General features: G+C 66.0%; 209 protein-coding genes, 1 tRNA gene and 3 pseudogenes (1 of these 213 cut by a window edge). 78 read left to right on the top strand and 135 right to left on the bottom strand.

What is annotated here, in order from left to right; all coding sequences use genetic code 11:
* On the bottom strand, positions 1-1056 hold the 5' portion of the coding sequence (locus ABIB49_RS01070) for an SDR family oxidoreductase (protein WP_354156583.1). 60 nt of this gene lie to the left of the window's left edge; only the first 1056 of its 1116 coding nucleotides appear in the window; its start codon is at positions 1054-1056; its stop codon lies off the left edge, out of view.
* A 175-nt stretch (positions 1057-1231) separates the two neighbouring features.
* Here ABIB49_RS01070 and ABIB49_RS01065 point away from each other — a divergent pair, with 175 nt between their 5' ends.
* Entirely contained in the window at positions 1232-3157 is a 1926-nt protein-coding gene (locus ABIB49_RS01065; RefSeq protein WP_354156582.1) for a heavy metal translocating P-type ATPase, read from the top strand.
* Here ABIB49_RS01065 and ppsA read toward each other — a convergent pair.
* Positions 3105-5495: a phosphoenolpyruvate synthase gene (gene ppsA, locus ABIB49_RS01060; protein WP_354156581.1), complete on the bottom strand. Its 2391-nt coding sequence runs from the start codon at positions 5493-5495 to the stop codon at positions 3105-3107. The two genes, ABIB49_RS01065 and ppsA, sit on opposite strands and share 53 nt — an antisense overlap.
* 107 nt (positions 5496-5602) lie before the next feature.
* A complete protein-coding gene (locus ABIB49_RS01055) occupies positions 5603-8215 on the bottom strand; it encodes a cation-translocating P-type ATPase (protein ID WP_354156647.1) in 2613 nt (870 codons plus the stop codon).
* Positions 8216-8753: 538 nt separating this feature from the next.
* On the opposite strand from ABIB49_RS01055, the pseudogene ABIB49_RS01050 reads away from it, so the two are divergent.
* Together ABIB49_RS01050 and ABIB49_RS01045 are read left to right on the top strand one after the other, a co-directional pair.
* Positions 8754-9068, top strand: a pseudogene (locus tag ABIB49_RS01050) (recombinase family protein); the annotation flags it as partial.
* Positions 9069-9560: 492 nt separating this feature from the next.
* Complete coding sequence (locus ABIB49_RS01045) at positions 9561-9734, top strand: hypothetical protein (protein ID WP_354156580.1); 174 nt, start codon at positions 9561-9563, stop codon at positions 9732-9734.
* A gap of 723 nt (positions 9735-10457) precedes the next feature.
* On the opposite strand, the gene ABIB49_RS01040 is transcribed toward ABIB49_RS01045, so the two are convergent.
* Positions 10458-10853 carry a hypothetical protein gene (locus ABIB49_RS01040; protein ID WP_354156579.1) on the bottom strand — a complete coding sequence of 132 codons (396 nt, stop codon included), beginning with the start codon at positions 10851-10853 and terminating at the stop codon, positions 10458-10460.
* A gap of 335 nt (positions 10854-11188) precedes the next feature.
* On the opposite strand from ABIB49_RS01040, the gene ABIB49_RS01035 reads away from it, so the two are divergent.
* On the top strand, positions 11189-11512 hold the full coding sequence (locus ABIB49_RS01035; RefSeq protein ID WP_354156578.1) for an IS110 family transposase: 324 nt from the start codon (positions 11189-11191) through the stop codon (positions 11510-11512).
* 256 nt (positions 11513-11768) lie between these two features.
* Here ABIB49_RS01035 and ABIB49_RS01030 read toward each other — a convergent pair whose 3' ends face one another.
* The 3 genes from ABIB49_RS01030 to ABIB49_RS01015 form a co-directional block, all read right to left on the bottom strand.
* On the bottom strand, positions 11769-12170 hold the full coding sequence (locus ABIB49_RS01030) for a (R)-mandelonitrile lyase (RefSeq protein WP_354156645.1): 402 nt from the start codon (positions 12168-12170) through the stop codon (positions 11769-11771).
* Between the two features lie 157 nt (positions 12171-12327).
* On the bottom strand, positions 12328-13530 hold the full coding sequence (locus tag ABIB49_RS01020; protein WP_354156577.1) for an MFS transporter: 1203 nt from the start codon (positions 13528-13530) through the stop codon (positions 12328-12330).
* 32 nt (positions 13531-13562) lie between these two features.
* Positions 13563-13850 (bottom strand): hypothetical protein, encoded by a 288-nt coding sequence (locus ABIB49_RS01015; RefSeq protein WP_354156576.1) that lies wholly within the window; start codon positions 13848-13850, stop codon positions 13563-13565.
* A gap of 35 nt (positions 13851-13885) precedes the next feature.
* Here ABIB49_RS01015 and ABIB49_RS01010 point away from each other — a divergent pair, with 35 nt between their 5' ends.
* Together ABIB49_RS01010 and ABIB49_RS01005 are read left to right on the top strand one after the other, a co-directional pair.
* Entirely contained in the window at positions 13886-14152 is a 267-nt protein-coding gene (locus ABIB49_RS01010) for a hypothetical protein (protein WP_354156575.1), read from the top strand.
* Between the two features lie 173 nt (positions 14153-14325).
* Positions 14326-15219 carry a helix-turn-helix transcriptional regulator gene (locus tag ABIB49_RS01005; protein ID WP_354156574.1) on the top strand — a complete coding sequence of 298 codons (894 nt, stop codon included), beginning with the start codon at positions 14326-14328 and terminating at the stop codon, positions 15217-15219.
* Between the two features lie 152 nt (positions 15220-15371).
* Here ABIB49_RS01005 and ABIB49_RS01000 read toward each other — a convergent pair whose 3' ends face one another.
* The 6 genes from ABIB49_RS01000 to ABIB49_RS00975 form a co-directional block, all read right to left on the bottom strand.
* Entirely contained in the window at positions 15372-15749 is a 378-nt protein-coding gene (locus ABIB49_RS01000; protein ID WP_354156573.1) for a hypothetical protein, read from the bottom strand.
* Positions 15750-15900: 151 nt separating this feature from the next.
* Positions 15901-16695 carry a glycosyltransferase family 2 protein gene (locus ABIB49_RS00995; protein WP_354156572.1) on the bottom strand — a complete coding sequence of 265 codons (795 nt, stop codon included), beginning with the start codon at positions 16693-16695 and terminating at the stop codon, positions 15901-15903.
* Positions 16696-16700: 5 nt separating this feature from the next.
* Positions 16701-18104 carry a PIG-L family deacetylase gene (locus tag ABIB49_RS00990; RefSeq protein WP_354156571.1) on the bottom strand — a complete coding sequence of 468 codons (1404 nt, stop codon included), beginning with the start codon at positions 18102-18104 and terminating at the stop codon, positions 16701-16703.
* The gene (locus ABIB49_RS00985; RefSeq protein ID WP_226774677.1) at positions 18098-19213 is read right to left on the bottom strand and encodes an acyl-CoA dehydrogenase family protein; all 1116 of its coding nucleotides are present in this window, start codon (positions 19211-19213) and stop codon (positions 18098-18100) included. Before ABIB49_RS00985 ends, ABIB49_RS00990 begins: the two co-directional genes overlap by 7 nt.
* Positions 19214-19374: 161 nt before the next feature.
* The gene (locus ABIB49_RS00980; RefSeq protein ID WP_226774678.1) at positions 19375-20052 is read right to left on the bottom strand and encodes an O-methyltransferase; all 678 of its coding nucleotides are present in this window, start codon (positions 20050-20052) and stop codon (positions 19375-19377) included.
* Between the two features lie 54 nt (positions 20053-20106).
* Positions 20107-20475, bottom strand: coding sequence for a thiamine-binding protein (locus ABIB49_RS00975; RefSeq protein WP_226774679.1), 369 nt, complete (start codon positions 20473-20475; stop codon positions 20107-20109).
* Positions 20476-20668: 193 nt separating this feature from the next.
* Between ABIB49_RS00975 and ABIB49_RS00970 the strand changes: the two genes are divergently transcribed.
* Positions 20669-21301 carry a TetR/AcrR family transcriptional regulator gene (locus ABIB49_RS00970; RefSeq protein WP_226774680.1) on the top strand — a complete coding sequence of 211 codons (633 nt, stop codon included), beginning with the start codon at positions 20669-20671 and terminating at the stop codon, positions 21299-21301.
* Between the two features lie 30 nt (positions 21302-21331).
* On the opposite strand, the gene ABIB49_RS00965 is transcribed toward ABIB49_RS00970, so the two are convergent.
* The 4 genes from ABIB49_RS00965 to ABIB49_RS00950 form a co-directional block, all read right to left on the bottom strand.
* A complete protein-coding gene (locus ABIB49_RS00965) occupies positions 21332-23581 on the bottom strand; it encodes a putative bifunctional diguanylate cyclase/phosphodiesterase (protein ID WP_354156570.1) in 2250 nt (749 codons plus the stop codon).
* A gap of 125 nt (positions 23582-23706) precedes the next feature.
* Entirely contained in the window at positions 23707-24018 is a 312-nt protein-coding gene (locus tag ABIB49_RS00960; RefSeq protein ID WP_226774682.1) for an AzlD domain-containing protein, read from the bottom strand.
* Positions 24015-24761: an AzlC family ABC transporter permease gene (locus ABIB49_RS00955; RefSeq protein WP_226774683.1), complete on the bottom strand. Its 747-nt coding sequence runs from the start codon at positions 24759-24761 to the stop codon at positions 24015-24017. Before ABIB49_RS00955 ends, ABIB49_RS00960 begins: the two co-directional genes overlap by 4 nt.
* On the bottom strand, positions 24758-25231 hold the full coding sequence (locus ABIB49_RS00950; protein WP_354156569.1) for a DoxX family protein: 474 nt from the start codon (positions 25229-25231) through the stop codon (positions 24758-24760). The genes ABIB49_RS00955 and ABIB49_RS00950 overlap by 4 nt, the downstream gene beginning before the upstream one ends.
* 109 nt (positions 25232-25340) lie before the next feature.
* On the opposite strand from ABIB49_RS00950, the gene ABIB49_RS00945 reads away from it, so the two are divergent.
* Together ABIB49_RS00945 and ABIB49_RS00940 are read left to right on the top strand one after the other, a co-directional pair.
* Complete coding sequence (locus ABIB49_RS00945) at positions 25341-26321, top strand: ABC transporter ATP-binding protein (protein ID WP_226774685.1); 981 nt, start codon at positions 25341-25343, stop codon at positions 26319-26321.
* Positions 26314-27906 carry an ABC transporter permease gene (locus tag ABIB49_RS00940; RefSeq protein WP_282359510.1) on the top strand — a complete coding sequence of 531 codons (1593 nt, stop codon included), beginning with the start codon at positions 26314-26316 and terminating at the stop codon, positions 27904-27906. Before ABIB49_RS00945 ends, ABIB49_RS00940 begins: the two co-directional genes overlap by 8 nt.
* Positions 27907-27949: 43 nt before the next feature.
* Here the strand turns inward: ABIB49_RS00940 and ABIB49_RS00935 are convergent, their stop codons facing one another.
* A complete protein-coding gene (locus ABIB49_RS00935) occupies positions 27950-28858 on the bottom strand; it encodes a glycerophosphodiester phosphodiesterase (RefSeq protein WP_226774686.1) in 909 nt (302 codons plus the stop codon).
* A 50-nt stretch (positions 28859-28908) separates the two neighbouring features.
* Between ABIB49_RS00935 and ABIB49_RS00930 the strand changes: the two genes are divergently transcribed.
* On the top strand, positions 28909-30246 hold the full coding sequence (locus ABIB49_RS00930) for a DUF445 domain-containing protein (protein WP_226774687.1): 1338 nt from the start codon (positions 28909-28911) through the stop codon (positions 30244-30246).
* Here the strand turns inward: ABIB49_RS00930 and ABIB49_RS00925 are convergent.
* The 3 genes from ABIB49_RS00925 to ABIB49_RS00915 all read right to left on the bottom strand — a co-directional run bounded on the left by ABIB49_RS00925 (position 30243) and on the right by ABIB49_RS00915 (position 33359).
* The gene (locus tag ABIB49_RS00925; protein WP_226774688.1) at positions 30243-30992 is read right to left on the bottom strand and encodes a LamB/YcsF family protein; all 750 of its coding nucleotides are present in this window, start codon (positions 30990-30992) and stop codon (positions 30243-30245) included. The genes ABIB49_RS00930 and ABIB49_RS00925 overlap by 4 nt on opposite strands.
* Positions 30983-31828, bottom strand: a complete 846-nt coding sequence (locus tag ABIB49_RS00920; RefSeq protein WP_226774700.1) for a hypothetical protein — start codon at positions 31826-31828, stop codon at positions 30983-30985. Before ABIB49_RS00920 ends, ABIB49_RS00925 begins: the two co-directional genes overlap by 10 nt.
* Before the next feature lie 157 nt (positions 31829-31985).
* Positions 31986-33359, bottom strand: a complete 1374-nt coding sequence (locus tag ABIB49_RS00915) for an NAD-dependent succinate-semialdehyde dehydrogenase (protein ID WP_226774689.1) — start codon at positions 33357-33359, stop codon at positions 31986-31988.
* 223 nt (positions 33360-33582) lie between these two features.
* Between ABIB49_RS00915 and ABIB49_RS00910 the strand changes: the two genes are divergently transcribed.
* Complete coding sequence (locus ABIB49_RS00910) at positions 33583-34929, top strand: MFS transporter (protein ID WP_226774690.1); 1347 nt, start codon at positions 33583-33585, stop codon at positions 34927-34929.
* Here ABIB49_RS00910 and ABIB49_RS00905 read toward each other — a convergent pair.
* From ABIB49_RS00905 to ABIB49_RS00890, 4 genes are all read right to left on the bottom strand, one after another.
* On the bottom strand, positions 34926-37256 hold the full coding sequence (locus tag ABIB49_RS00905; protein ID WP_282359507.1) for a glycoside hydrolase family 65 protein: 2331 nt from the start codon (positions 37254-37256) through the stop codon (positions 34926-34928). The two genes, ABIB49_RS00910 and ABIB49_RS00905, sit on opposite strands and share 4 nt — an antisense overlap.
* Before the next feature lie 99 nt (positions 37257-37355).
* Positions 37356-38093, bottom strand: a complete 738-nt coding sequence (locus ABIB49_RS00900) for an HAD family hydrolase (RefSeq protein ID WP_354156568.1) — start codon at positions 38091-38093, stop codon at positions 37356-37358.
* Positions 38094-38618: 525 nt separating this feature from the next.
* Positions 38619-39245 (bottom strand): alpha/beta hydrolase, encoded by a 627-nt coding sequence (locus ABIB49_RS00895; RefSeq protein ID WP_282359505.1) that lies wholly within the window; start codon positions 39243-39245, stop codon positions 38619-38621.
* 9 nt (positions 39246-39254) lie between these two features.
* Complete coding sequence (locus ABIB49_RS00890; protein ID WP_282359589.1) at positions 39255-40475, bottom strand: beta-ketoacyl-[acyl-carrier-protein] synthase family protein; 1221 nt, start codon at positions 40473-40475, stop codon at positions 39255-39257.
* Between the two features lie 240 nt (positions 40476-40715).
* Between ABIB49_RS00890 and ABIB49_RS00885 the strand changes: the two genes are divergently transcribed.
* The 5 genes from ABIB49_RS00885 (at position 40716) to ABIB49_RS00865 (ending at position 45580) form a co-directional block, all read left to right on the top strand.
* Positions 40716-40979 carry a DUF6458 family protein gene (locus ABIB49_RS00885; protein WP_226774695.1) on the top strand — a complete coding sequence of 88 codons (264 nt, stop codon included), beginning with the start codon at positions 40716-40718 and terminating at the stop codon, positions 40977-40979.
* A gap of 439 nt (positions 40980-41418) precedes the next feature.
* Positions 41419-42222 (top strand): DeoR/GlpR family DNA-binding transcription regulator, encoded by an 804-nt coding sequence (locus ABIB49_RS00880; protein ID WP_226773896.1) that lies wholly within the window; start codon positions 41419-41421, stop codon positions 42220-42222.
* The gene (locus tag ABIB49_RS00875) at positions 42219-43205 is read left to right on the top strand and encodes a 1-phosphofructokinase family hexose kinase (RefSeq protein ID WP_226773895.1); all 987 of its coding nucleotides are present in this window, start codon (positions 42219-42221) and stop codon (positions 43203-43205) included. The genes ABIB49_RS00880 and ABIB49_RS00875 overlap by 4 nt, the downstream gene beginning before the upstream one ends.
* 2 nt (positions 43206-43207) lie before the next feature.
* A complete protein-coding gene (locus tag ABIB49_RS00870; RefSeq protein ID WP_226773894.1) occupies positions 43208-45241 on the top strand; it encodes a PTS fructose transporter subunit IIABC in 2034 nt (677 codons plus the stop codon).
* Between the two features lie 60 nt (positions 45242-45301).
* Positions 45302-45580 carry an HPr family phosphocarrier protein gene (locus ABIB49_RS00865; protein WP_226773893.1) on the top strand — a complete coding sequence of 93 codons (279 nt, stop codon included), beginning with the start codon at positions 45302-45304 and terminating at the stop codon, positions 45578-45580.
* Positions 45581-45947: 367 nt separating this feature from the next.
* On the opposite strand, the gene ku is transcribed toward ABIB49_RS00865, so the two are convergent.
* Positions 45948-46958 (bottom strand): non-homologous end joining protein Ku, encoded by a 1011-nt coding sequence (gene ku / locus ABIB49_RS00860; protein WP_354156567.1) that lies wholly within the window; start codon positions 46956-46958, stop codon positions 45948-45950.
* 40 nt (positions 46959-46998) lie between these two features.
* On the opposite strand from ku, the gene ABIB49_RS00855 reads away from it, so the two are divergent.
* Positions 46999-49479: an ATP-dependent DNA ligase gene (locus tag ABIB49_RS00855; protein ID WP_354156566.1), complete on the top strand. Its 2481-nt coding sequence runs from the start codon at positions 46999-47001 to the stop codon at positions 49477-49479.
* 29 nt (positions 49480-49508) lie between these two features.
* On the opposite strand, the gene ABIB49_RS00850 is transcribed toward ABIB49_RS00855, so the two are convergent.
* On the bottom strand, positions 49509-49766 hold the full coding sequence (locus ABIB49_RS00850; protein WP_282359501.1) for a hypothetical protein: 258 nt from the start codon (positions 49764-49766) through the stop codon (positions 49509-49511).
* 71 nt (positions 49767-49837) lie between these two features.
* The gene (locus tag ABIB49_RS00845; RefSeq protein ID WP_226773889.1) at positions 49838-50071 is read right to left on the bottom strand and encodes a hypothetical protein; all 234 of its coding nucleotides are present in this window, start codon (positions 50069-50071) and stop codon (positions 49838-49840) included.
* 424 nt (positions 50072-50495) lie between these two features.
* Between ABIB49_RS00845 and ABIB49_RS00840 the strand changes: the two genes are divergently transcribed.
* Both ABIB49_RS00840 and ABIB49_RS00835 read left to right on the top strand, forming a co-directional pair.
* Complete coding sequence (locus ABIB49_RS00840; protein ID WP_282359500.1) at positions 50496-52109, top strand: MFS transporter; 1614 nt, start codon at positions 50496-50498, stop codon at positions 52107-52109.
* Between the two features lie 192 nt (positions 52110-52301).
* Positions 52302-53363 carry an FUSC family protein gene (locus ABIB49_RS00835; RefSeq protein ID WP_354156565.1) on the top strand — a complete coding sequence of 354 codons (1062 nt, stop codon included), beginning with the start codon at positions 52302-52304 and terminating at the stop codon, positions 53361-53363.
* Positions 53364-53367: 4 nt separating this feature from the next.
* Here the strand turns inward: ABIB49_RS00835 and ABIB49_RS00830 are convergent, their stop codons facing one another.
* The 8 genes from ABIB49_RS00830 to ABIB49_RS00795 form a co-directional block, all read right to left on the bottom strand.
* Entirely contained in the window at positions 53368-54150 is a 783-nt protein-coding gene (locus ABIB49_RS00830; RefSeq protein ID WP_282359498.1) for an SDR family NAD(P)-dependent oxidoreductase, read from the bottom strand.
* Complete coding sequence (locus ABIB49_RS00825) at positions 54147-54920, bottom strand: hypothetical protein (protein WP_354156564.1); 774 nt, start codon at positions 54918-54920, stop codon at positions 54147-54149. The genes ABIB49_RS00830 and ABIB49_RS00825 overlap by 4 nt, the downstream gene beginning before the upstream one ends.
* 116 nt (positions 54921-55036) lie before the next feature.
* Positions 55037-55381 (bottom strand): GNAT family N-acetyltransferase, encoded by a 345-nt coding sequence (locus tag ABIB49_RS00820; protein WP_253031458.1) that lies wholly within the window; start codon positions 55379-55381, stop codon positions 55037-55039.
* A 94-nt stretch (positions 55382-55475) separates the two neighbouring features.
* A complete protein-coding gene (locus ABIB49_RS00815; RefSeq protein WP_282468056.1) occupies positions 55476-57932 on the bottom strand; it encodes an SAM-dependent methyltransferase in 2457 nt (818 codons plus the stop codon).
* 7 nt (positions 57933-57939) lie between these two features.
* Entirely contained in the window at positions 57940-58356 is a 417-nt protein-coding gene (locus tag ABIB49_RS00810; protein WP_226773881.1) for a hypothetical protein, read from the bottom strand.
* 503 nt (positions 58357-58859) lie between these two features.
* Positions 58860-59252, bottom strand: a complete 393-nt coding sequence (locus tag ABIB49_RS00805; protein ID WP_226773880.1) for a DUF1304 domain-containing protein — start codon at positions 59250-59252, stop codon at positions 58860-58862.
* A 147-nt stretch (positions 59253-59399) separates the two neighbouring features.
* Positions 59400-60293 carry an NAD(P)-dependent oxidoreductase gene (locus tag ABIB49_RS00800; protein ID WP_226773879.1) on the bottom strand — a complete coding sequence of 298 codons (894 nt, stop codon included), beginning with the start codon at positions 60291-60293 and terminating at the stop codon, positions 59400-59402.
* Positions 60294-60327: 34 nt separating this feature from the next.
* Positions 60328-61866 carry a four-carbon acid sugar kinase family protein gene (locus ABIB49_RS00795; protein ID WP_226773878.1) on the bottom strand — a complete coding sequence of 513 codons (1539 nt, stop codon included), beginning with the start codon at positions 61864-61866 and terminating at the stop codon, positions 60328-60330.
* A gap of 145 nt (positions 61867-62011) precedes the next feature.
* Here ABIB49_RS00795 and ABIB49_RS00790 point away from each other — a divergent pair, with 145 nt between their 5' ends.
* Positions 62012-62722: a FadR/GntR family transcriptional regulator gene (locus ABIB49_RS00790; RefSeq protein WP_226773877.1), complete on the top strand. Its 711-nt coding sequence runs from the start codon at positions 62012-62014 to the stop codon at positions 62720-62722.
* A gap of 37 nt (positions 62723-62759) precedes the next feature.
* Here the strand turns inward: ABIB49_RS00790 and ABIB49_RS00785 are convergent, their stop codons facing one another.
* Positions 62760-63017, bottom strand: coding sequence for a metal-sensitive transcriptional regulator (locus ABIB49_RS00785; RefSeq protein ID WP_226773876.1), 258 nt, complete (start codon positions 63015-63017; stop codon positions 62760-62762).
* A gap of 285 nt (positions 63018-63302) precedes the next feature.
* Here ABIB49_RS00785 and ABIB49_RS00780 point away from each other — a divergent pair, with 285 nt between their 5' ends.
* The 4 genes from ABIB49_RS00780 to ABIB49_RS00765 all read left to right on the top strand — a co-directional run bounded on the left by ABIB49_RS00780 (position 63303) and on the right by ABIB49_RS00765 (position 65371).
* The gene (locus tag ABIB49_RS00780) at positions 63303-64076 is read left to right on the top strand and encodes an SGNH/GDSL hydrolase family protein (protein ID WP_226773903.1); all 774 of its coding nucleotides are present in this window, start codon (positions 63303-63305) and stop codon (positions 64074-64076) included.
* 96 nt (positions 64077-64172) lie between these two features.
* Complete coding sequence (locus ABIB49_RS00775) at positions 64173-64382, top strand: dodecin (protein ID WP_226773875.1); 210 nt, start codon at positions 64173-64175, stop codon at positions 64380-64382.
* A gap of 225 nt (positions 64383-64607) precedes the next feature.
* The gene (locus ABIB49_RS00770; RefSeq protein ID WP_226773874.1) at positions 64608-64871 is read left to right on the top strand and encodes a GlsB/YeaQ/YmgE family stress response membrane protein; all 264 of its coding nucleotides are present in this window, start codon (positions 64608-64610) and stop codon (positions 64869-64871) included.
* 119 nt (positions 64872-64990) lie between these two features.
* A complete protein-coding gene (locus tag ABIB49_RS00765; protein ID WP_226773873.1) occupies positions 64991-65371 on the top strand; it encodes a hypothetical protein in 381 nt (126 codons plus the stop codon).
* On the opposite strand, the gene ABIB49_RS00760 is transcribed toward ABIB49_RS00765, so the two are convergent.
* From ABIB49_RS00760 to ABIB49_RS00750, 3 genes are all read right to left on the bottom strand, one after another.
* Positions 65372-66220 (bottom strand): putative protein N(5)-glutamine methyltransferase, encoded by an 849-nt coding sequence (locus tag ABIB49_RS00760; protein ID WP_226773872.1) that lies wholly within the window; start codon positions 66218-66220, stop codon positions 65372-65374.
* 249 nt (positions 66221-66469) lie between these two features.
* Positions 66470-67492, bottom strand: a complete 1023-nt coding sequence (locus ABIB49_RS00755) for a PHP domain-containing protein (RefSeq protein ID WP_226773902.1) — start codon at positions 67490-67492, stop codon at positions 66470-66472.
* Positions 67493-67696: 204 nt separating this feature from the next.
* A tRNA-Lys gene (locus ABIB49_RS00750) sits at positions 67697-67769 on the bottom strand.
* Positions 67770-67982: 213 nt separating this feature from the next.
* On the opposite strand from ABIB49_RS00750, the gene ABIB49_RS00745 reads away from it, so the two are divergent.
* From ABIB49_RS00745 to ABIB49_RS00735, 3 genes are all read left to right on the top strand, one after another.
* Positions 67983-68639, top strand: coding sequence for a hypothetical protein (locus ABIB49_RS00745; RefSeq protein WP_226773871.1), 657 nt, complete (start codon positions 67983-67985; stop codon positions 68637-68639).
* 367 nt (positions 68640-69006) lie between these two features.
* A complete protein-coding gene (locus ABIB49_RS00740; RefSeq protein ID WP_226773870.1) occupies positions 69007-69624 on the top strand; it encodes a DUF47 domain-containing protein in 618 nt (205 codons plus the stop codon).
* Between the two features lie 10 nt (positions 69625-69634).
* Positions 69635-70642: an inorganic phosphate transporter gene (locus tag ABIB49_RS00735; RefSeq protein ID WP_256446609.1), complete on the top strand. Its 1008-nt coding sequence runs from the start codon at positions 69635-69637 to the stop codon at positions 70640-70642.
* A 29-nt stretch (positions 70643-70671) separates the two neighbouring features.
* On the opposite strand, the gene pstB is transcribed toward ABIB49_RS00735, so the two are convergent.
* The 4 genes from pstB to pstS form a co-directional block, all read right to left on the bottom strand.
* On the bottom strand, positions 70672-71451 hold the full coding sequence (gene pstB / locus ABIB49_RS00730; RefSeq protein WP_226773868.1) for a phosphate ABC transporter ATP-binding protein PstB: 780 nt from the start codon (positions 71449-71451) through the stop codon (positions 70672-70674).
* Between the two features lie 55 nt (positions 71452-71506).
* Entirely contained in the window at positions 71507-72616 is a 1110-nt protein-coding gene (gene pstA, locus ABIB49_RS00725) for a phosphate ABC transporter permease PstA (RefSeq protein ID WP_226773867.1), read from the bottom strand.
* Positions 72617-73549 (bottom strand): phosphate ABC transporter permease subunit PstC, encoded by a 933-nt coding sequence (gene pstC / locus ABIB49_RS00720; protein ID WP_226773866.1) that lies wholly within the window; start codon positions 73547-73549, stop codon positions 72617-72619.
* Between the two features lie 142 nt (positions 73550-73691).
* Positions 73692-74813 carry a phosphate ABC transporter substrate-binding protein PstS gene (pstS, locus tag ABIB49_RS00715; RefSeq protein WP_226773865.1) on the bottom strand — a complete coding sequence of 374 codons (1122 nt, stop codon included), beginning with the start codon at positions 74811-74813 and terminating at the stop codon, positions 73692-73694.
* A gap of 253 nt (positions 74814-75066) precedes the next feature.
* On the opposite strand from pstS, the gene ABIB49_RS00710 reads away from it, so the two are divergent.
* The 5 genes from ABIB49_RS00710 to ABIB49_RS00690 all read left to right on the top strand — a co-directional run bounded on the left by ABIB49_RS00710 (position 75067) and on the right by ABIB49_RS00690 (position 80349).
* Positions 75067-76194, top strand: a complete 1128-nt coding sequence (locus tag ABIB49_RS00710; protein WP_226773864.1) for an FUSC family protein — start codon at positions 75067-75069, stop codon at positions 76192-76194.
* A 75-nt stretch (positions 76195-76269) separates the two neighbouring features.
* Complete coding sequence (gene radA, locus ABIB49_RS00705; RefSeq protein WP_226773863.1) at positions 76270-77643, top strand: DNA repair protein RadA; 1374 nt, start codon at positions 76270-76272, stop codon at positions 77641-77643.
* A gap of 252 nt (positions 77644-77895) precedes the next feature.
* Complete coding sequence (locus ABIB49_RS00700) at positions 77896-78222, top strand: SHOCT domain-containing protein (RefSeq protein ID WP_226773862.1); 327 nt, start codon at positions 77896-77898, stop codon at positions 78220-78222.
* Positions 78222-79697 (top strand): multicopper oxidase family protein, encoded by a 1476-nt coding sequence (locus tag ABIB49_RS00695; RefSeq protein ID WP_354156563.1) that lies wholly within the window; start codon positions 78222-78224, stop codon positions 79695-79697. The genes ABIB49_RS00700 and ABIB49_RS00695 overlap by 1 nt, the downstream gene beginning before the upstream one ends.
* Positions 79698-79713: 16 nt before the next feature.
* Positions 79714-80349, top strand: a complete 636-nt coding sequence (locus ABIB49_RS00690; RefSeq protein WP_282359493.1) for a class I SAM-dependent methyltransferase — start codon at positions 79714-79716, stop codon at positions 80347-80349.
* A gap of 189 nt (positions 80350-80538) precedes the next feature.
* Here ABIB49_RS00690 and ABIB49_RS00685 read toward each other — a convergent pair whose 3' ends face one another.
* Positions 80539-81741, bottom strand: coding sequence for a fatty acid desaturase family protein (locus tag ABIB49_RS00685; protein ID WP_226773859.1), 1203 nt, complete (start codon positions 81739-81741; stop codon positions 80539-80541).
* A 13-nt stretch (positions 81742-81754) separates the two neighbouring features.
* Complete coding sequence (locus ABIB49_RS00680; RefSeq protein WP_226773858.1) at positions 81755-82828, bottom strand: ferredoxin reductase; 1074 nt, start codon at positions 82826-82828, stop codon at positions 81755-81757.
* A gap of 100 nt (positions 82829-82928) precedes the next feature.
* Here ABIB49_RS00680 and ABIB49_RS00675 point away from each other — a divergent pair, with 100 nt between their 5' ends.
* Positions 82929-84128: a PucR family transcriptional regulator gene (locus ABIB49_RS00675; protein ID WP_226773857.1), complete on the top strand. Its 1200-nt coding sequence runs from the start codon at positions 82929-82931 to the stop codon at positions 84126-84128.
* 6 nt (positions 84129-84134) lie between these two features.
* On the opposite strand, the gene ABIB49_RS00670 is transcribed toward ABIB49_RS00675, so the two are convergent.
* A complete protein-coding gene (locus ABIB49_RS00670; protein WP_354156562.1) occupies positions 84135-85493 on the bottom strand; it encodes a protein kinase domain-containing protein in 1359 nt (452 codons plus the stop codon).
* Positions 85494-85698: 205 nt separating this feature from the next.
* A complete protein-coding gene (locus ABIB49_RS00665; RefSeq protein ID WP_354156561.1) occupies positions 85699-87312 on the bottom strand; it encodes a peptide chain release factor 3 in 1614 nt (537 codons plus the stop codon).
* 438 nt (positions 87313-87750) lie between these two features.
* Here ABIB49_RS00665 and disA point away from each other — a divergent pair, with 438 nt between their 5' ends.
* Complete coding sequence (gene disA / locus ABIB49_RS00660) at positions 87751-88827, top strand: DNA integrity scanning diadenylate cyclase DisA (RefSeq protein ID WP_226773854.1); 1077 nt, start codon at positions 87751-87753, stop codon at positions 88825-88827.
* Between the two features lie 13 nt (positions 88828-88840).
* Here the strand turns inward: disA and ABIB49_RS00655 are convergent, their stop codons facing one another.
* Complete coding sequence (locus ABIB49_RS00655; RefSeq protein ID WP_282359491.1) at positions 88841-89572, bottom strand: hypothetical protein; 732 nt, start codon at positions 89570-89572, stop codon at positions 88841-88843.
* 265 nt (positions 89573-89837) lie between these two features.
* On the opposite strand from ABIB49_RS00655, the gene ABIB49_RS00650 reads away from it, so the two are divergent.
* Positions 89838-90656 carry an iron-sulfur binding domain-containing protein gene (locus tag ABIB49_RS00650; protein WP_502913740.1) on the top strand — a complete coding sequence of 273 codons (819 nt, stop codon included), beginning with the start codon at positions 89838-89840 and terminating at the stop codon, positions 90654-90656.
* Positions 90657-90679: 23 nt separating this feature from the next.
* Here ABIB49_RS00650 and dhaM read toward each other — a convergent pair whose 3' ends face one another.
* From dhaM to lysS, 10 genes are all read right to left on the bottom strand, one after another.
* The gene (gene dhaM / locus ABIB49_RS00645) at positions 90680-91354 is read right to left on the bottom strand and encodes a dihydroxyacetone kinase phosphoryl donor subunit DhaM (protein ID WP_354156560.1); all 675 of its coding nucleotides are present in this window, start codon (positions 91352-91354) and stop codon (positions 90680-90682) included.
* The gene (gene dhaL, locus ABIB49_RS00640) at positions 91351-91977 is read right to left on the bottom strand and encodes a dihydroxyacetone kinase subunit DhaL (RefSeq protein ID WP_354156559.1); all 627 of its coding nucleotides are present in this window, start codon (positions 91975-91977) and stop codon (positions 91351-91353) included. The genes dhaM and dhaL overlap by 4 nt, the downstream gene beginning before the upstream one ends.
* A gap of 2 nt (positions 91978-91979) precedes the next feature.
* Positions 91980-92981 (bottom strand): dihydroxyacetone kinase subunit DhaK, encoded by a 1002-nt coding sequence (gene dhaK / locus ABIB49_RS00635; protein WP_226773850.1) that lies wholly within the window; start codon positions 92979-92981, stop codon positions 91980-91982.
* A gap of 143 nt (positions 92982-93124) precedes the next feature.
* A complete protein-coding gene (locus ABIB49_RS00630) occupies positions 93125-93343 on the bottom strand; it encodes a hypothetical protein (RefSeq protein WP_283480057.1) in 219 nt (72 codons plus the stop codon).
* Between the two features lie 167 nt (positions 93344-93510).
* A complete protein-coding gene (locus ABIB49_RS00625; protein ID WP_226773848.1) occupies positions 93511-94020 on the bottom strand; it encodes an amino-acid N-acetyltransferase in 510 nt (169 codons plus the stop codon).
* 73 nt (positions 94021-94093) lie between these two features.
* A complete protein-coding gene (locus ABIB49_RS00620; protein WP_354156558.1) occupies positions 94094-96229 on the bottom strand; it encodes a S9 family peptidase in 2136 nt (711 codons plus the stop codon).
* A 256-nt stretch (positions 96230-96485) separates the two neighbouring features.
* Positions 96486-98978: an ATP-dependent Clp protease ATP-binding subunit gene (locus ABIB49_RS00615; RefSeq protein WP_226773846.1), complete on the bottom strand. Its 2493-nt coding sequence runs from the start codon at positions 98976-98978 to the stop codon at positions 96486-96488.
* Between the two features lie 349 nt (positions 98979-99327).
* Positions 99328-99654, bottom strand: coding sequence for a histone-like nucleoid-structuring protein Lsr2 (locus ABIB49_RS00610; protein WP_226773845.1), 327 nt, complete (start codon positions 99652-99654; stop codon positions 99328-99330).
* 136 nt (positions 99655-99790) lie between these two features.
* Complete coding sequence (locus ABIB49_RS00605) at positions 99791-99979, bottom strand: hypothetical protein (RefSeq protein ID WP_226773844.1); 189 nt, start codon at positions 99977-99979, stop codon at positions 99791-99793.
* Positions 99980-99981: 2 nt separating this feature from the next.
* Positions 99982-101514 (bottom strand): lysine--tRNA ligase, encoded by a 1533-nt coding sequence (gene lysS / locus ABIB49_RS00600; RefSeq protein WP_354156557.1) that lies wholly within the window; start codon positions 101512-101514, stop codon positions 99982-99984.
* Positions 101515-101699: 185 nt separating this feature from the next.
* Here lysS and ABIB49_RS00595 point away from each other — a divergent pair, with 185 nt between their 5' ends.
* A complete protein-coding gene (locus ABIB49_RS00595) occupies positions 101700-102374 on the top strand; it encodes a thymidine kinase (RefSeq protein WP_226773842.1) in 675 nt (224 codons plus the stop codon).
* A 25-nt stretch (positions 102375-102399) separates the two neighbouring features.
* Positions 102400-103233 carry an alpha/beta fold hydrolase gene (locus ABIB49_RS00590; protein ID WP_226773841.1) on the top strand — a complete coding sequence of 278 codons (834 nt, stop codon included), beginning with the start codon at positions 102400-102402 and terminating at the stop codon, positions 103231-103233.
* Positions 103234-103267: 34 nt separating this feature from the next.
* Here ABIB49_RS00590 and ABIB49_RS00585 read toward each other — a convergent pair whose 3' ends face one another.
* The 15 genes from ABIB49_RS00585 to dacB all read right to left on the bottom strand — a co-directional run bounded on the left by ABIB49_RS00585 (position 103268) and on the right by dacB (position 118459).
* A complete protein-coding gene (locus ABIB49_RS00585) occupies positions 103268-104740 on the bottom strand; it encodes a DHA2 family efflux MFS transporter permease subunit (RefSeq protein ID WP_226773840.1) in 1473 nt (490 codons plus the stop codon).
* Positions 104741-104891: 151 nt separating this feature from the next.
* Positions 104892-105791, bottom strand: a complete 900-nt coding sequence (gene panC / locus ABIB49_RS00580; protein WP_226773839.1) for a pantoate--beta-alanine ligase — start codon at positions 105789-105791, stop codon at positions 104892-104894.
* A gap of 1 nt (position 105792) precedes the next feature.
* Positions 105793-106713, bottom strand: a complete 921-nt coding sequence (locus ABIB49_RS00575) for a Rossmann-like and DUF2520 domain-containing protein (RefSeq protein WP_226773838.1) — start codon at positions 106711-106713, stop codon at positions 105793-105795.
* Positions 106706-108268, bottom strand: a complete 1563-nt coding sequence (locus ABIB49_RS00570; RefSeq protein WP_396021231.1) for a PH domain-containing protein — start codon at positions 108266-108268, stop codon at positions 106706-106708. Before ABIB49_RS00570 ends, ABIB49_RS00575 begins: the two co-directional genes overlap by 8 nt.
* Before the next feature lie 10 nt (positions 108269-108278).
* A complete protein-coding gene (locus ABIB49_RS00565; RefSeq protein WP_226773837.1) occupies positions 108279-108791 on the bottom strand; it encodes a PH domain-containing protein in 513 nt (170 codons plus the stop codon).
* Entirely contained in the window at positions 108772-109293 is a 522-nt protein-coding gene (locus ABIB49_RS00560; protein WP_226773899.1) for a DUF3180 domain-containing protein, read from the bottom strand. Before ABIB49_RS00560 ends, ABIB49_RS00565 begins: the two co-directional genes overlap by 20 nt.
* Positions 109293-109820 carry a 2-amino-4-hydroxy-6-hydroxymethyldihydropteridine diphosphokinase gene (gene folK, locus ABIB49_RS00555; protein WP_226773836.1) on the bottom strand — a complete coding sequence of 176 codons (528 nt, stop codon included), beginning with the start codon at positions 109818-109820 and terminating at the stop codon, positions 109293-109295. The genes ABIB49_RS00560 and folK overlap by 1 nt, the downstream gene beginning before the upstream one ends.
* Positions 109817-110185, bottom strand: coding sequence for a dihydroneopterin aldolase (folB, locus tag ABIB49_RS00550; protein WP_226773835.1), 369 nt, complete (start codon positions 110183-110185; stop codon positions 109817-109819). The genes folK and folB overlap by 4 nt, the downstream gene beginning before the upstream one ends.
* Before the next feature lie 14 nt (positions 110186-110199).
* Positions 110200-111141, bottom strand: a complete 942-nt coding sequence (folP, locus tag ABIB49_RS00545; protein WP_354156556.1) for a dihydropteroate synthase — start codon at positions 111139-111141, stop codon at positions 110200-110202.
* An 11-nt stretch (positions 111142-111152) separates the two neighbouring features.
* Positions 111153-111749 (bottom strand): GTP cyclohydrolase I FolE, encoded by a 597-nt coding sequence (gene folE, locus ABIB49_RS00540; RefSeq protein ID WP_226773898.1) that lies wholly within the window; start codon positions 111747-111749, stop codon positions 111153-111155.
* Between the two features lie 54 nt (positions 111750-111803).
* Complete coding sequence (gene ftsH, locus ABIB49_RS00535; RefSeq protein ID WP_226773833.1) at positions 111804-113870, bottom strand: ATP-dependent zinc metalloprotease FtsH; 2067 nt, start codon at positions 113868-113870, stop codon at positions 111804-111806.
* Between the two features lie 200 nt (positions 113871-114070).
* A complete protein-coding gene (gene hpt, locus ABIB49_RS00530; protein WP_226773832.1) occupies positions 114071-114622 on the bottom strand; it encodes a hypoxanthine phosphoribosyltransferase in 552 nt (183 codons plus the stop codon).
* A gap of 29 nt (positions 114623-114651) precedes the next feature.
* The gene (gene tilS / locus ABIB49_RS00525; protein ID WP_226773897.1) at positions 114652-115689 is read right to left on the bottom strand and encodes a tRNA lysidine(34) synthetase TilS; all 1038 of its coding nucleotides are present in this window, start codon (positions 115687-115689) and stop codon (positions 114652-114654) included.
* A 79-nt stretch (positions 115690-115768) separates the two neighbouring features.
* Positions 115769-116896, bottom strand: a complete 1128-nt coding sequence (locus ABIB49_RS00520) for a zinc-dependent metalloprotease (protein WP_502913739.1) — start codon at positions 116894-116896, stop codon at positions 115769-115771.
* A 60-nt stretch (positions 116897-116956) separates the two neighbouring features.
* Positions 116957-118459, bottom strand: coding sequence for a D-alanyl-D-alanine carboxypeptidase/D-alanyl-D-alanine endopeptidase (gene dacB / locus ABIB49_RS00515; protein ID WP_226773830.1), 1503 nt, complete (start codon positions 118457-118459; stop codon positions 116957-116959).
* A 162-nt stretch (positions 118460-118621) separates the two neighbouring features.
* On the opposite strand from dacB, the gene ABIB49_RS00510 reads away from it, so the two are divergent.
* The 3 genes from ABIB49_RS00510 (at position 118622) to ABIB49_RS00500 (ending at position 121389) form a co-directional block, all read left to right on the top strand.
* Positions 118622-119110 carry an inorganic diphosphatase gene (locus ABIB49_RS00510; protein WP_226773829.1) on the top strand — a complete coding sequence of 163 codons (489 nt, stop codon included), beginning with the start codon at positions 118622-118624 and terminating at the stop codon, positions 119108-119110.
* A gap of 158 nt (positions 119111-119268) precedes the next feature.
* Positions 119269-120594, top strand: a complete 1326-nt coding sequence (locus ABIB49_RS00505; RefSeq protein WP_226773828.1) for a carboxylesterase family protein — start codon at positions 119269-119271, stop codon at positions 120592-120594.
* Between the two features lie 195 nt (positions 120595-120789).
* Positions 120790-121389 (top strand): MarR family transcriptional regulator, encoded by a 600-nt coding sequence (locus ABIB49_RS00500; protein ID WP_226773827.1) that lies wholly within the window; start codon positions 120790-120792, stop codon positions 121387-121389.
* A gap of 17 nt (positions 121390-121406) precedes the next feature.
* Here ABIB49_RS00500 and ABIB49_RS00495 read toward each other — a convergent pair whose 3' ends face one another.
* Positions 121407-122273 carry an HAD family hydrolase gene (locus ABIB49_RS00495; protein WP_226773826.1) on the bottom strand — a complete coding sequence of 289 codons (867 nt, stop codon included), beginning with the start codon at positions 122271-122273 and terminating at the stop codon, positions 121407-121409.
* Between the two features lie 130 nt (positions 122274-122403).
* Positions 122404-123684, bottom strand: coding sequence for a serine--tRNA ligase (gene serS, locus ABIB49_RS00490; protein WP_226773825.1), 1281 nt, complete (start codon positions 123682-123684; stop codon positions 122404-122406).
* Positions 123685-123762: 78 nt separating this feature from the next.
* Between serS and ABIB49_RS00485 the strand changes: the two genes are divergently transcribed.
* On the top strand, positions 123763-124827 hold the full coding sequence (locus ABIB49_RS00485; protein ID WP_226773824.1) for a diacylglycerol/lipid kinase family protein: 1065 nt from the start codon (positions 123763-123765) through the stop codon (positions 124825-124827).
* On the opposite strand, the gene ABIB49_RS00480 is transcribed toward ABIB49_RS00485, so the two are convergent.
* The 3 genes from ABIB49_RS00480 to ABIB49_RS00470 all read right to left on the bottom strand — a co-directional run bounded on the left by ABIB49_RS00480 (position 124824) and on the right by ABIB49_RS00470 (position 126463).
* Entirely contained in the window at positions 124824-125045 is a 222-nt protein-coding gene (locus ABIB49_RS00480; RefSeq protein ID WP_226773823.1) for a hypothetical protein, read from the bottom strand. The genes ABIB49_RS00485 and ABIB49_RS00480 overlap by 4 nt on opposite strands.
* A 92-nt stretch (positions 125046-125137) precedes the next feature.
* Entirely contained in the window at positions 125138-126118 is a 981-nt protein-coding gene (gene pheA / locus ABIB49_RS00475) for a prephenate dehydratase (protein ID WP_226773822.1), read from the bottom strand.
* An 18-nt stretch (positions 126119-126136) separates the two neighbouring features.
* Entirely contained in the window at positions 126137-126463 is a 327-nt protein-coding gene (locus ABIB49_RS00470) for a rhodanese-like domain-containing protein (RefSeq protein WP_226773821.1), read from the bottom strand.
* A 273-nt stretch (positions 126464-126736) separates the two neighbouring features.
* Between ABIB49_RS00470 and ABIB49_RS00465 the strand changes: the two genes are divergently transcribed.
* From ABIB49_RS00465 to ABIB49_RS00450, 4 genes are all read left to right on the top strand, one after another.
* The gene (locus tag ABIB49_RS00465; RefSeq protein WP_282468054.1) at positions 126737-128179 is read left to right on the top strand and encodes an amidase; all 1443 of its coding nucleotides are present in this window, start codon (positions 126737-126739) and stop codon (positions 128177-128179) included.
* Between the two features lie 110 nt (positions 128180-128289).
* Positions 128290-129402 carry an alcohol dehydrogenase catalytic domain-containing protein gene (locus tag ABIB49_RS00460; RefSeq protein ID WP_282468053.1) on the top strand — a complete coding sequence of 371 codons (1113 nt, stop codon included), beginning with the start codon at positions 128290-128292 and terminating at the stop codon, positions 129400-129402.
* A 151-nt stretch (positions 129403-129553) separates the two neighbouring features.
* On the top strand, positions 129554-131023 hold the full coding sequence (locus tag ABIB49_RS00455) for a peptide MFS transporter (RefSeq protein WP_226773098.1): 1470 nt from the start codon (positions 129554-129556) through the stop codon (positions 131021-131023).
* A gap of 4 nt (positions 131024-131027) precedes the next feature.
* Positions 131028-131888 (top strand): aminoglycoside phosphotransferase family protein, encoded by an 861-nt coding sequence (locus tag ABIB49_RS00450; protein ID WP_354156554.1) that lies wholly within the window; start codon positions 131028-131030, stop codon positions 131886-131888.
* 19 nt (positions 131889-131907) lie between these two features.
* On the opposite strand, the gene ABIB49_RS00445 is transcribed toward ABIB49_RS00450, so the two are convergent.
* Positions 131908-132507: a DUF4190 domain-containing protein gene (locus tag ABIB49_RS00445; RefSeq protein WP_354156553.1), complete on the bottom strand. Its 600-nt coding sequence runs from the start codon at positions 132505-132507 to the stop codon at positions 131908-131910.
* 133 nt (positions 132508-132640) lie between these two features.
* On the opposite strand from ABIB49_RS00445, the gene pgm reads away from it, so the two are divergent.
* Entirely contained in the window at positions 132641-134314 is a 1674-nt protein-coding gene (pgm, locus tag ABIB49_RS00440; RefSeq protein ID WP_226773101.1) for a phosphoglucomutase (alpha-D-glucose-1,6-bisphosphate-dependent), read from the top strand.
* 193 nt (positions 134315-134507) lie between these two features.
* Here the strand turns inward: pgm and ABIB49_RS00435 are convergent, their stop codons facing one another.
* Entirely contained in the window at positions 134508-135113 is a 606-nt protein-coding gene (locus ABIB49_RS00435; RefSeq protein WP_226773102.1) for a malonic semialdehyde reductase, read from the bottom strand.
* Between the two features lie 216 nt (positions 135114-135329).
* On the opposite strand from ABIB49_RS00435, the gene ABIB49_RS00430 reads away from it, so the two are divergent.
* A complete protein-coding gene (locus tag ABIB49_RS00430) occupies positions 135330-136667 on the top strand; it encodes a uracil-xanthine permease family protein (RefSeq protein ID WP_226773103.1) in 1338 nt (445 codons plus the stop codon).
* A gap of 111 nt (positions 136668-136778) precedes the next feature.
* Here the strand turns inward: ABIB49_RS00430 and ABIB49_RS00425 are convergent, their stop codons facing one another.
* Complete coding sequence (locus ABIB49_RS00425) at positions 136779-137300, bottom strand: hypothetical protein (protein ID WP_354156552.1); 522 nt, start codon at positions 137298-137300, stop codon at positions 136779-136781.
* Between the two features lie 248 nt (positions 137301-137548).
* On the opposite strand from ABIB49_RS00425, the gene ABIB49_RS00420 reads away from it, so the two are divergent.
* Positions 137549-138067 (top strand): DUF6328 family protein, encoded by a 519-nt coding sequence (locus ABIB49_RS00420; RefSeq protein ID WP_256446425.1) that lies wholly within the window; start codon positions 137549-137551, stop codon positions 138065-138067.
* 64 nt (positions 138068-138131) lie between these two features.
* Here ABIB49_RS00420 and ABIB49_RS00415 read toward each other — a convergent pair whose 3' ends face one another.
* The 6 genes from ABIB49_RS00415 to ABIB49_RS00390 all read right to left on the bottom strand — a co-directional run bounded on the left by ABIB49_RS00415 (position 138132) and on the right by ABIB49_RS00390 (position 143545).
* Positions 138132-139256: a glycerate kinase gene (locus tag ABIB49_RS00415; protein WP_226773106.1), complete on the bottom strand. Its 1125-nt coding sequence runs from the start codon at positions 139254-139256 to the stop codon at positions 138132-138134.
* Positions 139257-139307: 51 nt separating this feature from the next.
* A complete protein-coding gene (locus ABIB49_RS00410; RefSeq protein WP_226773115.1) occupies positions 139308-140048 on the bottom strand; it encodes a glycerophosphodiester phosphodiesterase family protein in 741 nt (246 codons plus the stop codon).
* Positions 140049-140176: 128 nt separating this feature from the next.
* A complete protein-coding gene (locus ABIB49_RS00405; RefSeq protein WP_226773107.1) occupies positions 140177-140425 on the bottom strand; it encodes a hypothetical protein in 249 nt (82 codons plus the stop codon).
* 101 nt (positions 140426-140526) lie between these two features.
* Entirely contained in the window at positions 140527-141345 is an 819-nt protein-coding gene (locus tag ABIB49_RS00400; RefSeq protein WP_226773108.1) for an HAD family hydrolase, read from the bottom strand.
* Positions 141346-141396: 51 nt separating this feature from the next.
* Positions 141397-142401 carry a PDR/VanB family oxidoreductase gene (locus ABIB49_RS00395; protein WP_226773109.1) on the bottom strand — a complete coding sequence of 335 codons (1005 nt, stop codon included), beginning with the start codon at positions 142399-142401 and terminating at the stop codon, positions 141397-141399.
* 46 nt (positions 142402-142447) lie between these two features.
* On the bottom strand, positions 142448-143545 hold the full coding sequence (locus ABIB49_RS00390) for an aromatic ring-hydroxylating oxygenase subunit alpha (RefSeq protein WP_396021199.1): 1098 nt from the start codon (positions 143543-143545) through the stop codon (positions 142448-142450).
* Positions 143546-143710: 165 nt separating this feature from the next.
* Here ABIB49_RS00390 and ABIB49_RS00385 point away from each other — a divergent pair, with 165 nt between their 5' ends.
* On the top strand, positions 143711-145165 hold the full coding sequence (locus ABIB49_RS00385; RefSeq protein WP_348774697.1) for an aldehyde dehydrogenase family protein: 1455 nt from the start codon (positions 143711-143713) through the stop codon (positions 145163-145165).
* A gap of 69 nt (positions 145166-145234) precedes the next feature.
* Here ABIB49_RS00385 and ABIB49_RS00380 read toward each other — a convergent pair whose 3' ends face one another.
* Entirely contained in the window at positions 145235-145816 is a 582-nt protein-coding gene (locus tag ABIB49_RS00380; RefSeq protein ID WP_226773112.1) for a PadR family transcriptional regulator, read from the bottom strand.
* Between the two features lie 276 nt (positions 145817-146092).
* Between ABIB49_RS00380 and ABIB49_RS00375 the strand changes: the two genes are divergently transcribed.
* Entirely contained in the window at positions 146093-147442 is a 1350-nt protein-coding gene (locus ABIB49_RS00375; RefSeq protein ID WP_354156551.1) for an MFS transporter, read from the top strand.
* A gap of 29 nt (positions 147443-147471) precedes the next feature.
* On the opposite strand, the gene ABIB49_RS00370 is transcribed toward ABIB49_RS00375, so the two are convergent.
* From ABIB49_RS00370 to ABIB49_RS00345, 6 genes are all read right to left on the bottom strand, one after another.
* Entirely contained in the window at positions 147472-148005 is a 534-nt protein-coding gene (locus ABIB49_RS00370) for a YbhB/YbcL family Raf kinase inhibitor-like protein (protein WP_282359475.1), read from the bottom strand.
* On the bottom strand, positions 147992-149005 hold the full coding sequence (locus tag ABIB49_RS00365) for a carbohydrate kinase family protein (RefSeq protein ID WP_354156550.1): 1014 nt from the start codon (positions 149003-149005) through the stop codon (positions 147992-147994). Before ABIB49_RS00365 ends, ABIB49_RS00370 begins: the two co-directional genes overlap by 14 nt.
* Positions 149006-149055: 50 nt before the next feature.
* On the bottom strand, positions 149056-150405 hold the full coding sequence (gene nhaA, locus ABIB49_RS00360; RefSeq protein WP_226773513.1) for a Na+/H+ antiporter NhaA: 1350 nt from the start codon (positions 150403-150405) through the stop codon (positions 149056-149058).
* Positions 150406-150482: 77 nt separating this feature from the next.
* A complete protein-coding gene (locus ABIB49_RS00355) occupies positions 150483-151178 on the bottom strand; it encodes a potassium channel family protein (RefSeq protein ID WP_226773512.1) in 696 nt (231 codons plus the stop codon).
* The gene (locus ABIB49_RS00350) at positions 151171-152562 is read right to left on the bottom strand and encodes a TrkH family potassium uptake protein (RefSeq protein ID WP_226773511.1); all 1392 of its coding nucleotides are present in this window, start codon (positions 152560-152562) and stop codon (positions 151171-151173) included. The genes ABIB49_RS00355 and ABIB49_RS00350 overlap by 8 nt, the downstream gene beginning before the upstream one ends.
* A 42-nt stretch (positions 152563-152604) precedes the next feature.
* Positions 152605-153399, bottom strand: a complete 795-nt coding sequence (locus ABIB49_RS00345; RefSeq protein WP_354156643.1) for an alpha/beta hydrolase — start codon at positions 153397-153399, stop codon at positions 152605-152607.
* A gap of 254 nt (positions 153400-153653) precedes the next feature.
* On the opposite strand from ABIB49_RS00345, the gene ABIB49_RS00340 reads away from it, so the two are divergent.
* Positions 153654-154760, top strand: a complete 1107-nt coding sequence (locus ABIB49_RS00340) for a GTP pyrophosphokinase (RefSeq protein ID WP_226773510.1) — start codon at positions 153654-153656, stop codon at positions 154758-154760.
* 6 nt (positions 154761-154766) lie between these two features.
* On the opposite strand, the gene ABIB49_RS00335 is transcribed toward ABIB49_RS00340, so the two are convergent.
* On the bottom strand, positions 154767-155507 hold the full coding sequence (locus ABIB49_RS00335; protein WP_226773509.1) for a Type 1 glutamine amidotransferase-like domain-containing protein: 741 nt from the start codon (positions 155505-155507) through the stop codon (positions 154767-154769).
* A 202-nt stretch (positions 155508-155709) separates the two neighbouring features.
* Here ABIB49_RS00335 and ABIB49_RS00330 point away from each other — a divergent pair, with 202 nt between their 5' ends.
* The gene (locus ABIB49_RS00330) at positions 155710-156003 is read left to right on the top strand and encodes a DUF4287 domain-containing protein (protein WP_226773508.1); all 294 of its coding nucleotides are present in this window, start codon (positions 155710-155712) and stop codon (positions 156001-156003) included.
* 17 nt (positions 156004-156020) lie between these two features.
* Here the strand turns inward: ABIB49_RS00330 and ABIB49_RS00325 are convergent, their stop codons facing one another.
* Positions 156021-157544, bottom strand: coding sequence for a SulP family inorganic anion transporter (locus ABIB49_RS00325; RefSeq protein ID WP_226773507.1), 1524 nt, complete (start codon positions 157542-157544; stop codon positions 156021-156023).
* Between the two features lie 174 nt (positions 157545-157718).
* Between ABIB49_RS00325 and ABIB49_RS00320 the strand changes: the two genes are divergently transcribed.
* On the top strand, positions 157719-158090 hold the full coding sequence (locus tag ABIB49_RS00320) for a MerR family transcriptional regulator (RefSeq protein ID WP_226773506.1): 372 nt from the start codon (positions 157719-157721) through the stop codon (positions 158088-158090).
* 102 nt (positions 158091-158192) lie between these two features.
* Positions 158193-159200 carry a bile acid:sodium symporter family protein gene (locus ABIB49_RS00315; protein WP_226773505.1) on the top strand — a complete coding sequence of 336 codons (1008 nt, stop codon included), beginning with the start codon at positions 158193-158195 and terminating at the stop codon, positions 159198-159200.
* A gap of 38 nt (positions 159201-159238) precedes the next feature.
* Here the strand turns inward: ABIB49_RS00315 and ABIB49_RS00310 are convergent, their stop codons facing one another.
* Complete coding sequence (locus ABIB49_RS00310; RefSeq protein ID WP_226773504.1) at positions 159239-159769, bottom strand: LacI family DNA-binding transcriptional regulator; 531 nt, start codon at positions 159767-159769, stop codon at positions 159239-159241.
* A gap of 265 nt (positions 159770-160034) precedes the next feature.
* Between ABIB49_RS00310 and ABIB49_RS00305 the strand changes: the two genes are divergently transcribed.
* Positions 160035-161351: an MFS transporter gene (locus ABIB49_RS00305; protein WP_226773503.1), complete on the top strand. Its 1317-nt coding sequence runs from the start codon at positions 160035-160037 to the stop codon at positions 161349-161351.
* Complete coding sequence (locus ABIB49_RS00300) at positions 161348-161893, top strand: hypothetical protein (RefSeq protein WP_226773502.1); 546 nt, start codon at positions 161348-161350, stop codon at positions 161891-161893. Before ABIB49_RS00305 ends, ABIB49_RS00300 begins: the two co-directional genes overlap by 4 nt.
* 97 nt (positions 161894-161990) lie before the next feature.
* Here ABIB49_RS00300 and ABIB49_RS00295 read toward each other — a convergent pair whose 3' ends face one another.
* From ABIB49_RS00295 to ABIB49_RS00240, 12 genes are all read right to left on the bottom strand, one after another.
* On the bottom strand, positions 161991-163166 hold the full coding sequence (locus ABIB49_RS00295; RefSeq protein WP_354156549.1) for a zinc-dependent alcohol dehydrogenase: 1176 nt from the start codon (positions 163164-163166) through the stop codon (positions 161991-161993).
* Between the two features lie 115 nt (positions 163167-163281).
* Complete coding sequence (locus ABIB49_RS00290; RefSeq protein WP_354156548.1) at positions 163282-164802, bottom strand: aldehyde dehydrogenase family protein; 1521 nt, start codon at positions 164800-164802, stop codon at positions 163282-163284.
* Complete coding sequence (locus ABIB49_RS00285; RefSeq protein WP_354156547.1) at positions 164799-165572, bottom strand: HD domain-containing protein; 774 nt, start codon at positions 165570-165572, stop codon at positions 164799-164801. Before ABIB49_RS00285 ends, ABIB49_RS00290 begins: the two co-directional genes overlap by 4 nt.
* Before the next feature lie 30 nt (positions 165573-165602).
* Positions 165603-166943, bottom strand: a complete 1341-nt coding sequence (locus ABIB49_RS00280; protein ID WP_354156546.1) for an NAD(P)/FAD-dependent oxidoreductase — start codon at positions 166941-166943, stop codon at positions 165603-165605.
* Positions 166944-166945: 2 nt separating this feature from the next.
* Complete coding sequence (locus ABIB49_RS00275; protein ID WP_226773497.1) at positions 166946-167266, bottom strand: 2Fe-2S iron-sulfur cluster-binding protein; 321 nt, start codon at positions 167264-167266, stop codon at positions 166946-166948.
* 47 nt (positions 167267-167313) lie between these two features.
* Positions 167314-168087 (bottom strand): SDR family NAD(P)-dependent oxidoreductase, encoded by a 774-nt coding sequence (locus ABIB49_RS00270; protein ID WP_354156545.1) that lies wholly within the window; start codon positions 168085-168087, stop codon positions 167314-167316.
* Positions 168080-169948: a PEP-utilizing enzyme gene (locus ABIB49_RS00265; RefSeq protein ID WP_282359451.1), complete on the bottom strand. Its 1869-nt coding sequence runs from the start codon at positions 169946-169948 to the stop codon at positions 168080-168082. Before ABIB49_RS00265 ends, ABIB49_RS00270 begins: the two co-directional genes overlap by 8 nt.
* A gap of 68 nt (positions 169949-170016) precedes the next feature.
* The gene (locus ABIB49_RS00260; protein WP_354156544.1) at positions 170017-171078 is read right to left on the bottom strand and encodes a PEP/pyruvate-binding domain-containing protein; all 1062 of its coding nucleotides are present in this window, start codon (positions 171076-171078) and stop codon (positions 170017-170019) included.
* A gap of 5 nt (positions 171079-171083) precedes the next feature.
* A complete protein-coding gene (locus tag ABIB49_RS00255) occupies positions 171084-172361 on the bottom strand; it encodes a cytochrome P450 (RefSeq protein WP_283480094.1) in 1278 nt (425 codons plus the stop codon).
* A 151-nt stretch (positions 172362-172512) separates the two neighbouring features.
* Entirely contained in the window at positions 172513-173307 is a 795-nt protein-coding gene (locus ABIB49_RS00250; RefSeq protein WP_226773516.1) for an IclR family transcriptional regulator, read from the bottom strand.
* A 111-nt stretch (positions 173308-173418) separates the two neighbouring features.
* Positions 173419-174393 carry an aldo/keto reductase gene (locus ABIB49_RS00245; RefSeq protein WP_354156543.1) on the bottom strand — a complete coding sequence of 325 codons (975 nt, stop codon included), beginning with the start codon at positions 174391-174393 and terminating at the stop codon, positions 173419-173421.
* A 296-nt stretch (positions 174394-174689) separates the two neighbouring features.
* Entirely contained in the window at positions 174690-175475 is a 786-nt protein-coding gene (locus ABIB49_RS00240) for a GNAT family N-acetyltransferase (protein WP_354156542.1), read from the bottom strand.
* A 46-nt stretch (positions 175476-175521) separates the two neighbouring features.
* Here ABIB49_RS00240 and ABIB49_RS00235 point away from each other — a divergent pair, with 46 nt between their 5' ends.
* The 5 genes from ABIB49_RS00235 (at position 175522) to ABIB49_RS00215 (ending at position 179127) form a co-directional block, all read left to right on the top strand.
* Positions 175522-176007, top strand: coding sequence for a tetratricopeptide repeat protein (locus ABIB49_RS00235; RefSeq protein ID WP_226773490.1), 486 nt, complete (start codon positions 175522-175524; stop codon positions 176005-176007).
* A gap of 111 nt (positions 176008-176118) precedes the next feature.
* Positions 176119-177168, top strand: coding sequence for a hypothetical protein (locus tag ABIB49_RS00230; protein ID WP_226773489.1), 1050 nt, complete (start codon positions 176119-176121; stop codon positions 177166-177168).
* Positions 177169-177210: 42 nt separating this feature from the next.
* Positions 177211-177702 (top strand): hypothetical protein, encoded by a 492-nt coding sequence (locus ABIB49_RS00225; protein ID WP_226773488.1) that lies wholly within the window; start codon positions 177211-177213, stop codon positions 177700-177702.
* A 30-nt stretch (positions 177703-177732) separates the two neighbouring features.
* Entirely contained in the window at positions 177733-178347 is a 615-nt protein-coding gene (locus tag ABIB49_RS00220; protein WP_226773487.1) for a hypothetical protein, read from the top strand.
* Between the two features lie 99 nt (positions 178348-178446).
* Entirely contained in the window at positions 178447-179127 is a 681-nt protein-coding gene (locus tag ABIB49_RS00215; protein ID WP_226773486.1) for a haloacid dehalogenase type II, read from the top strand.
* Between the two features lie 82 nt (positions 179128-179209).
* Here ABIB49_RS00215 and ABIB49_RS00210 read toward each other — a convergent pair whose 3' ends face one another.
* The 13 genes from ABIB49_RS00210 to ABIB49_RS00150 form a co-directional block, all read right to left on the bottom strand.
* Positions 179210-180148: an ABC transporter substrate-binding protein gene (locus ABIB49_RS00210; RefSeq protein WP_396021217.1), complete on the bottom strand. Its 939-nt coding sequence runs from the start codon at positions 180146-180148 to the stop codon at positions 179210-179212.
* Between the two features lie 116 nt (positions 180149-180264).
* Entirely contained in the window at positions 180265-180540 is a 276-nt protein-coding gene (locus tag ABIB49_RS00205) for a hypothetical protein (RefSeq protein ID WP_226773484.1), read from the bottom strand.
* Between the two features lie 91 nt (positions 180541-180631).
* Positions 180632-182479, bottom strand: a complete 1848-nt coding sequence (locus ABIB49_RS00200) for a glycoside hydrolase family 15 protein (protein WP_226773483.1) — start codon at positions 182477-182479, stop codon at positions 180632-180634.
* A gap of 172 nt (positions 182480-182651) precedes the next feature.
* The gene (locus ABIB49_RS00195) at positions 182652-183677 is read right to left on the bottom strand and encodes a DUF2891 family protein (protein ID WP_226773482.1); all 1026 of its coding nucleotides are present in this window, start codon (positions 183675-183677) and stop codon (positions 182652-182654) included.
* A 23-nt stretch (positions 183678-183700) separates the two neighbouring features.
* The gene (locus ABIB49_RS00190; RefSeq protein WP_226773481.1) at positions 183701-184672 is read right to left on the bottom strand and encodes a DUF979 domain-containing protein; all 972 of its coding nucleotides are present in this window, start codon (positions 184670-184672) and stop codon (positions 183701-183703) included.
* On the bottom strand, positions 184669-185391 hold the full coding sequence (locus tag ABIB49_RS00185) for a DUF969 domain-containing protein (RefSeq protein ID WP_226773480.1): 723 nt from the start codon (positions 185389-185391) through the stop codon (positions 184669-184671). The genes ABIB49_RS00190 and ABIB49_RS00185 overlap by 4 nt, the downstream gene beginning before the upstream one ends.
* Before the next feature lie 170 nt (positions 185392-185561).
* Positions 185562-186239: a GntR family transcriptional regulator gene (locus ABIB49_RS00180; RefSeq protein ID WP_354156541.1), complete on the bottom strand. Its 678-nt coding sequence runs from the start codon at positions 186237-186239 to the stop codon at positions 185562-185564.
* A 98-nt stretch (positions 186240-186337) separates the two neighbouring features.
* The gene (locus ABIB49_RS00175; protein ID WP_226773478.1) at positions 186338-187420 is read right to left on the bottom strand and encodes a sugar kinase; all 1083 of its coding nucleotides are present in this window, start codon (positions 187418-187420) and stop codon (positions 186338-186340) included.
* On the bottom strand, positions 187420-188082 hold the full coding sequence (gene eda, locus ABIB49_RS00170) for a bifunctional 4-hydroxy-2-oxoglutarate aldolase/2-dehydro-3-deoxy-phosphogluconate aldolase (protein WP_226773477.1): 663 nt from the start codon (positions 188080-188082) through the stop codon (positions 187420-187422). Before eda ends, ABIB49_RS00175 begins: the two co-directional genes overlap by 1 nt.
* A complete protein-coding gene (locus ABIB49_RS00165; RefSeq protein WP_226773476.1) occupies positions 188079-188849 on the bottom strand; it encodes an SDR family oxidoreductase in 771 nt (256 codons plus the stop codon). The genes eda and ABIB49_RS00165 overlap by 4 nt, the downstream gene beginning before the upstream one ends.
* Positions 188846-189871 (bottom strand): zinc-dependent alcohol dehydrogenase, encoded by a 1026-nt coding sequence (locus ABIB49_RS00160; RefSeq protein ID WP_226773475.1) that lies wholly within the window; start codon positions 189869-189871, stop codon positions 188846-188848. The genes ABIB49_RS00165 and ABIB49_RS00160 overlap by 4 nt, the downstream gene beginning before the upstream one ends.
* Before the next feature lie 98 nt (positions 189872-189969).
* Positions 189970-191325 (bottom strand): MFS transporter, encoded by a 1356-nt coding sequence (locus tag ABIB49_RS00155; protein WP_226773474.1) that lies wholly within the window; start codon positions 191323-191325, stop codon positions 189970-189972.
* Positions 191322-192410, bottom strand: coding sequence for a mandelate racemase/muconate lactonizing enzyme family protein (locus tag ABIB49_RS00150; protein ID WP_226773473.1), 1089 nt, complete (start codon positions 192408-192410; stop codon positions 191322-191324). Before ABIB49_RS00150 ends, ABIB49_RS00155 begins: the two co-directional genes overlap by 4 nt.
* A gap of 197 nt (positions 192411-192607) precedes the next feature.
* Here ABIB49_RS00150 and ABIB49_RS00145 point away from each other — a divergent pair, with 197 nt between their 5' ends.
* The 6 genes from ABIB49_RS00145 (at position 192608) to ABIB49_RS00120 (ending at position 199777) form a co-directional block, all read left to right on the top strand.
* Entirely contained in the window at positions 192608-193642 is a 1035-nt protein-coding gene (locus ABIB49_RS00145) for a LacI family DNA-binding transcriptional regulator (protein WP_226773472.1), read from the top strand.
* A 317-nt stretch (positions 193643-193959) separates the two neighbouring features.
* Positions 193960-194754: an enoyl-CoA hydratase/isomerase family protein gene (locus tag ABIB49_RS00140; RefSeq protein ID WP_226773471.1), complete on the top strand. Its 795-nt coding sequence runs from the start codon at positions 193960-193962 to the stop codon at positions 194752-194754.
* 153 nt (positions 194755-194907) lie between these two features.
* On the top strand, positions 194908-196083 hold the full coding sequence (locus tag ABIB49_RS00135) for a CaiB/BaiF CoA transferase family protein (protein WP_354156540.1): 1176 nt from the start codon (positions 194908-194910) through the stop codon (positions 196081-196083).
* A 50-nt stretch (positions 196084-196133) separates the two neighbouring features.
* Positions 196134-197210 (top strand): extracellular solute-binding protein, encoded by a 1077-nt coding sequence (locus ABIB49_RS00130; protein ID WP_226773469.1) that lies wholly within the window; start codon positions 196134-196136, stop codon positions 197208-197210.
* A 333-nt stretch (positions 197211-197543) separates the two neighbouring features.
* Positions 197544-198476: an ABC transporter ATP-binding protein gene (locus ABIB49_RS00125; protein ID WP_226773468.1), complete on the top strand. Its 933-nt coding sequence runs from the start codon at positions 197544-197546 to the stop codon at positions 198474-198476.
* A 5-nt stretch (positions 198477-198481) separates the two neighbouring features.
* Positions 198482-199777 (top strand): ABC transporter permease, encoded by a 1296-nt coding sequence (locus ABIB49_RS00120; protein ID WP_226773467.1) that lies wholly within the window; start codon positions 198482-198484, stop codon positions 199775-199777.
* Positions 199778-199858: 81 nt separating this feature from the next.
* On the opposite strand, the gene ABIB49_RS00115 is transcribed toward ABIB49_RS00120, so the two are convergent.
* Complete coding sequence (locus ABIB49_RS00115) at positions 199859-200443, bottom strand: sigma-70 family RNA polymerase sigma factor (RefSeq protein ID WP_226773466.1); 585 nt, start codon at positions 200441-200443, stop codon at positions 199859-199861.
* A 213-nt stretch (positions 200444-200656) separates the two neighbouring features.
* Here ABIB49_RS00115 and ABIB49_RS00110 point away from each other — a divergent pair, with 213 nt between their 5' ends.
* Together ABIB49_RS00110 and ABIB49_RS00105 are read left to right on the top strand one after the other, a co-directional pair.
* A complete protein-coding gene (locus ABIB49_RS00110) occupies positions 200657-201313 on the top strand; it encodes a TetR/AcrR family transcriptional regulator (protein WP_226773465.1) in 657 nt (218 codons plus the stop codon).
* Between the two features lie 78 nt (positions 201314-201391).
* A pseudogene (locus tag ABIB49_RS00105) lies at positions 201392-202788 on the top strand (IS1380 family transposase); the annotation flags it as partial.
* A 469-nt stretch (positions 202789-203257) separates the two neighbouring features.
* On the opposite strand, the gene ABIB49_RS00100 reads toward ABIB49_RS00105, so the two are convergent.
* From ABIB49_RS00100 to ABIB49_RS00055, 10 genes are all read right to left on the bottom strand, one after another.
* On the bottom strand, positions 203258-203668 hold the full coding sequence (locus ABIB49_RS00100; RefSeq protein ID WP_309485667.1) for a cupin domain-containing protein: 411 nt from the start codon (positions 203666-203668) through the stop codon (positions 203258-203260).
* Entirely contained in the window at positions 203665-204186 is a 522-nt protein-coding gene (locus tag ABIB49_RS00095) for a type I phosphomannose isomerase catalytic subunit (protein WP_309485666.1), read from the bottom strand. Before ABIB49_RS00095 ends, ABIB49_RS00100 begins: the two co-directional genes overlap by 4 nt.
* 353 nt (positions 204187-204539) lie before the next feature.
* Positions 204540-205715 carry an ROK family protein gene (locus ABIB49_RS00090; protein ID WP_226773464.1) on the bottom strand — a complete coding sequence of 392 codons (1176 nt, stop codon included), beginning with the start codon at positions 205713-205715 and terminating at the stop codon, positions 204540-204542.
* Positions 205716-205794: 79 nt separating this feature from the next.
* Entirely contained in the window at positions 205795-206694 is a 900-nt protein-coding gene (locus ABIB49_RS00085) for an N-acetylglucosamine kinase (RefSeq protein ID WP_226773463.1), read from the bottom strand.
* Positions 206691-207827 carry a glycerate kinase gene (locus ABIB49_RS00080; protein ID WP_226773462.1) on the bottom strand — a complete coding sequence of 379 codons (1137 nt, stop codon included), beginning with the start codon at positions 207825-207827 and terminating at the stop codon, positions 206691-206693. The genes ABIB49_RS00085 and ABIB49_RS00080 overlap by 4 nt, the downstream gene beginning before the upstream one ends.
* A complete protein-coding gene (gene ggh, locus ABIB49_RS00075) occupies positions 207824-209164 on the bottom strand; it encodes a glucosylglycerate hydrolase (protein WP_226773461.1) in 1341 nt (446 codons plus the stop codon). Before ggh ends, ABIB49_RS00080 begins: the two co-directional genes overlap by 4 nt.
* Complete coding sequence (locus ABIB49_RS00070; RefSeq protein WP_226773460.1) at positions 209161-210243, bottom strand: ABC transporter ATP-binding protein; 1083 nt, start codon at positions 210241-210243, stop codon at positions 209161-209163. Before ABIB49_RS00070 ends, ggh begins: the two co-directional genes overlap by 4 nt.
* A gap of 51 nt (positions 210244-210294) precedes the next feature.
* Positions 210295-211137, bottom strand: coding sequence for a carbohydrate ABC transporter permease (locus tag ABIB49_RS00065; RefSeq protein WP_226773459.1), 843 nt, complete (start codon positions 211135-211137; stop codon positions 210295-210297).
* Positions 211134-212030 carry a carbohydrate ABC transporter permease gene (locus ABIB49_RS00060; protein ID WP_226773458.1) on the bottom strand — a complete coding sequence of 299 codons (897 nt, stop codon included), beginning with the start codon at positions 212028-212030 and terminating at the stop codon, positions 211134-211136. Before ABIB49_RS00060 ends, ABIB49_RS00065 begins: the two co-directional genes overlap by 4 nt.
* Complete coding sequence (locus ABIB49_RS00055) at positions 212030-213379, bottom strand: ABC transporter substrate-binding protein (RefSeq protein WP_226773457.1); 1350 nt, start codon at positions 213377-213379, stop codon at positions 212030-212032. Before ABIB49_RS00055 ends, ABIB49_RS00060 begins: the two co-directional genes overlap by 1 nt.
* Positions 213380-213520: 141 nt before the next feature.
* Here ABIB49_RS00055 and ABIB49_RS00050 point away from each other — a divergent pair.
* From ABIB49_RS00050 to galK, 9 genes and pseudogenes are all read left to right on the top strand, one after another.
* Positions 213521-213967 (top strand): annotated as a pseudogene (locus ABIB49_RS00050) (Tn3 family transposase); the annotation flags it as partial.
* Positions 213968-214474: 507 nt separating this feature from the next.
* A complete protein-coding gene (locus tag ABIB49_RS00045) occupies positions 214475-215797 on the top strand; it encodes an ABC transporter substrate-binding protein (RefSeq protein ID WP_226773456.1) in 1323 nt (440 codons plus the stop codon).
* Positions 215798-215829: 32 nt separating this feature from the next.
* Positions 215830-216783, top strand: a complete 954-nt coding sequence (locus tag ABIB49_RS00040; protein ID WP_396021216.1) for a carbohydrate ABC transporter permease — start codon at positions 215830-215832, stop codon at positions 216781-216783.
* Complete coding sequence (locus tag ABIB49_RS00035; RefSeq protein ID WP_226773455.1) at positions 216780-217730, top strand: carbohydrate ABC transporter permease; 951 nt, start codon at positions 216780-216782, stop codon at positions 217728-217730. The genes ABIB49_RS00040 and ABIB49_RS00035 overlap by 4 nt, the downstream gene beginning before the upstream one ends.
* A 2-nt stretch (positions 217731-217732) precedes the next feature.
* The gene (locus tag ABIB49_RS00030) at positions 217733-219835 is read left to right on the top strand and encodes a beta-galactosidase (RefSeq protein ID WP_354156539.1); all 2103 of its coding nucleotides are present in this window, start codon (positions 217733-217735) and stop codon (positions 219833-219835) included.
* Between the two features lie 9 nt (positions 219836-219844).
* Positions 219845-220663, top strand: a complete 819-nt coding sequence (locus ABIB49_RS00025; protein WP_253031583.1) for a DeoR/GlpR family DNA-binding transcription regulator — start codon at positions 219845-219847, stop codon at positions 220661-220663.
* 44 nt (positions 220664-220707) lie between these two features.
* Positions 220708-222957, top strand: coding sequence for an alpha-galactosidase (locus tag ABIB49_RS00020; protein WP_354156538.1), 2250 nt, complete (start codon positions 220708-220710; stop codon positions 222955-222957).
* A 1-nt stretch (position 222958) separates the two neighbouring features.
* Entirely contained in the window at positions 222959-224098 is a 1140-nt protein-coding gene (gene galT / locus ABIB49_RS00015) for a galactose-1-phosphate uridylyltransferase (RefSeq protein ID WP_354156537.1), read from the top strand.
* Entirely contained in the window at positions 224095-225282 is a 1188-nt protein-coding gene (galK, locus tag ABIB49_RS00010; protein WP_283480111.1) for a galactokinase, read from the top strand. The genes galT and galK overlap by 4 nt, the downstream gene beginning before the upstream one ends.
* A gap of 39 nt (positions 225283-225321) precedes the next feature.
* Here the strand turns inward: galK and ABIB49_RS00005 are convergent, their stop codons facing one another.
* Positions 225322-226134: an SDR family NAD(P)-dependent oxidoreductase gene (locus ABIB49_RS00005; protein WP_226774704.1), complete on the bottom strand. Its 813-nt coding sequence runs from the start codon at positions 226132-226134 to the stop codon at positions 225322-225324.
* Between the last annotated feature and the right edge of the window lie 274 nt (positions 226135-226408).

Raw genomic sequence — 226408 nt, 5'->3', positions numbered from 1 at the left:
CCGGTCGAACAAGCGGATGAAGGAGTCTTCCGTGCGGCGGTAGCCGGTGAAGCCCGCAAGCCGGCTCTTGCTCATATCCGTAACAACTTCGAGGTTGCGGCCCAGGTCACCGTCTGTGTGCCACCAGGACGCGACCCGGGCGAGCTCGGGTTCGGCCAGCCCGTGGCGGGCGGCGATGCCTGCCCAGACGCCCTCCTGGCCGGACATCTGCTGTTCCAGCGGGCGTGGCCGGACCTCGTACCCAACGGATTCGACGCCGAAATAGGCGGCCAGCGCAGGCCACATGCGGCGCCAGCGGAAGAGGTCTCCGTTGACGATGTTGTACGCCTGGTCGGCTACCCCATCGGCGGTGGCCGCCCAGACCATGTGTTCTGCCAGGAGCCCACTGTCGGTCATGTCCGTCAGGGAGTTCCACTGCGTCTCGGAGCCGGGAAAGATGAACGGCAGGCCGAGTTCCCGGCAGATGGACGCCTGGACCGCGAGCGTTAGACCCATGTTCATGGCGTTGCCGACCGCATGTCCGATAACCGTATGCGCCCGGTGCGCGGACCAGCCAAAGCCCTGCCGGCCCGCGCCAGCCCATAACTCGTCTTCCTGGGCGTAGTAGAAGTTAGGCGTCGGCAACCTGGGCTCGCTTTCGCGGAACGGCGTGTCCGGCATCTCCCCCGCCGCGTACGCTTCAAACGGACCCAGATAGTGCTTCAACCCGGTCATCAGGGCCACGTGTTGCACTGGCTGGCCGCTGAGGCTCGCCAGCAGGTTCCGCAGCATGGCAGCGTTGGTGTCGATGTTTTCCTGTTCCGTGTCCATCCGCGACCACGCCGTGTAGAACACGTGGCTGGGCCGTTCACCCGCCAGGGCTTCACGCAGGCTCTCCACGGAGGTCAGGTCCGCACTCACGTGCCGGACATCGCCGCGCCGGATCGGGTGCCGCGAGAGGGCCACAACGTCCCAGCCCTCATCGGCCAGCCGGTCAACCAGAGCCGATCCGGCAATGCCGCTGGCCCCGACCACCAGGGCGGTCCTCGTATCAATGGTGCCTGAACTGCTTGCCACGCCGTTCCTCCTCGTGCTGTCCGCTGCGCCTCGCCGCCCCAACAGGGGGCACGGCGGGCCCAACCAACGTCATTCTCCGCCCGCTCCAGCCTCTCACAGACCGAACGGGGCGGGCAGTAGGATAAAGGCAGTGGAGCGCGCCTCACCAACCAGCGAATGCTAAGGCAGGATATCCGTGAAAATCCTTCTCCGATATCCGCTCGTTGCAGGCACAGTCGCGGCCCTGCTCGCCGTGCTTATCCTGCTCCTGTCCGGGCAGGAGCCGATTGCGCAGATCACAGCCAGCAGCTACGCCCTGGCGGTAGCGGCCTATCTGGGCGTCGGCATGGTCCGCCGGCTGATGGGTGGCCAGTGGGGCATCGACATCCTGGCGGTCACCGCCATTGTCAGCACCGTCCTGGTGGGCGAATTCATCGCCGCCATGATCATTGTCCTGATGATGGCCGGCGGCACTGCCCTCGAGGACTTCGCCGCCGGCCGGGCCAAAAAGGAACTGACCTCCCTGCTGGAACGCGTCCCGCAGACTGCCCACCGGGAAGGAGACGGCAGCTCCGCCGCCGAAACCAGCACAGGCGGCCAGCTCGAGGATGTTGCCGCCACCGACGTCCGGATCGGAGACATCCTGCTGGTCAGACCCGGTGAAGTGGTGCCGCTGGACGGCATCCTGCTTTCTGAATCCGGCAGCTTCGACGAGTCCTCCCTCACCGGGGAAAGCCTTCCGGTGGAACGGGTTGCCGGGGACGGGCTGATGAGCGGCTCCCTCAACGGCGAAGCCGCGGTCCGGATGCGGGTCACGGCCCTGATGGCGGATTCGCAGTACAGCCGCATCGTCGCACTGGTCAAGGAAGCCGCGGACAGCAAGGCACCCATGGTGCGGCTCGCGGACCGGTATGCCGTCCCGTTCACCGCCCTCGCGTACCTTCTCGGCGCGATCGGCTGGATCATCAGCGGCAGCCCGGCCCGGTTCGCGGAGGTGCTGGTGGTCGCCACCCCGTGCCCGCTGCTGATCGCCGCCCCCGTGGCCTTCCTGGGCGGCATGAGCCGTGCCGCGCGCGGCGGCATCATCGTCAAATACGCCGGCGTGCTGGAGCAGTTGAGCCGGATCAAGACGGTCGCCTTCGACAAGACCGGGACCCTGACCTACGGCCGTCCCTCCCTGGTGGGCGTCCGGACCTCCGGGTCCTTCACCAAGGACGACGTCCTGGCCCTGGCGGCCTCCGCCGAACAATATTCCTCCCACGTGCTCGCCGCCTCCGTGATGGAGGCTGCACGGAACCGCGGGCTCGTCTTCGAAACCGCAACGGAGGCCAACGAATTCGCCACGCACGGCGTCCGGGCACGCTTCGACGGCCGCGACGTGGTGGTTGGCAAGCCGAAGTTCGTTGCTGAATCGGCCGGCGGCGTCGAGGAATTCGAGCTGGCCAGCGGCGAACTCGCCATCTATGTCGGCGTCGCCGGGGAATTCGCCGGGGCCCTGGTGATGAGCGACCCCATCCGCGGGGAAACCCGCCGCACCTTGGCCGAGCTGACCGAACTCGGCGTTATCCAGACGGTGATGCTGACCGGCGATGCGCTCGCGACCGCCGAACACATCGCGGACGCGGCCGGGCTCACCGATGTCCGTGCCGAGTGCCTGCCGGCGGACAAGGTCGAAGCCGTCCGGGACCTGCCGCTGCGACCGGTCATGATGGTGGGGGACGGCGTCAACGATGCCCCCGTGCTGGCCGCCGCCGACGTCGGCATCGCGATGGGTGCCCGCGGCTCGACGGCGGCCGGCGAGTCGGCCGACGTCGTGATCATCCTGGACGACCTGTCCAAGGTAGCCGCGGCCGTGCGGATCGGCCAGCGCACCATCAAGGTGGCGCTGCAAAGCATCTGGATCGGCATAGCGCTGAGCGTGGCGCTGATGCTCGCCGCGGCTGCAGGCTTCGTCCCGGCCATCGCAGGTGCCTTGTCCCAGGAACTCGTGGACCTGGCGACAATCCTCAATGCCCTGCGCGCACTCAGTCCGGGCACCTCAGCGAAGGCCAAGAAGCAGGCTCCCGCCGCTACCGGGAAGCAGGCAGTTTCTCGGCTTCCGCGATCCGCGGAACGGTCCTGAGGTAGCTGTCCGGATTCAGCGAGATCGAATCGATGCCTTCACGGACCAGGAACGCCGCGAATTCCGGGTGGTTGCTGGGTCCCTGGCCGCAGATGCCGATCTTGATGCCGGCTGCGTGCGCCTTTTGGATTGCCTGGCTGATCATGGCCATCACGGCCTCATCCCGCTCGTCGAAGAGTGCGGCCAGCTGCGCCGAATCCCGGTCCACGCCCAGGACAAGCTGGGTGAGGTCGTTGGAGCCGATGGAGAAGCCGTCGAAGCGGGTGGCGAACTTGTCGGCGAGGACGACGTTGGACGGGATCTCACACATCATGTAGACCTGCAGGCCGTTCTGGCCCCGGACCAGGCCGTGCTCCGCCATCACGGCCAGCACCTTGTCCGCTTCCCGGGGGGTGCGGCAGAACGGGACCATCACAATAATGTTGCTAAACCCGAGCTTCTCGCGGACCCGTTTGAGGGCGGCACACTCCAGGGCAAATCCCTCGCGGTACCGCTCGTCGTAGTAGCGGGACGCGCCGCGGAAGCCGAGCATGGGGTTTTCCTCAGGTTCCTCGAAGGCGGAACCGCCGATCAGGTGAGCGTACTCGTTGGTCTTGAAGTCGCTGAGCCGGACGATCACGGGCCGGGGGAAGTGGGGTGCTGCGATCTTGGCGATGCCAAGAGCCAGGGCGTCCACGAAATAGTCCTTCGGGTCGGCAAAGCCGCTGGTCAGGGCACGGATCTGCTCGGCCTCGTGGGGGTCGGTGACCCGCTCGGGGTGAACCAGCGCCATCGGGTGGACCCGGATCAGGGCGCTGATGATGAATTCCATCCGGGCTAGCCCGACGCCGTCGGCCGGCAGCCGCCACCACTGGAAGGCTGCCGCGGGGCTGGCGATGTTGACCATTACTTTGGTGTGTGTCTCGGGCAGTTCACCGAGGTCCACGTCCTCGGTCTCAAACGCGAGGCTGCCCTGGTACACCCGGCCTTCGTCGCCCTCGGCGCAGGAAATCGTCACGGACTGGTCTTCCGCGAGCACAGCGGTGGCATTTCCTGTACCCACGACTGCGGGTACCCCGAGTTCCCGGCTCACGATCGCCGCGTGGCTGGTGGAGCCGCCGCGGTCGGTCACGATGCCTGCTGCCCGCTTCATAATCGGAACCCAGTCCGGGTCGGTCATCTCGGTGACCAGGATGGCGCCGTCGCGGAAGTTGTCGATGTCAGCGGCGCTGCGGATCACGCAGGCCGTGCCGTGGGCGATGGAATCGCCGATCGCGGCGCCGCGCACCAGTACACTGCCCGCCTCCAGCAGGTGGTGGAGGGTGAACCGGGAGCCGGTTTTTTGCGACTGGACCGTTTCCGGCCGGGCCTGGACCATAAACAGTTCGCCGGTCACACCATCACGGGCCCACTCCATGTCCATCGGCCGGGCATAGTGCTCTTCCACGCTCACGGCCCAGCGTGCCAGCGCGAGGATCTCGGCGTCGTCCAGGACAAAAGCGCGGCGTTCCGCGTCGGAGGTGTCCACCATTTTGGTGCGGGCGTGGCCGCCCCGGCTGTAGACCATTTTCCGGTCCTTGGAGCCCAGCGTCTTTTCGATAATCGGAGCGAACTCCGGCTGGGCCAGCAGCGGCTTGAAGACGACGTATTTGTCCGGATTGATGGTGCCCTGGACCACGGTTTCGCCAAGCCCCCAGGCGGCGCTGACCACTGCCACACCCGGGAAGCCGGAATCAGTGTCGATGGAGAACATCACGCCGGAGGCGCCGACGTCGGAGCGCACCATCCGCTGCACACCGATCGAGAGCGCAACGTCGAGGTGGTCGAAGCCCTTGACCTCGCGGTAGCTGATGGCACGGTCGGTGAACAGTGAGGCGTAGCAGCGCCGGCAGGCGTCCAGGAGTTCGCGTTCCCCGGCGATGTTCAGGAAGGTCTCCTGCTGCCCGGCGAAGCTCGCATCTGGCAGGTCCTCGGCGGTGGCGCTGCTGCGGACCGCAACGGAGAGCCGGTCCACCCCGGCCCGCTCCCCGAGTTCCCGGTAGTGGGAGCGGATGGACGCGGCGGTGTCGTCGGGGAACTCACTGTCCAGGAAGAGCTCACGGATGGCTTCCCCGGTGGCGCGCAGGGACGTTTCGCCGGCGCGGTAGGACTGGATCTGTGAGCGCATCGCCGGTTCGATGCCGTTGGCTTCGATGAACCGGCGGTAGGCGTCCGCGGTGGTCGCAAAGCCGCCCGGCACGCGCACACCCTTGGTTTTGAGGGACTGGATGAGTTCGCCGAGGGAGGCGTTTTTGCCCCCCACCTGCGGGACGTCGCCCATACCGATCTCTTCAAACCACAGCACCGGGGATTCAGCCATGTCGCAACTCCTGCTTTCGGCAATTGGGAAGGAAAACGCTGGACACGATGGTGACCGCTGGCGTCCGGCGCCCCTGGAGCCATCCTGTGGCGGCGGACCATCCGATGTCAGAGGCTTTGGACCTTGAATGCCGCGGCGGCCCGAGCGACCCTGCGGTGACGGACCGTTTTGTAGAGCCAGTCCGCAAGCAGCACGGCCGGGATGGCGGCAAGGGCCACGGCCAGGCCGCCGGGCGAGGGCGGGGCGTGGCCCAGCAGCGTTGCCAGCGGCCCGAGGAACAGGAAGACCGCCAGCAGTCCCAGCTCCGCCAGCACCGCCCAGATCAGCAGCCGGTTGCTGAACCAGCCCAGCCGCCACGGCGGCACGCTGGCGCTGCGGCAGGCGAAGGCGTTGGCGAGCTGGGCCAGGACCACCGTGGTGAACGCGGCGCCGGAGGCGGCCATCAGCACATCCGCCGCGGGCAGTGCCGCCCCGGGGGTCCAGCCCGCACCGAACAGGACAGCGGTGTACGCCGTCATTTCGAAAAGCGCCTCGACCGGCCCCAGCACTCCGAACACGCGGATCATCAGCCCCCGGTCCATCAGGTGCCGCCGCTCCGGGGGCCGTTTCAGTGTTCCCTTGCTCGGGGCCTCGCTGCCCAGCGCCAGCGCGGGCAGCAGGTCGGTGCCGATGTCGAGGGCCAGGACCTGCAGCACGCTCAGCGCCAGCGGAAACCGCCCGCCGGAGAGCGCCCAAATGACAAAGGGAGTAAGTTCGGCGACGTTGTCCGTCAGGTGGTAGGTCAGGAAGCGCCGGATGTTCGCGTAGGTGGCGCGTCCCTGCTCCACTGCGGCGATAATGGTGGCGAAGTCGTCATCGAGCAGCACCAGGTCCGCCGCCTCCCGGGCCACGTCCGTGCCGCTGCGCCCCATCGCCACACCGATATCCGCCTGCCGGAGCGCCGGGCCGTCGTTGACGCCGTCGCCGGTCATTGCCACGACATGGCCGCGGCGTTGCAGCAGGCGGGCGACCCGGAGTTTCTGTTCCGGGGTAACCCGGCTGACCACCACCCCGTCGCGGTCCAGCAGCGCGGTCAGGACGGCGTCGTCCTCGGGCAGGCGGTGTCCCTCCAGCACAAGCTCCGGGGTTCCGATCAGCCCGGTCTCCCGGGCGATGGCGGCGGCCGTGAAGGCATGGTCTCCGGTAACCATGGCCACTTTGATTCCGGCCCCGCGTGCCGCCTCGAGCGCCACCCGGACCTCGGCGCGGGGTGGGTCGTGCAGGCCGATCAGCCCCAGCAGCGTCAGTCCGCGTTCAACGTCCTCAAGCTTGAAATCGGCGCCGGGCAAGCCAGGCAGGCTCCGCTCGGCGACGGCCAGTACCCGGAGCCCGTGCGAGGCCATCTGGTCGACCATTTGCACGGCGCGGTCGGCGCCGTCGGCACCGTCCCCGCCCGCCCCGCCACACAGCGGAATCACGGACTCCGGGGCGCCCTTGACGTAAAGGGTGGTCCCGGCGATTGCGGATTCCCGCAGCCGCCGGGGATCGAAGGCGAAGCGGTGCGACACCGCGGGCTCAGCGGGGCGCTGTCCGGTTCCTGCCAGCCGGGCCGCCAGCGCATCGATGGCGGCCTCCATCGGATCGCCCTCGACGATCCACTGTCCCTCGTGGAGCACCGCACGGCCCACGGACGCGGCCAGCGCCGCGGTGCTGAGGTGCCCTGCCTCCCCGGTTCCCGTTCCGGTGACCTCGGCCTCCGGGCCGTACCCTGCGCCGATGATGCTGACCAATCCGGCAGGGGTCCAGACCTCGACGGCGTTCATCCGGTTCTGGGTCAGGGTCCCGGTCTTGTCCGTGCAGATAAAGGTGGTGGAGCCGAGGGTCTCCACCGCTTCGAGGTTCCGGACGAGTGCGTTGCGCCGCGCCATCCGCTGCGCCCCCACCGCCAAGGACAGCGTGACCGTCGGCAGCAGGCCCTCGGGCACAAGTGCCACGGCGACCCCGATGGCAAACAGGAAGGCGTCCCGCCAGGAGATTCCCACCAAAAGGGAGAGGACAAAAAACAGTACGCCGATGCCCAGTGCCATCGCGGCCGTGATGCGGACGATCCGTTGCAGTTCCCGGGCCAGGGGGCTGGGCGGCGCCTCGACCTTTCCGGTCAGGGCCGCGATTTCGGCGAGCCGGGTCTTCCCGCCGGTGCTCGCGACCACACCTTCAGCCTGGCCGTTAACCAAAAAGGTCCCGCCAAACACGGTGTCGCCGGGGATCTTGGCGAGCGCCTCGCTTTCACCTGTGAGCATCGATTCGTCCACGGAACAGCCTGCCGCCAGCGCCAGCCGGAGATCCGCCGGGACCCGGTCGCCGGCAACCAGTACGACGGCGTCGTCGGGCACCAGCTCGGTGGTGTGGACCTTGATGATGCGGTTATCCCGCCGGACCGAGACCATCGCCGGGAGCAGTTCGCGCAGCTTCGCTGCGGCATGCTGAGCGCGCTCCTGCTGGATGTAGGCGAACACTCCGTTCACCAGGATCACAACGACGATCGCGATGGCCAACTGCGGCATCCCGGCCAGGTAGGCCAGCACGGAGGCGCACCACAGCAGCACAGCGAAGAAATGCGTGAGTTCGGCCAGCAGCCTGCGCCAGCCGGGTACCGTGCCGGCCTCCGGGAGCTTGTTCGCCCCGAAGTGTTCCAGCCTCCGGGCGGCCTCCGCCGAACTCAGTCCCGCGACGCCCGGCACGGCTCCGGCGCTCTGGCCGCCGACGCCGCTCCGTCCGGAAGTGGCCCCCGGCGTCACGGCTCCCCGGAGCCGCTTAGGCGCAACATTGCGGACCAACCCGGATCAGGTAGCTCATGGTTTGAGGGTGCGCCTCCACGCCCGGCCCACGTTAGGGCCAAAGGTCACGGCGGGTGTGGACGAGGGACTGCCGCGCGCGATTCCCGCAGTCACCGAAAACGGCCGCACCGGCTCATGGCAGCGGCAGTTCGGTCAGGTGGTTGCGAGCCACAAAATGTCAACTTCCGAAGTCGTCTGCACGGAATGTCCACACTCGTCTGCACGACCCACTAAATTCCCGTGGGGAACGTCCTACGGGAACACTTCTCGACCAAGCGGTTTCACTGCTTGGCGGGCATCCGTCCGCCAGGTAATGCGTGGTGTCGACCCCGCCGTCGCAAATATCTCCGGCATGCACGCTTAGGCTTGTTGTCCAGCCATCCCGTCCACGCCTGCGACGCTGGACAGTAGCGGTGGCCCTGATCTGGCTCAACACGCACGCCCGGAGGAGTTGCTCCTCTTTAACGTCCTGGCCATGGTCGCCGAATTCGAAGCCGATCTGATCCGCGCACAAACCCGTGAGGGAATGGCCGTCGCCAAGGCGAAGAGCCGCCTGCGGGGGAAGCAGCCCATGCTCTCAGAAAAACAGGAAGCGCACCTGGTCTGCGTACACCGGGCGGGGACCCACACGACCGTGGAACTGGCCGAACTCTTCGCGGTAGCGCGTTCCACCGTCTACGGCGCCATCAAACGCGCAGGCGACCCCACGGGACCGCTTAGCGTGAAATTTCGTCGGGGCCCCGAGCGAAGGCCTTAACGCAATAGCCGCAACCGTTCCGTGCAGACATCTTCGGTGCAAAACGCCGGGTTGCGCAGGCCGGTTCGAGCAACTAAATGTTCAGAGTCGTCTGCACAACCCCGTACTTTCACGGGTGCTTTGTGCAGACGACTCCGAATAGTGACACTTTTGAACGCGCCTGATTGTTTGTAGCGGAAACGGTCGTTTTGACCGGGCGACTGTTTTGGCGCATGGGCGCAGTGAGACCGACGCCGCACCTGCTTCCGATGCATCTAGGGTGGAACTATGGGGGAAACAACACGCGAGCGAATTTCCAGTTGGATACCGGGCAGCCGCAGGAGGAGTGTCCTCGCGGGGGCGGCCGTGGCAGCGATCCTCGTCCTCGGTTGGGGCGCCTACGCTGGCACCCTCCTATCGATCGCCGGAGCGCAGGGCTGGTCCGGAATTGCTTGCGATGGCGAATACCGGTCGGCCTCCTGCGCCTCTACGTCGGTGTGGCGGCAGTTTGAAATGACTATCACCCTCGCCCAGCTTGTAGCCCTGCCCATCCTGGTCTTCAACGGGGTCAGATTGGCTTCGGGGGCCTGGTTCGACCGCGGCTGGATGCTATGGCTCGCTGCGGTCCTGCTGATCTGTATCGCAGTGGCTCCTCTGAACAACCCACAGCTCAGCTACCTCCCGTAGCCTTGCCGTTCCCACCCGGTTCTGCCGGCCTGCCGGGAACAGCCTCGAAAATCGGCCGTTTTGACCGTGGCGCATAGGGCACGCGGGGTTCTGTTGATCGAAGCAACGCCATATGAGTTCCGAGCGCCTGGCCTGTGACTTTCGGCGATAGATGGCGGCTTTTTCACGGCGCTATTTGGCGCTTGGTTGAGCCCGCCATCCCTTACCGGGACACCCGGGCTTTACGGATCCGCTTAAGGTATTGGAGGGGCCAACTAGACTCGCTTGAACAACGAGGTTTGGGGAACCGATATGAGTACGCCAATAGTGCCGGCCAAAAAATCGACTAATCGACTAATCGACTGAACCGGCTGTCCGTCGCAGCCATCATCTTCGCCGTAATCGCCGCCTCCGGCGTCTGGATCTTTGGCACCGCAGTTGTTGCTGTCTTTGCGGTGGGGTCCGGACACATGGCCCTCAGCCAGATTGGGTTAGGGAGAACGCGGCCGTGGTCTGGCCATTGTTGCCCTGGCCATCGGTTACGGCATCGCCACGTTCGCGTTGATCAATACGTTGATGTTCATTCCCGGCCCGCTTTAGCAGCTCGTTGGCTAGCGTCCATCCCGACGAAAGTCCGGCCTAATGAGTGCACGGTAAAGGATCCCCTATCGAGCGCAGGAGCACCCGGTAGGCCACGGTCGAACGCGCACCAAATGACGCGGTGAAGCAAATGGTGAGTCGATGTCAGTTTGTGGCCGGCGAAACCGGTTGCCGACGGTCAAGACGGAAGAACGCGATTTCTTTGCCCATCGCGTACCCGGCCGCCGATGTCGGGACGGGCACGAAGGCGAGCCCCTGCCAGGGATGGGGCAACAGGAGAAGTACAGCCAATCCGGTGAAGATCAGAGCGTAGATCGGCCAGTGCGGGCCGCGAATGCCGGTCAAGAATCCGACGGCGCCGCCGATCAAGAGCGCAGCCCCGGCGACCAACAGTGCAGGCGAAAGCGCATCAAGTGGCACGGAGGTGAAGAGAAGGACGAGCAGCCCGGCGAAAAGCACGGCGGGAATCGTTATGCGAAGCCAGAAATCTCGGGCGGTCCGCCGTCGATCCAACACATGTTCGTCCACAATGTTCCCCAATCCGTCCTCTACCTAGCTTACCGAGCGCACAGCGAGACGTCGGGTGCCGCAGTCCAGTGTGCGGTGGCAGCGTGGGCACATCGCGCCCGTAAGCCAGTGAGGATATAGGTGGCATCACCTACGGGGTCTGACTCACCGTAAGCCTGACGCGATGTTGTTGTCCTTCGACCGATTGGTCGACCTGGTGGGTGATGCCGCTGCATACGAACGGCTCGGTGGCGTGACCTCATAGGAGCATGCGTTCAAAGCGCCCATCACTGGCTTGTCCGTCCCACTCGAACACCGTGTGCCAACTCAACAGCTGACGTTGAACGCGATCGAGAAGAGGTACGGCCATGACCCGCAAGAGCCCTGCTACCGACATCATCATCGGCGGAATCGACACCCACGGACACACCCACCACGCAGCCGTCCTGGATCATATCGGTCGTCAGCTCGGGGACCGGGAATTCCCCACCACACCTGCCGGCTACCAGGCACTGGGTGCCTGGTTGACTCGACATGGCCGGCTAGAGTGCGTCGGGGTAGAAGGCACTGGCACCTATGGTGCTGGACTCACCCGGTACCTGAAAGAAATTGGCGTGACAGTGGTGGAGGTCAATCGACCTGATCGCTCAGCACGTCGGGCGAAAGGAAAATCCGACCCGCTGGACGCGTAAGCGGCCGCCCGCGCCGCGTTATCAGGGACCGCCGGAGGCCAACCCAAGACGCGCAACGGGAGGATCGAAGCGATCCGTGCGACAAGACCGACGGGCCCATGGGCACCCGATACGAAGACGGCGAGGGCGGCAGATGATGCCGCTGCCGCTGTCTTGGAAAACAATTGTTTTCAGAGACATCGAAATGCCCATTCGAAGTTGGTCCGGATAACGGGCGCAGCTGGGAGCGGCAGCGGCCCGAACCGTTGCGGTCTACCTAGTTGCCGTTGTATTCGTCGTCGGTGATGTGCTCGCCCCAGGTTGTCGTGGTGGTGGGGTCTTCGCCGTTCTGGAGCATGGCGATGTGTTCCATGAAGCAGCCGGGGGCGGCGGCGTGCCAGTGCTCTTCGCCGGGCGGGGTGTAAAGCGTCTGGCCGGGGTGGACTTCAATGATCGTGCCGTCGCGGCCGCCGAAGCGTGCGACGCCCTGGGTGATCCGAAGGTACTGGCCGTGCTTGTGGGAGTGCCACGCGGTGCGGGCTCCGGGGGCGAAGCGGACGGTGGCGATGACCATCGTTTGGTCCGGCTCGTGGGGCAGCGCAATTGGGTCGAGCCAAACGTCGCCGGCGAACTGGGCTGCCGGGTTTTTCGAGGTGGGCACAGAGGGTTCGATGTTCATGGTTTTCCTTACTTCGGTGTGGTGGTCGACGCTGCGGTCGGGGCAGTAATCGGCCACGACGACTGGCTTCAAGGCACTTCCCGGCGAATAACGGTTGCGAGTGTTCATGGATGATCCTTTCCGGAGATGCGGGGAGAACCAGGCCGGCCGATGTTTGTTAGAGGCGGGCGGGGAAAGCGGTGCGGCGCCCGTAGATGGTGAGCATAAGCGCGGCCAGGCCGGCGACGATCATCACGACCGTAAGTACCAGGCCGCTGAAGTTCGTCAGCAGGGCGGCGCCGAGGATGCCGGCGGTGAAGATGGCGAGGTTGAACGCTACCGGCAGGAACGAGTTGGCGACGTCGGAGTCCGCGCCTCCGGTGGTGGTGAGGGCGGCTTGGAGTTGGGCGGCCGCCCCGCCGAACGTGATCCCCCACAGCACGGTCGCGGCGATGATCGCCGGGGCCGATGTGTGGCCGACCAGCAGCACCACCGCAGCCGCGATGAACAGGGCGACGCTTCCGTGCAGCAGCGGGCGGGGGTGGCGGTCCAGGAGGGCACCGGTGATGATGATGCCCGCGATCGAGGCGACCCCGAAAATGAAGAGTTCGACGTCGACCGTGAGGCTGCTGCTGGTGGCCCGCAGGTACAGGGCGATGTAGGTGTAGATGGTGTTGTGTGCCAGCATCCAGGTGAAGATGACGGCCAAGATCACGGCGATGCCGGGGATGCGGAACACCCGGGCCAAGGGAAGCCGGGAGGTGCCGGGCTGCCCTTCGGCATCAGGCGCAATCGCCGCGATGAACATACCGGCTACTACGGCGACCGCGGTGAGTCCGGCGAAGGCCCACCGCCAGTCGAATATCGTTCCGAGCCAGGACCCCAGGGGTGTGCCGAGAGCGAATCCGACCGGCGCCCCGACGGAGACGATCGCCAGCGACAGGCCCGCACGGGAGGGCGGGCTGATCTTCCGGCCGTAGGCGGCCAGCATTCCCCAGATGATTCCCGAGAACGCGCCGGCGACGAAACGCGATACCAGTGACAGGGTCACGTCGTTCGAGAGGGCGGTGATGGTGTTGGCCAGGATGAGGCCGAGGATCGCCGCCATTAGCAGCGGCTTGCGGCGCATGCCCCGGGTAAGGGTGATGGCGGGGATCGTGATGATGACCGTGCCGAGGGCGTAGGCGCTGACGAACAGCCCGACGGTGCCTTCGCTGGTCCCCATCCCGGTGGCGATAACGGGCAGCAGACCGGCCGGCATGGTCTCCATCGCGACGAGGACGAAGCCGATGACGGCCAGAGCGGCCAGAGTGGCGAGCGGCAACCGTTTTGCCTGCTCAGCAGATACCGGTGCCGGCATCGGAAAGGTGGTGGTGTTCATTAGTCTCCTTGCCCGCAACTGGGTTGCGCGGGTCACTTGCTGGTCGGGAACGGTTCGGCGTACGTGCCGCGGTGGGTGTGGTGCTCGCGCAGCCGCTGCGCGGGGGCGCCGGGATCGTTCTGCGGGTGTCCGGGTTCGATCGCGCCGTGGGTGATTAGCTGTCCGACGTGAATGTCTTCGGCGCCGAGGATCTCGTTGAGAACAGTCGCTGGCGCGGCTTCGCCGGCGAAAGCCACGGACGTCCCGGCAACCGACGGGTTCGGCCGGGCGGCGATACCGCAGTTGACGAACGGGACCTTTCGCCGTCCCAAAGTGCGCATACCATCCGGAACTTGGTGGACCGTGGCGACGGACTGTGGTCCGGGACTTCGATCGGGTCGAGGTCGTGTGCGGCCTGCTCCAGCGCGGCGGTTCGGGCTTCCGGGTCCCGGACACTGGCGGCGTAGCCCCGGCCGGTGAAGCCCTCCGCGTTGAGTTCCTCAGCGAGCAGAGCGAGCTTGCTCTGGTTGCGGGAGATCAGGGCGATACCGAAGCTTTCGGCTCCGAAGCGGCGCGTGATGGCTGCCCTGAGCCCTGTGCCGGCGTCGACGATTCCTATAACCGTCATAACGTCCTTCCTTGAATATGAGGCGGCGTCTTCCAGCGGGAGAGGTCGGCGTCGAGAACCTCGCCCGGGCGGTGCCGCCGTTAAGTCCTTACCCAGTCAATACGCCAACCATCCTGGGGAGGAGTCTCTATCAAGGGGTGTACCAGCAGGGCACCCCAACGAAGTTCGCAGGGACGTATTCTCGTGGCATGGACAACAAAGCCGAGGTACGCGAGTTCCTGATGTCGCGCCGCGCGAAGGTCACCCCCGAACAGGCTGGCCTTCCCGCCGGGCCGAACAGACGCGTTGCCGGGCTTCGCCGCACGGAAGTTGCGACACTCGCAGATGTCAGCGTCGAGTACTACGCCAAGCTCGAACGTGGTGCTATTGGAGGAGCCTCCTCAACCGTGCTTGACGCCATAGCCCGCGCCCTTTTCCTCGACGACACGGAGCGGACCCACCTCTTCGACCTTGCCCGTGCGGCCGACGGCATTCCACTCTCCGGGCGTCCCCGCCGTCGATCCACGAAGAACACCCTAAGTCGGCCCAGCCTCCACTGGGTGCTCAGCACGATCACCGCCGGCGTTGCTTTTGTCCGCGACCAACACCAGGACCTCCTGGCCACGAACGAGCTTGGCCGGGCCTTCTATTCGCCACTCATCGGCGACGGCGGTCGCACTCCGAACCTGGCCCGCTTCCAGTTCCTCGACCCCGCATCCCGCGATTTTTATCCGGACTGGGAGCTCTTCGCTCAGATGTGTGTGGCGATCATGCGTACCGAAGCCGGCCGTGATCCCAATGACAAAGGGCTCCAAGACCTCGTTGGTGAGCTGTCCACGCGCAGCGATGCATTCCGGCACCTCTGGGGCGCACATGACGTCCGGACCCACGGGACCGGCACAAAACGGTTCAACCACCCCGCCGTCGGCGAACTCACTCTCGCCTACGAAGAACTCATTATTACTGCCGACCCGGGCTGCGTCCTTATGATCTATACCGCCGAGCCCGGCTCGCCCAGCGCTGAGCGGCTGCGACTACTCGCCAGCTGGGCAGCTACAGGATCCATAGCGGCTGCGCCGCGTTCAGGCATCTCAAATATGTGAGGCCTCAGCCTGTCGGCAATCCCAATCACAGCGCACTGGTCGCGATTCCTCCGCGTCCCGACTGCCTTTGGCTTCAGGAAACGCGGCATCGGGCGTGCGCTTGTGACCGAGGTGGCACGATCTGCCGCCTGCACGTAAACCCGATTCTTCTATCAGGATTGGCGGGACTTCGCTTCGTGCCTGCGAAATATCGCGGCGACCACCGCCACGGCCGCGGCACCCATCAGAACGGATGGAACGACGCCAATGGAGCGCCAGAGCAACGCAAATGGCAGGAAGCCGGCAGCGTAGACGGCTAGGTTGCGGAGCACTCTGGTCTTAGTCGTCATCGGCTGATGCCGTAGAACGCTGGAGGTTCGAGGGCGGCGCCCGATGAAGTACTTCGCGATCACGGCGACGCCGATCGGCACGAAGATGATGCCAGTGACCAGGCGCAGGGTCTCAACCGGCGTCCAGGCAAGAAATATTGCGGCCCAGACCAGGAAAAAGACCCCGGCTACAAGCCCCGCTGGTGAGGGTCGTTGTCTCATCAATTTCCTTCGGTGCGGTCCTGAACGTTATTTGCCCGACGGCCATGCGCCCGCTCGTGGCATGTGACGACCCTACCCACCTTGGTCCCGAAATCAAGTTACAAGGTTGCGGGCGAAGGTCCCAATAACCCCGAAGCGCCCTAGGTCCCCGTCAGTCGTCCGCAGGTAGCTGATGCCTGCCCAGCGTCCGCAGATATGCGGCAAAACCGTGCGGCGCCCTCGCCTGGATCCGGCCTGAGGTTAGCACTCGCATACTGTCGGTGGCAGTCACGGTGAAAGCGCGGCTCCGAAGGCTTTGCACCAGGGTCCGGTCCTCGTGCGAGACGAGTTTCGGGAATCCTCCGGCGGCCAGGTAGGCAGAGGCCCTGACACCGAAGTTGGCGCCGTAGATGTGCGGGTGGTCCTCCTCGAAGGGGTGGCGTTGCAGCCAGCGCCGCAGCAGCTCCGGGTCCATCCCTGCGGGGTCCGGTTCCACCGAACCCAATACGGCGTCGGCTCCGGCCTCGGCGAACTCCAGCTGGCGGACCAGCCAATGTTCCGGAACCCGCGAGTCGGCATCAGTGTTGGCCAGCCACGTCCGGCCCGCCCACGGCGGCGGGGTCCACCGCTTGCCGGGCGGCCGCCGCCGGGGTGAGCCGATGCCGGCGGCCCGGGCCCCGGCCGCCCGGCTGGCTCCGGCGCTGTGGAAGTCCACTTCGAGGGCACTAAAACGCCCGTCCGCGGCAGTGTAGCGTGCCGTGATGACGGCAGACCCGTCGGTGCAGCCGTCCAGCACAACTGTCACGCCAACTTCCACGTCGGGCCGGATCCGGTGCAGCGCGTCAGCGGCGCACTGCACCGCCAACAGGGCATCGTCGAGGTGCTGGTCCTCGTTGTGGGCAGGAATCACCACAGCGATCCGGTCGATGCCGCATCCGCGGGGCAGCGGCAGCGCATGGGCAACCATTCCGCCTAACCCTCCGGGCCCGGAACGACGGCGGTTTCCAGCGGAGCGGTCAGGACCTCCAGGATGAAGTCACGTTCGCGATACAGTCCGGCGTCGCTCCAGCCGAGTTGGCGGCGTGCTGCGGCGTGCACTGCGTCGCCGTCGAGCTCCCAGCCGGAGATCGGATGACGCCAGTGGCACAGGACCAGGGAGCCGCCGGGCAGGAGCGCGGCCTCGACCCGTGCGAACAGCCCGGCCAGCTCACCGGCTGCGAGGTAGTAGCCCACCTCGGAGACCACAATCAGGTCGAACCGGCCGTCCGGCCACTCCTGCGGGACAGTAAGCCGGCGGGTCCGGGCCGCGGGCAGGTGGTCGAGGCGCCGGGCGGCGTGGGCCAACGCGGCGCTGCTCGCGTCGACAGCCAGGAACGTGGTGCAGCGTTGTGCGAGTTCCGCGCTGAGCGTTCCGATCGAGCAGCCGACTTCCAGCCCTGCGGCATATACCTCGCCGGGCAGGGCGGCGAGGGTAAGCGAGCGTTTTCGCTGTTCGTACCAGCTGGTGGTGTACTCCCAAGGGTCGTCGGTTTCGGTGTGGACAGCATCAAAAACGCCTTCGGCGTCGGCGGCGGCGTAGGCGCCGGTGGCTCCAGTGGGCCGCTGCCAGGCGAACGTCTCAAAGGGCCGTTCGAAGTGGCCCAGGAAGGCCGGCGAAAGCAGCGCTTCGTCCCCTGGCTGACCGGAGAGTGCCTGGACCTGCGACGAGTGGGCAGCCATCGCCGCTGCCTTGGCCCGTTGTTCCGCGGGATCCAGCGGCAGGCGCAGCCACGACTGCCATGCGGGGTCCGTGGCGTCCGCCCAGAGCCAGTACCAGATGGGGTATTCCAGCAGCCCGTGGCCGCCGGCATTGGCGGCCTCGGCCGCGGCGGCGCCCAGTTCTTCGTGGTCTGTGTGGCCGTCGTGCCGGTACGGGGCCACGAGCGTAATGCCGGCCGGAGGCAGCCCCGAGTCGGCAGTTGCCTCGGCGATCGCACGCTTGAGTGCCGCGCGCAGCTCTTCCCGGTGGTCGGCGAGCCTGCCGTCCGGCAGCCCGAGGAACCGCCACTCCGGTTCCGGCAGCAGGCGCTCGAGAGCGCCGCCGAATTCTTTGAGCCGCACGCCGGCGAGCTGTTCCGGCGTCGTGCTGGGAGAGTCCGGGTGGGAGGACTCCCCGGCCGTGCACAACAGGACAGTGACGCGTGCGCCGAGCCGTTCGAGCCGAGCCATCAGACCGCCGGCACCAAGGGATTCGTCGTCCGGATGCGCGGCCAGGACAATAACCACCCGGCCGGCACCCTCCCCCGGCTCAAGCAGCAGCTCCGGCCGGGCAACCAGCCCGCTGGCCGCCCAGGCGGCCTCGCTGGTCCCGGCGTCCTGATGGGTGAAGCTCACCATGGGTGGTCCCCTTTGAGCGTGCGGGCACCGAGTTGCGCGTCGTCGCGCATGGTGTGGTGCTGGCGGATGTACAGCGAGAGGTCAGCCATACGCTTCCCATAGACGGGATCGAACGCGAGCGGGGCGGGCCCGAGATTCTGGCTGACAAGGGCCTGGATGTGTTCGACGGCGGTGGCCACCTGTCCGCGGACGCGCAGGGCCTCGCTCCAGGCGCCGCTGCCCGAGAGTTCCCCGGCATCAATTGCCTCCGCCGTCCGGGCCAGGTAACCGGTCAGGGCCGTCAGGGTACGGTCAATCTCGCCGAGGTGGGCGAGCGCGAGCTGGTCCGGTTTGCGGCCGCCGTCGGACGCCGCAACCAAAGCCTCCTTGAACCCGCGGGCCACCGCGACGGCGCCGCCCAGCCAGCAGGCCGCAACGCCCATGCCGCCCCAAGCGAAGCCGGGCCGGCGGTAATACCAGCCGGCGGCGCCCAGTGGCACGGCCGGAACGGCGTCGAAGCGCACTGTGCCGCTGGGGATTTCCCGGAGCCCCAGGCTGCTCCACCGCGGGTCTTCGAAGCTGACGCCCTGGGCATGGAGGTCCACTGCGAAAGCCGCCCTGCCGCCGTCGTCCAGGTGGGCGGTCACGACGGCGTGGTCCAGCTGGGCAGCCAGCGAGCACCATGGTTTGGCGCCGTGCAGCAGGAAACTGCCGTCAGTGGCTTTGGCCTCGAGCCGCAGGCCTGCCGCTTCGGCGGCAAACACACCCCAGGCGCCGGCGTCCGGGCCGTTCCGGTCCGGCAGCGCCGCGTGGCGGGCCGCTTGGCTGCCTGCGGCCAGGGCGGCGGACTGGGCGAGGATTGCCGCCGCGTCCAGATGCGGTTCAATGGCCCGTCCAGCCGCAACGTCGACGGCCGTGACGGAAGCCAACATTTCCCAGAGGAACGCCGTCCCTCCCTCGCCGGGGTTCGGTGCGGTTTCGGCTGCGGATTTGGCCAGCTCCAGCAGGGCCGGGACGTCGCCGACGGCGGACCGGGCTTCCGCCAGCAGGGGGCCGAGGCCGGCCAGGCGCTCCGGCCCGGAGCTTATCCGCACGGCCAGGGGCTGCTGGGAGGGTGGCTTCCGGTTCATTCGGGCCTGTTCTCCTTCGAATGGTGTCTGGTGCTTTGTCGTCCGCGCCTGCCGGCCGGACAACTGTTCGGCATAGGGCGACTCGCTCAGTAAATCTAAGCACACTTAGCACTTTTCGGATTCCGGCGTCAGTTCCGGCGCCGGCGGGAGGCCCCCCGCTGCTACAACACCCGCGCGAGGGCGAAGCCGTCCCAGCCTTTGGTGCCCACCGTCTGGATCACGGTGCCGTCCAGCCTCGGATCCTGGCCCAGCATGTCCAGGGCGCTGATGATCCCCCGGGCAGTGACGGGGTCCAGGGCGGGGTCCAGCACGGCACCCTCCCACACCATGTTGTCCATCACGATGGCCGTGCCGGGCCTGCCGAGGCGGATGGCCCAGTCGAGGTAGTGCGGGTTGTTTTCCTTGTCCGCGTCGATGAAAACGAAATCAAAGGGCTCAACGTCCTCGTCGGCGAGACCTCGCAGCGTCGCAAGCGCGAGCCCGGTCCGGATCTCCACCAGGTGGCCCAGGCCGGCGGCGTCCACATTGGCGCGGGCCACGCGGGCATGTTCGGGCAGGTATTCACAGCTGAGCAGCCGCCCGCCGTCGGGCAGTCCCTGTGCCATCCAGATGGTACTGAACCCCGCCAGCGTCCCGATTTCCAGCACGCGCCGGGCGCCGGAGAGCTGAACGAGGAGTTTGAGCAGTTTCCCGGCGTTGGGGGCCACCTCGATGGGCGGCATCCCCGCCTCAAGCGCCGTGGTGAGGGCGCGTTTGAGGGAGTTGTCCGCCCGGACCACAACGGCGGACAGGAAGTCTTCGACGGCGGACCAGCGGGCGGTGGGCTGATGCTCGAACATTGCCCCAGTCTTTCAGCTGCCCCGCCCCGGCGGTAGGCCCGACGGGGCCTGTTCCTAGCCGGCTGCCGGGCTTGAGGCGCCCCCGATGGCTTCTTCCAACCGGTCGAGCTTTCCGGTCAGTTCGCCCGTAAAGCCCGGGCGAATGTCCGCTTTGATGACCAGCGAGACCCTGCTGCCGTAGCGGCCGACAGCCTCGGTAGCGCGCTTGACGACGTCGAAGACTTCATCCCACTCGCCCTCGATTGTGGTGAACATCGAGTCCGTGTGGTTCGGCAGGCCCGACTCCCGCACGATCCGGACCGCTTCGGCGACGGCGTCGTGCACCGATGCCTCGTCCGAAGCGATGGCCCGGGAACCGGCTTCCGGGCCATCGGCCGTTCGCGCGGGACGGCCGGAGGGTGCGACGGAGAATGCAAGCAACATGGGCCCAGTCTTTCACGTACGCCGCCGCCCCGCGGCATGGCTGGCGGGCGGGGGCGTCAGGGGCCCGGACCGGAACCCGGACCGGGCCCCGGAACCCGCCCCCCGGCCGCTACCGCTGCCGCGCATACCGTCACATTCCCGCCTACCCGGGAGTAACCTCCCCGCCCCGGGTGCGCGTTGCTACCCTAAGCAAATGAACCGGGCAGCAGACCGCAAACCGCTCCGCGCTGATGCCGCGCGGAACGTGGACAAGATCATCACGGCCGCCCGCCTGTGCTTCCGTGAGCACGGCCCGGAAGTCCCGCTGCAGACCATCGCCGTGACCGCAGGAGTCGGCCCGGCGACGCTCTTCCGGAACTTCGCCGACAAGGAAGAACTGGTCCTCGCCGCACTGCACCGCCAGCTCGGTTTGCTGGTGGACCCGGTCATCGAGGAGGCCCTGGCCGGTCCCGACGCCGCCGACGGCCTCTTCCGTGTTATTGACGCGCTGATGGGCGTCGCTAGCGAAGAAGCCAACCTGCTTGGTGCCGTCGCTGGCCGGCGCGGGCTGCTGACCGGCATTACGGGGGACTTGATTGAGTCCGTCGCCGTGCTCCTGGGCCGCGGACAGGGCCAGGGTACGCTGCGCAGCGACATTTCGATGACCGACCTGATCCGGCTGCTGGCCATGCTGATTGGCGTGGTGGACACCATGGAGGCGGGTTCGGATGCCTGGCGCCGTGCGGCCGCCCTCGTCGAGGACGCGATCCGTTCGGAACGCCCCCACCGGCCGCTGCCGCCGCAGGCGCCCCTGCCGGGAACAGCCTTCGACTCCGTCCTTGGCTAGGGCCCGGCCTTGGCCTTGGCCCGGAATGCCTCAGGGCTGCGGGGCGGGTTCCAGCTGGCGCCGGCTAACGAGCCAGCCGTCCAGTTCCGCGGCGCTGACCGGGAGCGAGACATAGTGTCCTTGGGCGTTGTTGCAGCCGAGCTCCTTGAGTTCGTCCTGTGTCTGCCTGGTTTCCACGCCCTCGGCGACGATCCGCAGTCCCAGGCTGTGTGCCAGGGCGATGGTGGACGCCACAAGGGCCGAGGCCCGGGGGTCCGTGCCCATCGGCTGCACGAACGACTGGTCGAGCTTCAGCTCGTCGATGGGCAGCTCGCGCAGATAAGCCAGGGAACTGTAGCCCGTGCCAAAGTCATCGACGGCAATCTGAATACCGTTGCCCCTGAGTTCGGTCAGAATTCCCCGCGCGCGGTCACGGTCGGCCATCAGGAAGTCCTCGGTTATTTCCAGGATCAAGGCACTGGCCGGGAGCTGCCGCTCATGCAGCATGGCACTGATCCGGCGGGGAAGCCCGACGTCGACCAGCGAACTCGCGGAGATGTTGACTGCAACCGTGAGCTTCGCCTGTCGAGAAGACCACTGAGCGGCTTGATCCAGCGCCTTCTGCAGCACGACCAGCGTGAGGTCATGCATCAGGCCGCATTCTTCCGCGAGGTCCAGGAAGTCAGCGGGCATCAGCAGCCCCCGGGCGGGATGGTCCCAGCGCACCAGGGCCTCGACCCCGTGGATCTCGTTCGTGGCGAGATCGATTTGGGGCTGGTAATGCAATACCAGCTGATCGAGGACCAATGCGGTGCGTAGTTCCTGGATGGTGCGCAGCCGCAACTCGCCCTGCCGGTCATCGTCCTGATGGTAAAACTGGTGCCCGCTTCGGGCCGTCTTGGCCCGGTACATGGCAAGGTCTGCCTTGCGAAGGAGTGAGTTGGCGTCGGCCCCATGGCCCGGGAAGAGCGCAACGCCGATGCTGACGCTGGTCCGCAGTTCAATCCCGGCTACCGGGAACCCCCCGGCCAGCGCATCGCGGATCTTGCGGGCCACAGCGTCGGCTTCGTCGGCGCTGCTGCCATTCAGAAGCACCGCGAACTCATCACCGCCCAGCCGGGCCAGCAGGTCACCGGTGCGAAGCGACCGCGACAACCGTTCCCCGACCTGGACCAGCAGGCGGTCGCCGGCCTCGTGGCCCAGACTGTCATTGATTTCCTTGAAGCGGTCCAGGTCAAGCAACAGCAGCGCACCGCTGCGCTTGCCGGCGCCGGCACCGGCGGCGGCGGCGGCGGCCAATCGTTGCACACAATCATCGTGGAACGCCCGCCGGTTAAGCAGCCCGGTCAAATCATCCGTCCGGGCCAATCTGCGCAAGAGTCGGTGGCGGAATGCCATCGGCACGGCCGCGAGGACCAGGGTGGCGCTGGCTAACACCAGCGCGTAGACCGGCACGTGCTGCTCGCTCCCCAGCAGCAGAACCGCCAACGCCGCCGCTGTCGCCGCTCCGGGCAGCAGAAGCGCCTGATGGGCCGTTCGCCGGCGCCGGCGCGGTTGCCCGGCACGGGAGGCCCGGTCAACCCACACGGCTATCAGTGCGATCCCGACGGCCCAGGCCATGTCCAGAGCTGACCCCACCGAATATGCTCCCGATGCTTCCCCCAGCGCAAACACAACATCCGCTGCAGCGAAGATGAGCAAACCAACCACGAGCGGAGCCCAGTGTCCGTCCGTTTCACCCCGGGCCGCGAAAATGGCCGCAACCACGGCAATAAGCATCAGGTCAAAGAGCGGATACGCGACGGCAATCACGGTCCGGGCAGAGAGGCCAGCTTCGCCTGAGGACCCCACCACGGGTTCAAGGACTACCGCCAACACCGTGGCTGCCCCGCAGGCGGCAACAGCGCTGTCGAGGAAAACGGGCCACGCAGCTCCATGCAGCCTCTTTCCCACAACAACGATCAAAGCCAGCAGCATCAGGGCATAAAAGAGCATGTATCCAAGGTCTGCCAGCGAAGGCGAAGGCAAAACACCGGATTCGTCCTGCGCCAAGGTGTAATAGGTATCCCCTGCCACAGTCGCCGTCACCGCAACCGTAGCCAGTGCGTACTCGATCCGCACTCCGGCGGACCGGTGCAGTGCCAGCCAGCACACTGCAGCCGTTGTCCACCCCGTAGCCGCCGCCAGCCAGCCATCAACTACGGCGTCGAAGCCCTCGCCATGCAGAAGCCGGCCCGCGAGATAACCGGCCAAGGCCAGTGTCATCACAACGACGGGCAGTCCGGTCCTCCGGAAAACCATGCCTGCAGCCGGCCAGTCAGCTCGTTTCAAAATTCTCCCAAAGGTCCGGGTCACCTTACCAACCCCAGCCCCATCGACCATTCGTTCGCAGGCGGCATTTTGGTAACAGCTGCCAGCCGGTACGGCTAGTTCCAGCCCAGCAGCCTCAGTATTGCTGCTGCGCCGGCTCCGGCCAGGACGACCACGAGAAAGGGTGCCCGGAGCACCAGGGCGAGGCCCGCCGCAGCCAATGCCCCCAGCCGTGCATCCAGCGCCAGCGTCTGGCCCGAGGCCACGGTATTAACAATGGCCAGGGAGGCCAGCAGCCCGATCGTTATGGTGCCGGCGATCCGGGACATCCGGGGGTCACGGAGCACGCTGGCCGGGACCAGATATCCCAGCAGTTTCCACGCGTAGGCCAGCAGACAGGAAAGCAGCAGCCACATCCACAGGCTCATGCGGTATCCCCTGCCGGGCGCACCCGTGCGTCCGGGTGGTCCGCATAAGGGTCCACGTCCGGTTCCAGTCCTTCGTCGCTGCGGCCATTACTGAACCAGCCGATTGCCGCCGCAACCACGGCGGCCACCAGGATCGGCACCCCGGCGGGCACCAATGGTACCGCCAGCACAGTGGCCAGGGCACAGACGACGGCGATCGCCACAGGTTCGCGGCCCTTGAGCCGGGGCCACAACAGGCCCAGGAACGCCGCCACGGCAGCGCCGTCGAGGCCCCACTGTTTGGGATCGCCGAGCGCCCCGCCTGCCAGGGCGCCCACGGCGGTGAACAGGTTCCAGAGAACGAAGATGCCAACGCCCGCGGTCCAGAAGCCACGCTTGCGCTCCAGCGGATCAGTTTGACCGGTGCTGGTGGCGGTCGACTCGTCGATGGTGACGTGGGCGGCCGCAAACCGCAGCCAGCCCCGCGGCGCCAGCAGTGCGTTGATCTGCATGCCGTAAATCCCGTTACGCATGCCCAACAGGGTGGCCGCCCCCATCGCGGCGACCCCGGAGCCGCCCCCGGCTACCACACCGATAAACGCGAATTGTGAGCCGCCGCTGAACAGCAGCAGGCTCAGGGCCATAGTCTGCCAAAAGTCAAGGCCTGATGTAACGGACAGCGCTCCGAAAGAGACGCCGTAGAGTCCGGTGGCGATGCTGATGGAGAGCCCCACCCGCACGGCCGGGGACTGCAGAAGCCTCACCGCCGGGCCTGTTGCTGCCGGGCCCGTTGCGCCGGTGCGGTTTTCCGCAAGCTCCAGGCCCAGGCAATCAGCGGCGCCTGCAGCGGCAACCGCAGGGTGTGCGTGCGGCGCCGGGCGGGGGTCCCGCCCGGGCCGTAGGCCTTTCGCAGGGCGTCGAGGTGTCCGGCGAGGAAAAGGGTGAACATGGCCGTCACACATCCGGCCGCGGCGCGACGTGTCACCGGGACCAGGAGCCCCACGGCGGCGGCCACTTCAAGCAGGCCGCTGAATGCGACCCATTCCTCCCGGGACAGGACCGCGAGGGGGCTGTTTGGCTTCCCGCCGCTGTCATCCCGGCACAGCGCATCGGGAACCACTGGCGCGAAGAAATCCGGATCATCAAAGTGCTTCGACGCGCTGGCCAGCAGCAGGACGCTCATCGCGACCGCGGAAAGTTTCTGGGTGTCCCGGCCGGACCAGCGAGATGGCATGGATTAACTCAATCACAGCCGCGGTCCCCCCCGCTAACCGTGACTGGCTGCCTCAAAACAGGACTTTCTGCAGGGTGTCACGAGCGTCAATCGGGGTACGTTGTTGCGTATGGGCGCTGCGGTGGAAATGAAGGGCGTTGTGAAGCGGTTCGGGACCGTGCAGGCGCTGGACGGCTTGGACTTCGACGTGGCTGCCGGTGAAGTGCACGGTTTCCTCGGGCCCAACGGATCAGGCAAATCCACCACCTTGCGGCTGCTGCTGGGTCTGCTGCGCTCCAATGCCGGTTCCATCCGGGTGCTGGGACTCGACCCCTGGCGTGAGGTATCGACCTTGCACCGCCGGTTGGCCTACGTCCCCGGGGACGTAGCACTGTGGCCGAACCTGACAGGCGGGGAGATCATCGACCTGCTGGGCCGGCTTCAGGGCGGGCAGGACCGCGCACGCCGGGATCAGCTCCTGGACCTGTTCGAACTGGACCCCAGCAAGAGGGCCCGGGCGTACTCCAAGGGAAACCGCCAGAAAGTGGCCCTTGTTGCTGCCCTGGCCACCGATGCTGAACTTTTCCTGCTGGACGAGCCGACGAGCGGGCTGGACCCGCTGATGGCGGACGTATTCCGCAGCTGCGTCCGCGAACTGCGCACGCAGGGGAGAACAGTGGTGCTGAGCAGCCATATCCTCAGTGAGGCCGAGGCACTTTCGGACCGGGTCAGCATTATCCGGTCCGGGCGGCTGGTGGAGACCGGCCCGCTGGAGCAACTGCGGCATCTCACCCGAACTTCGGTCACCGCCGACGTCGCCACGGTGCCGCCCGGACTCGAACTCCTGCCCGGTGTCCACGACGTCGTCGTAACGGACCACCGGGTCAACGCCCAAGTCGAGCCGGCCGGCCTGAACCACCTGATGCAGGCACTGACGACGGCGGGACTGAGGTCCCTCACAAGCCAGCCGCCAACGCTCGAGGACCTGTTCCTGCGCCACTATGGTGCCGGCACTGCCGGGGATTCGGCGGCGGCGTCCGGCGCCCCGCCCGGACAGCCCGGCTCCGGTGCCCCTGCCAGGCCGGGCCGACGGCGGGCCGGCGATGCCTGAGACCCTGGCCGGAACCGGCGTCCTGATCCGGCTCGGGCTGCGGCGGGACCGCTGGATGCTGCCTGCGTGGATCGTCGGTTTCGCCTTGACCGCCTACTCGACCGCGCGTGCCGGAGTCGAGCTCTACCCCGATGCCACGAGCCGCATCGAGGCCTCCACCGCCCTGAACGCGACCGCCTCCATGGTGGCCATGTTCGGGCGGATCTACGACCCCGGCTCGATCGGTGCGCTGTCGCTCATCAAATACACCGCGTTTATGGCCGCCATCCTGGCCGTCCTGATGATCGTCCTCACCGTCCGTCACACCCGCGGGGACGAGGAGAGCGGACGCCTGGAACTGCTCGGCGGCGGGCGGCTGGGGCGAGACGCACCGCTGGCGGCGGCCCTCACGATCAGCCTGGGGGCCAACGTGCTGCTCGGGTTGCTCTCGGCAGCCGCGCTGGCCGCCGGCGGACTGCCGGCGGCCGGTTCCTTCGCCTTCGGCCTGGGCTGGGCCGCCACCGGGATGGTATTCAGCGCCGTGGCCGGCGTGGCGGCACAGCTCACCGCCAGCGCCCGGGCCGCGACCGGGATCAGTGTCAGTATCGTCGCAGTGACCTATGCTTTGCGCGCTGTCGGAGACCTCGCCGAGCCGGGGCCCTCGGCGCTCTCCTGGCTCTCGCCCATCGGGTGGAACCAGCAGATCCGGGCGTTCGCCGGAGACCGCTGGTGGGTGCTGGCGCTGCCTGTTGCACTCTCTCTCGTGCTGGTTCCGGCGGCATTCGCGCTTCGGGCACGGCGGGATCTGGGAGCCGGGATCGCTGCCGGGCGTCCCGGACCTGCCGTAGGCTCGCTCTCCGGCGTCTGGGGCCTGGCCGTAAGGCTGCAGTACCGCGTACTTTTAGGCTGGGCCGTGGCGTTCGTGATTTTCGGCGTTGTCATCGGTTCCCTGGTCTCCAATGTGGCAGAGCTGCTGAGTTCACCAAACGCCCAGGACCTTATCAAGCTGCTGGGCGGCCCCCGCGCTTTGACGGAGGCCTTCCTGGCCGCGGAAATCAGCATCATGGGTCTACTGGCGGCCGCCTACGGGGTATCGGCGGCGAACCATCTGCGCAGCGAGGAAGCCGCGGGCCATACCGAAGTCCTGCTGGGCACGGCCACTACCCGGTTCCGGTGGGCGGGCAGCCACTTCACCTTTGCGTTGGCCGGCGTCGTTTTGCTGCTCTTTCTGGCGGGCCTGTCGATTGGTGCCGGAGCCGCCTTCGCCGTCAACGATGCCTCCCTGCTGGGCCGCAGCACCGTTGCCGCTTTGGCCCAGGTGCCGGCCGCATGGGTTGTTACCAGCCTCGCTCTGGCGGTGTTCGGCTGGGCGCCCCGGCTGACCGGGGCGGCCTGGGGCCTCCTGCTGGCGTTCGTCGCCTTGGGAGAGTTCGGGGTGCTGTGGAACGCCCCGAATTGGCTGATGGACCTCTCCCCGTTCAGGCATTCCCCGCTGCTCCCGGTGGGATCCGGGGATGGTGCGGCGCTGGGTGTCCTGACCGTGGCAGCGGCCGTGCTTGCTGCGTTCGGGTTCGCCGGCTGGCGGCGCCGGGACCTTGCAGCGTAGCCTCCCCTGTTCCCTTGGGCTGAGGCGCAAAGACCAGCGGGAGCTACCCGTGCAAGCCGAGGCTCCGCGACCCGGCCGAGAGCTGCGCCAGGACCTGCCCGGGCCGGTTGGTGGTGACCTCGTGGATCCCAAGCTCCTGGCACAAGGCGACGTCGGCTTCCGAATCCACCGTCCACACCCGGAACCGCCGGCCGGAGTTGAGCCAGCGCCGGATGGTCCGGGAATGGCCCCGGACATAGTCGATGCCCGGGCCGGCCAGCCCGGTCTCGCAGTCATCCAGGATCCGTTCGGCTTCCGTTTGCGCGGCCTTCATCACATTGGCGAGCGCTCCGCCGGTGAGCGCCCCGAGGCCCAGCTCCTCGCGGAGCTCCTCGACGTCGACGTCGTCCACAAGCTGGCACACGGCGGCGGACGGGACGGTTCCCAGCAGGTGCTTCACGGAGTCCGGGCTGAAGCTCATAAAAGACACCACGATGTTCCCGAGCCGGGACGTCGCCGGATCCCAGCCTTCGGCCGTGAGGATTTCCAGGACACGGTCTTCGAGCTTGAGCTGAAAGGGACTCGGGTGTTTGAGTTCAATTGCCAGCCCGATCTCCCGGCCTGCTGTCCGCAGGAGGGCCAGCAACTCCGGGAGCGTCAGCAGCTGGGCTGATCTACTGCCGTATTCTTCCGGGATCCTGGCGCCCTTCCAGGAGGAAAAGTCCAGCGCCCGGAGCTCCTCGAGGGTCCTGTCCGCCACGGCTCCGGTGCCATCCGAGGTGCGGTCCAGGGTTGAGTCGTGCAGCAGTACAGCGTGCTGGTCCCTGGTGAGGTGGATATCGCACTCCACACCGTCGGCGCCGTCGGCAATTGCCTGCAGGTAGGCCGCCCGGGTGTGCTCAGCGAACGCCGCACTGGAACCACGGTGGGCGTAGACCAGCGGACGGGTTGCGGTGGACTCGGCAGTCGTCATGCTGACACGTTAGCGGACGGCCACCGCCCAAGCCGGGCTAGGCTGGGCACATGCAGGTGAAATCTAAGCCAACTACCCGCGCGGAGGGCCCCGCCGGCGCCAACGCGCCCGCAGTCGGCCGCCCCAGCCGCCGCCAATCCATGGCAGGGAGCGACGCCGCGAAAGAATCCGCGCTCCGGCGGATGAAGCTGCTGGCGCTCTCACTGTTGGTTTTGATGGCCATCATCTTTGTGGTCGCCTTCGCCCTGCAGAAGCAGTACCCCTGGCTCGAATACGTCCGGGCTGCGGCCGAGGGCGGTATGGTGGGCGCCCTCGCCGACTGGTTCGCGGTGACGGCCCTGTTCAAGTACCCGATGGGCTTGAAAATCCCGCACACCGCCATCATTCCGCAGCGCAAGGACCAGATTGGCGCCTCGCTGGGTGAATTCGTGGAAACCAACTTCCTTTCCGAGCAGGTGGTCCAGGAGAAACTGGCCTCGGTGGACATCGCCCGCAAAGCCGGAGCTTGGCTCTCCGGGCCCGGCGGCGCGGAGCGGGTGGCCAAGGAAGGTGCCGCCGTCATCCGCGGGGCCTTTACCGTGCTCAACGACGACGACGTCCAGGCCGTGATCGAGGGCATGGTCCGCCGGCATCTGCTCGCTCCGCCGTGGGGTCCCCCGGTGGGCCGGGTCGCCGAGCGGATCTTCGACGACGGCCATCACCACGCCTTGGTGGACGTGCTCGTGGACCGAACCGTGGACTGGGTGCGGGACAACCAGGAGACGGTCAACCGGGTGGTGACTGACCGGTCCCCGACGTGGGTGCCGTCGTTCGTCGACGGACTCGTAGGCGACAAGGTCTACGTCGAGATCCTCAAATTCACCCGCGCTGTGCAGACCGACCCGCAGCACCAGGTCCGCCGGTCGATCGACACGTACCTCAAGGATCTGGCACAGGACCTGCAGCACGATCCGGTTATGATTGCCCGGGCCGAAGGCATCAAGGCCCAAGTCCTGGGAGATCCGGAAATTCGGGAACTCGCCTCCCGAACCTGGGGCACCATCAAGGCCGCGCTGCTCTCCGCCGTCGACGATCCGCACAGCGAACTGACCGTCAGGTTCAAAGCCGCCGTGCATGACTTCGGCACCCGGCTCGTTGTCGACGGCGAACTGGCCGGCAAGGTGAACAGGTGGATCGGGGACGCCGCCGGGTATCTCGTCAAGACGTACCGCTCGGACATCGCAGGTGTGATCACCGATACCGTATCCCGCTGGGATGCCGAGGAAACCTCGCAAAAGATCGAGCTTCAGATCGGCAAGGACCTGCAGTTCATCCGAATTAACGGCACCGTGGTGGGCGCCCTTGCCGGCCTCGCGATTTTTGCTGTGGCCCACCTGGTCTTCGGCTAAGCGAAGCTTTCCAGCTCCACGCCTGCGCTTTCGAGGGCCGCGCGGATCGCGGCGGCGGTTTCGACCGACCCGGGCGTGTCACCGTGGATGCACAGCGAGTGCGGTTCGATCCTGAGCACCGTCCCGTCCACAGCTTCGACCTCGCCTTCGACGGCAAGGCGCACGGCCCGTTCCTGGATCCGGCCGAGGTCCTCCAGCAGTGCACCATCCTGCGAGCGCGGCAGCAGGGTGCCGTCGGGCAGGTAGGCGCGGTCGGCGAAGGCCTCGGTAAAGACCGGATGGCCGGCTTCTTGGGCGATCCCGAGCAGGGCGGAGCCCGGGAAGCCCAGCACGGCAAGCCCCGGATCGTAGGCCTGGATGGCCGCGACGACTGCCGAAGCCTGCTCGGCGTCGCGCACTGTCCGGTCGTAGAGTGCCCCGTGCAGCTTGATGTAGTCCACCGAGGCGCCGACGGCGTGCGCCACCCCGTCCAAGGCGCCGAGCTGGTACAGCACGGCGCCGAAGAGATCATCGAACGTCATGTCCAGGGCCCGGAGCCCGAATCCGGCCATGTCCGGGTAGCCCAGGTGAGCGCCCACCCGCACGTCGGACTCGTAGGCCGCCCGGCAGGTGTCCAGCATGGTCACGGGGTCCCCGGCGTGCAGCCCGCAGGCCACGCTGGCGCTCGTCAGAAGCGGAAACATCGCGGCGTCGTCGCCCATGGTCCACGTCCCGAAGGACTCCCCCAAGTCAGCGTTCAAATCCAAAACGTGCCGCCTTTCTGCGCTGAATCGTCCTTGCTGTCCTTTGTGTCAGCCGGGGCTGCTGCCGGGCCGTCCAGCTCCGCGGTCGCTCCCAGTTCGCCGGGGATCACGAGGGGCAGCGGTCCGAACGCTTCCTTGGCATTGGCCACCACGGCCCGTCCCATCATCCGGTTGCCGACCCCGCCCACGACGGCCCCGACGCCGAACGGCAGGGCCCGGCCCAGCAAGGCACCGCCTTGGCGCCTGAGCAGGCTCCGGAGGAAAGCCCGCTGGATCCGTTCACGAACCTGGCCGAAGCCAACAAGCGGTGCCCGGCGTGCGAACAGTGTGCCCCACGCCTGGGTGGGCCCGCCGCCCTGCCCGGTGGCTTGGCCGCTCAGGGAACTCAACAGCGCGGTGCCTTCCTCGCCGAGCATTACGGCCATGACCAGTGTGCTGGCCTTCTCCGGATCCACCATCCGCACGCCGTGAAGTTCGGCGAGAGAGGTGGCAAAAAGTGCTGTGGCCTCCAGGAAACCGGCGGTCGCGGCGGCCGAGAGGCCCAGTGCGGCCACAGTCCCGACGCCGGGAATCACGGCCGCCCCGCCCACAAGCGCGCCGCCGCCGGTGACGGCAATGAGGTAGTCCCGTTCCAGGGTTGCGGCCAGCTGGGCCGCCGTGGCCCGCGGGTGCTTTCGCTGGAGCCGGCGAAGGTTCGCCAGGATCAAGGGGCGCTGGATTTCAACGGCCCGCAGGAGCACGTTGTGCACACCTGCCCGGGGTTTGCCCTCGGCGTCGAACATCGCGTTGTGTGCTGACTGCTGGGCAATTTTCATTGCCGGGTTGCCTCGCTTGGCCATCATCGCCTCTCATCGGAACCGTCACTGCTGTGGATTCAAGCCTTAACACTAGGCCACAGCGGCGCCGCCGGTAGAGGCGGACGATGGCCCGGGCGGGCAGTTGAGGGCGGATCGGCGGCGCCTGTCCGCCCTCAACTGCCGCGAAGAACTGCCCGGTTTAGCGCGGGGTCCGGATGAGCTTCTTATTGACGAACTCATTCATGCCGAACCGTGCCAGCTCGCGCCCGACGCCCGAACGCTTCACACCACCGAAGGGCAGATCCGCCTGGGTTTCGGCCACGGAATTGATAAAGACCATGCCGGTGTCCAGCCGATCGGCCACCGCCTTGGCCTTCTCGGCGTCGGCACTGAAGACCGCACCGCCGAGCCCGTACGGGGACCCGTTGGCCAGTTCAATGGCCTCCTCAACGCTGGCGACCTTGTAGACGACGGCCGCCGGGCCGAAGAGTTCTTCGGAGAACGCCCGCATCCCGGGGGTCACATCCGTCAGCACCGTGGGCTCCACGAAGGCGCCGGGGCCATCGATGTGGTGTCCGCCGGTCCGCAGGGTAGCGCCCTTGTCCACGGCGTCCTGGATCTGCTCGATGAGGCCGTCCGCGGCGCTCTGTGAGGAGAGCGGCCCGAAGCGGGTGTCGGCGAGCAAGGGATCACCGTGCTTGACCGCGGACATCCGCGCAGTGAACTTCTCCACAAAAGCCTCGTACAGGTCCTCAAGGATGATAAAACGCTTCGAAGCCGTGCAGGCCTGGCCGGCGTTCCCGATCCGTCCGCTGACCGCTGCCTTTACCGTGGCGTCCAGGTCGTCTGAGTCGAGGACGATAAACGGATCACTGCCACCGAGTTCGAGCACATACTTCTTCAGGTTGCGGCCGGCCACCTCGGCGACTGCTGAGCCGGCCCGCTCGCTTCCGGTCAGGGAGACACCCTGGACCCGGTCATCGGCGACGACTTCGGCAACCTGTTCGTTGCTCAGGAAAACGTTGAGGTAGACACCCTCCGGGAGCCCGGCATCCTTGAAAATCTGTTCAATGGCAAGGGCGGACTGGGGGCAGCTGCCGGCATGCTTGAGCAGGATGGTGTTGCCGAGGACCAGGTTGGGGGCGGCGAACCGGGCCACTTGGTAGTACGGGTAGTTCCACGGCATGATGCCCAGGAGCGGCCCGACCGGTGCTGAGCGGACGATTGCTTCGCCGCCGCCTTTAACATCAAGCAGTTCGTCTTCGAGGAAGGCCGGGCCCTCTTCGGCGTAGTACGAGTAGATGTCGGCCACCAGGCCCACTTCGCCCCGGGACTGGGCCAAGGGCTTGCCCATCTCCGTGGCGATCAGACGGGCCAGTTCGTCCTGTCGTTCCCGGTACAGTTCGGCCACGCGGGCAATGACCGCGGCGCGGTCCGCTACGGGCGCAGCCTGCCAGGCCTGGAAGGCCTGCTTCGAGGCCGCGAGGGCATTCTCCACCTCATCCGCGGTAGCAAGCGGAAATTCCTTCAGCGTCTCTCCGGTCGCGGGGTTCACTGTCTTGTAAGCAGTCATTAATCCACCATCTCCGATTCTGGGTAGTCCGGCTCAATCGGGCCTGTGGCCGCCGCAGCAGAACTGCGTAGCGGCTTTCCGGCCCCGTGCGTCGGAACGGGGTGTCCTGGTTGGATTGCCCGTCCCGTTAGGCGACAACCCGGACACCGGCCCGCCTATTCCATCGGATTTTCCCGCCTGGAAACCGCCGCCCTCACGCGAAGTCGCAGCCTAAACTGGGACCATGCGCTCACCGAGGGCCCTGCGGCCCTTCGCACACCGGGAATACCGTGTGCTGATTACAGCACTGGCCATCTCCATTTTCGGCTCCGGAATGTGGGCCGTGGCGATGGTCTACGAGGTGATCGAGCTCGGCGGGGGGCCGTTGGAGCTCTCCCTCGTTGCGGCCGCCGGCAGCGCCGGACTCGTCGCGTTTTTGCTGATGGGCGGCATCGCCGCGGACCGGTTCCCGCAGCGGCTGCTCATCATCGCGGTGGAGGGGGCCAACCTGGCCGTCATCGCCACCATCAGCGGACTGGCCATGCTGGGCTGGCTGGAACTCTGGCATCTGGCGCTCGGCGGGTTTGTGCTCGGCGCCGGCGCAGCATTCTTCTTCCCCGCCTACTCCGCCATCCTCCCCCGGATCCTGCCGCCGGAGGACCTGCTCGCGGCTAACGGTTTGGAAGGGACCATGCGGCCGCTCCTGCAGCAGGCCACCGGCCCGGCCGTCGCGGGCATCCTGGTCGCAGCCCTCTCCCCCGCGCATGCAGTGACCGGGGTGGCGGTGTGCCACCTGCTGGCCCTCGCCGTCCTCAGCCTGCTCCGCCGCCAGCCCCGTCCGGATATGGACGGCGCTGGCGGCGGGGCAGGTTCCGGGACCGGCGAACGCGCCCCAACGTCCCTGCTGCAGGACCTCCGCGAAGGAGTCAGCTACACGGTCCGCACACCCTGGCTAATGTGGACCCTGCTGTGGGCCTGCATCTCCGTACTTTTCCTGATCGGCCCCATCGAGGTGCTCCTGCCGTTTGTGGTCCGCGACCAGCTCGGCGGCGACTCGCGCCAGTTCGGATTCCTGCTCGCGGTGATGGGCGTCGGCGGCGCCGCCGCGTCGCTGGCAACTGCTTCGTTCCCGCTGCCGCGCCGCTACCTGAGCGCGATGATGGTGAGCTGGGGCGCCGGGAGCCTGCCACTTGCCGCCGTCGGCATCATCGACAGCTTTTGGGCGCTGGCTGCCGCGCTCTTCGTCTTCGGTGCCACCGGCGGGATGGGCATGGTCATTTGGGGCACCCTGCTGCAGCGCCGGGTTCCCCCGCACCTGCTGGGCCGCGTCTCAAGCCTGGACTTCTTCGTCTCGCTGGCCCTGATGCCGGTCTCCATGGCCCTCGCCGGCCCGGCCGCCGAGGTGCTGCCGGTCGGGCTCATCTTCCTGGTGGCCGGGACCGTGTGTCCGGTTGTGGCGGTCATCGCACTGGCCGTCGCGAAGATGCCGGCCGACGAGATCGCCAACCCGCTCGACGACGGCCCGGAGCGCCTGGCTGGCGACGGGCACCCCGGCAGCAGCGGCGCCGCCGAACGGCAGCAGCAGGCCTAGCCGGCTGCGCGCACCATCGGCAGGGACGCCGTCGGCAGTCCGCTCGGGAAGATCGTGGGCTCCGGGACCGCCACCGGGGCCAGCGGCACCCGGACCGGATCACCGTCGACCGTAAACAGCTCGCCGCGGACGTCGATCTCGAGCGGTGGGCCCCCGCGCACCGTCAGGCTGATGGCACCCTGCTCCAGTTCAAGCTGCAGCAGCCGGCCCTGGATCTTCAGGTGGAACGAGAGCCCTTCCCAGCCAGCGGGCAGCCGCGGGTCGAAGTAGGGCACCGCACCCTGGTCCCGGAGGCCGGCGAAGCCGCTGACCAGCGAGCTCCACACGCCGCCGGTGGACGCGATGTGCACGCCGTCGATCGTGTTGCCGTGTGTGTCGTCCAGGTCGATGAACAACGCGTGCGTGAAGTGGTCCAGCGCGGCGTCGCCGTAGCCGACCTCGGCCGCCATGATGCCCTGCACACAGGCGGACAGGGTGGAGTCGCCGGTGGTGATCGGGTCGTAGAAATCGAAGGCGCGGCGCTTTTCCTCGGCCGTGAAGTCCTGCCACTGCAGGAACATGGCCAGCACGGTATCGGCCTGCTTCAGCACCTGGTGGCGGTAGATCACCAGCGGGTGGAAGTGCAGCAGCAGCGGGTACTTGGAACGCGGTGTCGTCCAGTCCCACGGCTCCAGGGTCATAAAGTCGTTGTCCTGAGCGTGGACCTGGAGGTCCTCGTCATAGGGCAGCTGCATCCGGTTGGCGGCCTGCTCCCACACCTGGCGTTCGGCATCGTCAATCCCGGGGTGATCCAGCGCCGCCGCCGCCCGCAGGTTAAAGCGCGCCATCACGTTGGTATAGACGTTGTCGTTGACAACGGCGGTGTACTCATCCGGGCCGGTGACGCCGTGAATATGGAACTGCCCGTCCTTGCCAAAGAAACCCAGGGACACCCACATCCGGGCGGTCTCGATCAGCAGCTCGGCGCCGAGGGTTTCCTGGAACTCCTGGTCGCCGCTGGCCCAGATGTAGCGGTTGGTCGCGAAGGCGATCGCGGCGGCGATGTGGAACTGGGCCGTGCCGGCGGCGTAGTAGGCGCTGGCCTCCAGCCCGTTAATGGTGCGCCAAGGGAACAGGGCGCCGTCCACGCTGAGTTCCTTGGCCCGGATCTTGGCTTCGGGCAGCATCTCATGGCGGAACTGCAGGACCTGGCGGGCGTTGCCGGGGCTGGTGTACGTCAGGTAGGGCATCAGGTACACCTCCTGGTCCCAGAAGTAGTGCCCGTCATAGCCGGAACCGGACACACCCTTCGCCGGGATGCCGGCGACGTCGGCGCAGGCGGTGGCCTGGGCCAGCTGGAAGAGGTTCCAGCGGACGGCCTGCTGCAGCTCGGTCTGGCCGGCGAGGATGATGTCGCTGGTGGTCCAGTAGTTTCGGTAATGCTCCGCGCTTTCGGCGAAAATCTCCGACAGCGGCCTCAGACCCGCTTCCGCGTCGTCGGCAAGGTCTTCGGAGGCTTGCCCGACGGCGTAGCTGACACTCTTTTCCAGCACAAACGGCTCGTCGGCGCTTACGGCCAGAACGTAGCGGACACTGCTGTCGTCCTCATGCACCTGGGTGTCGAAAGGCTGCACGCCGGCGTTGGTCCAGTGGTCGACAGCCAGGCCAATGCGCTGTTTGGATTCGGCGGTCTCCCAGGACAGCCGCAGCGAGCCGTCGCCGCCGTCGAGCCGCACCGGCAGCAGCACCCGCCCGGCGTGCCGGCCGGCACGCCGGGGGTCGTGGGCCGAGTGATCATCCACCGGCTGGTCCTGGCGGTTTATCACCGAGGAGGTCACGTCCGCGGAGATATCCCGGTCCGCGCCGAGTTCCAGCGAGATGCCAAGCGCACCGCGGGACTGGTAGCCGACAGCGCGTCGTTCGATGGTGGTCACGGTGGCGCCCGAGCGGCACTGCCACACGATCCGGCATTCGTACACGCCGGTGGCGAAGTCGACACTGCGGCGGTAGTCGAGCACTGTGGATTCGTCCAGGCTCAAGGTTTCGCCGTCGATGATCACGGTGAAGTTGTTGGCGTCGGGGATGTAGAGGATCCGCTGGCCGGTGCGGGCGAAGCCGTAGGCGTTCTCCGCGTGCTTGATGTCCCAGGTCTCGTGGAAGCCGTTGACGAAGCTGCCCGGCAGCTCGGCGTCGGCGGCGGCCCAGTGGGCGCCGCGGATACCGAGGTGGCCGTTGCCGAGGCTGAAGAGGGTCTCCAGCGTGCCGGCGTTGCCGGGGAGGTGCACAGTCTCGACCAGCTGCCAGGGGTCATTGGGGAACCGCGCGCGGTCAGAGGTGATAAGGGCCATGGTTTATCCTTCAGGCGGTAAAAAGGCTGCTGATGAGAGGTTTTTTGTGCGGTCTTGCAGGGCCTTGCAGCGTCCTGGTCGGGACGGAAGGGTGACGGGCTAGAGCAGCTCGTCGAGGTCGTTGACGACGAGCGTGGCTCCGGCGGCCAGCAGGGTCTGCCGGCCTGCCCCGCGGTCCACGCCGATCACCGAATGGAAGTTCCCGGCCCGGCCGGATTGGACGCCGGACACGGCATCCTCGACCACAACGCACTCGTCGCTGGGCAGGCCCAGCAACCGGGCGGCATATTCGTAGGTCGCCGGGCTGGGCTTGCCGGGCAGGCCCCCGGCCACGGCGACGACCCCGTCGACCACTACCGGGAAGTAATCCGAAAGTCCGGCGGCCTTGAGCACCGCCGGGGCGTTGCGGGAAGAGGAAACGACGGCGAGCTTCAGCCCGCGGGCCAGTGCCGCGTCGACGAACCGCACAGAGCCTGCGTAGGGCCGAACCCCGCCGGCGGCGACGATGTCGTTAAAGACCTGGTTTTTGCGGTTACCCAGGCCGTGGACGGTGTTGTGCTCCGGTTCGTCCTCCAGCGGGCCTTCGGGCAGGACGATGTCGCGGGAGGCGAGGAAGTCCCGGACGCCATCGAAACGGGGTTTGCCGTCGATGTGGTCGAAATAGTCGCTTGCGCGGTAGGCGGCGGCCCCGGGAACGGACTGGAGGTAGCCGTCAAAAAGTTCGCGCCAGGCGCGCTCGTGCACAATCGCGGTTGGGGTCAGGACGCCGTCGAGGTCAAAGAGGATGGCAGACGCCCCGGCCCAGCTCGACGCGGTGCTGTTGGAAAGCTCAGTCATGGTTCGGTTGTCCTTTCAGACGGCATTTTTCAGTCGGTGGGCCGGCAGGCCGGGGCCGGCGTTTTAAGGGGGCGGACCGGAACGGGGCCCCGGCGCTGAAGATAGCGGGCATTCCCGGTCGCAACCGGGCGCCGTTTAACGCCGGCGGGTGCGCTGGCCCGCTGTCAGTTTGGTCTCCCGAAGCTGGCGTGACGGGGTTTTGGCACTCCAGGGCGGTGGAGCCCTTCAATTGCTGCGTAGCCGTGGGGCGCCGGGATCGGATACCTCCCGAAGGGCGCACGGCGGTCTTCGAAGCTGCGGGAGTCGGTGCAGATGGAAAATCCGGAGAGTGCGCCGACGTCCTCGACGGTGACGCGGCGCCTTAGCCTGCAACACAGGGCTCAGCCCTTTCTTCCCCCTGAAGTCAGTTGACGGCCAGAAATACGGCCCACGTTGAGTGTAAGCGCTTACAAAATTGACGCGCAATTGGATAAAAGGACCTTTGGCACTATCGCCACCCCACTTGGAGTCCGGCCGCGGGCGGAGTCAGTTTCCCGGGTTCAGCACATAGTGGCGGAGGAACGCGCTGACGTCCACCAGTTCCGCGGCCGAAATGGCGTGGCCCGTTCCCGGGTAGGTCCTCGCCGTGAGCTGTGTGTGCTCGTGGAGCCACTCCTCGGTGTGCTCCCCTGCGGCGGCGTTTATCACCAGGTCATCCCGGTCCCGGCCCCAGAAGAAGGGCGGCCGGGACTCGAACGATTCGCTCATCGCCAGGAGTTCGTTGTCCAGTACAAATCCTGACAGCCCGACGGCGGCGCGGAACTCCGCCGGCCGCAACCGGAGCAGTGTCGTGGCCATGGCCATGCCCTGCGAGTAGCCGAGCAGGCTGATGCTGGTGTGTTGGGACTTGACTGATTCGATCCAGCTGAACACGGCGTTGGCGGCAGCGATGACGTCAGCGAAGTCATGGGTCAGGAAGTAGTCCAGCAGGAACCAGCCGTACCCGTCGCCGATCTCCTTGGGGCCACGCAGCGCCGCGCAACTGAACCCGGACGGCAGGCTGCCAAAGAGTTTCACCATCCGGGATTCATCCCGGCCGTAGCCGTGCATCATGACCAGCAACGGGGTCCCGTCGCGTTCGTGTTCCGGTTTGGACCAGAGGACTCGCTCCATCGCAACAGCCTAGCTTTCGGTGATCACCAAGGCGGTGCTGTGACCGCCGAATCCGAAGGCGTTGGCGATGCCTGCCCTGGCTCCCTGGCCTGCCACCGTTTTCCGCAGAAGGTTCAGGTCGATCCCGTCGTCGGGTTGGTCAAGGTTGCCGGACCCCGGAAAGTCCCCGGTTTTCAGCGCCTGGATCAGGACGACGGCGCCGAGGGCGCCTGCGCCGCCAAGGAGGTGCCCGGTGAGGGATTTTGTCGAGGTAACGGGTACCTGGTTTCCAAGTACGGCACTGATCGCGTCGGCTTCCAGGCGATCGCCGACCGGGGTGGAGGTCGCGTGGGCATGGACCAGCCCGATGTCTCCGGCACCAAGGCCGGCGGCGGCGATGGCCTTTTCCATCACCCGCCGCTGCATGACCGGATCGGCGGCGACGATGTCGACGGCGTCGGATGTCACAGCAGTTCCGGCCACGACACCGAGCACTTCCGCTCCCCGGGCGCGGGCGTGGTCTTCGCGTTCCAGGACCAGGATCGCGGCGCCCTCGGCCAGCACGAATCCGTCCCGGTCCCGGTCGAACGGCCGCGAAGCGGACTCCGGGTCTCCGTTGCGGGTGGACAGGGCCCGAATTTGGGCGAAGCCGCTGAGGATGAGGCCGTTGATGCAGGAATCCACGCCGCCGGCGATCACAACATCCGCTGTCCCGGCACGGATCATGTCTGCCGCCTGGGAGATGGCTTCCGCCCCGGAGGCACAGGCGCTCACCGGGGTGCGCGCCCCGCCTTTGGCGCCGACATCCATGGACACCCAGGCCGCGGGCGCGTTGGTCATGATCCGGGTCAGCGTGTGCGGGGAGACGCGCCGCGGCCCGCGGGCATCAAGGGCCCGGGCCTGCTCCAGGGTTGTGTCCAGGCCGCCATAGCCGGATCCGATCACCACGGCCAGGCGTTCCGGGTCGGCTGCGGGACGGCCTGCCTGCGCCCACGCTTCCCGGGCCGCAATCAGCGCGAGGTGCCCGCACCGGTCCATCCTCTTATATTCCGGGGTGGAGAGCAGCGCGGGAACATCAACGTCCGCCCGGCCCGCCATCCGGACCGGAAGCTCCTGCGCCCAGTCATCCTCAAGTGCCGCGATTCCTGAGCGCCCGGCCAGCAACGCGGCCCGGGTCTCGGCCGCCGTCGCACCGACGGGAGTCACTGCTCCCAGTCCGGTGACGACGACTCTGGGGAAAGCTGTAAGCATGGGCACCGGATTTCTGTGAGGCACGTTGCGTAACCCGCCGGGGTGCGGGGCTGGTGCGGCAGTGCGGTAAACGGCGGCACGTATCTGGCCGGCCGCAGCGGACGCTTCAAGACTACGTGCGAAAACTGGCCGGAGTGGCGTCAATGAGATCGTTGAAACAACACGCACCGGGCTGTAGCCTGACGCTGGACAGCATGCTTAGCAATACTTAACCGTCCGACCGGACACAAGGAGCAAGTCATGAGAATCGGTTCCGCCATTTTCCTCATCGCCCTCGGCGCCATCCTCGCCTGGGCCATCACCCCCGGCCTGATCCCCAATGTGGACCAGACCATGATCGGCTACATCCTGATGGCGGTCGGTGTCATCGGGCTGATCGCTTCCCTGGTCCTGGCCTCACCAGGGCGCAGCCGCACCCGCCGGGTCAGCGAGACACGCTCCGTTGTGGACCCCAATACCGGCGAGACCATCACCCGGAACGAAAGCCGCGACGCCGGCATCTAGTCCGAGCGCGCCGCCGCGCACCGCATAAGCCACCCGACGCCGGGCCGAACCCTTTACCGGGCCCGGCCCGGCGTCGGCCGTTGTATGGCCCTTCCCGCCCTTCCAGCACGCGCACCGTCCCGTGCGTGAACACCGGCCGAACCCGTCTCCACCCCTACCCGCTACCTCTACCCCTACCCCTGCGCATGCCCCGCGCCCGGGCCCGGCGGCGGACATGCCCTGCGCCCGGCCCCACGGATGGACATAGTCCAGATATGCCCACTCCTCGATCCGAAAACTGGGCATGCCCATCGGCCGCGTACGGGACATTTCTGTGTTCATGTTGTTTTTCATTGACAAAGCCACATATTCACAGATAAAGTCAATCAACTCCACTTCATTGTGATGGTAATCACGGAAGTGCGGGGGAGGTCCGCAGTACTGACGCAAGGGAGAGCCAGTGTTCGCCGAGGAACGCCAACAGCTGATCGTGGGGCTCATTGTTGCCAGCGGCCGTGCCAGCGTCACGGACCTCGCCGAGCGTTTCAGCATCACCACCGAAACCGTCCGCCGGGACCTGGCCGCCCTCGAATCCGCCGGCAGTGTGCGCCGGGTACACGGCGGCGCCGTCTCCCCGGACCGCTTCAGCACCAGCGAAGAAAGCATCCTGGTCCGCGCCGACCAGCGGCAACCGGAAAAGACCCGGATCGCCGAAGCGGCCCTCGCACTGATCCCGGAAAACCGAACCGGCAGCATCCTGATCGACGCCGGCTCCACCACCGAGACCCTCGCCGACCGCCTGGCCGCGCGGACTGCAGCGACGTCAGCCGCTGCAGCACCCGGCGCGGAACTCGTGGTCATCACCCACTCGCTGCCCGTCGCGGCAAAGCTCTCCGGTGAGGCCGGCATCGCCTTGCACCTGCTTGGCGGCAGGGTCCGCGGAATCACCCAGGCCGCCGTCGGCCAGTCCACGGTGGAAGCCGCCCGCAGGATCCGCCCGGATATCGCTTTCATCGGCACCAACGGCATCCACGCAGCCTTCGGGCTGAGCACCCCCGATCCTGAAGAAGCCGCTGTCAAAGCCGCCTTCGTCCATTCAGCCCGCCGCATAGTGGTGCTCGCTGATTCCTCCAAGCTGGATGCCGAAACCCTGGTCCAGTTCGCCTCGTTGAAAGATCTGGACACTTTGATCACTGACACGAAACCCGGCCAGGACCTGGCCGACGCCCTCGCGGATGCCGGAGTGGAGGTAGTGGTCGCATGATTGTCACCCTGACCGCCAACCCAAGCCTGGACCGCACCGTGGCACTGCCGGGACCCCTGGTCCGCGGCGAAGTCCAGCGCGCCGTCTCCGTCCGGCAGGAATCCGGCGGCAAGGGCGTAAACGTCTCCCGCGCCCTGGTCGCCTCCGGGCTGAAGACCGTCGCAGTGCTCCCGGGCGCCGAGGCGGACCCCGTCCTCGCCGGTCTCCGCGAAGTCGACGTCCCATTCGCCGCCCTCCCCATCGGAGAGCCGCTGCGCAGCAACGTGGCGCTCACCGAACCCGGCGGCGTGACCACCAAGATCAACGAACCCGGACCGGCGCTGAGTGCGGACCAGCAGGAAGCCCTGATCGGGCTGCTCCTGGACCACTCCCGGGGAGCCAGCTGGGTTGTCCTGGCAGGATCGCTCCCACCCGGGGTCCCGGCCAACTTCTACGCCACCGTCACCCGGCGGCTGCGCAGCATGGATCACGGCAAAGAGGCTCCCCTTGTCGCCGTGGACTCCTCCGGCGAACCGCTCGCCGCCGCGATCTGCGGCGATGCGCTGGGGAAACCGGATCTCATCAAACCCAATGCCGAGGAACTGGTGGAACTGGCTGCCGCAGCCGGGTTCGCCACGCACAAGTCCGCCGAGGAACTCGAAGCGGATCCGGGGGCGGCCGCGGCGGCCGCTTCCGCCGTCGTGCGATCCGGAGTCGGTGCCGTGCTGGCAACACTCGGCTCCAAGGGTGCGGTGCTCGTCACGGCCGACGGCGCGTGGCTGGCCACGCATCCGCCGGTCACCGCGGTGAGCACGGTAGGCGCCGGCGATTCGTCACTGGCCGGTTACCTGCTCGCTTCCAGCCAGGGCGCCGCCCCGGCCGATTGTCTCCGCCAGGCTGTGGCACACGGTGCCGCCGCCGCTTCGCTGCCGGGCTCCACAGTCCCGGCAGTCCACCAAACCACCCCCAACGCCGTAACCATCACGGCCCTGACGAAGGATTGACAGTGACTGCGCTCATTACTACCGAACTGGTCGAGCTCGACCAGAACCTGGGCGACTCGCCCGAAGCCGTGATCCGGCACCTGGCAGGCAAAGTCGCCGCCAACGGTCGCGCCACCGAGGTGGAAGGCCTCTTCGCCGACGCCTTCGCCCGGGAACAGAAGACCGCCACCGGGGTTCCGGGCGGCATCGCCATCCCGCATTGCCGTTCGACGGCGGTGACCGAACCCACCCTGGTGATGGCTCGGCTCTCCCAGTCCGTCGACTTCGGCGCCAAGGACGGCCCCGCGGACCTCATCTTCTTCATTGCGGCCCCCGATGGTGCGGACCAGGAACACCTCAAGCTGCTCTCCAAGTTGGCCCGCTCCCTGATCAAAAAGGACTTCACCCAGGCCCTGCGCGACGCCGGTTCGGCGGCCGAGGTCGTCGGGCTCGTCGAAGGCGCCCTTGCCGATAAGCCTGCCGCCCACTCCGCACCGGCACCGGCCGTAAGCGGCGCCCCGACCGGGACCGGAGCTTCCCGCCCCAAGCGCCTTGTCGCTGTCACTGCCTGCCCCACCGGCATCGCCCACACCTACATGGCCGCCGATTCGCTTGTGGCCGCGGCCAAGGAAATCGGCGTGGACCTGCAGGTGGAGACCCAAGGATCTTCAGGGGCAAAGCCGCTGGATCCGGCAGTGATCGCCGCAGCCGACGCCGTCATCTTCGCCGTCGACGTGGATGTCCGAGGCAAGGAGCGCTTCGCCGGCCTGCCGGTTATCAACGCCCCCGTCAAACGCGGCATCGACGAGCCGGAAAAGATGGTCCATGAGGCCCTCGCGGCCGCAGAGAACCCCAACGCCCGCCGGGTCCCGCACTTCGGCGCGGAGGAACAGGCACAGAACGAGGCCGAGGAAAAAGGTGAGCACATTGGGCAGAAGCTGAAGAAAGCGCTGCTGACCGGCGTCAGCTACATGATCCCGTTTGTGGCCGGCGGCGGCCTGCTGATCGCGCTTGGCTTCCTAATGGGCGGGTACCTCATCACCCAGTATGCCGATGCCATCGTTGTGGACAACAGCATCTTCAACCTGCCCACGGAATTCCCGGACAACGCATGGGGCCCGCTTGGCGCCTACCTCGGCGCCGTCCTGTTCAAGATCGGCGCCCTCTCACTGGGCTTCCTGGTACCGGCCCTGGCCGGCTACATCGCTTACGCCATCGCTGACCGGCCCGGTATCGCCCCGGGCTTCGTTGCCGGTGCAGTCGCCGGATTTATGGGTGCCGGCTTCCTTGGCGGCATCGTCGGCGGCCTGCTCGCAGGCTACATCGCCCATGTGATCGGCCAAATCCAGGTCGCCCGCTGGCTGCGCGGCCTGATGCCTGTTGTGATTATCCCGCTGGTTGCGTCCCTCGTGGCATCGGGGCTAATGTTCCTGGTCCTGGGCGGCCCGATAGCCGGCATCACCGCCGGCCTTAATGACTGGCTTTCCGGCCTGACCGGTGCCAGCGCTGTTGTCCTCGGCATCATCCTCGGTCTGATGATGTGCTTCGACCTGGGCGGACCGGTAAACAAGGTTGCTTACTCCTTCGCCGTCGCCGGTCTCGGTGCCGCCACGATCACCAACCAGGCCCCGTGGCAGATCATGGCAGCCGTGATGGCCTCGGGCATGGTTCCGCCGCTGGCAATGGCACTCGCCACCGTCCTGGACAAGCAGCGCTTCAGCCTGGCTGAGCGCGAAAACGGCAAGGCCGCGTGGTTGCTGGGCGCCTCCTTCATCTCCGAAGGCGCCATCCCCTTCGCCGCCGCCGACCCGCTGCGCGTGATCCCGGCGAGCATGCTCGGCGGTGCCGTCACCGGCGCCATCTCCATGGCCGCCGGCGTCGGATCCAAGGCCCCGCACGGCGGACTCTTTGTCTTCTTCGCGATCGACAACTTCCTGATGTTTGTTGTGGCAATCATCGTCGGCACCATTATTACGGCGCTGTCCGTCCTGGCACTCAAGCGCTGGGCCGTCAGGAAGACCGTTGATACGGTAGAACTGGTCCCCGCAACCGTCTGATTGAAGCGGCCGGGAAGATTTTCCACGCTGACATCCCCATGCTGAATCCAAGGAGCAGAAATGACCGAACGTAACGCCACCATTGCCAGCCGTGTAGGGCTGCACGCCCGCCCGGCCGCCATCTTTGCGGAGGCAGCCGGCGAGTTCGATCTCGAGATCACCATCGCCCGGCTGGGTGAGCCTGTCGACGAGGCCATGGATGCTGCCAGCATCCTGTCCCTGATGAGCCTTGGCGCATCCCACGGCGACGTGGTAGTCCTGCGCGCCGAAGGCGACGGCGCCGACGCCGCCCTCGAACGGCTGGTCCAGATCCTGGAAACGGACCACGACGCCGAATAGCAGCACCGCCCGCCGACTGTAACGCGACAGCCCGGCCGCACCCACCGAGGGTGTGGCCGGGCTCCTGCGTTAAGGGTCGGCAACCGGCAGCCCCGCAGGTTCCTGGGCCGTCCCGCTCAGGTCCGCTACATACCCTTAGCCAAGGCTTGTCAGGTGCCTGCCGCACCGATAGTTTGGAATCCGCGGCAGCGGAACACCGCCGCCGGCGGAGGTCCCGGTCCGCCGCCGGCCAGATTCGGGAGGCGGTGGGTGATGCCGCCGGCACCGACAACCAGCCAGGGAGGCAGGCCATGCCGAAGACGAAGACTGAGCCCTCCGCGCTCGGGAACGCCTGATCCAGATGGCCACGGGCCGGACGCCCGGCCGCTCAGGCCTCTTTCCGCGCGGACGGCGCGGCCGCTTTTGTCCCGGCGGCCTTGGTCCCGGCCTTCGGCGCGGCCCTGGCTGCAGTCTTCGGTACAGTCTTGGCTGCAGTCTTGGGCGCTGTCTTGGGTGCGGCGCGGGAAGTCCGGGTGGGAGCAGCCTTCGCGGCCGTCGACTTCGAAGCGGGCGCCGCGGCCCCGGGCCCGGCGGAGTCGTCCGACGTGGCCGCCCGTCCCCCGCGTTTCTTCTCCAGGCTCCGCTTGAGCGCCTCCATCAGGTCGATCACCTCGCCGGAGCCGGCGGCCGGGACGCCAAAGGTTTCCTCGGTGTCCAGGGACTCCCCCTTCTCCAGCTTCGCCTCGATGAGCAGGCGCAGCTGCGCCTGATAGTCGTCGGTGAACTGCCCGGGTTCGAAGTCCGCCGCCATCGAATCGACCAGCGCGGCGGACATTTCACGTTCTTGGGCGGAGATGCGGATAGTGGTTTCGAGCGAGGAAAAGCTGGCCTCCCGCACCTCATCGGCCCAGAGCAGCGCCTGCAGCACCAGCACGTCCCCGCGGATCCGCAGCGCCCCCAGCCGGGTCTTGTCGCGCAGCGCGAACTGGACGATAGCCACCTGGTCGGTGTCTTCAAGCGCACGGCGCAGCAGGACGTAGGCCTTGGGCGATTTGGAGTCCGGCTCCAGGTAATAGCTCTTTTCGAACATCATCGGGTCCAGCTGCTCCGCCGGCACAAACTGCACCACGTCGATCTCGTGGCTGTTTTCCGCCGGAATGGACTTGAGCTCCTCGCGGCTGAGGACCACGGTCTGACCGTCGTCCTCGTAAGCCTTGTCGATGTCCTCGTAGTCCACGATCTTGCTGCAGATTTCGCAGCGTCGCTGGTAGCGGATCCGCCCGCCGTCGGCGTTGTGGACCTGGTGCAGGCTGATGTCGTGGTCTTCGGTGGCGCTGTAAACCTTGACCGGCACGTTGACCAGCCCAAACGCTATCGCGCCTTTCCAGATGGCTCTCATGGATCAAGTGAACCGCACAGCGGCGTGGAGGTGAAGCCCCTTGGCTGAAAGGGCGACGGCGAACGGCAAGGAGCGGGTCCGGGTCGGCGGCCGGGAGCTGGTGGTCACCAATCTGGATAAGGTGATGTACCCGCAGACCGGTACCACCAAGGCCGAAGTCATGGCTTACTACGCGGCCGTGGCGCCGGTGCTGATCCCCGCTGCCGCGGACCGGCCGGCTACCCGGAAGCGCTGGGTGCACGGCGTCGGGACGGCCGATGCCCCGGGCGAGATGTTCTTCCAGAAGAACCTGGACCATTCGACACCGGGCTGGGTTCCGCGGGCCGCCATCACCCACAAGCAGCGCACCATCCAGTACCCGCTGGTCAACGACCCGGCCACACTGGCCTGGCTGGCGCAGACAGCAGCCCTGGAGATACACGTGCCGCAGTGGTGCGTGGATTCCCACGGCGAGCAGATGCCACCGGACCGGCTGGTGCTGGATCTGGATCCCGGTGAGGGTGCAGGACTGGCCGAATGCGTCGCGGTCGCCTGGCTCGCCCGGAGTATCCTGCAGGACGTGGGCCTGGATCCCGTACCCGTGACGAGCGGCAGCAAAGGCATCCACCTGTACGCGGCCCTCGACGGCAGCCAGGGCTCCGAACAGATTTCGGGTTTCGCCCACGAGTTGGCCCGCGCCCTGGAAGCCGACCATCCGGAGTTGGCCGTCAGTGACATGAAAAGGACCCTGCGCGCCGGCAAGGTCCTGGTGGACTGGAGCCAGAACAGCGCCGCAAAGACCACCATCGTTCCCTACTCGCTGCGCGGGCGGCTCCGGCCCACGGTGGCGGCTCCGCGGACCTGGCGTGAACTCAACTCACCGTCACTGCACCAGCTGGACTACCGGGAGGTCCTTGCGCGCGTGAAGTCGGGCAAGGATCCTTTCTCCGTCATCTCCGCCGGGCGCAAGGCAACGGCGCAGCCCGGTGGCCGCCCGAACGGCAGCAACACCACCGGCGACGGCGGCGCCACCGACCCGCGGCTGGAGAAGTACCGCGCCAAACGTGATGCTGGCTCCACCCCTGAGCCCTTCACGGCCGAGCAGTACCGGGCAGCTTCAGAAGGCGGCACCCTCCGGGAGAAGTTCGTCATCCAGGAACACCATGCCAGCCGGCTGCACTATGACCTCCGGCTGGAGCGTGACGGCGTCCTGGTCTCCTGGGCGCTGCCCAAGGGCGTTCCTACGAGCCGGACCACAAACCACCTGGCGGTCCAGACCGAGGATCACCCGATGGACTATGCGGGCTTCGAAGGCACCATCCCCAAGGGCCAATACGGCGCCGGTACCGTCAGTATCTGGGACCACGGCTACTACGAGTGCGAGAAGTGGATCGCGGGCAAAGAAGTCATTGCCACCCTCAGCGGCCAGGACGACGGCGGGCTGGCCGGCGCCCGCAGGTTCGCGTTGATCCATACCGGCAGGGGCGAGGGGCAGTGGCTCATCCACCTGATGGACGCGCCGGGCGCGAAGAATGAGCATGCTCCCCCGCCGCAGGAGGAACCTCCGCTGCCCGCCGCCCCGGATCCGGCGGACGTTTCACCGATGCTGGCCAGCCCCGGCAGCGCCGCCGACCTACCCGGCAAGGACTGGCAGTTCGAACTCAAATGGGACGGGGTGCGGGCCCTGATCGTCGGGGGTGCGGGCAAGATCCGCCTGATCAGCCGCAACGGCAACGACATGTCCGCCGCGTATCCGGAACTGACCAATCGTTCCAGCTGGCCGGAGCAGGACTTCATCGCCGACGGCGAGATAATCGCCGTCGGCCCTTCGGGGCGGCCCGACTTTGGGCTGCTGCAGGGGCGGGTGAACCTCGGCAGTGCCTCCGACGTCGCGCAGGCGCGGGCATCTACGCCGGTCCGGCTGATGCTTTTTGACCTCCTGGCCGAGAGCGGCTCGGACCTGCGCCGCCTGCCGCTCGGCCGGCGGCGGGCACGGCTGGAAGCATTTTTCACCCTTACCGGCGGCCCGGTGGACCTCTCCCAACTAATCCACGGCGATGCCGGGCACATCCTGGAAAGCGTTGAGGAACTGGGGCTGGAGGGCGTCATGGCCAAGCGCACGGACGGCCGCTACGTCGGTCAGCGGAGCCGGTCCTGGCTCAAGCTAAAGTTCGAAAAGACCCAGGAAGTGGTGGTCGGCGGCTGGCGCCCCGGCAACGGCGAGCGCCGCGACACCGTCGGTTCGCTGTTGCTGGGCATTCCGGACGGGCCGACGCTGCGCTACGTGGGCCGTGTGGGCAGCGGCTTCAGCACCCGCGAACTCGGCGGCTTGCGCCGGCAGCTGGAGGCTTTGCCGCGCAAGACCTCACCGTTTGCGGATGTTCCCGCGGAAGACGCCGCCGGCGCCCGTTGGGTGTCGGCCAAGCTGGTCGGCGAGGTTAAGTTCGGTGAGTGGACGGGATCCGGCAAGCTTCGGCACCCGGTCTGGCGTGGCTGGCGTCCGGACAAAAACCCGGACGACGTCGTCGTCGAACACAGCTGAGGGCCCGCCGCGGCGGGCCCTCGCAGTGCTTAGTCGTGATGCGGGACCTGGGGACGACTCTGCCGGTGGATGGCTGCGTCCGCCACCTGCTGTCCTTGTTGTCCCCGGACAACGTCGCGGTCCTTGGGATGGCGGTGCTTCCCGCTGCCGTCCGGCCACTCATGGCCGTCGTCGGGCGACTGGGGTTCCGGGCGTTTACTCTCCGGCCCGGGAACCTCGTCCATGGACTCCGCAAGGTGACCGGCAACCTCGGGCTCGATCTCGTCTTTCGAGTGATGATCCGCCATGGCTCGTCCTTTCCGCGATGAAATGAAACGTCCCACCATCCTAGGTCCGCCGGGCGGTGATGTCTCTAGGGTTACCAGCGGACCTTTTTCTCCGCCGGGCCCTGTTTGCCGCTGACGTGCGTTGGCTTGTGGCTGTGGCCGACACTCTGCGAGCCAGCCCCGCCCCGGGACTTGCTCGCGAGCATCTCCTTTTGGGCGTCCGTCAGACGGGACTTGATGCCCTTCCCCTGCTCCGGGCCGGCCTGCGGCCTGCCGTCCGGCTCCGCGCCGCTGTTGCTGCTCTTTGTGGTTTCATTGCCAGTCATGGACTGTTCTCCTTGTGTGGCGTTCGATCGGCGGTGCTGATCAGCAGTGTGTTGCAGTCAACCCTAGGCGCTTTCCGGAAGCCTTGGATACCCCTCCTGCGCGGTGCTTTCCGGAGCCGGGACCGGCCCCGTCGCGGATGAGCCCGTGGTGTTCCGGGAGGCGTGATTCGGGCCCTAAAACCGGCGGCAGACCGCCCGGCCGTGAAATATTTGCGCGGTCCACGGTGCAGACGCGAGTTTCCCAGTAACGACGCGGCGAAACGGCGGAAAGAAATTTCCCGTAACCGGCCCCCTGCGGGGTCGAAATAGCGGATGGTACGGCACCAAACTCGGAAATACCATCGAAATCACGTAAAATTGAAAGCCTGCCCAGAGCGGGGCAGCTACAAGTCGCAAGCAAATGACCTCCATAGGAGTGCACCAAATGCCCAAAGACCGAAGCATGACCGACTCTTCGGCTGGCGTGATTGACGCCGGCCGAACCAACCAAGCTGCCCCCCCGGGTGCGAAAAAACCAAAGCTGCGGACGCGGCGCCGGCTCAAGGAGTCCGACGTTAACGTAGTTAATAGGCCGATGCTTAAAAAGGCACTCGGCGGCACCATCGTTGGTAACACCATGGAGTGGTACGACGTCGGTGTGTTCGGTTACCTGATCACCACGATGGGACCGGTGTTCCTCCCGGAAGCGGACAAGTCTGTTCAGACTCTGTTCCTGCTGGGAACCTTCGCCGCCACCTTTATTGCCCGCCCCCTCGGTGGGGTCGTGTTCGGCTGGCTCGGCGACAAAATCGGCCGCCAGAAGGTACTCGCTGCGACACTGATGATCATGGCGGCCAGCACTTTCGCCGTCGGCCTCCTGCCGGGTTACGCCCAGATCGGGATCTGGGCAGCGGTGCTGCTGGTCCTGTTCAAGGTCATCCAGGGTTTCTCCACCGGCGGCGAGTACGCCGGAGCCACAACGTTCGTGAGCGAGTACGCCCCGGATAAGCGGCGCGGCTTCTTCGCCAGCTTCCTGGACCTCGGGAGCTACCTCGGCTTCGCGATCGGCGCCGCCCTCGTCTCCGTGCTGCAGCTGACCCTTGGTCAGGACACGATGGAGCAGTGGGGCTGGCGGATCCCGTTCCTGGTGGCGGGCCCCCTGGGTCTGATCGCCGTTTACTTCCGGAGCAGGATCGAGGAGTCCCCGCAGTTCCAAGCCACCCTGGACGCCCAGGCGAACCTGGCCAAGGACGCAACCGCCGGTGACGCCGCGGTAGCCAAGGGCCCGGTAGGCATTGTGAAGGCGTACTGGCGCTCCATCATCGTCGCGATGATCCTGGTGGCCGCAGCAAATACTGCCGGTTACGCCCTGACGTCGTACATGCCGACCTACCTGACCGAGTCCAAGGGGTACGACCCGGTTCACGGCACCCTGCTGACCATTCCCGTGCTGGTCATCATGAGCCTGTGCATCCCGCTGACCGGCAAGCTCTCCGACCGGATCGGCCGCCGTCCCGTACTGTGGATCGGCGCCGTGAGCACCGTCGTCCTGGCCGCCCCGGCGTTCCTGCTGATCGGCGTCGGCGAAATCTGGTCCACTTTGCTGGGCCTTGGCCTGGTCGCCTTCCCGGTCACTTTCTATGTGGCCAACCTGGCGTCGTCCCTGCCGGCCCAGTTCCCGACGTCGAGCCGCTACGGAGCGATGGGCATCGCGTACAACTTCTCGGTGGCCATCTTCGGCGGTACCACACCGTTTATCGTTGCGGCCCTGATTAACGCCACCGGCGATGACATGATGCCTGCTTACTACCTGATGGCTACTTCGGCTATCGGCGCAGTGGCGATCTACTTCCTGAAGGAATCGGCCCGGATGCCCCTGCCGGGTTCCATGCCCAGCGTGGACACCCCCGAGGAGGCCAAGGAACTCGTCGCCAACCAGGACGAGAACCCGCTGATCGACCTGGTGGAGATGGATATGCCCTTTGTCGGCGCTTCGGCCGATGCAGCTGCTGATTCCGTGAACCGCGAGGATGCCGGGACCGTACCCGCCAAAGTCTAAGTCAGCCCCTGGCACCAAGGCCGGGTTTGTCCTGAACCCGGCCTGCTAAACCGTATTCTGTAGCAAGTCCCGCCCATCGAGGCCTGTCTTCCGGTGTTTCCCCTGGGGAACCACCGGAAGGCGGGCCTTAGGCGCGTCCGGCACTAAGCCGCGCCGCTAACCGTCCGGCCCCAGCATGGAACAGGAGGCACCGTGCCATCCTTCGGCGCCCATCTCCGCAGCCTCCACCGCCTGGCGCCAGCCAACAAAGACCACGTCTCGGCAGTCCGCGTGGCGGTCAGCGTGGCAGCGCCGTCCCTTGCGCTGCTTGCCGCAGGCCGCCCGGAACTGATGATCTACGCGGTGTTCGGCGCCCTGACCGGCATGTATGGCCGCAACGAACCTCATCAACTGCGGCTCAGGCACCAGGGCCACGCGGCCCTCCTGCTCGTGGGCGGGCTGGCCGTCGGTGTGTTCCTTTCGGTACACCAGCTGCATTCCTGGGCGCTGGTCGTTATCGAAACGGTGCTGGCCGCGACGGGATCCCTTTTCGCGGACAAGGTGGCACTGAAGCCGAACGGCCCGTTCTTCGGCATTCTGGCATTGGGCGCCTGCGCCTCCATCCCCACAACTGTGCACTGGCACACGGCGGTCCTTATCGGGGCACTGTCGGCAGGCTTTTCCATGGCCGTGGGATTCGGTGGTTGGGTGCGGGGCAGAGCCTGGCAACGCGGTGCAGCCCGCGAGGTCCCGGCACTGCGCGGGGCCAGACGCCGGGCCGCGTGGATTCATGCGGCGCGGTACTTCACGGCCGTCGGGGCAGCTGGCTCCGTCGGTGTGCTTAGCGGCAGCGGGCACCCGCACTGGGCCATGGCAGCCGCAGCGGTACCGCTGGCGGGGGCCGATATGCCCAGCAGCGTTTATCGCGGCCTGCACCGGATTGTTGGCACCCTGGCGGGTCTGGTGGTGGTCGCGGTGGTGCTGTTCCCCTGGACGCTCTCACCCCTGAGGGCGTTTCCCGGACATGAGGCAGCCGTCCTGGCCGTGCTGGTGATTGTCCTGCAGTTCACCACGGAGCTTTTTATGACCAGGCACTACGGGCTGGCGATGGTGTCCTTCACTCCCGTGATCCTGCTGATGACACAGCTCGCCGCCCCCGCCGACCCGCAGGTGTTGGTGACCGAACGCGCCGTCGAGACCCTGCTGGGCGCCGGGCTCGGCATCGTTGTTGTGGTTTTAATCCGGCGGCGCCGGTCGCCGGGCGGTCGGCCTTGACCCGTTATTTCGCGCGGCGGGGCGGGCCGGCAACGAGCCTGTCCGGAAGGATGCGGGCGGCCGCGGTCAGCACCTTGTACCGCTTGCTCGGGATGGAAACAGCCTTGCCCCTGGCATTATCGGCGAGGCCTTCGCGCACCACACGCTCGGCCGTCAGCCACATCCAGCGCGGCGTTGCCGCCTTATCCATGCCCATCCGGTCGTGGAACTCGGTGTGTGTGAAGCCGGGGCAGACCGCCGTGACTGTGACGCCCTGCTTGGAATAGGCGAGGCTGGCCCAGCGGCAGAAGCTGACAAGCCACGATTTCGCGGCCGAATAGCTGCCCCGGGGAAGAAACGCAGCGACGCTTGCGACGTTGATAATCCGGCCCGAGTGCTGGCCGAGCATACCCTGCAGGGCGGCGTGGGTCAGCTGCATGGCGGTCTCGACGTGCAGTTTCAAATGCCTGGTCTCGTCCGCGATGTCGTTCTCCGCGAAGGAGCGCAGCAGCCCAATGCCTGCGTTGTTGACCAGGATTTCCACTGGGCGCGCCGGATCCGTGAGCCTGGCGACGACGGCTGCCACGCCGGCGTCGTCCGTGAGGTCGGCGGAGAGAACTTCGGCACGGACGCCGTACCGCTCCGAAAGTTCCGCTGCCCCGGCCTGCAGCCTTGCCCTGTTGCGGGCCACGAGGACCACGTTGTGGCCCTCGCTGGCGAGCTGGCGGGCGAATTCGGCCCCGATCCCGGCGGTGGCGCCGGTGATCAGGGCAGTGGAACCGGCAGGCGTCACGGCACGGGGAGTCATGGCCACAGCCTAACCGGTGCCGGCCGCCGCCTCAGGCCAGGGCCCTGCCCGGCAGGCAGTTCCACGTCCTCGGGATTGCCTGCAGCGCCGTGGTGGCGCTGCTGCAACTCTTCGGTGGCCAGCTCGTACCAGGTGTGGGCCCCGAAGGACGGGCTGTTGGTGTCGAGGTGGCGGTACAGGGCATCGGCCAGCTGCCCCAGCGCCATGTCGGAGAGTGCCCGGACGGTTGCGGCGGGGTCCAGCGTCCCCTCGAAGTACTCGGTCAGCTGCGGGTCGCTGACGGCGTTGAGCTCGGCCGCTGCCTGGCCGCAGGCCTCGTCCACTCCTGCGGGCAACCCCGGCCCGGCGGGAAGGACGGCGGGGGACGCGCCCGGCCCCGCAGCAAGGTCAAGTGGCTGCCCCGCCGCGAGTTCCGCCTCGAGTCCGGCGAGGACTTCACCGTCGGAGCCGACGTGCAGGAGGCAGATCGGCAGCTCGGCGGGTTCCGCCAGCGTCATGCGGAACGGCTCTGTGGTCTGCCCGGCACCCGCTGCGAAGGCCTCCGTGCCGGTATCGGCCATTGACCGCAGCTCGAGGAGGATCTCCGGGTCCAGGTGGGATGACTTGTGGCGGTCGATGATGACATCGGTGCCCGCGCCGAGGCGTCCCGCACGCCGGATGATATGCAGCAGCGAGGGGAAATCAGCTTGGGTAAGGCAACCAGTGACTTCGAGGGTCACGGTTCCGGCGCCGGCCTCCACACGGACAAGCACACGCAGTTTATGGTTCACGGGGTTCTCCAAAGGGAAACGTCCAAGAGCCGACTGCGTAACTCTGCTAAAACCTTACGAGGTTATTGCCCCCGGCCACAAGCGGGCGGCGCCGCCAAACTGTTTCCTTCCGGGGTTCAGGCGCCGGCCGGCGGCTGTTCCGGCCAGTCGATGTACTGGGTGTAGGAAGCGTGCTTGCGCAGGTAGCGGTAGATAAAAGGGCAATTGGGGATGATCCGTTTGCCGGCTGCGACGACGTCGTCCAGGGCGAAGTGGGCCAGCACCTTGCCGAGCCCCTTGCCCTGGAATTGCTCGGCCGTATCAGTGTGAATAAAGTCCACATGGCCGGGCTCATCGATGAAGCGGATTTGAACGGCCAGCTGGCCGCCTACGTGGAGCTCATAGCGGTGCAGCTCATCATTACGGGTCGTGGACACGTCCGGGCGAAACGTGTCTTCGCGGGCTGCAGAGTTCTCCGTCATGGTTCGACATTGGCACTTAAAGGCGGGTGTGGCAATGGCAGGCAAGATGCTGCAGGGCGGCGAGGCGGCCCAGTTCCGCCGGCCGGCGGCACCGCTATCCGATCAGGCCCAGTTTCTCCAGCATCTGCCGGTCGGTCTCGGGCGTTGTTGCCGGGGGGAGGTACAACGTAGAAATCCCGGACAGGTCGGATGCTTTGATGGTGTCAAGATGGTTCAGTTGGATTACGGGTGGAAGGTGCCCAAAAGTCGAGGCGTCATAGATGATCACCGGATGGTCCTTGGGATAGAACTCCCCTATTCGTTCAATCAGCACCGGAAAGTTGTGCCTGCGGTAGCCCGAAAAATTGAAGCCGTCGTCACCGGCGCACTCCGCCTGCCACAACAGAACGTGCATGGATGTATCCAGCGTCCGGTTCCTGATCAGGAAGTCAGTGGCGTCCAGGGTCATCAGCCCGAAGGTTGAAGGGTCCAGGCCCAGATCGGCGAAGAGGCTGTCCTGGGCGGAAACGGCCGAGCCCATCTCGGCCCGGTAGCCTTCGCTGCGCGCCCTGCGGATGGCCTCGTGGGTGGACCACGCGAACACTCCGGGGTGGCCATAAAAGACGGCACAGGTTCGGCGGCCCCGGCGCACCTGTTCGAGAATTGCGTCCACCATTGCCCGGTATGTCTCAATCCTTGGCACGCCATTGCCGTACAGCCCGTACAACGAGGTGGAGCGCGGGTTCAACTCATGGATACGAAGCTCCGTGGCAGGGTCCGCAACGCAGTAAAGGACCATATCCGCCTTCATAATTTGAGCCTGCGCGCCGTAACTCAAGTCGGTGATCGGCAGGATTCCAGAGCCCACCACATGCAGGCTCCCGTGCTGCTTGAAGTCATCCTTGGCGAAATACTGGATCGCTCCTTCAATGTCAGCCAGTGCACGCTCCCGCCAGTCGCTTGAATTAGTAGTGGTCGTAGTGGTGTTGTCATTGCTGGTGGTCACGGTCGTATTGTCGTTGCTGGTGTTTGTGCTCGAATTGTAGGTCGTCTGGATATTGATTGTGTTGTTGTTAAAATTGTTGGTGTTGATCGTGATCGGGTCCATGGCGCCGACGCCGGGAGCCAGCTTGTCAGTGACAAGCGCCGCGTAACCTGCCCTTTCCAGTTCCGCGAGCGCGCCAAGGCGCAGCCGTCCGCGGTGCCCCTGCCGGATCGCCTCGGCCTCCTCCGCGCTGAGCCTGGCTGCGGCCAGCAGGGCATCGGGCCCCCGCCGGTAGGCCTCCAGCACGGCAGGGTCGGCCAGTGCCACCAGAAAGCTCGTCAGGGGCGTATTCACCGGTTGGAGGCCCGACGACGACTCCGCCGCCGTCCGGCGCGGAGTCCTCCCCACCGGCTTGATTTCAGCTGCGAGTTTCAGCCCCGCCTCAAAACTGACCCCGTCCAGTCGCTCCACCACACGCTTGGCCTGCCGGACAACACGGCGGGTCCGGTTCGAACCGGAGCCGGCAACAGCGTCAAGGACAATATTGATCCGATCCCGGGATGATCTCTCGATCACAACAGTCTTATCGTCAAGCCAAACGCCGGCGTCCAGGAGCAGCCCATGCAACGCATCCTCGATTTCCGGCCGGCTTGCGGCAAGGAAAGCCAGGGCGGGGCTGACCTGCCTGAGTTCCTCCCACCACAGCCCAAGCCCCGGGTATTCGCGGAAGCCGCCTTCCCGAAAGGCCCGCATGGCTTCCAACGGCTTGCCCAGGGCGTCGTCCTGTGCCGGCCTTGCGCTTGGCGTGGAGAAGATGGTCGCCAGGTTGCAATCCAGCTGGGGAAATCCGCGGAAAACGCCGCGGAGCTCCCAGTCTCCGTCCCCCGAGTCGTCACCGGACCAGCGCCGCAGAATCTCGATCGCGGGATTCGCCACCAGCTCGTCGGTGGTAACAGTAAATGCTTCCGTGCCGATATTGTCATCGTTGTCGCCAAAAGTGCCGTACCAGATCAGCTGCCATCCGGACATGGCATCTTTCACGGCTGCGTGCACAGATGCAGCCGCGGAGGCTTTGACAACGTCTATCTGATCTTTGATTTCCTGGGGAGTCGGGGCAGCCAGCGCATGCTGGAAGCTGGCGGCCACTTTCACCACTGCCAGCTGCACAGCATCCACAAAAGCCGAATAGCCGGTGTTCGCCAGGCTGTCCGGCCAGCCGTCTTCTTCCATAACGGAAACCACCACTCCGCCGATGGCCGGTATGTCATCGTCGTTCAGTAGCGCGCGCAGACCGGCATCGTTGATCGGAATGGGTTTCAGTTTCGTAGTCCATCTACCCACGGCGTCCGGGATCGCGACGTCATCCCCGGCATCAACGTCTGTGTTCCCGAGGTTTCCGTGCGTGCCATTACTCGTGACGATAACGGGAGAACCGATCAGGCCAGCCCCGGCCTCCACAGCAAAGTTGTCCCCGTCGACTTTGAAAAAGGCCGTCCAGATATACGGTTCGGCATTGCCCCACCCGTCACCCTCGTCGTAGCAGTGAAGGTCTTGGAGCACTGTTTCGAGATTTAGTGTGGCACGCATCAGGTTCCTACTTCGTCTCTCCGTCGAGCTTTGGCTGTTCTCCGTTTTCGAGCAACGGACGGTTGACCGGGCCCCGGATCTGGCGGCGAGCCGTGGCTTGGACATGCGGCGATTCAGCCGTCACAGTCAAGCCCGAGACCGCCGACGCCGCACACCTGCCGGCGCTGCTGAGCTGGCTGGTGAAGCACATGCGGCCCGGACCGTAGTGCGTACTGCCGAAGATGTTGAAGGAAAATGCGTACCAGGTGTAGAGCGTTCCGTTCTCACAGCCCTTCAAATGGCTGAAGAGGAAATATCCGGATTCTTCCACCCAGCTAAAGTCGTAGCACCACTTGGTCACTTGCCGGGTACAGGTGTCAAACCACTCCCATGGCCAGGGGCCGGGGCACCAGTATCGTTCCGTAACCACCACTTTTTGCGGCATGGCCGCCTCCTGACACATGGCCCGATCCTACGATCGGGCTGTGGCCGCGCACGAGTAGTTGCGGGCCAACCGAACTAGTCGGAGCGGTTCGTTTTCTTGAACCGCGGCAGGCGCAGAAACCTGTTCAAAACGGCTGCACGTCGTTCGCAGCCGCTGCACGGCGGGATTCCGACCGCTGACGTTACGTCCTTGATGGCATCCCCCAACCCAAGGGAACCACTCAAATCCACCCGAAACAGCGAGATTCTCATGGTCTGCCAGTGGCGTGATCTGGCAGGCCAGGCCTGAAGCTGGATTTCATCCACGGTGTTTCCCCTAGGAGGCCCCGAGACTAATGACGACGCACTTGATGCGGTTCATTCAAGGGCTTCCAAGTCGTGATTTTCCTCAGCAAGACAGGCAACGTCAATAGCAGCCGGAAAGGTGCAGGCAAGTAATCGGTATCTATTGTTTTGCTGTCTTCAGCCGGGCGTCGGCGGCCCGGCGACGGTGCTTCCGAAAGCTCAGGCGGTTAGCAGCCCCAGCACTCCGAACAGAACGGCGAGCAGCGGCGTCGCGCCCTGCGTGGCGGCCGCGCGAAGGTATTTTCGCCCGCTCAGGGCGAGCACGAGGGCTGCCAGAAGCATGGAACCGCAACTGCTAAAGATCAGCGTCCAGCCGACGGGGGTGTGTCCGAGGGCAACGGCACCAGTGCCAGCGAGGGCTCCGGCGGCAAGGAACAGGTTGTAGAAGCCCTGGTTGTAAGCCATCGCCCGGGTGGTCTCGGCGTCAGCTTGCGAGGTGATACTGAAACGCTTCCACGTGGCCGGCCGCGACCAGGTGATGGACTCCATCGTAAAAATGTAGACATGCAACACGGCCGCGAGAAGCGCGAAAAGGAGGGAGGCCAGAATCATGTTTTGATCCTAGCCTCCCGGCTTTCGGGCCGTCGGCAGGCCAGCGGGAGCGGGTGGCCAGTGCCCTGGCAGCGAAGGGCCCGGCCGCGGCGTCCCGCGAACCTGCAGTTCCTGCAGGTTCTCTCCGTCCGCAGGCGGGGCGGGGAACTAGGGGGTGCGCTTGGTGGGCGCAATAACCTTGATAACCGCTGAGTCATCGGCGGAGGCAAGTCCCTGGGCCTGGCCCAGCAGGTACAGCTGCTCGGCAGCGGCAGCCACGGGCGCGGCGAGGCCGGCGGCGCGGGTGGCTTTGCCGACGATGCCCATGTCCTTGACGAAGATGTCCAGGCGGCTGAGGACCTCCGCGCCGTTCTCCGTGTAAGCCTCGAGGATGCGGGGCCCGCGGTTGGAGAGCATAAAGGACCCGGCGGCGCCGGCTTCCAAAGCCGCGAGGGTCTTGGCCTGGTCCAGGCCAAGGGCGTCTGCCAGGGCCATCGCCTCGGCGGCCGCGGCGATGTGGATCCCGCAGAGCAGCTGGTTGACGGTCTTCAGGGCCTGTCCGTCGCCGGGCTTGTCCCCGACGACGGTAAGGGTGGAGGCGAGCAGCTCCAGGACCGGCCGGGCCGCTTCCAGCGCCTGCGGTTCGGCGCCCACCACTATCAGCAGATCGCCGTCGCCGGCTCGCTTCGGTCCGCCGGAGAGTGGCGCGTCAACGAGGGAGACGCCGAATTCGGCGAGCCGCGCGACGGTGGCGGGAATGGCTTCGGTGCCTACGGTACTGCCGAGGATCACGACGGCGCCCGGCAACAGCGCCGAGGCGACGCCGTTCTCACCGAAGAGGACATCGTCCAGTTGCTCGCCGTTGCGCACGGCCAGCAGCAGGGCATCGGCGCCTTCGGCCGCTTCGCGGGCGGAGGAGAAAGTGCGGACTCCGGCTTCATCGGCGAGCCGCAGGCGAGGCTCGGCGATATCAAAACCGTGGACGGTGAGCTGGGTTGCCAGCCGGGTGGCCATGGGCAGTCCCATGGCGCCCAGGCCCAGGACCGTAACTTTGTAGTTCATGATTCTCTCCATTGACATGAGGGGCTTGGGCTGGTCAGAAAGTATTGCTGAGTTTGCGGGTGACCTGGACCAGCGACTCATCGTCGCCCACGTTGCCGGCGAAGACGATGAACGGTATGCCCTTCGCGGGCCCGTCCACCGGTTCCCACAGGCTGACGATGCCCGGCAGCATGGGGCCGCGGACAATCGCGTGCCGGATTTCCAAGCCGTGGGCGGCCACGTCCGAGGACGTGATGCCGCCTTTGGCAATAACAAAGCGCGGCGGGAAAGTCTTGAGGGTCCGGTTCACCACCGCGACGATGGCGGCGGATACGGTGCGTGCGATCCGCAGGCTCTCGGCGGCGTCCTCCGTCTTGATGAGCAGCCGGCTGGTGTGGAGGATAACGTCGGCGGTGCGCAGGGAATCGACGACGGTCCGGACGATTTCGTCGAGGTAGCCAGCGGAATTGCCGGCCAGCAGCTTTTCGACGTCGATCTCCACGATCCGCGCGGCGCTGTGTTGTTCGACAAGGGCCTTGAGCTGGCGGGTGGTGACGCCGACGTGGGAGCCGACCACGATCAGGCCTCCGGCTTCGGAGGGCGTACGGCCGGCATAGGCCTCTTCGCCGCTGAGTTCGGTACGGATTTCCTGCCCGATGCGGCCCCGGACGAACGGCGGCCCCACCCGGTAGAGCAGCTTTTTGCCGCGGCGTTCTGCTTCCTCCAGGCCCAGCGCGAGCGCTCGGAGGTCGTTTTCGGTCACGATGTCGGCCACGATCGGGGTGGAGTCGGTGGCGGAGCCGACAGCATCCGCGATGGCGAGGGCCGAGCCGCGGGGATCGCCGTCCGGGCCGGCGGCACGAATGAGGTCCAGGGTCAGCACGATCACCGAAGCCGCGGGGAAGCGTCCCCCGGACTTCTCCTCCACATACTTGGCAAGTTCGGAATTCACGAAGCCGAAGCTGGCGTCCCGGGCGAATTCGGTTTCAGCCACCGGGGTGAGCTTGCCGGCGTCGCCGCCGGTGCCCCGCATAAAGTGCACACCGCCGATAGTTACGCGCCCGGCGTCGGGGAAGGCCGGAACAATCACAACGCCGTCGGTCACTTCACCGCTGTCAGCGGCGATCGTTGCCGCGATAGTGTCCGGTTCCAGCGGGTAGTGGCCGCGGAGGGTGGAGTCGCTGCGGCTGACGAACGCGAGGCGGAGCCTGGAACTGACACCGCCGGAACCGGCCCCGCCGGTGTGCAGGGCAGCCGCGGCGAGGGCGTTCCGGACCACCTCTTTGTTACGGGCAGCGGCCTCGGCAGGGTCCAGGCTCCGCGTGTTGGTCAGGACATAAACGGCGTCCGGGCGGCGCCCGTTGATCCGGTGGGTGAATGCCCAAGTGAAGTCGGAGACTTCCCACGCGGTGAGGACCGGAAGGTCCGCCACGGACTGGGTACCTGTTGGATCGTCGTCGAGCACCACCAGGATCCGGGGTGAGTGCCTGGCGGAAGCCGCAAGGGCATCGGCAACGGTCCGGGCGGGAATCCGGACCTCCGCCGGGAAGGCGGCCAGCACGTCGGCTTCAAAAACCTCTGATTCAAAGGGCACTTGCACTCCATTGTGGGAACTCTGCTGCGATGTATATTTGTAAGATGTCCGACATCTAATGTTCGAATGCTAGTGTGGCACACGGCACAAAAACGCGCAAGTAAAGTGGCCGGTCAGGCAATTCTGTGGCAGCGGATGGGGAAAATTGGCAAGAAAATCGTTGGTCGGCGTCGTGGCGGATGAACTACTGGACCGCATCATTGCCGGCGAATTCCCGCCCGGGGCCGCCGTACCCGGCGAGCTGGAGCTGAGCGCCCGCCACGAGGTGAGCCGCATGACGGTCCGGGAGGCCATGAAGACCCTCCAGGCCCAGCAGATCCTTAGTGTGGAACGGGGCCGCGGAACCTTTGTCAACCCCCTCAACCGCTGGGCATCCCTGGAGGCGGTCCTCCGGGCAGCCTCGGAGGGAAAGAATGACGCTGCGGCCGCGATTCAGCTGATCGAGTTGCGCCGAATGCTGGAGACCGGGGCGTGCGAGCTGGCCGCCGGCCGGATTGGCGACTCCGACCTCAACACCCTCCAGGGCCAGGTGGAGGCGATGCGGGACGCGCACGAGCGGCACGACGTCGCCGCGTTCGTGGCGGCGGACCTCGCCTTCCACGACCTCATTCTGCGCGCCTCGGAGAACGTTTTTGTAGCAGTACTGTTCGCACCGCTGCACCGGGTACTGGAAAGGCGGCGGACCCAGACGTCCGAGGTGCGCGAAATCCAGGCCCACGCCATCGGCCAGCACAAGAAGATCGTCCAGGCGCTGTCCACGCGGGATCCGCACCAGGCCCGGGATGCCATGGACGAGCACATGCAGCAAACGCTGGATGACCTCAAGAGCTACGTTCTGGCGGCGCGCCGGGACTAATCAACCCAGGGACTAATCAACCCAGGGACTAATCAACTCAGGCGAGCGAAAGGAACAGCTTCTCGAGTTCGGCGCGGTCCAGACTGGGGTCCTCCTGCTGCATACACTGCTGCAGGCCGGTGGCGATGATCGAAAATCCCGCCTTGTCGAGCGCACTGGAAACGGCCGCCAACTGGGTGACAACACTCTTGCAATCGCGGCCCTCTTCGATCATTCGGGTGACAGCGGCGAGTTGCCCCTGGGCACGGCGAAGTCGATTGATGACGGGCTTCATGTCGGCGGCATCGAGTTCCATTTGTTCCTCCGGAATTCACAGGGTGATATTCCATGATATACCCCCGTGCGTATGATCTATACCCCTTAGGGTATTTCAACCCTTCGCTGTCCCCACCGGCACCGGCCCACCCCGGCTGGACCGGCTAGGGACCAAAGTACCTAGCGGAGCTTGAACATTCGGCGTATTGCTGGGGGTGTGAACGCCGCCGGTTTCCTGGAGTCTGGCGCCGGCCAGGCCGGCGCTGGAGGTCCCGCGCCGGGACGGGGCCCGGCCTCGAATCGGCGGGCCACCGCAGGCCCCTGGATTACCGGGCAATGGGGCCGATACGTGGCGATGGGCGATTCGTTTACCGCGGGGCTCGGGGACCCGGAACCACGCAGCCCCGGCGGCATGCGGGGATGGGCGGACCGCATCGCCGAGGAGCTCAGCGAGTCACGGCCGGATTTCCGCTACGCCAACCTCGCCGTCAGCGGCCTCCTACTGCGCGAGATCCTGGACCGGCAGCTCGGGCCTGCAATTGGGCTGAAGCCGGACCTGGTCACCCTTTCGGCCGGGGGCAACGACCTTGTCTTCCACCGGAGCGATCCCGACCGTCTGGCTGCCGCCCTCGACGCCGCAGTTGGCATGCTCAGTGCCACCGGAGCGACGATTGTACTGTTCACCGGTCCGGACTGGCGCGATACGCCGCTGCTTGGCCACAACCGGGGCCGGGTGGCTGTCTTCAACGAGAACATCCGGACCATCGCCGCACGCCATCACGGGGTGATCGCTGATCTCTGGTCCCTGCGCCAGCTCTCCGACCCGCGAATGTGGGACCCGGACCGCCTGCATTTCTCCCCGATGGGCCACCACACCGTGGCCGCCATGGTGTTGGAATCCCTGAGCGTCCCCCACGGCCTGAGCCCGCTGGAACCCAAACCCATGCCGGCCGGAACGTGGCGGGAAGGCAAGGCCGGAGACCTGGCCTGGTTCACCAACTACCTGCTTCCCTGGATGGTGGGCCGGGTCCGGAACCGTCCCGACGTCCCCCCGCTGGCGCCCAAGCGCCCCGAACCAGGGCCCGTCTCGGTGTCCTGAGGCTCCGCCGCCCACCCCTAGTAACGCAGCACCCTCTCGGCTAACCTGCAGGAACGGCCCACCGCCAGGAAACGATGACGACCACGAGGAGCGAAGTTGCCTAACCACACTTACAGCATTTCCGAAATTGTCGGAACGTCGACCGAGGGGATTGACGCCGCCGTCCGCAACGGCATCGCCGAGGCGGCCAAGACGCTGCGTAACCTCGACTGGTTCGAAGTCAAGGAAGTGCGCGGCCACCTCGAAAACGGACAGGTCGCCGACTGGCAGGTCACCATCAAGCTCGGGTTCCGCCTGGAGCGCTGACCGCAAGCAGCCGGAGACCCTGAATTCCGCCGGTTGCCGCCAACCCGCGGCGGTTCCGGTGACATCAGCACAGGCCTGCCAACGGTCCCGGCGGCGCCCTCGTCGGGACGCTTCCACTGCCTCAGCTGGCTCATTTATGCTAAGCATGATTAGTATTGAGGCAGAAGGATGTAGCGCACCCGGCAATCCGGGTGCCTCCTCTATGTAGAAGAAGGAACGATAAAAATGGGCTTTCTTGCATTTCTGATTCTGGGTCTTATCGCCGGCGCCATTGCCAAGGCAATCCTGCCGGGCCGTCAGGGTGGCGGCATCATCATCACGCTGATCCTCGGCGTCGTTGGCGCCCTTCTGGGTGGCTTTATTGGCGGCGCGCTGTTCGGCGTGGGCATCAACGAGTTCTTCTCGCTGTCCACTTGGCTCCTGGCCATCGGCGGTGCGATCATCGTCCTGCTCGTTTACGGCATGATCTCCAAGCGTTCAGCCCGCTAAACGCGACTGCAAGCGAAACCGGTCCCGGGATATTTCCGGGACCGGTTTTTTGGCACCAGCCTCGTGGCAGAAATTGCTGGACACCCATGGTGAGCACCACCAACAAGCAGGAGGACAGTATGAAAGGCAAACTTCTTTTCGGAGCCGGAATCGCCGCAGGCTACGTTCTCGGGTCCCGCTCCGGGCGGGCGGCGTACGAGAGGCTCAAGGCACGCACGGCGGGCCTGTGGGCAAGCCAGCCGGTCCAGGACACTCTGAGTGCAGCGGCCGGCGCAGTGAAGGACAAAGCACCCGAAGTTACTGAACAGCTTGGCGAGGCGGCCCGCCGCGCCGGTACGGTGATCGTTTCCGCCGTCCGCAGCGACGCCCCGAAGGGGACAACGGCCGACGTCGAGTCCGACCCGGCTCTCAACGACCAGCACGGCCAGGACTGGTCCGACGAAGGCGGGGCCACCCCGGCCGGAGCCGCGACCAACATCGATCCGGACAGGGTTTCCTAGCTACACCGGAGCTCCCGGCTGCACGGGCGAAACGCCCACAGCCGTTCCTGCGACGACAGTTCCGATCACAACCGTGGCGTCCAACGCCTTGGAACTGGCCACCCGGGCCGTGAGTCCGTTCCGGATGAACAGTTCGACGGTCCGCGGCGCCTGCCGCCGGCTCGTCTCGATCAGGAGGGAGCCGCCAGGCGCCAGCCAGTCCGGCGCCGCGGCGGCCACCCTTCGCTGTACCTGAAGCCCGTCCGCACCGCCGTCGAGGGAAACCCGAGGTTCGTGCAGGCGGGCTTCCTGCGGCATGGTGGCGATGTCCGCTGAAGGAACATACGGGGCGTTCACCGCAAGGACGTCGACCCGGCCGCGGAGCCGCTCCGGGAGAGGCTCGTACAAGTCCCCTTGGTGGACAGCACCGCCGGACGGCACAATGTTCACGGCGGCGCAGCGCACCGCCGCGGGGTCGATGTCCGCAGCATGCAGCTCAAGGGGACCGGCCAGCGCCGCGAGCGCTGTTCCGACCGCCCCTGACCCGCAGCAAAGGTCTACAACAACGGGCAAGCGGCCCACGATTGAAGGTGCGGCCAGCAGCCGGGCCGCCTGCCGGACGAGGAACTCGGTGCGGCGGCGGGGCACAAAGATGCCGTGATCCACCCGGATCCGGAGTCCGCAGAACTCCGCCCAGCCCAGGATGTGTTCAAGCGGCAGACCGGAAGCCCGCTGCTGCACGAGGGCTTCCAGATGGCCAGGCGACGCGGCGGCCGTCGCCAGCAGCCCCGCTTCCTCCTCGGCAAAGACGCAACCAGCGGCCCTAAGCCTTGTAATAGCCGTCAGCAGGGGTGCAGGAGGGGTCTTCACTATTGAGACCGCCTTCCGGTGATGGCCCAGTAGCCCTCATGCTATCGAAGTGCGGGAATGGCGCCAGGCCCAACCAGACAACAGTTGCGCAGACGTTCGCTGCCCGCCGCAGCCCGGCAAGATGCGCACACCCCACCTCCCGAACCGGTGGGCATGTCCATCCTCCGCGCCCGGGACTGGGCCCAGCAGCACTATGTCCAGTCCTGCCCGGCCCCGGAGAGCATGCTCCGGTGCAGCGGCGGGCTACAGTCAGCCTCTCGAACCGGCCCACTCGAGCAGGCGGTCCAGGGGCCAGCTGGTGATGATCCGTTCCGCCGGTACACCATGGCGTTCGGCTCGCTCGGCACCATACTGCAGGAAATCGAGCTGGCCGGGGGCATGGGCATCGCTGTTGATGCTGAACAGGCAGCCGGCGTCGAGAGCAAGCTCAATGAGGGCGCCGGGCGGGTCCCGGCGCTCCGGCCGGGCGTTGATTTCAACGGCGACGTTGTGCTCCGCGCAGGCAGCGAAGACTTCTTTGGCCTTAAACTCCGACGGCGGACGCGTTCCACGGTTCCCCTGGACCAGCCGGCCCGTGCAGTGTCCGAGCACGTTTGTGTGCCGGTCGGCGATCGCGCCGAGCATCCGCCGGGTCATGGTGCGTTGCTCAGCACGAAGCTTCGAATGCACACTGGCGACGACGATATCCAGGCGGTCCAACACCTCCGGGGCCTGATCCAGGGTGCCGTCCTCGAGGATGTCGGCCTCGATGCCCCGCAGCAGGCGGAAGCCGCCGCCGTTGTTGGCATTGATTCCGGCGACGACGTCGAGTTGTTCGAGGAGCCGTTCGGCGCTGAGCCCGTTGGCGATCTTGAGGTTGGGTGAATGGTCGGTGAGTGCGAGGTACTCACGGCCCAGCAGCCTGGCGCCAGCTGCCATGGCCTCAATCGTGGATCCGCCGTCGGACCAATTACTGTGGGCGTGCAGGTCCCCGCGGAGGGCAGCCAGCAGCGTGCGCCCGCCCGGCGCCAGCGGCTCTGCCCCCCGGCTCCGCAGCCCGCTGAGGTACTGGGGTACATCGCCGGCGAGCGCCTCGCTGATGACCTGGAACGTCCGGTCGCCAATACCTTTGGTCCGCTTGAGCCGGCCGTCCCGGGCACGGGCCGCCAGTTCATTTGTCCCGAGACCGGCGATGATTCCGGCGGCTTTCCGGAAGGCCTGGATCTTAAAGCTTGGGGCGAGCCCGCGTTCAAGCCAGAAGGCAATCTCGTTCAGCGCGTCGACGGCATCCATGGCACCATTTTGCACCCGCAACCAGCCTCTGGTGACCCCGGCGGCGGCGGGCAGGTCCGCCACACCCGGCGGGCCGATACCAAGAACCGGAACCGGCACGGCGGTGAGCACCAGTACGGCCCTCTCGGGCGGACCGCCGGCCCCCTGCTGCGGTCTTAAGACAGGAGCAGGCCAGAGGACATTTCCTCTGGCCTGCTCCGTGGGTGGGCCCTGTGGGGTTCGAACCCACGACCCACGGATTAAAAGTCCGATGCTCTACCAACTGAGCTAAAGGCCCCAGCTGACGACCTTCAACGGCGGATAAATCCACTGTTCAAGGGCCGATCAGCCCAGTCCATTTCTGGACGTTAATACTGTACCCCAGACCTGGGCGGATTATTTGCATCGGGCGGGATCGCCGCCGTCGTGTGCCCTGTTCGTGGGCCGGGGGCACAGGCCGGCGAGGGCCCACACGCTCGATTCCCCGACAGCACTGGAGTAGCGTGGTGGCATGAGCGAGCAAGCAGGATCCAGCACCCCCGGACCGCACCGGCATCACAAGCCGAAGCCCTTCGCCCCCATCGACTTTGAGCCCTTCGCCGGCGGGGCCGACCCTGCCCGCGTCTCCGAGGCCGCCCATCTTGCAGCCCAGGCACTCGTGCGCCGCGGACGCGACAACGAGGACCCGGCAGTGACCAAGCGGCTGGTGAAGCTCGCCGATGAACAAGGCCTCGAAGCCATCGCCGAGATGTGGGCCGAAAGCCCCGCACGCTCGCTCCCGGGCGCCCTCTGGCGCCTATACGCCCTGCGGGCCGCCACGATCCAGGACGCCGAGCGGATCTCCGTGTACTTCAAAGCCGGCAAAGACACCGCCCAGGTCGCCCGCGTGGTGGCCGGCGCCGCGGAGCCGCCAGGAGCCGAGGAAATGAAGTCGATGGCGGACGCCATCCTCTCCGGCGCGTTCGAGGGCGAGTTCGACGTCGCGCTGGAACGTTCTGCCGCATTCTGCCGCGTTGTGGCGCTGGGCCAGGCCACTCTCGCTGACGGTGCTGAGCACACCAACGAGAACCACGCGAGCAAGCTGACGCGCAATTCGCATCTTTTGGTCAAAACGGCCGAGGACCTCGAACACGCCGCCAACGCATGGCGCCTGGGCGAGCTGGACTAGGCCGGGGCGGGGTGCCGGCCGGCACCCGAAAAGCACGCCGCACACCGGCTGTCAATGTTGACTTGTCACCGGCCACGTAGAAAACTAAAGGCGGTGCCGAACCGCGAAACCCCCGGGCTTCAACATCTAGCCGCCTAGAGCGGCCTACCGCCGAGAGGCGTCTCCGGTTCGGCACCATTTTTATGCCCGGTTTGACGCCGCGCTCCGCTTCCGCCCCGGGGCGCTGTCACATTCCGGAGCCCCGCCGGCGCCTATCCGAGGCTGTCCGGGCGGACGGTAATGTATTCCTTATGCGCGGGTCTTCCTCACCTCACACGTCCGGCCCCCTACCCCCGCGCGCCTCCCTCCCGAAGACCGGAATTCACACGTGAAGCTGCGCCTTTTCCCCCAGGAGCCCGCCGGGCTGAACATCCTCGCCCAACTTGCCGGCCAGCTTGTCCTCGCCACGGGCACCCTCTCGGAAATCCTTGGCGCACCTGCGAGTGAAAACGCCAGGCTTCTCGAGGACATGCACAACCACGAAGCAAAGTCCGCGGAACTGCACTTCGCCCTCTTGACGCATATGCGCACTTCGTTCGTGAACCCGCTTCCCCGCGAGGACATGTACGCCCTCTCCCGATTCCTGAATGAGGCGATGGAGAAGCTCGATGCAGCCGCTGACCTCGTGTCCCTGTACCAGCTGGACCGCCTGCCCAAACGCGCCGCGGACCAGCTGGAGATCATTAGCAGGCAGGCCGAGCTCACCGTGGACGCCATGCGGAGGCTGGACAACCTGAACGACCTGGAGGACTACTGGATCGAGGTCCTCCGCCTCGCCAAACGCGCCGAGCGCTCCCACCGGGTCTGGGTCGCGGACATGCTTCACGAAATGAAGCCGGCGCGCTTCGCCCGGAACCGGGATATCGCCGAGCAGCTGGTGGGGGTCAGCAGGGAGATGCGCCGGATCGCGACCCAGGTGGGCAGCATCATCGTCAAGGAATCCTGACGTGACGATGATGCTGTTTGCCCTGGTTGTGGTTTTCGCCGGGGCTTTCGCTTTCCTGAACGGTTTCAGGGACGCCTCAGCGGCGGTAGCGATAGCGGTCCGGACGCGGGCCCTCACGCCAACCGTCGCAGTGCTGCTGGCCGCGTTCTTCAACTTCATCGGCGCCGCCTTGAGCGCAGCCCTGGCCCTTGGGGTCAGCCAGACCTGGGTGCGCCTGCCCCCGGGGGTGAACGGGCTCAGCATCCTGATCGCCTGCCTGGCTAGTGCCGTGCTGTGGGGCATCTACACCTGGTGGCGGGGCGTCCCGTCGTCATCCACCCACGCCCTCGTAGGCGGGCTGGCCGGCGCGGGTGTCGCGAGTGCGGCGCTCGGCGGGAACGACGTCGGCGGCGTAGATTCGTCCCTGCTCCTCCAGGTGGTGCTGCCCCTGCTGCTCTCGCCGGTAATCGCCTTCGCCGGCGCCTATTTGCTGGTCTGGCCGGCGACGTGGGCAGCCCGGTACACACCGCCAAACGTCGTCAACGGCCGGTCGCGACGGGCCCAAAGCATCGCCAGCGGCGCCGTCGCCTTTGCCCACGGCCTGCAGGACGGCCAGCGCACCGGCGCAGTCCTGATCCTTGCGCTGCTGGCGTCCGGGCTAGCCGGCGAAGGCGCTATGCCGGTCTGGGTGGCGCTGTTCCCGGCTGTCCTGCTGACCGCCGGCACCCTGGCAGGCGGCTGGCGGATTTCCTACACCATCGGCTACCGGATGATCCGGATGGATCCGCTGCGCGGTTCGATCGCACAGCTCTTCAGCTCGGCGATCCTGTTGATTGGCGCGATCGGCCTGTACTGGCCGATCTCGACGACCCACACCGTCACCTCCGCCGTTTTAGGCTCCGGCACCAACCAGGCGTTCCGGGCCACCGACCGAAAGGTGGTGATCCGGATCCTGATGTTTTGGGTGCTGACTCCGGTGGCCACCGCGGCGACGGCATTTGTGCTCGCCTTGTCCCTCTCGCCGCTGGGCAATCCCTAACGACGCCGTAAGCGCTCCGCGCGGAGCGCTTACCCGAAGCGGCCGGAAACGTAGTCCTCGGTGGCTTTCTCGGTGGGGTTGCTGAACATGGTGTGGGTGTCGCCGTATTCGATCAGCTTGCCTGGCTTGCCGGTGCCTGCGATGTTGAAGAACGCCGTCCTGTCAGACACCCGCGCGGCCTGCTGCATATTGTGGGTCACGATCACCACGGTGTACTGGTCCTTGAGTTCGTTGATCAGGTCCTCGATGGCAAGGGTGGAGATCGGGTCCAGCGCGGAGCAGGGCTCATCCATCAAGATGACCTGCGGCTCAACGGCAATCGCGCGCGCGATGCAGAGCCGCTGCTGCTGGCCGCCGGAGAGGCCCGAGCCGGGCTTACCCAGCCGGTCCTTGACCTCGTTCCACAGATTGGCACCCTGCAGGGAGCGTTCCACCAGGGCGTCGGCTTCGCCCTTGGAGATCTTTTTGCTGTTCAGCTTGACGCCGGCGAGCACGTTGTCGCGGATGGACATGGTGGGGAACGGGTTGGGCCGCTGGAACACCATCCCGATCTGCGCGCGGACGGTCACCGGGTCAACCCCGGGCGCGTACAGGTTGTCACCGTCGAGCAGCACCTCGCCCTCAACGCGGGCTCCGGGGATCACCTCGTGCATCCGGTTCAGGGTGCGCAGGAAAGTGGATTTGCCGCAGCCGGACGGTCCGATGAAAGCCGTCACGGATTTGGGTTCGATGTTGATGCTAACGTCTGCGACGGCCAGGAATTTGCTGTAGTAGACGTTCAGGTCCTTGACGTCGATGCGCTTAGACATGATGTTCCTTCACTTGCTGGAGGTACGGGAAGAAGAATGGGGCCGCCATAGCAGCCTAGCGTCCGGCTTTGGGTGCGAAGATACGGGCAACCAGGCGGGCTCCGAGGTTCAGCAGCATCACCAGGATGATGAGGACCAGGGCGGCGCCCCAGGCGCGCTGTGAGGACGGATCCGGGTTCGACGGCGAGGTCGGGTTCAGGATCTGGGTGTAGATGAAGGTTGGCAGCGAGGCCATCCAGCCGCCGAACACGTTGCTGTTGATGCCGGTCGCGAATCCGGCGGTGACCAGGATCGGTGCGGTTTCGCCAATCACCCGGGCGATGGCGAGGGTGACGCCGGAGGCGATGCCGGAGATCGCCGTCGGGATAACGACCTTCAGGATGGTCCGCCACTTGCGGACCCCGAGGGCGTAGGCCGCCTCCCGAAGCTCGTTGGGGACGATCTTGAGCATCTCTTCACTGGAGCGGACCACCACGGGGATCATCAGGACGGAGAGCGCGACGGCGGCGACGGCACCGGTCTTGGTGCCGGGGCCCATCACCGCGAAGAAGAACGCCGCCGCGAAGAGGCCCGCAACAATGGACGGAATGCCGGTCATAACGTCAACAAAAAAAGTGATGGCTTTCGCCACGGTCCGGTCGTTGCCGTATTCCACCAGGTAGACCGAGGCCAGGAGGCCCACCGGCACCGAGATGACCGTCGCCAGCAGGGTGATCTGGATGGTGCCGAGCAGCGCGTGGTAGATGCCGCCAACAACCGGTCCGCCTTCCTCGACGGTCTTGTTGTCGAAGGCGCCCGTTACGCCGTTCATCGACGTCGTCAGGAACCCCGGGTCCAGCAGGCCCGGCAGCCCGTTAACAAGAACCGTCCAGATCACGGAGATCAGCGGGAGCAGGGCGATCAGGAACGAGCCCACCACCAGGCAGGTCGCCAGTTTGTCCTTGGCTTTACGGGATCCCTCGACGGCGGCGCTCCATCCGACAAGACCGGCAGCGAAGAGGATGGCCGAGACGAGTCCCCACCCGAAGGCGTTGAATCCGATCAGGGCCATCACGGCAGCGGCGAGAACCAGGGCGATGCCAAGCACCAGGTACGGCGCCCATTTTGGCAGTTGGCCCTTGGTGAGGGCCGAACGCTTTTTGACGGGGGTCAGGGTGGCGGTCATTTAGTTGGCTCCCGAGAATTCTTTGTGCCGGATGATGACCCAGCGGGCGATCATGTTCACGCCGAGGGTGATAACGAAGAGAACCAAGCCTGCCGCGATGAGCGTGCTGACCTTCAATCCGCTGGCTTCCGGGAAGTTCAGCGCGATTTCAGCAGCGATGGTCTGGTTTCCGGAGGTGATCAGGCTGGCGGTCAGGGCGCCGGAGGACAGGACGAGGGCCACCGCCATCGTTTCGCCCAAGGCGCGGCCGAGACCGAGCATAATCGCGCTGATGATGCCAGGGCGGGCAAAGGGCAGTACCGTCATCTTGATCATTTCCCACCGGGTGGCGCCGAGCGCCAGCGCCGCCTCCTCGTGCAGCTTGGGGGTCTGCAGGAAGATTTCGCGGGTCAGGGACGCAATGATCGGCAGCACCATAACCGCCAGGACGATTCCGGCCGTCAGGATGGTCTTTCCGGTTGCCGACGCCGGGCCTTCGAAGATGGGCAGCCAGCCTGCGTTCTTGGCCAGCCACTGGTACACCGGCGTCATGGTGCCGGACAGGAACGCCGCACCCCAGGCGCCGTAGACCACCGAAGGGATGGCGGCCAACAGGTCGATGAGGTAACCGAGCGGGGCGGCGAAGCGCCGCGGCGCGAAATGCGAGATGAAGAGAGCGACGCCGATGGCTACCGGGGTGGCGATCACCAGGGCAATAGCGGCTGCGATCAGCGTGCCGATCACGATCGGCCAGATGTACGGGAAGAAGCCTTCGCCGCCCTGGATCTTGTCCGGGGAGGCCACGAGGGCAGGGATAGCCTGGATAACGAGGAAAAGCGCTACCCCGAAGAGCACGGCCAGGATCAGGCACCCGGCGGCCAAAGTGGCTGCGGAAAAGACCTTGTCGCCGGCGCGGCCTGCGCCCCGGGACGTGGTCAGGGAGGTGGTGGTCACTTCACGATCCTTCAGATCTGTGTGTACGTCGGATAAACACATTGGTTCCCTGCCCTGTTACGGCCGTCGATGACAGCCGTAACAGGGCAGGGAACCATTATCAGGCTGGTGTTTCCACTATGCCTGCCAGCGCAGAAGATCCCTAGGACTTGACCTTGATGGCCTCAATGGACTTGAGGGCCTTGTCCTGGAGCGTCTTGGACAGCGGGGCGGACTTTGCGGACTCGGCGGCGGCCTTCTGGCCGGCGTCGGAGACTACGTACTTCTCGAAGGCCTTGACCAGGTCCACGGTTTCCTGCTTTTCGTAGCTGGTGCAGACAACGTGGAAGGACACGAGCACGATCGGGTAGGCGCCTTCGATCGTGGTCTTGCGGTCAAGCTTGATGGACAGGTCGCTGGCGTTGCGCCCCGCAACCGGAGTACCGGCGTCGACGGCCTTGGCCGCGGCGTCGGCGGAGATCTTGGTGAACGAACCGCCCACCTTGATCTGCGCGGTGCCGAGCTTGCCGCTTACTGCGGAGTCATCGGCGTAGGTTACGGCGCCGGGGGTGTCCGTGACGGTCTTCACGACGCCTGAGGTGCCCTTGGCGTTTTCGCCCTGCAGGGCGGCCGGCCAGATTCCGGCAGCCTTGTCGGTCCAGGCCTCGGGAGCGGCCGCGGCCAGGTAATCCGTGAAGTTGGACGTGGTGCCGGAGTCATCCGAGCGGTGCACCGGGGTGACCTTGAGGTCAGGGAGCGTCGCGTCCGGGTTCAGTGCGGCGATGGCCGGGTCGTTCCACTTGGCCACTTCACCGCGGAAGATCTTGGCGACAGTCGGGGCGTCCAGCTTCAGTTCCTTGACCTCGGGGAGGTTGTAGGCGACCGCGATGGGGGAAATGTAAACGGGGATGTTCAGCGCACCCTCGGGACCGCACTGGGTCTTGGACGAGGCAAGCTCATCGTCCTTGAGGTAGGCGTCGGAGCCGGCGAACTGCGCGGAGCCGTCCAGGATGGCCTTGCGGCCGGCACCGGAACCGTCCGGGGAGTACTGCACCGTGGCGCCCTGGTTTGCCGAGGCAAAACTGGTTTTCCACACATCCATGGCAGCGCCCTGCGCGGAGGAACCGATACCCGTCAGGGTGCCCGTAACCTTGGGGCCCGAAGCGGACGGAGCGGCGGACTGGGCGGTGCCGGTTGCGTTGTCCGAACCACATGCGGTCAGCGCGAGAGCGCCAACGGCGATGACAGCGATAGCCGCGTTGCGGCCGAAACGGAGTGCCTTCACTGAGATGTACCCCTTCCAGGGATTCTTCTGTGCGTGCCGGGCGGGAGAAGCCCGGTCAAAGATGCGTACGGTTTGTACCTTTATCGAAGGTAGGCGCCCCAAGTGAAGAGAATTGCCGCCCAAGGTGAACGCAAGGTTAACGACGCCGGGACATTGGCTTACATCCGCCGGGGCCCATTGCGCTGGCGTCGTCGCAGTCGTAGGGGCCGGCCCCGACGGACCGGACGCTCAACGGCCCTCTAGACTGGAGCGCATGGCCCCCGCTATTGGACTTTCCGCAAGCTCCCGGTTCCTGCGCGGCAGGGTCCGCACCGGCCTGGTCCGCAGCCGGAACTCCCTGGTGCCGGCCATTCAGATGACGGGCTGCGCCGTCGGCGCCTACGCCTTCGCCGAATACGTATTGGGCCACAGCGGCCCGCTCTTCGCTGCGACGTCATCCCTGATCTCGCTGGGCTTTTCCCGCGACCCCCGGCTGCGGCGCGTGATCGAGGTCGGCCTCGGCTGCACCATCGGCATCGTCGTCGGCGACCTGCTGCTGCACTGGCTGGGCGCCGGGATCTGGCAGGCCGCCGTTGTGCTGCTGTTCTCGATCCTGCTGGCAAGGTTCCTGGACAGCGGCACCATTTTCACCACCCAGCTGGGGCTGCAGTCCCTGCTGGTGGTCCTTTTGCCGGCGCCCGACGGAGGACCGTTTACCCGCAGCCTCGACGCCGTTGTTGGAGGGGTGTTTGCCCTCCTGGTGACCATCCTGATCCCGAAGGACCCGCGCCGGGAACCCCGCAACGACGTCAGGAAACTCCTGCACGAACTCGCCGAGGTGCTGCGCGAATGCGGCTCTGCGCTGAGTTCCAGCGACGCGACCCAGGCATGGCATGCGCTGATCCGGGGCCGGAACTGCCAGCCGCTCGTCGATGCCATGCGGCAGACCCTGCGGTCCTCCGGCGAGGTGGCGACCCTGTCGCCGGCCTACCGCAGGCACCGGGACGAGCTGGACCAGATGGAACAGTCGCTCGACTACATCGACCTGGCACTGCGCAACAGCCGCGTCTTTGCCCGCCGCCTGACCAGCGCCATCAATCATGCGGCCCTGTCCGACGAGGCGACGCAGAACATCGCCGAGGTCCTGCATGACACGGCCGATGCCGTCGACGAACTCTCCCTGGGCCTGGCCGAAGTGCACGACGGCGTCCGCCGCGCCCACTTGCGGACGGCCCGGACGGAATTACGGGAAATTGCCGGGCGCCTGCACCCGCGGCTGCTGGATGTGCAGCGGCTGGAAGGCGAAACGGTGGTGATGCTGTTCCGTCCGCTGATGGTGGACCTGCTTGAGGCGGCCGGGGTCGACTCCGGGGAAGCCCGGGACATCCTTCCGCCGCTGTAGTCGCCGCGGTATTGGCCGCTGTAGTCGCCGCGGCGCGGAAGCGTGCTTGTCACAGGGCGCCGATAAGGTGGAGCAATGGCTACCAAGACTTCCCGCGCCACCAAGGCGCCGGGCTACAAATGCGCGGAATGCGGCTGGACCACCGCTAAGTGGGTGGGCCGCTGCGGCGAGTGCCAGGCCTGGGGCACCGTTGAGGAAACCGGCGGCGCCGTGGCGCGCACAACGGCGGCCACCAGCGTGCTGGAACCGGCCCGCCGGATCTCCGAAGTGGATGCCACCACCGCTGCCTTCCTGCCCACCGGGGTGGATGAACTGGACCGTGTGCTCGGCGGCGGGCTGGTCCCTGGCGCCGTGATCCTGCTGGCGGGCGAACCCGGCGTCGGCAAGTCAACCCTGCTGCTGGACGTTGCCGCCAAGTTTGCCCGCACCGCACAGGATGTCCTCTACATCACGGGCGAGGAATCCGCAGCGCAGGTCAAGCTGCGCGCGGACCGCATCGACGCCGTCGCCGAATCCCTGTATCTCTCCGCCGAAACGGACCTCGGCCAAGCCCTGGGGCAGGTCGAGAAGTTGGAGCCGCGGCTGCTGATCGTGGACTCCGTGCAGACACTCAGCAGCGCCGATGTCGAAGGCAGCGCCGGCGGTGTCTCGCAGGTCCGGGAGGTCGCAGCCTCCCTGATCGCCGCCGCCAAACGCCGCAACATGACCACCCTGTTGGTCGGCCATGTGACCAAGGACGGCTCGATCGCCGGACCCCGGCTGCTCGAGCACCTGGTCGACGTGGTGTGCCAGTTTGAAGGCGAACGACACTCCCGGCTGCGGCTTCTGCGGGCCGTCAAGAACCGGTACGGGCCCACGGACGACGTCGGCTGCTTCGACCTGAACGAAGACGGGATCGAAGGCCTGGCCGACCCGAGCGGGCTCTTCGTCTCGCGGACCAAGGAGCCGGTCTCGGGCACCTGCATCACCGTGACCCTGGAAGGGCGCCGGCCCCTGCTCGCGGAGGTGCAGTCCCTGCTGGCAGAAAGCTCCAGTGCCCAACCCCGCCGGGCCACTAGCGGACTCGACAGTTCCCGGGTGGCCATGCTGCTGGCCGTACTCCAGCAGCGGGCCGGCTGCCTGCTGAACAAGGACGATTCCTACGTGGCGACAGTTGGCGGCGTGAAGCTCAGTGAACCCGCCACCGACCTCGCCGTCGCGCTGGCCGTGGCCTCGGCGAAAGCCAAAAAACCCCTGCCGCAGCGGCTCATCGCCTTTGGTGAAGTGGGACTGGCCGGCGAGGTCCGCGCCGTCCCCGGGATCAACCAGCGGATCCAGGAAGCCCACCGGCTGGGCTTTACCCATGCCGTGGTGCCGGCCAGCCCCAATGGCCCCGGACCGGTGCCCGCGGGCTTCTCGGTGCGGGAAGTCGGGCACCTGACCGAGGCGCTGAGCCTGCTGATCAGCTGAGTCGTTCCCGCTGAGTCGCCGCTGGATCTCCGCAGGCGCATATCCCGCCTGCAGCACACCCTGACGAAGTAACCGGGCAGCAACGCAGCAAGACCCTCAGGAAGCGACTTTGGACCCTAGCCGCCGCCCGGTATCCGGCCGACGATGGGGACAGGACAGGACAGGACAGGACAGGACAGGACAGGACAGGACAGGACAGCGGCGCGGGGCGAGCGGCGAGCGGCGAGCGGCGAGGGGCGAGAGGAAGCGGCCATGATGGGAAACTACGGAAACGGCATCGGCTGGATGTGGCTCTGGGGCGCGCTGTTGCTGGTCGGGATCGCAGCGCTGGTGCTGCTCGCGGTCCGCACGTTCAGCGGCGGAGCCGGCCGCCGCGGGCCGGCTCAACCCGGCCACTACGGCACCCCAAGCTATGGCCAGCCGGGTACTCCCCCGGCCGGCCCCGGCTTCCCCGGCACGCCGGGCACACCGGGCGGAAAGAGCCAGGCACGGCTGATCCTGGACGAACGTTTTGCCAAGGGCGAGCTCACCACGGAACAGTACCGCGAGAACGTGAAAGTCCTCGGCGAGGAATCCTAGTGCGGCCAATCAGCCGTCGCAGCACCCTGCTCCTGGGCGGCCTCGGCACGGCGGCCACTGTGGCAGGCGGAGCCGGGCTGTGGTGGTCCCTGGCTTCCGCCGAGCCACCGAACGGTGGAATGGCCGACGCGGAGGGCCCCGGACTGCGCATCCCCCCGGAACTTCGCAGCACGGCCGGCAAGCTGCAACTCACCCTTGAAGCCGCGCACGGCCAAGTCGAGCTTGGCGGCCGCCCTGCCAGCGCGCTGTGCTACAACGGCACTTCTCCAGGCCCCACCCTGCGGCTGCGCCCCGGAGACGAGCTCACCATCCGGCTGGTGAATGGCCTGGACGAAGCAACCAACCTGCACGTCCATGGCCTGCACGTGTCCCCGCAAGCCAATGGCGACAACGTGTTTCTCGCCGTCAGGCCCGGGGAGGCGTTCGACTACAGCTACCGGCTGCCTCCGGACCATCCGCCGGGCGTGTACTGGTACCACCCGCATCACCATGGCACGGTGGCCGGGCAGATCTTCGCCGGTCTTTTCGGTGCGATTATCGTCGAGGACTCCGAGACCATCCCGGTGAGCGCGGACCGGGTGCTGCTGGTCTCGGACACCACCCTGGACAGCGCCGGCAGCGTCGCCGCTGTGTCGCAGCCGGAGCGGATGGCGGGCCGGGAAGGCGAATTACTCCTGCTCAACGGTCAACGCAACCCGCTGCTCACCGCCCGCCCGGGCGAACGGGAACGCTGGCGGATTATCAACGCCTGCGCCGCCCGCTTCCTGCGGCTCCGGCTGGACGGCCAGCGGCTGGACCTGATTGGCATGGATTCGGGACGGTCCCCCGTGCCCGGCAGAGTTGAGGAACTCCTGCTGGCGCCGGGAAACCGGGCGGACCTGCTGGTGACGGCAACTGCCGGCGACACCGTTTTACAGGCGCTTCCCTACAACCGTGGCAGTATGCCTGGCATGATGCGGCAGGGGCCGCTTACCGGCCGCGGGCCGGCGGCGCTGGCCGTCTTTCGGGTCAGCGGCGAATCCGCGGACGCGCCCGCTGCGGTCCCGCCCCGGCCGGCGCCGGAGGACCTCCGAACGGCCACCGTCACCGCGCGCCGGCAGCTGCTCCTGGCCATGGGCATGGGCATGGGACAAGGAAGGCCGTCCGGCATGATGGGGTTCAGCATCAACGGCCGCGAATTCAGCGGCTCCCGTACCGATACGGTAGTGCCGGCCGGAAGCGTGGAGGAATGGACGCTGGTCAACACCAGCCCCATGGACCACCCTTTCCACCTCCATGTGTGGCCGATGCAGCTCATCGAGGACAACGGCCAGGCAGTCGAGGGCGTTATCATGCGGGACGTGGTGAATGTGCGGGCGAACGGGCGGGCCACGGTCCGGATCGCGTTCCGTGACTTTAGCGGCCGCTCTGTCTACCACTGCCACATCCTGGACCATGAGGACCTGGGAATGATGGGAGTAATTGAGGTCAGCTGACCGGAAAAGAGGCCACATGCCCGAGACGAGCCCACCCAGCCGATCGTTCGGACGATCTTTCGCCCGCGTCGGTCCGCGGATGGACGCCCGCGGCGCAGCGGACCACCGGCGGCGCCTCGTGGCAGCGGCACGCGGCGTCGTCATCGAAATCGGGGCCGGCTACGGTGCCACCTTCGAGTTCTATCCCTCCGCTGTGAGAACCGTGCTGGCCCTCGAACCGGACCCCACCCTCCGGGAGCTGGCCCGGAACGCCGCCCGCAACGCATCCGTGCCGGTCATGGTGCAGGACGGCGTGGCGGAGTCGCTGCCCGCGGCGGATGCCTCCGTCGACGTTGTGGTCTCCAGCCTGGTGCTGTGCAGCGTCGCGGACCAGTCCGTTGCCCTGGCGGAGGTGGTTCGGGTCCTGCGGCCGGGCGGGCTGCTGCTGTTCTACGAGCACGTCCGCTCGGCGCACCGGGTGCTTGCTGCCGCTGAGGACCTGATTACGCCGTTGTGGAGCCGTTTGGCGGGCGGCTGCCACCCGAACCGGGACACCGTTGGCGGCATCGCCCGGGCGGGGTTTACAGTCCAGGGGCTTGAGCGCTTCGGTTTCTCGGTCCTGCCGGGCAACCCGCCGCTGGCGCACGTGCTTGGGGTGGCGGCCAGAGACTGACACCCGGACCGTCGCGACGTTCCCGCCCGGCTGCGGACACCCGCGGGCCTGGCGCTGGCCGGAATCCGCGCACTTCCCGGCCCCGCCGGGCCGTCCGGGCAGGCCACTGGGACGGAGCACCGGCCACAACACGCAGCAGGGGCGCCCACCGGTACGGCGGGCCCCCCTGCTTCAGTCGGATCGGTTGAGCTAGGCCTTCTTGGGCGGCAAAGCGAGCTTAAAGACCTTGGCCCAGGTGGAGCCGACCTGCTTCCAGATCGGGCCGGTGGTGTACGGCAGGCCGTAGCGCCTGCAGATCTCCTGCACCTTCGGGGCCACCTCCGCGTAGCGGTTGGACGGGATGTCCGGGAAAAGGTGGTGCTCAATCTGGTGCGAGAGGTTGCCGGTCATCAGGTGCATAAACTTGGAGCCGGAGATGTTGGCGGAGCCGATCATCTGCCGCACGTACCAGTCGCCGCGGGTCTCACCTTCGACCATTTCTTCGGTGAAGGTGTCGGTCCCGTCGGGGAAGTGCCCGCAGAAAATAACCGCGTGGGCCCAGACGTTTCGAACTGCGTTCGCGGTCAGGGTGCCGTAGAGCGCCTGCTTGCCGGAGCCGGTCAGCATGGCGACGGCGGGCGTGGCCGCGTAGTCCTTGGTGAACTGCTTGAGGGCCTTGCGGCCCAGCGCCTTGAGGTCCTTGGTGAGGGCTTCCTTGGACTTTTTGCCCTCTTTGTAATCCTGCAGCTCAAGATCGTAGATCGCGATGCCCCACTCGAAGACCGGTGCCAGCAGTGCGTTGTACACCGGGTTGCCGAGGTTGAACGGCTTCCATTCCTGCTGGGCGTCCATACGCAGCAGGTTGTATCCGACGTCGTTGTCCTTGCCGATGACGTTGGTCCAGCGGTGGTGCAGGTCGTTGTGGGTGTGCTGCCAGGCGCGCGCCGGGGTAACGAAGTCCCACTCCCAGGTGGTGGAGTGGATGTCCGGGTCCCGCATCCAGTCCCACTGGCCGTGCAGGATGTTGTGCCCCAGCTCCATGTTTTCCAGGACCTTGGCGAAGCTCAGCAGCGTGGTTCCGGTGACCCAGGCTGCCTTGTTCTTGCTCACCAGCAGGGCGGCCCGGCCGGAGATCTCCAGTCCGCGCTGGATCTTGATCATACGGCGGATGTAGGCGGCATCGGACGCCCCGCGCTTGGCAAGGATGTCGTCCTTGATCGCGTCGAGTTCACGGCCGAGCTCCGCGACCTGCTCATCGGAGAGGTGCGCGGCGGCCGGCGGCCGAACGGTCGGGCTGCCGGACTCGGCGAGGGCACCGGGCCGCGTCTTCACGGAAGCGGGCGCCTTGGCAGAGTCATTGGCGCCCTGGGGAGCGTCCTCGGACAGGTCCTGCTTGTCAGAAACAATCGTCATGCTGTGGTACTCCTCAGAGGTCGAGGTTAACGGGTCCGGCGGCTGCCGAAACACACGTCTGGATTAGTTGGCCGGGCTCGCCATGGACTTCATCCGTGCGCAGGTCACGGACCTGGCCGGCCCGGAGCGGGATGAGGCAGCTGTGGCAGATGCCCATCCGGCACCCGCTGGGCATTAGGACGCCGGCATCCTCGCCGACGTCGAGCAGCGGAGTGTCGCCGCCGGCTTCGACTTCGCGGTCCGACGCCTCGAAGGTGACCAATCCGCCGTCGTGCCCTGAACCGCCGGCCAGCTTGGTGCTGAAGCGTTCGATCGTGAGGCTGGCTTCCGGCTGTGCCACCGCGGTGGCGGCCTCAGCTTCCCAGAGCGCCTCGGCGTCGTCCAGGAAGCTTTCGGGGCCGCAGGCGTAAGCGGCGCGCTGGCGCCAGTCCGGGCAAAGTCCGTCCAGCTCGGCCGTCGACGTGAAATCCAGCCGTCCACGTTCGCCGGTGAACCAGTTGGTGACCTGGAAATTGGGGAACTGGTCCGCGAGTTCGGCCAATTCTTCGCGGAAGATGGCATCCGCCGGGGTCCGGGCCGTGTGAATGAGGACAACGTCGGAGTCGGGCCGGTGCGGCACGAGGGTGCGGATCATCGACATAACGGGGGTGATTCCGCTCCCGGCAGTAAGCATCAGCAGTGGCCTCGGGTGCTCCGGTAACACGAAGTCACCCTGCGGCGGCGCCAGGAAGAGAACGTCGCCGGGCTTGGTGTGGCGCACCAAAGTGCCGGAGACGGCACCCATGTCACTGACGGTGATGGCCGGGTCCTTGCCGGCGGGGGCGCTGAGCGAATACGAGCGCCAGTGGCGGACGCCGTCAAGCTCGACGCCAATGCGGGCCCACTGGCCGGCGAGGTGTGCTTGCCAGCCGCGGCCGGGACGGAAGAAAATTGTGGCGGAATCGGCCGTTTCTGGAACCACCCGAGTGACCACACCGCGCAGTTGGCGGGCGGAAAACACAGGATTGAACAGCGACAGAATGTCTTCTGGAGCTAGGGGGGTGGTCAGTAGAGATGCGGCGCGCGCCAGCTTACGGAGCCGGATCATGTATCAAGCTTATGTCAGTGGCGGTCATACTTCTTCACCCTAGGCATACGATCGAAGTAGATAAACTGTCTCCCCGCAACAACATATTGGAACCAGGCCCATGAATACAGCCCCGTCGGGCACTCCCGCTTCCGCTGCCGATCCGCCGTGGCTGGCCTTGCCGCGTGAGGTCAGTGACGTGCTCCGGCCGATGATGCCGGGAATTGTCGAGGCCATCATCGACGCCGTGCCGCAGCTTGTTCCGGCCTACGCCAGGCCGATTGAAGGCCGCTTCGGCCGCGGGCTGCGCCGGGGGGTGGCCGCGGCACTGGAGCGCTTCCTGCAGTTGCCGGCAACCCGGCTGCCTGCCCTTTCGGAGGAGAGCAGGCAACTCGTGGCAGGGCTGGGGAGCGGGGAGTTCCGGCAGGGACGGAGCATGGACGCGCTGCTGAGCGCCTACCGGATGGGGGCCCGGGTCACCTTCCGCGAGATGTCCAGGGTTTCGGTGGAACACCACCTTGGCCAGAGCGTGGTGGTGGACCTGGGTGAATCGATCCTGGCCTACATCGACGAACTGTCCGCCGTCAGCGCCGAAGCCTACGCCTTTGAACAATCGGAACGTGCCGGCGCGGTGGACCGCCGGCGCACCGAACTGCTCGACCTGCTCCTGCTGGGACAGGCGGATGAGGCGGCACTGCGCCAGACTGCTGCGATGGCGGACTGGTCGTTGCCGCAGCGGATGGTGGTGGTGACCCTGCCGGTGGACCGGGCCGCGGGGCTGCGGCTGAGGCTGGGCGCCGGAACACTTGTGATCGAACGCGAGACCGACGCCGTTGCCCTGGTTCCGGCCCGGCAGTCACCCTCCGCGCGGGCGGACCTTGAGAAGGCCTTGCGTGGCCGCGGGGCGGCGGTTGGGCCCGCCGGGAGCTGGGAGAAAGTCCCCGATTCGCTGCGTCTGGCAGTGCTCGCTGCCTCGGTCCTGCAGCCCCGGGACGGCCCGGAGGACCCGCCCATCTGGGCGGACGAGCATTTGGCCGAGGTGATCCTCGGGGCGGAGCCCTCAGCAATCGCAGAACTGGCCAACCGCAGGCTGGCGCCGCTGGAGGGGCTGCGCCCGGCGCAGCGGGAGCGGCTCGCGGAGACGCTGCTGTCCTGGCTGCGGCACTGGGGCCAGCGTGGTCCGGTGGCCGCAGAGCTCGGCATCCACCCGCAGACGGTGGGGTACCGGGCGGCGCAGCTGCGCGAGTTGTTCGGCGACGCCTTGGAGGACCCCGAGGCGCGGTTTGAGCTGGAACTGGCGCTCCGTGCCGGCTGGCGCTAATACCTGCTAACTGGCGATCGCTTCCCTGCTCTGCAACCGCATCTCCAGGTCATTCATCACGATCGCTGCCAGGTCCTCCAGCGCACGTGTATCGGCGGCGCTGAACACCCGGGGTTCCCGGTCCAAGATGCAGAAGGTGCCCAGGTTGTAGCCGTCGGGGGTGCGCAGCGGGACTCCGGCGTAGAACTGCAGGCCGAACTCGCCCGCCACCAGGGGGTTGGCGAGGCTGCGGGGATCCCGGGTGGCGTCCTCCACGATCCAGGTTTCGTCCTGCAGGATCGCGGAGGCGCACAGCCCCGGGTCGCGGCCAATCTGCGTAACGTCAGTGCCGTGATGGGCCTTGAACCAGATCCGGTCGTGGTCCACCACGCTCACGATCGCCACGGGCACGGCGAACATCCGTGCCGCGAGGCGTGCGATCCGGTCGAAGGCACCGTCGGACGGCGTGTCGAGGATCCGGTAGCGCTCCACCGCGCGCATCCTGGCTTCCTCGCCGGTCCCGCCGGGGGCTGCCTCCAGGCGGTGGCGGGCCGCGCCGTTGATGACTTCCTGGCGCAGCGCGAGGGAAACCTCCCGGGCCGGCGGCCGATCCGCCGGGTCCCGGGCAAGCATGGAGGACAGCAGCGACGTCCAGATGGGGGCAAGTTCTTCGGGGATGTCCGGGTCGTGGAGCAGCCGCGCGACGGCGGACTGGATGGGGGCACCGGGGTACGCCATCTTTCCGGTTAACCCTTCGAGCAGCACCAGTCCGAGGGAATATACATCGCTGAGCGGCCCGGCCGGTTCACCGGCAGCCTGCTCCGGGCTCAGGTAAGCGGGCGTCCCGGAGGTTCCGGAGTCGTCGCCCACGGGTCCGCTGCCCGTCATCACGGCAACACCGAAGTCGCTGAGCTTGGCCCGGGGGCGCCTGTCGTCGTTGCTGTAATCGACCAGCAGGATATTGGCCGGCTTTACATCGCGGTGCACAATCCCGTGATGATGAATGTAGGAGAGTCCGTCCGCCAGGTCGTGGCCGATCAGGGCCATGTGTGCAGCGGAGAGCGGCCCCTGGGCGGCACGGTGGCGCAGGTCCGGTCCGCGGACCAGTTCCATCACGAGGTAGGTGAGGCGCGCCTCCGTGTCGCTGAGGTCCGCGCCGGCGTCGAACAGCGTCACCAGGGCGTGGTGGCCCATCCCCGCGAGGATGCGGACCTCCTGCCCCTGCCGGCGGGTATGTTCAAGATCATCCGCGTCGTCCCGGAAGAGTTTGACTGCCACTTCCCGCTGCAGGAGTTCGTCATGGGCTCGGTACACGGTGGACTGGCTTCCCGTGCCGATGAGGGCTTGGATCCGGTAGCGGCCGCTCAGCAGGAAGCCTGGTTCCATGCCGAGTTTTCTGTTGTAGTCAGTCAAAGAGTGTTCGTTGTCCCTTAAAGTGCGGGGCCCGCCGACGAAATCGCGCGGATCAGTCCAAAAAGCCGAAAGGTGGGGCGCCCGCATCATTAGCAAGGTTACTTATGATACCGCGGAAAGGTGATTCAGGAAGACCTGCGGCGGATCATCCTGCCACGCACGCACGCGGTGCCGGCAGCTACTTGGCGGGGTTGTGCGTGCCGATCGGCAGCAGTGTCAGGTCCGGGTGGTTCTTTTCGATCCGGCGCAGGGCCCAGACGTCGTTGAACAAGGCCAGGTATTCGCCATCGGAGCGCAGCAGCACCTCGGCCCCGGGGACGTTGGCCAGCGCCGGCATGGCGTCCGCCGTCGAAATCCGGGCGATCGAGTACGGCAGCCGTTCCAGCCGCATCGGCGCACTGAAATCGTGCGCCATCCGGTCTTCAACTACCTCGAACTGCATGGGCCCGACGGCGGCCAGCACCGGCGCCTGGTCGCCGCGGACGTCCGAACGGAGCACCTGGATAACGCCCTCGTGTTCAAGCTGTTCGATGCCGCGGCGGAACTGCTTGAAACGGCTGGGGTCCTTGGACCGCGCCACCTGAAAATGCTCCGGGGCGAACAGCGGGATCGCGGGGAACTCCACCGGCTTCTCGACAAACAGGCTGTCCCCGACCCGCAACGAGGAGGCGTTCACCAGGCCCACAACATCACCGGGGAACGCCTCGTCGATCACCTCGCGCTCCCGGCCGAAGACTTGCTGGGCGTACTTGGTGGCGAAGGACTTGCCGGTCCGCCCCTGGGTCACCACCATGCCACGTTCGAAGACGCCGGAGCAGACCCTGATGAAGGCGACGTGGTCCCGGTGCGCCTTGTTCATGCCGGCCTGGACCTTAAAGACGAATCCAGCGAAGGGCGCGTCGACGGCCCGCGGGGCACCGTCAACGTCGGGCCGCGGGGCCGCGGGCGGGGCGAAGTCCACGAGGGCATCAAGGATCTCCTTGACGCCGAAGTTCAGCGCTGCGGAGCTGAAAAGGATCGGGGTCGCCTCTCCGGCGTGGAAGGCTTCGATGTCGAACTCCAGGTTGGACTCGATCACCAGCCCGGCCTCATCGACGGCGTTGGACCAGTCCTCGCCCTGGCTGGCTGCGGCCGCCTCCGGCGTGAAGTATTCGGTAAGCGCGATGTTGGCGCCGGAATTGTTTCGCTTGAACTGGGCGAAACGGTCATTGCGCAGGTCCCAGACACCGCGGAAGTCACCGGAGATGCCCACGGCCCAGGTCAGCGGCATCGGCTTCAGGCCGGTGCGCTCGGTGATTTCGTCCATTAGCGCCAGCGAGTCCAGGCCGGGGCGGTCCCATTTGTTGATCACCGTGATGATCGGCAGGTTGCGCTGCTTGCAGACCTCGAAGAGCTTCATCGTCTGGGTTTCCAGGCCCTTGGCGGCGTCCACAAGCATCACGGCGCAGTCTACGGCGGCCAGCACCCGGTAGGTGTCCTCGGAGAAGTCGGCGTGGCCGGGGGTGTCCAGCAGATTGATCACGGTGTCCCGGTAGGAGAACTGCAGCGCCGCGGAGCTGATCGAGATACCGCGGTCCTTTTCCATCTGCATCCAGTCCGAGACGGTTTCCTTGCGGTTGGCCTTGCCGCTGGAGGCGCCGGCAGTGCCGATCACCTTTGCGTGCAGCGCGAGCGCCTCGGTCAGCGTGGATTTACCCGCGTCGGGGTGCGAAATGACCGCGAAAGTCCGACGCCGGGCCGCCTGCTTGTGAATCTCCTGGACTCGGGCGGGGCTAAGGACTTCTTGAGACACGATGCTACTTTCGCTGCGGCGTTGGTGGTGGCGCCCCCGGGCCTGCCGGGCCCGGCTGGGCCGGTGGGATCGCGGGTGATTCTGTTGGGATTTCGGCGTGGTGCGATGTGTGCCGGGGGCGGCGGGCCGCCCGACGGTTCACCCAAGGGTCCAAGTTTATCGCAGCCGGGGCTGCCGCCGCGAAGCGGGTGCAGCCCCGGGTCGAAACGGTCGAACCGTGGGCCAAATATGCCGGTCCGGGATATGGCCCGGGGGGCGTTCTTCGGGCGGTCCCACGCGCGTCGCAATGGACCACTTTGGGGCTTGTCCGTGCGGAACTTGGCTCCCTTTGCCTCTACTATGGTGGGAGCGGGAAACCGAGTACTTTTGATCCTGCCGGCCAACACTGGAAACCGGCGCACTTGCGGGCTGAGACCTGCACCTTTGAAGGGAAAATCTATGGCTCGGAGCCCGGAAGATTCGCTCAAGGCTACGCTGGGCCGAGTGGCACCGGGCACCGCACTTCGCGACGGACTGGAACGCATCCTTCGCGGCCGGACCGGGGCCCTGATCGTGCTGGGCATCGACAGGACCATCGAGTCAATCTGTTCGGGCGGATTCGACATCGGCATCGATTTTTCCCCCACCCGGCTGCGCGAACTGGCGAAGATGGACGGTGCCATCATCTGCGACAAGGACGCCAGCAACATCCTGCGCGCGGCCGTGCAGCTGGTCCCGGATTCCAGCATCGAAACCCAGGAGTCCGGGACCCGGCACCGGACCGCTGAGCGCGTCGCGATCCAGACCGGCGTGCCGGTGATCTCGGTGAGCCAGTCCATGCAAATCATCGCGCTGTATGTCAACGGGCTGCGGCACGTGCTGGAAGGTTCGGAGAAGGTCCTGGCCCGCGCCAACCAGGCCCTGGCTACCTTGGAGCGCTACCGCTCGCGGCTGGACCAGGTGACCAGTTCGCTCTCCGCCCTGGAAATCGAGGCAATGGTGACCGTCCGCGATGTGGCGGTGACGCTGCAGCGCCAGGAGATGGTGCGCCGGATTTCCGAGGAGATTTCGCAGTACGTGCTGGAGCTCGGCGAGGACGGGCGGCTGCTCTCGCTCCAGCTGGACGAGCTGACGGTGGGACGCGGCCCGGGCAGTGATGTGATCATCCGGGATTACTCGGGCCCGGACACTTCTGCAGAGGACATCGACCAGGCGGTGAAGGCGCTGGTGAACCTTGGCCCCACCGAGCTGATCGACTTGGGAAAAATTGCCGGGATCGTTGGCTTCGCGGGCGGCGAGGCCAACCTCGACGCCGTGGTCCAGCCGCGCGGCTACCGGCTGCTTTCCGGGTTGAAGGCCGTGCCGAAGGCCGTCGCCGACCGCCTGGTGGACCATTTCGGCGGCCTGCAGTTCCTGATGGCGGCCACGATTGATGACCTGATGACCGTCGATGGCATCGGCGACCAGCGTGCCCGGACGGTCCGCGAGGGACTCAGCCGGATGGCCGAGGCAAGTCTCCTGGACAGGTTCCTGTGAGGTCCGCCGGGGTCTAATTCAGCTGGAACACGGCTTTGGGGCTGGTCTTTCCCGCCAGCCGGGCGGTGAAGACGTAATAGGCGCCGCCGGCGCCCGGTTTGGCCTCGATCGGCGCGCAGCCCTGAACCGTGCGGTTGCGCTGCCAGGGGAAATTGGCCGTTTCACTCTGCCCCGGCGCGATGGTCTTCACGAGTTCGGTCGCGTCCGACTGGCAGTCGGTGGATGAAAAGATCCGGTCCGAGCCGCTCGTGACGAGGAACTCCATCTGGGACGTGCCGATATTGATCTCACAAGGCACCCGGTTGCCGTTCGTCACCTTGAGCGTGAGCAACGGATTTTCGCCTGCCGCGTAGGCTGGCTTGTCCGTGGACGCCGCGACAGTCACGAGGTTCTGCTCGCAGCCGTTGCCCGTCGGAGTGGCCGAAGGAGACGCCGTGGCCTGCGGAGTGCCGGCCGGCGTCGCTACCGGCGCGGAAGCAGCAGCTGCTCCGTCCGAGGAGGGCGCCCCGGCGTTGAGCAGGCTGGCGGCGGCGGCAAATCCGCCGAGGCCGAGCGCAATCACGAGCAGGAGTGCGGCGCCAACGAACAGCCTGCGGCGTCGGTACACCGCGCTGCCTGGTTTCCGGGCAGGCCGGCGGACGGTATTGCGCGTCGATGCGCCCGCCCGGTTCCGGCCCGAGCCCGCTCCGCTGCCGGAAGCGCCCTGACGGGAGCCGTGAGTTCCTGGATTGTCTTGCCTGCCCATCCTTCTAGGCTAGAGACCCGCGCCGGGTATCGGGCCCTCCCACGCCGCGGGCGGACTGTGGCCCTTATCTATTACGCTTGAATCCATCAAAGCCCTCACCGATTCCCCCACCGCCCCTGCTGCCGCGGACCCGCCTGGCCTTCCTGCGGCCGTTTCGCCGGCGGCCCTGCACAACGTCTTCGACACCTGGTTCCGCGCGAACGCAAGGGACCTTCCGTGGCGGGCAGCTGAATGCACGGCCTGGGGCGTACTTGTCAGCGAGATCATGCTGCAGCAGACCCCGGTGGTGCGTGTGCTGCCCGTCTGGGAGGAATGGCTGCGGCGCTGGCCGCAGCCGGCCGATCTGGCCGGCGAGCCGGCCGGCGAAGCGGTCCGGGCCTGGGGCCGGCTGGGGTATCCGCGGCGGGCGCTGCGCCTGCATGCGGCCGCAGTAGCCATCGGCGCCGATCACGGCGGAAAGGTTCCCGGCACGTACCCGGAGCTGCTGGAACTTCCCGGCGTGGGAAGCTACACGGCAGCGGCGGTCGCGGCGTTCGCCTTTGGCAGCCGCGAAACAGTGGTGGACACCAACATCCGGCGCGTGCACGCACGCCTGTTTTCCGGTGCCGCGCTGCCGTCGCCATCGCTCACCGCCGCAGAGACCCGGCTTGCCGCGCAGGCGCTGCCGGACGACGCCGCGTCCTCCGTCCGCTGGAACGCCGCGGTGATGGAACTCGGCGCCCTGGTGTGCACTGCGCGGTCGCCGAAGTGCGGGCAATGTCCGGTCAGCGGCTCATGCGCCTGGCTCGCAGCCGGGGAGCCGCCGCCGACGTACACACCGAAGGGCCAGTCATGGCACGGAACTGACCGCCAGGTCAGGGGTGCCGTAATGGCGGTGCTCCGGGTCGCAGAGTCGCCGGTCGACCCGGAGCTTTTTGCGCAAGCCGCCGTCGACCTTGGCTTCGAACCGGCCGGAATCGACATCCCGCTGGCCGCCCTGCACCGGCTCAATTGCGCTCCGGAGCAACTCGAACGCGCGCTGTCCGGGCTGCTCAGCGATGGCCTGGCGGAACTGCACCCGGCCGGGATCCGGCTGCCGGCCTGACTTCCGCCCGGCCCGCGACCGGTCTACGGTTCGCCGAAGCCAGCAGTGATAAGTCCGCGCAGGTAGTCCACGGCTTGGGTGGCATCCGGGCCGCTGGCCTCCACGTGCAGCACCGTACCTTTCACCGCCCCGAGCATCATCAGCTCCGTCATCGACGCGCCATCGGCGCCGCTGATGGTCACCTCGGCGTCCATGCCGGACAGGCCGCCGGCAATCTTCGCGGCCGGACGGGCATGCATACCGGCCTGGTTAACAAGTTCGAAATCACCGCTCGCCTCCGGCGGCCGGTGGCCGTGCGTGTGTTGCCCCGCGGCCGGCGGCCGGTACACGGCCTCCGCGGCGTCCCTCACGGCCGCCAGATCCGCGCCTGACTGGGCCGCCACGGCGGCCGCGACAAGTCCTTCAACCAGGGGCGCATCGGCCAGCAATACCAAGCCGGGATCCGCCAGGAACTCCACCGCGGATTCGGCTGTCATCACCGCCGAGCCAAGATCGGTCAGGACCACAATGCCGTCGGTGCTGGCGTCCCCGGCCTGCTCCAGCGCCGCCATGACCAGCTCGAGGCTGGTGCCGATCCTGCCGTCGCCGGTACCGCCTGCGGCGAGGATCATCACATCTGGCGCCATCTGGGCGGCTAGCTCGGCGGCGCCGTCGGCAATCTTTTCGCTGTGCGAGACAACGACAAGGTTGACCGTCATTCGGCAGCCCCGGCGGCCGCGCGCAGGATCAGGGCGGTCGAGACGGCGCCCGGATCCCGATGACCGATGCTGCGCTCCCCCAGATAGCTGGCGCGGCCCTTGCGCGCGAGCATCGGGTCGGTAGCGACGGCCCCCGCTTCGGCAGCCTCCGCAGCGGCCAGCAGGACCTTGAGGACGTCGCTGTCTCCGGCCGCGGAAGCGGCCGCGTCAACGGCCGGAGTCCAGGCATCAACCATCGTTTTGTCCCCTGAATCGGCCTTTCCGCGGGCCACAATCCCGTCCCTTGCCGCCCGGAACGCAGCGGCGAGTGTGTCCGAGTCAATCTCGGCCGCCTCACCCAGCGCCGTGCCGGCACGCAGGAACGCGGTGCCGTAGAGCGGGCCGGCAGCTCCGCCAACCTTGGACATCAGGGTCATCGCTGTCAGTTTCAGTGCCGCTCCCGCCGTTTCCGGCGGCGCTTCGGCAATCTTGGCCATCACCGCTTTGAAGCCACGGTCCATGTTCTCGCCGTGGTCCGAATCGCCGATCGGCCTGTCCAGTTCAATGAGTTCCTCCCGGTGCTCCGCCATGGCCGCGGCCGCGAGGGTCAGCCACCGCAGCGCCCAGTTGACGTCAAGCCCCACGGTCAGGCACCCCAGCGGAGGGCGGGAGTGTGGACGGGGGCGTCCCAGAGTGCCGTCAATTCAGCATCCAGGCGCAGGACGGTAAGGGAGCACCCCTGCATTTCGAGGGCAGTGATGTAATTGCCGACCAGCGAGCGTTCCACCGTGATCCCCTGTGCGGCCAACTGCTGCGCGGCTCGGCGGTAGACGATGTACAGCTCACTCAATGGGGTACCGCCCATGCCGTTGACGAACAACAGTACCTTGTCCCCGGACGCCAGCCCGAGGTCGCTGACCACAGGTTCCAGCAGGCGGTCGGTGATGCCGTCGGCGTTCTCCATCGGAATCCGGTGCCGGCCGGGCTCGCCGTGGATACCGATGCCGATTTCGATTTCGTTTTCCGCCAGCACGAAGCTGGGCGCCCCCGCGTGCGGGACTGTGCAGGCGGTCAAGGCAACACCCATACTGCGTACGTTGTGGTTGACCCTGTCGCCGATGGCTGCCACGGCATCGAGGTTGTCCCCCCGCTCCGCCGCGGCACCGGCGATCTTCTCCACCAGGACGGTTCCGGCTACACCGCGGCGTCCGGCGGTGTAGAGCGAATCTTCCACCGCCACGTCGTCGTTGACAAGCACGGTGCGGATTTCCACGCCTTCCGCCTGGGCCAGCTCGGCAGCGGTCTCAAAGTTGAGGACGTCCCCGGTGTAGTTCTTCACGATGTGCACAACGCCGGCGCCTGAGTTGACGGCCAGGGTCGCCGGGAGGATCTGGTCGGGTGTGGGCGAGGTGAACACGGGACCCGGCACCGCGGCGTCGAGCATTCCCATGCCGACGTAGCCGCCGTGCAGGGGCTCGTGCCCGCTGCCTCCGCCGGAGACCAGCCCGACCTTCCCTGCCACCGGAGCGTCCTTGCGCACGATGTACTTCGGGTCCGCGAAGACGGTCACGAGGTCGGCGTGGGCAAGCCCAAAACCCTCCACTGACTCGTCAACCACGGCCCGGGGATCATTGATGAGTTTCTTCATGGCTGTGCTCCCTGGATGGTGTCCTGGCTGCTTGCTTAGACCCTACTACCGGGCACTTGCCAGCGGTAGGGGCCCAAAGTGCCGCGCCGGACGCGCAGCGCTGGCGCCCCGGCCGGCGGCTCTCCGCGCGGTCCGCGGCGCCATCAGCAGGGTTCGTCGGCCCGCAGCGAAACGGTCGGCCAGGCGTCGCTGCCCAGCCAGGAGAAGGGCGGGGTATTCAGCCGCCGCAGGGCGTCCCCGTCGCGCGGTTCCGGCCCCGAAACAAGTCCCTGGCCGTGATCCGCCGCAGGGTCCTGGCCGGGATCTTCGCCGGCGGGCGGTGCTGCGGTGTGCCGGGCTGTTATGCCGCCTGACATCGTCATTTGGAATGCGGAAAAATCAGGAAAGATGGCGCGCTCGTGCAATTTCTTGCCTCCGAAAAGAGAGATGGCCCACCCCCTGGACCGGGATCAGTTTATCCATCAGATTTATTGATGGGAAGACCCCGTCCCCGATCCGCACCGTGTCGCTTTCCGGCGCCGGCCCGGGCTTAGAGCGCTTTGATCATCCTGGTGTTTCCGAGTGTATTGGGCTTCACCCTGGCAAGGTCGAGGAACTCGGCGACACCCTCATCGTGGGAGCGCAGCAACTCGGAATAGACCACGGGGTCCACCGCGGACTGGTCCGCCATCACTTCGAAGCCGTGTCTTTTGAAGAAGTCAACCTCGAAGGTGAGGCAAAAGACGCGGGAGATTCCCAATGCACGGGCATCCGCCAGCAGCCGCTCAACCAGGAGATGGCCCACGCCGGTACCGCGCCAGGCATCCGACGCCGCGAGCGTGCGCACTTCGGCGAGGTCTTCCCACATCACGTGCAGCGCCCCGCAGCCGATCACTTCGCCATCGGGCGACTCGGCGATCCGGAACTCCTGGAGGCTCTCGTAGTAGGCCACGGTTTCCTTGGCCATCAGAATCCGCTGTTCGGCCAGCGGCGCCACGAGGGTCTTGATCGCCCCGACATCGCTGGTACGGGCAAGGCGGATGAGGATAGGTTCAGTCACAGCCCAATCCTACGGCGCGCGTTTTGTGCCGCGCCGCCGTGCGGCCTCCGGGCCGGAGGCCGCACGGCTGGAGCTAGAGGCCAAGCTCGGCCGGGACCGGCACGTCCTGCTCCAGCAGGTGCCTGGCCAGGAAGTGTTCGACGACGCCGTACCAGACCTTGGTGTGCTGCGGCTGCAGGATCCAGTGGTTCTCGTCCGGGAAGTAAAGGAAACGGTGGTCAGTCGCGCCGTTCCCGTCGGCTGCGAGTTGGGACTTGGCGAGCAGCTCGTACCAGAGGCGCAGTCCTTCGCCGACGGGGACCCGGTAGTCCTTATCGCCGTGGATGACCAGCATCGGTGTGCTGATGTCCTCCACATGCAGGTGCGGGGAATTGGCCAGGGCCATTTCGGCTGTCATTTCCTTGAGCCAGTAGGGCGCGGAGTCCGTGGTGGGGCCGAACTGGTCCAGCGCCCAGAGGCTTGCGTGCGTGACGATCGCCTTGAACCGGCTGGTGTGGCCGGCCACCCAGTTCGCCATGTAGCCACCGAACGAACCGCCCATGGCAGCCGTGCGGGTCTCGTCGATGTCCGGCCGCTGCACAACGGCGTCAGTGATGGCCATCAGGTCGGTGTACGGGGCTTTGCCCCATTCACCCCAGCCGCGCTGGATGTGGTGCTGGCCGTAACCGGTCGAGAGGGCCGGGTCCGGGAGCAGCACGGCGTAACCCCGGGCAACGAGCAGCCAGGGGTTCCAGCGCCAGGTCCAGGCATTCCATGAACCGAGCGGGCCGCCATGTATCCACAACAGCAGCGGTGCCGGGCTTCCGGCGCCGGCGTCTTCCGGGAGCGCCAGGTACGCCGGCACCCGGGTTCCGTCTGCCCCCGTCGTCTCCACACGTTCCAGCGAGCCATGGCGACGCGGGCGTTCCGCGGGGGCGGGGAGCCGGCTGACGGCTCCGTTGGCAAGGTCGATTTGAACCGCTTCCGGAGGGTACTCGTAGGAGCTGCGGAGTGCATAGGCGCTGCGGCCGTCCGGATGAACCACAACATCGGTATACGCCGCGGAGTCGGCCGTCAGCCGGGTGACCCGGCCGGCTCCCCCGTCCCCGGTGATGCCGATGCGGAAAACCGGCGAGGCGCCGTCCTCATCGGCGGTGACGAGCAGGGCCGATCCGTCCGGCAGCCAGGCAGCGGAGACCGGCCAGCGGTCCCAGCCGTGCGCGAGCGGCACCGGCTCGGCATGGCCTGCATCCCGGGCCGATCCGCCGCCGACGTCGAGCAGGTGCAGTTTCAGCTGCGGCGCCGCTTCCGGCGTGGTGTCACTCTCGCTGCGCACCACAAGCGTCAGGTTGTCGGGACTGACCGGCCCGGGGAAGTAACTCATTCCCTCGGTGTCCAGCAGAACCTTACGGGTGCCGGTGGCGACGTCGACCGCGATGAGAACTGACCGGGAGTCCGCGCGGGCCAGCACCTTGGTGAAGCTGCTGTAAATCGTTGTACCGTCGGGGCTGATGACGGTAGCCGCGTCCCGCAGGGCGGCACCGGCGTCGGGCGTCAAGTTGCGGAGCTTAAGCGGCGCCGCGGCGTCAACAGTTGACGGCTTGGCCTGTTCCTGCTCCTCGCCCGGTTCGAGGGGCTCGACGGCAAAGAGCCTCGGCTCGGCGGGCCCCAGGTCGGCGTCCCAGTAACGGACGGGGTATCCGCTGTGCAGGATGGCCGCTACCTTTTTGTCCTTACGTGCCTTGCGGAGTTCGGCATCGCCTCCTTCGTCCGTGGCACCGGGCAGCACGGCGGCGTTGAGGATGAGCGCACCGGTCCCCTGCGCCGCCAGGAGGGTACCAATACCACCGGCCCGGGTGTGCGCAACGCGGGCTTCGCCACCGCCCGCGGGCAGCATCCAGAGCGCATTTACCGGGTCCGCCTCCGGGGATTCCGGGTCTGGACGCGCGGAACTGAAGTACAGGTCCCCGCCGGCGAACACGGCCCCGGTTTCGCCCTTGGCGCTGCGGGTGATCCGACGGGCCTGCTTCTGCCCGGCCGGATCCAGCTCCCACAAGGCGGTGCCGTATTCGGTGCCCTTGGCATTCAGCGTGGCCACCGTGGTCACCAGCCGTCCGCCGTCCGGGCTCAGCACCAGGCCGCTGACCCTGGGGATGGCGAGGTAGTGGTCAAGGTTATGGAAAGGTGTTTCGGGCTGCTCGCCCTGCGTTGCCGGATCGGTAGAAGCCATGCACCGATTCAACACCCGCTATGGCATGGATCACACCAAGTTCACTAAGAGTGAAACGGTACTTTCAGATACCACCACTGCGCTCAGTGCGGTGACCACCTGCGGAGGCGAAGGCGCAGGCGCCATTGTGTAGCTTGCGCCGACGCGAGGGACGGGCGAGCAAGCTGCACCCGCCGCGGTGCCGAGCAAGGGGCGAGGCTGCAAACGCAAAGGCCCCGCCTCCCTGGTTAGGAAGACGGGGCCGTTGGGCCAATGCTTAGACGCTCGGAGCGATCTCCGGGATCAGCGGCTTCGTGTTACCGGCGAAGGTGAACTTGGCGTCGTCGCCTTCGCCTTCCACATCCACCATCACGATGTCGCCAGCGTGGATTTCGCCGAAGAGGATCTTCTCGGAGAGCTGGTCCTCGATCTCGCGCTGGATGGTCCGGCGCAGCGGCCGGGCACCCATGGCGGGGTCGTAGCCGCGGGTTGCGAGCAGGATCTTGGCCGCGGGCGTGAGCTCGATGCCCATGTCCTTGTCCTTGAGGCGCTTCTCCAACCGGCCGACGAACATGTCCACGATCTCGATGATCTCGTCCTGGGTCAGCTGCGGGAATACCACAACGTCGTCAACACGGTTCAGGAACTCGGGGCGGAAGTGCTGCTTGAGCTCCTCGGTCACGCGGGCCCGCATCCGGTTGTACCCGGTCTGCGTGTCCGTGCCCGACTGGAAGCCGGTGGCAACACTCTTGGAGATGTCCCGGGTGCCGAGGTTGGTGGTCATGATGATCACGGTGTTCTTGAAGTCCACCACCCGGCCCTGGGAGTCGGTCAGGCGGCCGTCCTCCAGGATCTGCAGCAGCGAGTTGAAGAGGTCGGCGTGCGCCTTCTCAACTTCGTCGAACAGCACCACGGAGAACGGACGACGGCGGACCTTCTCGGTCAGCTGGCCGCCTTCCTCGTAGCCGACGTAGCCCGGAGGGGCTCCGAAGAGACGCGACACCGTGTGCTTCTCCGAGTACTCGGACATGTCCAGGGTGATCAGGGCGTCTTCCTCACCGAAGAGGAATTCGGCCAGTGCCTTGGCTAGCTCGGTCTTGCCGACGCCGGTGGGGCCGGCGAAGATGAACGAACCACCCGGACGCTTCGGGTCTTTCAGGCCTGCACGGGTGCGGCGGATCGCCTGGGAAAGGGACTTGATGGCCTCGTCCTGGCCGACGACGCGCTTGTGCAGCTCGTCTTCCATCTTCAGCAGCCGCGAGGACTCTTCCTCGGTCAGCTTGAAGACCGGGATGCCGGTGGAGTTCGCCAGCACCTCGGCGATGAGATCCTCATCCACCTCGGAGATGTCATCCATGCCGCCGGTTTTCCATTGGCGTTCCTTCTCGGCCCGCTCAACAATGAGTTTCTGCTCCTTGTCGCGAAGCGCGGCAGCACCTTCGAAGTCCTGCGCGTCAATAGCGGATTCCTTCTCCAGCTTCATGGCCGCAATCTTCTCGTCCATGACCTTGAGCTCCGGCGGGGCCGTCATCCGGCGGATACGCAGCCGCGCGCCGGCCTCATCGATCAGGTCGATCGCCTTGTCCGGCAGGAAGCGGTCCGAGATGTAGCGCTCGGAAAGGCTCGCGGCCGAGGCAAGGGCGCCGTCGGTGATGGTGACGCGGTGGTGCGCCTCATACCGGTCGCGGAGGCCCTTGAGGATCTCGATCGCGTGCGCGACAGAGGGTTCCTTGACCTGGATCGGCTGGAACCGGCGCTCCAGCGCGGCGTCCTTCTCGATGTGCTTGCGGTACTCGTCCAGCGTGGTGGCACCGATGGTCTGGAGCTCGCCGCGGGCCAGCATGGGCTTCAGGATCGAGGCCGCATCGATGGCGCCTTCAGCAGCACCCGCGCCCACGAGGGTGTGGATTTCATCGATGAACAAGATAATGTCCCCGCGGGTGCGGATTTCCTTAAGGACCTTCTTGAGACGCTCCTCGAAGTCACCGCGGTAGCGTGAACCGGCCACGAGGGAACCAAGGTCCAGCGTGTACAGCTGCTTGTCCTTGATGGTCTCCGGAACGTCGCCACGGACAATGGCCTGGGCGAGGCCTTCGACGACGGCAGTCTTGCCGACGCCGGGCTCGCCGATCAGCACCGGGTTGTTCTTGGTGCGGCGGGAGAGGACCTGCATCACGCGTTCCATTTCGGATTCGCGCCCGATAACCGGGTCCAGCTTGTTCTCACGTGCAGCCTGGGTCAGGTTGCGGCCGAACTGGTCCAGCACAACGGAGCCGGCCGGGGTGCCTTCGGCCTGGCCGGGGCCGACACCGGCACCGGTGGTCTCCTTCCCCTGGTAGCCCGAGAGCAGCTGGATGACCTGCTGGCGGACGCGGTTGAGGTCCGCACCGAGCTTGACCAGCACCTGGGCGGCAACGCCTTCACCCTCACGGATGAGGCCGAGCAGGATGTGCTCCGTGCCGATGTAGTTGTGGCCCAGCTGCAGCGCTTCGCGAAGCGAGAGCTCCAGGACCTTCTTGGCGCGGGGGGTAAAGGGGATGTGTCCGGACGGGGCTTGCTGGCCCTGGCCGATGATCTCCTGTACCTGCTCGCGAACGCCGTCGAGCGAGATGCTCAAGGACTCAAGGGCTTTGGCCGCAACACCTTCACCTTCATGGATCAGACCCAAGAGGATGTGTTCGGTACCAATGTAATTGTGGTTCAGCATGCGTGCCTCTTCTTGGGCAAGCACAACTACGCGACGGGCACGGTCCGTAAATCGCTCAAACATTTCGCCACACTCCTAGAAACGACGTACTTTGATGCTACGTGGCCGGGTTCAAATTTTGGGGCTTGTTCGCCACAGGGGAAACCGGGACGCCGCTGCGGGGCCAGCTGCCCGCCCAAACACGGGCTGCCGGCCCCGGCGGCGCCCCTGCCCCGCTGCGTCTTCCGGGACGCAGCACGCGGCCAGCCCCGGTTCGGACCTGCGCCTTTGGCCGGCAACCGGGCGGGAACGCGCCGGCCCGGTCAGCGCGGGCGGACATAACGATGCCCCTGCCGTCAGCGGGGGCATCGTTATGGGTATTGGCATTACGCCAAACCGCTTCATCAAACGGCGGAAGGTTCCCGGCCAAGGGCTAGGAATTCGCCTTTTGATAGGCTTCCTGAATTTCAGCCTGAATACGGCCGCGGCTGTTTACCGCATAGCCGTTATCGCGGGCCCACTGCCGAATCTGGGCAGAGTCCTGGTTCCGGCCGGATGAAATTTTGGTGCGCGTGGCGCGGCCGCTCGACGTCTTGCGCGCGTGGCCGGCAAACCGCTCAACTGCGGAGCGCAGTTCTGAGGCATTTTCCGATGACAGGTCGATTTCGTAGCTGACGCCGTCAAGGCCAAACCGGACGGTCTCGTCCGCGGAGCCCCCATCCAGATCATCAACAAGGATGATTTTTACTTTCTGTGCCATTAAAGACTCTCTTTCCAAAAGGATGAGTATCAAGGAAATCCGGATGAAACTTCTTAGAAGTATCCTCCGCTTTATGGCAACGAGTCAAAGCGAAAAAGGGTTTCCAAAGGAAAACCCAAGGCGGAATAGCCTGCTATTAGTTCGGATCGTTGGAATGGCCCTCGCGCCGGCGCGTAGCGGCGTCGGGGGTATTTCCATCGGCTTCCGCCTGGGCACGCGCCTCGGCCTGGCGCTCGGATTTATCGGCATTAAAGATCGACTTCATGGCGAACCAGAAAATCAACCCAACGACCACGGAAGGAAGCAATACGGCGACATAGTCCATGGTCAGTGTCCCTCGGGCTTCAGCAGCGGGAAGAGTATGGTCTCGCGGATGCCCGCGCCGGTGAAGAGCATCACCAGCCGGTCGATGCCCAGCCCGATCCCGCCCATCGGCGGGGCGCCGTACTCCAGCGCGCGGAGGAAGTCCTCGTCCAGCTGCATGGCCTCTACGTCGCCGGCGGCGGAGCGGCGGGACTGCTCGGTAAGCCGTTCGCGCTGGATCACCGGATCAATGAGCTCGGAGAATGCCGTACCGCGCTCCATGCCGCCGATGATGAGGTCCCACGCTTCAATCAGCCGGTCATCCGTCCGGTGCTGCCGCGCCAGCGGCTGGGCGGAAGGCGGGTAGTCGTACACGAAAGTGGGATTAAGCAGCGTCGGCTCAACGAGTTCGCCGAACAGCTCCACCACAAGCTTTTCCGCATCCCAGACCGCGTCGACCTTGACCTCGTGCCTGGCGGCCAGCGCCAGCAACTCCGACGCAGGGGTCTCGGGGGTAATCTCCTGGCCAACGGTTTCGGAAAGGCCCGGGTAGACGGCCATCCAGGCCCAGTCGCCGTCGAGGTTGATTTCGCCAGCCTCGGACTGCAGGACCCGGCCCACGCCCGCAGCGTCCGCGGCGTCGAGGATTAGTTCCTTGATCCGGTCCGCCATCACGAACTGGTCCGCCCAGGCCTCGTAGCTTTCCAGGGTGGTGAATTCCGGGCTGTGGGTAGAGTCCACACCCTCGTTGCGGAAGACGCGGCCCATGTCATAGACGCGGTCGATCCCGCCCACAACCGTGCGCTTGAGGTAGAGCTCGGTGGCGATCCGCAGGGTCATCTTCTGGTCAAACGCATTCATGTGCGTCTCGAACGGGCGGGCCGTCGCGCCGCCGTGGACCAGCTGCAGCATCGGCGTTTCCACCTCGACGTAACCCTGGCGATGCAGGGTCTCGCGGATGGAACGCGTGATCGCGGCCCGGGTATAGACCATTTCGCGGGCCTCGTCGCGGACAATAAGGTCCACATAGCGCTGGCGGACGCGGGTTTCCTCGTTGAGCTCGGCGTGCAGCACCGGCAACGGGCGCAGCGCCTTGGACGCCATGGACCAGGACCCGGCCATCACGGAGAGCTCGCCGCGCCGCGAGGAGATCACCTCGCCCTGGATGAACACGTGGTCGCCGAGGTCAACGAGGGCCTTCCAGTCGGCGAGCGCGTCCTCACCGATGTTGGCCAGGCTCAGCATGACTTGCAACCGGACCGCTTTGCCGTCAGCACCACCCTCCTGGAGCGTGGCGAAGCAGAGCTTGCCGGTGTTGCGGATAAAAACGATGCGGCCGGTCACCCCAACGACGTCGCCGGTGGTTTCGTCGGCCTGCAGGTGGGCGTACTTCTCCCGGACTTCCGCCAGCGCATGGGTGCGATCCACGCCCACCGGATACGCCTCTACGCCGCGCTCGATCAGCTTGGCGCGTTTCTCCATCCGGACGCGAGTCTGCTCGCTTGCGTCGTGGGAGTCGGCGGCGGGCTGCGGGGCGGAGGTGTTTTGGGAAGTCACAATCCCCAAGTTTACCGGGGATTCTGCCCGCACAGGTCCCGCCCGGCCATGGCCGCTTGCGGATCATTCTCCCGGCGGTGGCAAGTCCGGCCAACAGCCCCCACGGCGGTAGCGGGCCTCCCGCTGCTGGGCCGTTGCAGGGCGCGCCTTTACAATCGGTGGGCGACCCTTTCGAAAGGACCCCCTTGGCCAAGCTCTACTTCCGCTACGGCGCGATGAACTCCGGCAAGTCAACGGGGCTGCTTCAGGCCGCCTTCAACTACGAGGAACGCGGCCAGCGGGTGCTGCTGGCGAAGCCGGGTGTGGACACCAAGGGCGACTCCGACGTTGTGTCCCGGCTGGGCATGACCCGTTCGGTGGATTTCCAGATCCCGGCCGGGGGGTCCGCGCGGGCGCTGTTCACCGCCCGCGCCCATGGCGATGACCCCGACGCCCTGCTTAAGCACGTCGACACGCAGCCGGTCGCGTGCCTGCTGGTGGATGAGGCCCAATTCCTCGAACCGGACCAGGTGGACGACCTCTTCCGGATCGCCGTCCTGGATAACGTTCCCGTGCTGGCCTACGGCATCCGCACCGACTTTCGCACCCGGGCGTTCCCGGGATCGCTGCGCCTGCTGGAGATCGCACATACCCTCGAGGAACTCAAAACCATCTGCCGCTGCGGCCGCAAGGCCATCTTTAATACCCGCCGGGTGGGAGATGCGGTGGTCTTCGACGGCGAACAGGTAGCGATCGACGGCCAGGACGTCTGGTACGAATCGCTGTGCGGCTCCTGCTACCTTGAGGCCTCCGGCGGGCGGCTCGGCACCCAGACCGCCGTTGGTTCCCCGGCCGCCCCGCGGGAACCTACTACGCCGTAGCTACAGCCTCGGCTAGGCTCGAAGCATGACCCGCGAGAACATCAGGACCCCCGACGGTGGAACGATCGAGCTTTTCAGTACGGGCGCCGAGCTGGCCTCGGCGGGTTCCGGCGTCGTTGTTGTTCCGGCCTCCATGGTGACGGCCGCCGACTACACCCGCTTTGCGCAAAAACTCAGTACGTCCCTGGGCCGCCCGGTGCACACCTTTAACCGGCGCGGGCGGGGTTCCTCCTCACCGCAGCCGGAGGACTACACCCTCGACGTTGACATCCGCGACCTGGATGTGGTTATGAAGCACACGTCCAGTACCGACGTTTTTGGGCACAGCTTCGGCGGCGCGGTGGCGTTGCACGCTGCCCGCACCCTGCCGGTGGAACGGCTCGCGGTCTACGATCCCGCCGTCTCCGTAAACCACAGCGTCACCGCTGACTGGACTACCGAATACGAGAAGGCGACCGAAGCAGGTGACGACGACCGCGCCTTGGCCGTCCTGCTCCGGGGCCTGGAGACCGGCAGCGCCCTGTCCAGGATGCCGCTGTCCATGCTGACCTTGGCCAACAAGCTGGCCGCCGGCACCCCGCTCGGCAAGCAGATGCGCGAGCTGATGAAGACCGGCGTCCGGGAAATCAAGGCCATCATCGCCGCCGACATGCCGGCCGAACCCTTCCTGGAACTGCCCCTGGAGACACTGATAGTTGTTGGCGAAAAAAGCCCGGCATACTTCGGCGTGGCCTGCGCCCAGATCCACGAGGTCCTCTCCGGGTCCAGCTACACCATTCTTCCGGGCATGGGGCACGACGGCGTGAACAAGGCACCGGACAAGCTCATCTCCGAACTCAGCGCCTTTTTCGCCAGCTAGCTGTATACAGCCGGCTGGCGAACAACATGCCGCGTTAGCCGGCGGCGGGGTGTTCCACCGCTGCCGTCTTGCGCATCATGGCGGCCAGCACAACGGCGGCAACGGCGATGGCCGAGGCCGTGAGGAACGCCGCGTGCATTCCCGCGACAACGCCCGAGCCGGCTGACACCACAGCGTAGATCGAAACGAGCAACGCCGTTCCGGCGGCACCCGCCACCTGCTGCAAGGTGTTCATGATGGCCGAACCATGCGAGTAAAGGTGCGGCGGCAACGGGTTCAGCCCGGTGGTGAAGGCCGGGGTGAAGATCAGCGCCAGGCCGAGGCTGAGGCCCACGTGCAGGGTGATGATCCAACCGACCGGAGTGCCAGCATCCAGCAAGGAGAACTGGAACAGGGCCACCACCAGCATGATGGAACCGGTCACGGTCAGCGGCAGCGGTCCCACCTGGTCGAAAGTCCGCCCAATGAACGGGCCCAGCAGGCCCATCGCGAGCCCGCCGGGGAGCAGCGAGAGCCCCGTCTCCAGTGACGACAGGCCGCGAACCTCCTGCAGGTACAACGGCAGAAGGATCACGGCGCCGAACAGGGCGATCATGGCAACCACGAGGAGCAGCACGGAGACGGTGAACATCCGCAGGCGAAAGGCACGCAGGTCCAGCAGCGGCGCCCCGGCCTTCTGCAGCCGCAACTGCCGGAACACAAACGCCGTGAGGGCAAGGATGCCCACGGCCAGCGCGATAACGGCAGGCGCGCCAGGACCGCCCTGGCCGCCGCCGATCTGGCTCAGTCCGTAGACGAGGCCACCGAAAGCCGGAACGGTCAGCAGCACCGACGCCGCGTCAAGCCTGGTCTTTTTATTCTCGCCAATGTTGGTCAGGTACTTGGCGCCGATGGCGAAGGCGGCCAGCGCGATCGGCAGGACAAAAACGAACATAAAGCGCCAGGAGAAGTGCTCAAGGATCAGTCCGGACACCGTGGGGCCCATGGCCGGTGCCACCGAGATGGCGATGCTCACATTGCCCATCACAAAGCCGCGGCGGGCCACCGGAACCAGGGTGAGGATGGTGGTCATCAGCAGCGGCACCATAATGGCTGTACCGCCGGCCTGGACGATCCGGGCAAGCAGGAGGATTTCGAATCCCGGGGCCAGCGCCGCGAGCAGCGTGCCGCCGGAGAACAGCCCCATCGCCAGCATAAACACCGCGCGGGTGGAGAGCCGTTGCAGGATAAAACCCGTCGTGGGAATCACTACGGCCATGGTGAGCATAAAGCCAGTGGACAGCCACTGCACGGTGGGTGCCGTGATCCCAAGATCCACCATCAGCCGCTGGAGCGCGACGTTCATGATGGTTTCGTTAAGGATCACCACAAAGGTAGCCACCAGCAGGGTGGCGATGACTGTGACCGATTCCCGGGACATCTTTGCCGGCGGCGCGGCGGCGGCGGCGACCGCAACGCGGGCCGGCGCGGGATCGCCGTGCGGCTTGGAAGTGACGTCGGAGCGCATGGTGTTCCCTCGGGGAGTTTTTGACGGGGGTGCTGCTGCGGCTTGTGGCCGCTGCCTTAGTTGCCAACCCGCGATCCGCCCCGGTAATTCCCGGCCGTGGGGTTAACTCCTGGGACCGGTCATACAACGCAGGGGGGCGGCGGGGTGCGGGTCAGGAGTTCAGCGGAACATTGTCGATCAGCCGGACCGGGCCGGCTGTGGCCGCGATGATCGCCAAGGCCTCGCCGCGGAACGGGGTGTCCCGGCAGTTTTCGGCCAGCGGTTCGAGTGTGAGCGGATCCACCACTTCGAAGTAGTCCAGTTCGACAAGCGGCTGGGACTCCACCAGCGCCCTTGCGGACTCAAGGTCCAGCGGCTGGTTGGCGTTGGCCCGGTCCTCGATCAGCCGCAGGGCCCGCGAGAGCACCAGGGCCGCCTCGCGTTCCGCAGCAGAGAGGAAACGGTTGCGGCTCGAGAGCGCCAACCCGTCCGCCGAGCGCACAATCGGCACCGCTACGATCTGCACCGGGAAGTTCAAGTCCGCCACCATGCGCTGGACCAGGGCCAGTTGCTGGGCATCTTTTTGACCAAAGTACGCCCGGTACGCCGGCAGCTCCATTCCGCCGGAGGCACCCGGCAGTCCGAAGTGCAGCAGCTTGGCCACAACCGTCAGGGCGCCGTCGAAGTGCCCCGGGCGGGAGGCGCCCTCCCACTTGCCGGCTATTGGCCCGGCGCTGATCCTTACCAGCGGTTCCCCGCCGGGATAGACCTCCTGCACCTCCGGAGCGAAGACCAGGTCCACGCCGACGGCATTCAGGAGCGCCAGGTCCGCGTCCAGGGTGCGGGGGTACCGCTCAAGGTCCACGGCTTCGCCGAACTGCAGCGGGTTCACGAAAATACTCACCACCGCCACGTCGTTTTGTTCGACGGCGGTGCGCGCCAGCTCGGCATGGCCCTCATGCAGTGCACCCATGGTGGGCACCAGGCCCTGTGAGGAGCCGCCTTTCGCGCGGAGCAGGCGGGCGCTCTCGGCCCGGAGCTGCGCAGCCGTAGTCACGAGTTGAATCGCCAAATTATGGACCTTCCGTAGGGTTTTCGTCATCACCGCCGGAACCTTCAAGTGCGTGTGCGATGCCGCCGAGTTGCTCCGGCTTCAGCAGTCCCCGGCGTCCTGCCCGGCGGGCCGTCGCCCGGGCCATGGCCAGGTACGCCTCCAGAATATCTCCGCCCGCGCCGCCGTCGTGCTCCCGCAAGGACTCGGCGTGTGCCGCCACGGTGCCCACATCACCGCGGACCACCGGCCCGGTCAGTGCCGATTCGCCTGAGGCGAGCGCGTTCTCCAGGGTTGCCCGCAGCAGTGGCCCCAGCATTCGTTCGGGGGCCTCGACGCCGACCTCCCGGAGCAGTTGCGAGGACTGTGCCACCAAGGTGACGAGGTGGTTTGAGCCGTGCGCCAGGGCAGCGTGGTAGAGCGTGCGGTCCGCCTCGGCGATGGCAACGGGCTCCGCGCCCATCTCCACTACAAGGGCCTGAGCAATGGGCAGCATGGCAGCATCCGCGGTAACACCGAAGGTGCAGTCCAGCAGCCGGGTCAGGTCCAGGCTCATGCCGGTGAAGGTCATGGCAGGGTGCAATGCCAACGGGATGGCGCCAACGGCGCGGACAGGATGCAGGATCCCGACGCCGAACCGGCCGGAGGTGTGTGCCACGAGCTGCCCGGGCTGCCAGGCGCCGAGCTTCGCCAGGCCTTCCACAAGCGGGCCCAGGGCATCGTCGGGGACGGCCAGGAGCACCAGTTCGGCGCGTTCGACGATGTCCCGCACTTCCAGGACGGGGACACCGGGAAGCAGGGCTTCGGCGCGTTCGCGGCTGGCGTCGGAGACCGCCGAGACTCCGATGACGGCGTGCTCGGCGCCGCGCAGAGCCGCCCCGAGGACAGCGCCAACTTTGCCGGCGCCGATGATTCCGATGCCGAGACGTCCTGGTTTAGCCATGCTTCCGGTCTTCCTGCCTGTTGGGTTCTTCGGTGTGGGGGCGTTCAGCGGCGGGCGGGCGGACCTGCTCCAGCCAGTGCTCGCTGGTCTGACGCCGGCGGGCGGCCCGGGCCCGTGCCGCCTGGGCGTCGAGGAGGGCACGCGCCTCGTCCAGGCCGGCCTGGATCAGCCGCGGCGAGACGGGTCCGGCGGTGGTATGCAGGACCAAGTCCGCCACCCGGAAGCGCCTGGCCAGGGGGCCCTGCTCAAGCGCCATCGATTGGGTGCGCTGGTGCGGAACGATAACAAGGTGCCGCCACCAGCGGCCCGAACGGATCAGCAGGGCCGTGTCGGTGGCGGCGAAACCGTTGCGCCGCCAGCCCAGGGGGGCCAGCAGCCGGGCGCGCCGCGGGGTGGTGACAAAGCCGCCGTCGTCGGTGCCGGGAGCCGGCCCGGCCGCGGCCGGGCCGGAGCGGCCGTTGGCTCCGGCGGTGAATATGCCCGCCGGGTCCGGGGTGCCCGGGTCGGGAAGGACCAGGGAGAGGATGGTGAGCACCTCCGGAAAGGTCCCCACCGGCAGGAGCGTGCTCCGTGAAGAGCCCTCGCCGTTGTCCGCCGCGGCGCCGTAACCGGCGACGTTGACGTGGATCCGGTACCAGCCGAAGAAGCGCCAGAGCGGCGGCTGGCTGACCCGCAGTGCCTGGATCCGGCCCGGCGGAAGGGTCTGGGCCTGCGTATCCAGCAGGCCGTAGCGCAACCGGATCCCGTCCGGGGAAATGGCTGCGGTGAAGTTGTAGCCGCGGGTGACGGAGTTCCAGTACGCTGCCGCCATGCCCAGCGCGGCCGGAATCAGGAAGAGGTAGAAGCTGCGGTTCTCCGTGAGCGCCGAGAGCACCACGGACCCCGCGCCGCCGGCCAGCACAAAGACGGTCTGCTCGCTCAGGATCAGGGACCCCACCAGGCGCCCCGGCGGGACCGTGAGTACGGCGTGTTCCGGCGCTTCGGCGGCCACGGCCTCCGGGCCGGCAAGGTCAGCGGGGTTTCGCGCCGGGGCGGAGGCACTGGCCAGGATAGTGGCCCGCAGCTGCCGCGCCTCGTCCACGCGCAGGAAAGCCAGGCGCACCGCCGACTCGCCGGCGTCGGCCACGTCGAACTTTAGCTCGGCCAGCCCGAACAACCTGGCCAGCAACGGCTGCACAATATCGATTGCCTGGACCCGGTCCAGGCGCGCCTGCCGCTGCTGTTTGAAGAGGAATCCCGTGTTGAGCCGGACGTAGCCTTCGGCCACCTGATAGCGGGTGAAGTACCAGCTCAGGACGTATCCGAGCACGGTCAGAAGCACCAGCACGCCGCCGCCGAGCAGCAGCCACGGAGCCCGGCCGGTGAACCTGTCATCGATCAGGGGTCCGCCCTGGAGCAGCCGTTCGAAGGTGTCCCGGAAAAAGAAGAACCCGATGGCGGCCAGCGCCACCCAGCCCCGCACGAACGGCGACGCCGGGTGCACACGCAGCCACCGGGGCCCGGGCGTTTCGGTATCGGCGCCGGCGGACGTTCCCGCGGGCACACCGGATTTCACCGCGATACCGTCACAGCCCGGCCAGCCGGGCTTCACCGCGCGCGGAAAGCTGCTCGCGCAGCCGGGCGCCCTCGGCGGCGGGCAGCCCCGGGATCTCCGCGCGGGTACCCGGGGAGGCGGTGTGGAGTTTCAGCGTGCACAGTCCCAGCCCGCGTTCCAACGGTCCGGCGCCGATGTCCACGTATTGCATCCGGCCGTAAGGAACCACGAGGGTGCGCTGGAAGAAGATGCCGCGGCGGATGAGCAGGTCATCGTCACGCTCGGCGTAGCCGATGGCCTGGACCTGGCGGGGAATGAGCAGGAACCTGCACAGGGCCAGGACCAGGACCACGGCCGGGACGGCGATGGCAAGCCAGAGCGGGAAGGACGGCCACCAGCCATTGCGGATGAGAACGAGGGGGAGGCACAGCAGAGCGACAACAAGTAGGTTCGCCGCGGCCCAGCCGGCGCGCCGCACGGTCACATATTTCGGGGAGACCCGTAACCAGGTGATGCCCGGCGGGTCAATCGCCTCGGTAGGCATATTCGCCTTCCGCCGTCGGCTTGCGCTTTTCCCGGACGCCCGGGGCTGATCCGCCGTCGCCGTCCTCGGGCGGTATCCGGCAGAACCGTTCCACGACCAGGCCAACGACGATCATCGCCAGGCCGCCGCCGGCCATGGCCACGGCCTGCCACGCGAGCGTCTGGTCGCTGCGGAGGTTCCAAAGGCGCAGCTGGTCAATGAAGATCCCTGCGTGCCAGCCCAGCAGGACGCTGCCGGTATACGCGCAGGCCTGCGCGAGGACGAGGGTCCACGCCGCCAGGATGGGATTAAGCATTCTCTTTTTGTTGCCGTTGCGCCAGCGCAGCACCCGGACGCCCAGCACGATGGTGAGCACCACGATCACGGCCATCGTGATGAGCCCGGTGAGCGGCAGGACGGGGGTGTTCAGGCTGTAACGGGTCGTCAGCAGGGCGGCCAGCCAGCCCAGGACCCCTACGGCCACGCCGATGAGGGACAGCACCAGGGGGCTGGTCAGCTTCATCATTCGCTTGCTCCGGCCGCGGGGTGGAGGGTGTCGAAGCCGTCGAAGGGAATGAGGTCGGGGAAATCGGGGGCTTTGGCCGCTAGCTCGCCGACGCGTTGGCCGTCCAACTCGGCGGCAGGGTCGATAAGCGACCACGGGAAGAGTACAAAGGCCCGCTGGGCGGCACGCGGGTGCGGAAGGGTGAGCTCCGGGTCGGAACTGGCCAGCTCCCCGTACGTGATGATGTCCACGTCGAGGGTGCGGGGGCCCCAGCGCACGTCGCGGACCCGGAGGTGCTTTTGTTCCACAGCGTGGCAGTGCCGCAGCAGCTCACCGGGTGTCAATGTGGTCTCCACCGTCATCACCATATTGAGGAAATCCGGCTGGTCCGGCGGACCGCCGACTGCTTTGGTCTGGACGATCGGCGAAATGGCCAGGAGGCGGACCTCCGGCGGGTCGACGATGTCCGCGACGGCTGCCGAAAGGGTGTCGCTGCGCGCCCCCAGGTTGCTGCCGAGCGCAAGCACAGCCCGCGTGTAGCTCATTGTTGGTCCTGCCGGCTCCGGCGCACGCTGACGGAGACATCACCGAATGCGACCTCGATGGGCGCCTCGGGTTTGTGCACAGTGATTTCCACTGCTGCCACGGGGAACTTCTGCAGCACGTCCTCGGCGATCCGGACGGCGAGTGCCTCGATCAGGTTCAGCGGCTCCCCCGCGATCCAGGTCCGGATGCACTCCGCCACTTCACCGTAGTGCGCCGTGTCCAGCACGTCGTCGGAACGTGCCGCGCGGCTGAAATCCAGGTGCAGCACGGCATCGACGACGAACGGCTGGCCGTCGCGCCGCTCGAAATCAAACACTCCGTGGTGGCCGACGGCGGTGACGCCGCTCAGCGTGATCTGGTCCATGGTGGCTTTCCGGTTCAGTTATCGCCGGCGGCGGGTACTGCGCGGCCATCTGCCGGGCTCATCCCGGCGGCGACCTTGACAGCATCGAGGCTGGGCCCGACGTCGTGCACGCGGACAGCCCAGGCGCCGCGGGAGGCGCTGATGGCGGTGACCGCAGCGGTGGCCGCGTCGCGTTCGGCCGGCGGGGCGGACTTGCCGGCGACGGACAGGAGGCTGCCCAGGAAGCGTTTGCGGGAGGCGGCGACAAGGACCTTATGACCCATGGCCTGCAGCACGTCGAGGTTCTGCAGCAGCTCCCAGTTCTGCGCGTCGGTCTTGGAGAAGCCCAGGCCCGGATCAACGATGATCTGCTCCGGGCTGACACCTGCGGCGTAGAGCTTGTCCCGGACGCCCGCCAGTTCCGCGGCGACGTCCGCAGCCACGTTTCCGTAGTCCGTCAGCGTGTCCATTGTGCCCGCTGTGCCCCGGCGGTGTGTGAGGACGTAGGGAGCCTTGCTGCGTGCCACGAGTTCGGCCATTTCGGGTTCAATGCTCAGGCCGGAGACGTCGTTGATGATGACGGCGCCTGCCTGCAGCGCCGCGGCCGCGGTGGCGGCGTGGGTGGTATCGATGCTGACCAGCGCCCCGGCCTTCGCCAGGGCGGCGATGACTGGAAGCACCCGCCGCTGCTCCTCGTCGGGCTCCACTTCGGTGGCTCCCGGGCGGCTGGACTCGCCGCCGACATCGATGATGTCCGCGCCGGCGTAGAACATCCGCAGCCCGGCGGCGATGGCGGTGTCGGCGGTGGCGTGCTGGCCGCCGTCGCTGAAGGAGTCCGGGGTGACATTCAGGATGGCCATCAGCAGTGTCCGGTCAGTGGGCAGGGCTTCGAATGTTGCCGCGCGGCGTGCCTTGCGCACTACTGGCAGGGGCGACGTCGCCGGTCCGGTTCCGGGGGCTGCAGCTAGGGAGTCCATTGTCTGTGGTGTTACCTTCCGATAATGAGGCTCATGGCTTCGGCGCGGGTGGCCGGGTCATGGAGTTGCCCGCGTACCGCACTGGTGACGGTCCTGGCACCGGGCTTGCGGATGCCGCGCATGGACATGCAGAGGTGTTCGCATTCGACGACGACGATTGCGCCGCGCGGCTTGAGGTGGGTGACGAGGGCCTCGACGATCTGGGTGGTGAGGCGTTCCTGGACCTGGGGGCGGCGGGCGAACATGTCCACCAGCCGCGCCAATTTGCTCAGCCCGGTCACCTTCCCGTCGTGGGAGGGGATGTAGCCCACATGGGCCACCCCGTGGAACGGCACCAGATGGTGCTCGCAGGTGGAGTAGAACGGGATGTCCTTGACCAGGACCAGTTCCTCGTGGTCCAAGTCGAAGGTTGTGGCGAGAATCTCTGCCGGGTCATGGTGAAGTCCGGCGAAAATCTCGGTATACGCCTTGGCGACCCGTTTCGGCGTGTCAATGAGGCCGCTGCGGTCCGGGTCCTCGCCGATGGCCAGCAGGATTTCGCGGACGGCCGCCTCAATCCGGGCTTGGTCCACAACGGCGGGGACAGCGGCTGAGGCTCCCGCCACCAAAGAGCCGGTGGCGGGAGCGTCGTCGTCATTGAAGAAAGAAGTCACTGAAGAAGCCTAGCCGGGATGGCCGTCAGGCCCGAGATCCGTTACACCGCCCTGGAACGGCTCCTGTCCGGGGACGCCTTGGGCGTGCGGCGGGAAGGTGTCCAGCGGTTCCTCGAGCCGGGCTTCCTTGGCCTCTTCCTGCGCTTCGCGTTCTGCCTTCTCCCGGCGGGACTCCACCGGGCCGACGTCCTGGATCGGGCGGGTTTCCTTGGAGAGCCAGATCTCACGGAAATCACGCTTGCGGATGTTGGTGAAGACCTGTGCGATTTCCGCCTGGTTCAACGTTTCGCGTTCCAGCAGTTCAAGGGCCAACTGGTCCAGGACGTCGCGGTTCTCGATCAGGATGGCGTAAGCCTCGTCGTGCGCGCCCTCGATCAGGCGGCGGACTTCCTCGTCGACGATGTAGGCGATCTGGTCCGAGTAGTTGCGCTCGTGTCCGGCGTCGCGGCCCAGGAACGGTTCGCCGCCGCCCTGGCCCAGGCGCACTGCTCCGACCCGTTCGCTCATGCCGAACTCGGTGACCATTTTGCGGGCGATGCCGGTGGCCTTTTCGATGTCATTGGACGCCCCGGTGGACGGGTCGTGGAAGACGAGTTCCTCCGCGACGCGGCCGCCCATGGCATAAGCCATCTGGTCGAGCAGTTCGTTGCGGGTCACGGAGTACTTGTCATTCTCCGGAACCACCATGGTGTAGCCCAGGGCACGGCCGCGGGGCAAAATGGTGATCTTGGTGACCGGAGCGGAATTCCGCAGCGCCGCCGCCACCAGGGCGTGGCCACCTTCGTGGTAGGCCGTGACCTTGCGTTCGTGTTCCTTCATCACGCGGCTGCGCTTCTGCGGACCGGCCATTACACGGTCAATGGCTTCGTCCAGGGCGCGGTCGTCAATGAGGTTGGCATTCGAGCGGGCCGTCAGCAGGGCGGCCTCGTTAAGGACGTTGGCCAGGTCAGCGCCGGTGTAGCCGGGGGTCTTTTTGGCCACGGCCCTCAGGTCGACGCCGGGAGCCATCGGCTTGCCCTTGGCATGGACCTGCAGGATCTGGTCACGGCCGATCAGGTCCGGGGCCTCGACGGAGATCTGGCGGTCAAAGCGTCCCGGCCGCAGCAGTGCCGGGTCCAGGACGTCGGGCCGGTTGGTGGCGGCGATCAGGATGACATTGGTCTTAACGTCAAAGCCGTCCATCTCGACCAGCAGCTGGTTGAGGGTTTGCTCGCGTTCGTCGTTGCCGCCGCCGATGCCGGCACCGCGGTGGCGTCCGACGGCGTCGATCTCGTCCACGAAAATGATGGCCGGCGCATTTGCCTTGGCCTGCTCGAACAGGTCACGGACGCGGGAAGCGCCGACGCCGACGAACATCTCAACAAAATCGGAACCGGAGATCGAGAAGAACGGCACCCCGGCCTCGCCGGCAACGGCGCGGGCCAACAGCGTCTTGCCGGTTCCGGGCGGACCGTAGAGCAGCACGCCTTTGGGGATCTTGGCGCCCACGGCCTGGAACTTCGCCGGCTCCTGGAGGAACTCCTTGATTTCTTCGAGTTCCTCGACGGCCTCGTCAGCTCCGGCGACGTCGCCGAAGGTGACCTGCGGCATGTCCTTGTTCACCAGCTTGGCCTTGGACTTGCCAAACTGCATCACCTTGGAACCGCCGCCCTGCATGCGGGAGAGCAGGAACCAGAACAGGACGCCGAGCAGGATAACCGGGATCAGGAGGGAGAACAGTCCGGCGAACCAGTTGTTCTCGACCGGCTGGTCGGTGTAGCCGCTGGGCGGGCGGGAGTCCGTTACGGCTTTAACGACGTCGGCGGCGCGGGCATTGACGTAGTAGAACTGGATGTTCTTGCCCTTGTCCTGCCCGTCAACCTGCAGGTTGTCCTTCAGGATCAGGTCCACGCGGTTTTCCGCGTCGAAGATCTTCGCCTGTTCAACCTTGCCACCGTCGGTCAGCAGCGCGAGGCCCTTGTCGGTGTCGATCCGGGCCGCGCCGCCCGGTGAAAGGGTGGCAAAGGCCAGCAGGAGCATGCCAACTACAACGACAATCCAGATGCCGGGGCCCTTGAAGAAACTCTTAGCTTTCATCTGTGCGGGGCAGGCCCCGTCCCTCCTGGTAGTGCTGCACGGCGACCGATCTGCGCGCGTGTGGTGCTGCGTCAGCTTCTAGCTATACACCGTCGCTGTAGCTCACGCACGGTGAAGTGCAAAAGTTCCCTGAGGGCGTAGCGGGGCCGGGGATGGCCGGGCCCGCGGCGGAGCTTTGCGGTGTCCCCAGCGTCGGTGTGCTACTCGTAGACGTGCGGCGCGAGCGTTCCGACGAAGTCCAGGTTCCGGTACTTCTCGGCGTAGTCCAGGCCGTAACCGACCACGAACTCGTTGGGGATGTCATAGCCGACGTACTTGACGTCGATCTGGACCTTCAAAGCCGTGGGCTTGCGGAATGCGGTGCAGATTTCCACGGAGGCCGTGCCACGGGATTCCAGGTTGGTTTTGAGCCAGGACAGGGTCAGGCCGGAGTCGATGATGTCCTCGACGATCAGGACGTCCTTGCCCATGAGGTCCGTGTCCAGGTCTTTGAGGATGCGGACCACGCCGGAGGACTGCGTGCCGGAGCCGTAGGACGAGACGGCCATCCAGTCCATCGAAACGTGGCTGTGGAGTGCGCGGGCGAGGTCGGCCATGACCATCACTGCGCCCTTGAGCACGCCGACGATCAGCAGATCGCGGCCTTCATAGTCCTTGTCGATCTGGGCAGCCAGTTCGGTGATCCGGGTCTGGATCTGCTCCTTGGAGTACAGAACGTGCTTAAGATCTGCCTGGACGTCGTTTGAATCCACCAATAACTCCTGTGTAGATGCGGGGGCGACTATATCTGGGGCGGTTTTTGAGGCCGGAATACAAGCTTCCCACAGCGGGCCGCCCCGCGGGGAACACTTCCGGGCCCGGACGGCCCTTCGGCGAGCAGTTGAACGAGCGGGAGCCGGTAGACGTTGACCCCGCCGGCAAGCTCCACGGGACCGGCCGATCCCCGCCGCCGGAGGAGGGCTTCTGCGGCGAGCAGCCGCTGGTAGCTGGGCTGCTGGCCTCCGACGGCGGCCGCGGCCTTGGCGATGACCCGGAACCTGATGGCCGGCGCGAGCCCGCGCAGGGCTTCCTCCGGGAGGCTGATGGTTGTTCCGGATTGTTCCCGGAGGCTGAGGAAGGTGTCATTCGCCACGTCCTCTAGGTAGTCGGCGTCCAGCTGCAGGATCGCCGCGGTCCGTGCGAGCGACTCGGCAACGCCCGGACCAAGCTTCTGCTCAAGCAGCGGAAGCACCTCGACCCGGGTCCGTGACCGTGCAAACGCGGGATCCACGTTGCTCGGATCGTGCCATGGCTCAAGCCCCTCAGCCGCGCAGATTGCGAGGGTGTCGGCGCGGCGCAGCCCCAGGAAGGGCCGTAACAGCTTGTCGCGGGCGGGCCGCATCCCCGCCAGGGAGCGCGTCCCGGAACCGCGGGCGAGCCCAAGCAGTACCTGTTCGGCCTGGTCATCGAGGGTATGGCCGAGGAGGATGGCGCCGGCGCCGTCCTCAGCTGCAGCGGCGTTCAAAGCTGCGTGCCTGGCGTCCCGGGCGGCTGCCTCCGGGCCCACCCCGGTGGAAGCGACCTCGACGGCCTTGACGTGTACCGGCGAGAGGCCCAGATCCCGCAGGGTCGCGGCGGCGGCGGCGGCAACACCGGCGGAGCCGGGCTGCAGCTGGTGGTCCACCACCACGGCGCCCACGGAAACGGGATGTCCGTCCACGTGGCCGCGGCGGCCGAAGTGGGCAGCGGCCGCCGCGAGGGCCAGTGAGTCGGGTCCGCCGCTGCAGGCGACCAGGATCCGCTCGGGGTATCCTGCTGCACCCAGGGACTCCTGCAGCATTTTCCGTGCCGTGCCGACGACTGGCGCCAGCCGGCCCGGCCGGCGTCGTTCGCTGGAGGCAGGACTGGGCGTCACGGAACTAATGCCCCATCCGTTCGAGCCAGAGCCTGGAGTTGTGAATTTCTGTCTCGCTGGGCAGGTGTTCCGCGGACCCCCAGACCTTGTTGAACCCCTCCATGCCGGCCACGTCCACTACTTCGCGCACGAACTTCGAACCGTCGCTGTACTGGCGCATCTTCGCGTCCAGCCCGAGCAGGTTGCGGATGAACTTCTCAATCACGCCGCGGTCCTTCGACCGGGTATTAAAGCGCTGCCGGATGGTCTTCACGGAGGGCACAATGCTGGCGTCGACAGCATCCATCACCACGTTGGCGTGCCCTTCCAGCAAGCTCATCAGGGCGGTCAGGCGTGAGATCGCGGCCTTTTCCTCGGGGTTCTGCAGCAGGTCAAGGATGGCCCCCCGGCTGGGCGCGGCGCCGGACGCGGTGCGGTCCTTGAGCGACTTCGCTGCGGCGGAGGCCCGTTCCATCAGGGAGTCGACGTTGCCAAGCAGCTGGCCGCTGAGGCTTTCGATCTCGTCCAGCATGTGATGCCGAAGCCAGGGCGCGGCGGCGAACTGCACCCGGTGGGTTTGTTCGTGCAGGCAGACCCACAGCCGGAAATCCTCGGGTTCGACGTTAATTTCGCGTTCGACGGAGATGATGTTCGGGGCGACGAGGAGCAGCCGCCCGGCGGCGGGCGCGGTGGAGTTCTCGGCCAGGGCCGAGAAGGGGTCATATTGGCCCAGGACCTTGCTGGAGAGGAACGCGAGGATCGCCCCCAGCTGGCCGCCCGTAATGGCCCCGCTGACACTGGCCGCGCCGGGGTTGAGGGTCCCGCGGCGGCCCTCCAGCATCTTTTCCATCGCCGGTTGCAGCATTACGGCGAAACTCTGGGTATTGGCCTTGGCCCAAGAGGCGCGGTCCACCACCAGGACCGAGGAGTCACGGAGGTCGCGGGCGGCATCGAGACCGGTGATGCTATGGACGTGCGGGACCGAAATGTCCGCCATCAGGCGCAGGTTGTCCACGGCGGCTTCGATGTCCGCCGCTGCCAGGATAGGTCCGGCGGGTGTGAGCCGGGCGGCAGTGGAAGCGGCCAGCTCCCAGTTGATGAGGGCTTGGACTTGGGGTGACGTCGCGCCGGCAGAGGACTCCATAGGCTCCATCAGATCACAGCGGACTGACAATGCGCCTTAAATTCGTCGGCCGGCGAACGGCCGCGCGCGTCAGCGGCAGCCGCACCCGGCCAGGACGGACGCGGCGCGGTCCAGCACGGCCTTATTCGCCGCCCCCGGCGTCAGTCCGTTGCCAATGAAGGAAAACACCAGGAGCCTGCCGTCGGCGTCCACCACGTAGCCGCTTAGCGCAAGGACGGTGTTCAGCGTGCCGGTTTTGGCCCGGACCAGGCCCGCGCCGCGCGCCGTGGCCGCATCCATGTACCGGTCCCCCAGCGTTCCGGTGAGCCCGGCGACCGGAAATCCGGCCAGAGCGGACCGCAGCCGGGTGTCCGTGCCCGACGTGATGGCCCGAACCACCCCGGCAAGCTGGCGGGCGGACACCTGGTTGTCCAGGGCCAGGCCGGAGACGTCAGCTGCGCGCAGTGTGCCGGCAGGGATCTCCAGGTCGTCGAGCTGCTCCAGAACGGCCGCGACGGCGCCGTCGTTACTGCCGGGTTTACCGGCCGCGGTTGCCGCCATCCGGCCCATCGTCTCGGCGAGGTAGTTGTCCGAGGTGCGCAGCAGCAGGTCCACCTGCTGGCCGACAGTCGCTGACTGGACCTCGGCCAGGACCCGGGCTTCAGCATCGCCTTCGGCAGTTGCCGCGGGGACCCGTCCAACGCCGGGCGCCACCGAGAGCCCGGCCGCTGCAGCCGCCGTCGAAAGCTGGGCGTAAAAGGCTTCGGCGGCGGTCATCGCGGCGTCCTGCGGGCGGGGCCCGGTGGTGCTGGCCGGGTCGAACCGGGCGGAGTTCAGTGCCAGCGGAAACAGCGGCGCTACCTCACCCGCGGCAACATCCTCCGGGCTCCAGGCCGGGTTCAGAGCGGGGCCGGTGAACAGGGAGTCGTCAAGTTGCACCGTCAAGGGACCGGTGACGTTCCCGGCCTCCAGCGCCCGGACCGTGGACTGTGCCAAGGTAGCGAGTCCGGCGTGGCCCAGCACGGCGTCGGGCACCGATTCCCCGGCGCCGAGCAGCACGTCCCCGCCGCCGGTGAGCACCACAGTTCCGGGGGCACTGCCCGCCACTGCCCTGGTGCTGAAGCGGCGCTCCGGTCCGAGGGTGCGCAGGGCAGCGGCGGCCGTGAGCAGCTTCATGTTGGAGGCGGGAACGCGGACCGCGTCGCCGGAACGGTCGAATAATACGTCCCCGGTGAGGGCATCCTGCACCATACCGGTAAAGTCCCCGGCACCGTCGGTCTTGAGGGTTTCGTTCAGTTGCGCAGCGAGGTCACCCGGTGCCGGGCGAGGGGCGGCGGCAGTGAGCGGTTCGATGCCGCCGCTGCCGGCGGCGGTGCCGCCGCGGGGGGCCAGCGTACCGGGGACCTGCTGCCAGGTCGGGGTATTTTCGCCCGTGGCCGCGGAAGACGCGGGGCCGCGGAACGCCGGTGCCAGCGCGACGCCGGCAGGGAGGGCGAGCGCCGCCACCAATAGGGTCTGGAGCAGCAGCGGAAGGTTCCGCCGAAGCGGCCCGGTCGCCGGCCGCGCGCCCGGCCGGCTCGTTCTGCGTTTCATCCTGCTACTGGTCCTTTAGTCCCGAAATGTCCCCACTAGTTCCTGAAACCAGCGCCTCTCGCTATATCCTCAATAGTAGTCGGCGGCACCGGCAACCTCCTGTGAGTGTGTGCCGCGCACCCCTGAAAACCGCGCACCCCTGAATTCGTCAAGGAGTATTCCATGAAGCATGACGTGACAATCGAGATCCCCAAGGGATCACGCGTCAAGTACGAAGTCGACCATAAGACCGGCCGCGTCCGCCTGGACCGCGTCCTGTTCACCTCCATGCAGTACCCCACGCACTACGGGTTTTTCGAGAACACCCTGGGCGAAGACGGCGACCCGCTGGACGCCCTTGTGCTGCTGCAGGACTTCGACCTGCACCCCGGCGTTATCGTCGAGTCACGCCCCATCGGCGTGTTCAACATGACCGACGACGGCGGCGGCGACGCGAAGGTGCTCTGCGTCCCCACCGATGCCCGCTTCGATCACATCAACGAGATCACCGACGTCAGTGAATTCCTGATCCGGGAAATCGAGCACTTCTTCACCCGCTACAAGGACCTGGAGCCGGGCAAGTGGGTCAAGGCTGAGGGCTGGGGCGACCGTGCTGCCGCCGAAGCCGAGCTTGAGGCGTCGATCAAGCGTTACGTTCCCCACACGCACTAACGTTCCGGAACTCCAACGCGGGGTCGTTGACCGCCCATCCGGCTTCCGGATGTGGCTGTCACCGGCCCCGCGTTTGCCGTTTCAGCGCAGAGCCAAGCGCAGCGCAAACTACGTTGGCCTGTCAGTGGCGGGTCAGGAATGTGTGAAATTGTTGGCTCATGAACGACGATCCTGCCTTTAGCCCACCCAGCGGTCCGGTCACCGGATGGCGGGACGGCGAGGTGCTGCGTGCCAGCGGAATTCCCTATGCCAGCGCCGGACGGTTCCAGCCGCCGGTGCCTGTACCTGACCGGACCGCTGTCCTCGCGGCGACGTCCCTTTCGCCGGCGTGCCCGCAGGCTCCGGTCCCTTTCCTGGATGAGATCCTCGGCACCCGCTACGGGGAGCTTCCCGGCAGCGAGGACTGCCAGCGGCTCTCTATCACCATGCCGGCCGGGCTCACTGCGCACGAGCGTGTGCCGGTGATGGTGTGGCTCCATGGCGGGTCCTACACGTCCGGCTCCGGGGACTTGGCGATCTTCGACCCCAAGTCCCTTGTGGCCGAAAACCGCGTGATCGTGGTGTCCGTGACCTACCGGCTGGGCCTGTTTGGTTACCTGGCAAGCGGCACCGGACGGCCCGCGAACCTGGGCCTCCTGGACCAGCTTGAGGCGTTCCGCTGGGTCCAGCGCAACATCAGCGCCTTCGGCGGCGACCCGGCAAATGTCACGGCCTTCGGACAGTCCGCCGGCGGGGACGCCGTCGCCCATCTGATGGCAACGGCGGAAGCCCCCGCCCTCTTCCGGCGGGCCATTATTCAGAGCGCACCCCTCGGCATTACCCGGGGTCGGGAAAAGATGAGCCACGCGATGGGCATCGCGGCGCAAACCGTCACAAAGGACACACCGGCGATGGAAGTTGTCGAGATCGAGGGGCACGTTTCGCAGGTGGCCCGGAAGTTCGGGCTGAAAGCAGCCATGCCGTTCGGCACCCAGTACGGGCACGCCCCGCTGCCGCGGGAATCCGCGATCGAGGACGCATGGAACAACACTGCTGCCGGGATTGAGGTTTTGATCGGACACACCTCCGAGGAAGCCCGGATGTTCCTGCCGCGCAACCGCACCGTCAGCGCCGTGGCCAAGGTCCCGCTGCTCGGGGCCGCCATCGTGCGGGGCATCAACTGGGCCGTCACCGAGGCCGTGTATGGCAGGTCCGCCAGGAAGTTCGCCAGGCGGCACGCCCGGGCCGGCGGCACGGCCTACAGTTATGTGCTGTCCTGGGCCGCGCCCGGAAACGTCTATGGTGCCGCGCACACAGTAGACCTGCCCCTGCTGTTCGGAGACCAAAAGACCTGGGAAGGGGCGGGGCTGCTCGCAGGTGCCGACTGGGCGGAAATTAACGCCCAGGGCAGGGAGCTCCGCGCCGTGTGGGCCCGTTTTGCCGCCGGGGAGGGCCTCGGGCGCCGCGGCGGGATTCCTGGCGCCCTGCGCTACCGCGCCGTCTGAGCCGCCGGAGAACTGCGGCCGGGGTCCTAAAGCTGATCCGGCCGAAACCAACGGTCAGGATCAGCTGCTTTCCGGGCCTCCGCAGCCGCCGCAGCCGGCACTGGAACCAGTCTCCTTTTGTGCCGGCGCGCCGTCCCGCCGGCACCGCTTTGGCGCTCTTGCCTGACGCATTCCACCGGGTAGTGTGGATCCAGAATGTTCACGCTGACGATCAACCAAACCGACAGCCGGCGCGACGGCGATTGCGTGCCCCAGCTCCTCAAGGACCTGCGGCACATCCCGGCGCGCCTGGACTTCGACCGCTCGGTCGAGGATGAGGTCCAGGGCATTGTGGACTGTCCCCTGCAGGCCGTCGAAGCGGCGATGATCTCCCTGCGGACAGGCAGCTGGTACGTCGGCATCGGTGTCGGCCCGGTCAATGAACCCCTGCCGAACCAGATCAAGGACGCCTCCGGTCACGGCCTCATTTATGCCCGCCGGGCCGTGGACCGGCTGCGCAACGGCAAGGACCGGATCCCGGTGGCCGTCGAAGGCCCGCTTGCAGACCTCGCCGCGGAGTCGGAAGCCGTCCTGCGGCTGCTCGGTCAGATCGTGCACGACCGCAGCCTGGCCGAGTGGCGGGTGCTGGACCTGCTGACCCCCGGGGTTCGCGGACAGCAAAAGGCGGTGGCTGAGGAACTCGGGATTACCACCCAGGCTGTCAGCAAGGCAGTGGCGCGCGCGCAGTGGAATGAGGAACACGCGGCGCGTCCCGCCGCGGCCAGGCTCCTGGGCCTCATCCTCGAAGCGCGCTGACACCCCGCCCGGCCCGGCTAGGGCAGCAGGCTGCGCAGCACGTGGGCGGCACCGTCGTTATACACGGAGTGGGTGACCTCGTTTGCGGCGGCGATGACCTCCTCGGGCGCCTGGCCCATGGCGACGCCGCGCGCGGCCCAGCCGAGCATCTCGATGTCATTGCGGCCGTCGCCGACGGCAACGGTGTGGTGCGGCTCGACGCTCAGCCGTCCGCGGAGCTGCTCGAGCGCACTCGCCTTGGTGACTCCGGCGGCGGCGATGTCCAGCCACGCCGTCCAGCCCACCGAGTAGGTCACCCCGGCGAGGCCGATGTGGCGGATGGCGGTGTTGAACTCTTCGGGCGTGTTTTCGGTGCTGAAGACAACAACGCGCACGGCAGTGGCTTCCAGCAAGGTCTGGAAGTCCACGCCAATGGCCTCAACGCCGAAACTGGCGTCCTGGAAGCGCTCGGTGGAGAGGAAGTTGCCGTCCGCATCCTCCAGCGCATACTTTGCCGAGGGCAGCCGCTTGCGCAGTGCTCTGAGCGCGGGCCCGGGGTCGAAGGTTGCCTTGTGCATGATCTCGTAGCCCTCGGACAGGCCGGAATCCAGACGCAACGTGACGCCGCCGTTGGAGCAGACCGCATAGCCGTTTTCAATGCCGATATGTTCAATGATGGGCAGGGTCGCATTCAGCGACCGCCCCGTCGCGATGGTCACGTGGTGGCCCGCCGCCACAACGTCCCGGGCGGCTTCGCGGACGGGAACGGACATATGGCCGTCGTGGTCCACGAGGGTGCCGTCGACGTCGAGCGCAACCATCAGCTTGTGGCCTGCGGTGTTGTTCTGGTTAGTGTCTCGCCGGTCATCGTTGCCGGCGACTGAAGTTTCAGTCATTGTTGTCATCTAACAAGTAGAGCAGACACCCCTGACACCCGCTAGGACGCAGGCCACAACGGGTGGTAAACCCGGGGTGAACAGCTGTTGACCCCGGGTTCCGCCGCACGCGGCGGAACCCGGGCCGGGCGCAGTCGGCTCAGATGACCGGGAAGACCGTCATGCCGCCGAGATACTTCTGCAGTGCCTGCGGGATGTTAACGGAGCCGTCCGGGTTCTGGTGGTGCTCCAGGATGGCCACGATCCAGCGGGTGGTGGCCAGGGTGCCGTTGAGCGTGGCGACCGCACGGGTGCCCTTGGGGGCGCCGTCCCCGTTCAGCACACGTTCGCGGATGTTGAGCCGGCGCGCCTGGTACGTGGTGCAATTGGAAGTCGAGGTCAGCTCGCGATACGCCCCCTGCGTCGGAACCCAGGCCTCGCAGTCGAACTTGCGCGCCGCGGAGTTGCCGAGGTCACCGGCTGCGGTGTCAATCACCCGGTAGGGCAGCTCGCACTTGGCCAGCATCTCCTCTTCCCAAGCTAGGAGCCGGGCGTGCTCGGCCGCAGCTTCCTCGACCGTGGTGTAGACGAACATCTCCACCTTGTTGAACTGGTGGACCCGGATGATGCCGCGGGTGTCTTTGCCGTGCGAGCCAGCCTCACGCCGGTAGCACGAACTCTGCCCGGCGAAGCGGATCGGACCCTTGGAGAGGTCCAGGATTTCATCGGCGTGGTAGCCGGCAAGGGCCACTTCGGAGGTGCCCACGAGGTACAGATCGTCCTCCGCGAGCCGGTAAATCTCGGCGTCGTGCTTAACGTCGAATCCGGTGCCCTGCATGGTCTCCGGGCGCACCAGCGTCGGGGTGATCATCGGCACAAAGCCTGCGTCGATGGCCTGCTCCATGGCCATCTGCAGCAGCGCCATTTCCAGCCGCGCCCCGGCCCCGCGCAGGAAGTAGAAGCGCGAACCGGATACTTTGGCACCGCGCTCCATGTCGATGGCGCCGATCAGCTCACCGATTTCCAGGTGGTCCTTCGGCTCGAAGTCGTTAAATTCGCGGGGGGTGCCGACGGCCTTGAGGACGATGTAGTCGTCTTCCCCGCCCGCTGGGACACCGTCCTCGATGAGGTTGGGAATGCCGCGCAGCAGTTCCTCGTGAGCGGACTGTGCGACGTCGGCCTCAACCGATGCTGCTTTGACCTCACCGGCGAGGACCTTGACCTCGGCCAGCAGGGCCTGCTTCTCCTCGCCCTTGGCCTGCGCCACCCTCTTTCCGAAGACATTCTGCTCGGCCCTGAGGTTCTCGAAGCGGATCAGGGCCGCACGCCGGGTCGAGTCCGCTGCGATGATCGCGTCCACCACGGATTCATCGGCACCGCGGGCGCGCTGGCTGGCCCGGAACGTGTCCGGATTTTCGCTGAGGTCTTTTACGTCGATCACCTGATAAGAGTATCCAATCCGGGCGCCTGCACCGGGCAACCAAATCACCGCCCACCGGCGGGATAGTGTTGGAGCACAATGCGTGACTGGCTGCTCTATCTCGTCATCGCTGGAGTTCTGGCGTTTGCCGCCTCCAGCTGGTGGGGAGTGCGCAAGCTCAAAGCCAGGCACAGCCGCAGCACCGTGTCGGAGGAAACGCACAGCCCAGGCCTGGGCCAGCAGAAGGTCGCAGTGGTGATGAACCCGATCAAGGCCCGATCAGGCGAAGCCCGGACACTGATAGCGAATGCGTGCGCAGCAGCGGGCTGGGCGCCGCCGCAGTTTTACGAAACTACTGCCGCGGACCCGGGCTTCTCGCAGGCGCGGGCCGCTGTCCAGTCCGGCGCCGACGTCGTACTGGTGGGCGGCGGCGACGGCACGGTCCGGGTGGTGGCGGACATTCTGGCCGGCACGGAAACCGCCATGGGCCTGATCCCGCTCGGCACCGGCAACCTGCTGGCCCGCAACATCCACCTGGACGTGGGCGACCTGCGCGCGAGCGTCCAGACTGCCCTGTTCGGTCAGCAACGCTTTATTGATACGGCGCGGATGACGGTGGAGAACGCCCGCACCAACGAATCGGCGGAACACACCTTCCTGGTCATCGCCGGCATCGGAATGGACGCAGAGGTCATCGGCGACACCAATGACGGGCTCAAGAAGGCTGTGGGCTGGCTGGCTTACACCGAAGCGGGGGTCCGGCATCTCCCGGGCCGCCGCAAGAAGGTGACCATCTCACTGGACGACCAGCCGGAGCAGAGCCGGAAGATCCGCAGCGTACTGTTCGCGAACTGCGGGTTGATCCCCGGCGGGATTGATTTCATCCCGCAGGCGATGATTGATGACGGGATGCTCGACGTGGTGGTGATGAGCCCGCGCAGTGCGATCGGCTGGCTGGCGATGTACTGGAAGATTGTGCTCAAACACAAGAGAAACCTGCCGGTGATGGCGTTTTACCGCTCCGGAAAGATCATCATCCGCTGTCCGGAACCAATGCCCACACAGGTCGACGGCGATCCGTCCGGAGAGGCCACGAAGGTCACCGTACAGGTTGCCCCGGGCTCGCTGCTCGTCCGCGTCAAGAACGGCACCGAGCAAGGCTAGGCGCTGGTTTCCGTCGCCGCCGCTGCGGACTTTTTCGCCTCCGCGGCAGCCTTGGCCGCGCGCGCCTCGGACTGCTCCCGGATCATTGCCTGCTCCTCTTCGAAGCGCAGCCGGTCTGCACGGTCGGCGTCGTCGCCGTCCCAGTCCTGATTGTCAGCGGTCGGCTTCGGGTTCACGATCATTCCCTGGCCGTCATTTTCAAGGCTGGTATCTGCCATAACCTGCTCCCTCGTAGCGGACTTCCCCAATATGGATCAGGCAAGCATACGCACAGTTGCAGAGGGGCGGAAGTGCGGCATGCGGCATTTGTCTACGCTGTGGGCGAAGCGCCCGACGTATATACCGGCACCACTGATGCTCCCGAGAGTATGTCTTTTACCCAGGCATGGGCGGCACGGAAGGCCTGGTCCGAGGTGTGTGGCTCCACTGTGGTGCGCTGGCCGTCCGCGCGTCCGTAAGACCCGAGGAAACGGGTTGCCGGGCTGATCCGGTGCAGGCCGGCGAGGGCATCTGCAACCCGGGCATCCGCCACGTGTCCGTCGGCGTCAATGCTGAAGAAGTAGTGGCCAAGGTATTGGCCGGTAGGCCGTGATTCGATCCGGCTCAGGTTCACGCCGCGGGTCGCGAACTGGTCAAGGATTTCCATCAATGCACCGGGGCGGTCTTCGGGCAGCGGAACCACGACCGTGGTCTTGTCCGCGCCGGTGGGTTCGGTCAGCCGGCCGGGCCGGCCGACCAGCACAAAGCGTGTCACCGCACCCGGGTTGTCCCCGATATTCTCCGCCAGGACGTGGAGTCCTGGCTGCTTCGCGGCCACAATCGGGGCGCAGATGGCGGCGTCGTAGTGGATATCGCCTTCGAGCAAGCCCATCGCCGCTGCAGCGGTGGAGGAACCCGGGATATATTCAGCATTAGGAATATATTTTTCTGCCCACAGCCGGCACTGCGCCCAGGCGTGGCCGTGGGTGGAGATCCGGCGGATATCTTCAATCCGGGTGCCGGGCCGGGCCACCAGCACAAAGCTGATCGATACCAGGGCTTCGCGCAGGATCCGGAGTTCCTGTCCGGTGGCGATTGCGTCCAGGGTTGCCGTGACGCCGCCTTCCACGGAGTTCTCGATCGGCACCATGGCGGCGTCGGCAGAGCCGTCGCGGACCTTATCCAGCGCCGAGTTGACGTTCGAGGACGGAATACGGATTGCTTCCGCAGCATCGGGAACCTGCATCAGGGCAGCCTCGGTGAAGGTGCCCGCGGGTCCGAGGAAGGTATACGTCACAGGTGATGCGGGCATCGGCGCTTCTTTCTTCAGCTACAGGATGACGGGCTTGAGTCCGTTGTCGGACACCAGCGGCATTCCGGTTTCCAGCCACTGGTCCATGCCGCCGGCCACATTCAGGGCGGAATACCCCTGTCCGGATAGCCACTGGGCGGCGCGCAAGGAACGGCCACCGGTGCGGCAGATAACAAAAACGTCCTCGTCCGGGTCGAGGTCCTCAAGCCGCGCCGGGAGCTGGTCCAACGGGATGTGGAGGGCGCCGGCCGCGTGGCCCGCCACCCACTCGTAGTCTTCGCGGACGTCGAGGATCCGGGCCCCTTCCGGGATGTCGGACACGGTCACTGTGTCAAAGTCGCTCATGGTCGTCCTTCCGCAGAATGAATGGTCAACCTTCAGCGTATCGCCACCGGCCAGCGCCGCACCCCTACCCGGCGGCAGGTTACGCTTCTGGGATGGCGCACCGGAGACCCACTGGCACAGGGGACATGTCCAGTTCCCACCCGCGCGCATGTCCTCCCCCGGATGCGGGGCCTGGGCATACGCCCAACGTGTCCGCCCGTGGGCCCGGGGAGTGGGCAGGTGCACCGAAGCCGAGGGCCAGGGCGGCCGGGCGAGCGCTGGAGCCGCGTTCCCTTGGCTGAAATCCATGAATTGACCGCCGTCGAGCTGCGCGATGCCCTTCGCGGGGGCGAACTGTCGGCGCGGCAGGCCGCCGGCCACTTCCTGGACCGCATTTCGGCGATAAACCCGCACCTTGGCGCGTTTATCACCGTCACGGCCGAGCAGGGGATGGTCGACGCGGCGGCGGCCGATGACCGCTACGCCCGATCCGCCCGGGACGGTGCCGGGCTGCCGCTGCTGCACGGGGTGCCGGTGGCGTTTAAGGACCTGACAGACGTCGCCGGAGTTATCACCACCCACGGCAGCGCAGCGCTGGAGCATAAACCCGCCCTGCTCGACGGCGCCCTGGCTGCCAAGCTCAAAGGCACGGGCGTGGTCTCGCTGGGGAAAACGCAGGTGCCGGAGTTCGGGCTGACGGCCTACAGCGAGAACCGGATCGCGCCGCCCTCCCGCAACCCGCATGCGTTCAGCCGCAGCTCGGGCGGATCCTCCGGTGGAAGTGCAGCTGCGGTGGCCGCCGGCCTGGTGCCGTTCGCGCCGGGATCCGACGGCGGCGGCTCGGTCCGCATTCCGGCTGCCGCCTGCGGACTCGTGGGACTCAAACCGGGGCGGGGGCTGGTTCCCGCGGGGGAAAGCACGGGGGATGCCGCGGGGCTCGTCGTCTCCGGTCCGCTGGCCCGCTCGGCCGCCGACGCTGCCCTGCTGCTGGACGCGCTCAAGCCCGCCGGTCCGCAGCGGGTCCGCCGGGAGGGCGCACCGGGCTACCTGGAAGACTCAGCGCGAAAACCACGGACACTGCGCGTTGGCGTCAGCCTGGACAGCCCGTGGCAGACGATTTTCCCCTTCACCCCGGACCCCGAGGCCCTCGACGCACTTGCTGAAGGCGTCCGGTTGCTCGAAGCAGCGGGCCACGAGACCTCCGATGCCTCCATCCGCTACGACAACCGCTACCCGGATGCGTTCACCACGGCCTGGACCGCCGCCGTCGGCAGCGCCCGGATCCTGCCCCAGCGCGAGGCGCTCCTGACGCCCCTCACCCGGACCTTCCGGCGCCGGGCCCAGCAGCGGAGTCCCGCGAAACTCGCCGAATCCCTCGCGTTCCTGCGCCGGTTCCAGCGGGACACGATCGCCCAATACACCGGCTGGGACCTTATCCTGACGCCGGCGTTGGCCCAGACCCCCCGTCCGGTTGGCTGGTTCACCGGAACTGCCCACGGCAACGGCTACTGGCCAGCGGCCGAATGGGCCGGAGACGCTGACGGCGACTACCGCAAGCAGTGCGAGTATGCACCGTGGTCCTCGATGGTAAACGTATGCGGGCTGCCCGCGATCACCCTTCCGGTGCACTGGACCGGCGGCGCGGCCGGCTCGGGGCTGCCGATGGGAATCCAGCTGATCGGGCCGATGGGCTCCGAGGCCCTGCTGCTGCAACTTGCCACACAGCTGGGCTTCTAGCCTCCCGCCGGGATGAGCCGGGATGATTTCCGCGGACGCGGCCGATACGGTGGAGCTGGTCAACGCCAGGACATGTCCACTCTCTGAAGGCTCCCAACTGAAAGGGAACAATGAAGATCACCGGTGCTGTACTCGAGGAAATCGGGCGCCCCCGCCCTTTCGCTGACTCCAAGCCCATCACCATCTCCGAGCTGGAGCTGGACGGTCCGGGGCCCACCGAGGTCCTGGTGAAGATCGAAGCCGCCGGCATCTGCCACTCGGATCTGAGCGTTGTGGACGGGAACCGGGTGCGCCCGGTGCCGATGCTGCTGGGGCATGAGGCTGCGGGACGCGTCGTCGAGGTCGGCTCGGAGGTCAAGGACCTGGCGCCCGGCCAGCGTGTTGTGATGTCCTTCCTGCCCCGCTGCGAACGGTGCCCGAATTGCGGGGAAGATGGGCGGCTCCCCTGCACCGCTGGTTCCAGGAGCAACGGCGAAGGTACCCTCCTGCACGGATCGATGCGGTTGGGCCGCGGCGGCGAAAAGATCTACCACCACCTGGGCGTCTCCGGCTTCGCCACCCACGCCGTTGTGGACCGCGCCTCGGCCGTCCCGGTCGATGATGACATCCCGGCGGACGTCGCCGCCGTCCTCGGCTGCGCCGTGCTGACCGGCGGCGGTGCGGTGCTGAACGCGGCCCGGCCCCGGCCGCAGGACAGTGTGATGATCGTGGGGCTCGGAGGCGTTGGTATGGCCGCGCTGATCACCGCGGTTTCGCAGGGGGTCTCGCGGATCGTCGCCGTGGACACGCTCGAGGAAAAGCTCGAACACGCCCGCCGTCTGGGCGCCCACGAGACCTACACCCCGCAGCAGGTCCTGGCGGAGGGCATCAAGGCCCGGTACGTGATCGAATGCGCCGGTAACCCGCGCGCCTTCGAGACCGCCTTCGCCGCCACCGCTGTGGGCGGCACCACCATCACCGCGGGCCTGCCGCACCCGGACGCGCGCGCCCAGATCTCGCCCCTGACCATCACGGCGGAGGCCCGGACCATCGTCGGCAGCTACCTTGGCTCAGCAGTGCCGTCCCGGGATATTCCGAAGTACGCCCAGCTCTGGCGGGAAGGAAAACTGCCGGTCGAGGGGCTGATTTCGTCCCGCATCGCACTGGCGGACATCAACCAGGCCATGGACCAGCTGGCCGACGGAAAAGCGGTCCGCCAAGTCATCATGTTCGACGCCGGGTAGCCTGCCCCCACCCGCCGTTCCCACCGGGTGAGGCTACCGGGTCCCAAACGCCGCATCGGAAACGTCATCCAGTGACAGCGCACCCCGAAATGACTTGCCCCGGGGCGCCGCGAATGTGACAATCCCGCGACACACTGTCAGCATTAAGTAAATGAGCACAACTCATTTAACTGATCCCCCCGCTACAACGCCGGGCGATACCTCCTTTTTTGGCCACCCAAAGATGCTGGCCAGCCTCTTCTCCGTAGAAATGTGGGAGCGCTTCTCCTTCTACGGAATGCAAGGCATCCTCCTCTACTACATGTACTTCACGGCTGCCCAGGGCGGCCTGGAGATTGAACAGGGCCTCGCCGCCAGCCTCGTCGGCGCCTACGGCGGCGGGGTGTACCTCTCCACCATCCTCGGCGCCTGGCTCGCGGACCGGCTCTTCGGTTCGGAGCGGGTACTGTTCGGCTCCGCCGTGATGATTATGGCCGGGCACATCGCCCTGGCCCTGGTCCCCGGCATTCCCGGCCTCATCGCCGGCCTCGTGCTGGTGGGTGTCGGTTCCGGCGGCCTGAAGGCCAATGCCACCGCGCTGGTTGGCAGTCTCTACCGGGAGAAGGACGAACGCCGCGACGCCGGCTTCTCTATCTTCTACATGGGCATCAACGCCGGCGCCCTGATCGGCCCGCTGGTCACAGGCTGGCTGCAGGAAAGCCAGGGATTCCATTGGGGCTTCGGCGCCGCCGCCGTCGGGATGGCATTGGGCCTCGGCGTCTACGCCCTGGGCCGCAAGAAGCTGCCCGAGGAATCCCAGCGTGTGGCCAACCCGCTGCCCGCTGCGGAGCGCACCAAGTACGGCATAGTCTTCGCCGGCATTGCCGCCGTCATAGCTGCGCTGCTCGCCACCGGCGCTGTGAACGCGCAAAACCTTGCCATGTCCATGGCCTACGCCGCAATCGGCGCCTCGGTGCTGTACTTCATCCTGATCTTCAGCAGCAAAAAGGTGGACGGCACCGAACGCCGGCGCGTGGCGGCATTCATCCCGCTGTACATCGCCTCGGCCGCGTTCTGGGCCCTCTTCCAGCAGCAGTTCACCTTCATCGCCGTGTACTCGGAGGAGAAGCTGGACCGCAACCTGTTCGGCTGGGAAATGCCGGCCGCCTGGGTGCAGTCCATCAACCCGGTGTTTATCATCATCTTCGCCGGTATTATGGCCGCGCTCTGGACTCGGCTGGGCCGCAGGCAGCCCGGCTCGGCACTGAAGTTCTCGATCGGCCTCTTTGTGATGGGGCTGGCCTTCCTGGCCTTTATTCCGTTGGCTGGGGAAGGCAAAACTCCGCTCCTGGCACTTGTGGGAATCCTGTTCCTCTTTACCCTCGCGGAACTGTTCCTTTCGCCCATCGGCCTGTCGGTAACCACAAAACTGGCGCCCAAGGCCTTCCACACGCAGATGGTGGCCCTGTTCTTCCTCTCGGTGTCCCTGGGCACCACCCTGGCGGGCATTTTGGCCGGCTTGTACAACCCGGAGGATGAACTTCCGTACTTCATCGGCATCGGCGGGACCGCCATGCTGCTGGCCGTTGGCATGGCAGCTGCCTCGCCGGCGATCAAGAAGCTAATGGGCGGCGTACGCTGAGCCGATGAGCTCCAGGCATCGCCCGTCAATTGAGTCCCGCGTCTACATCCCCGCCCCCGGCGAGGCGTCCGACGTCGAACTGATGCCGGCGGGCGATGTCACCGACGGCGTGGTGCGGGCGGGCGGAACCATCCGCCGCCCGCACCAGCCGCAGTCACTGGCCGTCGCGGCATACCTCGATTGGCTCGAAGACGCGGAATTCGACGCCTCGCCGCGGTTCCTGGGCCGGGATGCGGCCGGCAGGGACGTCCTGACCTTTGTGCCCGGGCAGTGCGCGGGGTCCGTTCCGGAGTTGTGGGTGCAGTCCGAGGAACTGCTGGTGTCCGTGGCCCGGATGCTGCGCCGACTGCATACGGCCTCGTCCGGCTACATCCCGAGGGAACACCCGTTCCCGCCCAAAGCCGTCCGGCCGGACAGTCCGGACAGCGCCGGGCGCACATTGGTGTGCCACTTGGATGTGACGCCGCAAAATGTTGTGGTCCGCGGCGGGGTGGCGGTGGGCCTGGTGGACTTCGACCTTGCCGGGCCCTCAACGGCCTTTAAGGATTCCTTTAATACGGCGATGCACTGGACACCGCTCCACGACCCGGCCGACCTCTGGCCAGGTTGGGAGAGCACAGACCCGTTCCGTCGACTCCGGCTCTTCGCGGACGCCTACGGCTGGGATGACGGCGAACGACGGCGGTTGCCGGCCGTCGGCATCGAGGCCATGGCACTGAGCCGTGAACGGATGCGGCACAACGCCGCGGCACTCGGCGGCGGCTGGGCCCGGATGTGGAACGACGGCGTGGGTGAGCTGATCGGCCGCCGCGCGGCGTGGCTCGAAGCCAACGCCGACGCGCTGGTGGCGGCGCTGACGGCCTAGTTGGCCGCTGGCCCGGACTTCAGACCGCAACGCCGGTGTAGCGGACACTACCGGCCACGATCGAGATGATCACGATCACCAGGACTGTCAGGGCGATGCCCACATAGCCCAGGACAAGCCCGGCGATGGCCATGCCTTTTCCGCCGGGCTCGCGCCTCAGCGCCAGATGCCCCAGGATGACGGCCGCAATCTGGGGCAGGATAAAAAATCCCAACCCCACAAGGGCGGCGATGCCGCAGCATAAGCTGGCAATGCTCAGGCCCTTGGGTTCGGCGGGGAGCCCGTAATATGCCGGCTGGCCGTAGGCGTTAAACGTGCCGCGGGCCTGCCCATACGGGCCGGCCTGCCCATACGGGGCGGGCGGACCGTACGGGCCGGCCTGCCCATACGGGGCGGGCGGACCGTACGGGGCGGGCGGACCGTAGGGAGGCTGCCCGTAGGGAGGCTGCCCGTCCGGCTGTTGCGGTGCCGCAGTATAGGGCGCGCCGTAGGGTGCGGCGGGCTGGCCGTAGCCCGGGGCGGGCCAGCCGTGCTGCCCCCCTCCCGGTCCCTGCCCTGTGGCCGCCGGACCGTAGCCCTCCGGTGTGTCGCCGTTGCCGTGTTTTGGCTGCTCGGTCATGGATTTCCCCTCTTAAAGCCTCTAGACCCAGAGTACCGCCGGGCTGTTCCGCGGGCAGGCCATTTCTTCGTCATAGGAGCCGCAATCCGCCGAAATCGTGTTGACTGCCCCTTCGGTCTGGCATGCTGGTGCCATGGCTAGCCGCGCGGGCACTGTTGCCCAACCCCAAGACCTTGTTGACATCACTGCGCTACTGGATGCGTACTACGACGTATCCCCCGATCTGACGGACCCGGGCCAACGGGTGGCCTTCGGCACCTCCGGCCATCGTGGCTCCAGTCTGAAGGCCTCCTTCAACGAACCCCACATCCTTGCCATCACCCAGGCAATCGTGGAGTACCGGGCAGGCCAGGGCATCACCGGACCCCTGTACCTGGCCAAGGACACCCACGCGCTCAGCGAACCAGCCCAGAATTCGGCCCTCGAGGTGCTCGCGGCTAACGGCGTGCACGTGCTGATCGACGCCCGGCACGGCTACACACCCACCCCGGCGCTGAGCCACGCGATCCTCACGCACAACAACAACTCTGCCGCCGGCGCCCCCCAGGCTGATGGCATCGTGGTGACCCCCAGCCACAACCCGCCCGGCGACGGCGGGTTTAAGTACAACCCCCCGCACGGCGGGCCTGCCGACACCGACGCGACCGGCTGGATCGCCAACCGCGCCAACGAACTGCTGGAAAACGGGCTGCGCGGCGTTAAACGGATTCCCCTCGCCGAGGCGCTGAGCGCCGGCACCACGGGCAAGTTCGACTTCCTGTCCAGCTATGTGGACGATCTCCCCTCCGTCCTGGACCTCAATGCAATCCGGGAGGCGGGCGTCCGGATCGGCGCCGACCCGATGGGCGGCGCATCGGTGGACTACTGGGGCGAGATCGGCGAACGCCACCACCTGAACCTCACAGTGGTCAATCCCACCGTCGACCCGCAGTGGGCCTTTATGACACTCGACTGGGATGAAAAGATCCGGATGGACTGCTCCTCGCCGTCGGCGATGGCCTCACTGATCAACAGGATGGCTGCTGGTGCGGACGGGTCCGCTGCCTTCGACGTCGCCACCGGAAATGACGCCGACGCCGACCGGCACGGCATCGTGACGCCCTCTGTTGATGGACAGGGCGGGCTGATGAACCCGAACCACTATCTCGCCGTTGCGATTGACTACCTGTACCGGCACCGGACCGGCTGGAACCCGCAGTCCGTGATCGGCAAGACGCTGGTGTCCTCATCCATCATCGACCGGGTGGCTGAAAGCCTGGGACGCAAGCTGGTTGAGGTGCCGGTCGGTTTCAAATGGTTCGTCCCCGGGCTCCTGTCCGGGGAGGGGGCCTTCGGCGGCGAGGAATCTGCCGGCGCATCGTTCAACAAAAAAGACGGCAGCGTGTGGACCACGGACAAGGACGGCATCCTGCTGGCCCTGCTGGCCTCGGAGATCACAGCGGTGACAGGCAAGTCGCCGTCGCAGCTCTACCAGGGCCTCACCGAACAATTCGGCGACCCGGTCTACGCACGGATCGACGCAGCGGCCACCCGGGAGCAGAAGGCCGCACTCGGCAAGCTGTCGCCGTCGGACGTTACCGCCACGGAACTGGCAGGTGAAACAATCACGGCCAAGCTGACCGAGGCGCCGGGCAACGGGGCGGCGATCGGCGGGCTTAAGGTCGTCACGGAGAACGCCTGGTTCGCGGCCCGTCCGTCCGGTACCGAGGACGTTTACAAAATCTATGCCGAGTCCTTCAAGGGCGCGGAGCACCTCAAGCAGGTCCAAGCCGAGGCAAAGGCGCTGGTGGACGGCGTCATTTCCTGACCGGGCACACCTGCGGCCGTTGGGCCCTGTTTTAGGGCCCCCAGGAGGGATAAACTCAGGTGCGGCCCCGGATGCGGCCGTGCGCTCAACCGCAGAATTGCGTCCCGAGTGCCTCCGGCCTGTCCCCCATGGTGCCGGAGGCACCTCCGCGCCTGGACACCGCCGGGACCACCCCCTCGCCGGCGGCTTCCCGTCAGAGCGTGCGGACAACGTCCTCGTAGGCGAACTTCGGCTTCGGGGCACCCCAGGCGTCCGCGGCCGGCTGCCCGATATTAACCACCAGGAAGCTCCTTTGGCTGCCGTCGGGGAAAAACGCCGCATCAATAGCGGTGAAGTCTGCACCTGTCATGGGTCCGGCGGAGAAGCCAAGGGACCGGACGGCGAGGATAAAGTAGCCGGCCTGCAGGTGGGCGTTGTTGTTCCCGGTGGCCGCGGCGAGGTCCGGGGCGGCGTCGTACATGGCTTTGGGCGCGTTGTAGCCGGGAAGGAAGTTTTCCCACTGTTCCTGCCAAGACGTGTCGTAGCCCAGAACGGCGACAAGGGGCGCGGAGGCTGTTTTGGCGCGGTTGCCGTGGGCAAGGGTTTCGACAAGTGCCGCGCGTGCTTGCTCAGACCGGATGTACGTCACCCGGAGCGGCTGCGAGTTGAACGCGGTGGGACCAAACTTGGTCAGCTCGTAGATGGCCCGGGCCTGTTCGTCAGTGACCTCACCGGTAAACGTGCTCGCGGTGCGGGCCTCGGCAAAGATGGCGTCCACTGCTGCGGCGCCGATTACTGCTTCGTCATGGGCGATGGTCATGGGCATCCTTTTCGCTTGGCGTACCCGCCGGGTCGGCGGCCACTGAGTGCTGTCTTTAGTTGCAACTTCAACTTCTTGCCGTTCCTTCCCGCAATGCCCTGTGACCTCCGGCACGGACCTGCCGGCGGTGACACGGGCCGGAATCAGGGGCGCGGTAAAGTTGCTCCGGAAGATTCCTTCCCGCCCCACGCCACATATTCTCTGAAAGGCCCGGCAATGAGCATGCTCGGTACCAAATGGAAGCTCCACGGCAACGGCAGGTCGGTCCGCCCCGGTGAGGTTGTGAAGCCCGATGAGCGCCTGGCCTGGCCGCTGACCATCGGGATCGGGATGCAGCACGTCGTCGCCATGTTCGGTGCCACCTTCCTCGTCCCGATCATCACGGGCATGCCGCCGGCCACCACCCTGTTCTTCTCCGGTATCGGCACCCTGCTGTTCCTGGTTATTACCAGGGGCCAGGTGCCGAGCTACCTCGGGTCCAGTTTCGCCTTTATCGCGCCGATCATGGCCTCCCAGCAGCAGTACGGCGTTGCCGGCGCCCTCGGCGGCGTGGTGCTGGCCGGAGCCGGGCTGGCCATCATCGGCGCCGTGGTGCAGAAGTTCGGTGCCGGCTGGATCAACCGGCTGATGCCGCCCATCGTGACGGGCGCCATCGTGGGTCTGATCGGCCTCAACCTCGCGCCCGCAGCGAAGAACAACTTCGATGCGGCCCCCATCACCGCCCTCATCACGCTGGCCACGATCATCGTCGTCAGCGTCTTTTTCCGCGGCATCCTGGGCCGGCTGAGCATCCTGGTCGGCGTAGTGCTCGGCTACTTCGTGGCGATGATCCGCGGCGAAGTGGACTTCGCCAAGATGGACTCCGCTGCCTGGGTGGGGCTGCCGTACTTCCAGACCCCGGAATTCCACCTCGGTGTGGTGGGCTTGTTCGTGCCGGTGGTCCTGGTGCTCGTAGCGGAGAACATCGGCCACGTGAAGTCCGTGTCCGCGATGACCGGCCAGAACCTCGACGGCGTCTCCGGGCGTGCGCTGATGGCCGACGGCGCTGCCACTGTGCTTGCTGGCTTCGGCGGCGGCTCCGGAACCACCACCTACGCGGAAAACATCGGCGTGATGGCCGCCACCAAGGTCTATTCGACGGCGGCCTACTGGGTGGCGGGCCTTTTCGCAGTCGTGTTGAGCTTCTCACCGAAGTTCGGCGAACTCATCGCCACCGTCCCGGCGGGCGTGCTGGGCGGGGCGGCGACGATGCTCTATGGCATGATCGGCGTCCTCGGGGTCAAGATCTGGGTGCAGAACAAGGTTAACTTCGCCAACCCGGTAAACCTGACCACGGCCGCCGTCGCGCTCATCGTCGGGATCGCCGACTACACCTGGACCATTGGCGACCTGAAATTCACCGGCATCGCCCTCGGCTCCGCCGCGGCCCTCGTGATCTACCACGGCATGAAGGCCATCGCAACGGCCCGGGGTACCGTTGCCGAGCCCGAAACCGAGACTGTGGCCCCCGCCGCGGCGACGCCGGGCAGGCGCGCGCCGAAGAAGCGCCGCTAACGGCCGCTTCGCCCGCCGCCTGCAGCCGAAAGGCCGGGAGCCGAACACCACCCAAGGTGCACGGATCCCGGCCTTCGCTGTCCAGGGTCCCGCTGTCTGCGGGCGGCGGCTTTAGCCGGCGTCGAACGCTTCCGTGCTGTCCCCGTCGCGGTCCTTCCGTGCCTTGTCCTCGGGCAGGTCCGTTCCCGATCCGTCGGGCAGACCCGCCGCGTCCTGCCCGGGCTCCGAGGAGAACGGCCGGCCGGCGTCGGGCCGTTCGGTATTGGTCTCGTCCATTTCCGCCTCCGAGGACGGCATCGCCGCCTCGGAATTCTCGTCGGCGTCGGCGTCGTAGCCAGGTGTGGTGCTGGCGTTTTCTGCACTCATTTGTTCCTCCGTTCCTCCGAAGCGTCCTGCCCCGGGTTCTCCTGCACTGTCTTGGTCTGCGGCACCTAACTGGCTCAGGTTCGGGGCCCCGGCCGGGTAGGTCTCCCCGTCCGGGCTGTCCTGGCTGAGTCCTGCGGCGTCGAACGCTTCTTCATCACGCGGCTGGGCGAACTTGGTGGTGTCGCCGCCGGGCAGTTCCTGTTCCGCGGTCGGCGTGCCGTAGCCGCCTGCTTCCTCAATCGGTTCCTGCTGTTTCTCCTGAGTCATGCTGTTCCTCCCGTGCTGGAAATGTGAACTGCGTGGATTCTTATTCGACAACGGCACGTGGCCAGGACGTGGCGCCGGACCCGCGAGGATCGCACCGTGAAGTCACCAATTCCACCCTACCCGGAATTCATCAGTAGCCTTAGCATTCGCTTGAACTTCTTTCACTTCAAGCCTAAGTTGAGTGATGGCTGCCGCCGCAGCCGGATTCGCATACCCCCGGAGGCCCAGCCGTGACCGATCGACCGTCCATGCGTGCGCCGGGGCCGGAGCCGTCGTCAGGCCTGGCCGCGCAGGTGCACCGGACCGAATCCGCCATCGAGAAGCTCGACCGCAACTGGTTGGAGTTGCTCCAGGAATTGCGGGTGCTGCAGACCGGCGTGCAGCTCCTCGCCGGTTTTCTGCTGACCCTGCCATTTCAGGCCAGGTTTGAGACATTGGACAGGTTCCAGACGTCCCTCTATCTTGCCAACGTGTCGCTGGCCGCCCTCACCACAGCCCTGATCCTCTTGCCCGTGAGCGTGCACCGGCGCCTGTTTCGGCAGCATCTCCGGGCCGCCCTCGTGTCCAATGCGGACAAGATCGCCAAAGTTGCCCTCTCCGGCATCGGACTGCTCAGCGTCGGCACCACCGCCCTGATTTTCGATGTCACGGCGGGCCGGGCGGCGGGGCTCACTGCCGGGGCGGTGCTGCTTGCAGTGTTGTTTATCCTCTTGGTCATCGTGCCCAGGAGGCTGCGCCGGCACGCCGAAGAAGGCAGAATGAGATAGCCCGCGAGGAGAACCCGTCATCAAACAGATCGCGGAACGCACTTTCGGACAATCCCCCGGCGCTTTAGGCCCCTTCAAGCACCTGGCTGGTGGCCCAGGCAAGGTACTTCGCGGCGTTTGCGACGGCGTCCTCCGGGCTGGCGGCGATATCGAGCAGCTGAGCAGCCGCCACAACACCGTGCCGGGCCAGGTCCTCGGGTGTGACCAGGATCCGCCCCGCGACCACAATCACCGGGATGCCGAGGCGCTGTGCGGCGTCGGCGAGCGCAATCGGCGCCTTGCCGGTCAGCGACTGCGAATCGAGTGAGCCCTCGCCGGTGATCACCAGGTCCGCGTCGGCGAGCTTTCCGGCGAGTCCGGTGAGCCCGGCGACCAGGGCGAACCCGCCTTCCAATGCGGCGTTGCCAAAGGCCAGGAATGACGCGGGGAAGCCCCCCGCGGCCCCGGCCCCGGGAACATTGACGTCCCGTCCGGTGGCCTGGCGCAGGATCGAGGCCCAATTGCGCAGCCCGGCGTCGAGCAACTCCACGGCGTCGGCATCCGCGCCCTTCTGCGGACCGAACACGTGGGCTGCCCCGTCGTTGCCGAACAGCGGATTCTGCACGTCGACGGCGATCCGGAACGTCACAGCGGCCAGCCTGGGATCCAGGCCGCTGACATCGAGCACTGTCACGTCCGCGAGCGAGCCGCCGCCGAGCGGCACCACATTTCCGGCGTCGTCCAGCGGTTTGAGGCCCAGCGCGCGCAGCGCACCGCTGCCGCCGTCGGTCATCGCCGAACCGCCCAGGCCCAGCACTATCTCGGTGGCGCCGGCGTCGAGGGCTGCGGCTATTAGCTGGCCGCAGCCGTAGCTGTGCGCGCGCAGCGCGTTGGACGGGGTCGGCGCCATGTGTGCCAGGCCGGAGGCCTGCGCGGTTTCGATCACGGCTGCGGCACCGCCGAAAGCGTCCTTTCGGAGTGCCCAGGCTGCTCCAACGGGTGCCAGGATCGGCCCGACGACGGCGTTCAGCCGTTCCTCGTACCCCGCGGCGACGGCCGCCTCAAGGGTTCCTTCGCCGCCGTCAGCGACCGGGAACTGGACGGCTTCGGCGTCCGGATAGACGCGCAAAGCACCTTCGGCGATGGCAGAGGCGGCTTCGGCGGCCGTCAGGGAGCCTTTGAACTTGTCCGGGGCGATCAGGATGCGCATGGCTCTATCCTGCCAGTCCGGCGGTCCGGGCCGGTCGCCCCGACGCAGTGTCTAAGCCCAGCACCCACGTTCCTGCAGGACTTCCTTGAGCAGGTCAGCACGGTCGGTGACAATCCCGTCCACCCCCAGGTCCAGCAGCCGGTGCATTTCCGCGGGGTCGTTGATGGTCCAGACATGGACCTGCAAGCCGTGACGGTGGGCGCGCCGGACGAAGCCAGGGGTCACGACGGTCACGGCACCGTAACTGGCCGGAACCTGCAGCGCGTGGACCCCCTGCAGCGTCCGGCGCGTTACAGCGGCCATGACCGCGGCCGGGAGCACAGGTCCCAGCAGGACAAAGAGGGCGTTGGATACCATGCCGGCCGAACCAGCCGCAGGACGGCTCAGCTGCCTGAGCACGGCGCGGCGCCGGCGGTCCGAGAAACTGGCGATCAGTACACGCTCGTGCAGGCCGAACCGTTCGATCACCGCCACGAGGGGGTCCACCGAGGTCCAGTCTTTGACGTCCAGGTTGAACCGGACCTCCGGGAAGGCGGTGGCGAGCTCCTCAAACAACGGAATAGGCTCCGCGCCGCCGATTCTGGCGAGCGCGACGGTAGCCGCCGGGAGTTCCGAGATCCGGCCGCGGCCATCCGTGACCCGGTCCAGGGTTTCGTCGTGGAACAACAGCAGGACACCGTCGGCGGTGGTGTGCACATCCGTCTCCAGATAGCGGAACCCGAGGTCGACGGCGGCGCGGAACGCGGCCATGGAGTTTTCCAGGCCGTCCCGGGAGAAACCGCGGTGCGCCATGGCCACGGGAAGGCACGGGCCGACGCCGGAGGCAGGTCCGGAGGCGAAAAACGGGTGCGGGGTGCTCACTCCTGAAGCCTATCGGAGCCCCGGACCGCACCGGACGGCTGCAACCGCCAGGTGCCCGGTCAGTTGGCGGGCGGAAGGATCTGCACGCCGTCACTGCAGTGCAGCAGCGTGCGCCCGCGGCCGCCGTCGAGGTGCACCCACACAGCTGTGTGGTCCGCCGTGATGGCGTCTACCCGGCCTCCGGTCTCGTAGCCGGGCGCCAGCCGGACACTAACACGGTCACCCTGCTGCAGGCTGTTCCAGTGCTCGTCCGGCACCACCCGGCGCAGGGGCGTGTCGTCCGAGTTGTCCATGCGGTATCTGGCCATGATTTCCCACCGTCACTCAACTGATCCGTCGTGAAACTCCACGGTAAAACGCCAAGGTGAACGTCAGTTGTCCGGAGGCTGGGAGTCCGGTGTCAGTGCGGTCAAGGGCGCAGGAGGCCGAGCCCGGCGAGCTTACCCTCGAGAATCTGCGCGACGCCGTCGTCGTCGAAGTGCGGCGCCTGCTGTCCGGCGGCGCGGATGGCCTCGGGGTGGCCGCTGGCCATCGCGTAGCCGTCCCCGGCCCAGCGAAGCATTTCGATGTCATTGGGCATGTCACCGAACGCCACCACGTCGGCGGCGCCGACGCCGAGGGAAGACGCGTATTCGGCGAGCGTCACGGCTTTGTTGACGCCGGGAAGCGATAGTTCCAGCAACGCCATGTTCGGCGCGGAGTGCGTCGCGGCTGCGAGATGGGCGACGGCGGGAGTCACCTCGGCCAGGAAATCATCGGCGCTGCCCTCCCGGACAATGGCCAGGAACTTCACGACGGAGTCCCCGGCGGTCAGCGTGCTGTGCAACGGTGCGGGGGTGACCTCGGCCAGCAGCCGGCTGGCGCCGTCGTCGAGGAATCCCGGTTCCAGATGGAAACCGGTCAGGGTTTCGGCGGCAAAAAATGCCGAAGGGCGCAGCCGCCGGATGATGCGGCGGGTCTCGAACACGGCGTCCAGCTGGAGGGCCCGGGCCGAGAGCAACCGGTTTGCTTCGAGATCCCAGACCACAGCTCCGTTGGAACAGATCACCGTGCCGGTGTGGCCCAGCTGTTCCTCGAGGGGGTGCAGCCAGCGCGGCGGACGTCCCGTAACGAAGACCAGTTCGATGCCTGCTTCCCGGCAGGCATGGAACGCACGGACGGTCCGGTCACTGATTTTCCCGTCATGGCCAAGGATCGTTCCGTCAATGTCACTTGCTACCAGCCGCATACTGCCAGTCTACGTGGGCCGCGGGACCGGGACGTGGCCGGACAGCCCCGCCTAGAGGTCGATGGAAATCACGGCGCGTTCGGTGGCGGCCGCAGAACGGGCTCCGGTGTCGGAGCTGACTGCCCGTGAGACGCAGCAGCACATCTTCGCCGCGGCGTGCTGCTGGCGCTCACTGTAGAAGACGTCCCGGTGGTCGATGGTGCCCTGGACACCAAGAAGCCGGACTTCACAGAGCCCGCATTCGCCTTTGCGGCAGTCGAACATCACGTCGACGCCGGCATCCTCAAGGGCTTCCAGCATGGACTTGCCGGCGCCGACGGTTGCCTCCACCCCCAGGCGGGGGACCCGGACCACAAATTCCTCCGGGTCAAACCAGCCGCTGTTGCCGAAGGTCTCGTACCGCAGGTTCGGCAGGCTGAGTCCGAGCGCTTGCCAGCCGCGTTTCACGGCATCCATCAGCCGAATCGGCCCGCACATATAAAGCTCCGACTCCGGGTCCACCCCGGCCAACAGCTCATCGACGTTCAGCGCCGTGCCCTCATCGTCCACGTGCACGCGAAGGGCCCCGCCGTGGAGCTCCTCGAGCTGCGGCAGGTAGGCCATGGCAGCGCGGCTGCGTCCTGCATAGACCAGGACGTACTCGGCCTTGATGTTCCTCAGGACCCGGGCCATATTGACCATCGCGGTAATACCGATGCCGCCGGCCAGCAGGACATACCGCGGCGCACCGACCCGGAGCGGAAAATTCTGCAGCGGCTGCGTGATCTCCAGCCGGTCCCCGACCTGGAGTTCCTGCATAAAGACCGCCCCGCCCCGGGATTGCGGGGACAGGAAGACGCTGATGGCCAACTGCTGCCCGTCCTCGCTGGAATCCACGACGGAGTATGAGCGCTTCTGGCGTTCACCGTTTATTGTCACCATCACGTCAATGTGCGTGCCGGGCTCCGCCCTCCTGGGCAGGGCCGGCGCGATGACCAGGCGCCTGGTCTGCGCGGTAAGGGACTCCGCCTCGACGACGGTGCCCGCCTGCCAGACTTCTGTGTTTGTTGCTGCCATGTCGTTCTTCTAACTTTTCAGCGGATCCGGAACAGCGGGAAGGCAATCAGGTGGTCGGGATGAGCCGGCCCTCGGCGGCCAGCTGGCGCTCGATCAGGCGACGGACCCACATCCCGCCGGCGTCGATGTTCAGGTTGTAGAACTCGTAATCCGGATTTGCATCGATTGCTTCCTGCTGTGCCTTGAGCATGGCTTCGTCCTCGCCAAAGACGCCGTGGACGCCGTCGCGCAGCTGGGTGGTGATGAGCTGGCTTTCCAGCCGGTAGTTGCGCATAAAGGCCCAAAAGTAGTGGCAGGTCTTGGCACTTTCCGGCGAGATGGTATTCATCACGAAGCCGTTTACGCCCTGGCTGCGGTCACCTTCGGGCGCCCCGGTACCCGCCTTGGCGACGCCCACGTCGATGTTGATTGTCGACGGCGACTGGAAGGTAATGATCTGCCAGCGGTCCACCCGGCCTTCGAAGCCCGGGAACTTGTCCCGCATGTTCTTGAGCCAAAACGGCGGGGCGTCAATATCGAGCATCCAGCGGGAGACCGTGACCGTGTTGCCGTCCTGCGTGACGACGAAGTCAGATTCGCTTAATTCGTCCTGGCCGATGGACGAGGAATGGACGAACTCCTCGTGGGTGAGGTCCATCAGGTTATCAAGCACCAACTGGTAGTTGCAGGGGGCGAAGATCGTCTCGCCGTCGCCGGCCCAGCCGTCGGAACTCATCTGGTGCATGTCGGGGATAAGACCCGGATCGGCCCGGGTGGGGTCACCCAGCCAAACCCAGATGTAGCGGTACCGTTCAATCACCGGAAACGAGGGCACTGTCGCACTCGGGTTAATGGTTTCCTGGGCCGGCATCGACACGCAGCGGCCCGCGGAGTCGTAGATGATGCCGTGGTAGGGGCACTGGATCTGGTCCTTCGCCAGGGTCTTGCCCATTGACAGCGGGGCCAGACGGTGCCAGCACGCGTCCGCGAGGGCCACTGCCTTGCCATCCTCGGTGCGGTACAGGGCCAGCGGCCGGTCGGCGATCCGGCGCGGCATTGGCTTCCTGGTGACCTCGTGGTCCCACGCGGCCACGTACCAGGCGTTCAGCGGATAGCCCAGCACCTTGTTCGTCGTCGAGCTCACAGACTGCATCATTGCCGTCATGGTCATTCCTTCCGGTTCCGGCTACTATCTACCTTCATAGGTAGTGTTCTGAATCACAGCATATCTATGAAGATAGATAGTGACAAGAGCCGCCAACACCTGACCCTGACCTCCGCGACGACGCGAGGGCCGGACCATCCACCGAGAGGCAGCCCCGTGAAACTGATGGACCCCACAATCTGGGACGGCAAAATCTTTACCGGAAGCTGGACGCTTTCGGACAGCGGCGACACTGCCGTTGTTGAACCGGCCACGGGCAAGGAGCTGGGGCGCATCGGCACCGCGTCGGCCGACGACGTCGACGCAGCCTGCAAGGCGGCTGCCGCCGCCCAGCCAGCATGGGCTGAAACCAGCTTCGAAGAGCGCGCAGCGGTCCTGCGGCGTGCAGGCATGTTGTTCGAACAACACGCCGACGAGATCCACGAGTGGATTATCCGTGAGGCAGGCTCGATCCTGCCGAAGGCCCAGCTGGAAACCCATACCGCGGCGCAGGAGTGCTTTGAGGCCTCAGCCCTTCCCTCCAGGGGCCAGGGCGAGCTGCTTGCGGCCGCAGATCCCGAGCGGCTCAGCTTCAGCCGGCGGGTTCCGGTCGGCGTCGTCGGGGTGATCGCACCGTTCAACGTTCCGCTGATCCTGGCCATCCGGGCCGTGGCCCCCGCGCTGGCCCTCGGAAACGCCGTGGTGCTAAAACCGGACATGCGGACTGCCGTGGCCGGCGGCGTATCGATCGCCCGGGTCTTCGAGGAGGCGGGCTTGCCGGCCGGAGTCCTGCAGATGCTGCCGGGAGGAGCGGAGGCCGGCGCTTCGCTGGTGGCCAATCGGGAAACCCGCGTCATCGCATTCACCGGTTCAACGGCCGCGGGCCGCCGCGTCGGGGCCTCGGCTGCCGAGCATCTCAAGCGGGCGCACCTCGAACTCGGCGGCAACAACGCGATGATCGTCCTAGCCGATGCCGATGTGGAACTGGCGGCCTCCAACGGCGCCTGGGGCTCTTTCCTCCACCAAGGCCAGATCTGCATGACGGCCGGACGCCATATCGTGCACGAATCCATCGCGGACGAGTATGTGGCGCTGCTTGCCGAGAAAGCCAGGCAACTCACTGTGGGCGATCCCTTCACCGAACAGGTGGCTCTGGGCCCGATCATTGACGTGAAACAGCGGGACAACATCCATCGGCTGGTCACCGACAGCGTGGCCGGCGGCGCCACGCTGCTTGCGGGCGGCACCTTCGACGGGTTGTTCTATGCGCCCACCGTGCTGGACGGGGTGCGTCCGGATACGCCCGCGTTCTGCTCGGAAGTCTTCGGACCGGTGGCGCCCGTGATTCGCTTCAGCACGGTTGAGGAAGCCGTGGAGTTGGCCAAGGATTCCGAATACGGGCTCTCGGTCAGCATCATAACTTCCGACGCGATGAGTGCTTGGAGCATCGCACGGCACATCCCGTCCGGGCTGGTCCACATCAACGACCAGACCGTTGGCGATGAAGCCCACATTCCCTTCGGCGGTGTCCGCAATTCCGGGACCGGCGGTCGGATCGGCGGCGCCGAGGCCAACCTGGAATCGTTCACCGAAAACCAGTGGGTCACCATGCAGGCCAAGCCTGCCCGGTACCCCTTCTAAGCCGAAACCCGCGCGACTGGAATCAGCATGCCAGCGGGCCCCGGACCCGGGGTCCGCCGGCGCGCGGGCTCAGGCTTCGAGCTTGTCAATCAACTCCAGCCCGCGGCGGGCCCATGCGACTTCAGCTTCGGCCCGGTCGATCATGCCTTCATAGGTGAAAATCTTGTAGCCTGCGATTTTTGCCCGGTCCTCTTCCGGCGCGGATTCCAGGCGCCGGGCCAAGGTGGGATTGCTGCGGTCCTCGAGGCTGGCGATCATCTCCCGCCATTGCTGTGCCCGTGACGAGTGGTAGTCAATATGGGCGCGCATCTGGGCCCTGGCCGCATCTGGTTCAGCCCATTCGAGGTAGGCGGCCTTGAGGTGGATCGGGTCGCGCTCCCGCGCATAGTCGAGCGTGGTATTCATCCAGGCCCGGAATGCCTCCACCCCGTCGGGGGTAATGTGATAGCGCTTCTTCTTGCCCTTTTGGCCCCAGGCTTCTTCCACCCCGCCGAGCAGGCCGTCCTTTTCCATCCGCCGTAGTTCCGGGTAGATCTGCGAATCCGGAGCGTGCCATACGTAGCCGACCGAGCGCTCAAAGTGCTTGTAGACGTCATACCCGGTGAGGGGCTGGGACGTCAGCAATGCCAATAGTGCGTACCGCAGGCTCATCTGCCGCCGATCTTCTTCGTCAAGAACCCGGTCGGGTGTTTTTCGCCCGCCCGCCGGGGCTCATCCCATTAAACCCCTTGTCAACTATCTATGGAGATAGTTATGATGTGTGTCACGCCACATACCTATCACTATAGATATGCGGCAGTAGGTCCTCCTTCGACGACGAAGGGCAGGCCTCGACGCCGACGGCCCGGCACGGAGCACCCGCTCGTTTCACGCCAGGGCCCACCCGCCACCGCCGGCCAGTCCGCGGATTCCAGAAAGTAGTCACCCATGCAATTGCAGGAACGCATTGACGCGTCACGCATGTCGTTGTACCAATGGCTCATTGTCGGTTTGTGCATTGTGCTGAACGCCTTGGACGGCTTCGACGTCCTGGCCATGGCCTTCACCGCGAATAGCGTCACCCGCGATTTTGGCCTCAGCGGCGCAGAACTTGGTGTCCTGCTCAGTGCCGGGCTGGTCGGCATGGCCATCGGTTCCTTGGGCCTGGCTCCCTTCGCTGACGTCATCGGACGCCGGCCAATGGTCCTTGTCTCCGTCGCCCTTGCCGCCGCAGGAATGCTGCTCGCCTCCCTTTCCCATTCGGCCGTCGAACTCGGGATCTGGCGGATCGTGACCGGCCTGGGCATCGGCGGCATCCTCGCCTGCACCAACGTGATCGCCAGTGAGTACTCATCCAAGCGCTGGCGCGGTCTGGCTATCAGCATCTACACCGCCGGATACGGCGTGGGGGCAACACTGGGCGGGGCAGCTGCCGTTACCCTGCAGGCCAGTTTCGGCTGGCGCTCGGTGTTTCTCTTCGGCGGCATCTGCACCGCCGCCGTCTTTGTACTGCTCGCCTTGCTCCTGCCGGAGTCGGTGGACTTCCTGGCCACCAGAAGGCCCCGCAATGTTGTGGCCAGGCTGAACCGGATCGCCCGCAAAATCGGGCAACCGGCAGTGACTGAACTGCCACCCGCAGCCGCAGCTGCCGGGCGCAGGAATAAGGTGTCCGAGCTCTTCACCGCCGGAACCCGACGCTCCACCTGGCTTGTCTGGCTGGCCTTCTTCGCCGCCATGTTCGGCTTCTACTTCGTCAACAGCTGGACTCCGCGACTTCTGGTCACGGCCGGAATGACCGAGAGTCAAGGCGTGATCGGCGGGCTTATGCTCACCTTGGGCGGTACTTTCGGGTCGCTGCTCTACGGTTTGCTGACCATTCGCTGGAACAGCCGCAAGGTGATGGTCGTCTTCGCCGTCCTCTCCGCGGCCACCATGGTGATGTTCATTTCCACTGCGGGAATCCTGGCCCTCGCCTTTGTCGCCGGCGGAGTCGTGGGCATGCTGATCAACGGCTGCATTGCCGGGATGTACACCATCACCCCCGCCTTGTACGGTGCCTCCATCCGGAGCACCGGCGTCGGCTGGGCCATCGGAGTCGGCCGGGTGGGCGCGATCGTCGCGCCGCTGATCACCGGCGCCCTGCTGGACGCACACTGGACCGCGTCCATGCTCTACATGGGAGTCGGCGTTGTGGTGCTGGTGGCCGGCGGCGCCGTGGCCGCGATGCGCCCGGACCTCGCCGAGACCACAACAGCAGCTAAAGCCGCGGCCGAGGAAAGCCTGGCGTCGGCGCCCTGACGCCGTCCGCGGCAGGCGGCCACCAGAGCCTAGTGCTGTTCGAAGAGCCCCGTCAGCTGCGCCCGGCCAAGCGTGTGGCTAAAGAGCGCAAAGCCCAGGCTGGCAGGACTGCCGTCGATGTCGACCCCTAGCTGGTCGACGTCGACGGCGTGGACCACGATCAGGTAGCGGTGCGGCCCGTGCCCCTTTGGCGGCGCCGCCCCGATGTAGCCGGCGAATCCGGCGTCGTTCCTCAACTGCAGGGCCCCGGCCGGAAGGGCCGCGCCGTCGCGGGAACCGGCACCGGCCGGAAGTGAGCTGACATCAGCCCGAATGTTCAGCACGGCCCAGTGCCAGAACCCGCTCGCCGTGGGGGCGTCGGGGTCATAGACGGTCACCGCGAAGCTCTTCGTCCCGGCCGGTGCACCACTCCAGCTCAGCTGCGGGGACTCGTCCGTGCCGCCGGCGCCCATAAGGCCGCTGCGCTGTGCCGGGGGAAGGGTTCCGCCGTCCTCGAAGGACTCGCTGCTGACCTCGAAAGCGGCGACGCTGGGAAGTGCTGCGTAAGGATTATGGGCCGTCATGGCTGCCTTTCTCGTTCTTCCTGCTGTCCGGCCGGGCCTGCCAGGGGGTGCCGGAACCCACGCTACCAGCCTCCAGCCGGGCCAGTTCCGCGCGGGTGGGCGGGTTGGCGCCGGCGCGGGAGACGGTGACAGCGGCGGCCCGGGAGGCATGGGCGAGGAGATCCCGCAGGCTTTCGGCCGAAAGCCTGCAGAGCTCCTGGCGGTTTTGCGCCCCGTCCAGCCCCCGGTCCACAACCCCCGACAGCAGCGCCGCCATAAACGAGTCCCCGGCTCCAACCGTGTCCGCGACCTGCACTGACGGCGCGGCGAAGTGGGCTTCGCCGGCGGCATTCACACCCCAGGGCCCCCGGGCGCCGCGGGTCACCACCACCATGGCCGGACCCACCGAGCCGCCAAGTGCCAGCCAGCGGCGGGCGGAATCAAGCGGGTCCTCGCCGGGGTAGAGCCACTCCAGGTCCTCGTCCGAGGCCTTCACCACATCCGCCAGGCGGACGAATTTCTCCGCCTGCCCCCGTGCATAGTCCACGTCGGTGATGATGCTGGGCCGGCAGTTGGGGTCGAAACTGACGGTGGCCAGCGGGTGGGCGTGTTCGACGGCGGCGAGCACCTCGGAGGCGCCTGGAGCCAGCATGGTTGCTATCGAGCCGGTATGCAGCAGCGTCGTTGACTGCAGCATCAACGGCAAGCGGTCAGCGAGGCCGGGCAACTCCCAGGCGAGCTCGAACGTGTAGCTGGCGGCGCCGTCGTCGTCGATCAGGGCGGTGGCGACGGACGTGGGCAGCTCGTCGGGACCCACCGGGAGCATCACCGAGCTGGACTTCAGGTGTGCCGCCACGGCCTCGCCGTACGCGTCGCGTCCGTAGCGGCCAATGAACTGCACGGGATGATCCAGCCGCGCAAGTCCGACTGCGACGTTTAGGGGGCTTCCGCCGACATGGGCCTGGATCCCGGAGGAACGCTGGACTACATCTACCAGGCCCTCGCCAATTACAGTGAGCATGTCAATACTCTGCCAGAGAACGCGGGCCGGCGCGCTGCCGTACCCCGCGGCTACCGTGCGGGGCCGTCCTGCTGGTAAACATCCGGAATGCCATCGTGGTCGGAGTCGACCTTCTCGGCCTCTTCGGCCTGCCGGTATTGCCGGTTCCGGGTCTTGAGCACCGCCGTTGCCAGCAGGGCCGCCAGGAGGGAAGCCGCGAGGATCCCCACCTTGGCATGGTCATCGTGAATGCTGCCCTGACCGAAGCTCAGCTCGGCCACCAGAAGCGATACCGTGAAGCCGATTCCGGCCAGCAGGGATACGCCAAAGACGTCAACCCACTTAAAGCTGTTGTCCAGCCGCGCCTTGGTGACCTTCGTGAGCAGCCAGGTTGTGCCCATGATGCCGATCGGCTTGCCGAGAACCAGCGCCGTGATGATCCCGACGGCCACAGGGTCGGTCAGCGCCGAGAGCAGGCCGTCCCAGCCACCCACGGCAACGCCTGCGGAGAAGAACGCGAAGATCGGGACCGCGATGCCGGCCGAGATCGGCCGGAACCGGTGTTCGAAGATCTCCGCCAGGCCCGGTCCGGCCTGCGGGCCGCCGCTGGCTTGGGAGCGCATGACCGGAATGGCGACTCCAAGCAGGACACCGGCTACGGTCGCGTGGATGCCGGAGGCATGGACGAGCGCCCAAGTTACCGCGCCCAGCGGCAGGAGGATCAGCCACGCGGCTGCGGGCTTGGTCCCGAAGAACCGCCGGTATTTATGCGCCAGGAAGGTATAAAGAGCCAGTGGAATCAGCGCCAGCAGCAGCGGCAGCGGCATAAGATCGCTGGTGTAGAAGACGGCGATGATGGTGATGGCGATCAGGTCGTCCACCACGGCAAGGGTCAGCAGAAAGATCCGCAGTGCACTGGGCAGATGCGAGCCGATGATGGCAAGCACGGCAACGGCAAAAGCGATGTCGGTGGCCGTGGGGATTGCCCAGCCGCGCAGGGTTTCCGGGCTCGCGAGGTTTACGACGGCGTAGATCACCGCCGGGATGGCGACGCCGCCGACGGCCGCAGCCACCGGAACGATCGATTTGTCCAGCTGCCGCAGGTCCCCGGCGATGAACTCACGCTTGAGTTCGAGACCGACCAGGAAAAAGAAGATCGCCAGCAGCCCGTCGGCCGCCCACGCCCCGACGCTCAACTCCAGGTGCCAGGGTTCGTAGCCGAACTTGAAGTCCCGTAGCGCAAAATAGCTCTCGGACACCGGGGAGTTGGCCCAAATCAGCGCGATCACGGCGGCGGCAACCAGCAAGGCGCCGCCGACTGTTTCCTTCCGGAGGATCTCGCCGATCCGGAGGGACTCGGCGTAGCTGCCGCGGCCGAAGATCGTCAGGCGAGGGCGGGGAGAGGATGGTGTGGGGCTCATGCGGGAGTCCTAAAAGTTGGGTCGACAGAACTATGCCGACCAGACTTCCCGGCGCACCTGTAGTCCAGTCTAGGGGGTCAGGACATCGTGCTGAAGCGTTCGGCCTGGGCTTTGCTGCCCTGGACAATGATCTGGTCGTCGTCGTAGAGCACCGTTTGCGCCGTGGTGTGGCCCCATTTGCCGCCCGGCCGTTTGACCGCCACGATCGTGACTCCGTACTTGTCCCTGAGGCCGAGCACACCCAGCGGCCGGTCTCGGATGCCCGACGGCGGGCTGGTCCGGACCATAACAAAGTCGTCCTCAAATTCGACATAGTCAAGAATCGAGCCGAGGACCAGGTGCGCGACGCGCTTGCCCATGTCATGTTCGGGCCGGATGACGTGTTCGACGCCGAGCTGGCCAAGAATTTCGGCGTGCGGTTCGCTGATGGCCTTGGCCCAGATCTGGGGCCGGCGGAATTTGAGGATCCGGGAAGTTGTCAGGATGCTGGCTTCGATATCCGAGCCGATCCCGACCACCGCCCGGTCGAATTCGTGGACCGAGAGCTGGCGAAGCACCTCTTCCTTGGTGGAGTCCGCCCGGACCACATGGGTCAGGCGGCCGTTGAAGGACTGGACGATTTCTTCGCTGGAGTCGATGCCGAGAACTTCGGTTCCCTGCGCCTCAAGTTCCAGGGCCAGCGAGCCGCCGAAGCGGCCCAGTCCAATAACCACCACCGACGACGCCTTGTCAACGGCTGCAGCGGCATGGGAGGAGAAGATGTTCCTAGCCAATGAGTGGCCTTTCCTTGGGGAATTCGTAGAGCACGGGGCGTTCGCGCAGGGCCAGGGCGGCGCCAAGCGTCACCGGGCCCAGCCTCCCGACGAACATCAGCACGATCAGCACGAGCTGACCCACCGGCGGAATAGCGGCTGTGATGCCGGTGGAGAGCCCTACAGTGGCGAACGCCGAAATGACCTCGAACAGGATCCGTTCCTGCCCGAAGTCGGTGACCAGCATCAGAAACATCGTCGCGCCCGTGACTAGCGCGATTGCCAGCAGCACGACGGTAATGGCTTGGCGGTGTACTGCGCGGGACAGGCGTTTGCCGAAGATGTTTACGGCGGTCCCGCCCTGGAGTTCGGTACTGAGAATAAAGAATAGGACAGCGAACGTGGTGATTTTCAGGCCGCCCGCAGTTCCGGCCGGGCCGCCGCCGATGAACATCAGGATGTCCATGCCCAGCCAGGACACTGGATTCATCTGCCCGATGTCAATGCTGTTGAACCCGGCGGTCCGGGTAATGACGGACTGGAAAAAGCCTGCGAGCACCTTCTCGGCCGGATGCAGCCCGCCCAGCGTTGCCGGGTTGGCCCATTCGACGGCGGTCAGGAACGCGGCGCCGCCGACCAGGAGGATGGCCGAGCCAACGAGAACGAGTTTGGTGTTCATGCTCCAGTGGATCGGCCGCCGGTATTGGCGCCCGAGCTCAAAAAGTACCGGGAAGCCAAGTCCACCAATGATCACTGCGGCAGCGATCGGCAGACAGATCCAGGGATCGCCGACAAACCCCATGAGGTTATCTGAATACAGGGCAAATCCGGCGTTGTTGAAGGAGGAGATGGAGTGGAACACTCCGTGCCAAAGCGCTTCGCCAAGCGGATAGCCGTACCCGGCCATAAAGCGGATCGCCAGCACCAGCGCCAGGACCGCCTCCACCGCCAGGCTGATGGCCAGGACCCCGACGAGTACTTGGCGCACGTCGCCGAAGCCGCTGCTCTTGGTCTCAGCGGCTGCGGAAATCCGGGACCGCAGGCCCAGCCGGCGGGCTGTCAGGACCCCGAGCAGCGTGCCGAAGGACATCACCCCGAAGCCGCCGATCTGGATCAGGACCAGGATGACCACCTGGCCGAATCCACTCCAGAAAACTGGCGTGTCCACGGTGATCAGGCCGGTGACACAGACGGCGGAGGTCGCAGTGAACAAGGCTTCCAGCACGCTCGCCCCGCCATCGCCTGCCTTGGCCACGGGAAGCAGGAGCAGCCCGGTACCGGCGGCGACGGCCGCGGCAAAGCCGAGCACGATCACCTGGGCCGGGTGGCGGGGCGCGAACGCACGGATAAACTTCGGGAAGCCCCCTGCCAGGGCGCGCAGGACCGCGGGAGCTTCAACGTGCATAGGGCTCACGCTATCACCGGGTGGCGCATGCCACCGAAGGGCTCAGCCCAGCAGCAACTGGGCCAGTTCGCGGCACTTCCGGTACGCGCCCGCCTTGGGGTCTATCAGGGCGAAATGATCGCCCGGGACTTTCACCAGCTGAACCGGGGCGGCGGCCGACTTTGCCGCCGCAGCGTACGAGTCGGACTGGCTCACGGGAACGGTGTCGTCGTCCATGCCGTGAACGGCATAGACGGGTACTGTCAGTGGGACCGCGCTGATTGGATCAGCGTATTTATGCCGCTTTGGGTATTTCTCCGATGAACCACCCAACAGGTTGCTGACGGCGCCGTTACTGAGGTTCAACCGCTCGGCCTCAGCGAGATTGAGCACACCCGATTGGCTGACGACACCGGTCAGCTGCACCGCCCCGTCGTCGCCCCTGCGCAGCAGTTGGCGGTCCGCGTCCGGGGCCCCAAGCCGGGCGAGGCGGGACCGTCCGGCGGCCCACACCGCGAGATGACCGCCGGCCGAGTGTCCCAGCGCCACGACCTTGCCCAACTCGAGTCGGTGGTCGCCGGCAATGTCGCCGAGCTTGTCGATTCCAGCGAGTACGTCGGAGAAGGTGTGTGGCCAGCCGCCGCCGTTGCCGGCTCGTCGGTATTCCAGGTTCCACGCAGCCATGCCGTGCGCCGCTAGGTCCTTGGCCAGGGGTTCACCGAGTTCCGCGCCGTACTGCGAGCGCCAGTAGCCGCCGTGGATGACCACCACCACACCCTTGGCGGCGGCAGTCTCCGGCAGGAAGAGCTCCCCCCACTGGCTTGGGTCATCGCCGTAGCTGTACCTATGCCGCTTCACACTGTCCTCCTTGGGGCCTGGCGAGCAGTCGGCGAAGACTGCCCCCAAAGTCACCGTCGCTGCGGCCGCGATCAAAGCCCGACGCCGCACATCAGCCATCTGCCGAGCCTACCCTGACCGCCGCGCGGCACGGCGCAAGGCGACTCCGCGCCGGTGGCAGGGCCGCACTCCCGCCGAGCCGCAGTTTCAGGTCGCGCCGCCGACCCCGGGGGTGTCAGCCCTCCGCCGTCGTACCCCGGCCGTAAGCTGGGACCATGGCGAGCAACTGGGATCGACTGGACCCGAACCTGCGCGAATCCGTGCAGGAAAACGTAGAACTCTACGAGCGGGTGCGACCTGCCCTGAAGCTGGTCACCCGCGAGGTCCTGCTGACACTTCGGGCCATGCTCAAGGGCACCGAGGTGACACCGCTGTTCGTCACCGGCCGGACCAAGACTGTTGAATCCTTCCGGGAGAAGATTTCACGGACCGAGGAACCGCTGGAGCCGGGCGGTCCGCCGGTGCTGAAGTTCCCGGACCCGTTCCGGACCCTGAACGACATGGTGGGCATCCGGGTGATCACCAAGCTGCCCGCGGAAAACGCCGTCGTGGCCAACCTGATCAAGCGCCAGCGTCAGCTCTTTGACTGCCGCGGCGACCGCGAGAAGGACATCGGCTCGATCGAGTCGGGGACGTACGGCTATTCCAGCCGGCACCTGATCCTGCGGACGATCCACAACGAGGCCGTCAAGGAGTATCAGGAAGCCTTTAACCCGGAAGCCCAGCCCAATGGCAGCTACTTCTTCGAATGCCAGATCCGCACCGTGTTCGCGCACGCCTGGAGCGAGATCGAGCACGACATCCGGTTCAAGGCCGAGGATCCGCGCGCGTGGACGCCGCACTTCGACCGCCAGTTCACCGCCACGGCCGCGATGCTGGAAACGGTGGAGGGAGCGTTCGCTGACCTGCACGAACGCTACGAGGAAGTCCGCAGCTACTGGGACATCGACGGCGAAGGAGCCGCCCAGCTCACCCCTAACCGGATCCGCGATGTCTGGCGTACACTGCTGCCGCACGTGGACCGGAAGGTCGACGACGACTGGGGCTGGGCCGCCGAACTGATGGCCGCCCACGGCCTGAACCAGACCATGCAGCTGGCCGGGCTGCTGAGCGCCAACCGGATCACCGAGGTCCGCAGGGCCCTGGACCACCGCTACTCCCCCGGCCCAGACCGTCTCTTGGATGACCTGTTGCTCTGGCAGTACGGCACCAAACATGTCGACCTCACCGCCGAACCGGCCGACGCCGTCCCACACCCGCGGCGGGACAGCCTCCAGCGGCGGCTCAAGCAGATCGAGCGCTATCGGCTGACGCAGGGGTAGGAACTCCTAGAGCTCGGTCGGATCGAGGCGTTCCTCGACTACTTCGGCCGTGGAGCCGTCCGACGCGGCCAGCGTCACGCGGTAGGCAGCCTTGCCTGGTGTTTCCGCCACTGCCTCCACCAGCTGGGTCCCGCGGTAGAGCAGGCCCACACCGTCGTCGGTGCAGTGGGTCTCGCCCAATGTTCCCTGCGCCACCAGCCGGTGCACCAGGGGCCGGCGTGCCGCTTCGGAATCATAATGGACCCCGTTGTCGAAAGGGAGGAGGGCCAAGCCGTTACTCACGGCGCGCAGTTCAGGACCAAACGAGTCGGTTGTCCCGCCGCGGAACCAGCAGATCGATCCGGCCGACACGCCCGCCAACACCACTCCGGCCTGCCAGACGCGCCGGAAGATTGCGTCCAGTTCGTGGGCGCGCCAGACGGCCAGGAGGTTAACCACTGAACCGCCGTTCACCCACACAACGTCCTGGCCGAGCAGGTACTCCTCGATGTTGCCGACGTTGGGCATGCTGAACAGGTTCAGGTGCGTGAGCTGGAATCCGGCGACGTTGCCCGCTTCGCTGATCTCGGAGTTGAACCACCGCTGGTCCCCGCTGGCGGTGCCAAGATGGGCGATCCTGGGTGCCCGCCCGGTGACACCGGACAAATCCACCGCGTAGTGCACGAGTTTGTTGAATTCCAGCCTGGTCCGTGCGCCCGGCTTGTAGCCGCCGGAGGTCGCAAGAATTGTCGGACTTTTGGACGCCATAGCGGGTTGCTCCTTGGACGGGACAATCATTGCAGTTGAGCCTACCGAAGCCGGCGGCACGCACCGGCCGGATACCGTTCCCTTTCCGGGCAGGGGCAACTGGGCAGGAGCGCGCCCGGTCCGGAATGAAACGCTCTAGCGCGGCGGGCGGGCTGTCCTTAGAGTGACGGAGGAACCCGCAGCCCGATGAAAGGACGCCGACATGTCGTTCCAGGCCTATCTGGACACCATCGAAGACAAAACCGGCCTCACCCCGCGCCGGCTCGTGCAGATCGCCGAGGAAAAAGGATTCGCCGATCCTTCAGTGCAGGCTGGGACCATCCTCGAATGGCTCAAAGCGGACTACGGGCTCGGGCGGGGTCATGGAATGGCCCTGGTCCACGTCATCAAGAGCGGGCCGCGGATCGATGCCCGGCACATCGGGTCCTCCGGCGTGCACCGCGATGAGGCGGACGTGCTCTGGCTGGACGGCAAAGCAACCAAACCAAAGCCCTGACTGCGGAGGGGCCCAGCCTAGTGACCGGCGCCGAGCTTGCCGCCGAGGCGTTCGCGCATGAGGGCGCTGGCGTCGTTGAGGCCGATGATCTTCACGTCCGTACCGTGGTGGTGATACTTCTCGGTGATGGCGTCCAGGGCGGCGATCGTCGAGGCGTCCCAAAGGTGGGAGGCGTGCATGTCGATCAGGACGTGCCCGGGATCCAGGGCGTAGTCGAACTGGGTGTAGAGGTCGTTGGAGGACGCGAAGAACAGTTCGCCGTCCACAACGTATTTGGCGGTTTCGTGGCCGTCGATGTTCACGAGGGACCGTTCAACCGTGACAAAGTGGGCAACCCGGCGGGCGAACATCACCATGGCGACAAGAACGCCGACGCCGACGCCGATCGCCAGATTATGGGTTGCGACGGTGACGATGACGGTAGCGACCATAACTGCGGTTTCGCTCTTGGGCATCATTTTCACGGTCCGGGGCCGAATGCTGTGCCAGTCGAAGGTGGCGACGGAAACGAAGATCATCACCGCGACCAGCGCGGCCATCGGGATGATGGAGACGATGCCGCCCAGGACCACAACAAGGATCAGCAGGAAGACACCGGCGAGGAAGGTCGAGATCCTTGTCCGGGCGCCGGAGGCCTTCACGTTGATCATGGTCTGGCCGATCATTGCGCAGCCGCCCATGCCGCCGAAGAACCCGGTGACGATGTTGGCCACCCCCTGGCCCCAGGCTTCGCGGGTCTTATGGGAGCGGGTGTCTGTGACGTCGTCGACCAGCTTCGCGGTCATCAGGGATTCGAGGAGTCCGACGAAGGCCATGGCGAGGGCGAAGGGGAAGATAACCTGCAGGGTCTCGAGGCTCAACGGCACGTTGGGAATGAACAGTGTCGGCAGTGAGCTGGGCAATTCCCCCTTGTCGCCCACGGTGGGGACCGCGACGGCTGCGAACACGGTGATGAGGGTTAGAACTACGATGGCGACCAGTGGTGCCGGAACGGCTTTGGTCAGCTTCGGCAGGCCGAAGACAATGACCAGGCCCAAAGCAACGAGCGGGTAAACGAGCCACGGGACATCGAGGAGTTCGGGAACCTGGGACATAAAGATCAAGATGGCCAAGGCGTTGACGAACCCGACCATAACCGAGCGGGGGATGAACCGCATGAGCTTCGCCACCCCGGAGAGCCCGAGAATGACCTGGAAGATGCCGGCGAGGATCACGGCGGCGACGAAGTAGTCCACTCCGTGGGATTTCACCAGCGGGGCGATGACCAGGGCGATCGCACCGGTGGCCGCGGAGATCATCGCGGGGCGGCCGCCGACGAAAGCGATGGTCACGGCCATGGTGAAGGAGGCGAACAAGCCGATCCGCGGATCAACGCCGGCGATGATCGAGAAGGCGATGGCTTCCGGGATCAGGGCCAGCGCGACAACGAGTCCGGCCAGCACCTCGGTCTTGAGCCGGCGGGGGGACATTAGGGTCCCCCGGACGGATTGCAACTGCTCGGGCGTGAATGCCGGGGCATTCATGGCTGGTTTGACGGCCATTTCTGGCTCCGTTCATGGTCAAGAAGACGCGCGAATGCGGCTTCGCTTTGCTAATGTCTGGGGCGCAGCGCCGCGCGGGGAGGGGGGATTTCGCAAGGAACGTCTCAACCCCACTACCCAAACTCTACCCTAACGTGATGGTAGGGTTTAAATTTGAACAGGATGGAGCCCCTCATGAGCGCTAAGACCAGCACCATGCACATCGGTGAACTGGCCGAACGCACCGGGCTGTCCCTGCGGACGATCCGCCATTATGACGAGGTTGGACTCCTGCCCGCCAGCGCGCGCACCGACGGCGGCTTCCGGGTGTACTCGGAGGATGATTTCGAACGGCTTGCTGTTATCAAGCAGATGAAGCCGCTGGGGTTCTCGCTGGAGGAAATGTCCGAGATCCTGGGCCTGCTCGCGGGTGGACCGGACGCGCCGGGGTCCACTGACCGGCTCGTGGAAATCCTGGGGCGGGCGACGCATCAGCGCGCCAAGATGGCCCGCAGCCTCGCACAAGCGGATGACTTCATCGCCATGCTTGGCAGCCGCACCGCCTAACCATCCAGGGTCCGCGCCTGCGGCTCAGCTAGAATCCGACATATTCTCCCGCGCAGCGTTCACGAACTGGCTCCGGAGCGGCCCCAGTGGCACCATGTTTGGATGCTTGAGGCAACGAAAAACCCGCAGTCCGCCCAGGAGCCCAGCGCTGACGCGGTCCCGATCAACCCCGCCCTCGCCGTTGAGGCCAGGATTGCTCGCATCGCGGTGACCGTATTCCCGCTGCTGGTCCTCATCGCCGGAGTCGCCGGCTACCTGTTCCCGGGCGCCCTCAAACCCCTGAGCCCCAGCGTCCCGTACCTGCTGGGAATCATCATGTTCTGCATGGGCCTGACCCTGACCCCGCCCGACTTCGCGTCGGTCGCCAAACGCCCCTGGGCCGTGGTCCTCGGGATCGTGGCGCACTACCTCATCATGCCCGGCGCGGGCTGGCTGATCGCCGTCGCCCTGAATCTGTCGCCGGAACTGGCTGTGGGTCTGATCCTCGTCGGCTGCGCACCCTCGGGCACGGCGTCCAACGTCATGGCATTCCTGGCCAAGGGCGACGTAGCCCTCTCGGTCGCCGTCGCCTCCGTGTCCACCCTGATCGCCCCGATCGTGACGCCGCTGCTGGTGCTGTTCCTGGCCGGTTCCTACCTGCAGATCGACGCCGGCGGCATGGTTCTGGACATCGTCAAGACCGTCCTCCTGCCGGTGATCGCCGGCCTGCTGGCCCGCTTTTTCCTCAAGAAGCTCGTGGCCCGGGTGCTCCCGGCCCTTCCCTGGGCCTCCGCCGTCGTGATTTCACTGATCGTGGCGATTGTGGTCGCCGGCAGCGCCGGCAAGATCGTCGCCGCCGGCGGAATTGTGTTCCTGGCCGTGGTGCTGCACAACGGCTTCGGCCTGGGCCTGGGGTACCTGGCCGGCAAGCTGGGGCGTCTGGATGACAAGGCCCGCCGTGCGCTGGCCTTCGAAGTCGGTATGCAGAACTCCGGCCTGGCCGCCACCCTGGCCACGGCGCACTTCAGCCCGCTGACCGCCCTGCCGTCAGCCGTCTTCTCGGTCTGGCACAACGTCTCCGGCGCCATCGTCGCGGCCTGGCTGGCACGCCGACCGCTGCGGGACGCCTAACGCCGCCGCTCCCCGTCCGGCGCGGCCCGTGCGGGAAACTATTCCGGCAGCCGCGCAAGCAGGGTCGTGACAGCGCGCTCGGCGGGGCCACCCGCCGCCGGTGCCCCCGGCGCCAGAGCGTCGACACCATCCGCCTGCGCCGAGTCGGAGAAGACCAGTTGGGCGACACCGCGGGCAGTGAGCTCCTTCATCGTCGCAACGTCGCCGATGCTGCGGTTCGCCGGCTTGGAGCCGAGGATAACGCCGTCGGCGCCACCGGAGAGCATAAACTGCCGCCAGCTCTCGCCCACGAGGATCACCGGCTGGTAGCCGTGCCCGGGCAGGAGCCGAACGGCCGCCGCGGCGAGCCCACGGTCCCAGGAATCCTCGAGGTCGGTGATGGCGACGGCCACCACGTCGGTGCGTCCGCGCCGCATCCCTCGGGCTGCCCGGTTGGGCACGTAGCCCAGGTCTCGGACTGCGGCACGGACGCGGTCCCGGGTGGGCTGGCTGATCCGGGTGCTGCTGCCGGTGCGGCCGGTCAGCACGTAGGAGACGGTGGTAGGGGAAACTCCTGCGGCCGCCGCCACGTCTCGGATGGTGGGCTTGGATCCTTGCCGCAAAGATGACTCCCGGTAGTTCTCCGTCACGGAAAGGTGGCGGTGTGGCTGGTTCTCGTTGAACTCTAGCGGGAAGCCGAGGCAGATCCTTGGTGACCGCCGGTGGGCCGTCGGTTTCCGGGTCTACGGCCGGGCCAAAAGGTCTTCGTAGCGGGCGTGGCACAAAATACCCCATAGGGTATATTGAAGAAGTCCCCGGCTGCAGGGGCCACGTCCGGGAGCCTGAAGGATCGCCATGCACACGAAGGAACTGCCGGAAGGCTTGAAGCCAGTCCAGGCCAACCGCCCGGCGCGAAGCGCCCCCACGACCCAACCCGGCCTGGATAATAAGCGCCTCCAGCGCCGCGTGGTCTTCATCCTCGCCGGCGGCCAGATCCTCGGCGGCATCGGCATGGGAGCAACACTGTCCCTCGGTTCCCTGCTGGCAGCGCAGCTCTCCGGGTCCAACGCGTGGTCCGGCATGGCCGCCACAATGAGTACCCTCGGCGCCGCCTTCGCCGCCGTCCCCCTCGCCCGGCTGGCCCAGGCCCGCGGCCGGCGGATCTCGCTGTCCACCGGCGCCCTGGTTGCCGGCGCCGGCGCCGTCACGGCAATCACCTCCGCCGCGCTGGGCGTCTTCGCGTTGCTGCTGCTGGGCCTCATGCTCCTCGGCTCGGGCTCCGCAGTGAATCTGCAGGCTCGTTTCGCCGCGACCGACCTGTCCCGCCCCGGCTCCCGGGGCCGGGACCTCTCGATTGTGGTGTGGTCCACCACGATCGGCGCCGTCCTGGGCCCGAATCTGTTCGGCCCCGGTGAGACCGTCGGAGGAGCCCTTGGCCTGCCCCCGTTGACGGGCGCTTTCGCCTTCTCCGTGGCCGCGCAACTGTTGGCCGCCGGCGTCTATGCGACAGGCCTGCGGCCGGACCCGCTCCTCACCGCGATGGCCGCCCGAGTGCCCGATCTCGAGGCACCCCAGCCCAAAAGCGGTCTGCGGATTCTGCGCAGCAGCCCCCGGGCCCGGTACGCAGTGGCCGCCGTCGCCCTCAGCCACGCCACTATGGTGGCGCTTATGTCAATGACGCCCGTGCACCTGCGCGACCACGGGGCAAGCCTGACGGTGGTCGGCCTGACGATCAGCCTGCACATCGCCGGCATGTACGCCCTGTCACCTGTTTTCGGCTGGCTGTCGGACAAAGTCGGGCGACTGCCGACCATCCTGCTGGGCCAGGGCATGCTGCTGGTGTCGCTGGTGCTGGCCGGAGTTGCGCCGGATTCCAGCGCTGCCGTGACAGCGAGCTTAATCCTGCTGGGGCTGGGTTGGTCTGCCTCCCTGGTTGCCGGGTCTGCTTTGGTGGCCGAGTCAGCCCATGTGCAGGACCGGCCCGCGATCCAGGGCGTTTCCGACTTGAGCATGAACGCAGCCGGAGCGACCGGCGGCGCGCTGGCCGGTCCGGTACTTGCCGCAGTCGGGTATTCCGGGCTCGGGTTCCTCTCCATCACCATGGTGGCCACCGTGATCATCTGGACCGCCCGGCAGCCACGACGTCCCGGCAAAATCCAGGAGCAGCCATGACAAGCGACAGCGGCCCCACAGGGAACGTCGGCACGGGCACCCCTGACATACCCGAAAGCCGCGGCCGTGCGCGGCAACTCGCGCAGGTGCTCGGCAACTGGTCCCGGGCACGCGTGGTCTCAACCATCGTCGCCGCCGGCATCGCCGCGCTCTTCCTGCTAGGCGCCAACGGCATGATTGCCGGCGCCGGCACCGGCTGGACGGGCTACGCCCTGGTGGGCGCGGCGTCGATCCTGGCCGGCTTCCTGGCAGGCAGCTATGTCAACACCCCGATCGGCGCGGCGGCCACCCTGTGCGATCTACGCTGGCCCGTCCTGGGCCTCTTCGGCGCGGTGTGGGCGAGCTCGGCTAGGGAGGCAGTGCCGTCGGTCCAGGTCGCCGCGGGCCTACTGTCCCTGGCTGTGATGGCATGGGCCCTGCACGGCCGACTGGAGCTGGAGCGCAAAGTCACGCTGGGCCGCAGCGGATCGCCGGAATCCGACGTCGACGTCTGCACCGACTGCCGCCCGCTGTTCCCCACCAAGCCGCAACCGCAGGACTGAGCCTGCAAGCCTCGGCGGCGGAGCGCAGGCCAGAGGCGGATGTACGCCCAGCCGTCCCATTGGCATTTGGCAAGGAGCGATGACTGGCAACTCACCGCTAGGGCTTCAGCACAACCTTGATGCAGCCGTCTTCCTTTTTCTGGAAGATTTCGTAGGCCCCAGCGGCGTCGTCGAGGGCGACTTCGTGGGTTTTGAGGTCCATAACGCCGAACGGGTCTGCCGGATCCTCAACAAACGGAAGCAGCTCGTCCGTCCAGCGCCGGACGTTGCACTGGCCCATCCGGAGTTGGATCTGCTTGTCGAACATGCTCATCAATGGCATGGGGCTTGCGGTGCCGCCGTATACTCCACTGAGCGAGACGGTCCCTCCCCTGCGCACGGAATCCAAAGCTGCATGGAGGACCGACATCCGGTCGATACCGGCAGTCTCCATCACCTTCCTGGCCAGCGCATCGGGCAGGAGCCCCACGGCGTTCTGCGCAAAGGCGCCCACCGGCGAACCATGCGCTTCCATCCCGACGGCGTCGACGATCGCGTCGGGACCCCTGCCATCGGTCATGTCGCGGAGCTGGTCCCCAATGTCTTTCGTAAAATCAACGGTCTCCACGCCGTGCCGCTCGGCCATCCGGCGGCGTTCCGGAACCGGCTCGACGGCGATGACCCGGTGGCCCAAGTGCCGGCCGATCCGGCTGGCGAATTGCCCCACCGGGCCAAGACCAAAGACGGCCAGTGTCCCGCCGTCGGGAACGTCAGCGTAGTGGACCCCCTGCCAGGCCGTGGGCAGGATGTCGGAAAGGTAGAGGTACCGCTCGTCGGGAAGCTCATGCCCGACCTTCACCGGCCCATAATCCGCGTGCGGAACCCGCAGGAACTCAGCCTGCCCGCCGGGGACCGAGCCGTACAGCTCGGAGAACCCGAACAGGCTCGCACCGCTGTTGTGGGAGTGGACCTGGGTGGTTTCGCACTGGGACTGCAGGCCCCGTTTGCACATCCAGCAATGACCGCACGAAATGTTGAAAGGGATCACAACCCTGTCGCCCGGCTTGAGGTTCCGGACGCCGGAGCCGACCTCCTGAACGATCCCCATGGGTTCGTGGCCGAGGATATCGCCAGGCTTCATATACGGACCCAGGACCTCGTACAGGTGAAGGTCAGAGCCGCAAATCGCCGATGACGTGACTTTGACGATGGCGTCCGTCGGCTCCTGGATCACCGGATCCGGAACCGTCTCCACACTGACTGACCTTTTTCCCTGCCACGTAAGCGCCCTCATGTCCGCTCCTCCAGTCACAATCGAGAATGATAAGCATACTTGCCATTTCGATTGTTCCTTATCCCCGCGTTATTGAAAAGTGAGACCGGGCCCGGGGCGGAGTGCGCGGCGGCCCCTAGACCTTCCGGTGGATCGACTTGTAGCTCAAGTAGGCGGTGAGGCCCTCGACCCCGTACTCGGTGCCCAGCCCGGAATCGTGCCGGCCGCCGAAAGGAGCCGCATGGTTGGAAGCGAAGAAGTTGATGCCCACCGAGCCGGTGTCCATCCGATCCGCCACGGCCAGCGCTGCCTCCTGATCACGGCCGAACACCAGCCCGCCGAGGCCGAATTCCGTGTTGTTCGCCAGCGCAACCGCCTCATCAACGCTGCCACCTGCGTCGTTGTATTTGAGGATGCAAATCACCGGACCGAATATCTCCTCCCGGGAGATCCGCATGTCCGGCGTAACGTCGGCAAACACTGTGGGTTCCACGAAGTAGCCGCCTTCCAGCCCGCCGCCCAGTGCCGCGCGGCGACCGCCGGTGGTAGCTCGGGCGCCCTCGGCCAGGCCCGACTCCACGAATTCCAGCACGGTCCGGTACTGGGATTCCGTGGCGCACGGCCCGAAGACCGTGTCCGGATCCAGCGGGTCGCCCTGCTTTCCGGCCGCGATGGTGCTGGTGACCATGGCCACCACCTCCTCGTACCGGCTGGCCGGCGCCAGGATCCGGGTCGAGATGTAGCAGGTCTGCCCCGTGTTGCGCATGGAGGAGCGGATCAGGACTTTGGACATTTCCTCAAGATCGGCGTCCGACAGCACGATCGCACTGGACTTCCCGCCGAGCTCCAGGGTCACGGGACGCAACAGCTCGCCGCAGGCCGCCGCGATCTTCCGGCCAACCGGCGTCGAACCCGTGAAGGCCACCTTGTCCACTCCCGGGTGCTTCACCAGCGCATCGCCCAACCGTCCGGAGCCGGTGACGAGGTTAACGACGCCGGCAGGAACACCAGCCGCTGCGATCGCATCGATGATCACCCGGAGCGACAGCGGGGTGGGCGACGCCGGCTTGATCACCACGGTGCAGCCGGCCAGCAGCGCCGGGGCGAGCTTGATCACCACAAGGTTGATCGGGAAGTTCCAGGGCGCGATCAAGGCGCAGACGCCGATCGGTTCGCGCCGGACTACGGATTCGCCGCCGCCCAGGGGGAAAGCCCGCACGTCCTCCCGCTCAAGGTAGCCGGCCAGGCCTGCGAAGTAGCGAAAGATGCCCGCGGCGTTGGCCGCCGCCCCGGCGGACTCCGAGACCGGAGAACCGTTCTCGCGGGTGTTGGTCAGCGACAATTCCCCGGCGCGCTTCTCTACCTCTTCGGCAATGCGCAGCAGGTACGCAGCGCGGTCCGAGGGTGCCAGCCGCGGCCACTCCCCGCCATCGAAGGCCGTGCGTGCGGACTCGACGGCGGAGTCGACGTCTGCGGCGGTTCCGTCCGGGACGGAGCCCCAGACTTCGCCGGTGGCGGGGTCGGTGACCGGGTTGCGGCCGGTGCCGCCCGCGGGCGTCCAGGCGCCGTCGACGAAGATGTTGTCAACGTGCGTGTACGGCAGCTGAAGGGCGGCGCGGGCGGCCAGGGCAGAGCTGTTGTGTGTGGCGGCAGTCATCGGATGACTGCCGTCTTCAGCAGGGCATTGGAGCGGCCAAGGTCGGCGCTGGCCATGTCGTGGGCGGCCTGGGTGATGAGTTCGGGCACTATTTCCGCGGCCAGACGGTCGGTGTAGGTGGCGGGGTCCAGCTTGAACCAGGACGAGGCCAAGGCAACCCCGGCCTGGTCGAAGCGCCACAGCCGGTCTGCGTCGCGCATCAACGCGTCCTCAAGCGACTTGGCTACCGGGCGGGTGTCGTGGCCGTCGATGATCTCGCAAACGCGGTCAATGAACTCGGTGTTATAGCCCAGGCCCGGGAGCACCCGCCGGGCGACGTCGCAGCCCTGCTTCTCGTGTTCGTAGCGGATGGCGGCGTTGCGCCAATCCCCCGCGAAACCCTCTGAGATGATGCGGGACTCATCCACGTGGGCCCAGCCGGTATCGTGCAGCAGGGTGGCCACCCGGACCAGTTCAGCGTCAGCGTTGGGGTAGGCCCGGCAGAGCCTTTCGGCGAAGGCGAGGGAGATCGGCAGGTGGATGTCATTACCGCGGGTACGCGTCTCGTGCACTACGGTGCGCCAGAGCCCGTCGAGATCCCCGAGCGCTGCCGGGGTGGTGGCGATCGGGGCGGTGTCTACCGGTCCCGGCGCCGGGACCGGCCGGACCGGGTAGGCGGCTGCGAACTCCGCAGCCGCGGAATCAACAGCCGCGGGACTGGTTCCAGCCGGATTTTCGGAAACCGGGTTCGCGGCGCCGGTGGCGGCAGCCGAGGTGTGGGGGGCAGTCATGATTCTCCTTCGGGTGGGCAGGCCTGCTGGCTAGCTGTCCGTGGTGATCGTTTTGAGGGGCATAGTTGGGTCGGCAGCGGCGCCGGCGGGGATGTTGCGCCCTTGGGCAAGGGCGTTTTTGACGGCCATAAAGTCCAGCGGAGCATTAACGCAGTCCGCGGCGATGACCTGGCCCAGGCGGTAGTAGAGAACGCTGAATTTGCCGCGTTCCCTGTCCGGCCGCAGCACCGTCTGGTCGTAGCCGTTGCAGAGCCCGGCGATCTGAAGCTTCAGCTCGGCCTGGTTGGACCAGAACCAGGGGATGCCGGCGTATTCCTCGCGCCTGCCGGTGAGGGAGTAGGCGGCCACCTTGGCGTGTTCAATCGCATTGTTCACGCTTTCCAGCCGAATCCGCTCACCCGGTTCCGAGCCGGGCACGGGGTTGGGCATGTTGGCGCAGTCACCGATCGCCACCGTGGTGCCGTCCGATGCCAGTGCGAAACGGTCCACAACGATCCCGTTGTCCACGGCGAGGCCAAGCTGTTCTGCGAGTTGGGTGTTGGGGCTGACGCCGATGCCGACCAGCACGATCTGCGCCGCCAACACCGTGCCGTCCTGGAGCTCGACACCGGCGACGGCGACGGTGCCTGCGTTGCCTGCGGCTGCGGTGAAGCGTTTGGCGCTTGTATTGAGCCGGATGTCCAGGCCGCGGGCGCGGTGGGCCTGCAGGAAGTACTCGGCGGTTTCCTCGCCGACGGCGCGGCCCACCAGCCGCGGGCCGAATTCCAGCACGGTGACGTTTTTGCCCATTTTTTGAAGGCTCGACGCAGCTTCGAGGCCGATGAACCCGCCGCCGATCACCACAACATCCTGGGCGTCCCCCACCCGGGCCTTGAGCGCCAGCGCGTCGTCGGCGTTGCGCAGATAGAGCACGCCGTCGAGGTCGCCACCCGCTATTTCCAGTTTCCGGGCGCGGGCGCCCACCGTGAGGGCGAGGCGCTTAAAGGGGAATTGCCTGCCCGAGGTGGAATACGCGACGCCGGAGCCGTCGGCGTCCTTGTCAATCCTGACAATGTATTCGGCTTTGACCAGCTCCACGTTGTGCTCGGTCCAGTAGTCGTTGGAGCGGAAGATAAGGGATTCGCTCTCCACAGTGCCCTGCAGGAACTCCTTGGACAGGGCCGGGCGCTGGTAGGGTCGGTGGTCCTCATCGCCGAGCAGGGTGATGTGTTCCTCGAAACCAAGCGCCCGGAGCGATACCGCGAGCTGGACGCCGGACTGGCTGGCGCCGATGATAAGCAGGCCCGTGCGGGTCGCGCCCTCAGTTTCGGTACCGGCTGCGCCGGCGGTTCCGGCGGACGCCTGCTGCGACGCGGCAACATGGGTGCCCATCACTACACCTGCGTTTCCGGGGTGGTGACGAACAGTTCGAGCTCATCGGTGAGGCGGAGCTGGCAGGACAGGCGCGAGTTGTCCGCACGGTCCACGGCGGTGCCGTAAAGCATCTCGTCTTCCATATCCTCCATGGCCGGAAGCTGCGAGAGGCAGTCCTCCCGGACAAAAACGTGGCAGGTGGCGCAGGAGAGCGAACCGCCGCACTCGGCCACGATGCCGGTGACGCCGTTGCGCACTGCGGTCTCCATGACCGAGTCGCCGGCGTTGCCCTGGACGTCGCGGACTGCGCCCGCGGCGTCGGTGAAATGAACCGTTGGCATTGGTCCTCCTTGGATTGAAAAGCGGAAAGGTCAGGTCAAGGGCGCGGTCAGATGAACTGGCGGCCGCCGTCGACCACCATGGTCTGGCCGGTGTAGTAGGAACTGTCCGGACCGGCCAGGAAAAGGGCCGCGCCCACGATGTCCTCCGGCTGGCTGGCCCGCTTGATGGCGCCCCGGTCCACACCGTAGTTTTCGGCGTCCGCCATCAGCCCGTAGCTTGCTTCGGTCAGGGTGAAGCCCGGGGCGATCGCGTTGACCGTGATTCCCCGCCGGCCCAGTTCCTTGGCCATCACCCGGGTTAGGGCCACCACGCCGCCTTTGGAGGCGACGTAGTGCAGCCACTGCTCCGAGCCACTGAAAACGGTGGCGCTGGAGAGGTTGATGACGCGCCCTCCCTCGGGCAGGTACGGGCTCGCGGCCCTCGTGACGAGCCACGGGCCCTTGAGGTTGACGTTCATCACCAGGTCCCATTCGGCCGGGTCGATGTCCTCGAACGGGCTGCGGGTCACTCCGGCGTACACCGCGGCGTTGTTGAGCACAACGTCGATGCTTCCGTTGCCGAAATCCGCGCAGCTTTTCGCCAGGGCCTCGGTGGAGCCGACGCTGGTGACGTCGGCGTGGAGGGCGACGGCATCGGCACCGGTAGCCAGGACCAGCCTGGCAGTTTCCTGTGCACCGTCGAGGTTTACGTCCGCCACCGCCACGCGGTAGCCGCGGCGGCCGAAGCCGAGCGCGAACGCCCGGCCGAGCCCGCCGGCGGCACCGGTGATCAGGACGGTGCGGGCAGTCTGGCCCGCACCGTCCAACTGCGGATCAGACATGGCTGTGGCTGTGCGCGCCCGGTCCGGCGATGACCAGTTCGTCTTCGGCGTCGAGGATCTGGACCGTGCCCTTCGTGCCGTCCACGCGCAGCCGCTGCCCGGTTTTGATCGTGGTGGACGCCGAACCGGTGCCGGTCACGGCCGGCAGGCCGTACTCCCGGCAGACGATCGCCGCGTGGCTCATCATGCCGCCGATGTCCGTGACCGTGGCCTTGATCTTGCCGAAGATCGGCCCCCAGGACGGTGCCGTGACGGTGGCCACCAGGATTTCGCCCTGCTGCACCTCGGATAGTTGGTCCGCGTCGGTGATGACGCGTGCCAGGCCTTCCACGACGCCGGGTGAGGCGGCCATGCCGCGCAGACCGCCGCCTTCGACTGCTTCGCCGGCCCCAAGCCATTGCTGGACCTGTTCGGTGGTGATGCCCCAAAGCATCCGGGTGAAGGGTTCGGTGATGATCTCCGGCGGGGTGTTCAGTGCCGGTGCGGGCCGGGCGGTTTTGAGCGCATCCACGATCCCGCGGCGGCGCTCGATTTCCTCCGGCCAGTAGTCCGGACCAATGGGCTTCGCGCCGACACCCCATCCGGTGACGAGGTCGAAGAGCGCGTCACGGACCTCGTTGCGGCCCAGGTAGAGCAGGTCGTCCGGTTCGGTCCAGAAGCCTTCAGCCTGCATCATGCGGGACAGTTCGCGGATCTTGCGCCAGAAGACGCCCATGGTCCAGTGCTCGATGTAGAAGTTGTGGTTCTCCACGTACGGGTAGGCGGTGGCGGCAAGGCCGCGCTTGGCGTCGAAAAGTGCCAGGTTTCCGCCTTCGAGCAGGTCCCGGTATTCCCCGATGATGCGGTCGCGTTCGATGATCAGGGCCTCGACGGGCCGCATGATTTCCTGGCCCTCGTCCACGCGGCGGATGTAGTCGGCGATGTAGCCGAGCGGGATTTCCTGGTGTTCGTTCCAGTACTTGTCGTGGCCGTAGAAGCCGTTGCCCACGGTGAAGTTGAACCACGGGTCCTTGGCGGCCTCGTACTGGGCCGTCCAGCGGTCCCCGCCGGGGGCCGCGGCGATGGCCGCCAGGGTGGACCCGACGTCGTCGGTGTTGCCGAAGAGCGACTGCAGCTTAAGTTCGACGGCCAGTTTGGCCAGCCCCTTCAGCTCGTCATCCGGGCGGAAGAGTTCCATGTCCACGCCCTGGACCATCGTGGCGATGGACTGGTCGGGGATGTTGGGGAAGACCTGCTTGCAGAAGTTGAAGAAGTCCAGGTAGGCAATGTAGCCGAGGTTGAGGAACTCGAAGTGGTACTGCCAGTTCTGGTAGGCCAGCTGGATCAGCCGGTCGTAGCTCTCAAGCAGCTTCTCGGAGCCGTCCTTGCCCTTGCCGGAGAGGATGTCCTCGATCGGGACCACGTCCGGGAGCTTGGGGAAGGAGATGGTTTCCATCTCGTCGATGGTCCCCTTGACCTTGATGTGCCACTGCTTGAGGAGCTCGTCCCAGTTCTGGAAGTAGTGGCCAACCCGCTGCTCGAACAGGGGCACCCGCGCGGCGATCTGGTCCTCGGGCACCGGGATGGGCGACATGTAGAGGTAGCCCAGGTGGACCCGGAATTCGATGCCGTTGGCGTTGGGGATCATCAGGTGCCGGGCGTTGTACTGGCCCAGGCACTTGACCGCGAATTCGCCGCCGATGGTCTCGAAGGGCTTGAACACAGTGGGCCAGTGCTGGCTGTCGCAGAACCAGAACTTGGCGTCCTCCTGCTCCTTGAGCTTGTCCTGGAACACCAGGTAGTAAGGGTAGATCTTTTCCCAGCCCTCGGCGCCGGCGGGGACCGCAAGCTCGGAGGGCTTGGGGAAGGATTTCAGGGACATGGCGGTCCTTTCAGTGCGGGCTCGGCGTTGAGCCTGGGTGAGGGAGCGGGATAGGGGGTCAGGACTTGTTAGGTGAGCTGACGGGGGCTGAGTCCGCTGAAGTAGCCGCCAGCGGCAGCAGCCGACGGGACACTCGGCTTGGAGGAATGCACCGTCTCGGGGCGGGACTGGAGCAGGAGCAGGTTTTCGCCGTCGGGCAGGTCGCCGTCGAGTGCCCATTCGATGTCCTGCGGGCACTTGTAGTGCTTCTCCGCGCGCTTGGCCATTTGCGCTACGGCCGCGAGTTCGGCGTCGCTGAGGCTGCGGCGGCCGCGGCGTTCGGCATCGACCTCCCGTTCCACCAGGCGACCGGCCGCGGCGTCGGGGACGAGTTCGGCGTGCTTGTCGCCGAGGTGTTCGAAGATGACGGCCAGGGTGACCTTGTCCAGCATGATGTTGTCCGGGGTGACCTGGCCGGAGACCACCATTTCGCCGACCCCGTAGGAGGAGTCGATGGTGATCTTGGAGCGGTCGCCGTTGGTGGGGTCCATGGTGATCGCGACGCCGGAAACACGGGCGTTGACCATCTTCTGCACCACCACGGCCATCGACAGGCCCTCGTTGGGGATGTTGTTCCGGAGCCGGTAAATGATTGCGCGGGAAGTAAAGAGCGAGGCCCAGCACTGCCTGATGTGCTCGGTGACGGCCTTGACGCCGTCGAGCCAGAGATAAGTGTCCTGCTGGCCGGCGAAGGAGGCGTCCGGGAGGTCCTCGGCCGTGGCACTGGACCGCACGGCGACCGGGACCGGCTCCTCAAAGCGGGACATCAGGGCGTTATAGGCTCCGACGGTGAGTTCGCGCATCGCCTGCGGCACCGGGCGGGAGCAGATGTCCTCGCGGATGGCGGCGGAGACCTTATCCACCTGGCCCATGTCCCCGGGGTCCAGATCGGCAAGGAGCTGGTGGATATGCCGGGTGATGCCTGCTTCTTCCATAAACGCATCGAACTGCGCGGTGGTGACGACGAAGCCGGGAGGAACTGGCATGCCGGCGGAAGTCATCGTGACCAGGGAGGCGCCCTTGCCGCCCAAGTTTTCAAGTTTCGGCTCGATGCCGCCGTCGAAGAACTGGATGTATTCGTTGCTTTGCATGTTTTTTAGGCCTTCCAGCTGACGGGGACGGTCTCGGGGACGCGGAAGGAGAGGTTTTCGCGGAAGGTGGTGTCATCCGGCCTCTCCAGCTGCAGCGCGGGGGCGAGCCGGGCAACTTCCTCGAGGGCGATTTTGGCCTGCAGCTTGGCGAGCATATTGCCCAGGCAGTAGTGGATGCCGAACCCGAAGGACAGGTGTTCGCGGGCATTGGTGCGGGTGATGTCGAAGTCCTCGCCGGAGCTGAACTTGCCCTCATCGCGGTTTGCGGCGCCCATCAGGAGCAGCAGCTGCGAGCCTTCCTCGATCGCCACCCCACCGACTTCGGTGTCTTTGAGGGCTTTGCGCCGCCACCCGACAATCGATCCGGCGTAGCGGAGGACCTCGTCGATGGCCGCAGGGATCGTCTTGGGGTCTGCTACGAGCTGCTTCCACTGCTCGGGGCGGGCCAGGAGTTCACGGAGGGCGTTGGAAATCAGTGTGGTGGTGGTCTCGTGGCCGGCGAAGAGCAGGCTGTAGAGGACGGAGGCGATCTCGTGGTCGGAGATCTCGGCGCCTTCCTGCTGCGATTTCACCAGGTCGGCGGTGAGGTTGTCACCGCCTTCCTGGTGGGCCACCCTGACCAGGCGGAGGCATTCCTGCCAGTACTCCACGAGGTTGTGGGCGTGCGGGATCTGTTCCTCGTCGCTGAGGTCGCCCCAGGTCATCGCGGCGCGGGAATCACTCCAGCGTTTGAAGGTGTCCACCTGGGACACCTCCGCTCCGATCAGGGTCAGGATGGTGATGGTGGGGACGTCGTAGGCGAGGTCCCTGACCATGTCGCCGCGGTGGTCCGGGCTGGCCAGCATCTTCTCCAGCAGTTCGACGACGTTCTGCCGGATAAAGGGTTCCAGCGCCTTGTAGCGCCGGGGAGTGAAGGCCTTTTGGACCACGGCACGGATGCGGGTGTGCTCCGGCGGCCGGCGGGCGGACAGGCCCGAGTAGGCGGTGAAGCCGCCGTCTTCCATGATCTTCTTTGCTGCGGCGCCGCGTTCGCGGACGGGAGCCTGGGCATTTTCGCTGGAGAAGGTCTGCCAGTCGTCGAACACGGCTTTGATGTCGTCGTAGCGGGAAACAACGTAGAGGCCGATCCGCTCGTCGAACATCACCGGCTGCTCGGCCCGGAGTTCGGCGTACGCCGGAAACGGATCCTTCATCTGGAACGGCTCGTAGCCATGGTGCCCGGCGGGGGCTTCGGCGCCGTGACCATAGGGGCAGCGGCCGGCCGTTTCTGTCGACGATGACATCTGGGCTCCTAGATTTTTGGTCCCGCCGGCAGCGGCAGTGCTTGCCGGGGGTTCTTATTCATCAGTGTGGCCCCGATCACCCGCGCCGGACAGGACTGGCTTCCACTCAGTGGAAGCCAGTTGTCTTCCGTCCCGGTGGGACGGCGACGGCTCAGGCCGTGCCGGCGAAGTTGCTGCCGAGCAGCGTTTCCAGCGGGATCCGGGCCGTGGCGCGCTCGATCTGAGCGGCGATGCCCCGCAGGACGGGCAGATGCCGGGTCATCGTGTCGGCCTGGCTGGTGGGCAGCACCAGTCCGATCGAGGCGCCAATCCGGCCGGTATGAAAGACCGGGACGGCGATCGAGCAGGAGCCCAGCCGGACTTCCTCCAAGGTCGTGGCGTAGCCCTGCTCGCGGATCCGGGTCAGCTCCCCGGACAGCTTCCTGGGGTCCACGTGGGTGTGGGCGGTGTGCCGCTCCAGCTGCCGGTTCAGGTAGGCCTCGCGGACCCAGTCCACCTCGAAGGCCAGGATGACCTTTCCGACGGCGGTTGCATGCATGGGCAGCCGGCCGCCGACCCGGGAGGCCCGCGGGACCCGCCTGGAGCCGTAGACACGATCGATGTAGAGCACCTCATGGCCGGCCCGGACCGCCAGGTGCGCGGTTTCGCCGGTGAGCGAGAACAGATCCTGGACGTAGGGACGGGCCGCATCGCGGAGCTGCCGACCGGTGTTTTGGGCCAGTTCCCAGAGCCGGATGCCGAGCTGGTAGCGGCCGTTGGGCTCGCGGGAGAGGAGCCCCCAGTCGGTGAGTTCGTTGACCAGGCGGTGGGCAGTGCTCAGCGGCAGCCCGGACTTTTCGGCAATGTCGGTGAGGCTGAGAGCGCCCCGGGACTTTTCAAAGGCTTCCAGGATGGCGAGGACCTTCGAGGTTACGGTCCTGCCGGGTTCGCGGCTGCCGCCGGCCATCATGACCTCCTCGTCGCGGGCTCAGGGCCGGCCGTCAGCTGGCCGTTCCCTGCCCGGAATCGAGTCTAATCGGCACTGGCCCCGGCACGCTCCGAACGAGCCACGGCCCGCCTAGACATCGATGGTGTCCATGTTCGGGTACCTCGCTCCGGCTGCCGCCCCGGCCGGAGCCAGTTCGTCGAGGCGGGCCAGGTCGTCGGGGGAGAGTTCGACGTCGGGAGCGCCCAGATTTTCGAACAGACGTTCGCGCTTCTTGGTGCCCGGGATGGGAACAATATGCTCGCCCTGGGCCAGCAGCCAGGCAAGTGCCAACTGCGCCGGAGTGCAGTCCTTCGTATCCGCCAACTCCTTCACCCGATCCACGAGCTGTAAGTTGCGGGTGAAGTTTTCGCCTTGGAAACGCGGGGAATGCCGGCGGAAATCGTCCGCCGCAAAGTCGTCAGGGCTGCGGAATTGACCGGTCAGGAAACCTCGGCCGAGCGGGCTGTAGGGGACAAAGCCGATGCCGAGCTCGGCGAGGACCGGGATTATCTTGGTCTCGGGCTCGCGTTCCCACAGCGAATATTCGGTCTGCAGGGCCGTGATCGGGTGCACCGCATGTGCCCGGCGAACGGTGTCCGCGCTGGCTTCGGATAACCCCAGGTGCCTGACTTTTCCGGCCTGAACCAGCTCAGCCATGGCTCCGACGGTTTCCTCGATCGGGGTGGCCTTGTCGACGCGGTGCTGGTAATACAGATCGATATGGTCCACGCCCAGTCGCTGCAGGCTCGCGTCGCAAGCGGCCCGCACGTAGTCCGGGGAGCCGTTGATGCCAACCCAGGATCCGTCGGCCCGGCGTTCGTTGCCGAATTTGGTGGCGAGCACCACGTCCTCCCGCCGGCCGGCAATAGCCCGGCCAACAAGCGCTTCGTTTGTGAACGGGCCGTACATGTCAGCGGTGTCCAGCAGGCTGCCGCCGGCATCGAGAAAGGCCTGGATGGTTGCGATGGACTCTTTTTCCTCGCCATGACCGTAGAACTCGCTCATGCCCATGCAGCCCAGCCCCAGGGCCGAGACGGTGAGTGAACCGAGAGTGCGGGTTTCCATAGATTTCTCCTCAGGCAGATCGGCATGGCGGCCACCGGCGTCCGTTCCGGAACCTGATGGGACTTGTGTCCCGGCTGCGGGACGTCGCCCAGGTGGCAGGTGGCCACTCTAGGCCCATCCGTCCTGGGGTACAACAAAAATCCGATTCGGCTGCGCTTGCGCGGTCCGCTGCGACTCGCGTCCGGTCGAATCGGCGCGGCGGACGAATCGGCGCGGCGGACGAAGAAACAGCACAGCAAAGCAGGCCCGACGTCGGCCGACCGCAGAGCAGCGCTCTCGGACGGGTTTTCTTCGCCTCAGCGCCGCCAATGGTACGGCGTTGTCGTCGACACCCGGAGCAGGCCGTAGCGTTCCAGGATCGGCCGTGAATATTCGGTTGAATCGCTGTGGATGAGCGTTTTGCCCAGGGTCAATGCGGCGCGGGCCCGGGCCGCGGTGAGAGCGCGGTAGATGCCCCGGCCGCGCCACTGGCTGAGTGTTGCCCCGCCCCAGATTCCCGCGAAGTCAGTGCCTGATACCGGCTCGAGGCGGCCCGCGCTGACAATCAGCCCCTGATGTTCGGCGACCCACAATTCCATCCCGTCGCGGCGAGCCATCCGACGCAGGACTGCTGCAGCGTTTCCATCGGAGACGGGACTGCCAAAAACCCTGTCCTGCATGGCGCTCATGGCCCGGATGTCCTGTTCCTCGGTCACTTTTCGCAGGCTCACACCTTGTGGAAGATCCACCTCGACGCTCAGTTCGCTGGCCGGCCCGATCATAATCGACTCGGTCTCGTCGGGCTCGAATCCGTGCTTCAGCAGCGCCTCGTGGAGTCCGGGCGCATGATCGTGACCGCGGGTTTTCCATTCGATCCGCACAATGGCCGGATCGCGGCGGTAGAACGCCAGCGCTTCGGCCACCCATCGCGCGATCGTCTCGGCGCCGGCCCCAGCAAGGTCTTGGTAGGTGACGAAACCTCGTCCGCCCTCGAAGGTCACGAGCCGCAAGGGACCCAGCCGCTCCACGGCGGCCGCGCCGGGGGTCTCCGCGTCCGTGCGGAGCTGCTGGTCGTACCTCTTGAGGAGTCCTGAAATCGCCATCGCTCCACGGTACAGCGGCCGGCGGGGGCGCACGTAGGATCGGCACATGACAATTGACGAGTGGGAGCGCAGCGTAGCCGCATTCTGGACGGCCTTCGAGGCAGCACCGAGTGACGCCGACGACGTCATCGAGGAACTGGACGAGCTCGCTGCGGCTTCGCCGGCAACCGACGGCCGGGCAGACTTCGAACGCGCCTGTATCCGCGATTCAACCGGCCGGACTGCAGATGCCGTCTCCTTCTATGACTCCGGGCTTGCTGCCGGGCTCGACCCGATCAGGCAGACCCGCGCCTGGGTGCAAATGGCCAGCTCCGAGCGCGCACTCGGACACACTGACGAAGCTTTGAGGATCCTCTCCCGCACCGACCCGCACGCCTTGGGCGGAGCCCCCGGCGCGGTGCGGGCCCTGGCCCTGCGGGACGCCGGCCGGCACGACGAAGCCCTCCGGGTCGCACTCGAAGCACTCATTCCACATCTGCCGAGGTATCAGCACTCCATCGCGAACTACGCGAGGCTCCTTACAGACGGCTAGCGCCGAACCGGCAACACCTCCCGAAACCGCGGAACATCCCAATTAATCCACTCGGTGTAGTATCTGGTACTGCGTGCCGTTTCCGTGTCCGTTGCGTCTGAAGGAGTTCCCGTGAGTCACCGCCACAACCGGAGGGTATCCCCCACGTCCGGGGACGAAAGCCCCGTTGCCGGCTCAAGCGGGGTCCCGGGCGGCATAATGGCGGGACCGGCATCCCGCCAGCAGAAGGTGCCGGCAACGGCGGGCAGGGACACGGCAGCAGCTCTCCTGATCGGACTCCTGGCGGGCATCCTCGGCCTGGCGCCGTGGCTGATCACCGGCGCACGCCTGCCGCTGCAGAACCTTTGGGGCTCGCAGCTACTGCCCGGACAGATGCCCCTGGCCCTTCTGCCGCTTAGCCAGTACGAAGCCACCACACTGGTGTCGTTAATGACCACGGGCGCTGCGGCAGCCGGCCTGGCGGTCCGGCGCTGGTCCCCGGCGCGCCGTCGCCTGGTCACGTGGTGCGCCGCCGGGGGCGTACTTCTGGTGCAGGCAACAGCAGCGATCCAGGCATTTAATGTGGTCGGCGAGGGCTTGGCGCCCGGCGCGTTGTCACGCCTCTACCTGGCTGGCCTGTTGGCTGGAGTGCTGGCCGCAATCGCCGCCGGGCTGGTGTTGCTCTTGCTCCTCGCAGCCCGTTCTCCGGCCTTGGTCGCGTTGGGGGTTGGCCTTGCGGCCGTTCCGTTTGTGTCCTGGGTGACCTCCGCAGCTGCCGAAGTGGCTGGGGTGGGCAACGCTCCCGTATGGCTGACCTTGCTGTGGCGCTGGTTCCCCGCGGTGCTGGTCGGCGTTGCCCTGGCGTGGTGCGGGCTGCGCCCTGCGGTCCGCGCTGTGGTGTGGGCGGTGGACCTGGGCCTGCTCTGGGTGGTCCCCGCAGGGTTCACAGCAGTCAGCAGTGTCCTGGGCACACGGGTGCTGGGAGGTGACCTGCAGGAAATGTCAGCAATGGGAAGGCAGGTTTTCGCTGCGGCCCTTGGTCCCGCCGGCGGCGCCGGACCGACGGTGCTGCTGGCACTGGCGATCGCTTTGTTGGGGGCTTTCGGTCGATTCCCGGCCAAGAAAGGGTTGAATGCCATTTACCGGACACGGGCGCATGGCTTTCCCCAACCTCCGGGTTAGAAGATCCGCGGGGCCAGCCGGGGACCTGTCTAGACTGGCCCAATGAGGTCGAATTGGGGGATCTTTCGCTCTGCCGCCGTGCTGGTGGCTGCTGCTCTGCAGCTGACCGCCTGCGGCAGCACCGACGTCGTATGCCCTGCCGTCGGGTGGGTCAGCACCATCACTGTGCGGCTCGAAGGCGACCTCACCGCCGTCGACCACGTTGAGCTGTGCACCCCGGCGGGTTGCTCCGTTCCTGTTGTGGCCTCCGCCCAGCCCGCTGCTCCAAAATCTGCGGTTCCCAGCCCGCCGGCTGACCCTTCACCATCCGCAGCACCCTTCACCTCAGCCCGGACAGCGATCAATTCCTGGTTGTTCACCGTCCGGGGCCAATTGCCCGAGGACGTAAAAACTCGTGTGCTCACCCAAGACGGCACCTTGCTCGCCGGGCTGGAATCCCGGCCGGAATGGACCAGGGCGGGTGGGTCGGAAGAATGCGGCGGTCCCATGACCACGCCGCCCATCACCCTCCAGCTCCCGCACCGGCAGCAGTAGCAGCCTTGCCCGCCGACGAAAGGATCAGCCATGACCTTCTTTCAGGACTTCCCGGTACCGCCCACTCCCCCGCGCGGGCGGGCGGTGAGGTACGTCCCGCCGGTCTGGGCCGGCGCCCCGCCCTACGAGCTTCCGGCGGTTGTCCAGATCGGTCAGTTCCTGCACCGGAGCCCGACATTGGTGATGGCAGTCAAGAGCGCCGATGTCTTTTCAACGGGTTGTTCGTTCGATGTGTCATGGACCATCCGCCGGGGCGACCAGACCGATGCGGAGTGGGCGGATCTCAACGACGTGTTTTTCCGGCCCGGATCCGGCCCCCGAAGGGGCTCCGGGGGAGCTTCGATGCTGCACTTCGGCGCGGCTTTCCCTGACGGCTCAAAGTCCAGCACCAGCGCGCATCCGCACGGATTCTTCGAAGGCCCCGGGGAGCCTGCTCCGCCGGTCCTCCTGATGCGAAACGGAGGCGGGAGCGGCGGCGACGACGAGCTCTCCGGCTCCGGCTCGCTCTGGCTCTGGCCGTTGCCACCCGCGGGGAAACTTCGGCTGGTTGCCGAGTGGAAAGACTTCGGCCTGGCAGAGTGCTCCATTTTCCTGGACGGGTCCCGGCTGCGTGACGCCGCTGCCGGAGTGCAGAAATTCTGGTGAGCTGCGCATCGCAGCGCCCGGGCACCCGCCTGCGGCACCCCCCGCCGGGAAGGCGGCAGACTGGGTCGGGGGAGCTGCACACGACCACAAGGAGAATCCATGACCACCGCAATCTCAGTCATCGTCTTTGACGTCAATGAAACCCTCTCTGACATGTCCGCGATGGGGGGACAATTCAGCGACGTCGGGGCGCCGGCTGAGTTGGCCAAGCTCTGGTTCGCGACCCTGCTGCGTGACGGCTTCGCGCTTACAGCCAGCGGAGACAACGGATCGTTCGCCGCGATCGGGGCGGAGGCACTTCGGGGACTTCTGACCGGGGTGGAGCTAAACCGCCCAATGGATGCGGCGGTCGACCATGTTATGGCCGGGCTGACCGGTCTCAAGGTACATCCGGACGTCCCCGCGGGGATTACAGTCCTCGCCGCTGCCGGGTTCCGGCTGATCACCCTCAGCAACGGCTCTGCCCGGATCGCCGCGAAGCTGTTCAGTGGGGCTGGGATCCGTGACGAGTTCGAGGCGCTGCTCTCGGTCGAGGATGCGCCGGCCTGGAAGCCGGCCCGCAGTTCCTACGACTATGCGGCTGCCGCTTCGGGCGCCGCCCCGGCGGACATGCTGCTGGTCGCCGTCCATCCGTGGGACATCCACGGCGCAGCCCGTGCCGGGCTGCGCACCGCATGGCTAAACCGGTCAGGGAGCAGCTACCCGGGCTATTTCGAGTCGCCAGATTTTACGGTCAATGCCCTGACCGAGCTTCCCGGAGTGCTGGCCGCAGCGCACTAAAAAAGCAGCGCCGAGCCCCTCAGCTGAGCTGGCCCGGCGCTGCTTGCGGGTCGCAGCCCGGGGCACGGACGCGACGATGCTTCTAGCCGGTAAATCCTTTATCTTTGAGCCAGGCGGCAGCCGCATCCCGGGGGTTTACCTTCCGGTCGCCGGAGACTTCCTCGTTCAACTTCAGCAAGTCCGCCGTCGTCAGAACCCGTGACACTTTGTTCAGCACTTCCGTGCTCTTAGCGTCCAGCCGGTCCTTCAGCGCCAGCGGCACCACCTGTTGGGCCGCGAAATTGTTCAGCGGATCCGCCAGGGAAACCAGCTTGTTCTGGAGAATCAGCGGTGAGGTGCTAAAGACATCGGCGGCCTGGATCCTGTCATCGAGCAGCGCCCGGACTGTCACCGGCCCGCCACCGTCGCTGAAGGGGACGAATTCCTTAGGCTCGCAGCCGTAGTTCGCTTTGAGCCCCGGGAGGCCCTGGGGCCGTTCCTTGGCTTCCGGCGGCATACCGAGCGCAATCTGATCACACACCTTCCCCAGGTCGGCAAGAGTTTTGAGCCCGAATTTCGCCGCCGTCGCCTCGGTGACCACGATGGAATCCTTGTCCTCCGCTTGGGCCGCTTCGAGCACTGTCAACTCGTCGGGCAGCTTGCCGGGGAGTGCTTTCATGACGTCGTCGGCACTGGCAGCGGTAGCGTTCTTGTCAACGTAGCGGAGCAGATTGCCGCTGTAATCGGGGACGACGTCGATCGACCTGTCCTGCAAGGCCCGCACATACACCTCACGGGAGCCAATTCCTGGCTTCGTCGACGCGGGGATGCCAGCCGCGTTGAGCGCACCCGCGTAAACCTCGGCCAGCGTCTCGCTTTCCGGGAAGTTTGCCGAGCCGATCACCAGGGCAGCCCCCGGGGTGCTGCTTCCCGAAGGCCGGTCATTGTTCAGCGGATCATTTCCGGCGCCGCAGGCGGCCAGCGAGAGCGCGAGCAAAGTCCCCGCTGCCAGCGCGACGGTCCGGGCCAGTGGTTTCATCATGTTCATGTTCCTCATTCTTGAACCCGGCCGGTTCCGGGCCGAATTTTTCGTCCTGATGCGCCTGCACCCGCAGGACCATGGTACTCAGCACCGTCCGCAACTGCGGCAATGGCGCCTCAAGGATGCATTGGTCCGGGAACGCCGGCCGGGCTGACGGGACGCAGTGGCAGCATTTTGCGCGAGCCCGCATTTTCTGCCGCGTCCAGGGTCGGGTACTGGACGCAGGCGGGGACCAGCCGCCTGACATTCTTGGGCACCGGCGCCAGCGTCAGGACGGCATAGGCCAGGATGAATACGGCAGGTCCCCACCAACCCGTGCTGCCGAAGTAGTTCCGGATTTCATCGACCGACGGTAACGGGAACAGCAGGGCTGCCGCCGCCGCGGCAGCCACCAGGGCAAGCAGCAGGCCCAGCTGCAGGCCGGCCCGGAGCCGGCTAGGCCGGCCCGGAGCCGGCTGCCCGCAATGGGTGCGTTCGCTCCCCTCATGTGGCGTCTCCGGGGTCCCCGATGCGCGCCCGTTCCTTGTTCTCGGCCGTGTGAATGGCCCAGGCGGCGTTGATCAGGCCGATATGGCTGAAAGCCTGAGGGAAGTTGCCGAGCAGCTCGTTGCTGTCCGGGGAAACTTCTTCGGCCATCAGACCCAGATCGGTGGCAAAGCCGGAGGCCCGTTCAAAAACGGCGCGGGCACGTCCGGTCTGTCCGGCCAACGCCAGTGCGTGCGCCAGCCAGAAAGTACAGAGCAGGAACGTGCCTTCCTCACCGGACAGCCCGTCGTCCCCCTGGTAGCGGTACACCAGACCGCGGCTGTCGGTGAGCCGTTCATCGATGGCGTTGATGGTGGCCAGCATCCGCGGGTCATCGGCCGGGACAAACCCGACGATGGCCAGCATCAGTGCGGACGCGTCGAGCTCTTCGGAACCGTAAGCCTGGGTGTAGGCGTGGGCGTGGTCGTTCCAGCCGTTCACGCGAATCGAGTCGGCAAGCCGGGCCCGCGCTTGGATCCATTGCGGCACCCGGTCTTCGGCGTCCAGGACCGCGGCGAGGCCGATGGCACGGTCCACGGCGACCCAGCACATCAGCTTCGAGTGCAGGTAATGCCGGGGGGCACCTCGGACCTCCCAGATGCCCTGGTCGGTCGACTGCCACAGTGATGCCGCGGTGTCGGCCGCCCCGGCGAGGAACTTCCGGGTCCCGGGCTCCATCGCGGTGAGGTATTCCGGAAGGGTGGCTGCGGCGTCCAGCAGTTCGCCGTACACATCGAGTTGGCGCTGGTTCCAGGCTCCGTTGCCCACCCGCACCGGGGCACTGTTGCGCCAGCCCGGAAGGTGGGCGAGTTCCTGCTCGGACAAGTCCCGTTCGCCGCCGATGCCGTACATGATCTGCAGCGTCGCGTCGCTGTCCGGCCGGCTGGCAGAGACCGTCGCGAGGAAATGGAAGAACTTTCCGGCCTCATCCGGGCACGCAGCCACCCAGAGCGCCTGCAACGTCATACTCGCATCCCGGATCCAGGTGTAGCGGTAGTCCCAATTCCGGGATCCGCCGGCCACTTCCGGTAATGAGGTCGTCGCTGCGGCCACGATCGCGCCGGTCGGAAAGTAGGTTAGGGCCTGCAGGATCCGGCCGCTGGAAGCCACCAGTTCCTGCCAGGGCCCCTCGTAACTTTGGTGCAGCCGCGACCAGCTTGCCCAGCCCGCCAGCGTGTCCTCAAGCCGCCGCGCGATCTCCTGCGGGTTCCAGAAGGCCGGCAAGCCGGCGCCGGAGTCCTCGTGATGGAGGCCGAACTCCAAAACGTCGCCGGAGCGAAGCACCGGATGCGCCCGGGCAGTACCGTCCACCAGCTCGAAAGGAACGGTGGTGGACAGGGCCAGGATCCGGGTGCCGCCCCGAACAGTGACCCCACCCTCGACCCGGGCCAGCTCCGGCACGTCCCGGCCGTAGTCCGGGCGGGGAGCGAACACCACTTCCATTTCGATCTCCCCGCTGCTGCAGGCCACGTGACGCAGCAGCGTACCCGGCGCCCCGGCACCAAGCTCGTGGCCCCGGATCCCGTCCCCGAGCGCCAATGCGTCGGTGACCGTAACGATTCCCGCGGACGTGGTGTGGGTCGTCTCCAACACCATGGTGGGACCCAGGTAGCGCCGCGTCGAGGAATGCGGCGCAACAGGCCGGATTGACCAGGAACCGGCGGCCTCGCCCAGGATGCGGCCGAAAACGGAAGGGCTGTCGAACCGGGGAAAGCATAGCCAGTCCACCGAACCGTCCCGGCTCACCAGCGCCGCGGAGTTGCAGTCGGAGAGCAAGGCGTAGTTTGCGATCGGTTCGTTGGTCATTGGTGCCCCTGCCTTGTTGCCAACCCTGGCCCGCGGAAAACCGCGGGCGGTTGCCCTTCGTTCTACGACTATAGGCAAGGCCCCGGTCCGGGCTCTGCAAGTGAGGACACATTGCCGGCCGCAAGGCGCCTGGCCACGGACCTAGCCGTGCCGAAGCATCGTGGATTTCCTACTATGCCGAGGCCAGGGCGTCCCACGCGAAACTTGCCAGCCAGTGGCTGGACATAAACTCCTCGGTGCTGACGGAATCCATGCCTGCGGCCAGCAATGGCATCGTCGCGACGTCGAGTACGCGCACGGGCTCAGCCGTTCCCTCCGCTGCCGAGAGCGCTCGGCGGATCCGGATCAGCTGGCCGGCGCGGGTCAGGTTCAACCCGTTGAGGTGTGCCAGATACCCGTCCGACTCATCGGTGACAGTGGCTTTGGCAAGGATCCTGTCATCCGGCGCGAGACCCGGCAGGAACGCTGCAAACCACGCGGCAAAGGCATCCGCGTCGAGCACCCGGGCCATCAGGTCGGCCTCGCTCAAACCGGCGGACAGGAAATCCTGCCCGCTCATTTCCCACTCCCCCGGCCATCCGGCGTCGTCCTTAAACCAGTTCAGTGCCGCTTTCTCACAAACGGCGGCAGCCTGGTCCCTGCCCAGGGTGCGGAAGGCGTCCAGCATCATGCCCAGGCCGAACGCGGCATTGGTATGCAGGCCATGCCGGACCGGGAACTCCGCTTTGGCGGTCCAGCCGGCCACCAGGGAGGCGACAATGTCCACCAGCGGATCCAGGTTCTTGCCCCATTGCCGGATCTGCGCGTCCCGGGAAGAGGCGGCAGCAGCAGCGAGCCGAACCAGCCAGGCCCAACCGTACGGACGCTCCCAGCTGGGGTTCGCCAGCAGGTAAGCACCTTCGACGGCGAGGTTTTCCGCGGTGAGGTTCGCTGCCAGCACCGCCCGGAGGGCGCTGTCACGGCCGGCGTCGAGACCATGCTCCACCAGGACGACGCCGAGCCAGCTCATGTGCACCGAGGAATGCCAGTCGAACGAGGTGTAGAACGCCGGGTGAAGTTCCTGCGGGCTGGCCCGATCCGCCAGGGACGTTTCCACGTGGTGGGAGGCGTAGGGATACTCTCGGGTCAGGTTGTCCAGGACGATGTCCGCGTAGGCCTCGGCGAGGTGGTCCATTTGTTCCGTGGGATTCAGGATCATGCGTGCTCCTTTGAAGGGCAAAGTCAGTTGAAGGCCAGGAAGTACATCAGTGCTGTGTTGGCGCCCAGCAACGGAATTGCCGTGGCGATCTGGGCCCTGATGACTCCGTATTTGTTTTTCATTTCCAATAGCGCCGCCGGGACCAGGTTGAAGTTGGCGGCCATCGGTGTGCAGAGCGTCCCGCAGAAGCCCGCCAGCATGCCGATCGCGAAGATGATCGCTGGATTCCCATGGAAGCCCTGGACCAGGACCGGCCAGCCGATGGCGGCTGTCATGATGGGAAACGCGGCGAAGGCGTTGCCCATCAGCACCGTAAAGAGGAACATCCCAACGGAGTAGACGATCACGGCGGCAATCAGCGAACCCTCCGGAAGTATGCCTTTGGCCAGCGTGCCCACCGCCGTGCCGACGCCGGCTTTGGTGAACAAAATGCCAAGCGTGGAGAGCATCTGCGGCAGCAGTGCTGCCCAGCCGATGGACTCGAGAATGCGGCGCCCTTCGAAAATCGGGGTCAGCTTCTGCTTCGGCCGCAGAATAACGACGGCGACGACGGCAGCCGCGACGGCACCGACGGCCAGTGCCACGAGTGTTGTGTTGGTGGGATCGAAGATGGGTTGTCCACCGATCTTCAGCACCGGAGCGAGCAGCACAATGATCACCGTCACCACCGGCAGGACGAGCGCGGGGATGAAGAGCCTGTTGCCGAACCGGGTGGCGGATACGGCGCGCTCCGCCATGCTCGTGGACCTTGCTTTGCCATCACCAAGGGGTCCCGAACTGGCAAGAGTCACCAGCACCAGCACGGCCACGCCCAGGATCCACGGCGGCGCGGTGCCAGCCTGGACCCAAGTGCCATAGAAGAAGCACACACCCAGCAGTCCCCAAAAAGCCGCACTGCCCCAGCGCTTCGGATGGGTCGTATCGCGGGCAATCAAGAATGCCCAGGCAACAAAAAGAATGCCAATCAGCCAGAAGACAGCTTCAACCTTGATCATGCGTTGCCTCCGACAGTGGCGCTCTGGGCGGTCTTCGCTGCTTGTTGGGTTGCCTGGACGTCCCGGTCCAGCTCGCGGTCGAGCCGCAAGAGACGGAACCCGTGGATCAGGAAGGCGATCACGGCGGACGGGATAGCCCAGATGGCCAACTCAAGCGGCTCCAGGTGGAGCCCGTATGTCGCGTCCACGAAGGTGGTGATCAGCAGGATCGAGCCTACTGCGACAAAAATGTCCTCGCCGAAGAAGACGCCGACGTTGTCTGCGGCAGCGGAGTGGCCCTTGATTTTTTCCCGTACCTTCTCCGGAACCTCGCCGTACCGCCGCAGCGCGGCGCCTTCTGCCATCGGGAAGACCAATGGCCGCACCGTCTGCGCATGGCCGCCGATGCCGGTCAGGCCGAGGGCAGCCGTGGCTTGGCGGACCAGGAGGTACCCCAAAAGGACACGCCCGGCCGTGAGCTTGGCGAGCTTGGAAATCAAGATCTTCGCCTGCTCCTGGAGGCCAAACCGTTCGATGATGCCGATGACGGGAAGGACCACAACAAAAATCGTGACCGACCTGCTGCTGGCGAAGCCGGAACCGAAGGCGTCGAGGATTTGTAGCGGCGTCAGTCCGCCAAGAAGGGCCGTGATGATGCCTGAGGCGGTAACAACAATCAGTGGGTTCATTCGGATGGCAAAGCCGACGATGACCAGCAAAACTCCGATTAGTACGAGCATATCCATCCATCCCCGCATGGATCAGGTCCGCTCTGCGGACGCGAGTAGTTATCGTGGCATGGCCGAGCCGGCCCGTGCCGGGAAGGTGGTCCCCCGCAAAGTGATGCCCATCACCGTGATCCACAGCCTAGGGATTTGTTGAACAATGCGCAAGGCGCCGCCGCGTCCGGCTAATCGGTCATGGCCTCGAGTAGTTGAGCCTCGGCCCGGTCAAGATAGTGGCGCACGAATTCCGCGGCAGCGGCATTGTCCCCGGCGGCCATCAACTCAATCACGTGCGCGTTGTCCGCCACGTAGGGCTCGTGGAATGCCGGATCGGATCCCATCGAGTGGAACACCAGCCGCATTTCCGCCAAGACCTGCTCCATCAACGAATCAAGCCGCTCACTTGCCGCCCGCGCAACCAGGGCCCGGTGGAATTCCTGATTGGCTGCCGCCATCCCGTTGACATCCCCGCTGGAACGGGCCAGCTGGGCCGCGGCGACAATTACCCGCAACTCGTCCAGCGCCGCTGGTTCCTGCCACAGCACGGCTGCAGGTTCAATAAAGCCGCGCACACGGTAAATTTCACGAACGTCTGCCGCGGACGGTCTCGCGACAAAAACTCCGCGGTTGGGAATGCGGGTAATAATATGTTCGGCGTTCAGCGCGGTGAACGCCTCCCGGAGCGTGTTCCGGCTGACACCCAGGGCATCGCCCAGGGCTTCCTCGGATAACTTTGTGCCGGGCGCGAGCTCGCCGGCAGCTATCCGCTGACGCAGTTGGGCTGAGATCCACACACCGGTGTGGGAGTGGGTTGAGCCCTTAGCCATCCGGCGAAGGGAATCCAGTACCGCTTCGAAAGTCATGGTGCTTAGCCTAGTTGGCGGGGGGACACGACCGGCATGCACCAGCGACGGGCGCCCCGGGCGGCTCCGGCATCCTTGGGTAGTCTTGGCGGGCGCGCCTACCGTTCAGTGGCCGCACCCAGGCCCTGCGCCGCGCTCAGCACTTCCGCCAAAGTCGCCATGGAGTTGTCGCCCGGGGTTGTCATCGCCAGCGCACCGTGCGCTGCGCCGATATCGACGGCTTCCTGGACCGGTAGCCCCTGGAGAAGAGCGTAGATGAGTCCGGCGGCGAATCCGTCGCCCCCACCAACCCGGTCGAGGATTTCCAGGTCCTTGCGTTCCGGGGAGACCACAGTTCCTGTCGCTAAGGTGTGGCACATGCCTTGCCAGTCATTACGGCTGGCACTGCTGACCCTGCGGGCGGTGGCGGCCACCATGCGCAGGTTCGGAAACCGGGCCAGGGTCCGGGAGGCGATGGTGCTAAAGCGTTGTTCGCCGTCTTCTGCGGGGACCGGGGGTTCGATAGCCAACCGGTCCAAGAAGTCGGTTTCACCGCCAATGACAATGTCAGCGCTTGCAGTTAGTTGGGTGAAGACGTCGGCGGCACGTTGTTCTCCACCGTGGTCCGCCCAGAGACTGGGCCGGTAATTGAGATCGACGGAAACGACGGTGCCGTGGGCCCGGGCAGCTGCCATGGCGGCAACCGCCGTCGCACAGGCGTTGTAGGACAGGCCGGCGAATATGCCTCCGGTGTGGAACCAACGGACACCTCGAACACCGAAGAGGTCGGCAAAGTCCACGTCGTCGGGACCGAGCCGGGAAGCCGCCGTATTTCCGCGGTCGGAGACACCGCGCGCGCCCCGGATGCCGAAGCCTCGCTCGGTAAAGTTCAGCCCGTTGCGCGCTGCGCGACCCGTCCCGTCATCGGGTACCCAGTTAATCAGCGATGTATCTACCCCGCCTGCGCGGGCCAGGCCTTCTATAAGGCGCCCGATGTCATTGTCAGCAAGTGCCGACACAGCAGCCGTCCGTAGGCCGAAGACTTGGCTGAGCGCCCGGATGGCGTTGTACTCCCCACCTCCCTCCCAGACGTCGAAGTGGCGTGCGGTGCGGATCCGCCCGCTTCCAGGGTCCAGCCGCAGCATGATTTCCCCGAGGGCCACCGCGTCGTAGGCGGCGTCGGTTTTGATGTTCAGCAGCATCAGGACGGTACCGCCTTCTTGCGTTGGTGCCCGGCCAGGTGACCCATTGTTTCTGCGCAGAGCCGAGCCACTTCGTCAAAGTCGCCTGCGCGAATCGCGGCCCGGGGGACCATCCAGCTGCCACCGGCAGCGAACACCGCCGGGTGGTCCAGGTATGTGGTGACATTTTCCGGAGTCAGTCCGCCGCTGGGCATAAACCGCATTTCGGGGAACGGACCGGCCAGGGCCGTAAGCATAGGCAGCCCGCCAGCCAATTCGGCGGGAAAGAGCTTCACATGCCGCAGACCAGCGGCCGCTGCTGCCTGCAGTTCGGAGGCGGTGGCTATCCCTGGAATGGGCGTAAGGCCATGTTCGCGGCAGCGGGCCAGGACGTCTGCGCCGAGTCCGGGGCTGACGATGAACTTCGCCCCGGCATCAGCGGCGAGATCAACGCCCGCGGCAGTCAGCACTGTGCCTGCACCGAGAAGAATGTCGGTGCGGCGGCGCAGGGTTGCGAGCGCCTCCAGCCCTGCCGGAGTTCGGAATGTGATTTCGGCGCACGGAATGCCGCCTTGGACCAGCGCATCGGCAAGCTCGTGGGCCCGGGACGCGTCATCAAGGACGACCACTGGAACAATTCCGATCACGGCAAGTGTTTCCGTGACTGAAGCACTCGCTGTCATCGCCCCAGCCACCCGCCGTCGACCGGCAGTACCGTCCCGCAGACGTAGTCCGATGCAGGGCTGGAGAGGAACACAACGGCCCCGGCCATATCTTCGGCGGCGCCCCAGCGCCCGGCAGGTATCCGGTCCAGGATTGCCTGGGACCGGGCAGGGTCATTACGCAGGGCCTCGGTGTTGTCCGTGGCAATGTATCCGGGGGCGATGGCGTTGACGTTGATGCCGTGGACAGCCCACTCGTTGGACAGGGCCTTTGTCAGCCCTGCAATACCGGATTTGGCCGCCGTATAGCCCGGCACGTTGATGCCGCCCTGGAAACTGAGCAGCGATGCCGTAAAGACCATCTTTCCACCGGCACCGCGGGCGATCATGGCCTTACCAACCTCGCGGCTGAGAACAAACTGGGAGGACAGATTCACCTGGAGAACGTGGTCCCAAAGTTCGTCCGAATGCTCAGACGCGGGGGCTCGTTCGATTGTGCCGGCGTTATTAATAAGGATGTCCACCGGCCGTTCCATTGCCACGAGGTCGGCAGCTAGAACGCGGACAGCATCACGGTCGGCGAAGTCCACCGTCTTGGCGGTGAAAGATCGACCGAGCGATTCGACCGCGCGTGCCACCCCACTGCCGACCGGTTCCAGGGTGGCACTGACCCCGATAATATCGGCTCCCGCGGCGGCCAGGGCCTCCGCTATCGCCCTCCCCAGGCCGCGCTTGGCGCCGGTGACGACAGCGAGCTTTCCGGTCAGGTCAAAAGCCGACGCGTTCACGCCGGCACCGCCTGGCAGTCGATGAGGATCTTCATGGCGTCCCCGGATGCAAGCTGGCTGAACGCCTCCGCGGTCCTTGCCAGCGGCACGATACCGGTGATCAGCTGGTCGGCAGGGATAACCCCGTCCGCCAGCAGCCCCACCGCCGTTTCGAAGTCTCGGCGTTCGTAGACCCTGGCGCCCAGGATCGTCAGCTCCCGCCAGAACACACGCTGCAGGTCAAGTGGCCGGGGCTGCGGGTGGATGGCTACGACAACGAGCCGGCCCCGGACTTTTGCAAGCGCCGTCGCGCCCAGGACCGCCGCAGCCGCACCGGAGACCTCAAAGACCACATCGGCGCCGGCCCCGCCCGTCCAGGCATTCACCCATTCGCCCTGGTCCTGGGTCCGCGGGTCCAGTACTTCGAATCCCAGCTCTTTGATCATGGCTCGGCGGTCGGCATCGAGTTCCAGCACCACCACGGATGCGCCGGCATGCCGCGCGGTGACGGCGATGAGAACACCAATGGGCCCGCCGCCGATGACCACTGCCTTCTCACCGGGCTCCAGCGCTGCCCGGCGGACATCGTGGACCGCTACAGCGACAGGTTCGACAAGGGCGGCGTGATCCAGGCGCAGCGAGGACGGCAGACGGACGAGGACATCCTCCGCAACATTCCAATATTTCTGCAGCGCGCCGGGGGAATCGATACCGATAAAGTTCAGATTCTGACAGATATGTTGATGTCCGGCCCTGCAGGCAGGGCAGTCTCCGCACCAGTCCAAGGGCATGACCGTCACGGCCTCACCAATCTTCCATCCGTTGACGCCTTCACCCAGGGCAGCCACCCGACCGGACATTTCATGCCCGATGACGGCGGGGAGAGTAACCCGGGAGTCCATGTTTCCGTGCAGGACGTGCAGGTCGGTCCCGCAGATTCCGGTGTACGCCACCTCGATCTGGACTTCTCCCGGTTTGGGCGGCTCTTGGATGCTCTTGACAATGTTGATGGTGCTGTTGCCTGTGTACACGGCGGCGGACATATTTTTTCTTCCTTCGGTGGAACTATTTCGGTCCGGGAGACCCGGACCGAAACGGTTGGTTAGTGCTTGGGCCCGGGCCCAAGTCGCGGAGGGTAGGCTCAGACCTCGAGTTCTAGGGCATCCTGAGGCTTCGCGGGGGAATCAGCAGGACCGGCCGTCGGTGCCTTGACGAGGATCAGCGCGATGGCGCCGATCACGGCGAGGCCGGCTGCCAGCCCGAAGGCTGCCGGCCAAGATCCCAGGCCCTGGATTAAGAAGCCCGTCACGATCGGGGCGATGATGCCGGCTAGGTTGGCGCAGAAGTGCACGAATCCCGTGACACCGCCCAGCCGGGACGGGTGTACAAAGTCACGCACGATGGCGAAGAACTGGACGTTGGCCAAGTAGAGGGTCAGCAGCACGATCGAGAACAGACCAACTGCCAGACCCAACGAATTCACTGCTGCGAGCGGAATGCAGAGCAGGCCGCTGAGTCCCAGGAAGAACCCCGTCATCCACTTCCGGACACGGAACGGAGCCCCTGAACGGCGGGCCAGCCGGTCCGAAAGTATCCCGCCCAGCGCCGTGCCGACGGACCCTGCCACCCAGGGCAGAGCCGCAGCCCACGCGAGACTGGAGAGGTTGATGTGCTGGGTCTGGACCAAGAACAGGGGATACCAGGAAAGGAACATGAACAGCAGCCAGCTGAAGCCGAAAAAGGCGATGGAGTTGGCAATCACTGCCGGCTGGCGAAGGTAGAAGCGCAGCGGCGGGACGTGTTCGGTGTTTAGTTCCCGGGCCGACGCGTCGTCGGTAGTGATGAGGGCCAGTTCTTCACGGGTAATCCTCGGGTGATCTGCGGGCTTGTCCCTGATAAGCCAATACCAGAGCGCCGCGATAATGAGCCCCACCGCTCCGAGGACAAGGAACGGGATCCGCCAGTTATTGTTCGAGAGGGCCAGCAGCCCTGCGACGAGGGGAATTCCAACAGCTGCACCCAATGGGTTTGCCGCGAAGGTCAAGCCCATTGCCGTGGCATATTCCTTTTTAGGAAACCAGTTCGTCATGGTCCGTGCCGTGACGGACCCCTGCGGACCTTCACCAAGTCCGAACAGCAGGCGCTGGATAAAGAAAGTGGCGAAGTTGAAACAGAGGGCAGTCAGTGCGATACACAATGACCACCACGCCGCGGCGACGGCCATCGTTTTGCGGGGACCAAATTTGTCCGCCAGCGCACCGCCGGCGAAGCAAGCCGGTGCATACGTGAAAGCGAAAGCGCCCAAAATGATACCCATGGTCCCGGTGCTGAACCCGAACTCATTGATGATTAGCGGTGCAGCAACACCCAGGGCTGCCCGGTCGCCGTAGTTGAGCATGAGCACACCGGCGTTGGCGCCCAGGACCCGCCAGCGGATTCCCTTCACGGATCGGTCAGCCTGCTCGTGGGTAGCAGTCGTTTTCTGGTTCAAAGTCATGAATGGAGTCCTTCCAGGGCAGCAAAGTCCAAATCCACGCCGTGGCCGGGGCGTTCCGGGGCAATAGCAAATCCGTCTTGAATGAGCAACGGATGGGTGATGTAGGCGTCCAGGCCGAAACCGTGTGCCTCCATATAGGAGCGGTTGGGGGCGGCTGCCAAAGCGTGGACTGTCAGGTCGTGCACACCATGGGAGGTTACCGGCAGGTTGTGCGCCTCGGCGAGGGAACAAATTTTTCGAAAAGTCGTGTAACCGCCGCAGTTACTCACATCGGGTTCCGGGAAGGAGAGGGCACCGGCTGTGATGGCCTGTTGAAATTCATAAAGAGTGTGCAAATTTTCGCCGCCGGCGATCGGTTGCCCGCCGTCACGAAGGATGCGGGCGTAACCCGCCACATCGTCGGGAATTGTGGGTTCTTCAATCCAAACTAGGTTAAATTCCGCGAGTGCCCGGGCGGCCCGGATGGCTTCGTCTGCGCTCCACTTCATGTTCGCGTCCACCATCAGCGGGAAGTTATCGCCCAGGTGCGACCGCATGGCAGCGACCCGCTCGAGGTCGTCCTTCAGGACCGGCCGTCCGACCTTCATCTTGATCGCCCGGAACCCCTGCGCCTGAAAACTGTCGGATTGTGCCAGCAGCTCCTGCGTGGTGAGCTCGAGGTCGATGCCGCCGGCATAGACCGGGACCCTCGGGTCAAACCCGCCAAAGAGCCGCCAGAGCGGCTGACCCAGCCGGCGTCCTTTCAAGTCCCACAGTGCGATGTCGATGGCCGAGATGGCCGAGGTAGCGTGTCCGCCGCGGCCGGCGTAGTGCAGTGTCCACCACAGGTCCTGCCATATCTTTTCGGTGTATTCCGGATCGCGGCCCTGAAGCTTGGGCGCCAGATAGCGCTCGATCATCACCGCGACGGCAGCTCCGCCGTCATTGACGGTGTAGGTGTAGCCCAATCCGACGGCCCCGTCACTGTCCGTGATCCGGACCGTGATCAGCTCAAAATCCACCATAAGTCCGTGCGTGCTGTCTGTGAGCGCCTGCGCCAGCGGAATTCGGTACAAGCCCGTCTGCACATTTTCAATTTTCGCCATAGTTCCTCCTTGAACCGGGGAGCATTGTCCAAAAACCGGGAGATGGCCTAAAACCTCAAGAAAACCGGTTTTCTAGATGCGCTCAAGGTATTATGGGCTGGTTGCTATGTCAAGTGTTTTTTAGAAGGTCGAATTCGGCGGATAGCGCCCAGGCCCCGTCCGGTCCGCTGGATAGCCGCGGCGCGGAGTAGGGTGCAGTGGATCAGGAACTTAGGATCGGGCAGGCAACCCGCTCGCGGCTTGTGGACGTTGCTGAACTCGCGGGCGTCACGAAATCCGTAGCTTCACGCGTCCTGAACAATGACCCGACCCTCTCAGTCCGCAAAGAGACCCGCCTTCGCGTCATCGAATCCGCCTCCAGGCTGGGCTACCAACCACACGCCGGCGCCAGGGCTCTTGCCGGATCCAGAACGCGGGCTCTAGCGCTCCTGATCCCTGACCTGACTAACCCCGTATATTCGAGAATTACCCGCGGGGCTTACCAGCAGGCCCGCCTCCGGGGATACGCATTGCTGCTCGCCGAAGATTCCGAAGACGATGGTGTCGACGAAACTTTTGCCGATCTCGTCGCATCGGGCCGGGTGGACGGCCTGCTGATAGCCTCGGCCCGACCGGACCACCCCCTCCTGCGCATTTTGCCCGAAACCGACATATCTCATGTCTTTGTCAATCGGCCGGTTGAAGGCTCCGGCAGGAATGTGACTATGGACTTCGAGGCATCCAGCGCCTGCGCCGTGGAGCACTTGAGGAAACTCGGACATCGACGAATCGGCCACGTATCCGGACCAGCAGCCCTGGCGCCATCCCAACTCAGACGAGACGGCTTCCTCTCAGCTGCCCGCAGCGCAAAGCTTCCCCATCCCGCGGTCGAGTCAGGTGAGTTCAATGAAAAGGGCGGCTACACAGCAACACGTCGCCTTCTTGCCGGGCACCCGGAGATTACCGGCATTTTCACCAGCACCCTCAACCAAGCCATCGGCGCGCTTCACGCGCTGCGTGAGGCGCATGTATCGGTTCCCGGACAGATGTCAGTCATCTCCTACGACGACCTCCCCCTCGCCGGATACCTCGATCCACCCCTAACGACCATCGCGATGCCACTGGACGAACTGGGCCGGGCCTCTGTCGATGCCGTCTGCGCCCAACTCGACGGCGAAAAGCCGCAGAACATTTACGTCCCCACCGCCCCGCAAGTTGTTGTGCGCCAGTCCACAAGCAGCTTGGCAACTTAGGCGCACCCGACCGGACCCGGTCTCCGGCAGGAAGTGACCGTGAATGCGAACACTGGGCCTCGCGACCTCTGGCCGCCTTTGCATGGCCGCCGTTTAGGACGGAAGTCCACCCGGGTGACGCCCGGCATGCCACCGCCGTCGCAGGGGCATTAACTTGGCCATTGCACGATCGAGCGTGGTGATGTACTTTGTAGAAAACCGGTTTTCTTCGGAAGTTGACATTATCGGCTGCGCATTCAGCGCCGACGCGCAGTCTTCTGCAAAATTTGCACTGCAGACATTTTGGTACAACGCCCGCTTGTCATAGGAGACAGAGAATGAGCACGCAAGAAATCCAAAAGACAATAGCACTGTCATGTGAAGCAGGCATCGCTACAATCTCGTTGTCCAGACCTCCCGTAAATGCTTACAATGCGGCCATGCTGGAGGAACTCCTGGAAATCTTGAAGTCGATTGAATCCAGTAGTGACATACGTGTAGTAGTCCTGGAAAGTGCGATCGAGGGATATTTCTCTGCCGGTGCTGACGTTAATGAATTTGCGTCAAACACGAGGGCCGAAAACTTGGCTGTCGTAGAAATGGCACGAGCAGTGACTCTCGCTATTTCCAACAGCAGCAAACCGTATATCGGCGCCATCGCCGGACACGCACTCGGGGGGGGCCTTGAACTGGCGCTCGCTTGCGATATGCGGATCGGCCTTGACGGTACCCAAAGAATTGGCCTGCCCGAGGTTAAACTCGGGCTGATGCCGGGCAACGGCGGCGTTCAGAGGCTGACCCGCGTCGTCGGCCCGAGTCGGGCCGTGGAACTTTGCATGATGGGCGGGAGCATTACCCCGAAACAAGCGGAGACTTGGGGACTTTTCAATCAGCTTTTGTCTTCAGCCGAGTTCCAAAAGGGTGTGAACGTGATAGCAACCACTTTGGCTGCCAGCGCCCCATTGGCTCTTACTGCCGTAAAAAAGTGCGTCGCCCACGGCGTAGCTCAAGAGATTAGTGCTGCGCTCCAAACGGAAAGCTTGTTTGGGGACACACTTTATGAAACTGACGATGCCCGGGAGGGGCTTACAGCATTCGCAGAACGAAGAATCCCGCGCTTTACTGGCAGTTGAAGGCGCAACCCATCCCAGGAGGGCCGCGAGACCCTCCTGCAGCGTTCAACCCAACGGGGTCCGGCAGAGGCTAGCGATCCCTCCCGACCATAACCACTTTCCGGCCCGGGTCATTAACCCGAAGGTATTCGAAGAAGATGAATTGGAGCTATTTTGCGTGAAACACTTGACCTTCCGCTGGAAGGAATTGTTGTGCTTGATTTCAGTCAATTTCTTGCTGGCCCTGTTGCGGCCCTCCGCCTGGCCGACCTAGGCGCAAGGGTTATAAAAATCGAACGGCCCGAAACAGGAGACATCGGCCGCACGCTGGCATTTGCCGGACGGACAGCAGACGGAGACACGGTGTCATTCCATGCAATGAACCGCAACAAGGAAAGCTATACAGCTGATTTGAAAGATTCGACCGACTTGGCGGTTGTTCGGAAACTGATTACTCAGGCGGACGTCATTATCCAGAACTTCCGCCCAGGTGTCATGGAGCGAATCGGCCTCGACTACGAGTCCGTCAGCGAGCTGAATCCCCGTATTGTCTACGCAAGTGCGACTGGCTACGGAAATCACGGACCGTGGAAGGACCGCCCCGGACAGGATCTGCTCGCGCAGTCCATCTCCGGTATTCCTTGGCTTAGCGGGAGCTCCGAGGATGGACCCGTGCCCGTCGGGATCTCCATAGCCGACCACCTCATGAGCTGTCATATCGCCCAAGGGGTGACCGCGCTACTTCTTCGTCGGGAACGGACCGGCAGAGGCGGCCACGTCGAAACGAGCCTGCTCGAAGGTCTCTTGGACTTGCAGTTCGAGTTGCTGAGCACTCATTTAAACGATTCCACTGTCACCGTCGAGCGCAGAGGCAAGAATTCAGCGAACGCTTTCTTGGCTGCACCCTATGGCACGTACCTCACGAAAGATGGATTCATCGCGCTTGCCATGAATCCGATAGCAAAACTGGGCGCCCTCCTAAACGTGACGGCACTTGAAGAGCTGACCGATCCTGCGGCTGCGTGGCAGCAGGAACCCGAGATCGCTAAGATCCTCGCCGCCACGTTCCTTCATGAATCAACCGACCACTGGCTTGAGTTGCTTGATGCTGCGGATGTCTGGTGCGCTCCAGTTCTGACGCTCGAAGAGCTGGTCGCCCACGACGGGTTTGCAGCCATCAACATGACGCAGCAGGTCTCGCGTAAGGCATCAGTCACACAGAGCGGAGAAGACTTCTCTCTGCTGACCACACGGAGTCCAATCCGCGTCGACGGTCAGATTATTAACTGTAATAGGCCGGCTCCGAAGTTGGGCCAGCACAATGAAACGCTCAAGGGGGGAGTCCTATGACCACGCGGCTTCGGGGAATGACCTGGGAACATGCCCGAGGATACGATTGCATGGTCAGCGCGTCCGAGATGTACGCGAAAACAGCGGGCGTTGTTGTTGACTGGCAATATCGGTCCCTCCAGTCATTCGCCGATGCGCCGCTGGAGGAACTTTCACGACACTTTGATCTGTTGGTCATCGATCACCCACATATTCCATTGGCAGCCAGTCAAGGGGCACTTGCCCGTTTGGACGGGGCGGGATTCGATGAGGAGCTTTCAAGGCTTGCCGCCCAGTCAGCGGGGGCCTCCCACTCAAGTTATGAGTACGGAGGCCATCAGTATGGACTTGCAAGTGATGCCGCAACACAAGTGGCAGTTCGTCGACCCGATCTCCTCAGGGATGCCCCTGATGATTGGGAAGCCGTGATGAGGTTGGCAAAACAGGGGAAGGTCCTGTGGGCGGCAAAGCCCATTGACTCGTATTCAAGCCTTATCACCATCGCCGCCAACAACGGCGCTCCTGCGTTTGCTACACCTGGAACCTTTCTTCGTCCGGACGACGGATTCGAAGCGCTGGATCGTATGCACGAACTCGCGGCCCTCGTTCCGGAATTTTGTTTCGAGGCCAATCCAATAGATGTCGCAGAGGCGATGTGCCGGAGCGATGAATGGTGCTATTCGCCGCTGGCATTTGGGTATACAAACTACTCCCGTCGGGGATACCGGGAAGTACGGCTCGCATACTCGGACATTCCTGCAGGTCGCGAAGGTGTCCGGGGTTCACTCCTTGGTGGCGCGGGCATCGCCGTTTCAGCGTACAGCAGCTATGCGGACGAGGCTCGTGCCTTTGCGTTCTGGGTATCGTCCGCCGATACCCAGAACGGAGTCTACTTCCGGTCAGGTGGTCAACCCGGGAATTCCTCCGCGTGGGACAACGAAGAATTAAATTCGCAGACACTGGACTTCTTCAAAGGAACGAAATCAACGATGGAAGGCGCCTACATGCGTCCACGGCTGCCCGCGTATGTCGCTTTCCAGGACACCGTCTCGCCGTGGGTGACGCAGGCGCTCCGAGGAGAAATTTCAGATCAACAACTCATCACATCAATGAACATGGAAGCAGCGAGAATGAGCGATAGCCGTTAGGGCGATGCTTCCGGGCCGCCAGCAGTGGGGTTTCTCAGGTTGAACGCACGCAAGTCGACAAATCAAGATGAAGGGGAACCCATTTCGGCTTCCCCTTCATCTGTCACTTGGGTGAGGTCCATGGCTACCTCACCCAAAGGCGGCAAGCATCAGGGAAGGGCGAGGCAGCGCACCGCACCGCACCGCACCGCACCGCAAGGTGAAGGTAGGTTCCAGCCCCCTCGATTAACCAGCCGGCGCGGATCGCGCTGGCCGATTCGCCGGTTTGCCACTCGGCAATTAGGCCCCGCGTCGCTAATCAGCCCGGGCATCTGGCCGGTTAGAGTGGTGTGCATGACGCTGGGGGACACGGCCACCGAGCCGCTGGTACACATCAAAGATTTTAGGATGGATTTCGGGGACACTACGGTCATCAAAGACCTCTCCTTCGATGTCCGCGCCGGGGAAACTTTTGGCTTCCTGGGCAGCAACGGATCCGGTAAGACCACCACCTTGCGGGCCCTGCTGGGGATTTACCAGCCGACGGCGGGGACGCTCCACATCGGTGGCAGGCCGTTCACCCCCGAAGACGGGGCCCGGCTCGGTTATCTGCCCGAAGAGCGCGGCCTGTACAAAAAAGAGTCCGTCATGGACGTTATGGTCTACTTTGGCCAGCTCAAAGGCCTGGACAAAACGCACGCCAAGGCCTGGTCCCGGGAGTACCTGGACCGGGTTGAACTTGCCGACAAGGCCGGTATGCGGCTGGACAAGCTCTCTGGCGGCCAGCAGCAAAAAATCCAGCTCGGTGTGACAATCATGAACCAGCCCGAGCTGCTGATCCTGGACGAACCGACTAAGGGGTTTGACCCGGTAAACCGGAACCTGCTGATGGACATCATCGAGGAACAGAAGCTCGCCGGTGCGACGGTCATTATGGTGACCCACCAAATGGAAGAAGTCGAACGGCTATGCCAGCGGGTTATCCTGCTCAAGGACGGTACCGCACGCGCCTACGGCACCGTCGCGGAAGTTCAGGACGAATTCGGCGGGACCCATTACCGGCTCTCCTACAACGGCACCCTGCCGCCGTCGGCCCTGTTCGACGTCGTATCCGACACCGGGTCCGACGCCGAACTCTCCCCCCGCCCCGGCGGCGACGAAGCCGCCGTGTTGCGCGAGCTGATCGGCCGGGGTGTGGCCGTGCGGTCCTTCACGACGGCGCGAACGTCGCTGGACGAAGTCTTCATTAAGGTCTACGGCGAGAACCACAACATGGCGGAGGCCTGAACCCCATGGCAGGACAATCCCCAAAGCAGCGAACCACCCCGGCGCCCGTCAGCCCGAAACGGCCGTTCGCCAGGCATAACCTGGGCACCGTTGTCGGTTTCGAATTCAACCGCACCATGAAAAAGCGCGGCTTCTGGATCGCGACCCTGGCCATCCCCGTGGTGCTGGCAATCGTGTTCGCACTGGTCTACCTGAGCAATACCTCCACGGCCGCCAGCGAAGACGCGCAGCGGAACGCCACCGTGGCCTTCACCTACACAGACGACTCCGGACTCATTGCCCCGGACATAGCCACCGCCATGGGTGGCAGGGCCGAGGCGGACCCGGACAAGGCCCTGCAAAACGTCAAGAGCGGGGTGTCGGAGGCGTACTTCGCCTACCCTGCGCAGCCGGCCACCGAGCCGGTAAAGGTCTATGGCACCGACCAAGGAATTTTCGAAAACGGTAAATACGACGCCGTTGCCAAACAGCTCCTGACCGCCTCGGCCCAGGGGGCAGTGGGCTCCCCGCAACTAACCGCCGCGGCCAGCGGCAATGTAAAAACCGAAACACAAACCTTCAAGAACGGCCAGCCAACCGGCGGCTTCGGCTCCGCGATCCCGCCGCTGATGTTCCTGCTGATCTTTTACATCTCCATCATTCTGCTCTCCAACCAGATGCTCAACAGCACATTGGAAGAAAAGGAGAACCGGGTCACTGAGATGATCCTGACAACGCTGAACCCCACCACCTTGATCATTGGCAAAGTCATTGCCCTGTTTATGGTGGGCCTGGTCCAGATTTTGGTCTTCCTTACGCCAATCGCCACCGGCTACCTCTTCTTCCGCGACAAACTTGCCCTCCCGGACCTGGATCTGTCCAGCATTTCATTTGAACCCGGAACCATTATTGTTGGCGCACTGCTCCTGGTGGGCGGCTTCACTGTTTTTACCGGCGTCCTGGTCGCGATCGGCGCGATCATGCCTACCGCCAAGGATGCCGGCACCATCTTCGGGCCGCTTATGGCGCTGATTTTCATCCCGTTCTATGCGATCAGCCTGATCATCTCCGATCCGGGCGCGGTCATCGTGCAGATCTTCACCTACTTCCCGCTTTCAGCGCCGGTCACCGCCATGCTCCGCAACGCTTTTGGCACCCTCAGCCCCGCAGAATCCGTGATCGTTATTGCCGAGCTCTACATCACCGGCTTCCTCATCCTCCGCCTTGCGGTCCACTTGTTCCGCTACGGATCCATCCAGTACTCGGGCAAGCTCTCCATTGCAGGGACCTTCCGCAAACGCAGGACATCCGACGGAAAATGACTCAGACCCGCCGGAGGGCCGATTGTTATGCCACCTGGGCCCGTCCGGCACGCGAGGAAACAGGTTTCGCGAGCTGCGCCGCTAGGCGGGTTCGAGCTGCGTCCTGAGCCGGTTCAGGCCGTCCCTGATCCTGGACTTGATGGTGGAAAGGGGCACCTTCAGCTCCTCAGCGATTTCCCGGTAGCTGAGCGCTCCGAAGTAGGCGAGGACGATCGATTCACGCTGAAGGGCTGAGAGGCAGGCCAGCGACGCGATGAGGAACCGGGCGTCCATCTTCTCCGTCACAGCCTCGAGGACCACGTCGTAGGCGCCGGGCGCACTCGTGGCCCAGCGGTGATCGCGGTTGCGGCTGCTCTGACTGGACCGGACCTTGTCAACGGCCCGCCGGTGCGCAATGGTCATCAACCACGCTGTCGGGGTCCCCATGGCCGGTTGGTACTTCGCCGCGTCCTGCCAGACCACAAGGAACACCTCCTGGACCACCTCTTCGCTGAGCTCACGGTCGACGACCACCCGCTGCACCAGTCCCGAGACCTTGCGGGCGGTTTGACCGTAGAACTCGCTGAATGCCAGGTGATCGCCCTGGGCCGTGCGCAGGAGCAGACTGACAAGGAAGTCCCGGGCCTGTTCGGGCCTCGAAGATACATCTTGCTCTAAAAGATTCATGGCGCCTTCAGGTATCGGCCCGGCAACGACGAGCGGGATGAGGGGTACGCGCAGACCGCTGGCCATAACGCCCTGCTCTCGGCACTGACAGTCACAACAAGCCCGGCCCGGAATGCTCCGGACCGATGAAGAACGCTCGTTCTCACGTCATAGGGTTTACCATAGAGAACGATCGTTATCTAGGCAAGCGGCGCGCCCGAGGAGGTAGTTGCGATGACCACAACAGAACGCGGGCGGCCCGCCCAGCGGGCTGCGGAACGACCGGACGATGACGCATCCCGGGAGAAAGTAATTGCCGCCGCCGCAGTGCTTTTTTATGCCCGGGGCTTTACTGCCGTGGGAATGGACGAACTCCGGACCGAATCGGGCGTCCCGCTCAAGCGCCTTTACCGCTTGTTTCCGTCCAAGGAAGCCATTGTGGAAGAAGTCCTGTTCGCCTGGGAGCGTATGTGGACGTCCGGGGTGACGGCGCAGGTTGAATCGACCCAGGCGCCCCGCGAGCGACTGCTGGCTGTCTACGACTTCCTGGCCAGCTGGTTCACTTCCGAGGGATTCCGGGGGTGCGCCTTTATCAACTCCTTTGGGGAAGTAGGCGGTGCCTCCGGAAATATCACCGACATCGTCAGAAAGCAGAAGAAACACTTCCAGGACTATCTGGCTGAACTGGCGGACGACCTCGGCGCCCCCGCATCGCTGGCCCCGCAACTGGCCATCCTTGCTGAAGGCGCCATCACCACTGCGGCAATAGCCGCCAGCGCCGAGCCCGCGCGCCAGGCCCGGGCGGCGGCGGAGATCCTGATCGACGTTGCGCTCCAGGACACCCCCCAGCCCGGGGTTTTCATGAGGGTGGGGCCTGTCGGGTGTGTTTAAGCGACGAAAGGTGCTTCTGAGCTGGGAAAATAGTGTTGTTGACGCACTGTTCTACCGGCTGAAAGAAGCACCTTTCTGATGTCCAAGATTACCGGAGTTTTCCCGTCGCTTCCTGTCGCCACGACGGGCCAGTCGCTGGTCTCCCATGCCGGGCTGAACGTGGTGACTTCCTTTGTTGACGCCCTTGGGTTCCGGGGCTTGTGCGAGGACCGTTTGGGCCAGTTCGTCCCCTCCGGGGCCCGGCATCGGCCCGGCACGATCCTGGGCTCGTTGGCAGTCATGCTCGCCGGCGGCGGGGAACACGTCTCCGATCTGGACATCCTGCGCACCGGAACCGGCGTCTTCGGAAAGGTCGCCTCGAACGCGACAATCTCGCGGTTCTTTGAGCGGACCGTGACCAACCCGGAGGTCTTCACCTACGGTTTCGCCACGCTGACGCGGGAACTGAGCTCCCGGGCGTGGGAAGCTGCCGGGGACCGGAACCCGGCGTTGAAGGCCACGGCCCTGGACCCGCTCATCATCGACCTGGACGCCACGCTCGTGAGCTCCCACAGTGACAAGGACCAGGCGCACGGCACCTACAAGGGCGGTTATGGCTTCGCCCCTTTCATTGCCAGCGTCGATTACGGGGCGGGCAACGGGACCGGGGAGATCCTGGCCGCGGTGATGCGTCCGGGCAATGCCGGGGCCAACAGCGCAGAGGACCACATCAAGGTATTCACCTAGGCCATCGAACAGCTCCCCGACGATTTCTACGACGAGCACGGAGAGCTCATCGGGGAGAAGGTGCTGGTGCGTACCGACAGCGCCGGGGCGTCCCGGAAATTCCTGCATTACCTCGCATCACTGGGCGTGCAGTTCACGGCGTCCTACCCGGTACCGGTGCTCAAAGCCCCTATGGTCGGTAGGATCAACGACAAAAAGTACTGGCAGCCGGCCTTGGACCAGAACGGGAAGGAACGCGCCGACGCATGGGTTATCAACGCCACCGAGATCCTCGGGCTCACCGACTACCCGGCGGGGACAAACCTGTATCTGCGGGCCGAACCTCTCCACCCCGGGGCGCAGTCGACCTTGCTCGATGCAGACGGACACCGGATCACCGCTTTCCTGACAATCTCACCGCGCTGGCACGGACCCACCCTGGATGCCCTGCACCGGGCCCGGGGACGGTGTGAGAACCGGATCAAAACCCTGAAGAACACCGGACTCGGGAAGCTGCCGTTCTTCGATTTCCCCGCCAACCAGGCCTGGGCCACCATCGCCGCCCTGGCCATGAACCTGGTCTCCTGGCTCCAACTCACCGCGCTGCCAACCGGCCACAAGGCCCGCGGCTGGGACATCAAACGCTGGCGTTAGCGGCTCTTCGCCACCGCCGGGAAATCATCACCCGGGCCCGGCAGAGCAGGCTACTGATCCCCGACAAAGCACCGGAAACCGGCACGATCACCACCCTCCTGGCCGGCATCGCCGAGCTAAAAACAGCCGCCGACACCGGGTCCTGCTGGCCTGAACACCGGACGGCCAGCCCCAACAACGACCAGCACGACCCATCGGAATACGTGGAACCCGACGCCCAACCAGCGACAACAGGCCCCATCCGCACGTCCAAAACAGCAAAAACAGCCGGACCTGAAATTAGCCTCGGCCCTGAACCCCAACCCGACCATCATGAAAAATTCGGGCTAGACCGTGGATCCCGGTCCCTGCTTCCAGGGTCCTGCAGGGAGGACCACCACCGGACGCGCATGCCCAAACCGAAATGGTTTGATCTTTGCCGGAGCATCGATGACCACACAGCTTTGATGGCCCGGCCGCGGGCAGCAGACGTCGCCGGCGTTAGCGCAGGATTAATTCCACAGGGAACACTGGCCTGGCGGGCCTGGCATTTTGGTGCCCCTCTTCAAACGACGAGCTGCCACGAGATCCCTAGCTCAGGTTTGGTCAATACCAACGGCTTGAGGATATTTGTGGGCTGGAGAGCGCCTTTGTTGCAACGTAAATCTCCCCGCCGGGGGCGACTGTCAGCTGCGATTCGTCGGGTGTCACGAAAAGGAAATCTCCCTGTGCCAGGGTGGAGAGTGACTTGTCACCGCGGAACTTTGTTTTACCCTTGATGCACCCGACGATGGCAGGTCCTTCAAGCTTGAGAGCAGATTGAGTGCCCGTGGATATGCGGATCTGGCGGAAATCGGTGATATCCGGCTCGAACGACTCGGTTCCGTCGGATGCGGTCGGCGGCGTCAGGTAGGGAATTGGCATCGGGTCGCATGTGAGCACATCCAGGAGTTCCGGGATGTCTATGTGTTTGGGTGTCAATCCGCCGCGGAGCACGTTGTCAGAGGCGGCCGTCACTTCAACTGCGACCCCTTGCAGGTAGGCATGGATGTTGCCGGCCGGCAGATACAGCGCCTCACCGCGCCTGAGGGTGACGCGAGAGCTTCGAACGTCTCGCTGAGGGCGTAGATCACTTCGGGCTTATGCTGGACGTCCTTGTAGTTTCGGTGTGCCGCGTCAAGCGGTATGCCGGCAGCGTTCTCGCGGGCGAACCCGGTCACGGCTTGCTCCCGCGTCGGGTGGGCTTGGAGGGACAAGGGTGCATCGGCGGCCAGGATTTTCAGGAGGAAGCCCAGCCGTGCCTCCCCGCTGTCAGTGCCAAGCGCAGTGACCGGGTCTGCGGCGATCCAGTGATCGAGGGTCGTGGCGCCATTGGCAAGGTCCTGGTCAAGTATCTGTGCAGGAGATCCTGGATGGTCTCCCAGCCATAGTTCCGCCTCGGGACTGCCGGATGCCTGACGGCCCAGCAATCCGCTGATTGCCGTCAACGAGCCCCACTCATAGTTCCGGGGCTCGTTGGTGATTGGAAGAAACACGGGGTATACCTTTCATGGAGTCGCCCCGGGCTATGGGCTGGCCCAGGTTGGTTGGGTGGGCTGAGGAGAGGGGGCAATCTTGGTGTCATCCGGCGGTGAGTTGGTCTGACTCGGCTCGGCAGGAACCGGTGGGCAGGGTTCCCCGCGTGCTGGGGAGGGCTTTTTTGTGGGCGTTTCGCTGTGAGGCGTAGTCCGTGAAAGCCGTCGCGGTCAGGTCTCCGGTTGGTCAGGAGGGGGCTGATGGCCTGGGATCAGTTCCGTGGGAGCAGCCCGGAACGAGATGTCCTATTTCATGACTTTGGACTGCACGCGATAGGCCAGAGGTGCCTAGGATCGTGGCTTGTTGTTGCCTGCTAGTTGATCGGGTAATCGACAATTAACAAGTCGATGGCGTCGGGCGCGAAGACTTTCCGCATCACGAGTCGGGTGAGTCCATCTACCGCGGCGTGATCGCCGGTCGCCCCAGCGACGACCAACAGGCCTTCTGCGATACGTTCAACGACGTCCTTGAGCACTCTGGAGCGGACCCGCTCTGCGAAGTACGGAATGGTACCGATTGTGCCGCCGAGCACCAGCCTGTTCGGGTTGACTGTCGTGACAGTCGCTGCCAAGGCGCCGCCGAGAACCTCTGCTGCGGAGAGCAGCTGTGCTTCGACGTCGGGCTGGCCCTGTTCGGCCGCACGGGCGATTTCGTCCAGGCTCGTCATGCCCTGACTGTTGAGCCGGTCGATGAGCGAGCTGCCGGAGCTGAAGGTGGCCAGGCAGCCGCGGCGTCCGCACCGGCACAGCGGCCCGTCGGAGGCGACGTGGATATGGCCGATGTCCCCGGCGGCGCCGTGAGCGCCGCGAAGAATGGTCCCGTCGACGACGATTCCGCAGCCGATGCCGGTGGCGACTTTGACGTAGACGGTGGTCTCGTTCTCGGTGGTGCATTCGCCCAGGGCACCGGCCCGGGCGTCGTTTTCGACCACAATGGGAACCTGCCACTGGCTGGATACGGAGGTCACCACGGCATCCGGTTCCCACTCGGGGATCGTGGTCGGGTGGACGACATATCCGGTGCCGGCGTCCACGGGAGCCGGCACGCTCACTCCGATACCGATCAGGGTTTCCCCGGTGCCGGCGTCGAGGAGTTCGGTGCCGATCCGGATGAGCGGCTGAAGGACGGTGTCTTCGGGTGCGTTGATCCGGTGCTCCACCGAGCGTGACCTGAGCTGCCGGCCGTTGGTGTCGGATACCGCGACGGTCGCGTGGGTTTGGCCCAGCGCGAAGGACAGGACCACACGGCCGCGGTCCTCGAAGCGGATTTTGCGGGAGCGCCGGCCCCCGGTTGCTTCCATGCTCTCGGCCTCGTAGATCAGATTCCGGCGCAGCAGCGTCTCCAGCCGCTCATAAAGGGTGGCGCGGGACATGCCGGTGCTGGCCAAGAGCTGCTGGCGCGACATACCGCCGGTGGCCCGGATCAGGTCCAACAGATGGCCGTGCGAGGTCGCGCCGCTGAGCCTGGCGGGTACTCGTTCGATTGTCATTGGTCCTCCTGTCCGGCTGATCATCCTACCGGCCGTCCTGTTGTTCTCCCGCTGCACCGCGGGACCGCGGCGGCCTCGGTCACGCCATGGCCCTGTCCCGGGCGAGCTGCAGGACTCCGAAGACGGGCTCCTGCGCCAGCACCCGGATGTCGGTGAGTCCCCGGTCCTCAAGGTGCCTCGTGATGCTTTGCTGGAAGGTCGGCTGGTTGGTCACCAGGCCGCCGCCGAGCACGACGGGACCGGTGATGCCGATCCGGGCGGCCACGGCGGCCGCCTGTTCAGCCAAGTGCCGGGCCCCGGCGTCGATGATGGCGAGGCTGGGGCCGTGGCCGGCGTTGGCGGCGTCGAAGACCAAGCGCGAGGCGTCGGCCCAGTAGTGGCGTCCGGCGGTGCCGTGGAACAGGCTGATCAGTTGCTCCGGGGAGGCGAGACCACAGTAATCGAGCAGCTCACGGGTGAGCGGATCGATGTCCTGTCCGCGGTTGGTGCGGTCAAGGCTGTGCCGCACCGCTTCGCGGCCGAACCAGTAGCCGCTGCCTTCATCCCCGAGGAGGTAGCCCCAGCCGCCGGCGCGTCCGGTCTGCCCGGCGGCGTTGGTTCCCCACGCAGCGGAGCCGGTTCCGGAAATGATGGCGATCCCGGTGTCCGTGCCGCCGGCCGCGAGGATGAGCCGGGTGTCGTGGATGACGGTGACGTCGGCGCGCGGGGCGTGGGGGGCGATGAGTCGGCGGAGTTGCTCGGCGTCGGCTTCGGTGTCGATGCCGCCGGCCCCGACGAAGACGGCGTCGGCGTCGGCCGCTCCGAGGCCTGAGAGGAGTTCGCCAAGCCGCCGGGCCGCTTCCTCCAGCGTGACGTTCTGAACGTTGGCGCTGCCCGTGGACCGGTCATCGGTGACGGCGCCGTCGACGATCCGGATGCCGCGGGTCTTGGTACCGCCGATGTCGAGTCCGATGATGGTCCCTTGGTGTGTGTCGGTCATAGCCAGTCCTCCGCGATCCTCTTGGTTGTGGTCTGCAGGATGTCCGCAGCTTCTTCGATGCACGCGCGGACGTCCTGCCTGGTGTCTGTCAGGGCGTACGCCTGGGCGATGCCAATGCCCTCAAGTTGGTCGGGTGTGAGTTTGCGTTGTCCGCAGACGGCGATCACCGGTACGCCGGCTGCCCGTGCGGCCAGCGCCACGCCAGCTGCCGCTTTGCCGCTCAGCGTCTGGACATCGAGGGAGCCTTCGCCGGTGATGACGAGGTCGCGGTCGGTCAATCCCGTAATGATGTCGTCGAGTCCGGAAAGCCGCATCACCACCTCGACGCCGGGGTGCTGCTTAGCGTCTAGCACCGCCATGGCGGCATAGCCGAGTCCGCCAGCAGCGCCGGATCCCGGCCGGAGCTCGGTGTCCGGAGCTATGCCCGGGGTCCGGCCCAGAACCCCGGCGAAGCGGGACAATCCGCCGTCCAGCTGCGCGACGTCGGCGGCCGTGGCCCCTTTCTGCGGGCCGTAAACGGCTGCCGCGCCTTGGGGTCCCACCAGGACGTTGTCCACATCGGACGCCAGGATGAAATGACAGCCGGACAGACGCGGATCCAGCGAGGACTGGTCGACGGCGGCGAGGCCGCTCAGGGCACCGCCCCCGGGCGGAAGTTCCCTGCCATCGTCGGCACGCAGGGACATCCCCAACGCCTGGAGGAAGCCGGCCCCGCCGTCGGTGCAGGCACTGCCGCCGACTGCGAGGACGATGGTCGTGGCCCCGGCGTCGAGCGCGGCGAGGACGAGTTCGCCGGTGCCGTAGCTGCTGGCTGTCAGGGGCTCCAGGACACCGCCAGGCAGCCGTTCCAGCCCGGACGCCTGGGCCATCTCCACGACCGCGGTCCCGCTGGGCCGGTCGAGGGCGAACACTGCGGTCAAGGGGGCGCCGGTGGGTCCGCTGACCTTGGCCTCGATTTCCTCGTAGCCGGCGGCACCGGCAGCGGCGACGGTGCCGTCGCCGCCGTCGGCGATGGGGACCGAGACGATGTCCAGCCCGGGCCGGGCCCGGAGCAGCCCGGACCGGAGGCTGTCGCAGACCTCGGCTGCGGTGAGGGAGCCCTTGAACTTGTCGCAGGCAATGAGGACGGTCATCTTGCGGCGCCGATCCATTCCAGGGCGGCGGCAGCCGTCCACGCCTGGTTCAGGCTGCCCAGGGGTTCGCCGGTGAAGGGCTCGTAGTATTCACCGAACTTCAGGTCCGCGAGTTGGCGCAGGGACGCGGACTTGAGCGTCTCGTATAGTTCGTTCTGCCCGTCGCGCTTCGCCGCCCAGCCGAGCAGCAGATTCAGGAACGGCCAGACGGGGCCGCGCCAGTAGGTCCGGGAACGGAAGGCAGGGCTTGCCGGCGATGTGGACGGCGGCAGGGGGAACCGCATGTCCGGGTATCCCATCCAGTCCGGGCCCTGGAGCAGGTTCCGCTGAACGGCCATGGTCGCGGGCTCGCCGCCGGCGACGAGGGCTGCGAAGCCGGACACCGTCTGGGTCGAGATCCACTCTCCGGCCAGGACGTCGTAGTCGCGGGCCAGCCCGGTCTCCGGGTCAATACTGGACGCGACACCGTTCCGGAACCGCACGGCGTAGCCGCGCAGCTCCGCGGCGTCCTCCGGGCGGCCGATCTCGTCGGCCAGGTCAGCGAGGACGTCGGAGGACGCGGCCATGATGCCGGAGAAGAAGACGTCCCTGACCCGGAAGTCGATGATGTCCTGGACGGCACGGTCGTCGAAATCGACGGATGCCATCTGCTGGACTAGCCACAGATACTTGGTGTACTCGGCGTCATCGGGGCGTTCGCTGACATCGGCGACGTGGAGGGTGTCGCGCCGGGTGAACGGCTCGACCGTCCCGGGGTTGATCCGGGAGTAGGGGCCGTCCCAGCGGGGGGAGTTATCGAACCCTGATTCCCAGCCGTGGTGGATCTCAATGAGGCCCACCCCTTCCGGGTCCCGGACCTCGGCGAGCCAGCGGTGCCACGCCAGCCAGCCGTCGAAGGATTCGGACAGGAAGGCCTCGGCCGCTTCCTGGTCCGCCCCGCCGTTTTCCCGGCCGCGGTCCACAATGTGCCGCACGGCGATGGCGTGGACGGGAGGCTGGCAGATGCCGCTGCTCTTGAACGCCTCGGGGCGTGCCGCCGCGGAAGCGGTGCCCCAGCGGTCAAAGCCCGGGAAGTAGCCGGCGGAGTTTTCGCTGAAGACGATGTGCGGGATCATGCCGGTGGACCACTGGGCGGCCTGCAGGGTTTTGAGTTCGGTGATCGCCCGAGCCACGTCGTAGCGGGCGAGCCCGATGGCGACGAAGGCTGCGTCCCAGCTCCACATGTGCGGGTACAGGTTGGGTGCGGCGCTGGTCATGGTGCCGAGGTCGTTGAGCTTCAGGACATCAATGGCGGACTGGCGCAGTTCCTCGACGCCGATGCGGGTTGCGGTGTTCACTTGGCCTCCAGTGCCATGGACGTCGCGCCGTCGTAGAAGCGCATGGTGTTCGGGGAAAAGGTGAGCCAGATTATCTGGTGCGGCGCTGTCCGGAACGTCGGCGGCGCCTGGACCTTGATGTCCTGGCCGTCGACGTCGACCGTCAGGAGCACCGAGGAGCCCATCGGTTCAACGACCAACACGGTGGCCGGGACGTCGCCGGAGGCCCGGTCCGTGGCCACCCCGATGTTTTCGGCGCGGACGCCGAGGACGATGTCGGCGTTGGCGAAGGAGCGCAGCATCGAGGGGGCGTGCAGGTTCTGGTCGCCGACGCGCAGCGCGTCACCGCCGCCGTTGACGGCGGCGCTGATGAAGTTCATGGGCGGAGAACCGATGAATCCGCCGACGAACTTGTCCGCCGGGGCATCGTAGACGTCCAAGGGGTCACCGAGCTGGGCGATGCGGCCCTTGCGCATGACGGCAACCCGGTCGCCCAGGGACAAGGCCTCGCTCTGGTCGTGCGTGACGTAGACGGTGGTGGTTCCGAGGTCCTTGACGATCTTCTTCAATTCGGACCGGAACGTCAGGCGGAGCAGGGCGTCCAGGTTGGAGAGCGGCTCATCCATCAAGAGGACGTCGGCATCCATCACAATGGCCCGGGCCACCGCGACGCGCTGGCGCTGGCCGCCGGAGAGCTGGGCTGGAAGCCGGTCCAGGTACGGGGTGAGCTGCAGCAGCTCGGCGGCCCACTGGACCTTGCGCTCGATTTCCTTGGCGTCGACCTTGGCCATCTGCAGACCGAAGCCGATGTTGTACCGGACCTTGCGGTGCGGGAACACGGCGTAGGACTGGAACACCATGGACATGTTGCGCTTGTTCGGCGGCAGGTAGGTGACGTCGCGGCCACCGACCGAGATCGAGCCGGAGTCCGGGAGTTCCAGTCCGGCCAGCATCCGCAGCAGGGTGGTCTTGCCGCAGCCGGAGGGGCCCAGCAGGACGGTGAAGTCGCCGTCCTTGATGTCCAGGGAGACATCGTCCGTGGCGCGGTCGGTGCCGCCGGGGTAGGTCTTGACGAGGTTGGAGATGGAGATATCAGCCATGATCGGCTCCTTCTAAGGTGTTTCCGGGAAGTGTTGGGGGAGGACGGAGCATCAGCGGATCGTGGAGCCCCACATGTTGGTCAGATACCGCCGCATGAAGGCGATGAAAATGATCGAGGGGATGACGAGCGCGAAGCCGCCGGCGAAACGGTAGGCCAGGGGTGAATCCGACAGCGATGTCAGAACCTGGGCCGGTAGCGTGCGGTGGTCCAGTGTCAGGATGGAGGCACCCAGCACTTCGTTCCAGGACATCACGAAGGTGAAGATCGATGCCGCCGCCAGTCCGGGCAGTGCCATCGGCATCACCACCCGGGCGAAGGCACCGAACGGGCTGCAGCCGAAGATGCGCGCGGCCTCTTCCACATCGACCGGGACGCTGAGGAACACGCTGGCCGAGATCAGGATGGTGGTGGGCAGGGCCAGCGAGGTGTGGAGCAGGATGACGCCGTAGGTCGTGTCATAGATGCCGGTGGTCAGGAACAGCTTCGCGAGGGGAACTGAGAGGACCACGATCGGCAGGGCGCGGGTGAACAGCAGGAACAGCTGGTAGGGCTCTTTGCCGGGAAACGCGAACCGGGCCAGGGCATACCCGCCCGGGACGCCGATGAGCGATGAGAAGAGCAGGGTGCCCACGCCGACGATGACGGAGTTGCCCAGAGCACCGAAGATTCCGGTGGAGGACAGGAACGCGTTGAGGGTGTCAAAGGAGATGCTGGTGGGCAGCAGGCTCAGCGGGAACTCGTTGAGGGATTCGCGCGTCGAGAGTGCCGCCAGCGAGATCAGGTAGATCGGGACCAGCATAAACAGTGAGATGGTGACGCAGGCGATCTGCAGGTAAACCCGGTGCCGGCGCTGCCGCTGGAGGGGTGCTGTGTCTACGGTGGGGGTGCTCATCGTGTGCCTCCCTGCCCTTTCTCGCGGAGTGCCCGCAGGTAGAAGATGGAGGTCAGCATCGACGCGACGAGGATGACCAGCGCCAACGCCGCGGCGACATTCGGGTTCTGCAGGGCCGTGTACCAGCGGTAGGTTTCGCCGACGACGAGGGGGAAGTTCTGCCCCGTGAGTGCCTGGGCGACGGCGAACGTCTGGAACGCCAGGATGGTGCGGAGAATCAGCGCCACCTGCAGGCTGGGCTTCAGGAGCGGGAGAGTCACGTGACGCAGGCGCTGCCAGAAGGTGGCGCCGAAGACCTGGGCGGCCTCGTCGTAGTCCTTCGGGATGCCCTGCATGCCGGAGACGACAATCACCAGGACCAGTGAGGTGGAGCGCCAGACTTCGGCAATGAGGACGCAGAGAAAGAGTGTCGCCTGGTTGTCGTAGGCGAGCCAGGAAATGCCTTCGATGCCGATTCCCTGCAGGAAAGAGTTCAGGTAGCCGCGGTCGTTGAAGATGGACAGCCACACCAGGCCGGCGGCCAGGTCACTGAGCGCCAACGGAATGGCCCAGACAAAGAAGTGCAGCTTGTTCAGCCGCGGGTTGGACCGCAGAAGCAGGGCCATGGCGATGGCAATTCCGAATTGGAGCGGGATCATGACCGCAATCAGCAGGACCGTGTTCCGCACTGCGGGCCAGAAGTACGGATCCTCGACCATCCGGTTCACGTACTGGAGGGTGAATCCCTGCTCGTTCTGGAAGGCCTGCAGGACGCCCTGGATAAGCGGCCAGCCGAGCAGCAGCGTCATAAAAACAATGGACGGGCCGATCAGCCAGATGGCCGGCGGCACACGGCGGGGCCGTGGCGGGGCTGAGACTGAAGCCGGACTGACCGGCGGGGACTGGACGGTCACTACGCTACCTCGCATTTCGTACCGGGTGAAACGGGATCGGGAGCCCAGCAGGGCACATCCAGCGCGTTGAGGATGGTGTTGAGCTGGGCGGCCTGGCGGTCCAGGGTGGACTGGACAGGGGAGCCGTTGAGGCAGATCTCCTGGAAACAGTTCTTGAAGATCTGGGAGACTTCCCCGTCCTTGGACCCGAGCCCGACGGGCGGCAGGGCCAGGAGGGCCCCGGGCGATCGCTGCTGGAGGCGGACGGCAGCCGCTTCGAGGGCGACGGCGCCCCTGAGGTCGGTGGGCAGTTCTGTCTGGACCACGGGGAAGAACGCGTTGCTGCGCAGGGTTTCAATCTGCGTGACAGGTTCGGAGAGTCCGCGGACGGCCTGTTCGGCCCGCTCACGTTCGCGCCCGCCCTTGGGCAGCGCGACGCCAGCGACGATCAGCATGTAGCCGCGGCCCTGCGGTCCCCGCGGGGCCGGAACCATCAGCCAGTCATCCGGCTTGTCGGCCGGCGCGCCCACGAGCCGGGCGACGTGGTCCCAGGCCACAAGCACTTCGCCGCGGGCCAGGGGTTCCTGCATCGCGTCGTAGTTGGTGGATGCCGGGGCCATGTTGTCCCACAGCTCGCGCATGTAGTTCCAGGCCGTGACGGCGTCAGGGTTCCGGAACGTGGTGATCTGGCCGCCGGTGAAGCTGGGGAGCAGGAACCCCTGGTAGAAGCGGTGGTGCAGGCCCTTGGGGCCGGCTGGCATACCGAACACCGGACGGCCGGCACCCTGCTTGGCTGCCTTGGCCCAGGCCAGGAAGTCCTCATAGCTGAGGTCGTTGACGTCCACGCCGCTGGGCAGCCATTCGAGGGCTTTTTTGTTGACGGCCACCACATACGTTGCCTGCATCCAGGGAACGTATTTGGAGGTGGTGCCGCCGACTTTCGTCAGTTCGAGGATGTCCTTGCCGAAGCCGCGCCCGGCCAGGTCGCGGATCAGGGGATCGACGTCCTCGAGCGAGTCGGCGAGCGGGGCCAGGTCACCGTGCAGGCCGCCCAGGAGGGAGAGGCTGACGTTGCCCGAATCAACCTGGGACCGAACGGTCGAGGCGAAGACCCCGGCGTCGACCGGGTTGTAGGCCACGGGGACCTTGAGAAATTTCTTGAGAACAGCTTCGTAGCGCTGTTTTTCCTCGACGGGCGTGAACTGGGTCGAGAGGAATCCGACGGTGCCCTCACCGGCGGCCGCGCCGCTGGTATCGAAGCCGGCACAGGCGGAGAGGAAGGGCAGGGACATGGCGGTTCCGAGTCCCGCGAGGAGGAGGCTTCGTCGTGAAGGCTGGCTCTGCGGGGGGTGCAAGTAGTTCTGGTTCATTGACTGCTCCAATCAGGTGCGCGCCGCTGCAGCACCTTCTGTCTAATGATGAGACAAAAGCAGTTATGTGTCAAGGACCACATCCCGCGGGGCCCGTCGAGACTGGACGACCGGCTCAGGTCCCCCGTGCCGGTCGATGACCCCCGCCAAAACAGGCTCGCCCTCGCACTAAGGGAACTGGGCAAAATGGAACGCACCCTCGTCCTGCTCGACTGGCTCCAGGACCCCAGCCTGCGCCGCAAAGTCACCGCCAGCCTGAACAAGGGCGAGGCCCGGAACACCCTCGCCCGCGCCGTCTTCTTCAACCGGCTCGGCGAGATCCGCGACCGCTCCTTCGAACAACAGCGCTACCGCGCCAGCGGACTGAATCTCCTCACCGCAGCCATCGTTCTCTGGAATACGGTCTACCTCAACCGCACCATCACCACCCTGACCAGCAACGGCGGCGACATCGACCCCGACCTCCTGCGGTTCCTCTCACCCTTGGGCTGGGAACACATCAACCTGACCGGCGACTACACCTGGCCCCGCGCCAACCACCTCAAACCCGGCAAATACAGACCACTCCGACGCCCGGCAAAACCTTAGCGTCGGATATTTCACTTTTGCACAAGCCACCCACTACCGTCACCAGCAAAGAACGCCAGCGTTGTCGAATGATGCCCGCCGACGGCACCTGCTCGGGGATGACGGAATTGTCCTCGCAGCAGTCCGGATAAGGTCCCATTCAGACGGTTCCGACAGATTCGTGACTCCAGCTCGGATTCGAAGGGGACCATCACAGTTGACCCTAGTGAGTGTGCGCCTCCGTTCGGGGGCCTGATCTCCAATGCCGGCAGAGCCTGCCCATCCGAGGACTAACCCGGAGCGGATCCCGTGGACGGTGTCCAGCTAAGCAGGGGAACGCCGATCCCCCAGCTGCATCCGCGGTTGCCCGGCGTCCGGCGGCCCGGCCTGGCCCCCGGCGTCCGTCCCGCCAGCCTGATGACATGACTTTAAATGTTCTCTTTTTTCCCTTGACGTTGCTTATTGTGCGTTTATGATAGATAGTGATGTGAAGCGAATCACACCTTGTGTCATTTCAAAGGAGAAATCATGACCATGCACGAAGACGCACTGCGCCGGGCTTCAAGCCAAGGCGGCTGGGACCGGCGGACCTTGCTGAAGACCTTCGGCGCCGGGGCCGTGGCCATGGCCGGGATTCCGCTGCTCACGGCGTGCACCGGCGGCACGGCCCCCAACGCCGGAGGCAGTGGCAGCTCCTCGCTCTCCTTTGGTTCGGGCTCTTCTGACGAAGTTCCCAAGGCCGCCTATCAGGCCGTGACGGATGCTTTCACAAAAAAGACCGGCATCGCCGTGAGCACCAACGTTGTTCCGCACAACGACTTTCAGAACAAAATCAACACCTACCTGCAGGGAAGCCCGGACGACACCTTCACCTGGTTTGCCGGATACAGGATGCAGTATTACGCCGATAAGGGGCTGCTGGCCCCGATTGATGACGTCTGGGAAAAGGTGGGCGCCAACTACTCCGACGCCATGAAAAAGGCCTCAACCGGCAATGACGGCAAGATGTACTTCATCCCGAACTACAACTACCCGTGGGGCTTCTTTTACCGCAAGAGCCTCTGGACCGAGAAAGGCTACGAAGTCCCGGAAACGTTCGATCAGCTGACAGCGCTGGCGAAAAAGATGCAAGGCGACGGGCTGATCCCGATCGAATTTGCAGACAAAGACGGCTGGCCGGCGATGGGCACCTTCGATTACCTGAACATGCGCCTCAACGGCTACCAGTTCCACATGGATCTCACGGCGCACAAGGAATCCTGGGACCAGAAGAAAGTCAGCGACGTGTTCGACACCTGGAAGGCCCTGCTGCCCTACCAGAATCCCAATGCCTTGGGAATGACATGGCAAGACTCCGCCAAGAACCTTGGCGATAAGAAATCCGGGATGTACCTGCTGGGATCGTTCCTGACCCAGCAGTACACGGACAAAACTGTCGCCGACGACATCGACTTCTTCCCATTCCCGGAGATCGCGATAGAAGGCCGTGACGCCGTCGAGGCCCCCATCGACGGCCTGCTGCTGTCCAAGAAGGGCGGCCAGAACCAGGCGGCACGGGACTTCATGGCCTACCTCGGTACCCCGGAGGGACAGGACGTGTACGCCTCCGTCGACTCCGCCAATATTGCAGCCGCCAAAGGCACCGACACATCCGGGTTCTCGCCGCTGAACAAGAAGATGGCCGACGTCATCTCCAACGCCAAGAGCATCAGCCAGTTCTTCGACCGCGACGCCCTTCCCGCGATGGCCAACAACGTCATGATCCCGGCCCTGCAGTCCTTCATCAAGGACGGCAGCGTGGACGTGAAAAACCTGGAAGCCCAGGCCAAGTCGCTGTACGCCGCCCAGTAGCCCCGGCCAAGCCAGATCGAGGAATCGTCTTAGTGAGTACATCAACCAACACAAACCCCGCCCCGGCGCGGCGCTCCGGCGCTGCCCCGGTGCGGCGGGTCCGCCGGCTGTCCCGCAGCGACAAGTGGGTCCTGGCCTTTATGGTGGGCCTGCCGACTTTGATTCAGCTGGTCCTTGTCTGGATTCCAACGCTGCTCTCCGCCGCGTTGTCCTTCACCCGATGGAACGGCCTGACCCTGGAGGACATCAAACCCGCCGGGGTGGACAACTATGAATTCATCGCCCAGAACTACCCGCCGTTCTGGCCCGCGGTGCAGCACAATGTGCTGTGGCTGATCTTTCTGGCGCTGATCGCCACACCGCTGGGGCTGCTGCTCGCGATCCTGCTGGACCAGAACATCCGCGGCACCAAGATCTACCAGAGCATCTTCTTCACTCCCGTGATGCTCTCGCTGGCACTGATCGGCGTCATCTGGCAGTTGTTCTACAACCGGGATACCGGCCTGTTGAACTTCCTGCTCGGAACCGCAGGAACGCCGCAGGCAGTCGACTGGTTCGGCGACTCGAGCGTCAACATCTGGGCTGCCCTGGTGGCCGCCACCTGGCGGCACGCCGGTTACGTGATGATCCTGTACTTGGCGGGGCTCAAGGGCGTTGACCCAACCCTGCGTGAGGCCGCCCAGATCGACGGCGCCAACGCCGTGCAGACCTTTTTCCGGGTGATCTTCCCGGCCATGCGCCCGGTCAACGTCATCATCATCGTCATTACAGTCATCGAGTCCCTGCGGGCCTTCGACATCGTCTACGTCATTAACCGCGGCACCAACGGCCTGGAGCTGATCAGCGCCCTCGTGGTCCAGAACCTCGTCGGCGAAGGCCAAGTGATCGGCGTCGGCTCAGCCCTGGCAGTCATCTTGCTGGTTATCTCGCTGGTTCCCATCACCTTCTACCTCTCCCGCGCATTCGGAAAGGACAAAGAGGCATGAGCATCTCCAATCCCTCCCGTCCCGACGTGGGCGGCAGGAAACTCCAGCCCACGGCCGCGAACCGCGCGGCAGGGCGCGCCGCCGGAAAACGAACATCCGCGAAGCGGCACTACGGAACCCACATTTTCCTGAGCGTTATGGCCATTATGTGGCTGATTCCGCTGGTGTGGACCCTCTTCACGGCACTGCGGCCGAAGGCGGACACCGACAAATACGGCTACTTCAGCCTCGGTGGCTCCTTCAGTTTCGACAACTTCGTGCAGGCATGGACGCAGGCCGGTTTCGCCCAGTACGCATGGAACTCCGTCCTGATCACGGTCCCCTCGGTCCTGCTGATCCTCTTCTTCGCCTCCATGATGGCTTTCGCCGTCAGCCGGGTGAACTGGAAGTTCAACATCACCCTGCTGATCATGTTCACGGCCGGGAACCTGCTGCCGCCCCAGGTGCTGGCCGCTCCCCTGTTTGAAATGTTCAAGCACTTCGAACTGCCGTACAGCATCAGCGATTCGGGCAACCTGCTCAATACCTACATCAGCGTCATTGCCGTTGATACCGCTTTCCAAATCGGCTTCGTCACCTTTGTGCTCTCCAACTACATGAAGGCGCTGTCCTCCGAGTTGACGGAGGCCGCCCTCGTGGACGGTGCGGGCATCTGGCGCCAGTACTGGGAGATCATCCTGCCGCTGTGCCGCCCGGCGCTGGCGGCCATGGGCACCTTGGAAGTGATCTTTATTTACAACGACTTCTTCTGGCCTCTTCTTTTTATTCAAAGCGGGGACCGGCTTCCGCTGACCACGGCCGTGAACAACCTCCAGGGCCAGTTCCTGTCCAACTACAACCTCATTGCCGCGGGCGCCATGATTACGGCGATCCCGGCCCTGATCATCTACCTCATGCTTCAGCGGCACTTCGTCGCCGGACTGACCCTCGGCTCCAGTAAAGGATAAATGTGAGCAGCAACCACAACGCCGCCATGGACTACATCACCGCCCGTCTCGGCTCCGAAGGGTCGCCGATGCTGGCCTTTGGCGGAGATTACAACCCCGAGCAGTGGCCCGAGGAAACCTGGGACGAAGACGTCCGGCTGATGCGCGAGGCCGGCGTCAACCTGGTCAGCGTGGGCATCTTCAGCTGGTCCCTGCTCGAACCAGCCGAGGGCAGCTACGAATTCGGCTGGCTGGACCGGGTCCTGGACCTGCTGCATGCCAACGGCATCCGGGTTGACCTGGCGAACGCCACGGCCTCCCCACCGCCCTGGTTCAGCCACAAGTATCCCCAATCACTGCCGGTGACGGCCGACGGCGTGCGGCACAGCTACGGTTCCCGGCAGGCTTTTGCCGCCTCAAGCCCGGACTACCGCCGCGCCGCCGCGGCGCTGACCGAGCAGATGGTGCTCCGCTACAAGGACCATCCGGCCGTGGTGATGTGGCACGTCCACAATGAGTACGGCTGCCACAACCAGCCTGACTTCTCCGACGGTGCCGCTGCGGGTTTCCGGCGCTGGCTCGAACTTCGGTACGGCAGCATCGATGCCCTCAATGCCGCGTGGGGAACCTCATTCTGGTCCCAGCGCTACTCGGCCTGGGCGCAGATCCTGCCGCCCCGGACGTCCGGGACCTGGGTCAACCCGACCCAGCAACTGGACTTCGCCCGGTACTCCTCCGATGAGCTGCTCGAATGCTATACGGCCGAGGCGGCCATCATCCGCTCGCACTCGGGGCATCCCGTCACCACCAACTTCATGGGCTTCAATATGGGCCTGCACCAGCCCGTGGATTACTGGCGCTGGTCCGAGGAAATGGATGTGGTCTCCAACGACCACTACCTCATTGCCGAAGATCCGCGGAATTTCCAGGAGCTGGCGGCAACGGCTGACCTCACCCGCGGCTGGGCCAAGGGCAAGCCGTGGCTCCTGATGGAGCATTCCACCTCGGCGGTCAACTGGCAGCCCCGCAACATCGCCAAGGCGCCAGGCCAGATGCTCCGCAATGCCATGCAGCACGTGGCCCGCGGCGCTGACGGTGCGCTCTTTTTCCAGTGGCGGGCCTCGCGCGCCGGCGCCGAAAAATTCCACTCCGGAATGCTGCCGCACGCCGGCACGGACACCAAAGTCTGGCGCGAAGTCGTCCAGCTGGGACAGGCGCTGCGCAGCCTGGCCGAGCTCAGCGGTTCGGTTGTCACCGGCTCCTCCGGCCAGGTGGATGTGGCTATCCTGCACGACACCGACGCCCGCTGGGCCTCGGAACTGGACTCGCACCCGAGTGTGGACGCCTCGAATATCGCGGAAACCAGGCGCTGGCACGACGCCTTCTACCGGGCCGGCATTCCCACGGACTTTCGGCAGAGCACCGAGGACCTGGCCGGTTATCGCCTCGTGGTCGCGCCGATGCAGTACCTCGTCACCGACGCCGGGGCGGCAAACCTGGAAGCCTACGTCCGCGCCGGCGGCCACCTCGTGGTGACGTATTTCTCCGGTATCGTGGACGAAAATGACCACATCAGGCTTGGCAGTTACCCGGGGGCGTTCAGTGCCCTGCTGGGCGTACGGATGGAAGAGTTCTTTCCGCTTTGCGCCGGCGAAAGCGTCCGGCTCAGCGGCTTCGGTGCGGGCTCCTGCTGGAATGAGCTGGGGCGTACCACCACCGCCGAGGTCCTGGCGGCCATCGACGAGGGGCCGGCCGCCGGTTCCCCCGCCGTGACCCGCAACCACGCCGGAAGCGGCCGTGCCTACTACGTCGCCACAACACTCGCGCCGGCGGGCCTGGGCGAACTGCTTGGTCTCATCTGTGCCGATGCGGCCGTGCAGCCGCTTGTCCCGGATCTGCCGGCCGGTGTCGAAGTGACCCGGCGAAGCAAAGACGGAACAGACTGGACGTTCTGCATCAACCACGGAACACAGGACGTCCGGCTGCCGCTGGCAGGCGTTGACCTGCTTACCGGCACCGAGCTCGACGGCGGGCTCGGGCTGGAAGCCGGGGCCGTCGCCGTCGTCCGTTCCACCGCCCGGCAGGGCAGCCCCTCCGCCGCCACGTCAACCCACTCAAGCCTGTAAGGACTCCGCATGCTAGCCGCAGCCCGTCATTCCGCCATTCTCGCGGAGGTCCAGCGTGAGCGGATTGTCCGCGTCACGGACCTCGCCAAGATGCTCGGCGTCTCGCTGATGACCGTGCGGCGCGACATCGAGGCGCTCGACACGGCCGGCGTACTGGAAAAGATCCATGGCGGGGCCAAGCTGCCCGGCGGGGCCAGCACCCACGAGCCGGGCTTTGAGCTGAAAGTGACGCAGCTCAAGGACGAAAAAATGGCAATCGCCCAGGAGGCGGCCGCCCAGGTTCGCGAAGGCATGGCCGTGGGGCTCAGCGCCGGAACCACTACCTGGGCGCTGGCCCAGCTGTTGTCCCCCGGTCCCCGGATCACGGTGGTCACCAACTCGGTGCGGATCGCCGACGTTTTCCACCAGAATTCCTCTGCGTCCACTGTGATCCTGACCGGCGGCGAGCGGACCCCTTCGGATGCGCTCGTCGGGCCGCTGGCCACCTCCTCACTCAGGCAGCTGCACCTGGATGTGCTGTTCCTCGGCGTCCACGGGGTCGACGCCGATGCCGGGTTCACCACACCAAACGTCCTGGAGGCAGAGACGGACAGGGCTTTCGTCAGTGCGGCCCGCCGGGTGGTGGTGCTCGCCGACCACACGAAGTGGGGCACCCTGGGTATCAGCACGATTGCGAGCCTCGAGGATGCCGACGAACTCATCAGCGACGACCTCCTGGGCGGTGAAGCCCGGCGCATTCTTGGCGAACGCGTGGGGCGGCTCCGGCTTGCTCCTGCCGGCGGCGCCCGGCCCGTCCCCGCCGCACGCCTCCTGGCCACGCCGGGCTGACCGGTACGGCCCGCCCACCCCAACCCCCTATGCCTGGAGCTACCGTGAACAACCCGGACCTCACTCGTGCACCCGAGACCCCTTTGCCCCTCCCTGATCCGCTCTACCTGCGCCGCTCAGGAACGTCACTGCTGATCGATTTCCGCACCGGTGAACCCGCCCTGCTGCACTTCGGCGCCGACCTTGGCCCGGCCCTTCCGGACCTGTCCCTGTTGGGCGACCCCGTGCCGCACTCGGCCCTCGACATCCCCGTCACGCTCGGGCTGATCCCGCAGGCATCCTCCGGCTGGCGGGGGCGTCCGGGCCTCCGCGGGCACCGCAATGGACTGGCGTTCTCGGCCCGCCTGCGCGTGAGCGCGGTGGAACGATCCAGCGGGACGGACTGCTCAGCCGTAATCACCCAGGCCGACCCGACCGCGGGTGTCACCGTCCGCACGGAGGTCAGGATCAACGACGGCGGCCTGCTCCAGCTCCGGCACCGGCTCGATAACAACGGGACCGATCCCTATGGCGTCGAGGAACTCGCGGCGGTGCTTCCGGTGGGCCGCGCCGCCACCGAGATCCTGGACCTGACCGGGCGGTGGTGCCGGGAGTCGCACCCCCAGCGGATGCCGCTGGGCCAGGGAACCTGGGTCCGCTCCGGGCGGCACGGCCGGACCGGCCATGACGCCTCGCTCCTGCTGGCCGCCGGCACCCCCGGATTCGGCAACCGCCACGGGCAGGTGTGGGCCGTCCACCTGGGCTGGAGCGGCAACCACGAGAGCTTCGTCGACGCCGCCCCCGACGGCCGCACGGTGATCGGGGCCTCGGAGCTGCTTGGCTCCGGCGAGATCACCCTCGCCGCAAACACCGGCTACGAGACGCCCTGGTTGTTCGCGGCGTACTCCGCCGAGGGGCTGGACGGTATCAGCGACGCGTTCTACGCCTGGTTCCGCCAGCGCCCGCACCACCCCGGCGCAGAGTCCGGCAAGGCCCGCCCGGTGGTCCTCAACGTCTGGGAAGCGGTGTATTTCGACCACCGGATGCCGGTACTGCTTGAACTCGCCGAATCCGCCGCCCGGCTTGGGGTGGAACGCTACGTCCTGGACGACGGCTGGTTCCGGGGACGGCGCCATGACGGTGCGGGCCTCGGAGACTGGTACGTTGACGAGGACCTGTGGCCCGAAGGCTTGTCCCCGCTGATTGACGCGGTCACCGGCCACGGGATGGAGTTCGGGCTCTGGGTCGAGCCAGAGATGGTCAATGAAGATTCGGACCTGGCCCGGGCCCACCCGGGCTGGATCGCCGGCCCGGCCCCGCGGCCGTCCAGCGACGGCGGACCGGCTGGCCGGCTGCCGGAGCGGTGGCGGCACCAGCAGGTCCTGGACCTGGTCAATCCGGAGGCCTGGCAGTACATTTTCGACCGGCTCGATGCCTTGCTGCGCGAAAACAACATCGCCTACCTCAAGTGGGACCAGAACCGGGACCTCGGCGAAATGGGCCATGCCGGCCGGCCGTCAGTGCACGACCAGACAAGGGCCGTTTACCGGCTCCTCGACGAGCTCCGCAAGGCCCATCCCGGCGTCGAGATCGAAAGCTGCTCCTCTGGAGGTGCCCGTGTGGACCTTGGCATCCTGGAACGCACGGACCGGATCTGGGGCTCGGACTGCAACGATGCCCTGGAACGGCAAACCATCCAGCGCTGGACCGGGATAGTGGTCCCGCCGGAACTCGTCGGATCCCACATCGGACCGACCCGAAGCCACACCACCGCACGAACCCACGACCTTTCCTTCCGGGCCATCACGGCCATGTTCGGCCATTTCGGCCTCGAATGGGACGTCCGGCACCTCGATGATTCCGAGCGCACCGAACTTGCGGCAGCAATCGCCCTGTTCAAGGAATACCGCTCACTGCTGCACACCGGACGTATGGTGCGGGCCGACGAGTCCGATCCGGCCCTCCGGCTGCATGGCGTCGTTTCGCACGACGGCGGCGAGGCCCTCTTCGCGCTGGTGTCCGTGGCGACCTCGTTCGCTGAAGTCCCCGGCCGGATCGCTGTCCCGGGGTTGCTGCCGGATGCCGTGTATCGGGTGGAAGCGGTCTACCCGGCGCCGGACGACAGGCGGGCGTTCCTGCAGGCCGTGCCGCCGGCGTGGCTAGCCGCCGGCGTTGAGGCGACGGGCCGTTTCCTGGCCGGTTCCGGACTTCCGATGCCTGTCCTCAACCCGGAGCACGGGCTGCTCCTGACCGCCCGCCGGGTCACCGCTGCCGGGCCAACCCCAGCCGGCGGCCGCGCCGTGAGGAGCTCCTGACATGGGCCAGATTGCAAAGCGCTCCTACAAGCTCTCCGACGGCCGGGACATCATCTACTTCGATGATGCCGATACCGTCCTGCCGCCTGAACGCGGGGACGATCTCCGCGAGCCGGCCGTCCGGCCGCCCACGGCCACGATGCGCCAGGACGCCCTGACCGGCGAATGGATTTCGATCGCGGCTGCCCGGCAGAACCGGGTGGTCCTGCCGCCCTCGCATCTGGATCCGCTGGCCCCCGCGTCGCCGGACAATCCTTCGGAAATTCCGAGCCGCTATGACGTCGCCGTCTTTGAAAACAAATCCCCGTCTTTCGGGCCCGGACTGTCCGGCCCCGAAGCGCCCGAAACCCTGGACGATCTGGCCCGGGTCGGGCTGGGGCGCAGCCGGCAATCAGTGGGCCGGTGCGAGGTGGTGTGCTTTTCCCCCGAACACACCGGTTCCCTCGCCGGGATGTCCGTGTCCCGGATGCGCACGGTTGTGGAGGCCTGGGCAGACCGGACGGCCGCGCTGTCGGCGCTGCCCGGCGTCGAGCAGGTCTTCCCTTTCGAGAATCGGGGCGAGGCGATCGGTGTGACGCTGCACCACCCGCACGGACAGATCTATGCCTACCCCTTTATCACTCCCCGCACTGCCCAATTGGTCCGCACCATCGAAAATTACGGCGGCTCGCTGTTCGAGGACATCCTTGACTTTGAGCAGAAATCCGAGCGGGTGCTGCTCCAGGGTGAGCACTGGACGGCGTTTGTGCCGTTTGCCGCGCGCTGGCCACTGGAAGTACACGTCCTCCCGCACCGGCACGTCCCGGATCTCGCCGCCACAACGGGCGGGGAACGCGATGAGTTCTCCCGGCTGTACCGCCGGCTCCTGCGCGGCATCGACGCCCTCTACGACACCCCCACGCCCTACATTTCGGCGTGGCATCAGGCCCCCGTCCACGTCCACCGGGACGACATCCGCCTGATGCTGCAGCTGACCTCCCCCCGCCGGGAAAAAGACAAGCTCAAGTACTTGGCAGGTTCCGAGGCGGCGATGGGTGCGTTTATAGCAGACATCCCGCCGGAAACCGCTGCCGCACGGCTCCGCAAGGCCATCGAAAAAGCCGGACATCGCACGGCAGGACAGGAGCACCTCCGGCCATGAACGACGTCCTGCACCGTGGAAGCAAGTACTTCGAAAGCCAGTTCGGCGGCGCGCCGGACGGGCTGTGGTCGGCGCCGGGCCGGGTCAACCTGATCGGTGAGCACACGGACTATAACGACGGCTACGCGTTTCCGATCGCAATCGATAAGCGCACCACTGTGGCGGCCCGCGCGCGGGAAGACCGCCTGCTGCGGGTGGCCAGCAGCTCCTATCCCGGCGTGGTGGAGGTGAGCCTGGACCACCTCGACCCGGCTGCGCTCACCGGCTGGGCCGCCTACCCGCTGGGCGTTGCCTGGGCGATGAGCCAGCCGCCGGGAGGTGCCGGCGACGCCGGTGCCACCATTGCCCGCGCCGGGCTGACCGGCATGGATCTGGCACTGATCTCGGACGTCCCGGCCGGCGCCGGCCTCTCTTCTTCCGCTGCCGTCGAATGCGCCGTGGCCCTCGCCCTGAATGAGCTGTGGGGACTTGGGCTGGACAGGCAGGAACTGGCCAGGATCGGCCAACTGGCCGAGAACCGTGTGGTCGGCGCGCCCACCGGCATCATGGACCAGTCGGCTTCACTTCTGGGCGAGCCGGATCATGGCATCCTGCTTGACTGCCAGCACCTCACGACCGAGAGTATTGCCCTCGGCTTAACCGCCGCCGGGGTGGGGATCCTCGTGATCGACACCCGCACCAGCCACTCGCACGCGGACGGCGGCTATGCCAGCCGACGCCGGTCCTGCGAGGACGGCGCCCGCACCATGGGCGTCGCCAGCCTGCGGGCCCTTGGCCCCGGCGACCTTCCCCGCGCCGAGGCCCTGCTGGACGGGCAGACCTTCCGCCGGGTCCGCCACATCATCACGGAGAACCAGCGGGTATTGGACACCGTCGCCGCGCTGCGGACATCGGGCCCTGCCGCCATCGGATCATTCCTCAACGAATCACATGTCTCGATGCGCGACGACTTCGAAATCTCCACGCCGGAACTTGACCTCGCCGTCTCCAGCGCCCAGGAACTGGGCAGTATCGGCGCCCGCATGACCGGCGGGGGCTTTGGCGGCGCCGCGATCGCACTGGTGCGAAACAGCGACGCCGCCAGGGTCGCCGAGGGAATTGCCCGTCAGTTCTCCGACGCGGGCTTCGCCGCGCCGCACATCTTTCCGGTCAGCGCGTCGGCCGGTGCCCGGCGCGAACGGTAACACCCACGTCGGCACCTTTGGTGTCCGCGGGTTGGCCGCTTAGATGCTGCGATGGTCCCGGACTGAAGCTTCCAAGGCATCAAGTCCGGGCGCCAACGCCGCATCGACTGCCATCGGGTCCTCGACATTGAGCCGCTGCATGCTGCGGCGGCTTTCGGGCGCCGTGTTGATTTCGTGGTCACCGGCAAGAAGCCCGGCCATGAGGTCCGTGATGACTGCCTCGACTGTCCGGCGCTCCCAGCCCTGATCAGCACCGGCGTTCTGGGTGGACATCATCGCGGTGTCCGTCGCCCCCGGATACACCGTGGCCACGTGCACGCCGGTGCCGTGCAGTTCACGCCGCAACGATTCCCCGAAGCGTGCCAGCCCGGCCTTTGTGGCAGCGTAAACAGCGTAGAACGGCATACCCACCAGCGCGATGCCACTGGAAATATTGAGCACAATACTGTCCCTCGCTGTGCCGCTGGCCCGCAGTTGCGGCAGGAGGGCCCGGGTCAGCAGCAGCGGCGCGGTGAGATTCAGGTCGATCATCGAGCGCACATCCACCTCGCTGGAGAGCTCCAGGCGGCCCGCCCGGACGTTACCGGCGTTGTTGATCAGCAAGTCCACGGCATCCCACGCCACGACTGCCTCGACCACCCGGTCCACGGCGCCCGGCATGCTCAGGTCCTGCACAAGGATTTCGGCACTGCCGCCGGCGGCTTGAACCAGAGCAGCGGTTTCCTTCAGCGTTTCTTCCCTACGGCCCACGAGCAACAAGTGCGCACCGCGGGCGGCGAACTCGAGGGCCAGGGCCTGGCCGATGCCCTGACCTGCGCCGGTGATGATGCCTCGGCGGTTGCTGAGATCCATCTGGGGATCCTTCCGGTTTGAGGATGCCGGACCACGATGACGTCCGGCGGGGTGTTCAGTGAGCGTCAACCCACACCGTCCGCGGGCTATTCCGAAGTGGATGGGCCGCGACGGTCCACCAGCGGAGGTAACGGGTTGGTGACGGTTCCCGGGTGACCCATCCGGGGTGGGGGGTGTTCCCGAAGTACTCCTGACAGACCAAGCCGGACCCGCTGGATTCATTGTCAGGACCGCACCGCTTACGGTGTGGCCGCGGGAACGGATACATCCACTG

The organism is Arthrobacter sp. UYCu512, from assembly GCF_040547075.1.
Classification (GTDB): Bacteria; Actinomycetota; Actinomycetes; order Actinomycetales; family Micrococcaceae; genus Arthrobacter.
Note: the sequence above shows the minus strand (reverse complement) of the source record. Positions and strands in the feature narration are given on the sequence as shown.

What these genes read in the sequence shown, in the direction of transcription:
- ABIB49_RS00505 (WP_226773828.1), top strand. Translation starts at nt 119,269, where the DNA reads ATGAACGACGATCCTGCCTTTAGCCCACCCAGCGGTCCGGTCACCGGA.
- ABIB49_RS00200 (WP_226773483.1), bottom strand. Translation starts at nt 182,479, where the DNA reads ATGACCAACGAACCGATCGCAAACTACGCCTTGCTCTCCGACTGCAAC.
- ABIB49_RS00180 (WP_354156541.1), bottom strand. Translation starts at nt 186,239, where the DNA reads ATGACTTTCGAAGCGGTACTGGATTCCCTTCGCCGGATGGCTAAGGGC.
- dhaK (WP_226773850.1), bottom strand. Translation starts at nt 92,981, where the DNA reads ATGAAGAAACTCATCAATGATCCCCGGGCCGTGGTTGACGAGTCAGTG.
- ABIB49_RS00325 (WP_226773507.1), bottom strand. Translation starts at nt 157,544, where the DNA reads ATGGCCGTCAAACCAGCCATGAATGCCCCGGCATTCACGCCCGAGCAG.
- galK (WP_283480111.1), top strand. Translation starts at nt 224,095, where the DNA reads ATGAACGACGTCCTGCACCGTGGAAGCAAGTACTTCGAAAGCCAGTTC.
- tilS (WP_226773897.1), bottom strand. Translation starts at nt 115,689, where the DNA reads ATGCTGCAGGAGTCCCTGGGTGCAGCAGGATACCCCGAGCGGATCCTG.
- ABIB49_RS00210 (WP_396021217.1), bottom strand. Translation starts at nt 180,148, where the DNA reads ATGATGAAACCACTGGCCCGGACCGTCGCGCTGGCAGCGGGGACTTTG.
- ABIB49_RS00365 (WP_354156550.1), bottom strand. Translation starts at nt 149,005, where the DNA reads ATGCTCACTGTAATTGGCGAGGGCCTGGTAGATGTAGTCCAGCGTTCC.
- ABIB49_RS00975 (WP_226774679.1), bottom strand. Translation starts at nt 20,475, where the DNA reads ATGTTGCTTGCATTCTCCGTCGCACCCTCCGGCCGTCCCGCGCGAACG.
- ABIB49_RS00590 (WP_226773841.1), top strand. Translation starts at nt 102,400, where the DNA reads ATGACCCGCGAGAACATCAGGACCCCCGACGGTGGAACGATCGAGCTT.
- ABIB49_RS00085 (WP_226773463.1), bottom strand. Translation starts at nt 206,694, where the DNA reads ATGACCGACACACACCAAGGGACCATCATCGGACTCGACATCGGCGGT.
- ABIB49_RS00965 (WP_354156570.1), bottom strand. Translation starts at nt 23,581, where the DNA reads ATGGTTTTCCGGAGGACCGGACTGCCCGTCGTTGTGATGACACTGGCC.
- ABIB49_RS00820 (WP_253031458.1), bottom strand. Translation starts at nt 55,381, where the DNA reads ATGACGGAGAACTCTGCAGCCCGCGAAGACACGTTTCGCCCGGACGTG.
- ABIB49_RS01035 (WP_354156578.1), top strand. Translation starts at nt 11,189, where the DNA reads ATGACCCGCAAGAGCCCTGCTACCGACATCATCATCGGCGGAATCGAC.
- ABIB49_RS00755 (WP_226773902.1), bottom strand. Translation starts at nt 67,492, where the DNA reads ATGGATGCCGTCGACGCGCTGAACGAGATTGCCTTCTGGCTTGAACGC.
- ABIB49_RS00305 (WP_226773503.1), top strand. Translation starts at nt 160,035, where the DNA reads ATGCACACGAAGGAACTGCCGGAAGGCTTGAAGCCAGTCCAGGCCAAC.
- ABIB49_RS01015 (WP_354156576.1), bottom strand. Translation starts at nt 13,850, where the DNA reads ATGCGCACTTTGGGACGGCGAAAGGTCCCGTTCGTCAACTGCGGTATC.
- ABIB49_RS00005 (WP_226774704.1), bottom strand. Translation starts at nt 226,134, where the DNA reads ATGGATCTCAGCAACCGCCGAGGCATCATCACCGGCGCAGGTCAGGGC.
- ABIB49_RS00215 (WP_226773486.1), top strand. Translation starts at nt 178,447, where the DNA reads ATGACCACCGCAATCTCAGTCATCGTCTTTGACGTCAATGAAACCCTC.
- ABIB49_RS00745 (WP_226773871.1), top strand. Translation starts at nt 67,983, where the DNA reads ATGAGCGAGCAAGCAGGATCCAGCACCCCCGGACCGCACCGGCATCAC.
- ABIB49_RS00945 (WP_226774685.1), top strand. Translation starts at nt 25,341, where the DNA reads ATGGGCGCTGCGGTGGAAATGAAGGGCGTTGTGAAGCGGTTCGGGACC.
- ABIB49_RS00615 (WP_226773846.1), bottom strand. Translation starts at nt 98,978, where the DNA reads ATGTTTGAGCGATTTACGGACCGTGCCCGTCGCGTAGTTGTGCTTGCC.
- ABIB49_RS00225 (WP_226773488.1), top strand. Translation starts at nt 177,211, where the DNA reads ATGAGGTCGAATTGGGGGATCTTTCGCTCTGCCGCCGTGCTGGTGGCT.
- ABIB49_RS00675 (WP_226773857.1), top strand. Translation starts at nt 82,929, where the DNA reads ATGAATACAGCCCCGTCGGGCACTCCCGCTTCCGCTGCCGATCCGCCG.
- ABIB49_RS00045 (WP_226773456.1), top strand. Translation starts at nt 214,475, where the DNA reads ATGACCATGCACGAAGACGCACTGCGCCGGGCTTCAAGCCAAGGCGGC.
- ABIB49_RS00220 (WP_226773487.1), top strand. Translation starts at nt 177,733, where the DNA reads ATGACCTTCTTTCAGGACTTCCCGGTACCGCCCACTCCCCCGCGCGGG.
- ABIB49_RS00765 (WP_226773873.1), top strand. Translation starts at nt 64,991, where the DNA reads ATGAAAGGCAAACTTCTTTTCGGAGCCGGAATCGCCGCAGGCTACGTT.
- eda (WP_226773477.1), bottom strand. Translation starts at nt 188,082, where the DNA reads ATGACAGCGAGTGCTTCAGTCACGGAAACACTTGCCGTGATCGGAATT.
- folK (WP_226773836.1), bottom strand. Translation starts at nt 109,820, where the DNA reads ATGAGCTACACGCGGGCTGTGCTTGCGCTCGGCAGCAACCTGGGGGCG.
- ABIB49_RS00115 (WP_226773466.1), bottom strand. Translation starts at nt 200,443, where the DNA reads ATGAATCTTTTAGAGCAAGATGTATCTTCGAGGCCCGAACAGGCCCGG.
- ABIB49_RS00295 (WP_354156549.1), bottom strand. Translation starts at nt 163,166, where the DNA reads ATGAGGGCGCTTACGTGGCAGGGAAAAAGGTCAGTCAGTGTGGAGACG.
- folP (WP_354156556.1), bottom strand. Translation starts at nt 111,141, where the DNA reads ATGGACTCCCTAGCTGCAGCCCCCGGAACCGGACCGGCGACGTCGCCC.
- ABIB49_RS00290 (WP_354156548.1), bottom strand. Translation starts at nt 164,802, where the DNA reads ATGACTGCCGCCACACACAACAGCTCTGCCCTGGCCGCCCGCGCCGCC.
- nhaA (WP_226773513.1), bottom strand. Translation starts at nt 150,405, where the DNA reads ATGAGCCCCACACCATCCTCTCCCCGCCCTCGCCTGACGATCTTCGGC.
- ABIB49_RS00915 (WP_226774689.1), bottom strand. Translation starts at nt 33,359, where the DNA reads ATGACTGCTTACAAGACAGTGAACCCCGCGACCGGAGAGACGCTGAAG.
- radA (WP_226773863.1), top strand. Translation starts at nt 76,270, where the DNA reads ATGGCTACCAAGACTTCCCGCGCCACCAAGGCGCCGGGCTACAAATGC.
- ABIB49_RS00245 (WP_354156543.1), bottom strand. Translation starts at nt 174,393, where the DNA reads ATGGAAACCCGCACTCTCGGTTCACTCACCGTCTCGGCCCTGGGGCTG.
- ABIB49_RS00690 (WP_282359493.1), top strand. Translation starts at nt 79,714, where the DNA reads ATGCCCGAGACGAGCCCACCCAGCCGATCGTTCGGACGATCTTTCGCC.
- ABIB49_RS01000 (WP_354156573.1), bottom strand. Translation starts at nt 15,749, where the DNA reads ATGAGACAACGACCCTCACCAGCGGGGCTTGTAGCCGGGGTCTTTTTC.
- ABIB49_RS00120 (WP_226773467.1), top strand. Translation starts at nt 198,482, where the DNA reads ATGGCAGGACAATCCCCAAAGCAGCGAACCACCCCGGCGCCCGTCAGC.
- ABIB49_RS00815 (WP_282468056.1), bottom strand. Translation starts at nt 57,932, where the DNA reads ATGCGTGCCACACTAAATCTCGAAACAGTGCTCCAAGACCTTCACTGC.
- ABIB49_RS00395 (WP_226773109.1), bottom strand. Translation starts at nt 142,401, where the DNA reads ATGGCAGCAACAAACACAGAAGTCTGGCAGGCGGGCACCGTCGTCGAG.
- ABIB49_RS00650 (WP_502913740.1), top strand. Translation starts at nt 89,838, where the DNA reads ATGCTGCAGCAGACCCCGGTGGTGCGTGTGCTGCCCGTCTGGGAGGAA.
- ABIB49_RS00110 (WP_226773465.1), top strand. Translation starts at nt 200,657, where the DNA reads ATGACCACAACAGAACGCGGGCGGCCCGCCCAGCGGGCTGCGGAACGA.
- ABIB49_RS00735 (WP_256446609.1), top strand. Translation starts at nt 69,635, where the DNA reads ATGCTGTTTGCCCTGGTTGTGGTTTTCGCCGGGGCTTTCGCTTTCCTG.
- ABIB49_RS00155 (WP_226773474.1), bottom strand. Translation starts at nt 191,325, where the DNA reads ATGACTTTGAACCAGAAAACGACTGCTACCCACGAGCAGGCTGACCGA.
- ABIB49_RS00960 (WP_226774682.1), bottom strand. Translation starts at nt 24,018, where the DNA reads ATGAGCCTGTGGATGTGGCTGCTGCTTTCCTGTCTGCTGGCCTACGCG.
- ABIB49_RS00560 (WP_226773899.1), bottom strand. Translation starts at nt 109,293, where the DNA reads ATGAAGCTGACCAGCCCCCTGGTGCTGTCCCTCATCGGCGTGGCCGTA.
- ABIB49_RS00125 (WP_226773468.1), top strand. Translation starts at nt 197,544, where the DNA reads ATGACGCTGGGGGACACGGCCACCGAGCCGCTGGTACACATCAAAGAT.
- ABIB49_RS00845 (WP_226773889.1), bottom strand. Translation starts at nt 50,071, where the DNA reads ATGACTGGCAATGAAACCACAAAGAGCAGCAACAGCGGCGCGGAGCCG.
- ABIB49_RS00680 (WP_226773858.1), bottom strand. Translation starts at nt 82,828, where the DNA reads ATGATCCGGCTCCGTAAGCTGGCGCGCGCCGCATCTCTACTGACCACC.
- folB (WP_226773835.1), bottom strand. Translation starts at nt 110,185, where the DNA reads ATGGACCAGATCACGCTGAGCGGCGTCACCGCCGTCGGCCACCACGGA.
- ABIB49_RS00065 (WP_226773459.1), bottom strand. Translation starts at nt 211,137, where the DNA reads ATGAGCACCCCCACCGTAGACACAGCACCCCTCCAGCGGCAGCGCCGG.
- ABIB49_RS00685 (WP_226773859.1), bottom strand. Translation starts at nt 81,741, where the DNA reads ATGACGATTGTTTCTGACAAGCAGGACCTGTCCGAGGACGCTCCCCAG.
- ppsA (WP_354156581.1), bottom strand. Translation starts at nt 5,495, where the DNA reads ATGGCTGAATCCCCGGTGCTGTGGTTTGAAGAGATCGGTATGGGCGAC.
- ABIB49_RS00575 (WP_226773838.1), bottom strand. Translation starts at nt 106,713, where the DNA reads ATGGCTAAACCAGGACGTCTCGGCATCGGAATCATCGGCGCCGGCAAA.
- ABIB49_RS00875 (WP_226773895.1), top strand. Translation starts at nt 42,219, where the DNA reads ATGATTGTCACCCTGACCGCCAACCCAAGCCTGGACCGCACCGTGGCA.
- ABIB49_RS00070 (WP_226773460.1), bottom strand. Translation starts at nt 210,243, where the DNA reads ATGGCTGATATCTCCATCTCCAACCTCGTCAAGACCTACCCCGGCGGC.
- ABIB49_RS00280 (WP_354156546.1), bottom strand. Translation starts at nt 166,943, where the DNA reads ATGGGCACCCATGTTGCCGCGTCGCAGCAGGCGTCCGCCGGAACCGCC.
- ABIB49_RS01045 (WP_354156580.1), top strand. Translation starts at nt 9,561, where the DNA reads ATGACTATCACCCTCGCCCAGCTTGTAGCCCTGCCCATCCTGGTCTTC.
- ABIB49_RS00390 (WP_396021199.1), bottom strand. Translation starts at nt 143,545, where the DNA reads ATGACGGCAATGATGCAGTCTGTGAGCTCGACGACGAACAAGGTGCTG.
- ABIB49_RS00885 (WP_226774695.1), top strand. Translation starts at nt 40,716, where the DNA reads ATGAGAATCGGTTCCGCCATTTTCCTCATCGCCCTCGGCGCCATCCTC.
- pstA (WP_226773867.1), bottom strand. Translation starts at nt 72,616, where the DNA reads ATGACCGCCACCCTGACCCCCGTCAAAAAGCGTTCGGCCCTCACCAAG.
- ABIB49_RS00410 (WP_226773115.1), bottom strand. Translation starts at nt 140,048, where the DNA reads ATGGCGCACCGCGGTTTCTCCCGGGACGGCCTGGAAAACTCCATGGCC.
- ABIB49_RS00250 (WP_226773516.1), bottom strand. Translation starts at nt 173,307, where the DNA reads ATGGCCGGCGGCAGCCGCGAACCCGGCAGGACCGTAACCTCGAAGGTC.
- ABIB49_RS00470 (WP_226773821.1), bottom strand. Translation starts at nt 126,463, where the DNA reads ATGAGCGACTTTGACACAGTGACCGTGTCCGACATCCCGGAAGGGGCC.
- ABIB49_RS00905 (WP_282359507.1), bottom strand. Translation starts at nt 37,256, where the DNA reads ATGGCCCTTATCACCTCTGACCGCGCGCGGTTCCCCAATGACCCCTGG.
- ABIB49_RS00670 (WP_354156562.1), bottom strand. Translation starts at nt 85,493, where the DNA reads ATGGAACCAGGCTTCCTGCTGAGCGGCCGCTACCGGATCCAAGCCCTC.
- ABIB49_RS00190 (WP_226773481.1), bottom strand. Translation starts at nt 184,672, where the DNA reads ATGATCAAGGTTGAAGCTGTCTTCTGGCTGATTGGCATTCTTTTTGTT.
- ABIB49_RS00455 (WP_226773098.1), top strand. Translation starts at nt 129,554, where the DNA reads ATGAGCACAACTCATTTAACTGATCCCCCCGCTACAACGCCGGGCGAT.
- ABIB49_RS00240 (WP_354156542.1), bottom strand. Translation starts at nt 175,475, where the DNA reads ATGGCGATTTCAGGACTCCTCAAGAGGTACGACCAGCAGCTCCGCACG.
- galT (WP_354156537.1), top strand. Translation starts at nt 222,959, where the DNA reads ATGGGCCAGATTGCAAAGCGCTCCTACAAGCTCTCCGACGGCCGGGAC.
- ABIB49_RS00805 (WP_226773880.1), bottom strand. Translation starts at nt 59,252, where the DNA reads ATGATTCTGGCCTCCCTCCTTTTCGCGCTTCTCGCGGCCGTGTTGCAT.
- ABIB49_RS00160 (WP_226773475.1), bottom strand. Translation starts at nt 189,871, where the DNA reads ATGTCCGCCGCCGTGTACACAGGCAACAGCACCATCAACATTGTCAAG.
- ABIB49_RS00920 (WP_226774700.1), bottom strand. Translation starts at nt 31,828, where the DNA reads ATGGCCAAGCGAGGCAACCCGGCAATGAAAATTGCCCAGCAGTCAGCA.
- ABIB49_RS00900 (WP_354156568.1), bottom strand. Translation starts at nt 38,093, where the DNA reads ATGACTGAGCTTTCCAACAGCACCGCGTCGAGCTGGGCCGGGGCGTCT.
- ABIB49_RS00275 (WP_226773497.1), bottom strand. Translation starts at nt 167,266, where the DNA reads ATGCCAACGGTTCATTTCACCGACGCCGCGGGCGCAGTCCGCGACGTC.
- ABIB49_RS00195 (WP_226773482.1), bottom strand. Translation starts at nt 183,677, where the DNA reads ATGATCCTGAATCCCACGGAACAAATGGACCACCTCGCCGAGGCCTAC.
- ABIB49_RS00400 (WP_226773108.1), bottom strand. Translation starts at nt 141,345, where the DNA reads ATGCGGCTGGTAGCAAGTGACATTGACGGAACGATCCTTGGCCATGAC.
- ABIB49_RS00770 (WP_226773874.1), top strand. Translation starts at nt 64,608, where the DNA reads ATGGGCTTTCTTGCATTTCTGATTCTGGGTCTTATCGCCGGCGCCATT.
- ABIB49_RS01020 (WP_354156577.1), bottom strand. Translation starts at nt 13,530, where the DNA reads ATGAACACCACCACCTTTCCGATGCCGGCACCGGTATCTGCTGAGCAG.
- ABIB49_RS00930 (WP_226774687.1), top strand. Translation starts at nt 28,909, where the DNA reads ATGCAGGTGAAATCTAAGCCAACTACCCGCGCGGAGGGCCCCGCCGGC.
- ABIB49_RS00450 (WP_354156554.1), top strand. Translation starts at nt 131,028, where the DNA reads ATGAGCTCCAGGCATCGCCCGTCAATTGAGTCCCGCGTCTACATCCCC.
- ABIB49_RS00090 (WP_226773464.1), bottom strand. Translation starts at nt 205,715, where the DNA reads ATGACAATCGAACGAGTACCCGCCAGGCTCAGCGGCGCGACCTCGCAC.
- ABIB49_RS00840 (WP_282359500.1), top strand. Translation starts at nt 50,496, where the DNA reads ATGCCCAAAGACCGAAGCATGACCGACTCTTCGGCTGGCGTGATTGAC.
- ABIB49_RS00035 (WP_226773455.1), top strand. Translation starts at nt 216,780, where the DNA reads ATGAGCATCTCCAATCCCTCCCGTCCCGACGTGGGCGGCAGGAAACTC.
- ABIB49_RS00510 (WP_226773829.1), top strand. Translation starts at nt 118,622, where the DNA reads ATGAAGCATGACGTGACAATCGAGATCCCCAAGGGATCACGCGTCAAG.
- ABIB49_RS00810 (WP_226773881.1), bottom strand. Translation starts at nt 58,356, where the DNA reads ATGCCGCAAAAAGTGGTGGTTACGGAACGATACTGGTGCCCCGGCCCC.
- ABIB49_RS00385 (WP_348774697.1), top strand. Translation starts at nt 143,711, where the DNA reads ATGGACCCCACAATCTGGGACGGCAAAATCTTTACCGGAAGCTGGACG.
- ABIB49_RS00785 (WP_226773876.1), bottom strand. Translation starts at nt 63,017, where the DNA reads ATGGAACTCGATGCCGCCGACATGAAGCCCGTCATCAATCGACTTCGC.
- ABIB49_RS00265 (WP_282359451.1), bottom strand. Translation starts at nt 169,948, where the DNA reads ATGTCCCTGAAATCCTTCCCCAAGCCCTCCGAGCTTGCGGTCCCCGCC.
- ABIB49_RS00330 (WP_226773508.1), top strand. Translation starts at nt 155,710, where the DNA reads ATGTCGTTCCAGGCCTATCTGGACACCATCGAAGACAAAACCGGCCTC.
- ABIB49_RS00950 (WP_354156569.1), bottom strand. Translation starts at nt 25,231, where the DNA reads ATGCCATCTCGCTGGTCCGGCCGGGACACCCAGAAACTTTCCGCGGTC.
- ABIB49_RS00350 (WP_226773511.1), bottom strand. Translation starts at nt 152,562, where the DNA reads ATGCACGTTGAAGCTCCCGCGGTCCTGCGCGCCCTGGCAGGGGGCTTC.
- ABIB49_RS01030 (WP_354156645.1), bottom strand. Translation starts at nt 12,170, where the DNA reads ATGAACATCGAACCCTCTGTGCCCACCTCGAAAAACCCGGCAGCCCAG.
- ABIB49_RS00130 (WP_226773469.1), top strand. Translation starts at nt 196,134, where the DNA reads ATGGTCAGCGCGTCCGAGATGTACGCGAAAACAGCGGGCGTTGTTGTT.
- ABIB49_RS00140 (WP_226773471.1), top strand. Translation starts at nt 193,960, where the DNA reads ATGAGCACGCAAGAAATCCAAAAGACAATAGCACTGTCATGTGAAGCA.
- ABIB49_RS00910 (WP_226774690.1), top strand. Translation starts at nt 33,583, where the DNA reads ATGCGCTCACCGAGGGCCCTGCGGCCCTTCGCACACCGGGAATACCGT.
- ABIB49_RS00630 (WP_283480057.1), bottom strand. Translation starts at nt 93,343, where the DNA reads ATGACGATGTCAGGCGGCATAACAGCCCGGCACACCGCAGCACCGCCC.
- ABIB49_RS00480 (WP_226773823.1), bottom strand. Translation starts at nt 125,045, where the DNA reads ATGGCAGATACCAGCCTTGAAAATGACGGCCAGGGAATGATCGTGAAC.
- ABIB49_RS00655 (WP_282359491.1), bottom strand. Translation starts at nt 89,572, where the DNA reads ATGGGCAGGCAAGACAATCCAGGAACTCACGGCTCCCGTCAGGGCGCT.
- ABIB49_RS00940 (WP_282359510.1), top strand. Translation starts at nt 26,314, where the DNA reads ATGCCTGAGACCCTGGCCGGAACCGGCGTCCTGATCCGGCTCGGGCTG.
- ABIB49_RS00025 (WP_253031583.1), top strand. Translation starts at nt 219,845, where the DNA reads ATGCTAGCCGCAGCCCGTCATTCCGCCATTCTCGCGGAGGTCCAGCGT.
- ABIB49_RS00460 (WP_282468053.1), top strand. Translation starts at nt 128,290, where the DNA reads ATGAAGATCACCGGTGCTGTACTCGAGGAAATCGGGCGCCCCCGCCCT.
- ABIB49_RS00270 (WP_354156545.1), bottom strand. Translation starts at nt 168,087, where the DNA reads ATGTCTGATCCGCAGTTGGACGGTGCGGGCCAGACTGCCCGCACCGTC.
- ABIB49_RS00430 (WP_226773103.1), top strand. Translation starts at nt 135,330, where the DNA reads ATGAGCATGCTCGGTACCAAATGGAAGCTCCACGGCAACGGCAGGTCG.
- pgm (WP_226773101.1), top strand. Translation starts at nt 132,641, where the DNA reads ATGGCTAGCCGCGCGGGCACTGTTGCCCAACCCCAAGACCTTGTTGAC.
- ABIB49_RS00285 (WP_354156547.1), bottom strand. Translation starts at nt 165,572, where the DNA reads ATGACTGCCCCCCACACCTCGGCTGCCGCCACCGGCGCCGCGAACCCG.
- ABIB49_RS00080 (WP_226773462.1), bottom strand. Translation starts at nt 207,827, where the DNA reads ATGACCGTCCTCATTGCCTGCGACAAGTTCAAGGGCTCCCTCACCGCA.
- ABIB49_RS00935 (WP_226774686.1), bottom strand. Translation starts at nt 28,858, where the DNA reads ATGACGACTGCCGAGTCCACCGCAACCCGTCCGCTGGTCTACGCCCAC.
- ABIB49_RS00605 (WP_226773844.1), bottom strand. Translation starts at nt 99,979, where the DNA reads ATGGACTATGTCGCCGTATTGCTTCCTTCCGTGGTCGTTGGGTTGATT.
- ABIB49_RS00415 (WP_226773106.1), bottom strand. Translation starts at nt 139,256, where the DNA reads ATGCGCATCCTGATCGCCCCGGACAAGTTCAAAGGCTCCCTGACGGCC.
- ABIB49_RS00320 (WP_226773506.1), top strand. Translation starts at nt 157,719, where the DNA reads ATGAGCGCTAAGACCAGCACCATGCACATCGGTGAACTGGCCGAACGC.
- ABIB49_RS00850 (WP_282359501.1), bottom strand. Translation starts at nt 49,766, where the DNA reads ATGGCGGATCATCACTCGAAAGACGAGATCGAGCCCGAGGTTGCCGGT.
- ABIB49_RS00405 (WP_226773107.1), bottom strand. Translation starts at nt 140,425, where the DNA reads ATGGCCAGATACCGCATGGACAACTCGGACGACACGCCCCTGCGCCGG.
- pstB (WP_226773868.1), bottom strand. Translation starts at nt 71,451, where the DNA reads ATGTCTAAGCGCATCGACGTCAAGGACCTGAACGTCTACTACAGCAAA.
- dhaM (WP_354156560.1), bottom strand. Translation starts at nt 91,354, where the DNA reads ATGACGGTCAACCTTGTCGTTGTCTCGCACAGCGAAAAGATTGCCGAC.
- ABIB49_RS00150 (WP_226773473.1), bottom strand. Translation starts at nt 192,410, where the DNA reads ATGGCGAAAATTGAAAATGTGCAGACGGGCTTGTACCGAATTCCGCTG.
- ABIB49_RS00990 (WP_354156571.1), bottom strand. Translation starts at nt 18,104, where the DNA reads ATGGTGAGCTTCACCCATCAGGACGCCGGGACCAGCGAGGCCGCCTGG.
- ABIB49_RS00420 (WP_256446425.1), top strand. Translation starts at nt 137,549, where the DNA reads ATGCGTGCGCCGGGGCCGGAGCCGTCGTCAGGCCTGGCCGCGCAGGTG.
- ABIB49_RS00895 (WP_282359505.1), bottom strand. Translation starts at nt 39,245, where the DNA reads ATGGAGCGAGTCCTCTGGTCCAAACCGGAACACGAACGCGACGGGACC.
- ABIB49_RS00185 (WP_226773480.1), bottom strand. Translation starts at nt 185,391, where the DNA reads ATGCTCGTACTAATCGGAGTTTTGCTGGTCATCGTCGGCTTTGCCATC.
- ABIB49_RS00830 (WP_282359498.1), bottom strand. Translation starts at nt 54,150, where the DNA reads ATGACTCCCCGTGCCGTGACGCCTGCCGGTTCCACTGCCCTGATCACC.
- ABIB49_RS00435 (WP_226773102.1), bottom strand. Translation starts at nt 135,113, where the DNA reads ATGACCATCGCCCATGACGAAGCAGTAATCGGCGCCGCAGCAGTGGAC.
- ABIB49_RS00800 (WP_226773879.1), bottom strand. Translation starts at nt 60,293, where the DNA reads ATGAACTACAAAGTTACGGTCCTGGGCCTGGGCGCCATGGGACTGCCC.
- ABIB49_RS00610 (WP_226773845.1), bottom strand. Translation starts at nt 99,654, where the DNA reads ATGGCACAGAAAGTAAAAATCATCCTTGTTGATGATCTGGATGGGGGC.
- ku (WP_354156567.1), bottom strand. Translation starts at nt 46,958, where the DNA reads ATGAGAGCCATCTGGAAAGGCGCGATAGCGTTTGGGCTGGTCAACGTG.
- ABIB49_RS01005 (WP_354156574.1), top strand. Translation starts at nt 14,326, where the DNA reads ATGGACAACAAAGCCGAGGTACGCGAGTTCCTGATGTCGCGCCGCGCG.
- ABIB49_RS00300 (WP_226773502.1), top strand. Translation starts at nt 161,348, where the DNA reads ATGACAAGCGACAGCGGCCCCACAGGGAACGTCGGCACGGGCACCCCT.
- ABIB49_RS00980 (WP_226774678.1), bottom strand. Translation starts at nt 20,052, where the DNA reads ATGTTCGAGCATCAGCCCACCGCCCGCTGGTCCGCCGTCGAAGACTTC.
- ABIB49_RS00995 (WP_354156572.1), bottom strand. Translation starts at nt 16,695, where the DNA reads ATGGTTGCCCATGCGCTGCCGCTGCCCCGCGGATGCGGCATCGACCGG.
- ABIB49_RS00700 (WP_226773862.1), top strand. Translation starts at nt 77,896, where the DNA reads ATGATGGGAAACTACGGAAACGGCATCGGCTGGATGTGGCTCTGGGGC.
- ABIB49_RS00485 (WP_226773824.1), top strand. Translation starts at nt 123,763, where the DNA reads ATGCGTGACTGGCTGCTCTATCTCGTCATCGCTGGAGTTCTGGCGTTT.
- ABIB49_RS00985 (WP_226774677.1), bottom strand. Translation starts at nt 19,213, where the DNA reads ATGAACCGGAAGCCACCCTCCCAGCAGCCCCTGGCCGTGCGGATAAGC.
- ABIB49_RS00380 (WP_226773112.1), bottom strand. Translation starts at nt 145,816, where the DNA reads ATGAGCCTGCGGTACGCACTATTGGCATTGCTGACGTCCCAGCCCCTC.
- ABIB49_RS00255 (WP_283480094.1), bottom strand. Translation starts at nt 172,361, where the DNA reads ATGTCATCGTCGACAGAAACGGCCGGCCGCTGCCCCTATGGTCACGGC.
- ABIB49_RS00445 (WP_354156553.1), bottom strand. Translation starts at nt 132,507, where the DNA reads ATGACCGAGCAGCCAAAACACGGCAACGGCGACACACCGGAGGGCTAC.
- ABIB49_RS00425 (WP_354156552.1), bottom strand. Translation starts at nt 137,300, where the DNA reads ATGACTCAGGAGAAACAGCAGGAACCGATTGAGGAAGCAGGCGGCTAC.
- ABIB49_RS00495 (WP_226773826.1), bottom strand. Translation starts at nt 122,273, where the DNA reads ATGACAACAATGACTGAAACTTCAGTCGCCGGCAACGATGACCGGCGA.
- ABIB49_RS00235 (WP_226773490.1), top strand. Translation starts at nt 175,522, where the DNA reads ATGACAATTGACGAGTGGGAGCGCAGCGTAGCCGCATTCTGGACGGCC.
- ABIB49_RS00865 (WP_226773893.1), top strand. Translation starts at nt 45,302, where the DNA reads ATGACCGAACGTAACGCCACCATTGCCAGCCGTGTAGGGCTGCACGCC.
- ABIB49_RS00620 (WP_354156558.1), bottom strand. Translation starts at nt 96,229, where the DNA reads ATGGCTTCTACCGATCCGGCAACGCAGGGCGAGCAGCCCGAAACACCT.
- ABIB49_RS00890 (WP_282359589.1), bottom strand. Translation starts at nt 40,475, where the DNA reads ATGCTTACAGCTTTCCCCAGAGTCGTCGTCACCGGACTGGGAGCAGTG.
- ABIB49_RS00315 (WP_226773505.1), top strand. Translation starts at nt 158,193, where the DNA reads ATGCTTGAGGCAACGAAAAACCCGCAGTCCGCCCAGGAGCCCAGCGCT.
- disA (WP_226773854.1), top strand. Translation starts at nt 87,751, where the DNA reads ATGGCTCGGAGCCCGGAAGATTCGCTCAAGGCTACGCTGGGCCGAGTG.
- ABIB49_RS00520 (WP_502913739.1), bottom strand. Translation starts at nt 116,896, where the DNA reads ATGGAGCCTATGGAGTCCTCTGCCGGCGCGACGTCACCCCAAGTCCAA.
- ftsH (WP_226773833.1), bottom strand. Translation starts at nt 113,870, where the DNA reads ATGAAAGCTAAGAGTTTCTTCAAGGGCCCCGGCATCTGGATTGTCGTT.
- ABIB49_RS00970 (WP_226774680.1), top strand. Translation starts at nt 20,669, where the DNA reads ATGAACCGGGCAGCAGACCGCAAACCGCTCCGCGCTGATGCCGCGCGG.
- ABIB49_RS00370 (WP_282359475.1), bottom strand. Translation starts at nt 148,005, where the DNA reads ATGACGGCCCATAATCCTTACGCAGCACTTCCCAGCGTCGCCGCTTTC.
- ABIB49_RS00260 (WP_354156544.1), bottom strand. Translation starts at nt 171,078, where the DNA reads ATGCAAAGCAACGAATACATCCAGTTCTTCGACGGCGGCATCGAGCCG.
- ABIB49_RS00500 (WP_226773827.1), top strand. Translation starts at nt 120,790, where the DNA reads ATGTTCACGCTGACGATCAACCAAACCGACAGCCGGCGCGACGGCGAT.
- ABIB49_RS00710 (WP_226773864.1), top strand. Translation starts at nt 75,067, where the DNA reads ATGGCCCCCGCTATTGGACTTTCCGCAAGCTCCCGGTTCCTGCGCGGC.
- pheA (WP_226773822.1), bottom strand. Translation starts at nt 126,118, where the DNA reads ATGCCCGCATCACCTGTGACGTATACCTTCCTCGGACCCGCGGGCACC.
- dacB (WP_226773830.1), bottom strand. Translation starts at nt 118,459, where the DNA reads ATGAAACGCAGAACGAGCCGGCCGGGCGCGCGGCCGGCGACCGGGCCG.
- ABIB49_RS00375 (WP_354156551.1), top strand. Translation starts at nt 146,093, where the DNA reads ATGCAATTGCAGGAACGCATTGACGCGTCACGCATGTCGTTGTACCAA.
- ABIB49_RS00055 (WP_226773457.1), bottom strand. Translation starts at nt 213,379, where the DNA reads ATGAACCAGAACTACTTGCACCCCCCGCAGAGCCAGCCTTCACGACGA.
- ABIB49_RS00340 (WP_226773510.1), top strand. Translation starts at nt 153,654, where the DNA reads ATGGCGAGCAACTGGGATCGACTGGACCCGAACCTGCGCGAATCCGTG.
- ABIB49_RS00335 (WP_226773509.1), bottom strand. Translation starts at nt 155,507, where the DNA reads ATGGCGTCCAAAAGTCCGACAATTCTTGCGACCTCCGGCGGCTACAAG.
- ABIB49_RS00565 (WP_226773837.1), bottom strand. Translation starts at nt 108,791, where the DNA reads ATGCCTACCGAGGCGATTGACCCGCCGGGCATCACCTGGTTACGGGTC.
- ABIB49_RS00175 (WP_226773478.1), bottom strand. Translation starts at nt 187,420, where the DNA reads ATGCTGCTGAACATCAAAACCGACGCCGCCTACGACGCGGTGGCCCTC.
- ABIB49_RS00585 (WP_226773840.1), bottom strand. Translation starts at nt 104,740, where the DNA reads ATGCGCTCCGACGTCACTTCCAAGCCGCACGGCGATCCCGCGCCGGCC.